At 41.0% G+C, this 230,686-nt stretch carries 205 protein-coding genes, 2 tRNA genes, 1 other RNA gene and 1 pseudogene (2 of these 209 only partly in view); 141 read left to right on the forward strand and 68 right to left on the reverse strand.

The features are described from left to right. From C8P65_RS01240 to C8P65_RS01445, 42 genes are all read left to right on the forward strand, one after another. A protein-coding gene (locus C8P65_RS01240) for a hypothetical protein (RefSeq protein WP_107780613.1) crosses the window boundary here: on the forward strand, positions 1–373 show its end. The gene continues 533 nt to the left of window position 1, outside the view; the window shows 373 of its 906 coding nt (coding positions 534–906); its start codon lies off the left edge, out of view; it ends in the stop codon at positions 371–373. 64 nt (positions 374–437) lie between these two features. After that, positions 438–1,010, forward strand: coding sequence for a WG repeat-containing protein (locus C8P65_RS01245; RefSeq protein WP_107780615.1), 573 nt, complete (start codon positions 438–440; stop codon positions 1,008–1,010). Between the two features lie 423 nt (positions 1,011–1,433). Then, positions 1,434–1,922, forward strand: coding sequence for a hypothetical protein (locus C8P65_RS01250; RefSeq protein ID WP_107780617.1), 489 nt, complete (start codon positions 1,434–1,436; stop codon positions 1,920–1,922). A gap of 144 nt (positions 1,923–2,066) precedes the next feature. Next, on the forward strand, positions 2,067–4,877 hold the full coding sequence (locus tag C8P65_RS01255) for a 4Fe-4S dicluster domain-containing protein (protein ID WP_107780619.1): 2,811 nt from the start codon (positions 2,067–2,069) through the stop codon (positions 4,875–4,877). Beyond that, positions 4,864–6,642 (forward strand): quinol:electron acceptor oxidoreductase subunit ActD, encoded by a 1,779-nt coding sequence (locus tag C8P65_RS01260; protein ID WP_107780621.1) that lies wholly within the window; start codon positions 4,864–4,866, stop codon positions 6,640–6,642. Before C8P65_RS01255 ends, C8P65_RS01260 begins: the two co-directional genes overlap by 14 nt. Continuing rightward, positions 6,639–7,172 (forward strand): c-type cytochrome, encoded by a 534-nt coding sequence (locus C8P65_RS01265; protein ID WP_107780623.1) that lies wholly within the window; start codon positions 6,639–6,641, stop codon positions 7,170–7,172. Before C8P65_RS01260 ends, C8P65_RS01265 begins: the two co-directional genes overlap by 4 nt. 1 nt (position 7,173) lies before the next feature. Further along, positions 7,174–7,767, forward strand: a complete 594-nt coding sequence (locus tag C8P65_RS01270) for a cytochrome c3 family protein (RefSeq protein WP_342747600.1) — start codon at positions 7,174–7,176, stop codon at positions 7,765–7,767. Positions 7,768–7,785: 18 nt separating this feature from the next. After that, entirely contained in the window at positions 7,786–8,475 is a 690-nt protein-coding gene (locus tag C8P65_RS01275) for a ComF family protein (protein ID WP_107780627.1), read from the forward strand. 48 nt (positions 8,476–8,523) lie between these two features. Then, a complete protein-coding gene (locus C8P65_RS01280) occupies positions 8,524–8,859 on the forward strand; it encodes a hypothetical protein (RefSeq protein ID WP_107780629.1) in 336 nt (111 codons plus the stop codon). Between the two features lie 108 nt (positions 8,860–8,967). Next, positions 8,968–9,534 carry a gliding motility lipoprotein GldD gene (gene gldD / locus C8P65_RS01285; RefSeq protein ID WP_107780631.1) on the forward strand — a complete coding sequence of 189 codons (567 nt, stop codon included), beginning with the start codon at positions 8,968–8,970 and terminating at the stop codon, positions 9,532–9,534. 71 nt (positions 9,535–9,605) lie between these two features. Then, positions 9,606–10,055, forward strand: a complete 450-nt coding sequence (locus C8P65_RS01290) for a GatB/YqeY domain-containing protein (protein ID WP_095913513.1) — start codon at positions 9,606–9,608, stop codon at positions 10,053–10,055. A 15-nt stretch (positions 10,056–10,070) separates the two neighbouring features. Further along, positions 10,071–10,143: transfer RNA gene (locus C8P65_RS01295), tRNA-Arg, on the forward strand. Between the two features lie 51 nt (positions 10,144–10,194). Next, positions 10,195–12,576: a hypothetical protein gene (locus C8P65_RS01300; protein WP_245887265.1), complete on the forward strand. Its 2,382-nt coding sequence runs from the start codon at positions 10,195–10,197 to the stop codon at positions 12,574–12,576. A gap of 22 nt (positions 12,577–12,598) precedes the next feature. After that, entirely contained in the window at positions 12,599–14,611 is a 2,013-nt protein-coding gene (locus C8P65_RS01305) for a DUF5018 domain-containing protein (RefSeq protein ID WP_107780635.1), read from the forward strand. A 13-nt stretch (positions 14,612–14,624) separates the two neighbouring features. Continuing rightward, the gene (locus tag C8P65_RS01310) at positions 14,625–15,557 is read left to right on the forward strand and encodes a YbbR-like domain-containing protein (protein WP_107780637.1); all 933 of its coding nucleotides are present in this window, start codon (positions 14,625–14,627) and stop codon (positions 15,555–15,557) included. Continuing rightward, positions 15,554–16,141, forward strand: coding sequence for a dephospho-CoA kinase (gene coaE / locus C8P65_RS01315; protein ID WP_107780639.1), 588 nt, complete (start codon positions 15,554–15,556; stop codon positions 16,139–16,141). The genes C8P65_RS01310 and coaE overlap by 4 nt, the downstream gene beginning before the upstream one ends. After that, positions 16,141–16,926 (forward strand): hypothetical protein, encoded by a 786-nt coding sequence (locus tag C8P65_RS01320; protein WP_107780642.1) that lies wholly within the window; start codon positions 16,141–16,143, stop codon positions 16,924–16,926. Before coaE ends, C8P65_RS01320 begins: the two co-directional genes overlap by 1 nt. 34 nt (positions 16,927–16,960) lie before the next feature. Then, complete coding sequence (locus C8P65_RS01325) at positions 16,961–18,943, forward strand: putative porin (protein ID WP_107780644.1); 1,983 nt, start codon at positions 16,961–16,963, stop codon at positions 18,941–18,943. A 39-nt stretch (positions 18,944–18,982) separates the two neighbouring features. Next, positions 18,983–21,034, forward strand: coding sequence for a peptide MFS transporter (locus C8P65_RS01330; protein ID WP_107780646.1), 2,052 nt, complete (start codon positions 18,983–18,985; stop codon positions 21,032–21,034). A 147-nt stretch (positions 21,035–21,181) separates the two neighbouring features. Next, positions 21,182–21,607: a bactofilin family protein gene (locus C8P65_RS01335; protein WP_009389578.1), complete on the forward strand. Its 426-nt coding sequence runs from the start codon at positions 21,182–21,184 to the stop codon at positions 21,605–21,607. Next, a complete protein-coding gene (locus tag C8P65_RS01340; protein ID WP_107780648.1) occupies positions 21,582–21,800 on the forward strand; it encodes an AtpZ/AtpI family protein in 219 nt (72 codons plus the stop codon). The genes C8P65_RS01335 and C8P65_RS01340 overlap by 26 nt, the downstream gene beginning before the upstream one ends. Next, positions 21,790–22,176: a hypothetical protein gene (locus C8P65_RS01345; protein ID WP_107780650.1), complete on the forward strand. Its 387-nt coding sequence runs from the start codon at positions 21,790–21,792 to the stop codon at positions 22,174–22,176. Before C8P65_RS01340 ends, C8P65_RS01345 begins: the two co-directional genes overlap by 11 nt. Positions 22,177–22,180: 4 nt before the next feature. Further along, positions 22,181–22,585 carry a DUF2752 domain-containing protein gene (locus C8P65_RS01350; RefSeq protein ID WP_245887267.1) on the forward strand — a complete coding sequence of 135 codons (405 nt, stop codon included), beginning with the start codon at positions 22,181–22,183 and terminating at the stop codon, positions 22,583–22,585. After that, positions 22,582–22,992, forward strand: coding sequence for a Holliday junction resolvase RuvX (gene ruvX / locus C8P65_RS01355; protein ID WP_009389574.1), 411 nt, complete (start codon positions 22,582–22,584; stop codon positions 22,990–22,992). Before C8P65_RS01350 ends, ruvX begins: the two co-directional genes overlap by 4 nt. A gap of 7 nt (positions 22,993–22,999) precedes the next feature. Then, the gene (locus C8P65_RS01360) at positions 23,000–25,042 is read left to right on the forward strand and encodes a S9 family peptidase (protein ID WP_211305869.1); all 2,043 of its coding nucleotides are present in this window, start codon (positions 23,000–23,002) and stop codon (positions 25,040–25,042) included. A gap of 347 nt (positions 25,043–25,389) precedes the next feature. Further along, complete coding sequence (locus tag C8P65_RS01365; protein ID WP_107780656.1) at positions 25,390–28,419, forward strand: SusC/RagA family TonB-linked outer membrane protein; 3,030 nt, start codon at positions 25,390–25,392, stop codon at positions 28,417–28,419. Between the two features lie 17 nt (positions 28,420–28,436). Continuing rightward, positions 28,437–30,092: a SusD/RagB family nutrient-binding outer membrane lipoprotein gene (locus C8P65_RS01370; protein WP_107780658.1), complete on the forward strand. Its 1,656-nt coding sequence runs from the start codon at positions 28,437–28,439 to the stop codon at positions 30,090–30,092. 9 nt (positions 30,093–30,101) lie between these two features. Continuing rightward, positions 30,102–31,484 carry a glycoside hydrolase family 18 protein gene (locus C8P65_RS01375; protein ID WP_107780660.1) on the forward strand — a complete coding sequence of 461 codons (1,383 nt, stop codon included), beginning with the start codon at positions 30,102–30,104 and terminating at the stop codon, positions 31,482–31,484. Positions 31,485–31,496: 12 nt separating this feature from the next. After that, positions 31,497–32,756 (forward strand): DUF1735 and LamG domain-containing protein, encoded by a 1,260-nt coding sequence (locus tag C8P65_RS01380; protein WP_107780662.1) that lies wholly within the window; start codon positions 31,497–31,499, stop codon positions 32,754–32,756. Positions 32,757–32,821: 65 nt separating this feature from the next. Beyond that, positions 32,822–34,246 carry a BT_3987 domain-containing protein gene (locus tag C8P65_RS01385; protein WP_107780664.1) on the forward strand — a complete coding sequence of 475 codons (1,425 nt, stop codon included), beginning with the start codon at positions 32,822–32,824 and terminating at the stop codon, positions 34,244–34,246. Positions 34,247–34,403: 157 nt separating this feature from the next. Continuing rightward, on the forward strand, positions 34,404–35,180 hold the full coding sequence (locus C8P65_RS01390; protein WP_095913483.1) for a TerC family protein: 777 nt from the start codon (positions 34,404–34,406) through the stop codon (positions 35,178–35,180). Between the two features lie 23 nt (positions 35,181–35,203). Beyond that, positions 35,204–36,331: a DNA polymerase III subunit gene (locus tag C8P65_RS01395; RefSeq protein WP_107780667.1), complete on the forward strand. Its 1,128-nt coding sequence runs from the start codon at positions 35,204–35,206 to the stop codon at positions 36,329–36,331. Between the two features lie 36 nt (positions 36,332–36,367). Beyond that, positions 36,368–37,705 carry an adenylosuccinate lyase gene (purB, locus tag C8P65_RS01400; RefSeq protein ID WP_107780669.1) on the forward strand — a complete coding sequence of 446 codons (1,338 nt, stop codon included), beginning with the start codon at positions 36,368–36,370 and terminating at the stop codon, positions 37,703–37,705. A 56-nt stretch (positions 37,706–37,761) separates the two neighbouring features. Then, positions 37,762–37,833: transfer RNA gene (locus C8P65_RS01405), tRNA-Arg, on the forward strand. Between the two features lie 22 nt (positions 37,834–37,855). After that, positions 37,856–39,133 (forward strand): HU domain-containing protein, encoded by a 1,278-nt coding sequence (locus C8P65_RS01410; protein ID WP_107780671.1) that lies wholly within the window; start codon positions 37,856–37,858, stop codon positions 39,131–39,133. 13 nt (positions 39,134–39,146) lie between these two features. Next, positions 39,147–39,674, forward strand: coding sequence for an acyl-CoA thioesterase (locus tag C8P65_RS01415; RefSeq protein WP_034539338.1), 528 nt, complete (start codon positions 39,147–39,149; stop codon positions 39,672–39,674). Between the two features lie 60 nt (positions 39,675–39,734). Next, a complete protein-coding gene (locus C8P65_RS01420; protein ID WP_107780673.1) occupies positions 39,735–40,415 on the forward strand; it encodes a metal-dependent transcriptional regulator in 681 nt (226 codons plus the stop codon). Positions 40,416–40,436: 21 nt separating this feature from the next. Beyond that, on the forward strand, positions 40,437–41,219 hold the full coding sequence (locus C8P65_RS01425; RefSeq protein ID WP_107780675.1) for a DUF3298 and DUF4163 domain-containing protein: 783 nt from the start codon (positions 40,437–40,439) through the stop codon (positions 41,217–41,219). 14 nt (positions 41,220–41,233) lie between these two features. Further along, the gene (locus tag C8P65_RS01430) at positions 41,234–41,938 is read left to right on the forward strand and encodes a phosphoadenylyl-sulfate reductase (protein ID WP_107781132.1); all 705 of its coding nucleotides are present in this window, start codon (positions 41,234–41,236) and stop codon (positions 41,936–41,938) included. A 48-nt stretch (positions 41,939–41,986) separates the two neighbouring features. Beyond that, a complete protein-coding gene (gene sppA, locus C8P65_RS01435) occupies positions 41,987–43,753 on the forward strand; it encodes a signal peptide peptidase SppA (protein WP_107780677.1) in 1,767 nt (588 codons plus the stop codon). Between the two features lie 94 nt (positions 43,754–43,847). Next, positions 43,848–44,045 (forward strand): hypothetical protein, encoded by a 198-nt coding sequence (locus C8P65_RS01440; protein ID WP_107780679.1) that lies wholly within the window; start codon positions 43,848–43,850, stop codon positions 44,043–44,045. Positions 44,046–44,107: 62 nt separating this feature from the next. Then, positions 44,108–44,917: a TrmH family RNA methyltransferase gene (locus C8P65_RS01445; protein ID WP_107780681.1), complete on the forward strand. Its 810-nt coding sequence runs from the start codon at positions 44,108–44,110 to the stop codon at positions 44,915–44,917. Between the two features lie 12 nt (positions 44,918–44,929). Here the strand turns inward: C8P65_RS01445 and C8P65_RS01450 are convergent, their stop codons facing one another. After that, positions 44,930–45,412 (reverse strand): methyltransferase family protein, encoded by a 483-nt coding sequence (locus C8P65_RS01450; protein ID WP_245887269.1) that lies wholly within the window; start codon positions 45,410–45,412, stop codon positions 44,930–44,932. Between the two features lie 58 nt (positions 45,413–45,470). Between C8P65_RS01450 and C8P65_RS01455 the strand changes: the two genes are divergently transcribed. The 6 genes from C8P65_RS01455 (at position 45,471) to C8P65_RS01480 (ending at position 49,979) form a co-directional block, all read left to right on the forward strand. Beyond that, positions 45,471–45,995: a hypothetical protein gene (locus C8P65_RS01455; RefSeq protein ID WP_107780683.1), complete on the forward strand. Its 525-nt coding sequence runs from the start codon at positions 45,471–45,473 to the stop codon at positions 45,993–45,995. A gap of 24 nt (positions 45,996–46,019) precedes the next feature. Beyond that, complete coding sequence (locus C8P65_RS01460; protein WP_107780685.1) at positions 46,020–46,805, forward strand: SDR family NAD(P)-dependent oxidoreductase; 786 nt, start codon at positions 46,020–46,022, stop codon at positions 46,803–46,805. 22 nt (positions 46,806–46,827) lie between these two features. Beyond that, positions 46,828–47,205 carry a hypothetical protein gene (locus C8P65_RS01465; RefSeq protein WP_088595122.1) on the forward strand — a complete coding sequence of 126 codons (378 nt, stop codon included), beginning with the start codon at positions 46,828–46,830 and terminating at the stop codon, positions 47,203–47,205. 67 nt (positions 47,206–47,272) lie between these two features. Further along, positions 47,273–48,271 carry an SMI1/KNR4 family protein gene (locus C8P65_RS01470; protein WP_245887270.1) on the forward strand — a complete coding sequence of 333 codons (999 nt, stop codon included), beginning with the start codon at positions 47,273–47,275 and terminating at the stop codon, positions 48,269–48,271. Then, entirely contained in the window at positions 48,264–49,280 is a 1,017-nt protein-coding gene (locus C8P65_RS01475; RefSeq protein ID WP_107780687.1) for an SMI1/KNR4 family protein, read from the forward strand. The genes C8P65_RS01470 and C8P65_RS01475 overlap by 8 nt, the downstream gene beginning before the upstream one ends. Positions 49,281–49,295: 15 nt before the next feature. After that, positions 49,296–49,979: a DUF6348 family protein gene (locus C8P65_RS01480; RefSeq protein ID WP_107780689.1), complete on the forward strand. Its 684-nt coding sequence runs from the start codon at positions 49,296–49,298 to the stop codon at positions 49,977–49,979. Between the two features lie 7 nt (positions 49,980–49,986). On the opposite strand, the gene sufD is transcribed toward C8P65_RS01480, so the two are convergent. The 8 genes from sufD to C8P65_RS01520 all read right to left on the reverse strand — a co-directional run bounded on the left by sufD (position 49,987) and on the right by C8P65_RS01520 (position 57,996). Then, positions 49,987–51,288, reverse strand: a complete 1,302-nt coding sequence (gene sufD / locus C8P65_RS01485) for a Fe-S cluster assembly protein SufD (protein WP_107780691.1) — start codon at positions 51,286–51,288, stop codon at positions 49,987–49,989. Between the two features lie 57 nt (positions 51,289–51,345). Beyond that, positions 51,346–52,206: a hypothetical protein gene (locus tag C8P65_RS01490; RefSeq protein WP_107780693.1), complete on the reverse strand. Its 861-nt coding sequence runs from the start codon at positions 52,204–52,206 to the stop codon at positions 51,346–51,348. Between the two features lie 13 nt (positions 52,207–52,219). After that, on the reverse strand, positions 52,220–52,957 hold the full coding sequence (sufC, locus tag C8P65_RS01495) for a Fe-S cluster assembly ATPase SufC (RefSeq protein WP_107780695.1): 738 nt from the start codon (positions 52,955–52,957) through the stop codon (positions 52,220–52,222). Positions 52,958–53,035: 78 nt separating this feature from the next. Continuing rightward, positions 53,036–53,620 (reverse strand): HEPN domain-containing protein, encoded by a 585-nt coding sequence (locus C8P65_RS01500; protein ID WP_107780697.1) that lies wholly within the window; start codon positions 53,618–53,620, stop codon positions 53,036–53,038. Then, a complete protein-coding gene (locus C8P65_RS01505; protein ID WP_245887272.1) occupies positions 53,595–54,806 on the reverse strand; it encodes a GmrSD restriction endonuclease domain-containing protein in 1,212 nt (403 codons plus the stop codon). Before C8P65_RS01505 ends, C8P65_RS01500 begins: the two co-directional genes overlap by 26 nt. Before the next feature lie 7 nt (positions 54,807–54,813). Next, positions 54,814–55,011 (reverse strand): hypothetical protein, encoded by a 198-nt coding sequence (locus C8P65_RS01510; protein WP_107780699.1) that lies wholly within the window; start codon positions 55,009–55,011, stop codon positions 54,814–54,816. A gap of 134 nt (positions 55,012–55,145) precedes the next feature. Then, positions 55,146–57,005 (reverse strand): M1 family metallopeptidase, encoded by a 1,860-nt coding sequence (locus tag C8P65_RS01515; RefSeq protein ID WP_107780701.1) that lies wholly within the window; start codon positions 57,003–57,005, stop codon positions 55,146–55,148. Positions 57,006–57,168: 163 nt separating this feature from the next. Continuing rightward, positions 57,169–57,996 carry a universal stress protein gene (locus tag C8P65_RS01520; RefSeq protein WP_107780703.1) on the reverse strand — a complete coding sequence of 276 codons (828 nt, stop codon included), beginning with the start codon at positions 57,994–57,996 and terminating at the stop codon, positions 57,169–57,171. Positions 57,997–58,409: 413 nt separating this feature from the next. Between C8P65_RS01520 and C8P65_RS01525 the strand changes: the two genes are divergently transcribed. From C8P65_RS01525 to C8P65_RS01560, 8 genes are all read left to right on the forward strand, one after another. Continuing rightward, positions 58,410–59,309 (forward strand): SH3 domain-containing protein, encoded by a 900-nt coding sequence (locus C8P65_RS01525; protein ID WP_107780704.1) that lies wholly within the window; start codon positions 58,410–58,412, stop codon positions 59,307–59,309. A gap of 473 nt (positions 59,310–59,782) precedes the next feature. Continuing rightward, positions 59,783–60,250 (forward strand): ribosome assembly cofactor RimP, encoded by a 468-nt coding sequence (gene rimP / locus C8P65_RS01535; protein ID WP_107780706.1) that lies wholly within the window; start codon positions 59,783–59,785, stop codon positions 60,248–60,250. A gap of 10 nt (positions 60,251–60,260) precedes the next feature. Then, positions 60,261–61,493 carry a transcription termination factor NusA gene (gene nusA / locus C8P65_RS01540; RefSeq protein ID WP_107780708.1) on the forward strand — a complete coding sequence of 411 codons (1,233 nt, stop codon included), beginning with the start codon at positions 60,261–60,263 and terminating at the stop codon, positions 61,491–61,493. Between the two features lie 99 nt (positions 61,494–61,592). Then, entirely contained in the window at positions 61,593–64,454 is a 2,862-nt protein-coding gene (gene infB, locus C8P65_RS01545) for a translation initiation factor IF-2 (protein WP_107780710.1), read from the forward strand. A 130-nt stretch (positions 64,455–64,584) separates the two neighbouring features. After that, positions 64,585–65,307, forward strand: coding sequence for a hypothetical protein (locus tag C8P65_RS01550; protein WP_107780713.1), 723 nt, complete (start codon positions 64,585–64,587; stop codon positions 65,305–65,307). A gap of 21 nt (positions 65,308–65,328) precedes the next feature. Next, complete coding sequence (locus tag C8P65_RS01555; protein ID WP_107780715.1) at positions 65,329–66,039, forward strand: LytR/AlgR family response regulator transcription factor; 711 nt, start codon at positions 65,329–65,331, stop codon at positions 66,037–66,039. Positions 66,040–66,076: 37 nt separating this feature from the next. Further along, the gene (locus C8P65_RS12030) at positions 66,077–66,253 is read left to right on the forward strand and encodes a CAL67264 family membrane protein (RefSeq protein ID WP_009389516.1); all 177 of its coding nucleotides are present in this window, start codon (positions 66,077–66,079) and stop codon (positions 66,251–66,253) included. A gap of 54 nt (positions 66,254–66,307) precedes the next feature. Further along, a complete protein-coding gene (locus C8P65_RS01560; RefSeq protein WP_107780717.1) occupies positions 66,308–67,882 on the forward strand; it encodes an NADP-dependent glyceraldehyde-3-phosphate dehydrogenase in 1,575 nt (524 codons plus the stop codon). A gap of 55 nt (positions 67,883–67,937) precedes the next feature. On the opposite strand, the gene C8P65_RS01565 is transcribed toward C8P65_RS01560, so the two are convergent. The 9 genes from C8P65_RS01565 to murD form a co-directional block, all read right to left on the reverse strand. Then, positions 67,938–70,643 carry a calcium-translocating P-type ATPase, PMCA-type gene (locus C8P65_RS01565; protein WP_107780719.1) on the reverse strand — a complete coding sequence of 902 codons (2,706 nt, stop codon included), beginning with the start codon at positions 70,641–70,643 and terminating at the stop codon, positions 67,938–67,940. Positions 70,644–70,733: 90 nt separating this feature from the next. Continuing rightward, positions 70,734–71,137, reverse strand: a transfer-messenger RNA (tmRNA) gene (gene ssrA / locus C8P65_RS01570). 93 nt (positions 71,138–71,230) lie between these two features. Next, on the reverse strand, positions 71,231–71,836 hold the full coding sequence (locus C8P65_RS01575) for a thymidine kinase (protein WP_107780721.1): 606 nt from the start codon (positions 71,834–71,836) through the stop codon (positions 71,231–71,233). 4 nt (positions 71,837–71,840) lie between these two features. Continuing rightward, on the reverse strand, positions 71,841–72,824 hold the full coding sequence (locus C8P65_RS01580; protein ID WP_107780723.1) for a DUF3078 domain-containing protein: 984 nt from the start codon (positions 72,822–72,824) through the stop codon (positions 71,841–71,843). A 64-nt stretch (positions 72,825–72,888) separates the two neighbouring features. Continuing rightward, positions 72,889–74,583: a 1-deoxy-D-xylulose-5-phosphate synthase gene (locus C8P65_RS01585; protein ID WP_107780725.1), complete on the reverse strand. Its 1,695-nt coding sequence runs from the start codon at positions 74,581–74,583 to the stop codon at positions 72,889–72,891. A gap of 1 nt (position 74,584) precedes the next feature. Next, entirely contained in the window at positions 74,585–75,121 is a 537-nt protein-coding gene (locus C8P65_RS01590) for a CopD family protein (protein WP_107780727.1), read from the reverse strand. A gap of 2 nt (positions 75,122–75,123) precedes the next feature. After that, positions 75,124–76,140, reverse strand: coding sequence for a ferrochelatase (hemH, locus tag C8P65_RS01595; RefSeq protein ID WP_107780729.1), 1,017 nt, complete (start codon positions 76,138–76,140; stop codon positions 75,124–75,126). Between the two features lie 93 nt (positions 76,141–76,233). Next, complete coding sequence (locus C8P65_RS01600; RefSeq protein ID WP_425430549.1) at positions 76,234–77,478, reverse strand: FtsW/RodA/SpoVE family cell cycle protein; 1,245 nt, start codon at positions 77,476–77,478, stop codon at positions 76,234–76,236. Positions 77,479–77,490: 12 nt separating this feature from the next. Beyond that, complete coding sequence (gene murD, locus C8P65_RS01605; protein ID WP_107780731.1) at positions 77,491–78,825, reverse strand: UDP-N-acetylmuramoyl-L-alanine--D-glutamate ligase; 1,335 nt, start codon at positions 78,823–78,825, stop codon at positions 77,491–77,493. 554 nt (positions 78,826–79,379) lie between these two features. Here murD and C8P65_RS01610 point away from each other — a divergent pair. Further along, positions 79,380–91,685, forward strand: a complete 12,306-nt coding sequence (locus C8P65_RS01610; protein WP_107780733.1) for a T9SS type B sorting domain-containing protein — start codon at positions 79,380–79,382, stop codon at positions 91,683–91,685. A 600-nt stretch (positions 91,686–92,285) separates the two neighbouring features. Beyond that, entirely contained in the window at positions 92,286–93,005 is a 720-nt protein-coding gene (gene ric / locus C8P65_RS01615; RefSeq protein WP_107780735.1) for an iron-sulfur cluster repair di-iron protein, read from the forward strand. A gap of 86 nt (positions 93,006–93,091) precedes the next feature. On the opposite strand, the gene C8P65_RS01620 is transcribed toward ric, so the two are convergent. Further along, on the reverse strand, positions 93,092–94,255 hold the full coding sequence (locus tag C8P65_RS01620; RefSeq protein WP_107780737.1) for a THUMP domain-containing class I SAM-dependent RNA methyltransferase: 1,164 nt from the start codon (positions 94,253–94,255) through the stop codon (positions 93,092–93,094). Positions 94,256–94,318: 63 nt separating this feature from the next. Between C8P65_RS01620 and C8P65_RS01625 the strand changes: the two genes are divergently transcribed. Beyond that, a complete protein-coding gene (locus C8P65_RS01625) occupies positions 94,319–95,545 on the forward strand; it encodes an exonuclease SbcCD subunit D C-terminal domain-containing protein (RefSeq protein ID WP_107780739.1) in 1,227 nt (408 codons plus the stop codon). Positions 95,546–95,677: 132 nt separating this feature from the next. On the opposite strand, the gene C8P65_RS01630 is transcribed toward C8P65_RS01625, so the two are convergent. From C8P65_RS01630 to C8P65_RS01645, 4 genes are all read right to left on the reverse strand, one after another. Continuing rightward, positions 95,678–95,890 carry a hypothetical protein gene (locus C8P65_RS01630; RefSeq protein WP_146162905.1) on the reverse strand — a complete coding sequence of 71 codons (213 nt, stop codon included), beginning with the start codon at positions 95,888–95,890 and terminating at the stop codon, positions 95,678–95,680. A gap of 156 nt (positions 95,891–96,046) precedes the next feature. Further along, positions 96,047–96,442: a hypothetical protein gene (locus C8P65_RS01635; RefSeq protein ID WP_211305870.1), complete on the reverse strand. Its 396-nt coding sequence runs from the start codon at positions 96,440–96,442 to the stop codon at positions 96,047–96,049. A 58-nt stretch (positions 96,443–96,500) separates the two neighbouring features. After that, positions 96,501–97,121: an RHS repeat-associated core domain-containing protein gene (locus C8P65_RS12330; protein WP_170069070.1), complete on the reverse strand. Its 621-nt coding sequence runs from the start codon at positions 97,119–97,121 to the stop codon at positions 96,501–96,503. 325 nt (positions 97,122–97,446) lie between these two features. Continuing rightward, complete coding sequence (locus C8P65_RS01645) at positions 97,447–98,169, reverse strand: hypothetical protein (protein WP_107780745.1); 723 nt, start codon at positions 98,167–98,169, stop codon at positions 97,447–97,449. 302 nt (positions 98,170–98,471) lie between these two features. Between C8P65_RS01645 and C8P65_RS01650 the strand changes: the two genes are divergently transcribed. The 5 genes from C8P65_RS01650 (at position 98,472) to C8P65_RS01670 (ending at position 103,260) form a co-directional block, all read left to right on the forward strand. Next, a complete protein-coding gene (locus tag C8P65_RS01650) occupies positions 98,472–98,945 on the forward strand; it encodes a CYTH domain-containing protein (protein WP_107780746.1) in 474 nt (157 codons plus the stop codon). A gap of 106 nt (positions 98,946–99,051) precedes the next feature. Then, positions 99,052–99,234, forward strand: a complete 183-nt coding sequence (locus C8P65_RS01655; protein WP_107781146.1) for a hypothetical protein — start codon at positions 99,052–99,054, stop codon at positions 99,232–99,234. Continuing rightward, positions 99,218–99,775 (forward strand): GNAT family N-acetyltransferase, encoded by a 558-nt coding sequence (locus C8P65_RS01660; RefSeq protein ID WP_107780748.1) that lies wholly within the window; start codon positions 99,218–99,220, stop codon positions 99,773–99,775. The genes C8P65_RS01655 and C8P65_RS01660 overlap by 17 nt, the downstream gene beginning before the upstream one ends. Before the next feature lie 38 nt (positions 99,776–99,813). Further along, complete coding sequence (locus C8P65_RS01665) at positions 99,814–102,438, forward strand: valine--tRNA ligase (RefSeq protein ID WP_107780750.1); 2,625 nt, start codon at positions 99,814–99,816, stop codon at positions 102,436–102,438. A gap of 6 nt (positions 102,439–102,444) precedes the next feature. Further along, on the forward strand, positions 102,445–103,260 hold the full coding sequence (locus C8P65_RS01670; RefSeq protein WP_107780752.1) for a 2,3,4,5-tetrahydropyridine-2,6-dicarboxylate N-succinyltransferase: 816 nt from the start codon (positions 102,445–102,447) through the stop codon (positions 103,258–103,260). A gap of 125 nt (positions 103,261–103,385) precedes the next feature. On the opposite strand, the gene holA is transcribed toward C8P65_RS01670, so the two are convergent. Next, entirely contained in the window at positions 103,386–104,396 is a 1,011-nt protein-coding gene (gene holA / locus C8P65_RS01675; protein WP_107780754.1) for a DNA polymerase III subunit delta, read from the reverse strand. 37 nt (positions 104,397–104,433) lie between these two features. On the opposite strand from holA, the gene C8P65_RS01680 reads away from it, so the two are divergent. From C8P65_RS01680 to metF, 11 genes are all read left to right on the forward strand, one after another. Continuing rightward, positions 104,434–104,889 carry a type I restriction enzyme HsdR N-terminal domain-containing protein gene (locus C8P65_RS01680; RefSeq protein WP_107780756.1) on the forward strand — a complete coding sequence of 152 codons (456 nt, stop codon included), beginning with the start codon at positions 104,434–104,436 and terminating at the stop codon, positions 104,887–104,889. Further along, complete coding sequence (locus C8P65_RS01685) at positions 104,886–105,839, forward strand: glycosyltransferase family 2 protein (protein ID WP_107780758.1); 954 nt, start codon at positions 104,886–104,888, stop codon at positions 105,837–105,839. Before C8P65_RS01680 ends, C8P65_RS01685 begins: the two co-directional genes overlap by 4 nt. 180 nt (positions 105,840–106,019) lie before the next feature. Beyond that, positions 106,020–106,943: a YiiG family protein gene (locus C8P65_RS01690; RefSeq protein WP_107780760.1), complete on the forward strand. Its 924-nt coding sequence runs from the start codon at positions 106,020–106,022 to the stop codon at positions 106,941–106,943. Positions 106,944–107,168: 225 nt separating this feature from the next. Then, positions 107,169–111,452, forward strand: a complete 4,284-nt coding sequence (gene rpoC / locus C8P65_RS01695; RefSeq protein ID WP_095913391.1) for a DNA-directed RNA polymerase subunit beta' — start codon at positions 107,169–107,171, stop codon at positions 111,450–111,452. Positions 111,453–111,455: 3 nt separating this feature from the next. Continuing rightward, a complete protein-coding gene (locus C8P65_RS01700; protein ID WP_095913389.1) occupies positions 111,456–111,776 on the forward strand; it encodes a DUF3467 domain-containing protein in 321 nt (106 codons plus the stop codon). Positions 111,777–112,003: 227 nt separating this feature from the next. Next, positions 112,004–112,765, forward strand: coding sequence for an alpha/beta fold hydrolase (locus C8P65_RS01705; protein ID WP_009389662.1), 762 nt, complete (start codon positions 112,004–112,006; stop codon positions 112,763–112,765). A 13-nt stretch (positions 112,766–112,778) separates the two neighbouring features. After that, positions 112,779–113,381 carry a ribosome biogenesis GTP-binding protein YihA/YsxC gene (gene yihA / locus C8P65_RS01710; RefSeq protein WP_009389660.1) on the forward strand — a complete coding sequence of 201 codons (603 nt, stop codon included), beginning with the start codon at positions 112,779–112,781 and terminating at the stop codon, positions 113,379–113,381. A 23-nt stretch (positions 113,382–113,404) separates the two neighbouring features. After that, positions 113,405–114,376, forward strand: a complete 972-nt coding sequence (locus tag C8P65_RS01715; RefSeq protein WP_107780762.1) for an alpha/beta fold hydrolase — start codon at positions 113,405–113,407, stop codon at positions 114,374–114,376. A gap of 38 nt (positions 114,377–114,414) precedes the next feature. Further along, positions 114,415–116,826, forward strand: a complete 2,412-nt coding sequence (thrA, locus tag C8P65_RS01720; protein ID WP_107780764.1) for a bifunctional aspartate kinase/homoserine dehydrogenase I — start codon at positions 114,415–114,417, stop codon at positions 116,824–116,826. Positions 116,827–116,840: 14 nt separating this feature from the next. After that, positions 116,841–117,446, forward strand: coding sequence for a GrpB family protein (locus tag C8P65_RS01725; protein ID WP_107780766.1), 606 nt, complete (start codon positions 116,841–116,843; stop codon positions 117,444–117,446). Next, the gene (gene metF / locus C8P65_RS01730; protein WP_107780768.1) at positions 117,415–118,368 is read left to right on the forward strand and encodes a methylenetetrahydrofolate reductase [NAD(P)H]; all 954 of its coding nucleotides are present in this window, start codon (positions 117,415–117,417) and stop codon (positions 118,366–118,368) included. The genes C8P65_RS01725 and metF overlap by 32 nt, the downstream gene beginning before the upstream one ends. Positions 118,369–118,539: 171 nt before the next feature. Here the strand turns inward: metF and C8P65_RS01735 are convergent, their stop codons facing one another. After that, on the reverse strand, positions 118,540–119,820 hold the full coding sequence (locus C8P65_RS01735; RefSeq protein WP_107780769.1) for an MFS transporter: 1,281 nt from the start codon (positions 119,818–119,820) through the stop codon (positions 118,540–118,542). Positions 119,821–119,936: 116 nt separating this feature from the next. On the opposite strand from C8P65_RS01735, the gene C8P65_RS01740 reads away from it, so the two are divergent. The 9 genes from C8P65_RS01740 to C8P65_RS01780 all read left to right on the forward strand — a co-directional run bounded on the left by C8P65_RS01740 (position 119,937) and on the right by C8P65_RS01780 (position 127,570). Next, positions 119,937–121,055, forward strand: coding sequence for a beta-ketoacyl synthase N-terminal-like domain-containing protein (locus tag C8P65_RS01740; RefSeq protein ID WP_107780771.1), 1,119 nt, complete (start codon positions 119,937–119,939; stop codon positions 121,053–121,055). 63 nt (positions 121,056–121,118) lie between these two features. Then, on the forward strand, positions 121,119–121,679 hold the full coding sequence (locus tag C8P65_RS01745) for a hypothetical protein (protein ID WP_107780773.1): 561 nt from the start codon (positions 121,119–121,121) through the stop codon (positions 121,677–121,679). Positions 121,680–122,016: 337 nt separating this feature from the next. Further along, positions 122,017–122,253, forward strand: coding sequence for an acyl carrier protein (locus C8P65_RS01750; RefSeq protein WP_095914858.1), 237 nt, complete (start codon positions 122,017–122,019; stop codon positions 122,251–122,253). A gap of 102 nt (positions 122,254–122,355) precedes the next feature. After that, positions 122,356–123,603, forward strand: a complete 1,248-nt coding sequence (gene fabF, locus C8P65_RS01755) for a beta-ketoacyl-ACP synthase II (protein ID WP_107780775.1) — start codon at positions 122,356–122,358, stop codon at positions 123,601–123,603. Positions 123,604–123,608: 5 nt separating this feature from the next. Next, positions 123,609–124,367, forward strand: a complete 759-nt coding sequence (gene rnc, locus C8P65_RS01760) for a ribonuclease III (RefSeq protein WP_034539681.1) — start codon at positions 123,609–123,611, stop codon at positions 124,365–124,367. After that, positions 124,364–124,855 carry a metallophosphoesterase family protein gene (locus C8P65_RS01765; RefSeq protein WP_107780778.1) on the forward strand — a complete coding sequence of 164 codons (492 nt, stop codon included), beginning with the start codon at positions 124,364–124,366 and terminating at the stop codon, positions 124,853–124,855. Before rnc ends, C8P65_RS01765 begins: the two co-directional genes overlap by 4 nt. 102 nt (positions 124,856–124,957) lie before the next feature. Then, entirely contained in the window at positions 124,958–125,461 is a 504-nt protein-coding gene (locus tag C8P65_RS01770) for a lipocalin-like domain-containing protein (RefSeq protein ID WP_107780780.1), read from the forward strand. Between the two features lie 172 nt (positions 125,462–125,633). After that, positions 125,634–126,719 carry a hypothetical protein gene (locus C8P65_RS01775; RefSeq protein WP_107780781.1) on the forward strand — a complete coding sequence of 362 codons (1,086 nt, stop codon included), beginning with the start codon at positions 125,634–125,636 and terminating at the stop codon, positions 126,717–126,719. Positions 126,720–126,736: 17 nt separating this feature from the next. After that, positions 126,737–127,570, forward strand: coding sequence for a hypothetical protein (locus C8P65_RS01780; protein WP_107780783.1), 834 nt, complete (start codon positions 126,737–126,739; stop codon positions 127,568–127,570). A gap of 70 nt (positions 127,571–127,640) precedes the next feature. Here C8P65_RS01780 and miaB read toward each other — a convergent pair whose 3' ends face one another. The 3 genes from miaB to C8P65_RS01795 form a co-directional block, all read right to left on the reverse strand. Continuing rightward, positions 127,641–129,089 carry a tRNA (N6-isopentenyl adenosine(37)-C2)-methylthiotransferase MiaB gene (gene miaB, locus C8P65_RS01785; RefSeq protein WP_107780784.1) on the reverse strand — a complete coding sequence of 483 codons (1,449 nt, stop codon included), beginning with the start codon at positions 129,087–129,089 and terminating at the stop codon, positions 127,641–127,643. 76 nt (positions 129,090–129,165) lie between these two features. Beyond that, entirely contained in the window at positions 129,166–129,822 is a 657-nt protein-coding gene (locus tag C8P65_RS01790; protein ID WP_107781148.1) for a DUF2461 domain-containing protein, read from the reverse strand. A gap of 5 nt (positions 129,823–129,827) precedes the next feature. After that, on the reverse strand, positions 129,828–130,022 hold the full coding sequence (locus C8P65_RS01795) for a hypothetical protein (RefSeq protein WP_146162906.1): 195 nt from the start codon (positions 130,020–130,022) through the stop codon (positions 129,828–129,830). Positions 130,023–130,213: 191 nt separating this feature from the next. Here C8P65_RS01795 and C8P65_RS01800 point away from each other — a divergent pair, with 191 nt between their 5' ends. Together C8P65_RS01800 and C8P65_RS01805 are read left to right on the forward strand one after the other, a co-directional pair. Beyond that, a complete protein-coding gene (locus C8P65_RS01800) occupies positions 130,214–131,083 on the forward strand; it encodes a hypothetical protein (RefSeq protein ID WP_107780788.1) in 870 nt (289 codons plus the stop codon). Positions 131,084–131,575: 492 nt separating this feature from the next. After that, the gene (locus C8P65_RS01805; RefSeq protein ID WP_245887274.1) at positions 131,576–132,106 is read left to right on the forward strand and encodes a DUF4112 domain-containing protein; all 531 of its coding nucleotides are present in this window, start codon (positions 131,576–131,578) and stop codon (positions 132,104–132,106) included. A 7-nt stretch (positions 132,107–132,113) separates the two neighbouring features. Here the strand turns inward: C8P65_RS01805 and dinB are convergent, their stop codons facing one another. Further along, positions 132,114–133,202, reverse strand: coding sequence for a DNA polymerase IV (gene dinB / locus C8P65_RS01810; protein ID WP_107780790.1), 1,089 nt, complete (start codon positions 133,200–133,202; stop codon positions 132,114–132,116). 15 nt (positions 133,203–133,217) lie between these two features. Next, a complete protein-coding gene (dprA, locus tag C8P65_RS01815) occupies positions 133,218–134,315 on the reverse strand; it encodes a DNA-processing protein DprA (RefSeq protein ID WP_107780792.1) in 1,098 nt (365 codons plus the stop codon). A gap of 219 nt (positions 134,316–134,534) precedes the next feature. Between dprA and C8P65_RS01820 the strand changes: the two genes are divergently transcribed. Beyond that, positions 134,535–135,992: an MFS transporter gene (locus C8P65_RS01820; protein WP_107780794.1), complete on the forward strand. Its 1,458-nt coding sequence runs from the start codon at positions 134,535–134,537 to the stop codon at positions 135,990–135,992. Between the two features lie 14 nt (positions 135,993–136,006). Further along, positions 136,007–136,528 carry an isochorismatase family protein gene (locus tag C8P65_RS01825; protein WP_107780796.1) on the forward strand — a complete coding sequence of 174 codons (522 nt, stop codon included), beginning with the start codon at positions 136,007–136,009 and terminating at the stop codon, positions 136,526–136,528. Between the two features lie 95 nt (positions 136,529–136,623). On the opposite strand, the gene C8P65_RS01830 is transcribed toward C8P65_RS01825, so the two are convergent. Together C8P65_RS01830 and C8P65_RS01835 are read right to left on the reverse strand one after the other, a co-directional pair. Further along, positions 136,624–138,390 (reverse strand): PspC domain-containing protein, encoded by a 1,767-nt coding sequence (locus tag C8P65_RS01830; RefSeq protein WP_107780797.1) that lies wholly within the window; start codon positions 138,388–138,390, stop codon positions 136,624–136,626. Between the two features lie 6 nt (positions 138,391–138,396). Beyond that, positions 138,397–138,729: a PadR family transcriptional regulator gene (locus tag C8P65_RS01835; RefSeq protein ID WP_009390543.1), complete on the reverse strand. Its 333-nt coding sequence runs from the start codon at positions 138,727–138,729 to the stop codon at positions 138,397–138,399. Between the two features lie 347 nt (positions 138,730–139,076). Here C8P65_RS01835 and C8P65_RS01840 point away from each other — a divergent pair, with 347 nt between their 5' ends. The 5 genes from C8P65_RS01840 to C8P65_RS01860 all read left to right on the forward strand — a co-directional run bounded on the left by C8P65_RS01840 (position 139,077) and on the right by C8P65_RS01860 (position 145,465). Then, complete coding sequence (locus tag C8P65_RS01840; protein ID WP_107780799.1) at positions 139,077–140,051, forward strand: DUF438 domain-containing protein; 975 nt, start codon at positions 139,077–139,079, stop codon at positions 140,049–140,051. Next, positions 140,051–140,755, forward strand: a complete 705-nt coding sequence (locus C8P65_RS01845; RefSeq protein ID WP_107780801.1) for a class I SAM-dependent methyltransferase — start codon at positions 140,051–140,053, stop codon at positions 140,753–140,755. Before C8P65_RS01840 ends, C8P65_RS01845 begins: the two co-directional genes overlap by 1 nt. Before the next feature lie 88 nt (positions 140,756–140,843). Further along, positions 140,844–142,472 (forward strand): S8 family peptidase, encoded by a 1,629-nt coding sequence (locus C8P65_RS01850; protein WP_107780803.1) that lies wholly within the window; start codon positions 140,844–140,846, stop codon positions 142,470–142,472. Between the two features lie 191 nt (positions 142,473–142,663). Beyond that, positions 142,664–143,119: a DUF2004 domain-containing protein gene (locus C8P65_RS01855; RefSeq protein ID WP_107780805.1), complete on the forward strand. Its 456-nt coding sequence runs from the start codon at positions 142,664–142,666 to the stop codon at positions 143,117–143,119. A 207-nt stretch (positions 143,120–143,326) separates the two neighbouring features. Beyond that, complete coding sequence (locus C8P65_RS01860) at positions 143,327–145,465, forward strand: TonB-dependent receptor (protein ID WP_107780807.1); 2,139 nt, start codon at positions 143,327–143,329, stop codon at positions 145,463–145,465. Positions 145,466–145,531: 66 nt separating this feature from the next. On the opposite strand, the gene C8P65_RS01865 is transcribed toward C8P65_RS01860, so the two are convergent. Then, complete coding sequence (locus C8P65_RS01865) at positions 145,532–146,140, reverse strand: superoxide dismutase (RefSeq protein WP_107780809.1); 609 nt, start codon at positions 146,138–146,140, stop codon at positions 145,532–145,534. 167 nt (positions 146,141–146,307) lie between these two features. On the opposite strand from C8P65_RS01865, the gene C8P65_RS01870 reads away from it, so the two are divergent. The 10 genes from C8P65_RS01870 to uvrC all read left to right on the forward strand — a co-directional run bounded on the left by C8P65_RS01870 (position 146,308) and on the right by uvrC (position 161,726). Continuing rightward, positions 146,308–147,834, forward strand: coding sequence for a sulfatase-like hydrolase/transferase (locus C8P65_RS01870; protein WP_107780811.1), 1,527 nt, complete (start codon positions 146,308–146,310; stop codon positions 147,832–147,834). Between the two features lie 12 nt (positions 147,835–147,846). Continuing rightward, a complete protein-coding gene (locus C8P65_RS01875; protein WP_107780813.1) occupies positions 147,847–149,280 on the forward strand; it encodes an arylsulfatase in 1,434 nt (477 codons plus the stop codon). Between the two features lie 31 nt (positions 149,281–149,311). Then, complete coding sequence (locus C8P65_RS01880; protein ID WP_107780815.1) at positions 149,312–150,370, forward strand: porin family protein; 1,059 nt, start codon at positions 149,312–149,314, stop codon at positions 150,368–150,370. 148 nt (positions 150,371–150,518) lie between these two features. Continuing rightward, a complete protein-coding gene (locus C8P65_RS01885) occupies positions 150,519–151,355 on the forward strand; it encodes a carboxypeptidase-like regulatory domain-containing protein (protein WP_107780817.1) in 837 nt (278 codons plus the stop codon). 113 nt (positions 151,356–151,468) lie between these two features. Beyond that, positions 151,469–151,984 carry an RNA polymerase sigma factor gene (locus tag C8P65_RS01890; RefSeq protein ID WP_107780819.1) on the forward strand — a complete coding sequence of 172 codons (516 nt, stop codon included), beginning with the start codon at positions 151,469–151,471 and terminating at the stop codon, positions 151,982–151,984. Next, on the forward strand, positions 151,977–152,717 hold the full coding sequence (locus C8P65_RS01895; protein ID WP_107780821.1) for a hypothetical protein: 741 nt from the start codon (positions 151,977–151,979) through the stop codon (positions 152,715–152,717). Before C8P65_RS01890 ends, C8P65_RS01895 begins: the two co-directional genes overlap by 8 nt. Before the next feature lie 30 nt (positions 152,718–152,747). Continuing rightward, entirely contained in the window at positions 152,748–153,863 is a 1,116-nt protein-coding gene (locus tag C8P65_RS01900; protein WP_107780823.1) for a hypothetical protein, read from the forward strand. Positions 153,864–154,088: 225 nt separating this feature from the next. After that, positions 154,089–158,330, forward strand: a complete 4,242-nt coding sequence (gene glgP / locus C8P65_RS01905; protein WP_107780825.1) for an alpha-glucan family phosphorylase — start codon at positions 154,089–154,091, stop codon at positions 158,328–158,330. A 152-nt stretch (positions 158,331–158,482) separates the two neighbouring features. Further along, positions 158,483–159,847, forward strand: a complete 1,365-nt coding sequence (locus tag C8P65_RS01910) for an OmpA family protein (protein WP_107780827.1) — start codon at positions 158,483–158,485, stop codon at positions 159,845–159,847. Between the two features lie 97 nt (positions 159,848–159,944). Then, positions 159,945–161,726, forward strand: coding sequence for an excinuclease ABC subunit UvrC (uvrC, locus tag C8P65_RS01915; protein ID WP_107780829.1), 1,782 nt, complete (start codon positions 159,945–159,947; stop codon positions 161,724–161,726). On the opposite strand, the gene C8P65_RS01920 is transcribed toward uvrC, so the two are convergent. Then, the gene (locus tag C8P65_RS01920) at positions 161,684–162,217 is read right to left on the reverse strand and encodes a dihydrofolate reductase (protein ID WP_107780831.1); all 534 of its coding nucleotides are present in this window, start codon (positions 162,215–162,217) and stop codon (positions 161,684–161,686) included. The two genes, uvrC and C8P65_RS01920, sit on opposite strands and share 43 nt — an antisense overlap. Continuing rightward, the gene (locus C8P65_RS01925) at positions 162,214–162,621 is read right to left on the reverse strand and encodes a 2TM domain-containing protein (protein ID WP_095913327.1); all 408 of its coding nucleotides are present in this window, start codon (positions 162,619–162,621) and stop codon (positions 162,214–162,216) included. Before C8P65_RS01925 ends, C8P65_RS01920 begins: the two co-directional genes overlap by 4 nt. 72 nt (positions 162,622–162,693) lie before the next feature. Here C8P65_RS01925 and C8P65_RS01930 point away from each other — a divergent pair, with 72 nt between their 5' ends. From C8P65_RS01930 to C8P65_RS01965, 8 genes are all read left to right on the forward strand, one after another. Next, the gene (locus C8P65_RS01930) at positions 162,694–163,635 is read left to right on the forward strand and encodes an SIMPL domain-containing protein (protein ID WP_107781152.1); all 942 of its coding nucleotides are present in this window, start codon (positions 162,694–162,696) and stop codon (positions 163,633–163,635) included. A gap of 22 nt (positions 163,636–163,657) precedes the next feature. Further along, positions 163,658–164,602, forward strand: coding sequence for a hypothetical protein (locus C8P65_RS01935; RefSeq protein WP_107780833.1), 945 nt, complete (start codon positions 163,658–163,660; stop codon positions 164,600–164,602). A gap of 7 nt (positions 164,603–164,609) precedes the next feature. Further along, positions 164,610–165,086 (forward strand): hypothetical protein, encoded by a 477-nt coding sequence (locus tag C8P65_RS01940; RefSeq protein WP_107780835.1) that lies wholly within the window; start codon positions 164,610–164,612, stop codon positions 165,084–165,086. A gap of 6 nt (positions 165,087–165,092) precedes the next feature. Next, positions 165,093–166,148, forward strand: coding sequence for a hypothetical protein (locus tag C8P65_RS01945; protein ID WP_107780837.1), 1,056 nt, complete (start codon positions 165,093–165,095; stop codon positions 166,146–166,148). Positions 166,149–166,432: 284 nt separating this feature from the next. Beyond that, positions 166,433–166,732 carry a hypothetical protein gene (locus C8P65_RS01950; protein ID WP_146162907.1) on the forward strand — a complete coding sequence of 100 codons (300 nt, stop codon included), beginning with the start codon at positions 166,433–166,435 and terminating at the stop codon, positions 166,730–166,732. A 25-nt stretch (positions 166,733–166,757) separates the two neighbouring features. Then, the gene (locus C8P65_RS01955; protein ID WP_245887279.1) at positions 166,758–167,633 is read left to right on the forward strand and encodes a hypothetical protein; all 876 of its coding nucleotides are present in this window, start codon (positions 166,758–166,760) and stop codon (positions 167,631–167,633) included. 105 nt (positions 167,634–167,738) lie between these two features. After that, a complete protein-coding gene (locus C8P65_RS01960) occupies positions 167,739–168,317 on the forward strand; it encodes a Crp/Fnr family transcriptional regulator (protein ID WP_107780843.1) in 579 nt (192 codons plus the stop codon). A 70-nt stretch (positions 168,318–168,387) separates the two neighbouring features. Next, on the forward strand, positions 168,388–168,771 hold the full coding sequence (locus C8P65_RS01965) for a hypothetical protein (RefSeq protein WP_107780845.1): 384 nt from the start codon (positions 168,388–168,390) through the stop codon (positions 168,769–168,771). A gap of 3 nt (positions 168,772–168,774) precedes the next feature. Here C8P65_RS01965 and C8P65_RS01970 read toward each other — a convergent pair whose 3' ends face one another. Further along, entirely contained in the window at positions 168,775–170,355 is a 1,581-nt protein-coding gene (locus C8P65_RS01970; RefSeq protein ID WP_107780847.1) for a Na+/H+ antiporter, read from the reverse strand. Between the two features lie 115 nt (positions 170,356–170,470). Between C8P65_RS01970 and C8P65_RS01975 the strand changes: the two genes are divergently transcribed. From C8P65_RS01975 to C8P65_RS01980, 3 genes are all read left to right on the forward strand, one after another. Continuing rightward, positions 170,471–170,650, forward strand: coding sequence for a hypothetical protein (locus C8P65_RS01975; protein ID WP_107780849.1), 180 nt, complete (start codon positions 170,471–170,473; stop codon positions 170,648–170,650). 99 nt (positions 170,651–170,749) lie between these two features. Then, positions 170,750–170,926, forward strand: a complete 177-nt coding sequence (locus tag C8P65_RS12035) for a hypothetical protein (RefSeq protein WP_164997600.1) — start codon at positions 170,750–170,752, stop codon at positions 170,924–170,926. Beyond that, entirely contained in the window at positions 170,916–172,007 is a 1,092-nt protein-coding gene (locus tag C8P65_RS01980; RefSeq protein WP_107780851.1) for an LPO_1073/Vpar_1526 family protein, read from the forward strand. The genes C8P65_RS12035 and C8P65_RS01980 overlap by 11 nt, the downstream gene beginning before the upstream one ends. 272 nt (positions 172,008–172,279) lie before the next feature. On the opposite strand, the gene C8P65_RS01985 is transcribed toward C8P65_RS01980, so the two are convergent. Next, positions 172,280–173,719, reverse strand: coding sequence for an ATP-dependent DNA helicase (locus tag C8P65_RS01985; RefSeq protein WP_107780853.1), 1,440 nt, complete (start codon positions 173,717–173,719; stop codon positions 172,280–172,282). A gap of 127 nt (positions 173,720–173,846) precedes the next feature. On the opposite strand from C8P65_RS01985, the gene C8P65_RS01990 reads away from it, so the two are divergent. The 6 genes from C8P65_RS01990 to C8P65_RS02015 all read left to right on the forward strand — a co-directional run bounded on the left by C8P65_RS01990 (position 173,847) and on the right by C8P65_RS02015 (position 179,559). Continuing rightward, the gene (locus tag C8P65_RS01990; protein WP_009390490.1) at positions 173,847–174,512 is read left to right on the forward strand and encodes a hypothetical protein; all 666 of its coding nucleotides are present in this window, start codon (positions 173,847–173,849) and stop codon (positions 174,510–174,512) included. Further along, on the forward strand, positions 174,487–175,329 hold the full coding sequence (locus C8P65_RS01995) for a DUF3822 family protein (protein ID WP_107780855.1): 843 nt from the start codon (positions 174,487–174,489) through the stop codon (positions 175,327–175,329). The genes C8P65_RS01990 and C8P65_RS01995 overlap by 26 nt, the downstream gene beginning before the upstream one ends. A gap of 9 nt (positions 175,330–175,338) precedes the next feature. Next, positions 175,339–176,046: a beta-carotene 15,15'-monooxygenase gene (locus tag C8P65_RS02000; protein WP_107780857.1), complete on the forward strand. Its 708-nt coding sequence runs from the start codon at positions 175,339–175,341 to the stop codon at positions 176,044–176,046. 13 nt (positions 176,047–176,059) lie between these two features. Then, a complete protein-coding gene (locus C8P65_RS02005; RefSeq protein ID WP_107780859.1) occupies positions 176,060–176,788 on the forward strand; it encodes a hypothetical protein in 729 nt (242 codons plus the stop codon). A 25-nt stretch (positions 176,789–176,813) separates the two neighbouring features. Then, positions 176,814–177,524 carry a DUF4197 domain-containing protein gene (locus tag C8P65_RS02010; RefSeq protein ID WP_107781154.1) on the forward strand — a complete coding sequence of 237 codons (711 nt, stop codon included), beginning with the start codon at positions 176,814–176,816 and terminating at the stop codon, positions 177,522–177,524. Positions 177,525–177,606: 82 nt separating this feature from the next. Then, entirely contained in the window at positions 177,607–179,559 is a 1,953-nt protein-coding gene (locus C8P65_RS02015; RefSeq protein WP_107780861.1) for a M3 family metallopeptidase, read from the forward strand. 76 nt (positions 179,560–179,635) lie between these two features. On the opposite strand, the gene C8P65_RS02020 is transcribed toward C8P65_RS02015, so the two are convergent. Then, complete coding sequence (locus tag C8P65_RS02020) at positions 179,636–181,789, reverse strand: TonB-dependent receptor (RefSeq protein ID WP_107780863.1); 2,154 nt, start codon at positions 181,787–181,789, stop codon at positions 179,636–179,638. Positions 181,790–182,386: 597 nt separating this feature from the next. On the opposite strand from C8P65_RS02020, the gene trpS reads away from it, so the two are divergent. Genes trpS through C8P65_RS02050 form a run of 6 tightly spaced genes read left to right on the forward strand, consistent with a single transcriptional unit; the run spans position 182,387 to position 189,761 of the window. Then, positions 182,387–183,355, forward strand: coding sequence for a tryptophan--tRNA ligase (trpS, locus tag C8P65_RS02025; protein WP_009390468.1), 969 nt, complete (start codon positions 182,387–182,389; stop codon positions 183,353–183,355). 2 nt (positions 183,356–183,357) lie between these two features. Then, positions 183,358–184,320 carry a Gfo/Idh/MocA family protein gene (locus tag C8P65_RS02030; RefSeq protein ID WP_107780865.1) on the forward strand — a complete coding sequence of 321 codons (963 nt, stop codon included), beginning with the start codon at positions 183,358–183,360 and terminating at the stop codon, positions 184,318–184,320. Further along, positions 184,317–185,726 carry an SPOR domain-containing protein gene (locus C8P65_RS02035; protein ID WP_107780867.1) on the forward strand — a complete coding sequence of 470 codons (1,410 nt, stop codon included), beginning with the start codon at positions 184,317–184,319 and terminating at the stop codon, positions 185,724–185,726. Before C8P65_RS02030 ends, C8P65_RS02035 begins: the two co-directional genes overlap by 4 nt. Before the next feature lie 11 nt (positions 185,727–185,737). Then, positions 185,738–186,370: a 7-carboxy-7-deazaguanine synthase QueE gene (locus C8P65_RS02040; RefSeq protein ID WP_107780869.1), complete on the forward strand. Its 633-nt coding sequence runs from the start codon at positions 185,738–185,740 to the stop codon at positions 186,368–186,370. A gap of 9 nt (positions 186,371–186,379) precedes the next feature. Then, positions 186,380–188,980: a DNA gyrase/topoisomerase IV subunit A gene (locus C8P65_RS02045; protein WP_107780871.1), complete on the forward strand. Its 2,601-nt coding sequence runs from the start codon at positions 186,380–186,382 to the stop codon at positions 188,978–188,980. 34 nt (positions 188,981–189,014) lie between these two features. Then, the gene (locus C8P65_RS02050) at positions 189,015–189,761 is read left to right on the forward strand and encodes an SGNH/GDSL hydrolase family protein (protein ID WP_107780873.1); all 747 of its coding nucleotides are present in this window, start codon (positions 189,015–189,017) and stop codon (positions 189,759–189,761) included. A 37-nt stretch (positions 189,762–189,798) separates the two neighbouring features. Here the strand turns inward: C8P65_RS02050 and trpB are convergent, their stop codons facing one another. Beyond that, complete coding sequence (trpB, locus tag C8P65_RS02055; RefSeq protein ID WP_107780875.1) at positions 189,799–190,995, reverse strand: tryptophan synthase subunit beta; 1,197 nt, start codon at positions 190,993–190,995, stop codon at positions 189,799–189,801. A gap of 372 nt (positions 190,996–191,367) precedes the next feature. Between trpB and C8P65_RS02060 the strand changes: the two genes are divergently transcribed. The 3 genes from C8P65_RS02060 to C8P65_RS02070 all read left to right on the forward strand — a co-directional run bounded on the left by C8P65_RS02060 (position 191,368) and on the right by C8P65_RS02070 (position 193,277). Further along, positions 191,368–191,862: an energy transducer TonB gene (locus C8P65_RS02060; RefSeq protein ID WP_107780877.1), complete on the forward strand. Its 495-nt coding sequence runs from the start codon at positions 191,368–191,370 to the stop codon at positions 191,860–191,862. Between the two features lie 78 nt (positions 191,863–191,940). Further along, a complete protein-coding gene (locus C8P65_RS02065) occupies positions 191,941–192,309 on the forward strand; it encodes a DUF1573 domain-containing protein (RefSeq protein WP_107780879.1) in 369 nt (122 codons plus the stop codon). Positions 192,310–192,461: 152 nt separating this feature from the next. Further along, positions 192,462–193,277, forward strand: coding sequence for a hypothetical protein (locus C8P65_RS02070; protein ID WP_107780881.1), 816 nt, complete (start codon positions 192,462–192,464; stop codon positions 193,275–193,277). Between the two features lie 79 nt (positions 193,278–193,356). Here the strand turns inward: C8P65_RS02070 and asnS are convergent, their stop codons facing one another. The 21 genes and pseudogenes from asnS to tpx form a co-directional block, all read right to left on the reverse strand. Continuing rightward, the gene (asnS, locus tag C8P65_RS02075) at positions 193,357–194,787 is read right to left on the reverse strand and encodes an asparagine--tRNA ligase (protein ID WP_107780883.1); all 1,431 of its coding nucleotides are present in this window, start codon (positions 194,785–194,787) and stop codon (positions 193,357–193,359) included. A 37-nt stretch (positions 194,788–194,824) separates the two neighbouring features. Then, positions 194,825–196,486 carry an MBOAT family O-acyltransferase gene (locus C8P65_RS02080; protein ID WP_107780885.1) on the reverse strand — a complete coding sequence of 554 codons (1,662 nt, stop codon included), beginning with the start codon at positions 196,484–196,486 and terminating at the stop codon, positions 194,825–194,827. Positions 196,487–196,488: 2 nt separating this feature from the next. Continuing rightward, positions 196,489–197,946 carry an SGNH/GDSL hydrolase family protein gene (locus C8P65_RS02085; protein ID WP_107780887.1) on the reverse strand — a complete coding sequence of 486 codons (1,458 nt, stop codon included), beginning with the start codon at positions 197,944–197,946 and terminating at the stop codon, positions 196,489–196,491. Positions 197,947–197,950: 4 nt separating this feature from the next. Next, entirely contained in the window at positions 197,951–199,840 is a 1,890-nt protein-coding gene (locus C8P65_RS02090; RefSeq protein ID WP_107780889.1) for an ABC-F family ATP-binding cassette domain-containing protein, read from the reverse strand. A gap of 97 nt (positions 199,841–199,937) precedes the next feature. Beyond that, a complete protein-coding gene (locus tag C8P65_RS02095; protein ID WP_107780891.1) occupies positions 199,938–201,164 on the reverse strand; it encodes a BaiN/RdsA family NAD(P)/FAD-dependent oxidoreductase in 1,227 nt (408 codons plus the stop codon). A gap of 89 nt (positions 201,165–201,253) precedes the next feature. Then, a complete protein-coding gene (locus C8P65_RS02100; protein ID WP_107781156.1) occupies positions 201,254–201,688 on the reverse strand; it encodes a PepSY-like domain-containing protein in 435 nt (144 codons plus the stop codon). Position 201,689: 1 nt separating this feature from the next. Further along, positions 201,690–202,136 carry a PepSY-like domain-containing protein gene (locus C8P65_RS02105; protein WP_107780893.1) on the reverse strand — a complete coding sequence of 149 codons (447 nt, stop codon included), beginning with the start codon at positions 202,134–202,136 and terminating at the stop codon, positions 201,690–201,692. 55 nt (positions 202,137–202,191) lie between these two features. Next, entirely contained in the window at positions 202,192–202,587 is a 396-nt protein-coding gene (locus tag C8P65_RS02110; RefSeq protein ID WP_107780895.1) for a PepSY-like domain-containing protein, read from the reverse strand. 26 nt (positions 202,588–202,613) lie between these two features. Next, positions 202,614–203,288, reverse strand: a complete 675-nt coding sequence (locus tag C8P65_RS02115; RefSeq protein WP_009390441.1) for an ABC transporter ATP-binding protein — start codon at positions 203,286–203,288, stop codon at positions 202,614–202,616. Continuing rightward, on the reverse strand, positions 203,288–203,854 hold the full coding sequence (locus C8P65_RS02120; RefSeq protein ID WP_245887281.1) for a Smr/MutS family protein: 567 nt from the start codon (positions 203,852–203,854) through the stop codon (positions 203,288–203,290). Before C8P65_RS02120 ends, C8P65_RS02115 begins: the two co-directional genes overlap by 1 nt. Continuing rightward, positions 203,841–203,999, reverse strand: a complete 159-nt coding sequence (locus C8P65_RS12045; protein ID WP_009390439.1) for a hypothetical protein — start codon at positions 203,997–203,999, stop codon at positions 203,841–203,843. The genes C8P65_RS02120 and C8P65_RS12045 overlap by 14 nt, the downstream gene beginning before the upstream one ends. A gap of 4 nt (positions 204,000–204,003) precedes the next feature. Continuing rightward, complete coding sequence (gene pncB / locus C8P65_RS02125) at positions 204,004–205,176, reverse strand: nicotinate phosphoribosyltransferase (protein ID WP_107780896.1); 1,173 nt, start codon at positions 205,174–205,176, stop codon at positions 204,004–204,006. 122 nt (positions 205,177–205,298) lie between these two features. Beyond that, positions 205,299–206,492, reverse strand: coding sequence for an aspartate aminotransferase family protein (locus tag C8P65_RS02130; protein ID WP_107780898.1), 1,194 nt, complete (start codon positions 206,490–206,492; stop codon positions 205,299–205,301). Further along, positions 206,489–206,665, reverse strand: a complete 177-nt coding sequence (locus tag C8P65_RS12050) for a hypothetical protein (RefSeq protein ID WP_009750791.1) — start codon at positions 206,663–206,665, stop codon at positions 206,489–206,491. The genes C8P65_RS02130 and C8P65_RS12050 overlap by 4 nt, the downstream gene beginning before the upstream one ends. Before the next feature lie 83 nt (positions 206,666–206,748). After that, on the reverse strand, positions 206,749–208,029 hold the full coding sequence (locus C8P65_RS02135) for a WG repeat-containing protein (RefSeq protein ID WP_107780900.1): 1,281 nt from the start codon (positions 208,027–208,029) through the stop codon (positions 206,749–206,751). 20 nt (positions 208,030–208,049) lie between these two features. Continuing rightward, entirely contained in the window at positions 208,050–208,289 is a 240-nt protein-coding gene (locus tag C8P65_RS02140) for a WG repeat-containing protein (protein WP_009391869.1), read from the reverse strand. An 88-nt stretch (positions 208,290–208,377) separates the two neighbouring features. Next, positions 208,378–208,680, reverse strand: a complete 303-nt coding sequence (locus C8P65_RS12420; protein ID WP_245887283.1) for a transposase — start codon at positions 208,678–208,680, stop codon at positions 208,378–208,380. After that, positions 208,620–208,874: pseudogene (locus C8P65_RS02150) on the reverse strand (aminotransferase class III-fold pyridoxal phosphate-dependent enzyme); the annotation flags it as partial. The gene C8P65_RS12420 and the pseudogene C8P65_RS02150, both read right to left, overlap by 61 nt. Then, positions 208,874–209,647 (reverse strand): GIN domain-containing protein, encoded by a 774-nt coding sequence (locus C8P65_RS02155; RefSeq protein ID WP_107780902.1) that lies wholly within the window; start codon positions 209,645–209,647, stop codon positions 208,874–208,876. The pseudogene C8P65_RS02150 and the gene C8P65_RS02155, both read right to left, overlap by 1 nt. Positions 209,648–209,668: 21 nt before the next feature. After that, positions 209,669–212,107, reverse strand: coding sequence for an FtsK/SpoIIIE family DNA translocase (locus tag C8P65_RS02160; protein ID WP_107780904.1), 2,439 nt, complete (start codon positions 212,105–212,107; stop codon positions 209,669–209,671). Between the two features lie 135 nt (positions 212,108–212,242). Next, positions 212,243–212,740: a thiol peroxidase gene (tpx, locus tag C8P65_RS02165; protein WP_107780906.1), complete on the reverse strand. Its 498-nt coding sequence runs from the start codon at positions 212,738–212,740 to the stop codon at positions 212,243–212,245. Between the two features lie 408 nt (positions 212,741–213,148). On the opposite strand from tpx, the gene C8P65_RS02170 reads away from it, so the two are divergent. From C8P65_RS02170 to C8P65_RS02225, 12 genes are all read left to right on the forward strand, one after another. Beyond that, a complete protein-coding gene (locus C8P65_RS02170) occupies positions 213,149–214,483 on the forward strand; it encodes a TolC family protein (protein ID WP_107780908.1) in 1,335 nt (444 codons plus the stop codon). 159 nt (positions 214,484–214,642) lie between these two features. Further along, positions 214,643–215,872, forward strand: a complete 1,230-nt coding sequence (locus C8P65_RS02175) for an efflux RND transporter periplasmic adaptor subunit (protein WP_107780910.1) — start codon at positions 214,643–214,645, stop codon at positions 215,870–215,872. Then, entirely contained in the window at positions 215,873–216,619 is a 747-nt protein-coding gene (locus tag C8P65_RS02180) for an ABC transporter ATP-binding protein (protein ID WP_107780912.1), read from the forward strand. A gap of 59 nt (positions 216,620–216,678) precedes the next feature. Continuing rightward, entirely contained in the window at positions 216,679–217,386 is a 708-nt protein-coding gene (locus C8P65_RS02185; RefSeq protein WP_107780914.1) for a YARHG domain-containing protein, read from the forward strand. Between the two features lie 40 nt (positions 217,387–217,426). Next, positions 217,427–218,290, forward strand: a complete 864-nt coding sequence (locus tag C8P65_RS02190) for a hypothetical protein (protein ID WP_107780916.1) — start codon at positions 217,427–217,429, stop codon at positions 218,288–218,290. A 394-nt stretch (positions 218,291–218,684) separates the two neighbouring features. Then, a complete protein-coding gene (locus C8P65_RS02195) occupies positions 218,685–218,972 on the forward strand; it encodes a hypothetical protein (protein WP_107780918.1) in 288 nt (95 codons plus the stop codon). 119 nt (positions 218,973–219,091) lie between these two features. Next, the gene (locus tag C8P65_RS02200; protein WP_146162908.1) at positions 219,092–219,517 is read left to right on the forward strand and encodes a hypothetical protein; all 426 of its coding nucleotides are present in this window, start codon (positions 219,092–219,094) and stop codon (positions 219,515–219,517) included. Between the two features lie 4 nt (positions 219,518–219,521). Beyond that, a complete protein-coding gene (locus C8P65_RS02205; RefSeq protein ID WP_107780921.1) occupies positions 219,522–219,848 on the forward strand; it encodes a hypothetical protein in 327 nt (108 codons plus the stop codon). A gap of 7 nt (positions 219,849–219,855) precedes the next feature. Then, complete coding sequence (locus C8P65_RS02210; RefSeq protein ID WP_107780923.1) at positions 219,856–220,575, forward strand: SH3 domain-containing protein; 720 nt, start codon at positions 219,856–219,858, stop codon at positions 220,573–220,575. A 50-nt stretch (positions 220,576–220,625) separates the two neighbouring features. Then, positions 220,626–221,846 carry an ABC transporter permease gene (locus C8P65_RS02215; RefSeq protein WP_107780925.1) on the forward strand — a complete coding sequence of 407 codons (1,221 nt, stop codon included), beginning with the start codon at positions 220,626–220,628 and terminating at the stop codon, positions 221,844–221,846. A gap of 37 nt (positions 221,847–221,883) precedes the next feature. Continuing rightward, positions 221,884–222,111, forward strand: coding sequence for a succinylglutamate-semialdehyde dehydrogenase (locus C8P65_RS02220; RefSeq protein WP_107780927.1), 228 nt, complete (start codon positions 221,884–221,886; stop codon positions 222,109–222,111). Then, complete coding sequence (locus C8P65_RS02225; protein ID WP_107780929.1) at positions 222,108–223,103, forward strand: sensor histidine kinase; 996 nt, start codon at positions 222,108–222,110, stop codon at positions 223,101–223,103. Before C8P65_RS02220 ends, C8P65_RS02225 begins: the two co-directional genes overlap by 4 nt. A gap of 13 nt (positions 223,104–223,116) precedes the next feature. Here C8P65_RS02225 and C8P65_RS02230 read toward each other — a convergent pair whose 3' ends face one another. The 8 genes from C8P65_RS02230 to C8P65_RS02265 all read right to left on the reverse strand — a co-directional run. Continuing rightward, positions 223,117–223,683: a LemA family protein gene (locus C8P65_RS02230; protein WP_107780931.1), complete on the reverse strand. Its 567-nt coding sequence runs from the start codon at positions 223,681–223,683 to the stop codon at positions 223,117–223,119. Positions 223,684–223,706: 23 nt separating this feature from the next. After that, positions 223,707–225,272 (reverse strand): DUF3137 domain-containing protein, encoded by a 1,566-nt coding sequence (locus C8P65_RS02235; RefSeq protein ID WP_107780933.1) that lies wholly within the window; start codon positions 225,270–225,272, stop codon positions 223,707–223,709. Further along, on the reverse strand, positions 225,272–225,877 hold the full coding sequence (locus tag C8P65_RS02240) for a Dabb family protein (RefSeq protein ID WP_009388812.1): 606 nt from the start codon (positions 225,875–225,877) through the stop codon (positions 225,272–225,274). Before C8P65_RS02240 ends, C8P65_RS02235 begins: the two co-directional genes overlap by 1 nt. A gap of 33 nt (positions 225,878–225,910) precedes the next feature. Then, positions 225,911–226,561 (reverse strand): hypothetical protein, encoded by a 651-nt coding sequence (locus C8P65_RS02245; protein ID WP_107780935.1) that lies wholly within the window; start codon positions 226,559–226,561, stop codon positions 225,911–225,913. 22 nt (positions 226,562–226,583) lie between these two features. Further along, a complete protein-coding gene (locus tag C8P65_RS02250; protein ID WP_107780937.1) occupies positions 226,584–227,051 on the reverse strand; it encodes a hypothetical protein in 468 nt (155 codons plus the stop codon). 242 nt (positions 227,052–227,293) lie between these two features. Beyond that, positions 227,294–228,679: a DUF4832 domain-containing protein gene (locus C8P65_RS02255; protein ID WP_107780939.1), complete on the reverse strand. Its 1,386-nt coding sequence runs from the start codon at positions 228,677–228,679 to the stop codon at positions 227,294–227,296. Next, positions 228,672–230,258 (reverse strand): glycoside hydrolase family 31 protein, encoded by a 1,587-nt coding sequence (locus C8P65_RS02260; protein WP_107781160.1) that lies wholly within the window; start codon positions 230,256–230,258, stop codon positions 228,672–228,674. The genes C8P65_RS02255 and C8P65_RS02260 overlap by 8 nt, the downstream gene beginning before the upstream one ends. A gap of 25 nt (positions 230,259–230,283) precedes the next feature. Beyond that, positions 230,284–230,686: the final stretch of a response regulator gene (locus tag C8P65_RS02265; protein WP_107780941.1), read on the reverse strand. Its footprint extends 3,728 nt past the window's final position; only the last 403 of its 4,131 coding nucleotides appear in the window; the start codon falls outside the window, past its right edge — the gene reads right to left on this strand; it ends in the stop codon at positions 230,284–230,286.

The following is a 230,686-nucleotide window of genomic DNA, read 5'->3' on the forward strand; positions in this document are numbered from 1 at the left end:
AAACAAGAACATAGACCCCAATCGCATTCCTGAAATACAAGCTTTTCTCTCCGAAACACCTATTCCAGAGTGGCGCCAGCGTATGGCTCAGGGTGATGATATGTTTTCAGAAGAAAGTATTACCGCTGTAGAAACAGCCCTTACGGAATATGTGCAAACACTTTGTGAGGCGGTGCAAAAGAAAAATGCGACTACCGTTTATAACTCTATGGGCAAATTGGTAAAAAAACTCAATAAAATTAATGACAAATACGGACTTATAGAAACAATGGAGCGTGAGGAACTTTGCGAGTGGCTCAATACACTCATACGCAAAACGGGATTGGAATTAGTAGATAATGTAGATATCACCGATGAATACCGCAAGTGGTAAAAGTATAGAAAAACAAGGTATTGCCTTACTCAATCGAGCTTAATTTTTTTAAAATAATTGTATTATGAAATGGAACTATTTATGGATATTTTTGTATTGTTTTGTTTGTGAGGTTCAAGGACAAAATAATTGGTATAGTAACTATAATTATATAGAATCATTTAATGAAGGGGTAGCTATCGTTAGGAAAAACAATAAGTGTGCAGTGGTAGATTTTAAAGGTAAAGAAATTATCCCTCTCGAATATGATGAAATCAAACGTATTGATAGAAAATTTTTTAAGGTGAGAAAGAATAGTCGATATGGTTTGTTTGACAAAGAAGGGAAACTGCTTATTGATGTAAATTATGAAGATGTGGGGAATTTTGTAGATGGACTCGCAACAGTTAAGCGCAATGGCAAATATGGTATGATTAATGAGAGTAAGAACAATGTAGTTCCTTTTCAGTATGATTATATTGATAAACTAAGTGAAGGACTTATTCTCTTCAAAAAGAATTATAAATATGGCTACCTGAATAAAAAAGGTAAGGAGATAATCCCTCCTATATATGATCGTGCTACACCTTTTAAATTACGCTGTGCGATTGTTACTATTAATAATTGTGAGTTTAAGATTGAGAAAAAAGGCTGGTAATTTTGTTAGAATAAAATAGTATGAAAAATAGTCTTTTAGTTTTTATGGAATTTTCTAATTGGCAAATTGGCTAATTAGTTAATTATTCTTACCTTTGCCACTTATGTTAAGATGCTTATTTTTGTAAAATTAGAAGTTATATGGGAGCCGTAAAGTAGAGGGGTTGATAGACACTATTAAAGAGCAATTATAAAACCTTAAAAAGAAGTTATTATGAACTTATATCCTTCTATATCTTCAGAATTGGAACTGGCAGGGAAACTCATAATTCCTTTGTTAGTTTTTCAGTTAATTGCTTTCGTGGCAAAAAAAGTAGAGAATAAATCTATTTCTTCTCTACTTGCCACTACTAAATTTTATAATTAATATAGCAGTAAGTTTGAGTTTTATACTATTTATTGGATATAAAAGAAAATCGAAATTATGAAAAATACCCTTTGGCTTTATAAAAATCCTTATCAAATAGAGATAAGAGAAAAGGAAGTACACCCACCACAAGTAGCGGTTTATCTCTATGAGGCAGAAGAGGAGATAAAAAACGTAGTCCTTACAGGAGGAGGGAGCGTGAGCAGTCTGTGGGAGAAAAGTGCGCTGTTAGACGGTGATAGGTTGCTCATAGCTTGTGGTAATGAGGTATTTTGTATTCTATTGCCTACATTAGAACTCATTTGGCATACACAAGTAGATATGGCTACTTGCTTTGAGATAGCCCCCTATCAAGATGATTATATTACACACGGCGAGGTGGAGATATCACGCCTTAACAAGCAGGGCAAAATTCTCTGGCAGTTCAGTGGGAAGGATATTTTCGTGTCGCCTATAGAGCGTACCCCCGCTTTTAAGATGACTCCACAAGGTATCGACTTAGTGGATTTCAATTATGAAGAATATCATATTGATTATGAGGGTTAGAAGAATAAAAAAGATGTATTTTTGCATCGGAATATAGTGACCCGCTATAAAATATACCCTTTTAGCTTCTGTGAAATTTTCTAATTGGCAAATTGGCTAATTAGTTAATTATTCTTACCTTTGCCAAAACTTTAATAATATACAATGACTTCAAGGCGTGACTTTCTTAAATATATAGGTTTTAGTACGGCAGCAGCGGCGTTGGCAGCTTGCGAAGGTCCCGTGCATAAGTCTATACCTTATCTTGTGCAGCCTGAGGAGATTGTGCCCAGCCAAGCTAATTATTACGCTACTTGTATAGCCGATGGTTTCGACTTTGCTAGCGTATTGGTCAAAACCCTCGAGGGGCGACCTATCCTTATAGAGCCTAACCCCGATGCCCGCTGCGGTAAGGCAGTAAATGCCCGCATATTGGCATCGCTGCTCAGTTTATATGACAGTAATAGGGAGATACCCCAAGAAAAGGCTGGTAAATGGGAACTATTAGACCGCGACACCCGTGCGGCTTTAGCTAAAGCCAAAGCAGAAGGCAAACAGATTGTGTTTCTTTCGCAGACTTTGGCAAGTCCGTCAGCCTATGCACTTATCGATGAACTTAAAGCTGAATATCCTACTTTTCAGCTTATAGAATACGATACCATATCGGAAGATGCGACTCTTTTTGCCTTTGAGCATCAGTACGGGCGGCGTGCGATGCCCGATTACGATTTCAGCAAGGCTAAGCTCATCGTTTCGTTTGCGGCTGATTTTTTGGGCGACTGGAACGGAGGGGGCTATGCCGACAGCTATGCCCAAGGGCGTATTCCTACAAAAACAGGGGGGATGTCGCGCCATATACAATTAGAGAGTAACCTCAGCCTAACAGGAGCTAATGCCGATGAGCGCATCGCTTTGCCGCCAGCCCTATTGCAGCGGGCTTTTGCACAGTTTTACAACTTCTGCAAGGGTTATCCTCTAAAAGATAAGACGTTGCCGCCTGCCCTTACCGAGCGTATCATCGCTCTTGCTAAAGAAGTGCGACAAGCAGGCAGTGAGGCTCTTATCGTTACCGGTATTGACCTGATGCACGTACCGCTCTTGGCTTTTGAACTCAATGAGCAGTTGCAGAGTGCCGCCTTTGTGTTGCGTACGCCTCGCCTTACTCGTCAAGGGTATAGTGCTATGCTATACAACCTTATAGCGGATATGCAAGAGGGCAAAGTAGGGGTACTCTTCATTAATAATCTGAATCCGCTGTACAGTTTGGCTAAAGCTGATGGTTTTGCCGAGGGACTGGCTAAAGTGCCTTTTTCGGTATCGTTTGCGCTTAGGGCAGACGAAACAGCCCTAAAAACTACCTATATAGCCCCCCAACCGCATTACTTAGAGGCGTGGGGCGATGTACAGTTTAAATACGGACATTACGGACTGATGCAGCCTTGTATCCGTCCGCTCTTCAATACGCATCAGTGGCAAGATTGCTTTTTGCAATGGCTGGGGCGCCCTCATACTTATTACGATTATATCAGAGCCTATTGGCAAGAGCATATTTTGGGCAATACTCCTTGGGAAGTAGCACTACAAAACGGTACTTTTGTAAGAGAAGACGAGGTATTCACTCCTGTTCCGCCAATGATATTGACTAAGATGAGTTGTCAAGAGCTCGCTTATGGTGCGCTTGCTTCGGCTAAGGCTACTACAGACTTTCAGCTAACGCTCTACCCTTCGACTGCTTTAGGCGATGGACAGCAAGCCAATAACCCTTGGCTGCAAGAATTGCCCGACCCTATCAGTCGCGCTACGTGGGATAACTACCTGACGATGCACCCTGCTGATGCTAAGCGCCTCGGTATTGAGAATTGGCATACTGCCAACGGAGCCCTATGCGGTCATACTGCCAAAGTAACTGCCGACGGGGTGAGTGTGGTAGCACCTGTATACCTAATGGAAGGGCAGGCGCAGGGCAGTGTAGGGCTGGCTTTAGGCTATGGACGCCAAGCAGGGCTGCCCCCCGAAATGCAGGTGGGCGTGAATGCTTTCGTGCTATACAGACTATACAAAAAAGGTAACCAAACGCAAGATGTTACTATCGAAAAGGTAGGAGGAGAGCACACCTTTGCCTGTATGCAGTTGCACAACAGCTTAGAGGGTCGCGACAATGTGCTGAAAGAGCTCACCTTGGCGCAATATCAGGCATTGCCGCCAGTGGTGCCTTTGCCCTCATCGCCTGCTAAAAAAGAAGGACATCGTTTTAAACTCTCTATCGACCTTAATGCCTGCATAGGTTGTGGGGCTTGTGTAATAGCCTGCCACGCCGAGAACAATGTGCCGGTAGTAGGCAAAGAAGAGGTAAGCCGTTCGCGCGATATGCATTGGCTGCGCATAGACCGTTATTACTCTGAAGAAGACAAAGTAGGTTTTCAGCCAGTGATGTGTCAGCATTGCGAAAAAGCCCCTTGCGAGACGGTTTGCCCCGTAGGAGCTACTGTACACGGAGCGCAAGGGCAGAACCAAATGGCGTATAACCGCTGTGTAGGTACGCGCTATTGTGCGAATAACTGTCCGTACAAAGTGCGCCGCTTCAACTGGTTCGACTACAGTCAGAATCCTGCTTTTAATTATAATATGAATAGCGAAGTAGGGCGAATGCTGCTCAACCCTGATGTAACGGTGCGCACACGTGGGGTGATGGAGAAGTGCTCGCTCTGCATTCAGCGCACCCAAGAGGTAATACTCCGTGCCAAACGCGAGGGACACCCTGTGGCAGCAGATGCGTTTAGCAGGGCAACGGCTTGTGCGGCGGCGTGTACTACAGGGGCTATCCGTTTTGGCGATGCTAATAACCCCGAAGACCCTATTGTGCCACTTACTGCCAGTGACCGTATGTATCACTTATTAGAGCAGCTCGGTACGCAACCCAATGTAATATATCAAACCAAAATAAGAAATACTGATAAAACTAATGACGAAGCATAACCCTTATCATACTATCAGCAGTGAGGTAGCACGCCCTATAGAGGGGCGCGCTAATGGGCAATGGTGGCTCGCTTTTGCTCTTGCCTCAGTCGCCGCCCTTTGGGGGTTTTGGTGTATGTGGCTAACCGTAAGAGATGGTATAGGCGTATGGGGGCTCAACAAGACGGTAGGCTGGGCGTGGGATATTACTAACTTTGTGTGGTGGATAGGCATCGGGCACGCGGGTACGTTCATCTCGGCTATACTGCTGCTCTTTCGTCAGCAATGGCGCGTAGCTATCAATCGCTCTGCTGAAGCGATGACCATTTTTGCTGTTATACAAGCAGGTATCTTCCCGATACTGCATATGGGCAGACCTTGGCTATTACATTTTACGCTGCCTATTCCTAACCAATACGGTTCGCTGTGGGATAATTTCAATTCGCCTCTGCTATGGGATGTGTTTGCGATAGCGACCTACTTTTCGGTGTCGTTAGTTTTCTGGTGGGTAGGCTTGCTCCCCGACTTTGCGATGCTACGCGACCGCGCTTTTAAACCTTTTCAGAAGAAAATATACAGCTTGCTCAGCTTTGGCTGGAGCGGACGCGCTAAAGACTGGCAGCGTTTTGAGCAAACCACCCTGCTTTTAGCGGGTATTGCTACGCCTTTGGTGCTATCGGTGCATACTATCGTTTCATTTGACTTTGCTACCTCGGTAGTACCCGGTTGGCACGCCACTATCTTTCCGCCTTACTTTGTAGCAGGGGCTATCTTTTCGGGCTTTGCGATGGTGAGTTTGCTGCTGATTATCTTGCGCAAGGTGTGCCATTTGCAGGCGTATATCACCCGCCAGCACATAGCCCTAATGAACACCGTGATGCTCATAGCCGGTAGCCTTGTGGCGGTGGCTTATCTGACGGAAATATACACCGCTTGGCGCTCGGACAATGCGACTGAACAGTTTGTATTTCTGAATCGCGCAACAGGGGCTTATGCGTGGGCGTTTGGGCTGATGCTCCTTTGCAATGTGCTACTACCGCAACTATTATGGGTGAAACGACTTAGGCATAGTATTGCCTTTACCGTTTTTGTGAGTATAGTGATATGCGTAGGGATGTGGTTTGAGCGTTTTGTGATTATCGTTACCTCTTTGCACCGCGACTACTTACCCTCATCTTGGACGATGTTTTCGCCTACCTATGTAGATGTAGGGGTGTTTGTAGGGACAATAGGTTTTTTCTTAGTACTCTTTTTGCTCTATGCCCGCACTTTCCCGATGATTGCCCAAGCAGAGATTAAGCAAAACGTAATATTAGACAGCAAACAGCTAGAGAGGACTCGCTCAGCTGAAGAGCTTGTGGCTGAGGTGAAGGCACTACGCCAGCGAGGAGTCGCTATAAAAGAAGTGTATACCCCCTTTGCGGTACACGGGCTTAGCGAGGCACTGGGGCATAAACCCTCGCGCTTGGGCAAAGCCACTTTTGTATACGGACTGCTGGGTTTCCTTTTTGGGGCTTGGCTGGTCTATTACACTATGATAGCCGATTGGCCGCAAAACTTTGGCGGTAAGCCTAACGCTACTTTATGGCAAGGGCTGCCCGCCTTTGTGCCTGTTATTTTTGAGCTGACGGTCTATTTTGCGGCTCACCTATTGGTATTGAGTTTTCTATTCCGCAGTCGTCTGTACCCGACTAAAAAGGCAGAGAACCCTAAGCCAGAGAGTACTGATGATACGTTTGTGATAGCGTATGAGTCAGCCCCACAAGAAGATAAAAACGAAAAATGAAGTGTATAACCAAATATATAGGGCTTGTATTTTTAGGGCTGTTGCTTTTGGCGTGTAGGGATAAGCAAAAGCCTAATCGTGAGTTTGCCCCTGATATGTACGAAAGTGCTGCCTATAAAACCTATGCTACGCCCCCACTGACTCCGCCAGAACACACTGTGAAGCGCGGTAGCCTCCCTTATCCGTATCCTAATACCCTCGAGGGCTATGAGCAGGCTAAGGCAAACTTACGCGCTGATACCTCGCTAACAGTAGATGCCGCGCGAGGGCGAGCGCTCTATAATGTGTATTGCGCGCTTTGCCACGGTGAGCAAGGCGATGGCAAAGGTGTATTAGTGCAGCGCGGTAAGGTGTTTGGCGTGCCTCAGTTTGCAGGTCGTGACTTTACCGAAGGGAGTATTTACCACGTGCTTTACTACGGGCGCAATGCTATGCCTGCCTTTGCTACACAGCTGACAGAAGAAGAACGATGGCAGATAGTGAAACAAGTGTTGCTTAAAGGTGAAATACAAAAGACGAAAGACGAGTAAATTGAAAAAGAGTTTGATAATAATAACAGTGGTATTGGCTTTTTTAGGGGGCTGTTATGCCTTGTTCGCCTATCTGATGCAAATAGGGGTGAATGAGGGGTATGAGCCTGTGCAGCCAATACACTTTTCGCATAAGATACACGCGGGCGACAATCAGATAGATTGCCAATACTGCCATTCGGGGGCTCGCTCATCGGCTATGGCTGCCGTCCCCTCGCTGAATGTGTGTATGGGTTGCCATAAAACGATAAGCGAGTATGAGGGCGAAGAAGACCTTGCACAAGGTTATACCAAAGCCTTCTACACTGCCGAAATAAAGAAACTATACGCTGCTGCAGGCTGGGACGAACAACAGTTTAAGTACATCGGCAAGCCGCAGGGAGTACAATGGGTGCGCATACATAAGCTACCCGATTTTACGTACTTCAATCACTCACAACACGTAAAAGTGGCAGGGTTGGACTGCCAACAATGTCACGGTGAGGTGCCTAAGATGGAAGTTATGCGACAACACGCCCCTCTTACTATGGGTTGGTGTATAGAGTGTCACCGCACGCAGAAAGTCAGCACCGAGTGTGCCAAATGCCATTATTAACCTAAACCCCTCTTTGCTTTGCTTTTTGATGATATACGTTCGGTATTGCAGCCTCGCTACTGTTTGCATTGTGGGGTGCCGCTATTGGCGCATCAGTCGTACCTATGTCTTAATTGTACAGCGCATTTAGAAGAGACCTCTTTTCATTTGTCGCCCGACAACCCCTTATGGCAAACGTTGAGGCATCGTTGCCCTATAGAGGGAGCTACCTCATTATTTTTCTTTGGGAAACGCAATGTGGCACAAGATTTGATACACCATTTGAAGTACAAAGGTAAGCAAGAAATAGGTGAATGGCTTGGCAAGTGGCTCGGCAGCTATATAGCAACTGCCGCCCCTTTTTCTTCAGCAGAAGTAGTGCTACCAGTGCCGCTACACCCACGCAAATTGCGTCGGCGGGGTTATAACCAAGTGGCGCGTTTTGGGCAGAATTTAGCCCGCACTATGCAGATAGCCTATACAGATGATTTGCTGATAAAAACCGATGCGGTTGGCACCCAAACGCGGAAGTTTGTATGGAAGCGGTTCAACGAAAACGACCATATTTTCGCCCTCCGCAATCCTGAACGATGGATAGGCAAGCACCTGCTGTTAGTAGATGATGTAATTACTACAGGCTCTACCCTTGAGCGCTGTTACACCGCCCTGAGCAGCATACCAGAGGTGAAAATAAGTGTAGCCTCAATAGCTTGTGCGGTAATCAAATAAGGAAAAGTAACTAATTGTAAATTAATAAATAACTTAAATAAATATCGTATGAAGAACACATTGAAACTAATGGCTGTAGCATTCGCTATGTTTGCTTTCAGCACCAACGCTACTGCTGCTACTGCTACAGCAGCTGATATGAACCAAAGCGTAGTACTTGACCAAGATGGTAATGCTAATGCTAAGGTAGAAAAAGCTGACCAAGATGGCGGCAAAAAAGAATGTAAAAAAGACGGTAAAAAGTCTTGCTGCAAAAAAGACGCTAAAGAAGATAAAAAATGTTGCGACAAGAATGCCGACAAAAAATCTTGCTGCAAAAAAGACGGTAAGAAATCTTGCTGCAAAAAAGGTGGAGAAAACCCAGCTGACAAAGACGCTAAATAATCTTTTTTGTAGTCTCTAAAAATATTATTCTGAAATTACACCGAGAAAACCTTAGCCCTTATACTGCTGAGGTTTTCTTTTCATATATTAGCTATACACCTTTTGCTGATGAAAATATCTTTATATACACTCTTGTTTGTTATAGGCTCGCTGCTTAGCAGTTGTGGGGGCGATACCCTGCCCAAACCTAAAGGAGGGTTGCGGTTGGACTACACGCCTGCCGTTTATGCACCTGTTACCCAACTGCCTAACTGTCCGTTTAGCTTTGAGGCTAACAGCCTGTCGGAAGTGAAATATCAGGCACACGATTGCGATATAAACATAGAGTACCCCGCGATGCACGCTACTATCTATCTGACCTATAAGCCCGTAGAAGGCAACTTGAAAAAACTGCTGAAAGACGCCCAAAAGTTTACCTACGAGCACACTATTAAAGCCGATAATATAGCTTCTACCGTTTTTGCTAATGATAGTACCCACGTGTACGGTATGTTTTACCAAGTGTATGGCAATGCCGCTTCGCAATCGCAGTTTTATGCAACTGACAGTCTGCGACACTTTATTTCGGGTTCTATCTACTTTAAGGCAGTGCCCAACTACGATTCTATACAGCCGGCTAGTGCTTATATAGAAAAGGATATTCGCAAAATAATGGAATCGCTACAGTGGAAATAAAAAAATGTGGGCAAAATATTGTGCAGTTAAAAATATTGGCGTAACTTTGCCCTTATAATATTAAATGAATTATGAGTTTACAAACTAAGGTAATGGACGCTCTGAAAGAAGCAATGAAAGCTAAAGATACCATTGCATTAGAATCATTAAGAGCTATTAAATCGGCTATACTGCTGGCTAAAACCGAAGCAGGAGCCGCTGCTGAACTAGCAGAAGAAGAGGAACTAAAACTCCTTCAGAAATTAGTAAAACAACGCAAAGATAGTGCTGCCTTATACGCACAGCAAGGAAGAAACGATTTGGCTGAACCCGAATTGGCACAAGTGGCAGTAATAGAAAAATTCTTACCTAAACAACTGTCGGAAGCAGAAGTAACAGAAGCCGTGAAAGCTATTATAGCTGAAGTAGGGGCGACCTCTGCCAAAGATATGGGCAAAGTAATGGGAGTAGCTACTAAGCAATTAGCGGGCAAAACCGATGGGAAAGTAATTTCGGCTATAGTAAAATCGCTATTAGCTTAAGCATAACAGAAAATTGGCTGCATAGTTCAACTGGATAGAATATCAGATTCCGGTTCTGACGATAGAGGTTCGAATCCCCTTGCGGTCACAACAAAAAAGCAGATGATACTTTATTAGAAAAAAGTATCAGCTGCTTTCTTTGCCTAATCATCAACATCTATACATCTTGAGGTACTTCCTGTTATACATATCGCTCTTCTTATCGCTAATAGCTTGTGATTCAGCTGAAAAGAAAGCTGTTATCACCCCTTTCACCTTTCCTGAAGATACGGCTGTTATCTATCGCATCAATGACAAAGACAATTTCTTAAGTGTTATCGCTAACAATTCGTTTTGGAAGCAGCATAACCCTCATTCTTTCCGTTTGCACGAGGTGAAGATACTCAATACCCTTCCTACTGATGAGAATCTGTGGGTGGCTTTTTCGGCTGATGATCATTTCTTTGCTGTAACGCCTCATATAACCAATGATAGCCTTAGTATCTGGAAAAAAGCGAATGATAAAGTGCAAAAGCAAGCCCAATTTGGCAAGGAATGGTTTTATACCCTACAGGGCGATTACCTCATTATAGGCGATACAGACAAAGTGGGTAGCTATGCCCAGCCCAAAGATAAACCCCTTACCACTCGTCAGCAGGATTTAGAAGCCTTGCAAAAACTCAGCAATAACGAGTGTGCCGCCAGTATTTTCCTTTCGCAGGAAGGGGCTAACACCTATTTTCGCTCTTTCTTTGGCACAGATGTACTGCCCAACAATAACAATTGGGTGACTTTTGACCTTTTTTTAGAAGAAAACAATGTGCGCTTTAGCGGTATTAGTCTTATCGACAAAGAAAACAATACTTCTGACTGTATGCTGCGCACGCAACCCTATCAGAACACTCTTATAGACCATTTGCCTGCACGAGTGCTTAAGCTCACCGCCTATTCGTTTGACGATGCCGACCTTATCAGTCTGCCTGACAGCTTGGCGCAGCAATCGCCTTTTCTTACGAGTGTTAATGGTATCGCTTTTGCCCAAACACTCGATGGTTATTTTGCAGTTGCTTCAACCTATAATGTAGATGATGCGCTACAGCAGTTGCCTGTACTATCTGAGGATTTTCAGTACAACTTCGCTATGTACGACCTAAATCCAGAGCTGCCGCTTTCTTTCTTTAAGGCTTTTGCCCCTGATTTTGCGCCTCGTTATGTAGGGGTATATCAGAGAAACCTTATATTTACCCCGACCCGCGAACTTCTTATCTCGGTAGTGAACGATATGCAGCGCGGCAATACCCTATCGTATAACAAAGCTTATCAACAATTAGCTCAGCACAGTGCCTCGAACGTTACTCTTAGCCGTATTGCTAACCTTTATGACCAATCTTCCTTTAGTTTGCAGTACCCTTATATAGCTGAGCATTACCGCTGGGCACTGTTTCAGCAAACCCCTCAGAACGATTACTACGTGCTGAACTTTGTATGCGAGCATCAGCCAGAAGGCAATCTTACTGACGAGATGCGAGAGCGCTTTCGCTTTGCCCTTGATGACCAGATGGTTATACCGCCTACTTTGCTACTAAACCACCGCACTAAGCAGTTGGAAGTAGCGGTACAAGATGCTAATAACGACCTTTACCTAATAGGCAATAACGGTTCGCTACTCTGGAAAAAGCACTTGGACGGCAAAATACAAAGTCCTATTTATCAAGTAGACCTTTTTAAGAATGGTTTTCTGCAAATGGCTTTTTCTACTGAAAAAACTGTATGGGTGTTAGACCGCAATGGCAAAGAGGTAGAGCCTTTCCCACGCAAGTACAAGGGACAGCTTACCCCTTTAGAGGTCTTTGACTATAATGCCGATCGGGAATATCGTTTTCTGTTTGCCGAAAATCAGACACTGCACCTGTTAGACCGCAAAGGACAAGTGGTAAAGGGCTTTTTTCAGCGTACTAATGGCAAGCCCCTCTACACCCCTAAGCACTTCAGGATTGCTGATCGGGATTATCTAATCTATGCCGCTGATAACGGTATTTTTAATATACTGCACCGCAATGGCGAAAACCGCATCACGGTGCGCGACCGCTATACTTTTTCTGACAATCCGCCTGCTGTGTGGAATGGACTTTTTATGTTTACCACCAATGAGGGCTATGCCGTATTTATAGATGAAAAGGGCGGTATCAGAAAAGAGAAAAAGAACCTTGAAGCTCCTTTCTACTGGGGTGGGAATAAGTACTTGCTCTATGCCCTTTCGGGTAATATACTTACTGTTGGGACTAAGAAAATAGAGCTGCTCAATGGTAAATACGAGCGTCCGCGTCTGTTTAGAATAGGAGGGACAAACTACGTAAGCGTAAATGACCTTTCTACCCAAAAAGCCTATTTGTACAACGATAAGGGCAACCTGATAAAGGATTTTCCTGTAGAATCGGTGTCGCCTATAGCTATTGATGTTGATTTGGACAGAACAGTGTGGATAGTCACTGAGAAAAGTCCTACTGAAATAGTCGTCTTTTCAGTTAGAAAATTAGAATAATACGGAAACTTAAAATAATATTATGAACAGATTACTTTTTTTATTAGCAGCAATATTTGTGTTTTGGGCTTGTACTAAAGATGAGCCGCAAGAAGAGACAGGAGGTAGTACCCAAACAACTACTACCCAAACAGGCACGGTTACAGCCACTACGCAGACCGCTACTACTCAAACCAGCACTACCCAGACGGCAACCACTCAAACCGACACTACCCAAACAGATAGTGAGGCTTCGCGTAAAGAAATACTCAGTTTTGCCGTAGTAGCTGCTGATAACACTGCCTATACGGCTACTGTATACAGCGAAACCATTGTGGCAATACTGCCTGACGATGCCCCTCTACAGCTTACCCCGCTCATAGATTTTGTGGGAGCCTCTATTAGTCCCGCATTGCAAACATCAATAAACTTTCAAAACCACGTTACCTATACGGTTACAGCAAAAGATGGCAGCAAGAGGCAGTACAAGGTAGTTGTTAGTCACTATAAAGATACGAAGGCAGAGATAGGCCCTATGGCTTTGAAGAGTGAAGACGGAGCTTTTCATACAAACTATGTTCCTGCTTATAGTTCGGATAGTGATATAATAACGGCTGTTATAACAGTGCCTACGGGTACGAATATAAAGAACTTAGAACCTTATTGTGCAGAATTTCCAGCAGGAGCGACTATCAATCCAGCGTTAGAAGTGCCTACCGACTTTACAAACCCTGTAACCTATACAGTTACGGCCAAAAATGGTTATCACAAAAGAGTGTATGTTCTATCAGTAGCGTTTAAAAAGCCTACCTCTATATCGATTAAAGAGTTTAAGGTAACTGATAATGCAGGAGTAGATGTAGTACACATCAAAACAGGATACCTACCTTCTGATAAGAGCCTTGTAAGAGCAGTGTTAATCAATAAAGAAACACAAGCTGAAATAAACCTTACTATCAAGCAGCTTGACCAAAAACAAAAGGTAATTATAGCAGAAGTGCCCTCTACTTACCAAAATGGTATTTACAACCTAAGACTTACCTTAGATGATATTACTGAACGAAGTGAATGGAACGTTGTGCTAATAAATGGTACCCCTCATTTTGGAGGTATTATGGATTACTTTACTTCTAGCCCAGGCAAGGTGCGCAATGTGTTAGTATGGCCTAAGGATATGCTTGAGGCACAAGTGTTTATAAAGAAAAACGAGATAGACCAATATACTTATTATTTGCGCAAAGCAGGAAAGGATTATCCTTTTATCAAGAAGTTTATAAGAAATGGTTCGTATTCTATAGACTTAGAAATGCCTAATGAGGTGCCTGCTCCTCCTGCTGAAGGTAATGATTTTTCTTTTGTGATGAAGAAAGGCAGTAAAGAATACGCTTTTCCGTTAGTGAATAGCAAAAAACAAGCTATACAAGTGCAAATAGCGGGTACCCCTGTGATACGTTCTATCTCTAAAACAGTACTTAACAAAGATGATGAGTTCACTATTTATGGCGAAAATATGGATTTTGATTTTATCTATAAACCATTCCCTACGAAGCTAATGTTAGAACCTTACAATTATACTTATGGTCGCCACTATATATATTTGACCCCTATACGTATTACTCGTACAAGTGCTACTTTTAAAATAACAGATGATGTGCGTGCAGGGCGATTTCATATAAGGTTGATAGTGACTAGTATCAATAAAGAATCAGAAGTGTATAGTCAGGATATTACTATCAATCGTCGTCCTTCTAACCACCCGCGTTTGACAGTAGAGAAAGCACTTTTATACAGTAAGACAGATGCTTATTATCCACAGCAAATACAACTTACTTTTAATGAAGAGTTAAAAAATGTATTGATAAAAGAGATAGTATTTTCTAAAGATATTGTAATAAAAAATACTATACGTTATCCTAAGGTGGTGATGTCGGGCAAGCTACCTATTGAGCAGTATGAAGCCCTTACCAGTGGTCGTGATGGGTATGCGCTAATAGAAGATAATGGGCGCGAATATAAGGTGTACTTTACCCTTTTGCCAGAAGCGAACAATATGTAACAACCTACAAAATATGAAACGGATTCGGATATTTCTAAAAGATAGCAGGACGCTCACTTTCGTAGTGTGCGTGCTGCTATCTGCTTTCTTATGGTCGCTGATAAGGCTCTCTAAAAACCTGTTGCGCGAAGTATCAGTGCCGGTGGTGGTTACTAACCTGCCTGCGCACCAAGTGTTGATGCCCTCAGCTCCTAATGCTATCAAGCTATTAGTAGAAGGCAATGGGTTTACCCTGCTGAAGACCTATTCGCAAAACGAAGCCCTAAGCGTAGACTATACAGACCTGAAACACATAGAAGGGGCTCAGTATTGTTTGTCTAAAAGCACCAGAGAGAAACTCACGAATACTTATCTGTCGAACTTTAAAATACGCTCGGTAGTCTCTGATACCCTTACACTGCTCTTAGAGAAGAAAGTCAGTAAGAAAATACCCGTGCTAATGCAGTTGAATGTAGAGTATGCCAAAGAATACCAGCTGACAGAACTGCGCATCACCCCTGATTCGGTAACAGCTTATGGCAGTCAAAAAGCGATAGATACCCTTACCCAAGTGACTTTTCAGTATACTAAAAAGAAGCATATCAAAGATAATTTTAGCAAAAACTATTCGCTTAAGAACACTAAATACATTACTTACGACCTTCATACTATCAAGATGGAAGCCTTTGTAGATAAGGTGAGTGAGCAACTGCTGAAAGTGCCTGTGCAGGTGATAAATGTGCCTAAAGACAGCCAAGTGAAGGTATTCCCCAATGAGATAACGGTACTTTGCACCGGCGACTTGAGCATACTGAAAGCACTTACCCCTAATGATATACAAGCTACGGCGGATTTTGCTAAAGCTGAAGGCAGTAGCATCAGTTTGCAGCTTAGCACTCAGAAAAAACGAATGAAGATAAGTTTCTTCGGTGAAGATAAAGTAGATTTTTTAATCAGAAAAGAATGAAAGTAGTAGGACTGACTGGAGGGATAGGGAGCGGCAAGAGCACTATAGCACGACTGTTTTCCGCTTTGGGCATAGCGGTATATGATTCGGATATCGAAGCCAAAAAACTCATTAATACTTCTGCTGAAATAAAGAAGCGCATCGTAGAGGTATTTGGGGCAGAGGCTTATGCTGAAGGGGTGTATAACCGCGCTTATATGGCCGACATCGTATTTCGCAATCCGGATAAGTTGGCGGTGCTTAATAGTATAGTGCACCCTGTGCTTGCCGACCACTTTAATCAGTGGGTTGCCCTACAGACCTCACCCTACGTTATAAAAGAAGCGGCAATACTCTTTGAGAGCGGTAGTTATAAAAACTGCGATTTCATCATCACAGTTACGGCACCTGAAACACTGCGCATCAGTAGGTGTATGAGCCGAGATGGGAGTACTGAAGCCCAAGTGCGCGCCCGTATGGCACAGCAATGGACAGACGCTCAGCGCATTGCCCTCTCAGACGCTGTGATTGAAAACATCAACTTAGAGGAAACAGAAAAGAGAGTGAGAGAATTGAACAACCTATTTATCAAAAACCAAAAATAATGGACTTCTGGAGTGTATTATATACCGTTGTGCTGTACAGTGCGCTTACGTTAGTAGGGGTACAGGTGTTTTACGCTATCAATAGGGTAGCACAGGCTACTTGGGCTACTGACTTATACCCTATTATGCAGCGCATTAGCACCCCTCTATGGGTGATAACTATAGCCTTATTAGCCTTATTGGCGTGGTGTAATGCCGAGCCTTACTATCTGTTGCGAGCAGGAGGCTATACCGCTGTGTGGTTAGTTTACCGCTATGGGGTGTTGCCAAGAGCAACTATAGCTGAGAAAACTTATCCCCACGTACTCTTCTTAGTTGTGTTTTTTCTTATAGAGTTACCCCTATCCGCCGATTGGCTTTTAAGCCTTACTCCGCACTGGCATAGTAGTCTTTACAGTTGGTATGTGCTTAGCAGTCTTCTTCTTTCGGCTATGGCCTTGGCTACCCTATTTAGTCGTTCGGCGCATTATGCCGATATGGGGAAATACGTATTTGCTTTTTCTTGTTTTTGGGCGTATCTTTGGTATTCGCAGTTTATGCTGATATGGTATGCCAATATACCTGAAGAAACGGCGTATTACGAAGTGCTGAAAGCTAATGGTTATACCCCTCTTCTTGTACTGATGATGCTTTTCAGCTTTGTATTGCCCTTCTTGCTACTGATGTCGGCAGCTGCCAAACGCCGCCGCCTTATACTCTTTGCGGCAGCAACTCTCGTGCTTATCGGGCAATTCCTAAATTTTTATTTACTGATAGTGCCTTTTGCTAATTTGCGAAATTGCTAATTGTTTTTTACCTTTGCGCTCTAATTGCAAGCAAATGACTTTTAAACCATTTTTATATTTCTTCTTTTTAGTTCTTTGTCCGATGTTGCTTTTGGCGCAAGAAGACAGAGAGTATGAGGGACGTAAGACTTCAGAAAAAGAAAGTTCTGTGACTTTTAAATCGTTACGCCCTAAAAAGAAAAAAGATAGTATCACCTTTACGGCAGATGCCTACAAGATAATCACTTATACACGCGATACTACCGCTATTGACACCTCTATATCGATAGCTAAATACTATCAACATAATGCTTGGGGCAAAGATATGTTTGGCAAGATGCCTTTTGGCAATATGGGTCAGCCCTATAATACGTTGGCTTATGACTTTCGTAAGCGCGCTTACTTGCCACAAATGGGAGCAGAGGCTAAAGCACAGCTATACCTCACCCCTGAAGAGGTGACTTATTATTACTTGCCTACCCCTATCACTCAGTTTACTTACAAATCAGGAATGGAGCAAGGGCAAACCCTTGATGTACTCTTTTCTGCTAACCTAAAGCCCACTACTAATATTTTCATCGCTTATAGAGGACTTCGCTCCTTGGGTAAATATCAGCGGGCACTGGTTAGTAATGGTAACTTTAGAGCAGGGGTTTCATACGTATCGCCTAATAAAAAGTATACTCTTTTTGCTCATTTTGCCAATCACGATATAGATAGTCAGGAGAATGGAGGTATGACGACCCCTCGGCAGTTTGAGAGTGGTGATAAGCAATTTAAAAACCGTGCTGTGATAGATATGAATCTGTTAGATGCTGAAAACCAGCGCGAGAGTAAGCGCTATTTTCTACAGCACGACTTCGCTTTCTTGCGACAACGCGATTCACTTTCCTCTTATAAACAAATACGCTTTCGTCACCTCTTTATGTACGAAACAGAGTACTACGCCTTTGGTGAGAGAGCTGCCAATGCTTATTTGGGCACGGCTTTAGTAAGTAGTAACCTTAGCGATAAGATGCGCTTGCAGAAGATGCACAATAGAGTAGGAGCAGAGTTAGAGTTGCCCTACTTGGGTAGGACATTCGTCTTTGGTAATGCTTATCACTACAATTACTATTTTCGCAATGCTTACTACGTAGGAGGAGTGCTACAGCGCCACCAGATAAAGGACACCGACCTAAGTATAGGGCTGCAGTGGCATAAGAAAGTTGGGGGCTTTAGCATTACAGCTGAAGGCGAACAAACCTTTGTAGGCAAGATGACAGGCACACAGCTGAAGGGTACGCTATCGTATGCATTAGATGCTCAGAACAAGCTAAGTGCAGGGACTATGCTGCATTCTGCTATGCCTAACTTCAACTATCTGCTTTACCAAAGTGATTATAAGAATTACAATTGGGATAATTACACTTCCTTTGGAAAGGAGAATAACCAAACGCTTTATGCCGACCTGCAAACACAATGGGGTAGTGTGCATTTAGACCTTACCAACCTAAATAATTATACTTATTTTAAACCACAATCTACAGGGCAAGTAGCCCCAGCGCAATACGGAGGAAATATTCAGTATTTGCAACTCAAGCTACACAAAGAATTTGTTTTTGGCAAGTTTGGACTCGACAACACGCTTCTCTATCAGCAGGTAGTGCAAGACGAGTCAGTGCTTAATGTGCCGGCATTCGTCACTCGGAATAGTTTTTATTTCAAGAGTCCGCTTTTTAACAAAGCAATGATACTGCAGACAGGTATAGGGCTTAACTATTTTAGTAAGTATTACGCTAATGAGTACAATCCGCTATTAGCAGAATTTCAGGTGCAAGATGCACAGAAGATAGGCAACTACCCTATGCTTGACTTCTTTTTGAATGCCAAGGTACGTACCATGCGTATTTTCTTTAGCTTAGAGCAGTTTCACGTACCGCTGAGCAACTTGTTACCCTCTGTTTTAGGCAATCCATACCGCTATTATGCTACCCCTCGACAGCCTTACCGCGATTTTATCATACGTTTGGGGGTGAAGTGGAACCTGTTCAATTAACGAAAGGCTATTTACCTCTATATTTTAAAATAACAACAAATGACAAGAAAGACCATTTTTGATACGCAAGTATTAGGGCACCCAGCAGGACTGTTTGTGCTCTTCTTTACCGAAATGTGGGAGCGCTTCTCTTTTTACGGGATGCGCGTGCTACTGATTAACTTTTTAACAATGACCCTCATAGGCTATAACCCAGGTTGGGAATGGAGTACTGAAAACGCAGGAGCTCTCTTTGGCACCTATGTGATGTTGCTCTACCTCACCCCTATATTAGGAGGTATAGTAGCAGATAAGTTTACCGGTTATCGCTGGGCAGTTATTATCGGGGCAGTTATCATCACGTTAGGGCACGTGTCAATGGCGTTTGAGACGGAGTGGTCGCTCTATTTAGGGTTAGCATTTCTGGTGATAGGTACTGGTTTTTTCAAACCTAATATGGTGTCGTTTGTTTCGGAAATGTATAAAGACCTACCTCAGAAGAAAGATGCCGCTTACACCATTTTCTATATGGGGGTAAATTCAGGGGCTTTCTTTGGTATGATGCTTTGTGGCTATTTGGCAGAGCGCATAGGCTGGAGCTGGGGCTTTGGTTTAGCAGGAATTTTTATGTTGCTCGGCACTATACAGTTTTGGTTTGCCAAACCACTCTTTGGCAGTATAGGCGATAAACCTACTACACCAGAGAAAAAAGAGGCGGTAGCAACCCCGCAAGATGAGGAAGAAAAACCTAATCCGTTTACGGTGCTCGATAAGGTGTTAATAGCCTTGGCAGCAGTGATAGGAGTAGGCTATGCGCTAAACGACCCGCTTTCTAAAATATGGAATACAGACCTTTTTGCGTGGGCATCATTGCCTACCCTAAAAGGGCAATACGTAGCGGTAATAGTAGGTTTGGTGGCTTTCTTCTTCTTGATAGCCAGTAGGATAATGCGCTATACCCGCATCGTACGCGATAGAATGCTAACGGTGGTTATCTTTGGCTTCTTTGTAGTTTTCTTTTGGCTTTCGTTTGAGCAAGGCGCTTCGTCTCTTATCATTTTTGCCCGTGATAATGTGGAACGTGAGCTACACGGCAATTGGGCAGTGCTATACAATATTTTTAATGCACTGCTGACAGTTATTCCGCTGCTACTCATTAGTTATGTGTTGTTTATACTTGTAAAGAAAACCTATAAAAAGATATTCCCCGCAGTAGTAGTGCTCCTGACCTGTTTTTCATTGGTATGGGGTATAGCAGCGTGGATGCTCAATCGCGATTTTAAGACTACCGCCTATAGCGTGACTTACGAAGCCTACGAAACGACAGATACACAAGGAAGAACCGTGTACTTGCCTATCACTGAAGAAAATAGGGCTGAAGATGTTGCGAAGAAGAGAGTAACACGCAGTACTATCATAGGGGTAGTAGATGAGCCGCTGCAAGTGGGTAGTACTATAAAATTATTGTCTAAGAACAACAAAAACACCTCATTCGGCTACGTAAATACAGCTAAAGAGCAATGGGCGCGCGAGCGAGGTGCCACCTTAGGCAAAGACAATGGGCTGATACCAGCTACCGTTACTGAAGTACGCGACAACTGGGTAGAGGCTACTGTATCGTGGTTTTCGATACTCAATTCATTCTTTATCATTGCTTTAGCGAGTTTGTTCTCGCGCTGGTGGGATAGCCGATACAATCCGCCCGCAGCAGTAAAATACGGTATAGGCTTGCTGATGTTGTCTGTAGGGTTTGGACTTTTGGCTATAGGCTCCAGCGGCGTTACTCACGGGGTGAAAGTAAGTATGCTGTGGCTGTTCTTTGCCTATATGTTCAATACTATGGGTGAGTTATGCTTATCGCCTGTTGGACTTTCGTACGTATCGAAACTCGTTCCTGGGCGGATGATCGCCTTTATGTTTGGCGTGTGGTACTTAGCAGTAGCTATAGGGCATAAGTTGGCAGCAGTAGTAGGGGGGCAGATAGAAAATATTACTCGACAATATAGTTTGAGTACTTTCTTTTTGATATTCACTATTGTGCCCGCTACGGCAGGGGTGCTGATAATACTGCTCACCCCTTTTATAAAGAAGCTGATGCACGGGGTGAAGTAATCTATTGATTAGCTAATTTGTCAATTTGCTGATTAAAAGATTAATTATCAGTTTATTATAAAGCTGTGAGAAATATAATTAATTAAAAAATTTGCATTTTCAAAAAAAATATTCTACCTTTGGGGCTGTGTTTTTAATATAAATGTAATGGCTATATTTAATAAAGAAAGAGACAATAAAACTATGGCAGCAGAAAATACATCAGGAAGTAGCAACCGTATCGTTGCAGAAACTAAGTTTAAAGGAGAAATCAACTCTAAGTCTGATTTCAGAATAGATGGTGAGGTAGAAGGTACTTTTCAGACTTCTGGCAAATTAGTAGTGGGCAGAACCGGTGTGATAAATGGTACTGTGATATGCGAAAATGCCGATATAGAAGGGAAAGTAACAGGCACTATCAAAATTAGTAGTGTGCTAAGCCTCAAATCGACTGCAGTGGTAGAAGGTGAGGTGTATGTAGACAAACTTTCAATAGAACCAGGAGCGGTATTTAACGTAACTTGTACAATGAAAGGCGGTAAAAACTTTACCAATGAAAAACAGCAGAATGCCAACGAAAAACCACTTAAATAAGTGGATATACTTCTCACAAGCAGGACTACAAATGGCTATTACTATAGCTGTTTGTAGTTTTTTTGGTGTTTGGCTAGATACCAAACTACCTAACGACTACTCGCTCTGTACAGTGGTGTGCAGCCTTATAGGGGTGATAGGGGCAATGTACAGCATTATCAGAAAAGCCCAACGAATGACCGATGAATCGTAGCCTTAAATACTTACTTTTATACCTTATAGCCCTATTGCCTATAGCAGCAGGTCTATACTATATTGCCAATTACTACATCAATGAACAAGGGATAGCCCTTTTTTATAGTGCTGCCCAAATAGCAGGGGTGCATAGCGGGTTGTCATTAGTGCTCTTTGCTATTATTTTGGCAGTGAATAGTTGGCATCCTACCTATACGGCATTTGCTTTTATGGGGGCATTGGTGGTACGACTGATTTTTGTGGTAATAGCAGCATTGCCATTGGCTACCGCTGCCAGTCTATATCCTTATCACGAAGCCCTATTTATTATTATCCCCTCATTTGTGATGATTGCTTTAGAGGCTGTCTTTACGATTAGAAAATTAGCAGATTAGCAAATTGACAAAGAATTTTTATATTTTTATAGCACTACTATGCGCTATGGCTTGGGGGTGGCTATTGGGGCAACAAGTTATGCAATCGCATAATGTAGGACTTACAGTTTGCACTCTAAAAGCAGTGACAGGCTATCCTTGTCCGTCTTGTGGCACTACTCGTTCGGCTAGTGCCCTAATAGCAGGTCATTGGAAAGAAGGACTGTATGCCAATCCGCTGGGGGGAGTAGTTTTAGTGTGGCTTATCATTACCACTTTGTGGTTGCTGTACGACGCCTTAGTGTGGCGCAACACCCTGCAACAAGCCTATAAGAGAGTAGGACGCATACTACAGAAGAGGTATGTTTGGATACCACTTGCGGTACTAATAGCACTTAATTGGGTGTGGAATATTCAGAAAGGATTATGAGAATTTTATCTATTGATTACGGTACAAAACGGACAGGCTTAGCGGTGACAGACCCTTTGAAGCTGATAGCATCGGGGCTTACTACAGTTGATACGCCTCAGTTGCTTCCGTTTTTAGAAAAATATACAGCTGAAGAAGCGGTAGAGGCTTTTGTGATAGGATTGCCTAAACGACTTAACAATGAAGACTCGGCTGTAGAAGCTGATATTCAGCAACTACTCACTAAGCTGAAAGAACGTTTCCCCACTATTAAAATACATCGGTATGATGAGCGTTTTACTTCGAAAATAGCTTTTCAAACGATGATAGATAGCGGGCTTAAGAAAAAACAACGACAAAATAAAGCACTTATTGATGAAATAAGTGCGACACTGATATTGCAAGATTTTTTAAATTTAGCGAATTAATAATCTGATGAAACCTCCAAAAGCGAAGAAAATACCCCATATATTTAATGAGTTTGGCAACAAGCGCGTGGATAATTACTATTGGCTGCGAGAGCGTGAAAACCCTGAGGTGATTGCCTATTTAGAGGCGGAAAACGCCTATTACAAAGCGGAGACGGCACATACCCAAGCGCTGCAAGATACGCTTTTTGCTGAGATGAAAGCCCGCATAAAAGAAGATGACAGTTCGGTGCCTTATTACTATAATGGGTATTGGTATCGCACTCGCTATGAGGTAGGCAAAGATTACCCTATCTATCTAAGACAGCGTGAGACCTTAGAAGCACCTGAAGAAGTGCTATTTGATTGCAATGCAATGGCCAAAGGTAAGGCTTACTTTCAATTGGATAGCTTTGCCGTAAGTGATGACAACCAGTGGGCGGTGTATGGAGTTGATACTGTGTCGCGCCGCCAATACACGCTACAAATTAAGAACCTTAGCACAGGCGAAGTACTGCCTTACCAGATAAAAAACACTAATGGGCAAGCGGTATGGGCAGCTGACAACCACACCATTTTCTACGCAAAAAATCACACAAAAACCCTCCGTACTTATAAGATATACCGACATACATTGGGCACAGACCCTAAAAATGATGTGTTGGTGTTTTGGGAAAAAGATGATACTTTTGACACCTATGTATATCGCGAAAAGTCTCGTAAATATATAGTAATAGGCAGTGAGAGTACCCTTACTTCAGAATACCAAATCCTTAATGCATACACCCCACACGAGAGTTTTAAAGTATTTCAGTCGCGCATAAGAGGGCTTGAGTACGACATAGCACATTACGAAGACTTTTTTTATATTCTCACCAATAAAGACGGGGCAACTAACTTTAAATTGATCCGCACTCCTGAAGCAGCTACCGAGCAAGAATATTGGCAGGAGGTAATTGCACATCGTCCTGAAGTACGACTTAATGATATAGAAATTTTTAAAGAATATTTGGTAATAGAGGAAGTGTATAACGGTTTGGAACGCATACAGATACGCAGTTGGGATGGCTCTGTATGTTATTACCTGCCTTTTGAGAGTGAAACTTATACCGCTTATACTACTCAGAATGTAGCTTTTGAGACCGAATGGCTGCGCTATAATTATCAATCACTGGCGACCCCAGCCTCGATAATAGAGTACAATATGCGTACAGGAGAGCAGCGCATACTGAAAGAACAAGAGATATTAGGCGGAACTTTCAGTAAAGAGAATTACGTAGAAGAACGGCTTTGGGCTACCGCCCCTGATGGCACAAAAGTGCCTATCTCGCTTGTATATCGCAAGGGAATTGAGAAAAATGGTGCAAATCCTTTGCTGCTTTATGGTTATGGGGCTTATGGGGTGACCATTAATCCTTATTTTTCTACTACGCGTTTGAGTTTGTTAGACAGAGGTTTTATTTATGCCATAGCACATATACGCGGAGGGGAGTATTTGGGTAGGAATTGGTATGAAGACGGCAAACTGCTCAAGAAGAAACATACTTTTGATGATTTTATAGCTTGTTCGCGTTACCTTATCGACCAGCAATACACTTCGCCATCGCATCTTTATGCCGAAGGAGGTTCAGCAGGAGGCTTGCTGATAGGAGCTGTGATTAATGAAGCACCAGAACTTTATAAGGCAGTGATAGCCTCAGTACCTTTTGTAGATGTGGTGACTACTATGCTCGATGAGAGCATCCCCCTAACAACAGGAGAGTATGATGAGTGGGGGAATCCTAATGAAAAAGAGTATTACGAATATATGCTTTCTTATTCGCCTTACGACCAAGTGCGTCGGCAAGCCTATCCAGCTATATATGTTTCGGCTGGGCTACACGACTCGCAAGTGCAGTACTGGGAGCCAGCTAAGTGGGTAGCCAAACTGCGCGAGCTAAAAACAGATACCCACCCACTTTATTTAGATACTAATATGGAGGCTGGTCACGGGGGAGCTTCGGGACGCTTTGAAGCCTTGAAAGAAACGGCCAAAGAATACGCGTTTTTAATTAGCCAATTAGCAGATTAGCAAATTTTTACATTTGCTAAAACTCGTGCATTCTAATTTCTGGCTTAGAAAATAGACTTTTGTTTTTTAAATAATTTAAAAATGCGTCTTGTTTTTCAATAAATAGAAAGCAGAAGTATTTTTCTAATTATAGCGTTCTTGCCGATTAATAGTGTGGATAGAACACTTAAAAATCCTTAAAAAATTTTCTTTTATTGTATATTTTCTTCTTATAATTTGATATTCAGCGGCTTGCTTATTTCGAAATGTTAAAAAATACACTATTCTTAAATTTTATTGTAAAAAGTTTTGTTGGTTGTTAAAATAATCTTAACTTTGCCCCAAAATTAATTTATTTCAATAAAGTAATGAAGGTAAAAATATCAATGTTGCTATTCGTTTTTGCGCTATTTAGTAGTGCACTATTTGCGCAAACGAAAGTATCTGTGACAGGTACAGTTACAGGTAACGATGGATTACCCCTTCCTGGGGTAAGTGTTGTCATTAAAGGTACAACACGTGGTGTTTCAACTGACTTTGACGGGAAGTACGAAATTCAAGCTGCCGGCAATGAGGTACTTGAATTTAGTTCGTTAGGCTACACTTCGCAGTCAAAAAAAGTTGATAAGTCAAGTGGTAAACTTACTTTAAACGTTGTTTTGAAGGAAGAAGCCCAACAGCTTGGTGAGGTAGTAGTAACTGCCCTTGGTATCAAGCGTGAGCAAAAGGCGTTGAGCTACAACGTACAACAGGTAAAATCAGAAGAACTTACCAAAGTGAAAGATGTGAACGTAGTGAATAGCCTTAATGGTAAAGTAGCAGGGGTAAATATCCAACGCAGCTCAGCTGGGGTTGGTGGTGCTACTAAAGTGGTAATGCGTGGTCTTAAGTCAATTGATGGTAACAACGGTGTGTTATACGTGATTGATGGGGTGCCATTGTATAACAAACAAAATGACTCAGCAGGTGCAATGAGCCGTCCTGGTGGAGGTGAAGGTATCGCAGACTTCAACCCAGAGGATATTGAAAGTATCAACGTACTAACAGGTCCTTCAGCTGCTGCTCTTTATGGTAGTGAGGCTGCTAACGGGGTTATCCTTATCAACACCAAAAAAGGTAAGGAAGGAAAAACAGAGGTTAGTATCTCAAGTAGTATAGAGGTGATGACCCCTATAATGCTACCTGAGTTTCAAAATACTTATGGAAGTATAGGAGATAAGAGTTGGGGGGCTAAATTAGCTACACCTTCTACATTTGAGCCTCGCAAGTTCTTCAATACTGGTACTAATATGATGAACTCTGTGACTTTCTCAACCGGTAATGTACAAAACCAAACTTTTGTATCGGCTGCTCAAACTGAAGCAGAAGGTCTTATTCCTAATAACGCTTACTATCGTTATAATGTAGGGGTACGCAATACTGCTAAATTTGCAAAAGAAAAGCTACACTTAGATGTAAGTGGTAACTTTATCCGTCAAGGGAACCGTAATATGATAGCAGGTGGTGGTTACTTTAACCCATTAGTAGGTTTATACTTGATGCCTCGTAGTTTAGACTACAGAGATGTAGAAGCTTACGAACGTTATAACCCAGCACGTGGCATCTATGAAAAATACCAACCTTATTCAGAACAAGCAGATAGTTACTTCTCTGAAAACCCTTATTGGGTAGCTAATCGTGAGTTATTCTTAAACAACAAAAAACGTTATATGATGTCAGCTTCATTAAAATACGAAATCTTAAGCTGGTTAAACATCTCAGGACGTGTACGTTTGGATAACGACTATGGTACAAAAGAAGAAAAATTATATGCAAGTACTACTAACTTCTTAGTAGGATGGAAACCAGAGTTTGGTCCTCACGACAAAGGTTATTACAGTGTTGGCAACTCAAAAGATGAGCAAACATATGCAGATATTATGCTCAATATGAACAAAAACTTTGGTGAAGATTTCTCACTTACTGCTAACTTAGGTTCAAGCTACAACGATCGTTACAGCACAAGTTTATCAGCAGGAGGTTATCTTTTCCGTTTGCCTAACCTGTTTTCAGCCGCAAACTTCGATCCACAAATAGGAGGTTCAGGACAAGGTTATTCACGAGCTAAGAATGTAGCTGTTTTCGGTAGTGCAGAGCTTGGCTACAAAGGAATGCTTTACCTTTCTGTTACAGGCCGTAATGACTGGTCATCACAGCTAGTAAACTCAGCAGAGCCTTCTTTCTTCTATCCATCAGTAGGACTTTCAGGAGTTATTTCGCAAATGGTAAAACTACCACAATTTATTAACTATTTGAAAGTACGTGGTTCATATACCGAAGTAGGTTCGCCTATTAGCAAAACAGGTATCACTCCTGGTACTATTACCCATAATCTGACTTCTTCAGGCCTAACCACCAACAAGGTATATCCTTATCCAGAATTTAAAGCAGAACGTACTGCCTCTTGGGAAGCAGGTCTGAATACAAAACTTTTTGATAATACTTTGTCTGTTGATTTGACTTTGTATAAATCAAATACTTTCAACCAATTCTTTGAACAAGAGTTATCTTCTTCATCTATTTACTCATCATTCTATTTGCAAGCAGGTAATGTAGAAAACCGTGGGGTAGAACTATCAGTAAACTATAATAAAGAGTTCTTTAACAAAGAATTGAATTGGAATTCTACTCTTACTTATTCTCGTAACGTGAATGAGATAAAAGAACTTGTACGCGGTTATCGCAATCCATTTACAGGACAATTATTTGATATTACAGAAGTGCGCAAAGGTAGCACCGTATTGCGCGAAGGTGGTAGTATGTCTGATATAACAGTAAGAGGTGTTTTATCTCGCAATAAAAATGGCGAACTTATAGAAGAAGCAGCTCAGTACCAATATGATCAAACACAAGAAATAAAATTAGGACGTTCAACCCCAGATTTCCAAATGGGATGGAGAAATACATTGTCTTTCAGAAATATAGACTTTAGTTTCTTGTTCAATGGTAGTTTTGGTGGTATTGTACTTTCTGGTACACAGCCTTACCTTGATGCTTATGGTGTATCAAAAGCTTCAGCTGAAGCACGCGATGCTGGAGGGGTAATGGTAAATGGCAAGTTATATGATGCTCAAAAGTATTATAACACCATTAAAAAACTTCCTGGTTACTACTCTTATGACGCTACTAATGTACGTTTACAAGAAGTATCACTTTCTTATTCATTAGATGGTAAACACTTTTGCGATAAAGTAAAAAGAGTAACTCTTGGAGTTATCGGTACTAACCTTTGGATGATATATAACAAAGCTCCTTTTGACCCACAACTTACTTTTGGTGTAGGTACTTATGCTGCAACTGAGTTCTTTATGACTCCTAGTGCCGCTACTTATGGAGCAAGTTTGAAAATTCAATTTTAATTAAAAAAACAACGACAATGAAAATATTGAATAAAAATATAGCCATTATAGCTTTATCGAGTGTGTTTTTTACCTCTTGTACTAAGGATTTCGAAGAGGTAAATACCAATCAGCTACAGCCTACAGATGAGCAGGCTAGTAGAGACGGTATGTCGTCAGGAGGATATTTTGCAGAGTTAGTAAGTCTTCCTATCCCAACAGGTACTGGTACTGGGCCTGCTAATGACTACCAAGTAATTCAGAATATGAGTACAGACAACTGGGTGGGGTACTTTTCACCAGGTCGTAACCACTGGGATGGTGGTAATAACCAAACCAGCTATTATCTGTCAGATTTTCGTTTGAATGGTACATTTTCAACTCTTGTTAAGATAATGAACCCTTATTTTCAGATGAAAACCCAAACCCATAATGTGAAAACTGTTAATGGTAGATTGGTGTACGAAAGTAAGGATATTAGTAACCAAGCGATTTACTCTGTAGCGCAAATAGTGAAAATAATGGGTATGCACCGTGCTACTGACCTTTTTGGCCCTATACCTTATAGTGATATGGAGCCTGGTAAGGTAAAAGCTAAATACGATAGCCAAGAACAAGTGTATCGTTCTTTCTTGCGCGAGTTAGATGAAGCAGTAACTACACTTAATCAGTATGGAGCTAGTAACAAAGTATTGGAAGAGTATGACCCTGTATACGGTGGTGATACTTCTAAATGGATACGTTTGGGTAACTCATTAATGCTACGTTTAGCAATGCGTGTACGTTATGCAGATCCTGCATTGGCCAAACAATATATCACTAAAGCAACTACTAGTACAGGAGGGCTTATAGAAAATGATGACCAAGCAGGTAAATTAGTAACTAGCAGCAAGTATATTTTCCACCACTCATTGGTAACTATGCTTGGATATAAAGAGCTAAAAATGGGTGCCACTATTTACTCTTATTTAGTAGGATATAACGACCCACGTACTGAAAAGTATTTTACTAAGAATACAGCAGGTACTAATCAGACTGATTTCTACGCTGTGCGCTCTGGTATCAACCCTATAACCGATGCTACTGTATATGAGAAATACTCAGAACCCACTGTAGTGAATAGTACGCCTACTTATTGGCTACGTGCTTCAGAAGTACAATTCTTGCTTGCAGAAGCAGCCTTAATAGGTTGGTATACTAATGACACTGCTGAAAACTTGTATAAAAAAGGTATAGAACTTTCATTTACAGAAAATGGTCTTACTAGTTCAGCTGCACAAGCTTATTACAATACAAGTGCTTCGCCTGCTAATTACATAGACCCTAAGAACTCTTCTTACAATGCGAATGCTGTTAGTACTATTGACAAAAAATGGATGTCAAGCGGTAGTGAAGAAGAAAAATTAGAGCAAATAATTACTCAGAAGTACTTAGCTAACTATCCTAACGGTTTTGAGTCTTGGAGTGAATGGAAACGCACTGGCTACCCAAGAATGTTTGGAGTACCTTTTGATTTGAGCAACAAAGGAAGCCAAAATATATCATCATCAGGAAAAGAATATGGTGTACGTCGCTATCCTTTCCCTCAAAAAGAATTTGAATTGAACAGAGAAAACGTTACAGCTGCACAAGCGTTATTAGGAGGAACTGATAATGCTGCAACCAATGTGTGGTGGGATAAAAAGACAAAATAATTTAATACTATGAAAAAGATAATATACACACTATTAGCACTTTCAGTTACTCTTACTTCTTGTAGTAAGTGGACAGAAACTGAGACGATGCGTGATGACTTTGAAAAAGCAGCTATAGAAGACCTTATAAACAAGCGTGATGCCGCTAAATGGGTAGCTGAAGCAGAACGCACTGTAGAAAATAAGAAAGCGCTTGAGGCTTATTGGCAACAACTACGTGAGTATAAACAAAAAGCGTGGCTTAATACTGGTAAAGCAGGAGGGCAAGTACCTATGGTATACTTCTGGTTTGATGGTCCTACTTGGCAACCAGTAAAAGGAATAGCACGTGGTTGGTTACAAGCTGTGCCAGACTCAGTAGTAGCTATCTCAATATGGGGAGGTACCAATATGCGTCCTGAAACCCTTACTGACAATCACAAAAAAGATATTGAAATTTTCCATAAAAAAGGAAGCGCTATCTTGATGTGCTGGCAAACACCAGGTGTAGGTTTAGGATTGCCTGCTACCAAAGAAGGAGTAAGTGGATATCAGAACTTCCACAATAAGTATCCTTATCCAGAATGTTATGAGCAATGGCCTGCTATTTATGCACGTGAGCTCGCTCGCTATATTATAGCTATGGATTTTGATGGTTATGATGTAGACTGGGAAACTTGTGGTGACCACGGCTCTGTGACTAGAGAAGGAACTCCTTTGATGATTTCTGATAATAATTATGAGAATATAGCTAACTTTGTAAAAGAGATGGCTAAATACTTTGGCCCAGTAGGAGCTGACCATCTAGTAAAAACACAAGCAGAACGCCAAGCTAACTTAAAAGCTCTTTTCGAGGCCTCTACTGCTGGTTATCACGCTAAAGAAAAAGAGTATATAGATGAGTTTAAACCTTATCTGCCAGCTAATTACCTTACTAAGCGTTATTATTTCTGTGCAGACGTACCTTGTGGAGTACCGCCTATATTTGGTAGAAACTCTCAAACCCCATTAGATATTGCTAATAATGCTTTTGCTATCTACTTTGATAAGCACTTTATGCAAGATTATAGTGTGAATGGAGTGAATATGAATGGCTCTCATCCACCAATGTTAGGAGGCCCTTATTACAACTCAACTTCTGCTAACTATCAAGCTGGTAACTTCCGCGTGATGATACAAAAAGGTAAAGATGTAAAAGCAGGGAAAGTATGGGGCTTAGGTGCTTACCACGGACAAAGTGACTATGCAGTAACTAATGAGAGTGATAATTTCTTTAAACAATATCTAAAAGATAATAATATAAAAAGAAAGTATTTGCACTATGCTTGGACACGCGAGGCTATCCGTTTGGCAAACCCACGTGAGGATTATTCAGGATATAAAGAAATGGAACCTACAATTATTCTCCCTTAAAAGATAAGAACGATGAAAAATATAGTTAAAATAACTGGATTAGCCCTACTTATGGGGGTAACCGCTTGTCAGAAAAAATTAGACGCTGACAATAATAGCAGCACTAGAGGTAATACTTCGGCTGTGTATATGAATAACAATAATGCAAGTATTAGTTTTCCTAAATCTACTGAGTCAGGTAGTACTAAGTTTGAGGTTCGTATCTCTAACCTAAGAAGTAAGGAAGAAACTATTACTGTAGCAGCTACTGATTTCTTTGCAGAATACAACGAAAAGAACTCAACTTCTTATAAGATGTTGCCTGCTTCAGAATACACTTTATTTGAAGAGGGGAATGTTTCTAACTCTTCTAATAATGGCATTTTGAAAGTTACAATCAAACCAGGACAAACCTCTGCCCAAATAGGAGTTAAAGTACGTCCGTTGGATGAAGATACTTATCCTATGGGGGTGAAATACGCTATTCCTTTGCGTATTGTTTCAGCTTCACTACCTATACTTTCTAACAAAGATGTAGTTGTTACTCTTAGCCGTCCGTTCAAAACCTCTGTAGCTAAGATAGCTCAAGGTTATGCTTTAGGGGTAAAAGTAGCTGATAATGTACCTGCAAGTGATGAGTTTACTGTACAAGGATTATTCTTATTTAAAGAGTTTCACGCATATAATGGTGTGAATGTAAATATGTCGCTTTTCCAAGGTGAGATGTTACCTTATACTCGTATTGATGCAGGAAAAATACAAGTGAAAAACGGTGGTGGAGACAGCCCTGATGACTGGGCACTCACTTCTGAAATAGCTAAGGATAAATGGTGCCAAATTACTTTTACTTATAAGGATTCATATTTAAAACTTTATGTAAATGGTAAGCTTATTAAAACTTATCAACGTCCTAGCTTAAAAGTATCTCCTGGTATGCGTATCAATATTGAGAATACTCAAACTTCATATTCTGCAGATCGTTATTTCCGCGAATTTAGAGTATGGAACCGAGTGCTTACAGATGCTGAAATAGTAGATGGTCTCTACTTACCTGCTGACCCTGACACTAAAGGACTAGTAGTGTATTTGCCTATCAATAAAAAAGATGCTTTTAAAGATATGAGCAAGTATAATAATACTACTATCTATAGAAAAGGAACTTCAAGTTATAATGGAGGGATACAAGATGGTGGCAATTATGTGAAAGATATTGAAGCTACTGAATTTGTAAATGGCATAGAATGGACAGAAAATGTGAAATTCCCTGCTGAAGGTTTAGAAACAGAACAATAATACTAACAATAAAGAGGCTATTCTTTTGAAGAAAAGCGTAGCCTCTTTAAAAAAAAATAAATACAATGAAAAGAATTATAACCAATAGTTTTATAGTTGCTCTTGGTATGGTAGCTTTGGTAGCTTGTAAAAAGGACGAAATTACCATTCAGAAGAACGATAATGTTAACTGGCAAATCGATAACGATATCGTTAATGATGATATTCGTACTCGTATTGGCTATGACCCTCGCTTTGAGTATGCTTTGCCTGCTGCAAGTGTAGTAGAGAATGCTATGATTAGTTTGGAAGGTTTTACGATTACTGAAAAAAGCACACGTAGTATAGAAGTTAAACTTTCTAGACCTTCTGCTAAAGATGTGAAAGTGTCTTTAGCATATGATGCTACTTTATATGATAAAGTAAAAGATAAACATATAGGATATGAGTTAGGAGAAGCTTCATTGGCTGAAATTACAACAGCAGAGAAGACTATAGCAGCAGGTACTACCACCACTACTTTTGAAATAAAAGTGGCTAATAAATCTGATTTTCGCCAAAAAGTGATTTTACCATTTATAATAAAAGCATCAGATAATGATAATGTGAAAACTATGAGCGGGAAAGACCTTTTTGTGGTAAAGATATTTCCTAAAGGTGTTACTTTTGAGGTTGCTAATAGTAATATTCTTAAAGAAGCTGTTGTAAAAGATGATGGTAAAACATATATGACTGACAAAGAAGTTGGTGTGGTAGTTACTCCTTCAGATGTTATTCCTGCAGCTATTTCATTAGGGTTAGTGAGAGATAATGGTCTTGTAACTGATACTACTAATCAAACCTTAGCACCCAATAATATAGTAGCAACTATCAATAAGGTTGATTTTAAAAATATAGCTAAAGGTACTATTTCATTCACTTTGCAAAACATAGAAACTTTAACCACTAAAGGAAAATATGTACTACCTTTGAAGTTAATGGCTTATGATGCTTCAGGAACTGCACATCAAGTACTTGATACACCGATTTTAGTAACTATTGATGTAAGCAGTGATGGCGTACCAAGTGATAATGAAATTAGAAGAATACGCAACTATACTGGCAGCTATATTAGCCCTTCTAAATATAATTTCTATACAAATTACCAATCAGGTCATATTTATAAAATGCATGATGGTGATGTGATGGGTAATCCTTGGTGGATAGATGCTTCTATACAAGATGACGACCAAAAACCTTATGTACAGGTAGTATTTACAGAAAAAACAGTTATCAATGGTATTAAGATATATCAGAGAACGCCATATAAGAGAATACAAGAAATGCAGGTTTTTGCCTCAGCTAGTTCTTCAGAACCTTATATTCTACAAGGAATTTATTCAGAAACATATAACCCAAGTATATTAATTCTTAAGTTTGATAAACCGATTAAAACAGACGAACTATATATAGGTTACTTTAAAAACTCTCAAAACCAATATATAGATATTCACGAAATGGTATTTTTCTAATATCAAAATAAATTGTTTGTTGAATAGAATTTTCTGATTAATAAAAACAGCCGCTTTTATAAGAGTTTTTCTTGTAAAAGCGGTTGTTTGTTAATTGACAAGTTTGCTAATTAGCTAATTGTTTTTATCTTTGCACTTTCAAAATGCTAATCAATTTATGGATTTTTTATTTTCGGCAGATGCGCTTGTGGCGCTTATTACCCTTACTTTCTTAGAAATAGTTTTAGGGATTGACAACGTGATATTTATCTCAATAGTTACAGGTAAATTACCTCAAGATCAGCGCAAAAAAGCTACACGTGTGGGGCTTTTCTTAGCAATGTTTTTGCGTATAGCCCTGCTATTGGGTATTTCAGTATTGATAAAGCTTAAAGATCCTCTTATCTCGGTAGATTGGGGGTGGTTTAGCGCTCATTTTAACGGACAAGCCCTTATCTTATTGGCAGGTGGCGTCTTCTTGCTCTACAAGTCTACTCGCGAAATTCACGCTAAGGTGAATCATATAGAACACGTAACCGAATCGGATAACCCACAACGCAAGCAGCACGCTTCGTTTGGAGGAGTTGTCGCTCAGATATTGCTGATAGACCTTATCTTTTCGCTTGATAGTATCTTAACTGCCGTAGGTATGACCAATGGTTTGGGAGGGGCTATCTATATAATGATAACTGCTGTGGTGCTTTCCGTAGGTATAATGATGCTTTTTGCTAATCCTGTGGGGGAATTTGTAAATAGAAATCCGTCTATTCAGATATTAGCGCTTTCGTTTTTGATACTTATTGGTTTTATGTTAATAACTGAAAGTATGCACCTATCAGAAGCCGTGTTGGCGGGGCAAGAGGTGGGAGCTGTGCCTAAAGGGTATTTGTACTTCGCAATTGCTTTCTCATTAGGTGTAGAGTTTTTGAATATGCGAATGAGAAGAAAAAGCTAATCACCTAATTAGTAAATTAGCAGATGGACTTTAAAGATATTTTAGGATACGATACTATCAAAGGCTATTTGAAAGCGAGCGTGGAAGCAGGGCGCATACCTCACGCTCAACTGTTTGTAGCCAGCGAAGGACAAGGGGCTTTGCCAATGGCAATCGCCTATGCGACCCTCGTACTTAGCCAAAACAACCCTAAAGCCATAGCCCAATGTGCTCAATTAGCGCACCCTGATTTGCACTTTGCTTTTCCAACCTCGACCAACGATAAGGTGAAAAAAGACCCCGTCAGTTCACTGTTTATGGACGAATGGCGCACTTTTATTAAAGAACAGCCTTATGGCAGTCTGTTTGATTGGTTGCTCTTTTTGGGTATAGAGAAAAAACAAGCTGTTATAGGGGTAAATGAGGCGAAGGAAATTACTAATAAATTAGCCCTCAAATCTTTTGAGGGAGGCTATAAAGTGATGATTATCTGGATGGCAGAGAAAATGAATGTCGATTCGGCTAATAAATTGCTGAAGTTGTTAGAAGAGCCCGCAGAGAAGACTTTATTCCTGTTGATAGTAGAGGATGAAAATGCGCTGCTTGACACTATTAAGTCGAGATGCCAGATACTGCGCTTCCCTCCATTGAGCGAGAATGCTATCAGAGAGGGACTTATAGCAAAGGGCGTCGCAGAGGCTGAGGCTACTAAAATAGCTATACGCTCGCAAGGTAACTATAACAAAGCCTTGCAGCTAATGCAAAACAAAGAGAATGAAGAAGCGGTATTTGAACGTTGGTTTATAGCGTGGGTGCGGAGTGCCTACAGAGCAAAAGGCAACAAAGCTGCCATACAAGGGCTACTACAATGGAGTGAAGAGGTGAATACCGTGGGGCGTGAGGTACAAAAGCAATTTTTGCTGTATTGTGTAGAGGTTTTTAGGCAAGCGTTTTTGCTAAACTACACTGCTACTGATTTAGTATATATTCAATTTAACGACCCGAGCTTTGATTTGCGAAAGTTCGCACCATTTGTACACGGTAATAATATAGAGCAGATATATCAGTTGATAGAAGAGGCTATTTATCACGTAGAGCGCAACGGTAATGGTAAGGTAATCTTTACTGATGTCGCCATTAAACTCACTCGATTGTTACATACCCGTCAGTAATAAGCTATATCATTAACCTTTAATCATTTAATTATTATGCTACAAGCAATATCACCCATTGATGGCAGATACGCCGATAAAACAAAAACTTTAGTGCCTTATTTTTCAGAAGAGGCTCTGATTCGTTATCGTGTGCGTGTGGAAGTAGAATACTTTATTGCACTTTGCGAGCTTCCTTTGCCACAGCTTACAGATTTTCCTAAAGAAAAATACGAGGCACTTAGGAAACTCTATCAAAATTTTACAACTGCAGAAGCACAGAAAGTGAAGGAGATAGAGCGTACTACTAATCACGATGTGAAAGCAGTAGAGTATTTCATAAAAGAAGCGTTTGACTATCTGCAATTAGAAAAATACAAGGAGTTTATCCATTTTGGGCTTACTTCGCAAGATATTAACAACACAGCTATACCACTCAGCATCAAAGAAGCGATGAGTGTTGTATATTACACTGAAATACAGTCTCTTATAGATAAGTTGCGACAATTAGTAGCCGAGTGGAAAGATATTCCGCTATTGGCGCGCACTCACGGTCAGCCGGCTTCACCCACTCGCTTAGGTAAAGAGTTTCAGGTGTTTGTTACTCGTATAGAAGCTCAACTACAAAGTTTGAGAGCTGTGCCTTACGCTGCTAAATTCGGAGGGGCTACAGGTAATTACAACGCTCATAAAGTTGCCTATCCTTCTATTGATTGGAAGGGCTTTGGTACGCACTTTGTAGAAAAAGTGTTAGGATTGCATCACTCATTTCCCACTACTCAAATTGAGCATTATGACCATTTAGCGGCTCTTTTTGATGCCCTTAAGCGCATTAATACGATACTTATCGACCTAAATCGCGATATATGGATATATATTTCGATGGATTACTTCAAACAGAAGATAAAAGCAGGAGAAGTAGGCTCATCGGCTATGCCTCATAAGGTAAATCCTATTGATTTTGAAAATTCAGAAGGGAATTTAGGTATAGCGAATGCCCTTTTTGAGCATTTGGCTGCTAAGTTGCCTATTTCGCGCCTACAACGCGATTTAACTGATAGCACTGTGCTACGCAATGTAGGAGTACCTTTTGGACATACCCTTATCGCTTTGCAATCTACCTTAAAAGGGCTGAACAAACTGTTGCTAAATGAGGCTGCTATACGCAATGACCTACAAGACCACTGGGCAGTAGTTGCTGAGGCTATACAGACCGTGTTGCGCCGTGAGGGCTATCCTAATCCGTATGAAGCCTTAAAAGGACTTACGCGCACTAATGAGGCTATCACTGCTGAAACTATCAGCCATTTTATTGATACTTTAGAAGTTAATGAGGCGGTAAAAGCAGAACTAAAACAGATAACTCCGGAGAACTACACAGGAGTGATTTTATAAATAAAATTTGTTACTTATCATTATTTTTGTACTTTTGCAAAAAATATGCTATTGTAGGTCTTGTAGTTCAACGGATAGAATAGAAGTTTCCTAAACTTTAGATCCAAGTTCGATTCTTGGCAAGACCACTTAGTTTAAGTTGTTTGACTTATGAAAGACCTAAACGTTTACATAGAAGAATTGCTCTACAAGCACCAATGTGTGATTATTCCTAAATTTGGCGCCTTTATTTCTAATAGAAAATCGGCTACGATGGGCGATGATAAAACATTCGACCCACCGAAGCGCGAGCTTACTTTTAACCCTAGCCTCAATTCTAATGACGGTTTGCTTATAAAATACGTGTCAGAACAATCGGGGATAGATTATAACCTTGTAGAGGATTACGTAAATTTAGCTGTAGAAGGGTGGAAACGCATTCTTCAGCAAGATCAGCCTTTGGTGTTAGACAAGATAGGCACACTACGCCAGATAGGCGAGGGGCGTATATCATTTACGCCTGTAGATGATGTAAATTATCTAACTGATTCGTTTGGTATGGCTCCTTTTATACCTCACGAAGTGCCTGCGTCAGATTTGCAGATACCTGAAAATCAGATAAAACCTACACTAAACACTTCGCATACTCTTCCGCCAGAAGAGGAGTTGCCTACTGCAATAGAGAGTCCGATTAGCCAAGTGACTCCGGTGGTGCCTACTCCGGCAGAAGCCCCTAAGAAAGGCAAAAAAGAAAAAGCCCCTAAAGCGGCAAAAGACCCGAAAGAGAAGAAACCTTTCAAACTACGCCCTTATATTAAGTATTCGGCAGTAGCAGCAGTGGGTCTTATCATTTTGGCTTATGGTGCTTATCGACTTTTCAATGAGAAGGTAGTGGCAGATGGTACTACTGATAACCAGTTTGTGGTAACTGATAGTCTTGTGCAAGAACGTTTGAACCAAAAACTGAGTGAAGCAGGGATTTTTATGCCACCTATCACTATGCCTACCGTGGCATTGCAAGCTGAAAAGGTGAAGAGCAAAGACAATAAACCTGAAAAAGATAAGACTGAGACCACTAATGGTAAGCCTGAAAAAGATAAAAAAGCTAATGGTGGAGAAGTAGCTAGTACCCCTACTCAAACGGGAGGTAGCAATGCTTCTGGAGGTAGTTCAGCAGGAGGCAAGATGAATAATGCTGTCTTGGCGGCTAAGAAATACCAAGTAATAGCAGGGGCTTTCAAAGAAGAGAAGAATGCACAAGTACGTGCTAGACAGCTACAAAAGTTAGGCTATAAAAATGCTTATGTGTTAGGTCTCAACGCTAAAGGATTGTATCAGGTGAGTTATGGTGGTTTTGACAGTATGGATGAGGCTAAACTGATGCAAAAAGAAATAAAAGAAGCTAAAGAAGAGAAAAAACTTGACGGTGGCTGGATACTAACCCAATAAAATGAATAACAAAATGACGCCTAAAAAGACCCCTTCAGACTCACGTACCATAATGACAGATTTGGTACTGCCCGGTGAAACCAATCACCTAAAAGCTATGTTTGGTGGTGAATTATTAGCTCGTATGGACAGAGCTGCTAGTATTGCCTCGCAAAGGCACTCTAATCGCGCAACTGTAACTGTATCAGTAAACCACGTAGCTTTCACCCATAGTATTAGGGTAGGAAGTGTAGTGACAGTAGAGGCAGCTATCTCGCGCGCTTTTTCTACCTCAATGGAGGTGTATATAGATGTGTGGATGGAGAATATGTTTGGTGAGCGCATTAAAGCTACTGAAGCTATCTACTCATTTGTAGCAGTAGATGAGAATGGTAGACCGGTGAAGATACCAGAGCTTGTTCCTGAAACGGCTTTAGAAAAAGAACGTTATAAAGAGGCCTTGCAGCGCCGACAGCTGAGCTTAGTATTAGCAGGGAAATTAAGTCCGCATGATGCTACTGAGCTAAAAGCTCTTTTTACTGAGCTCGAAAACGGAAAATAAAAACAAGATAGAGCGGAACCGCCTTCGTGGCGGTTTTTCTTATAAAACCTACTTATAAATATGACCTTATCTGAAGAAAATTACTTAAAAACTATTTTTCTCCTTTACGATGAACGCAAAACAGAGGTTACAACCACTGCTATAGCTGATTTGCTCTATACTAAGGCCTCATCGGTGACTGATATGCTAAAAAAGTTGTCAGATAAAGGGTTAATAAACTATAGGAAGTACCAAGGGGTAACGCTTACTCCAAAAGGAACACAAAAAGCTATACAAATAGTGAGGAAACATCGCCTTTGGGAGGTTTTCTTAGTAGAAAAACTCAACTTCTCTTGGGATGAGGTGCACGAAATAGCAGAAGAGCTGGAACATATACAATCTGACAAACTTATCTCTCGACTTGATGCCTTTCTCGGCTTTCCTGAAAGAGACCCTCACGGAGACCCTATTCCTAATGAGCAAGGGGTTTTTAGTACTACTATTAAAACCCTATTAAGCGAACTAAATGATGGTGATAAAGGGGTATGTATAGCGGTTAAAAACACTTCAAAAGAGTTTTTGGTGTACCTTAACAAGGTAGGTATTGCTTTAGAAAATGAAATAGAAATCATTAGTAAAGAACCTTTTGACAACTCGATGACTGTGCTGGTAAACGATCAGAAAGTGAACCTTTCGGCTATAGTGTGTAGGAATATATATGTAGCAGGCATAGGAGGAAGAAATAAAGAAATAAAATCATAAAATAAATATTGGAAAAGATTTATGAAAAAGAGTAGTGTAAAAAAACTCGGTATATTATGTGCTGTTTTATTCTTGCTGATAAGCGGGTATTTCTTGTACCGATATTTTAGCAAACTGCGTTTTGAAGAGGTAACTATTGAGCGCAGTACAGACGACTGCGAGGACGACTGTCTATCAGTCAGTTTGAACTATCTGCACTGCAAAGGTAATAGTGAGTTTGCCCGAAACTTCAACAAAGAGATTGAAACTCAAGTGGCTAACTTTTTGTTAAGCAATGACGACGATACGCTACAAGTTGATATCAGTATAGAAAAAGCTTTGGAGAATTTTATGAGTGACTATAACAATATACACGAACATTTTCCTGAAATTCCGGCGTATGAGCTTATCCTCAGCGATAGTATTATGTGGCAGAACTCTAAAATGTTAACCTTAGTATCTAATCGTTATTCTTTCACAGGAGGGGCTAATGCTGTACAAAGTAAGGTGTTCACTCATTTTGCTTTGGATAATGGAGAGGTTATCACCAATGAAAATCTTTTTACTGATGAGGCTAAAGTAACTGCTATAGCTGAGAAATATTTCAAGCAAACACAAGAAGCCTCAGTGATTGAAGTTCTTGATGACAAAGGATTTGGCTTTGACGGTAATGGTTTTCATCTTCCGAAGAGTATGGGTATATCGGCAGATTACTTGATACTATTTTATGAGCCTTTTGAGATAGCCTCATATATGGATGCGGCTTTTGAGGTAAAAGTACCTATGAAAGAGATTATGCCATATTTGACATTTAAAGAAGATTAGTAAATAAGATGAACATAAAAGACGAATTAACATCACTATACAACAGTTTATTAGAGAAAAATGAGGTAGAGGGATTGGCTTTCTTGGCTGAACGCTTTGCTGGTGAGATAGTATTCTCTACCAGTTTTGGACTGGAAGACCAAGTTATTACCCATTTAATTCTTGATAACCACATTCCGATTAGTATTTTCACCCTTGATACAGGGCGACTTTTCAATGAGACCTATTCGGTATGGGAAAGTACTGATGAACGCTATAATACACATATCACCCCATACTATCCTAATACCCAAGCTATTGAGAAGTATGTAAATGACAATGGTCCTCTATCTTTTTACAAATCCGTAGACTTACGCAAAGAGTGTTGCCACATACGCAAAGTAGAACCTCTTAGTAGGGCTCTTGCGGGCAAGAAAGTATGGGTAACAGGCTTACGTGCAGAGCAATCGAATGCACGCAAAGATTTGCCTATATTAGAGTGGGATGATACCTATCACTTGTATAAATACAATCCTTTGTTGCATTGGACTTTTGAAGAGACTCAGGCCTTTATCAAGCAGCACAATATACCTTATAATGTACTACACGACAAAGGTTTTGTGAGTATAGGTTGCGCCCCTTGTACTCGTGCAATAAAAGAAGGTGAAGACTTTAGAGCAGGGCGCTGGTGGTGGGAAAGCAACAGCAAGAAAGAATGCGGTTTGCACGAGCACAAATAACCGCTATCATAAGAAACAGAAAAACAACATTTTAAAATACTTTAGCTTATGAACTTTTTTAAAATATTATTAGCTACGATTTTAGGTTTCTTTATCTCTTTAGGAGTATTCTTTATCTTATTCCTTATTGCTATTTCAGTGATGATGAGTTCAGTAGGAGCTTCAAAAGGAGAGGAAATAACTGTAGAAGATAATACAGTGTTAGAATTAGACTTTCAGGAGCCACTAACAGATTTTTCGGAGCAGGTGTATTTTGAGGACTTTAACTATACGTCGGAATCGTTTAATGGACTTAATTCTATTCTACAAGCTATAGAAATAGCTAAAACAGACCCTCATATTAAAGGGATTAGCCTAAAGAGTACAGGCAACCTTAGCGGAATAGCATTTGCCCAAGAGTTACGCCGTGCTTTAGAGGATTTTAAGACCTCTGGTAAGTTCGTTTTGGCGTATAATGATGAAATATCACAGCTAGACTACTATTTACAAAGCGTAGCTGACAAAGTATATATCAGTCAGTTAGGGAATGTAAACTTGCGAGGGCTCTCTTCTGAAATCTTCTTCTATAAAGATTTACAAGAAAAAACGGGACTTCGGATGGAGGTAATACGACATGGCAAGTACAAGAGTGCTGTTGAACCTTTCCTAGAAAACAAAATGAGTGATAACAACCGACTACAAACTACAGAGTTACTCAATGCTATGTGGAATGTGTTAGTAACTGATATTGCTAAGAGCAGAAATTTATCTGTAGAGAAGCTTAATGAAATAGCTACGAATGTAGATGGGCGTACGGCAGAGCTTGCTCAACAAAACGGATTGATAGACGGGGTGCTTTTCAGAGATGAGTTTGAGAAAATACTTTGCGAAAAGGTAGAGAAGAAAGAGATAGATGATGTGAACTTCATTGGTATAGAAGACTATGCTGAAAGCGTGCTAAAAGGTAAGATGAGCAAGGAGAAAGATAAGATAGCCGTGATTTATGCTAATGGTGAGATAATGCAGGGAGAAGGCAACCAAGGTATTGTAGGACACGAAACTATCATAGCTGCGCTTCGCAAGGCTGTAAAGGATAAAGAGATAAAAGCTATCGTATTGCGCATCAACTCACCTGGGGGTGATGCTTTGGCTTCAGAGTTAATGCACCGCGAGATAGCCCTTGCCAGAAAACAAAAGAAAGTATATGTGTCAATGGGTAACTATGCAGCCTCAGGTGGTTACTATATAGCTTGCAATGCAGAGCGTATTTTTGCTGAGGCAGGAAGTATTACAGGCTCTATAGGTGTGTTTGGTGCTCTTCCTAATGCTAGTGTATTAGCCAAAAACTGGGGAGTGAATGCTGAAACGGTTAGCACTCACCCTAACGCAATGCAGTATAGTTATTTCCAGAAGCCTTCAGAACATTTTATGAAAGAGATGACTGAATCGGTAGAGCAGATATACAAAGTATTTTTAAGCAGAGTAGCTGAGGGACGCGGCAAGACAGTAGCCGAAATAGACTCTATAGCCCAAGGAAGGGTATGGAGTGGAAAAGAAGCTCTGGCCAAAGGCTTAGTAGATGAACTCGGTTCGCTAAATGATGCCATAGCTTATGCTGCTAAAGAGAACGGGTTGGAGAATTACCGCGTTGTGTCATATCCACATTACAAAATGGATATGAAAAAATTACTACTCCGCTACGGACTAAGATTGAAAAATGAAAATCTACAACAAGAGTTGGGTAGAGAGGCTTATCAAGTGTACCAACAAATTAAACACATTAGTAATCAACGAGGTATACAAGCGCGCTTAGAGTATGATTTGATTGTGAAATAGTTACGACTTTTAACAGAAGATTAACAGTGTAATACTTGCGTAATATATTTAGAATGACTACATTTGTACAGTGAAATTCTAAAAAGATAAAGTTATGAAACGCGCAATGTTTGAGTATACGAAGATGATTTTATCAAAAGTGAGCTTTAACCCTAACCTATTTTACAAAGAGCTACAAAAAGGAATTGACAGATTGCTCCCATATGAAGTAGAGGAGTTGAAAGTTTGGCTTGAAGCCTACACTAAAAATAAGCCAGAGCTACTAAAGAGCCGAGTGCTTATGGATAAATGATACAAACTGAGGCTATCCACTAATAGATAGCCTCATTTTTTATTTTCAAAACAATAGTAATAATGAAAGAAATTAGTAGCACCCAAAATCCCCTTATAAAGAAAATATTTACGTTAAGTGAAAAAGCTCGTATGCGCAAGAAAGAAGGTTTATGTGTAATAGAGGGCGCACGAGAGGTACGATTAGCTATACAAGGTGGTTATGATATAGAAACATTGCTATTTCAGCCTGAAATTTTTAATGAAGAAGCCTTACAACAGTTATTAGCTCTCTATATAAAACCTATAGAGGTAATACGTCTGAGCAAAGAGGTATATGAAAAGCTTAGTTACCGCAGTTCTACAGAAGGGCTTATTGCAGTAGCTAAGACGCACCCTCATACTTTAGAAGCCTTAGCTCTTAGAGAACGCTCTATATTATTAGTAGCTGAAGCTCCTGAGAAACCTGGCAATATAGGAGCTATGTTGCGCACTGCTGATGCAGCTAATATAGAAGGAGTTATTATAGCTAATCCAAAAACGGATTTATACAATCCTAATATCATACGCGCCAGTGTGGGGTGTGTATTTACGGTACCGATAGCTGTGGGTAGTACTACTGAGGTGATAGACTATCTAAAAAAGAAAGATTTTAATATCTATTGTGCGGCACTTTCTGCTTCTAAACCCTACTACGAAGTGCCTTTTGCCGAAAAGAACACTGCTATAGTGGTAGGTACCGAAGATGAGGGACTTACCCAAGAATGGCTTGAAAACAGCACACAGAATATCATTATTCCGATGGAAGGCGTAATAGACTCTATGAATGTGTCAGTAGCAGCTGCAGTGCTTATCTTCGAGGCAAAGAAAATGAGGCTAACTGCTAAAAAATAAAACCTTATTTTTTCACAGCCATCTGCGTACTTTTAGGCAATAGTTTTGGTATTCATCACCAAATTTTTGTCTTAGTACACGTTCTTCTGGAATAATTTGAAAACGAGTCATATAAGCTATAAATAATAAGACTCCTAACCAAGGTAGAAGATAAGATAACCATATTGCCCAAGATACAAGGCAACAAGCTAATCCTACATACATAGGATTACGGCTTAATTTGTATATTCCTCCTGAAACAAAATGCGTAGCTTCCGATGGCTCAAGAGGATTGATAGTAGTCCTTGCTTTATAGAAACTCCAAATGCCTGCAATCCCTGCTCCTATGCCTATCAAAGCTATTACTATGGCTGCTATCGGTAGGCGTGGCAATGCTACAAAAGGTAATACATAAGCAATACTCTTCATTATCAGTGCACAAATAAGCCATACTACGGCAGGTGGAATTTTAAGTTCTAAATTCTTCATTTGTAAATCTCCTATACTGATTTTCATTGCAAAAATAGTAATATTTCACAAATTATTAGTAGCTTTGCAGTATAATTTGAATTGAATGAATACACTAAGAAAAGAACTACGCCCCGATTTTGCAACAGCAGAAAAGCTGTACCCACTTGTACTAAAACGCTTGGAAGACTACGAAGCCTTTTGGGATGCCCAAAGTGAAGATACTCCCGAAGAAGTATTTGACAAAGAATACAAGGCAATGGAGCAATACCTCAGTAAACTCACGGGCAAAGACCTTTCCGATACTTGGCTATGGGAATGGTGGGAAGGCAATGGTATTGAGGTTTTTGCCTTTGATTTGGCAATGCCCGACCCTGTAAAGCATAACAACCTCACTCGTGAAGATATCGCTGCTTTTGTTCGTATCATCATAGACAATGAATTTGAGTGCGAAAACGATTTTCAGGAGAAGTTTATGCCTTATATGTTCTACGCACATCAGTACTTTTATAAGTTTTTAGCACTCAACTGTCCGCATTTTGACCCTACTGTGTTCAATACCACCAAGGATAAAAAAGGCAAGTATCACGAGCCTACTGTGGAGGAGGTAATGGAGAAAATATGGAAATAACCTAACACTTAAATAGCTAAACAAATGGAAACAAATCGTATTAAAGGAAAAATAGCTTTTATCTCGGGCGCCAGTAGCGGGATAGGTAAAGCAGTAGCCGAAAAATTGGCGCAAATGGGCGTAAACCTCATTCTTTGTGCGCGCCGTGCTGAGGTGTTGCCTGAATTGAAAAACCAACTTGAAAAAGAACACGCTATAGAGGTCATTACCTTAGCTTTCGACGTGAGAAACTACCAAGAGGTGGCGAAAAATATCCAATCCTTACCCGAAAAATGGCAACAAATAGATATCCTCATCAACAATGCAGGCTTAGCAATAGGATTGCAACACCTCCATACCTACGCGATAGAAGATATAGACCAGATGATCGACACCAATATCAAAGGGTTTACCTATATCGCCAACAGTGTGATTCCGCTAATGATTGCCACTGGCAAGGTGGGAACGATAGTGAATGTAGGGTCGGTAGCGGGAGAAATAGCCTACCCTAATGGCAGTATTTATTGCGCGACCAAGTTTGCCGTAAGAGCCCTCAGCGATGCAATGCGCATAGAGCTAATGGATAAAAATATAAAGGTAACCAACGTAAAACCAGGGTTGGTAGAGACCAATTTCAGCAAGGTGCGTTTCAAGGGCGACCAGCAGAAAGCAGATAATGTATACAAAGGCATCACGCCCCTATATGCCGAAGATATTGCCGATACTATCGCCTATATCGTCAATCTGCCCGACAAAATTCAAATCACCGATATTACCGTCACCCCCCTCCACCAAGCTGATGCTATTCACGTTCACAAATTAGCAGATTAGCTAATTTACTAATTTCCTCCTTATGTTAAAAGCCTTAGACTTTGATAATGAATTAATAAATCTTATTGAAAAGGAAATGGACTCAATGCGAAAGAAATTCAAAAATAAAATTGAAAAGATTCCTTTTTGGCAGTTAGAAAGTATTTTTCCTAAAAACAAAAAATATTCTTCGCAAGAGGAATATATTAATGATATATTAGCTAACTATGAAAAAGAAGACTTTATATATCAAATTCTTGACAAGGACATATCTATTCTAAAGAACAATGAAAAACGAGATTTGAATATTTTTTCTATTTGTCCTAGAGCTTTAGAAGGAAAAGGCTTTTCAGAAAATCAAATTGAAGAGTTTTATAATTTTGTTGATAAGGCAAGATTATTGATGAATTTTAAAGGTTAAAAAGTAACATATATAATTTAAAAACCTTAGAAAATAAGAAGAATAAAAGTATAAAGCTTAAGAAACAATGAACATCTTAAAAACCTTAGAACAACAATACCAATTTCAATATCCTGAACTATATCATCGGCTTTATGCTGAGCAAATGCTCGATATAGGCGAATATGCTTCACTTTGGAGTAAAGAAGTATATCCCCGCTTGAAAAATCACCCTCCACTCTTTTTGTACAGCGGTGATTTTGAGTTGATTCCACTTGCTAATATTGCCGAAACTATCGAAGAACTCAACGGCGAGGACAGTTGGTTCAACATCAATCCCGATTACCTTTTTATCCCTTTTGGAGAAACAGGGGGTGGTGATTATTATTGCTTTTTGTACGACCAAAACGCTCCTAAACCCACTCCTCCTATAGTCTTGCTACAACACGATTCTGACGAGGCTGAACTATTAGCAAACACCCTCGAAGACTTCTTTTTCTATGAGATGCTCAACTCGGTGAACGATATATACGAGGGGTCACTCGTACGCAGTGAAGGTGATTTCTACGAGAATATCACCCGCCTACTACAAAGTCACCTGCCTTATATAAGCAACGAGGCGCAACGGCAAGTAATACAAGATGTTTACAGCCGGAAACTCACCGATTTCACACGTGTGTTGCCACGTTCTACCCAAACCTATCAAGGATTATTATCCGATGAAGAATTGGAGCAACTTCTTCAGCAATATATTCCCATAACAAGCGAAAAGACCTTTGTATATACAACTGAAAATGAAGTAGAAAGTACCCTTCCGCGATATATAGACGGAACGCTCTATGTAAGGGTAAGTCCTATCCCTGCCAAAAACGACAAAGTGTATGATGCCCTCAAAGCCCTCAATTGGCGACAAAACAAAGCCGTTACCGATCGCTTAGAGTACAGCAAGAAAATGCAATTGTACTACAACGACCAGTATGGCGTTCCGTGGGAAGAGTATATTTTAGGCGCTTTCAAAGAGCGTATTGAGGCGCTTAAGAAATTCCCCAATGTAACCGTAACTTTTGAAGAAACAAACAATGACTAAACAAGAAAAAGATTTCAGCGACCTCTCTCAAAAACTCCTCACCACTACCGATGGCAGTGAGTATCACGAATTGGTAAGAAAAATAGTAAAGAAGTACGGCGAGAAAATGCGTCAAGAAACCTTACAAACCTTAGTACGAGCAGTAAAAGAAAGCAAAATGAGCCACGCTCGCGACTTTGTAATCGCACGTATCTCGAAACTTGTGACCGAAAACGACACGGAGCTCGCGCCTTTCTTCTACGAAATGATAACCAAAGGTTTACCCTATTGGGCTTTTAGCGGACTGCTGAAAGTAGAGGGCGACAAGTGCTATCCTTTTTTGGTAGACTACTTGCAAAAGGAGGATAGCAAAGAAAATAAAGGCTGTGCTATCATCGCCTTAGCCGAGCATAGCGGACAGCCTTTTAATAACGACCTCCCCTCCGACCCTGCTTATTGGCAAGCCTTGCCTATGGAAAAAGTACTTGAATGGCAGGCGCAAGGTTACCCAAGAAAACAAGCACACAGCGAGTTTCCTTTTTTGCTACAAAATCCACAAACCGACTTAGAAAAGGCAATGGCTAAAATAGAACAGGTTTTAGCAAAAGAGAGAGCGTTTTGGCACGTAAAATCATATCAATACAACCGCGCTATTTTGGAAGTCCCCGAAAAGCAAGTTATCAACAATATTAAAGCGCGTTGGCAGCTACCTATAGTTTACCTCACTTTCTTAGAGCGCTTTTCGCCTGCCGATGATGCTTTCCTCAAGGGCATCAATCTGTATGGCGCTAATACTTTAATAGCACATCAATGCGGTTATGCTTTCAGTAGCCCCGATGATGAACTCTTCCCCGATTGGAAAGCCTATTGGCTCGTAATCGCCGATAAAGATGCCGACCCTTATATACTCGACCTTTCCAAAAGTGACGGCAACGATGCGCCTATCTACAAAGCTCCCCACGGTGCAGGTCAGTGGAAATGGCGCAAAGTCGCGGGAAGTTTCTTAGAATTTTTAGAGAAATTAAGCTAATGAATTATATATATTATGGAAGAAATAATACTTTTAGAACTTTCTAAACAGATAAGAGATCAAGGGTACGACGCCACTCCAGATTTGCCTAATCTTATGATACGAATAGGCGACAAAATGCGTATAGAGCTTGATCCTATCACTATCACCCCCGATATTCATAAAAGTGTGTTGCCAATGCATATAGGCACTTATTTAGAGGATGGATTTTTCCCACAAGGAATTTTGGATAATATAGCAGGTTTTGGTGATACCGATGAAGAAAAGATAGATTCATTCATAGAAAATTACCTTTCTACTACATTCCAAACCATCATCAATAGTTTGGGTTGCCTTTTTGATAAAGGTTGTGATATTTATCGGGACAATTATCATTGGCATACCTCTATAGGTAACCTATATTTGTTAGGAAAATGGCAAACGCCTCCCAATGAAAGAGATTTCTACAACCTTTTGATAGACATTCTGCCTCAAAAATTCACTACCGAATACCGTATCCAGTCGCTAAAATGTTTTGTAGCACGTACAAAAAGCGGATATGTAACCGAATGTTTGTTAAACAATGAAGATTGGGACGAAGGAGCAGAACGCCTGCGTCAATACGCCCAAAGTTGGCAAGACGAAGCCTCATTCCTATCTATAAAACAAATACTGATATTCCGCCTTTGCGACGAAATACACAATGAACCTATATCATAATAACCTTTTAAAAATCAACTGTTACACCTAATTTTTCAGCAATAATACGATTGATATAGGCTGAAAGAGCAGGTATTTTTACACTTTCTAATACTGTGTTAGCAAAAGCATAGGTAAGTAGGGCAGAGGCTTCTTTTTTGCCTATTCCGCGCGTTTGCAGATAGAACAAAGAATCTGCACTAAGCGAACCTACCGTACAGCCGTGCGAGCACTTTACATCATCAGCAAAGATTTCTAACTGAGGCTTGGTGTATACTGTTGCCTTGTCAGAAAGGAGGATATTGTCGTTTTGCTGATAAGCATTCGTTTTCTGGGCAATTTGCTCTACCATTATCTTGCCGTTGAACACATTGGTAGCTTCATCACTTACAATACTCTTGTAATCCTGATGACTCTCACAATTAGGATAAGCGTGGTTTACTAATGTATAGTGGTCAGTATGCTGACTTCCTTGCAAAATGCTTAACCCTTTAAGGGTAGATTCTAAATGTTCCCCTTGGTGATAGAAGTTCAAGTTATTACGAGTAAGTTCACCACCAAACGAGAAAGTATGCACACTAGCGTGACTGTTTGCCTCTTGCGAAATATAGGTATTATCAATCAGAGAAGCTGTTAAGCGGTCGTTTTGCAATTTGTAATAGTCGAGGAAAGCCTCTTTGGCTACAAATATTTCAGTAACAGCATTGGTAAGAATAGCCGTAGCGGTATTTGATATGTTTTGATGTATCTCAATTACTTTTAGCTGAGCATTTTCGCCTACGGCAATAATATTGCGTGGCTGATAGCAAGTGGTTTCGCCTCTATCATTAAAATACAGCAATTGTATAGGCTTATCTACCACTTTCCCCTTAGGAACTTCTATATATATCCCCTCAGAGGCAAAAGCGGTGTTAAGAGCTGTAAATACATCACCTTTCTCGGTAGTTGTATTGAAATATTTGCTGATAAACGCCTCTCTGCCTTTGTGCAAAGCCTCTAATAGGGGCGTAATGGTAATGCCTGCTATCTCTTTGCTCGACATTTCAGCACAATAAAAACCATTTACAAATACCACAGAGTAACAATCTTTGATACTGTATTTGTGTAGCACTTCTGCTGAAAGGGTTGCTTTTTCATTTACGGGCTGCCACAAGCTGTAGTCTGTAGCTTGCAATTTGCTCAGCGAGGTGTATTTCCACGCTTCTATCTTCTTATGAGGGAAGCCTTTTTCGGCAAAGAAACTAAGGGCTTCCTTGCGAATGTCTTTTAGTATATCGTCTTTATGTGGGAATGCTTCGAAGGCAGTAACCCATTTTTCTTTTAAATTCATCTTCTTAATCTTTTAGTGCGAGCCACACAGGCTGTCAATTTGCTAATGAGCCATTGGCTAATATTCTAATTTACTAATGAGCCAATGGTATATGGCATTGCGTTCACTATCTACTTCCATATAGGAGGCTATCAGCTGACCGTTGTGGTAGTGGAGTTCGTCGATATCACTTACTAAAAACTCTTCTACCTCATCTTTATAAGGTTCAAAACCTTTGAAAATGATTTCGTCTTCCACTGTGAGGGTACTGACATCAAAAATGTAATGCCGATTGCAATACATATCAGTAATCAGTATTTTGTCACCTTTGAAAGGTTGTGCTACGGCTCCCCAATCCTCGGAGAAATGGTGCTTTTTGAGTGTTTTTAGCGATGGATAACTCATTACATAAAGCTCTGCCTCGTAGAAATTGGTGAATACAGCTTCTTTTTCATTGAGCATACAGCAGAAATCTACATCATTAGGCAATTGTTTGGCTACTTTTAGTTTTTCGTTTTCAAAAGATAGCAGATAGCTCATACAACCATCTTGTCCGCCATAGAAAGTGATAACCACCTTATTATTAGGCAATGCTTTCAGCTCTATATTAGCATCGTAGATTTCGTCGTCCATAGGCATAGACGCCAAAGCCTTCCCTTGCAGGTCATACACCCATATGGTGATGTGTTCAGCATCGTGGCGCTGGGCAAGCCAAATTTGCTGGCGTTCTATCGCTAATAAAGCTCCCACAATAGGTTTATTGATTTCCCAAAGCAGTTCTTTTTCAAAAGTGTAGAGAGAAAATCCTTCTGACTTATTGCATACGCCTATTTGCTGATGTTTATAGTTGATAGCAAAGATGTCTTTTCTTTTTAAGAACTGAAATGCCTCAGGCAACAAAGGGTTTGTTGAGCTTTTTATGTAATCAGTAATTACCATACTAATTTGCTAATTATTTCAGCCAATCATAGCCTTTTGCTTCCAATTCTAAGGCGAGGCTTTTATCGCCTGTTTTTACGATTTTACCGTCAGAAAGCACGTGTACATAATCAGGGACGATATAGTCTAAAAGGCGCTGGTAGTGGGTAATCACAAGCACAGCGTTGTTTTCATTTTTGAGTTTGTTTACCCCATTGGCCACAATGCGGAGGGCATCGATGTCGAGTCCTGAGTCGGTTTCGTCAAGAATAGCTACTTTAGGCTCGAGCATTGCCATTTGGAAGATTTCGTTGCGTTTCTTCTCACCGCCTGAAAACCCTTGATTGAGAGAGCGCGAAAGAAAATCAGGATTGATTTCTAAAAGGGCTGCTTTCTCGCGTATTTTTTTGAGGAGCTCGGCAGCAGGCATATCGGGCAGTCCTTGTGCTTTGCGACTCTCATTGATAGCTGTTTTGATAAAGTTAGTTACCGATATACCAGGGATTTCTACAGGATATTGAAAAGACATAAAGATACCTTTATGAGCGCGCTCTTCAGGGGCATCTTCTAACAGACTCTCACCATTGAGCAGTATATCACCCTCTGTTACCTCGAAGTTTTCGTTGCCTGAAATTACCGAAGAGAGCGTTGATTTGCCCGCCCCATTCGGTCCCATAATGGCGTGCACTTCACCAGCTTTTATTTCTAAGTCAATCCCCTTAAGGATTTCTTTGCCATCCACACCAGCGTGGAGATTTTTTATTATTAACATTTTAATTGAGTTTATAATTTATTGAATTTTTTAAAGTATTCATCTATTTTATCGTGAAACCAAAAGATAATTTCTTTGTTAATTATTAGCTGAAGAGTTAGTAACTTCATTTGTGTTTAATAATTCTTCAATTTTAGGTATGAATCCTTTTGCTGCTATATATAGGTTATATATTTCTTCTGGAGTTTTATTATCATAAGAATATGAAGCAAAATCACTATGAGCTAATATGTTCCTAATATGTCCTATCTCTAAAAAAGCATTTTTACTTGTGTCAAAATTAGTATTTTCATTTATAATAGAAGTTACTTTTGTTTTAAAGCCTTCACCAAATAGACTCAAAAAAGAATTGATGCTTTTTCCAGGTTTATTAGGATCATCCTTTTCGCCCCAACTAAATAATGTGTGGTATCTTAAGTTAATAGCTTGTTTTTCTAAGAAACTAACTAATTCTTTATTATTATTAGTGACATTTATTACATATCTTTTAAGCATTTCAGTCATCTCTTTTTCAAAAAAACTTGCACAAGATAATAACAACACTTTTCGGATAGTTTTGTTGTAATCACTTAAAGAAGAAATTTCCTGCCTACTCATCAATATATCTCGAATAGCAGAAATTTCATCCCATAATATATCAACTGAGGTCTTGTTCTCTTCCATTACCTAATAATATTCTTTTAGCAATTTCACTTCTTTTTTGTGTGTTATCTACACTTGTAGTTCTTTGAGAATATGCCTTTATAAACTCTTCATCTTTTTTTAAAGAGTCTATTTTTGCTTTCTCTGTATGTGAAATTTTAGAAGCATCCTTTTCTTTATAGGCGTTTTCACATAAAGTAGTAAAAACAGCTTCATAGACAGAAATATTAAATCTGTTGTTGCTTGTCCAAAAGATTTTACTATCTCCCAAAGAATTTATATGTGAAATAAAATGGTTAAAAATACTTTCTAACAATTCATTTTCTTCGTCACTATTTCCTTTTGCTTTAAAAGAAAAAACATTTAAGAATTTTGTCATACTTGGTTTATAGTTTTCTCTATCTATAAGCATTGCAAAACCACGTAAAAGTATTTCAACCTCCTTCATATTAATATCTAGAGTTTTTGTTGATAACAAATTCCTCCACTCATCTTTCATATTCAACTTATACAATGATTCATAGAAGTTAGAATGATACAGACTTGTTCTTATTTCTTGAGGCTTTAAATTAACGCCTCCTGTATTAAGTCTATTGAAAATTTCAAAAACTACATTCTTACCCTCTTCGCCAGAAGCTGATGATTTAATTATCATGAGTCGAATTGTTTTTAGATTAAAAGAGGTTTTATCTAAATCTTCTAATGTTGAATAATTTTTCTCATTAAATTTATTAGATTTATTAGGAATCTGTTCGGGTAAATCTAGTTTGAAATCTGTAAAATAGTCATTGTTCGATAGTATATTGTCAGGAATACTTCCTTTCTCATCAAATATTTTTCTCAACTCAATGCGTTTTTTCATTATAGGAAATCTTTTTTTAATAAAATAGTAAATAGTCATTAATCTTTGTTGTCCATCGATAACTAAAAAACTATTTTTCTCTTCCTCAAAAAGAAATATTTGAGGTATAGGAATTCCTATCAAAAGAGATTCAATTAATTTAGAAGCTCTTTTAATATCCCAAACATAGTTTCTTTGAAAGCCAGGGATTTTAATAACTCCTGACTCCATAAAATCAAAGATAGTTTTTACATTAAAATCATTAGGTGAGGCAGAAATATTATACTCTGCTATTGAAGATGAATTATTTTCTAATTCATCTTGCTCATAATCTCCATCGAAAATGGGTTCATTATATTCACTCATTATTCTTTTATTTTTGTAGTTCACCAAAGTTTATTTCCTCAAAAATAGTATTATACACCATATCTATCCCTTCACATAATCCCCATTCTAACCTGTCTTTTACTAACTGAAGCTCTTCATCAGTAAGTCTTCTGCCTAATTTCTCTTCAGCCCAATATTGAGTGTCTCCTATAGTTATGAGAAATAATGGTTTATCTTCTTCCATAACTTTAATTTTAGGGTGCAAAGGTCGGATATTATTTTGAATTATACAAATTTAGGTGTTAGTCGTTAGTCTTTAGTCGTTAGAAGGGGTACTAACTAACTACTAAAGACTGATAACTAACTACTAATAATTAATTACTTACTAAAACTATTGTTTTCTTTGTCTGTATCTACGCTTTTGTTTTCGGGGTCGAGGGCGATGCTCTTTATGTCTTCTAAAGGCATATCAAGTGTAAAGGTGTAAGTAGGATTGCCCCAGCCCCAAGCGGGTAATACGGTACGCGGATACGCTGGATAGGTGTTTGGCTTCTCGGCATAAGTCATTCGCAAAGGTACGTATACATAGCGTATGTTGTCTGCCTTGTCAGTTACCCAAAGGTCGATAGAAAGTGGCAGTCTGCCTACGCGTTTAAGGGTTACTTCTGTTTTATTGCCTTTGCCCTCTACCTTGCTGATAGCATAGTCGGCAGTATGGTCAGTCTCCATAAATTCGTTGAGGAACCACTGTAGCTGCATACCCGATACTTTTTCGGCTATACGTATAAAATCATTAGGCGTTGGGTTCTTGAAAGCGTACTCGTTGTAATAACGTTTCAGTGTTTTCTGTAGCGCCTCATTGCCCATTAGGTAATCTAACTGAGTAAGGAATAACAGCCCCTTGTAGTAAGCCGTTACTGAGTAAGCGTAGTTAGTTGCAAAACGGTCAGAGTGAGTGATAGTAGGCTCTTGAAAACCTGATTTTACTAACCCGAAATATCCCTTATAAGCACTTTCGAATGGGTTAGCCGTCTTTTTGGTTTTTAGGATTTGATGCTCGGCAAGGTATTCTATATACGAGGTAAAACCTTCGTCCATCCAAGGATAAGCAGCCTCATCGGTGGCGAGTAGGTGCTGAAACCACGCGTGCGCGAGTTCATGTGCTGCGGTGCCTACTAAGCGTTCGTACTTTTCGCCTCCTACCATAAGGGTACACATAGCGTATTCCATACCGCCATCACCCCCTTGAATAAATGAATACTGAGGCCAAGGGTATTTGCCTACCAGTTGGTTGTAATAGTCGAAAACCTTAAGCATTGGCTCTTGTATCTGTTTCCAAGTGTCTTTGTACTTTTTGTAGATAAAGTGAATGGTCTTGCCGTCAGCCAGTTGGTGCTTATCGTGTATGTACTGAGGGTCAGCTGCCCAAGTGAAATCGTGCACGCGCTCTGCGATAAAGTGCCACGTTTTGGTAGCCGACTTGGTAGTAGGTACTTTCACGCCCTTATCTTCATAGCCAAAACCTATTTCGTTAGGATTTTGCAGTACCCCTGAAGCGCCTACAAGGTAAGTCTTATCGAGGGTGATTTTCACATCGAAGTTACCCCATACGCCGTAAAACTCACGACCTAAGTACTCGGTGGTATGCCAACCTTTGTGGTCGTAAGCTACCATTTTAGGGTACCATTGCGCCATAGAGAGGGCTACTCCATCAGGACTGTTGCGCCCTGCACGGCGAATCATTACCGGCACTTGTCCTTCAAAATCTAAACCTAATACCGTACGGCTATGCGGTAGTATCGGGTTAGGCAGGGTAACTTTTAGTATAGTACTTTCGTGCGATATAGTAGCGGGGACACCGTCTTGGGTGAGCTTTTTCACGCGTAGGTAGCCAATTTCATCGGGGGTGAGTTTAGCAATTCTGCTTTCGTATATAGGGCGTTGGGGGGTACCTACGTTAGTCGCCATACGTCCGTCGGGGTCGGGTAGGGTTTGCAGGTTAGCGTCCATTTCGCTGTTGGGTTGGAAAGCGTTGAAGTAAAGGTGAAAAAACACCGTAGTAAGGGTGTCGGGTGAGTTGTTGATATAGGTAACTTTCTGTACGCCTTTGTACTGAAAGTTTTTGACGTTCATCGTTACGTTCATCTGGTAGTCAGCCTGTTGCTGCCAATGATTATCTTGCGCTTGAGCCGAAAGAGCGAGCGCTAAGCCGCAAATAGCGAGGATACTTTTCTTCATTGTTCTTTATATTGAATTCGTTTTGAGGGCAAAGATACTAAAGAATTAGCAAATTAGCAAATTAGAGGGGAGTAGTAAAAAAAACTTTGCCAAAAGTATATAGTGCGTTGAGCTATAACCTTTGGCAAAGATAATGTAAAAACCTATTAAAAAGTAAAGATGTTTACTTTTCTAACTTGATGGTAAGTACAGGGGTATCGGAGTGGTTAACGAGGTCGCTACTGATACTGCCGTTGAAGAAGTGAGCGATACCTTTGCGCCCGTTAGGGAACATACAGATAAGGTCTATCTTGTTTTCTTTCACGTAGTTGAGTATACCTGTTTCTACCCTAATATCATTATACACGTGGGTTTCGAAATGCTGATGAGCGTGTTCGGCTTCATTGAGGAACTCTTTCATACGATGATTGATTTCGTGAGTGGTGAGGAACTGGTATGGAGTATTGACATACACCAAATCAATCTTGGCGTTGAAGAGCTTAGCAAATTTTACAGCTTTCTCGAAAGGTTTTAAGAAGCGTTTAGAGAAGTCGCAACCGAACATAATGTGCTTAATCTTTAGTTTTTCGTGCGGATTTTTGATAACCAATACCGGAACAGTGGCAGAGCGGATTACCTTTTCGGCATTAGAGCCTATAAATAGTTCCTTAGCCCCAGAGGCACCATTAGAGCCCATAAACACAAGGTCGATATTGAATTTTTTCACTATCTCGCCTACTGCTTCAGGGAGTGGCGATGTTTCTACCAAGTCGATGATTTCTACTCCTATTTCTAACTCTTTATGCAGGTCGGCAAAACGCTGCTTGGTGAGGTTGAGGAAGTACATCGCTTCGGGCACAGATACTTGGCTTTCGGTCATCAAACGCAAAGGTAACTCGATGGCGTGTAGCAAGTATATTTTAGATTTGTGTTGCTTAGCTAAGCCTATGGCTACGTGTAAAGAGGCAATAGACTTTTCAGAAAAATCGGTGGTTACTAAGATGTTTTTCATAAGACTCTATTTTTTAGTTATTAATTTCGTGGTAAAGGTACGACTTATTTTTATAACTTCCAAATTTTTTCTAATTTATTTTTTTCTATTCTTTTGGTAATTGATAGATATTTGTACTTCGGCTGTTTTTTTGTTTATCCTATATCGTTCCTATATCGTTCCTGTATCGTTTGTATATAGGAGGTAAAGGGGAGGGGGCTATAGTATGTTTTTCTGCTTTTTGTGGGAAAGAGAAAATAAAAAGTTTGAGGTGTCAAAGTATTTTCATATATTTGCACTCTGAAAATTAATGTATTATGGAATTATTTAAGGGACAAAGCCTCTTAAAAATACTGGGATAATGTGAAAATAATTCTTGAAGAAAGAGAAGTAGAAGAATCTAATTGGAATAACAAAAATATAGGAGAAACAAAATGGACTGGAAAATTATAATACTTTTTTTAATAGTAACTTTTAATAGCTATAGTCAAAAGATAGAAGATTATACAATTTTTAAAGACGGCGAAGTTTATATTAACTTCCGTAGATACATACAAAAAATGATGCCTCAGATAGATGCTGAATTAGAAAAATACAGCTATAAAAAACCTACTGAGGAGCACTATAAGAAAGTAATACACTCTTTTATCAATAAAGATCTACTACCGCAAAATATAGTGGTGTTGAATGATGATCTCAATCCATACATTGCTATCCAAGATAAGAGAATCATATATACAGAAGGAGATGAAGTAGATGTAGATGGACTTATATTATTTCACCTTAATCAGTATCTCTTCTATAAAGACCTAAAGTCCTTAGAATGGCTAAAAGATAATCATGCAGATATGTTATCAAATTTTGTAGTTACTTTTGGTGTTTATAGAGATAAAACACTACTAAAATGGTATCTTGATGAAAATATTAATAATGAAACTGGCATACAGGTGTTATTTTATTATCGGAAGAATACGCGCGAATTTATAAGAAAAGAGATGGTGTTAGCGGTCGATAAAATGTTACGAGGGACTCCTAACGAACACGATTTTGCTATTAATGCAGCGAAATACTATGTTCAAAGATATTCTCACGACTTCGATAACCCCAAGGAAATAATTGATTTCTTATTTAATTCTTCAAGAGGTTATTATATAGAAGATCCTGATGGATACTCTAATATAAGGGCGGATAAGAGTACTTCTTCTAAAATTTTAGGTAAAGTAAAATCAGGCGAAAAAATAGATGTATTAGATGATACAAGCAATTGGTATCTGATAAAAACTAAAGAAGGATTAAAAGGATATGTACACAAAAGTAGAATAAAAATTAAATAATTGAGGTGTCAATTAGTATGTAGCTAAATAGACACCTCAAATAAAAAGTTTTGTGTGTTTCAAAAAAAAGTAGTACTTTTGCAGCGATATAAAAAAGAGAAAGGCAGCAAGAAGTTGGGAGCTCCTGCTGCCTGCCCGTTAATATCTGATTTTAAATAAGAATTTCTTTTTAGAAATCTGTATTAAGATAAAAACGGGTTTGAATCTAAATCGTATCTTTAAATTCATACTTTCCTCTTTATTTATCACAAAACACCTGCCCGTTTTGCATAGGCACCTTTGACTTTCAAAGGTGTTGCAAAAGTAAGGGATGCTAATGATTTTAGCAAAATTTTAACATTAGAAATTAGGGTTGCTTACTGTTGTGAGCAACCTTTTTTCTGTTTTTTCTTGTTATTTCAAAAAAACTTCGTATCTTTGCACCGAATTTTAACTGTTGGAGGGGACGTTTGAGTCCCCTCTTTTTATAGAAAATGAATTTTAAAGACCAAGTTAAAGCCTTAGTAGACAAAGCCTTAGAAGCTACTCCGACGCTGTTTCTCACTGATCTGAAAGTGTCGGCTGACAACGCTATCACCGTGGTAATTGACGGCGATAACGGGGTGGGAATTGACGATTGTATCGCCTTAAGTAGGGCTGTAGAAGCGCCTTTGGATGCTGAAGGGGCTGATTTTTCGTTAGAAGTAACTTCGTTTGGGGCTACTGAACCTTTTGTGCTACCTCGTCAGTACGCTAAAAATGTGGGTAGAACTGTGCAGATAACCATTACCGATGGCAAAGTGCAAGAAGGGGTGCTAAAAGGTGAAACAGACGGAGTGGTAATCCTTGAAACTGAAACACGCGAGCCTAAACCTGTAGGCAAAGGCAAAATAACAGTGAAAAAAGAACATTCTTTTGCCTTATCAGATATAAAAGAAGCTAAAGTAATCATTAAATTTTAATTGAACGTATATGAATAGTCTTGAATTAATCGAATCTTTCTCGGAGTTTAAAGATGACAAACTGATTAACCGCGAAACCCTTATGGCTATTTTGGAAGAGGTTTTTCGCAATACCCTAAAAAAGAAATACGGCTCTGACGATAATTTCGACATCATTATTAACCCCGATAAAGGCGACCTACAAATATTCAGAAACCGCATAGTGGTAGAAGATGGTGCTGTGACCAATGACAACCAAGAAATTGCGCTATCGGTAGCTAGAAAAATAGAACCTGACTTTGAAGTAGGTGAAGATGTTTCAGAAGAAATTAAAATTAATGACCTTGGTAGACGTGCTATCTTGGCACTACGCCAAAACTTGATTTCTAAAATTCACGAATACGACAGCACCACTATTTACCGTAGGTTTAAAGACCTTATCGGACAGATAGTAGTAGCTGAAATTCACCATATTAGACACAAAGCTATCATCTTATTAGACGATGAGGGCAATGAGATTATTCTTCCTAAGGAAAAGCAAATCCCTTCGGATTTCTTTAAGAAAGGGGAACACGTGCGCGGTATTATAGAATCGGTAGAACTTAAGAGTACGAAGCCTACTATTATTATGTCGCGTACCTCGCCTATTTTCTTGCAACGCCTTTTTGAGCAAGAAATTCCTGAGATTGCCGATGGTATCATCACGGTGAATAAGGTGGTGCGTATACCTGGTGAAAAGGCTAAAGTGACGGTTGATTCGTTTGACGAGCGCATCGATGCTGTAGGGGCTTGCGTAGGGGTACGCGGGGCTCGTATACACGGTATCGTACGCGAGTTGGGCAATGAGAATATAGATGTGATTCCGTTTACGAACAACGTTTCGCTGCTTATTACTCGTGCTTTGGCTCCTGCGCACGTAACTTCGGTTACCCTTAATGAAGAAGAGAAACGCGCTGATGTGTTCCTGCCTAATGAAGAGGTATCGAAAGCGATTGGTAAGTCGGGGTACAATATACGCTTGGCAAGTCAGCTAACTGGCTATGAGATAGATGTGTATCGCGAAGGAATTACCGATGAGGATATAGAACTCACTGAGTTTGACGATGAAATAGAGGGGTGGATAATAGAGCAATTGCACAATGCAGGGCTTGATACTGCTAAGAGTGTATTGGAGCTTACCCCTGAAGAGCTAATGACGCGTACTGACCTTGAAGAGGAAACTGTAAAGGAAATACAACGTGTATTGGCTGAAGAATTTGAATAATATTGCGAGATGGGCAGTGCCTATTTTGAAGTCTCACACAAGGGGGCGAAAACAATTGACGATTAGCAATTGATCATTGATAATTATTAAAAAAAATATATGAGCGAGGGAAAAACAATAAGAATAAGCAAGGTTTTGAAGGATGTGAACATCTCTTTGAGTACGGCAGCAGAAGAACTCAAGAAGCATAAGAATATTGAGATTGATGCCAGTCCTAACACTAAGATTTCAGAAGAGGCGTATCAATTCCTTTTAAACAAATTTAGTGCAGATAAGAGTAAGCGCGCCGTTTCTAAAGAAATAGTAGAAGACAAACGGAAAGAGCGTGAGGCAATACGTATAGAGCAAGAGAAGGAGAACCAAGAGAAACGCCGTCAGCAAGAACAAGAGGTTATTAAAGCCAAAGGTCACTTAGCGGGTCTGAAGCCTGTGGGCAAAATAGACTTAGACGGTGGTAAAAGTGCTGCTGAGAAACCAGCGGTGGCTGCACCGGCACCTACTCCTGCTGAAACAGTAACCCCTACGGCTACTGATGCCCCTACGGCTGCTGCTCCTGCTAAAAAAGAAGAAGCGCCAACCTCTGATTCGTCCGCTAAAAAAGACCACAAAGAGGGTAAAGAAAAGGACAAGAAAAAAGATAAGGAAAAAGACCGCAATCAGGCTGCTCAGAAAAATAAAACTGTGTATCAGAACCCGCTCATTCAGTCAGTTGCCCCTCCTAAGAAAAAGGAAAACGCTCTTAAGCACAAAGAAGAATACACCCCCGAAGCTCCTATAGGAATCATTGAAACTCAGTACCAAAAACTTACAGGTCCGAAGGTAGTGGGTGAGAAGATTGACCTCAGTCAGTTTGAGAAAAAGAAGAAAAAGAAGAAGAGAAGTAGAGGTAAGGATAAGGAGAAAGACGCTCAGACAACAGCGGTTGCTAATGCCGCTAACGACAGCGAAAAACGCAAACGCAAACGCATACGCAAAGATGAGCCTAATGCAGCTGCAGCGGGCAAAGGCGAGAGCGCTAAGAAAGAGAAAAAAGCTAAAATATTCGCTAAAATAGAGCCTACCGAAGAAGAGGTACAAAAGCAAGTACGCGAAACCCTCGAACGCCTACAAGGCAAGACTACCAAATCGAAAGGGGCTAAATACCGCAAAGAAAAACGAGAAACTCACCGCCAAAAGGTAGAACAAGAACTCGCAGAACAAGAACAACAAGAGAAAATCTTGAAGCTAACGGAGTTCGTGACCGTTAATGAGTTGGCTACGATGATGGATGTGCCTATCAATAGGGTTATAGGGGCTTGTATGACGCTTGGTATTATGGTGACGATGAACCAACGCCTTGATGCTGAGACGCTTAGCATAGTGGCTGACGAGTTTGGTTTTGAAGTAGAATTTGCTACTGCCAATATTGAAGAGGCTATACATATAGAAGAAGATAAGCCAGAGGATTTAGTACCTCGTGCACCTATCGTAACGGTAATGGGACACGTAGACCACGGTAAGACCTCGCTATTAGACTATATACGAAAAGAAAATGTGATAGCTGGCGAAAGTGGAGGTATCACTCAGCACATAGGTGCTTATGGGGTGAGACTTGAGAGCGGAGAGCGTATCACTTTCCTCGATACCCCAGGACACGAAGCCTTTACGGCGATGCGTGCGCGCGGTACTAAGGTTACCGACATCGCTATTATAGTGGTAGCTGCCGATGACGATGTGATGCCGCAAACTAAAGAGGCTATCAGCCACGCACAGGCAGCGGGTGTGCCTATCATCTTTGCTATCAACAAAATTGATAAACCTAACGCTAACCCTGACAAGATAAAAGAACGCTTGGCGGGTATGAACCTTTTAGTAGAAGAGTGGGGCGGTAAGATACAGTCGCAAGACATTTCGGCTAAGAAAGGTATTGGCGTACAAGAATTGTTAGAAAAAGTGCTTTTAGAAGCTGAGGTACTTGAGCTGAAAGCTAACCCTAATAAGGCGGCTATCGGTACCGTAGTGGAAGCGGCTCTTGATAAAGGACGCGGGTATGTATCGACCGTACTGGTAGAAAACGGTACGCTGCACGTAGGGGATTATGTGTTGGCGGGTACTAACTCGGGCAAAATACGCGCTATGCACGATGAGCGCGGCAAGAAAGTGAAAGAAGCAGGGCCTTCTACCCCTATCACTATTTTGGGCTTAGACGGCGCTCCGCAAGCGGGTGATAAATTCTATGTGTTTGAAGACGAAAAAGAAGCTAAACAGATAGTAGCTAAACGCGCTCAACTACAACGCGAACAGTCAGTACGCACTCAGCGACACATCACCTTAGATGAGATAGGTAGACGTATAGCTCTTGGCGACTTTAAACAGCTGAATATCATTTTGAAAGGGGACGTAGATGGTTCGGTAGAAGCTCTTACCGATTCATTCCAAAAACTCTCTACCGAAGAGATACAAATCTCGATTATACACAAGGGAGTGGGTGCTATTACCGAATCGGATGTGCTCTTGGCTTCGGCTTCGGATGCTATCATCATAGGCTTTAACGTACGTCCGATGACAAACGCTCGTGCTTTGGCAGAGAAAGAATCGATAGATATACGTACTTACTCAATTATCTATGATGCTATCAATGACCTTAAAGACGCTATGGAGGGTATGTTATCGCCTGTATTTAAGGAAGAAGTAACCGGTACAGTAGAAATACGCGAGCTCTTCAAGATATCGAAAGTGGGTACGATAGCCGGCTGTATGGTGACTGACGGTAAGATATATCGCAATTCTAAAATTCGACTTATACGCGATAATGTAGTGATTTACACCGGAGAGTTGTCTTCGCTTAAACGCTTCAAAGACGATGTGAAGGAAGTGAGCAAAGGTTACGACTGCGGATTGCAAATTAAGAACTACAACGATATTCACGAAGGTGATGTGATAGAAGCCTACCAAGAGGTGGCAGTGAAGAAAAAACTGTAGTATAAAAATACCTAAATAATAAAGGCTGTACAAGTATTCGCTGTACAGCCTTTGTGTTTTTAACAAAAAAAACTTGCACTCTTGTCTTTCTTTTTTTAATTTTGCATTAGAAATTATAAAAGATTGAACTGTGAAACGTTTTGTTTTAATACTGCTTTTTTGGGGCTTGCTTCCCTTTCGGGCTATAGGGCAAAACGTTCCTATTGCTGAAGTTACCCGAGCGCCTGAAAAATACTATACCATAGAGCAGGAGCCTAAAGTACAGTTAGAGAAAGGAAAAGAGAAATCAGACCTTGCAAATGATTATATCCGAGAACAGGAGAAAGAAAATAGTTTTATAACAAAAGTGATGCTACTTTTATTCTCAATAATAAGTTTTATCACTTACTTATTAGGGTATAGACCCCTTAAAAAGATAGTAGATGACCCTAACCTTTCTGTTTATCAAAAATATGTACAGCTAAAAGAAAGCAACTCAATGTGGGGCTGTGTAGGCTGTTTATTTTCTATTTTATTTCCTCCTTTCCCGTTAGGTATAATCTATTTTCTAATGGTGAGAAGGCTCAGAAAGCAACAACTCTCTGCTATGGTATGCGAGAAGTGCGGAGAGAAAAACTCTCAGCAGGTTAGCAGACAAAATGAAGAAAGTGTTATAAACTACTTTTTCATCTGTCGTAAGTGTGGGCATATACATCAGGAGAGCATAAAAAAGGCTGTGCGGTCAAGTTCGCAAACAAGTAGCAAATCGAGCAGAATGGACGACTCGTATGACAGTAGTAGTTCGTACAACAGAAGTAGTAGTTCATATAATAAATCATACAGGAGTGGAGGAGGAGCTTCTACTAAATTTTGATCTTAAAAACACGCATAACCGATGGCAATCAGTTGTATCATAGTAGATGATGAACCAATGGCACTGCAGCTATTAGAAAGCTATGTGCTAAAAACTCCTTTTTTAGAGTTGGTGGGTAAATATACTAACGCAATAGATGTATTGCAATACTTTTATGAAGGTGGCGACGCAGAACTGATATATATGGACATACAGATGCCCGAACTAACAGGGCTGGAGCTCTCTAAAAAACTGCCCCCACACACGCGTATTATCTTTACCACTGCCTTTGACCAATATGCTATAGAGGGGTATAAAGTGAATGCCATAGGCTATTTGTTGAAGCCTTTTAATTACTTAGAGTTTTTAGAAACGGCAGAAAAGGCAATGTTATTGGCTTCTGCACCTACGGAAAAGACGGCTGCGCAGGATTATATGTTTGTAAAAGCCGATTATAAGCAAATAAAAGTGCCTTATAGCGATATTCTTTATATAGAAGGTCTTAAAGATTATGTAAAGATATACCTTACTACCCAACCACAGCCCTTGGTGACCCTACTGAGTTTGAAGAAATTAGAAGAGCAGCTGCCCGCAGAGCGGTTTATGCGCGTGCATCGCTCATTTATAGTCGCCTTAGACAAGGTGCAAGTGGTAGAACGTAGCCAGATAGTATTTGGCAACCAACGCATAACGATAGCCGATGCTAACAAAGAGGCTTTTTTGCAACGAGTGAGAATTAATTCAGAAAATTGATTTTGTATAACCAACAGAATAAAAGAAAGAAATAACTATGAACAAAAATACAGTATTAGGCTGGGCTGCCCTGTTAATGGTAGTCGTTGGCTTTATTCTTATAGGACTTGCTGCTTTCAAATACAACGAAATAGCAGGTTGGGGCTTTGGCACGGTAGGTATTGGCTTTTTTGCCATTGCGTGGGTGTTTAACGCTCTGAAAGGAAGAGTATAACAATTAACTGATTTGCCAATTAGCCAATTGGTAAAATCAAATAAATTAATAAAAATGAATATTCCAGAACAATTTCAAGTAAAGCCTTATAGGCAAGAAACGTATTTAATAAATGGCGAATTGAGGAAGTGGGAAGGAGAGTATGCTAACATTTACTCCACTATTTCGTCGACTGAAGCCTATGCGCCTACGCTCTTGGGTAGTGTGCCTGCTTTAGGTGAACAAGAGGCATTAGAAGCGCTTCATTCAGCTACCGATGCCTATAACAAAGGCAAGGGACTTTGGCCTACGATGAAAGTAAAAGATCGTATTGCGGTTATGCTTAAATTCGTAAAGCAAATGGAAAAACAACGCGATGAGGTGGTAAAACTAATGATGTGGGAGATAGGCAAAAGCCTTGACGACTCGCGCAAGGAGTTTGACCGTACAGTAGAGTATATCTATGATACTATCAATGCTTATAAGGAGCTTGACAACCAGTCCTCTAAATTCGTGCAGCGCGATGGAGTGTATGCCCTTATTAGGCGAGGCCCTTTAGGGGTGGTACTTTGCTTAGGTCCTTATAACTATCCGCTTAATGAAACCTTTGCGCTTATCATTCCTGCCCTTATTATGGGGAATGCGGTTATCTTTAAGCCAGCTAAGCACGGAGTACTGCTATTTACACCGCTTTTGGAAGCTTTCCAAAACTCTTTTCCTCGTGGCGTGATAAACATTCTCTACGGTCGTGGACGCGCAGTAGCGCCCCCTATTATGCAGAGTGGCAAGGTAGATGTATTGGCGCTAATAGGCAACAGCAAAACCGCTATTGCCCTACAAGACCAACACCCTAACAAAAACCGTCTGCGCCTTGTATTCGGGTTAGAAGCTAAGAACCCTGGGGTTATACTACCTGATGCTAACTTAGATTTAGCAGTAGACGAATGCGTAAAAGGAGCTCTCTCTTTCAACGGACAGCGTTGTACAGCCTTGAAAATACTCTACGTACACGCTAAGATAAAAGATGAGTTTATTAAGCGCTTTGCTGAAAAGGTAGATGCTCTTAAGTTTGGCAATCCTTGGGATGAAAAGGTGGCGCTTACGCCTCTACCTGAGGTAGAAAAACCAGCCTTTATACAGGAGCTTATAGACGATGCTCTTACCAAAGGAGCTACTATACAAAACAAGAAAGGTGGTGAGCGCACTGATAACTTTATATTCCCTGCGGTACTCTATCCTGTATCGAAAGAGATGCGAGTGTACAACGAAGAGCAGTTTGGCCCGTTAGTGCCTGTTAAACCTTTTTCTAACATCAATGAGATTATTGATGAAATATCAGAGTCTAAGTACGGACAGCAGATAAGTTTGTTTGGAGAAGACCCTCAAGAACTCTCGCCTCTTATTGATATGTTAGTGAATATGCTCTGTAGGGTAAACCTTAATAGTCTATGCCAAAGAGGGCCTGATGTATTCCCTTTCACAGGACGTAAAGACTCAGCGGTAGGTACCCTAAGCGTACACGATGCCTTGCGCTCTTTCTCTATTCGTACCTTTGTGTCATTCCAAAACAATGAGTATAACGACCGTATAGTAGAGAATCTGCTGCGCACAGGGGCTTCTAACTTCATCAATACAGATTTCATACTATAAACAAAAAAAGAGCGTTTTTACACGCTCTTTTTTTTATTATATGATGTTATTTTGTCTATCTCTTTATTAACCTAAGTAATTCGCCTATCCATAGCACTAAGCTAGTGGCTGCGATAATTAAGCACCAATCAGTTAGAAGTAAGGGGGTAACACTAAACATAGCTCCACCAAAGGTAGTAATCACTACCTGACCAATGATAATAGCCGCTGCTATCATTATAAAACCTTGACACTTTCTTATTTCGGCAAAGGCACTACTACCGGTGCGATAGGCTTTGGCGTTGAACATATTCCAGAATTGAAGCATTACAAAGATAGAAAAGAAAAGAGAGAGCTCATAAGCTGATAATCCGTTTTCAAAACTTCCAAAGTGGAAGAAATTAACGAAATAATCAGTGATACTAAACTGAGTGAGGCTTGTAATGTCTTCATTCTTAAAGTACTGTATAAATCCGAAGAGCAGTAATACAAATAGTCCGCCTACTCCAAAAATGCCACGCGCCATTTCTTTAGTGATAATGTTAGCTTTACGCTCACGCGGAGGGTCGTTCATCACACGCTGGCTTGGAGGTAGAGAGGCGAGGGCTAAGGCAGCAAAGGTATCCATTATGAGGTTTACCCATAGCATCTGAGTAACCGTTAGAGGCGATTGTACCCCTAAAAACGCTCCGAAGAGCACAATGATACAAGCCGCCACATTTATAGTCATTTGGAAAAGGATAAACCGCTGAATATTTAGGTATAATGAGCGCCCCCACATAACAGCCTTACCTATACTGCTAAAAGAGTTATCTAAGATAGTGATATCACTGGCTTCTTTGGCTACAGAGGTGCCATCGCCCATAGAAAGTCCTACTTGAGCGGCTTTTAGGGCAGGGGCATCATTAGTGCCATCACCAGTTACGGCTACTACCTCGCCGCGCTGCTGTAGGAGGTTCACTAAACGGGCTTTATCAAGAGGTCGGGCGCGCGAAATAACACGTAGGTGAGGGATACGCTCTAATAGCTCAGCATCATTCATCGCAGCGAATTCTGCTCCTGTGATGTGGTTGATATTGCTACAACTTTCGTCCCACAGTCTTATTTGGCGCGCTATTTCTTTAGCTGTACCAGGGGTATCGCCGGTTACTATCTTCACCTGTATGCCTGCGTGCATACACTCTTCTATAGCAGCAGGTACATCAGCTCGTACAGGGTCGGCAATAGCTGTGATACCGATAAACTGCAGTCCGTTGATTACTAACTTTCCGTTTTCTGAAATAACGGTTTTAGGGTCGTCAATCACCTTGTAGACAAAGCCTATGGTGCGCATAGCTTGCTGTTGGTATTGCAATAGTTTGTCTTCGAAGTCAGTTTGTGAGATGGTTGAGCAGAACTCCCCACCCTCGTGGCAGAAAGTCATTACTATTTCGGGAGCACCTTTTACATACAATATATTTTTACCCAAAGCTGCTGAGCGTACCAATGTTGCCATATATTTGCGCTCGGTAGAAAAAGTGAGTTGCTGTATTACTTCGCACTCTTCGCGTATGGGTAGGTAATTTATGCCTTTGCTATAGAGCCAAAGCAATAAGGCACCTTCGGTAGGATTGCCCAATACGGTAGGCTTTTCTTGTGCTGAGAAATCTAAATAAGCAGTAGAGTTTACTGCCATTGATTCGGCAATGAGCTTTTCATCGGCAGAAGGGTTGAAATACGTTTCGTAGATGGTCATTTGGTTTTGGGTGAGGGTACCTGTTTTGTCAGTGCAAATAACAGTAGCAGCCCCCATTGTTTCGCAAGCATGCATCTTGCGCACAAGATTGTTAGTAGCCATCATTCGGCGCATACTGTAGGCTAAGCTTAGGGTTACACTCATTGGCAGTCCCTCAGGAACGGCTACTACTACCACAGTGATAGCAATCATTAGGGTATTAAGCAGATAACCACCAAAATCGACCCAATCAATAGCACTTAAGCTGTGCGATGGGTTATGAAAATAGAGGAACAAACGCCCTACTAATACTAAGGCAGCAATTGCGTAGCTAATACGGCTGATAAGGCTTGCTAGCTTGTGTAGCTGTTCGTCTAGAGGCGTTTTTACTGAACTGTCTATCTGCACGCCCTCGAACACTTTGCCGTATTCGGTGGCATCGCCTACTTTCTTTACTTCTATCACTCCGTGCCCATCGGCTACTGAGGTGCCCCTGCACACATAGTTAGAGGGGTAAGTGGCTTCTGGCTCAAAGTCAGCGGGGTTAGTAGTTTTATGTACGAGAGGCTCTCCCGTAAGAGTTGATTCGTTGATATGCAGTGAGATAGCCTCTAAAAGCTCTCCGTCGGCAGGCACTTCTTCACCTGTTTCTAAAAGAACAATATCGCCTACAACAATGTCTTTTTTGAGCACCTGTGTTACGCGTTCTTCGCGGATAACTTTATAGTATATATCATCATTTACTTGGTTGAGGATTTCAAACTGCTTATTGGCTTTTACTTCAAAGTAGAATGCTACTCCTGTAGCCAAGAAGATAGCGAAAAAGATGCCTACTGGCTCTAAGAAAGCATCAAAACCTTCGCCTAAGGCAAAAAAATCATAAGCCGAGACACCGAAAGAGCAGGCTAATGCTACTAAGAGAATGAGGATAATAGGGTCAGACAGTTTTTCTAAAAACTGTTTCCAGAGGGGTACACCTGCTACTGATGAGAAGGAATTAGCCCCGTGTTGGGCACGACTTTCGAGTACTTGAGCCTCGGTAAGTCCTTTGTAATGATGTTTTGCCATAAATAATATTAGCTTTAATAGTAAGAGGACTAAAACCTAAATTTTAGTCCTCTCTTTTTTGTATAACATTTAAAATACAATATAACAATGAAGTGGAGTCGGAGAGAATCGAACTCTCGTCCAAATAAGTCATCAAAAGGCTTTCTACATACTTAGTTTTTGTTTGATTTTCGTCGCAAAGCTGACCAAAAACCGCCCACTTTGCGCTTAGCTTCTTAATAGTTAAGAACCGTTGGCAGAAGCGAACCGCAGGTTCAATGTTGACTTTTATGGTGCCTCTATACGAACCGCCGTCAACAAGGGCTTTTCAGAGACATCTCGCTTCCTTACCTTGTAAGGACTTAGCCAGCAGTCTTACTAAACTTCAGACTAGGCAGCAAGAGCGTAGTTATTCTCGCCATTTAAAAGTTTGAAATAGATATTATCGAGCATTCATTTCACAGCTCGGTATGCTTACCATTCAATGTCACCTACTGTCAAAACCGGTCGACCCCAAATGATTATTGGTTGTGTTTCACATAAAAACACGCTGCAAAGGTACGAAATATTTTTTAACTACCAAATTTTAGATTGTTAGTTTTTGGTCGTTAGAGGTTAGTTGTCTTTTGAGCTTCGTCTTTGGCTCTTGCTTTTATAAAAGCGGCTCGACTTAGTGGTTCGTAGCTCTCGGCTTCGCCTAACATACGCTGACTATCGTTAGGTACTTTCCTAAAACTGTAATTAGCCAAATGCCCTGTGCGAGTGCAGACTGCGTGTACCTTAGTGACGTATTCGGCTGTCGCCATTAGGTAGGGCATAGGCCCAAAAGGTTTCCCTTTGTAGTCCATATCTAGTCCGGCGACTATTACTCGTACTCCTCTGTTAGCCAAATCATTGCATACATTTACTATCTCATCATCAAAAAACTGAGCTTCGTCTATGCCTACTACATCGCAGCCGTCAGCAAGGAGCAAAATACTCGCCGCAGCCTCTACAGGTGTAGAAGGAATTTCAGTAGCATTGTGCGATACGATGTTAGTATCATCATAACGCGTATCAAAAGAGGGTTTGAATATTTCTACTTTTTGCTTAGCAAACTGAGCGCGGCGCAATCGGCGTATGAGTTCTTCAGTTTTGCCTGAGAACATCGAGCCGCAGATAACCTCTATCCAGCCTACTTCTTCGTGATTATGTATGTTGTTTTCTAAGAACATTTTTTTAGAAAGTATAAAGTACACCTACCCCTAACAGCTGTTTGAACTGAGTGCGAGCACCATAGCGATGCGTCTGTCCTTGAGGGTCTTTGTACGAATAAAATTTTACGTCATCGTCATATTTGAGGTGAATGCCCAAGCGCGCTTGCACATAGTTGTTCACCTTTAGACTTAGCCCTGTTTCCCAATCTATATCAATATTACCAAATTTTTCTAAGTAATCGCCATAGATAGTGAAGTTAGTGTTTAGGGTGATGTTATCCATTACTTTCTTCTCCCAACGACCTGAGGCAGAGAAACCTAACTCAGATACGGTCTTCTTGCCTTTCTCTACCCCGAAAGCACCTTCGTCAGACAGGCGTTTGTCTAACACCATAGTGGTTTTGAGGGTCATCGGTGATAAGAAAAGGTTGAAATTGATATGAGTAGGGGCGTATTCGGCACCCAAACCGAGTGTAAAATAAGCAGGGGCAAAGGGTTTAGAGATAGCATCATCTACATTAGGGTATTTATACCCATTGCTGATTTGGGTAAGGAATTGTGCTCGTGCTGTGTAGTACCAAAACGAATGCGAACTACCGCGATAGCCAAATGAGGAGGTTAGCGATACCTTGTCGTCTGTTTTGCGCACTTCGCGTCCTTTTTGGGCGTTGATACCATAGTTGATTTCTAAATCGTTGTCCCAAAAGAAAGTTTTTTCGTTATAGCGGCGGCGGAATTTGCCGTTCATAAGTCCTGAAATAGAGTTTTCGCCCCCTGCACTCCAGTTAGAGAAGGTTACTTCGCTCATATTCAGTGTTACTTGGTTGAACTTGAACCACTTTTCTTGTTCGCGTTTCACACGGTTGAAAGTGAATTTTAACGCGTTAGGGTCTTGTAGCACTTGTATAGGAGTTGTTTTTACCGGAGCGGTACGCGTTTTGGCTTTGCGTACTTGCCCAAAAGCGGTAACAGTAGTAAGTAGGAGAACGATAATGATTTTTTTCATTGCTGCATCTGATTGCTGTTAGTTTTACCGCTGCAAAGGTATAAATAATTTGCCAATTAGCCAATTAGTCAATCAGCAAATGTGCCAATTTTCTTAAGGCAGCAACAGAGCCGTGAGGCATAAAAACATCGGGTAAAGTGATGATTTTTAGAGGAGTAGTGTAGTTATTAGCCGCAGCAAATTCGCTTACCGCACTGCCTAAGCCTCCGGTGCTGCCTTCTTCGATAGTAACGACTTTTTGGTAGTGGGTGAATACGTGGTGCAGCAAAGCCTCGTCTATCGGTTTTAAGAAACGCATATCGTAGTGAGCGTACTGCTCTGGGGCTTCGCTTTGGCGTATTTGTTCGGCTACAAGGTCGGCTATAGTGCCAATGCTGAGTACGGCTACTTTAGTACCTTCTTTTAGTTGGCACCCTTTGCCAATACGCAGTGCCTCAAAAGGTTGTGTCCAATCGGTTTGTGAGCAACGCCCACGTGGGTAGCGAATGGCGATAGGGTGGGGTAGGGACAGCTGAGCGGTGTAGAGCAGCTGACGCAATTCGGTAGCATTGCGCGGTGACGCAATAATAAGATTAGGAATAGGACGCAAAAAAGCCATATCAAACACTCCGTGATGGGTAGCTCCGTCTTCGCCTACCAGTCCAGCGCGGTCGATGCAAAATACTACTGGTAGGTTTTGTAAGGCCACATCGTGTATGAGTTGGTCGTAAGCGCGCTGTAGAAAAGTAGAATAGACGATGCAGTAAGGTACAAACCCACGTGCAGCCCAGCCTGCTGCAAAGGTAACAGCGTGCTGTTCGGCTATGCCTACATCAAATACTCTATCGGGGAAAGCCTGCTGTAGAGGAAGCAAGCCGCTACTGCTACTCATTGCAGGGGTAATGCTTATGATTTTAGAGTTTGAACGAGCTAATTCGGTAAGAGTTTGCCCTACTACCTCTTGATATTTGGCGGGTAGGGTAGGGGCTTCGGGAAGCGGTTCGCCTGTGGTCTTATCGAATAGGGCAGGTGAGTGGTAACGCACTTGTTCGGCTTCGGCTTTAGCAAACCCCTTGCCTTTGGTGGTTACTACGTGCAGCAGTCGTACACCGCGCTCTTTTTTTTCAGTCTTTAAGGCCTCAATAAGAGCAGGTAAATTGTGTCCGTCAATAGTGCCTTTGTACTTGATATGCAGGTCGCTGAAGAACGTTTCGCGCGCCCCTTGTCGTAGGGTGCTGAAGTAGTCTTTGAGAGCCCCTACAGTGGGGTCGATGGCCATAGCATTGTCGTTGAGGATAATGAGCATATTGGCATCGGTAGTGCCTGCGTGGTTGAGGGCTTCGAACGCCATACCGCTTGCTATGGCTGCATCGCCAATTACAGCTATGTGTTGGCGCTGGGTGTTACCCTCTAAAGCAGAGGCAAGAGCTATCGCCAATACAGCAGAGAGCGAAGTAGAAGAGTGCCCTGTGCCGAAAGCATCGTACTGGCTTTCTTCGCGCTTAGGGAAGCCGCTGATGCCGCCCTGTTGGCGTATGTGCGCAAAGGCTTCGCTTCTGCCTGTCAGCAGTTTATGGGCATAGCATTGGTGACCTACATCCCAGACAAGTATATCATCAGGAGTATCGAACACATAGTGCAGGGCGATAGTGAGTTCGACCACGCCCAAACTTGCCCCCAGATGACCGCCGTGCGCTGCGATAACCTCTATGATGCGGGTGCGCAACTGCTCGGCCAACGCTGGCAACTCTTCTACAGGTATGTGTTTTAAATTCTCCAAATTATTTTCTATTTACCAACTTCACTATCAGCATAATAAGCGCTCCCATAGCTACAAAAGCCAGTAGAGCAAAATACCAATAGGTAGTAAATAAGGCTTTGAGCACTACTGCAAAGACAACCACGAAGAGGATAAGAGTGGCTACCTCATTGAGCATACGCAATTGCAGCGAGGTTAGGGTAGCCTGTCCTGCTTGTAGTCGCTTCATTATGCGCCACGAGTAGTAGTGATACCACAGCAGTATGCCTATGAATAGCAATTTGACGTGCATCCAGCCAAACAAAAAGTACGCCCAATCCATTAGGTAGAACATATAAATGCCTGTAAACGACATAATTATAAGGGCAGGTACAGTGATGATGTTCCACAGGCGTTCCTCCATAAAGCTAAACTGTCGGTGCAATATAGAGCGTTCGGGTTCGTCTTTTTGTAAGGCTTCGGTATGGTAGATGAACAATCGCACCATATAGAAAATACCAGCGAAGTAACTCACCACAAAGATGATGTGTATCGCTTTTGTAATTGAAAATAAATCCATTATTAGTCGTTATTAATCCATTGAGCAAGAGCTTTTGCCCATAGCTCACTATCATTTAGACAAGGTATGAGTTTGAAGCTCTCGCCTCCGTTTTCGACAAAGGTTTTGCCGCCTACCATCTCTATCTCTTCTAAAGTCTCTACACAGTCAGCAACAAAGGCAGGGGTGATGACAGCTAAGCGTTTCACTCCGCTCTGCGCAAGGGCTTTGATACGGTCGGATGTGAAAGGGGTAAGCCATTTATCGGCACCTAAGCGCGACTGAAAAGAAATAGAATACTTATCCTCAGGCAATTGCAAGGCTTCTGCCAATAGGCGAGTAGTCTCGAAACAATGACTTCGGTAGCAATGCGCTCCCTCCTCGCTATAAGCATCGCAACAGCTTTTGCCATCGACTATGTGCTTATGGGCAGGAGTAGGTGAGGTTTTGTACAGATGTCGCTCAGGCACTCCGTGATAAGAAAAAAGCAGATGGTCGTAGTGGTAATCGGCTAAGATAGGGGCTGTTACGCCAGCAAGTGCCTCGATGTATTCTTTGCGGTGAAAGAAAGGGGCGAACTTATGCAGCGCCATTTGTGGGTAGTGCTCGCGTATGAGTTTTTCAGCTAAAACTTCTATAGTTTCGCTGGTCGCCATAGCGTATTGAGGGTATAGCGGTATGAGGAGTACTTCAGTAACCCCTTGCTGGTGTAAGGCAGCCAAGCCCTCGCTGATGCTGGGGTTGCCATAGCGCATTGCCATTACCACTGGTACTGACACTTGCGCTTGCACTTTGGCGGTTAGTCGCTTGCTGATGACAATCAGCGGTGAGCCTTCATCCCACCATATTTTTTTATAGGCTTCGCTAGTTTTTGGTGGACGTACGTTGAGGATAATACCACGAACGATAAGATAGCGCAACCAGTATGGATAGTCGATAACGCGCTCATCCATCAAAAACTCTTTTAAATATCGTTTGATGTCTTTGACCTCGAACGAATCGGGAGAGCCTAAATTTACAAGTAAAACTCCTTTTGGCATTTTAGTATATTAATAGCGGGCAAAGGTACGAATAATTTGTCAATTAGTCAATTTGCCAATTTACATAGTCAATTTACAAATCAGCAAATTGTCTCATTTAGTCTTTTGTTTCTCGTCTTTTGTGATTTTAATAATATTTTCGGCTAATTCTTCCTCGACATCGGCTTCAGGCTTGTCTTTTTCCATTTTGCCATCTTTGCGTTTGCGAGCACTGACTGAAAGAATACAGCCTAAAGCTAAGCAGGTCATCCAAATGGAAGTACCCCCACTACTGATGAGCGGTAAGTTCTGTCCGGTGACAGGCATTAACTCTACCGCTACCGCCATATTGATAATGGCTTGTAGCATTATCGGGATGCCTAATCCTAAAGCTAATAGCTGCCCAAAGAGGGTGGCTGCCTGCTGGGAAATCACTACTAACCGAAATAGCAAAATAAAATAGAGTGCCATAATGAAAAGGGCGCCCATTGACCCGTATTCTTCGGTGATGATAGCATAAATAAAGTCAGATGAACTCTGAGGGAGGAAGTTTTTCATAGTGCTCTTGCCAGGCCCTTGCCCCACAATGCCTCCTTTGGCAATTGCCATTTTGGAGAGTTCGACTTGGTATATCTCTTTTTTGTTTTCGTCTTGGGCAAAATAGGAATCTATTCGGCTTTCCCAAGTGGAAAAACGGCTAGGAGCAAGGTCGGGGAAGGCTTTTGCAAACAAGAATAGAAGTCCGCCTAACGCTATGCCAATACCCGCAATATAGAGCAGATACTTAAACGGATATCCCCCCAAGAAAGCCAATAGCACCACCGAAAAGACGATAATAAGGGCTGTGGAGAGGTTGGCAAAGACCACTAAGGCGGTGATAGCAACCACTGGCGTCCAGAGAGGGAGCAGGCTGTCTTTGAAGGAGATTTTCTTGTCGTGATTTTTAGCCAAATAGGAGGCTACATAGACCATAAGCACTATGAGTGCGAAGGCAGAAGGCTGAAAAGAGAAGCCTAACACGTTAATCCACCGACTGGCGTTCGCCTCTTTGATAGTAGTGCCGGTAAAAATAGCCATAATCAGTAGTCCCACAGATAGGAGAAGCCCTAACCTAGAGGCAGGGCGGAAAAAGCGATAGGGAATCTTATGTACAACAAAAGCAGTGGAGATACCCAAGCCTACAAAGAAAAAGTGCTTGAAGAAATAGCCTGCTGTGGTAGTGCCTGTGCGCACTACGTACTCGAGGTTGCTACTGGTGCTATACACCGCTAATGACGAGATGAAAGCAAAGATAACAATCAGCGCCCATAACGTCTTATCGCCTTTGATATTTTTGGCTATCCAATCAATCACAAACATTGGCTGCGGGTATTAGAGTTTAGCTACGGCAGCTTTGAACTGGTCGCCACGGTCTTCATAACTTTTGAAAAGGTCGAAGCTCGCACAAGCAGGTGATAACAATACGGTGTCGCCAGCGCTAGCAAAGCGTTGCGCCATCTTTACAGCCTCTTCCATAGAACGGGTTTCTACCATATTGTCGATGACATTGTAAAACGACTGTAATATAGGGGTATTATCTACGCCTAAGCATACTATGGCTTTTACTTTTTGATGTACGTAAGGTAGCAGAGAGTTGTAGTCATTGCCTTTGTCTTGTCCGCCCACTATCCACACGATAGGGGTTTTGATAGTGTCTAAGGCAAAATACACTGAATTGACGTTGGTAGCCTTAGAATCGTTTATATAGGTTACGCCCTCAACGACTTTCACCTCTTCTAAGCGGTGAGCTGCCCCTTGGAACCCTTTGAGGCTTTCGCGTAGTGATGCGTTGCGGATGTTTACTAAGCGCGCTGCTACTGCTGCCGCCATAGTGTTTTTGATATTGTGTTTTCCTTTTAGGCTTATTTCTTCTACGTCTATTACAGTGGTTTGATTCTCTAACATAATATGTATTTTGTTGTCTTTTAAGAAAGCTCCTTCGCTCAGTTCTTTTTCGATTGAAAAACCTATACACTTAGGTTTTAGGGGGTGGGTAGCGAGCCAGTCGTTTATCACAGGGTCATCGGCATCGTAAATAAAGTAATCGTTGGCAGTTTGGTTCATAGCAATGCGAAACTTGGAAGCTATGTAATTCTCAAACTTATAATCGTACCTGTCTAAATGGTCGGGGGTGATGTTGAGCAACACGGCTATATGGGGTGCGAAATGCTCAATGCCGTCTAACTGAAAGCTGCTGATTTCGAGCACATAATAAGGCGGATTGCTATGGGCTACCAGCTCGGCAAAGCTATAGCCTATATTGCCCCCCAAGCCTACTTCTAATCCTGCTTCCTTGAAAATGTGGTGGGTGAGTAGGGTGGTGGTGGTCTTGCCATTGCTGCCGGTTATGGCTACAATGGTGCTTTGGGTATATTGGCTGGCGAACTCTATTTCGGAAATAATAGGTATGTGTTTTTCGCGTGCTTTTTTGATAATGTCGGCCTTATCGGGGATACCGGGGCTTTTCATTATGCAGTCGGCAGCGAGTATGCGCGCTTCGTCGTGTGAGCCTTCTTCGTAGTCGATGTTTTGGCGGGATAGGATGTCGCGGTACTGAGGTTTTAGGGCGCCTCTATCGGATAAGAAGACGCTCCAGCCTTTTTGTTTGGCTAAAATAGCAGTACCAACGCCGCTTTCGCCACCGCCTAATATTACTAAACGTTTCATTTTAATGTGTGTTTAGAGAACTTTTTGTTTGGGTTGCAAAATTATAAAATAAATAGGAATGCACAAATTTTTTATTTGGATTTAACAGTGCGAGCCGCACGGGCAGAGAAGTGGGACAAGTGAGGGGCTTCTTGTATTGTTCCTATAGTGTTCCTATAGTGTTTCTGTATTGGAGGTAAGGCGGAGGGGTGAGTGGGTAACTGTTCTAATTTTGGATTTTGCAGATTGATAAATTAGTGAAATGTGTAAAAAATCTATAGTCTTAATAAAACTGTTATGAATTGTTAAAGTTTTGTATAGAAAAAGTTAAAATATAGGGTGCTTAATAGTGGATTTTGTAACCTAAAATGTGCTGTAAATAGGTTGTATAATATTGATAATAAAAAAGTTGTGCTGGTGTAGTGCACTATAGTAATAGGGAGGGGGAGGTGAAATGAGAGCATTTGATTTTAACATTTGGCAAAAAGGTGTTTGGCTATGTCGGTAATTATGTGTACTTTTGTGCATTAAAGTATACTGAATATAGTAGTTTCAGGAATATAGCATATAGCATTATGAAAAATTTTTTTCTAACAATTCTTTTAGTACTAACAACTACCTTTGGGCTTTCGGCACAGACGCTCAACCTTAATGCCTTTAACCATTCGGTTACACCAGGGCAATGTCGTGCTGATGGCAAAATAAAGGTAACTTTGCCGCCTACTATGGGTCCGGCAAACACTAAGCTACAAGTGAAATTGGATAAACCTAATGGGGCGAGCCTTACAGAGCCGCTTGAAATAGGTGTGAAAAACTCGTATGAGTTTGATACCTTAGGAGCAGGGGTTTATACAATTACAGTTATAGAGGTGGCTACTAATAAAAGTTCGGTGCCACGTGCTGTTACACTTACTTCTACTTATATAGCTCCGACTTTTACAGTTACCACTAAGGGGCCTAATTGCGCCGGTACGGGCAATGACGGTAGTATCACCTTTGTAGTAGCAGCAGGGGTAAGGGGACCTTTAGCAGTAAAAGTTACAGGACCTGATGGCGAGGTGTATAGCCAAACACACAACGCGCCTACAGCCCCTACTCAATTTACCCTGACGGTGCAAGGTACTGATGCTAAACCATTGAAAGCAGGGCAAACCTATCAGCTAAGTGTACAAGACTTGGCAGGAGGTACGCCCGACTGTGGCGATACCAGTAGAAGTACTTTCACTATTCCAGCCTCAGAGCTTTCGCTTAGCTGTTTAAATGTGAGAATAAACTACCAAAACAGTGGGGTGAGAATGAATGCTAATTGTAAATTTAGTTTTTCATTTCAAATAGAACGTACGGATGGAGGTTCGTTAGGGAAGTATGATACAGCAATTAGTACGACTCCTAATATAGCGATAGTAAAGCGCTATAATAGTGCGGGTGTACTACAGGGGACTTATGATGTAAGCAGTACGTATAAGAATGTTTGGGATGGCAATTTGGCACCTCGTTCGTTTTCATCACCTTATGTATTTGAGGAAGGTGATATAGCTGAAATGGAAATTAATATAGGAGGCACTCCTATTAAGCACAAGTTCAAATTAGATAAGAATGTACTTGATTTAACGCTAAATACGACTAATGCAACCCAAGCTCAGGGGTCGTTTATATTTAGAGGGAGAGATGGAGAAAGGGCGTTGGAGGCTCTTAACCGCTCAGATATAAGTCCGGACTTAGTGAATCCTTGTCCAGGGACGAATGATTTGTATTTGTATATAGAGAACAATTATCGCAGTATATATTTGCCCGATGTAGATAATCCTACTAATAAGGTGCTAATGGGCACTTATTATTGGTATAATGATTTTTACAAATCGGCTCATTTTTCAGCAACGCCATCGGCTGTAGGGCCTGTATACTACTATGATATATATAAATATGTAGGTTCAGGCTCACCGGGGTGGGATGCGGGCTATACTACAGCTACAGATATGGACGAAACGGACACAACTAAGTGGCTGCCTTTGACCTCAGGGACTGACTATAATTGGATAAACGCTAACTATGCTAAGCTTACGGGGTTAGGAGATGGCTACTATATGGTGAAGTTTGTAGCGAGGAAAGCCGACGGTACGCTTTCTTGCTATCAGCCAAAGCGTATAGTCTATATGAAGCCTAAGAGTAGTGAGATAGAAAAACAATTTGAAGGTATAGAAACTGGTAAAGGGGTATTTAAGGGAACGGTTTCTATCTATAAATGGCTTTCGAGTTCGCAGTTTTCATATCCACTAACGGTAAAGATAGATTACCTTGATGATGGAGGAACAGGAACGCGTACATATGATTATCTTACCTCGATGCCTTTTGAGACATCACAGAGGACAGTTACGTACACATTTCCGATAGAGAGACAGGTGTTAAACCCAGAGAGTCCTAATGCTAATGGTACAGGTTTATTTCAGTTTGGAGATTTGCCAGCGGGTAATTATCGTATTACTTTTACTGATTTTTGTGGTAACACGGCTTATAAAGATATTAACTTTGATAAGCCAATGGTGTATGACAAAGAGGAGGTGAAAGTAGTGAGAGGTTGTACAAATACTTCTAAGATAACCTATAATATAGCGACTACACCTAAAGGGACTATACAATATGTAACTTACCGATTGTTTAGGAAAAATCCAGCAACGGGGGAATATGATATTTTAGTACAAAGGAGTACAGAATCTTCGTATACATTTAATAATTTGCCGGCAGGGGACTACTTATTTCAATCGGATGGTTACCATTATGAGCGTATGACGCGTTGGTACTTGAAGAATAATGGGGATATGACAGCTACGGATCTCTCACATCAGAATTTAGTAGTAAATGGGTATAGTATGATAGACTCACCTGATTTGCGAGATCTTGTCTACCCTAACCGTGATGGTATTGTAAGTAAGCATACGAGTAGAACTTATCTGACTATCAGTCCTACAGGTGAATTGGATTTAGAAGTAATGGGTAGTTCTTGTGGGGCTACGCCTAACTCGGGCTTCGTAGCTATTAATGTTAAAAATCCGGAGTATATAGTGTATCCGCTTCAGTTTACTCTTAAAACTACAGGTGGTGCAGTAGCGAAAACTTCGCCTGTTTTCCAAGAAGGGTCTAATATTTCAAGCTATGTATTTAGGAATGTGCCTAATGGTCGTTATGTGGTAGAGATTTCGCACGCTTGCCGTGTGTATAACGAAGCTGCGAAGGTAGATACGGGTAATTATACCGCTCCTCCTATTACTTATACTATAAATAGTACCAGCCCTTGTAACGGTGATGAGGTGAAACTTACTTTTGGAGGTTCTACTCAGTTATTTGATATAGAGTGGTTTAGAATAGAAAAAGACAATAGCCGTACTTCGCTAGGCATCTCGCAAACCGTTACCGATACTGTAAAACGCAATACCACCTATATAGTAGAGTATAAACTAATAGACTCTTCTCTTTGTGTTACTAATAACTCAGGGGTGTCGTCTGTTACTGTAAACTTTGCAGCCGATAATGTGCCGCCAGTGATTACAGGTTGTCCTACAGGGACTATCACTGTCAATACACAAGCAGGTAAATGTTATGGTGTAGCTACTTGGGGTACCGTTACTGCTACTGATGACTGCCGTATAGATACGTGGAGCCAGACACACCAAAGCGGAGATCATTTTGCTGTAGGCTTACACACTGTTACCTACGTGTTTGTAGATACGGCTGGTAATGCGGCTACTTGTACCTTTAATGTAGAAGTGAAGTCGAAAGCTATTAATATGGAGATGAGTGATGACTTCGTAGATGGTACTAATGGTGTGATAAACCGTCAGTTAGCAAATAGCGAAAGCTTTAACTATCGCATTACTTATCAGAATAAAGGTCAAGAGAATGTCACCTCGGCTACTATGCAGATTACCCTACCGAGCCACCCAGCGCTTATTGTGGGTACACCTGACTTTTCAGGGGCTGCTTGGAATATCTCTACTAAACCTACTGTTTTAGGACAAACTAGTACAACCCTTACCCTTTCGATACCTATACAAACGCTTAATGCGGGAGGACAAAAGAATACTATTCTTATACCGATGACTCTCAACGGTGATTGCAATGAGATAGGTAAGCCTTGTATGAACTTGCTACACGCTTCTTATTCGTTTACTTATGAAGGAGGGCGCGCGGGTTGTATTATACCTGCACAAACTAGCACAGGCTCTAAAACTATTGAGATTTCTACTCAAGGTTGTAGCCGTGCTGAGCTACATTGTGTTGGGGCTACTACCTCTATAACAGCTGTGGCAGGCTTTGATGAGTATATATGGTACCAAGGCACGACCCGCTTAGCTAATCCGTTAAACCATAATTATATAGAGGCTACCGCCACAGGTACTTATCGCGTAGAGAAAATTCAACAGTGTAACGGTACTACCTATACTACTACAGAGATTATACAGTTAGTAGGTGAAGGAGAGATAGCAGACCCTATCAGGGCTAAGTTTAGCACTGGTGATGTGTGTGCTAGTGACCAAAGTATATGGATGAACCACATCATCTTGTGTAATGAGCCTTCGCGTACTATCTCGCTTAACTACCGCGATACTAAGGTAGAGTGGCAACAGCTGAAAGCAGGTAACACGCATATCACGCTGAACTGTCCTGATAAAGATGACAGCAAGTGGCAGACCGTAAGTACTAATAGTTCTTTCACTGTTAGCACTAGTGCTAGTTACCGTTTGCGTATTAGCAATGCTAACAATGATTGCTATAAAGATTTCTACTTTGATGTGTTTAACAACGCTCTTTCAGGGGAAATAGATTATTATAGAAATATATCGAGCTATGAAACTGGTCAGATACGTGTGAAGATGGCTACCTCGGGTATTGCCTATAAATATGTGTTGAAAGACTCGAATGGTAATATAGTACCTCAGAACGGTCAGCAATTTATTACCTCGAACTCGCCAGTAAGAACCTTTACTATCAATGACCCTGATACCTATACTATAGAGGTGACTTCGCCAGCTTTGCCATCAAGTTGTAAGTTCACCATCAGTCAGAAGATTACGAAAGAAGTAACGCTTAAGCCTAAAGCTACGGCTAAAGCGTGGAAGGGTTGTAACCTACGTGTGATAAACTTCCAAGCTGAAGGAGGTCAAGGGCCTTATAGCTTTGCTATCTGGAGTATAGACGGTGTGGTACAGAATAATTATCAAAACTATTCTGATATACAACCATCGCACTATATTACTACTTCAGTGCCAAGTGGTAACACAGGTTTAGATGTTAATACCCCTATCACACAACCAGGTAGATATATATTTGTGGCTAAAGACGCACAAGATGCCTATGCACTTACTCCAGAGATAGATATATATCCGGAAAGTTTCTTAGGTTATTCTATCAAAACACGTAATATAGTGTGCGGTTCAGCAGCGAACTCTGGACAAATATCTATTACTTATAATACTCAGCAGAATGTTCGTTCTAAATTGTACAAATACGATGATTTAGGCAATGAGACATATATAGATGAGAATACTACAGGTTATTTCTATAACCTAACAGCAGGTAGATATAATCTGAAGATAGAAATACAGCTTTCGAGCAGTGTAACTTGTCAGTATAACAATCCGAATATTGAAATTAAGAATGAAGTAACTACCCTACGCGCTTATGCAGGGGTTGCTGAAGATATATCGTGCGATACCAACTCGCCTACTAAACAGTACAAGGTAATTGTTAATAACGTGTCGGGTGGTACTGGTACAGGCTATGAGTATAGTGTTAATAATGTGAACTACAGCACTAATAATGTGCTAATGGTAGGCTCGACTGCCTCAGTGGTATATGTACGCGACAGCAATAAATGTACCCTTGAAATACCTATAAAGATAACACCTATAGTACCCGCTACCGTTACTAGCACTGCTGTAACTTATGACTGTGAAGGTAAAGGTACCTTCACTATTACGACTAATCCTACAGGTGGGGTATACCAATACCAGCTCACCAAATCGGATGGTACTATCAGCGAAACGCGTACCTCTAATGTATTTACCTTATCACCAGGGGTTTATAGCGTATATGCTATTTATACACCTGCTAATGTGACAGGTACTACTCCTAATATCTTGTTTAAGGAAGACTTTGGCACAGGATTAGATACTTGTAATACTGATAATATCTTTATCGTATGTAACTCTAATGGTACTTTGTTAGAAAGCAATCAGTATATGATTACTCGTCAAGTGCCTGGTAAGCCTAATTGGGTAAGTCCGACGCCAACAGATGCCTCTGCGGTAACTGATGGTAGATACTTGGCTATCAATGGAGGCTCTACTAATCGTACCAGTGATGAGGGGGTAGTGTACAGACGTGTTATCAAGGATGTGGTAGTAGGACAAGAGCTTAACGTAACAATGAATCTCTTTAACCTATTGCCAAGTAACTATATAGGTGAAAACAATCCTAACTTAGTGGTACGCCTCTATAACCCTGGTAACCGTACTATATACGAGGAAAAAGCTTTAGGCGAGCTACAGCGTACGGGCGCTTGGGTGAATAAGAAAATAACCTTTGCGGCTTCGCAAATCAATTATAACTCAGTAGAGTTTGAGCTTCGCAATATTGCCAACGCTAACTACTTAGCTGTAGATGATATTACTCTATCGCAACCTACTAAGTTATGCTCAATACGCACCGAAGGGGTTTCTGTTAATGTTGAAGGAAACCGCCAATTTAGCGTGAGAGGTACTGCCTCTGATGAGAAATGTGGTACCGGTGATGGTTCTATGTATTTAGTGGTGAACAATGCTGGTGGCAACACTATAGAATACCAGCTACAAGGCTCTACTACTTGGACAGCTGTTACCCTATCGGCTACTACAGCTACTCAAGGAGTTGCTACTATTACTAACCTATCGGCAGTCAATAATGGTGCGATGTATTTCAGAAAAACTAATGACCCTGACTGTCAAACAGATATTACTTATACTATTAAGAAACCAGTACCGTTAACTGTTACAGCTACTATTGAGGCGCCAGTAACTTGTCTTAATACTTTTGCTTCTGTACATTTAACTGGAGACGGAGGGGCTAAGCCTTACCGCACTTTCCGTGCTATACCGTTACTTGGTGGTACTACCGCTACTCAGCCAGCAGTCAATAATGAGGCTGACTTCAACCTAAGTGTGGGCAACTATCGTATAGAGGTAGAAGACGCTAACGGCTGTGTGGGCTCTGCTACCTTAGAGGTTGCTAATGCTAAGCCACTTAAGATAGAAGTAATTGATTTAGACCCTTGTTTCTCAGGAGGCTCTAACGGAAGTATACAAGTAAACGTACTCAGCGGTAATGGTGAGTATCAGTTTAGTAAAGATGGTGGTGCTAATTACGAAAGCAGTTCTACTGCTAGCGGTACTACTATGATATATAACAATCTAACCGCAGGCACCTATAATATATGGGTACGGGATGGCGGCTCGTGCGTTACTAGTACAACTTATACTATTGATAACCCGCTCAGAATGCAAACCGTTAAAACTATAGCTTTAGGCTGTGCTGCCAATAGCGAGGCGGTGTTTAGCATTACCTATACAGGTGGTAAAGCCGGTACACGAGAGTTCTTGTGGAGCAATTCGCCTACCACTAACTTTAGTGTGGCTATCCCTACGGGTATGAGCTTAGTTAAATCGGGCAACGAATACGTATTCAAAACTCGTGTAGAAGGCGATTACTACTTCAAAGTACGTTATCAAATGGATAACGGCGACTATTGCGAGGTAGTATCACCTAAACAAGAAGTGAAAAGAGAAATACCTCGCTTCGTTGTTACGCCTACTGTCGAGCCAGTAAACTGTGCAGGTGTTAATTCTGGTAAGATACGTATCAATAGCAGCGATATAGCAGGTGGTACACCACCATATACACTCTTGTTTAAAAACGGACTTACTACTAACCAACTTTCTGTAATTTCTGATATTACAGGCTTAGCACCAGGTACTTATACTATTACTATAAAAGATAGTGCTAGTTGTGAGTCTGTGCCAGTAGGATTAACAGTTACTCAAGTGCCACCAATGGTAGCTACGGTTACCCATACTAGCTTGAAATGTACAGGTTCTAATACTGTACAGAAATCTAAGATTACCGCTTTGGTAAGCTCAGGAGGTACCGCTCCGTTTACCGTTACCGTGTTTAAGAACGGAGTTAGTGTAGAAGTACGTACAGGCGTGTTTACCGATACCAATGTAGAATTTGATAATATGGACATTGGTAAATACCGAGTGGTGATAGAAGATAGCAAGTCTTGTAAGTATACCCAAGAGTTTGATATCAACTCTGAAGCCAATGGTCTGGATGTACGCTCTACAGGTGTAGTAGGCTGTACAGGTAATAATGGCGAGGTAGCCGTATCGGTATACGATAAGTTAGGCTCAGGTATAGGGGCAGAACAATATATAGCGGTATACCAAGAAAATATGTCGATGCCTATCAATCCGTACTTGCCAAGTCACACTTATACGAATACAGTAAATGGCAGCATTGTTACTACTACTTGGTATAGAATGGGTGATGTAACTACTACTACCTTGTCTGATGGTGTTAGTATAGTACAAGCCGCTACTTATACCTTTACAGCAGGGCCTAATGGTATGGTGCCAGGTACTAAATATACCTTCGTAGTATACGATAAGTCTACTGGCTGCTCGTTTACCGAAGAAGCTAATATTAGTGTACCTACTCAGTCTCCGCTAAAAACTTCAGTGAATGGCACCAAACCTACTACTTGCTACGATGCTAATGATGGTAAGGTATTCATTAACTTGAAAGATTGGCCGGGTACAAGTGTTAATTATGCGGTGTACAAATACCCACCTACACACCCATTGCTTACAGAACCTACTGATGTAACAGGAAGTAATCATCCTGTATTTGGCAACCAACCACTTACAGGTACAGCCTCAATAGGCGAAGATATTACGATAGGCAATATACCTCCTGGTCGTTACTTTGTATTGTTTACCGATGGTTCAGGTTGTACACAAGGTACTGAAGAGTTTACTATAGGTAGGTCTACCTCTCAGCTTACGGCTTCAGTTACAGTAGCTAAAAAAGCTACCTGCCAACAACCTCAACCTATAGGTAAAGGTAAGATAGTAGTGGATGCACAAGGCGGTCAGGCTCCTTATGAGTATTATTATGAGCCTATTACCACTCCATTGGCAGCAGTACTTACAAGTACAACCTTAGATAATGCCTTTATTATCAATCAACAGGGCACTTCACTCGATGTAGTTTCTGGCTACTATCGTGTGTATATCCGCGATAATTCTGGATGTTTAGTACATACTGTGGTAACAGTAGATATAGAACCTAGCCCAAGTATCGCATCAGTTGATGTACAAGATGCTTGTAGCGAAAATGTTGATTACCCTATCAATATAGTATTTGCTACTAAGGGTGTAGGGCAACACCAATACAAGGTAGATGGTATCAATAGTTGGCAAAACCTAACAATGCCTACAGCAGCTGCTGATATGCAAGTGAACTTGCCAATACGTTTAGCACCTAATGTAGCTTCGTATACTCTTTCTATCCGCGATGCTAATGGTTGCGAAACTAGTACTACCTTTAAGGTGAACGAGATGATAAAATTCGAGGCTGAACATACCTCATTAGTACCTTGTGGGGCAGGGGTAGCAACCATTACAGTTAAGAATATTACCGGAGGTTCAGGTAAATACCGTGTTAGTCTATACCGAATTACCTCTTCAGATCGTGCAGTGCCACTTATCACAGCCGATAATATAGGTAGTGCTACTACCTATGTGATAGACGGAGCGACTTATAATCTTACAGCAGGTAGCTACCGTATCAATGTGTACGACGATGCTCTCTTCGGTACAGCAGCCGAGTGTGCTAAGATATTACCATTCACAATAGTGAAACCTGAAACACCTAAAATAGAGGTGATAGCTATCTCTACTCCAGCTTGTTATGGTGATGCGGCTACTATCAGAGTCAAAGTAACACCAGCAGCCGAAGGCCCTTATGTGTTTAGTTTTACTGATACTAATGGCTCGCCAGTAACTACCGCTTCTATAACGGCTAATCATAATTACGCTACTATCTCTGGCGTACCTTCAGGACCTATTACCTTAGGAGGCAAGGGCTATATCATCTATGCCGAGTCAGTACATAGCTGTACCGTAAGTACAGTGGCTACTGCTACATCTCCTGATGTAGTAAGCGTAACTGCAGGAGCTCTCACTAAGAAAGATTACGAGTGCGAGCGTGATGAGTACGGCTACTTAACAGGCGAATCAGCTTATCCAAAACTGACATTCAATCTCGGTGCTGTAACAGGAGGTACTACTCCTTACACAAGAGTTGAATTCCGAGAGGTTGCTACTAACCGTTTGGTAAATCAGCAGACAGTAGAAGACAATGTTACCGACTATACATATACATTGCCTAACTACCTCACTGCCGATACCGATTATTACGTACAAGTATATGATAGCAATGGTTGCTCGGCTACTAGTACGCGGGCTACTATCTCATCTACTCTAATAATGAGTGCCCTAACAGTTAGTCAAACTCAAGTGCTTACTTGTGCTAATGGTACAGAGCTTATCGATATAACCTTAAGCACAACTACCGTTTATAATAATGAGCTAATAACTTATACTATTACTAAGATAGGCGAACCAGCTGCTTTCTTTACCAGAACAGCTACGGCATTGACTCTTAGTGGAGTAGCTTCTATTACCGAGGCTGGTTATTATGTGGTAACAGCTAAGAACGAGTCTACAGGTTGCGAAATAAGCACCAACTATACAGTGCTCGACCCTCGCACCTTACTGTTAGAAGCTAAAGATATTGAGCGCGTACAATGTAAAGGTGGCAATGGAAAAGTAACCTTTGAACTTACTGATAGCCGACTTTCTGACGGCGACCAAGTAGCTAATGGTTTCAGCTATGTCATTTACGATATGACTACCAACAGCGCTGTCTCTACAGGTACTACTAACGGTTCACTTACCCCTGGAAAAGTAGCTAATATATCATTGCGAGCTGGCAAATACCGTGTAGAAGCTACCTCACTTATTACAGGCTGTTCGGCTAACACTACTTTCGAATTGATAGAGGCTGAAAACCCAATTACAGTCTTCTCTCAAGAAACAGCAAGTGTTACTTGTTCAAATGACCGTGCCGAAATAATGGTAACCGTATCCGGAGGTTGGGCACCTTATACAGTCAATATCAGTGGTGGTTCTATCACCGGTCAAGATACTATCAATTTAGAAGGCGATAGCGTATTGTTTAAGAACTTAGCTTCTACAGGCACTCCAGGAGGGGTAGTTACCTATACTATCACTATCACCGATGCGTGGGGCTGTTCTACAGCTTCTGGTACTACCGAGGTAGCTGTATTGTTCCCTGACCCAATAACAGGTACAATCACCGTTACTCAGCATGCTACTTGCTTCGGAAGTTCAGACGGTATTATTGAGGCTATTACAAGCACTATACAGGGTGGTTCTGGCAGCTATTACTACTCTCTAATAGATACTAATTATAACACTCGTGGCCCTCAACGCAATAACGCTAAGTTTAGTAATCTATCACCAGGAATATACACTTTCGAAATAATGGATACTTGGGGTTGTGTGCTCCGCGAAGAGCAAATTGAAGTGATAGAGCCTAAACCTATCACCGTATCAGTAACTTCGGCAGACCTTCAAGTATGCTATGGCGAAAGTACAGGCGGTATACATTTCTATGTAGAGGGTGGTCGTCCTCCTTACGAGGTTAAGATTATTGATAAGTTTACTAATATCATATATCACAACGAGTCTGGGGTTTATACCACTACCGAAGTAATAGCACCTAATCTATCTCCATTAGGAGCTAGCGGTCTCCCTGCAGGCGATTATCGCATAGAGATAACCGATGCCGGACAAGGAGCTGGTGTAGGTTGTACAATGTCGCCTACTTACGATTTCAAAGTAGTTTCTGCTCCTGATATGGAAGCCGAAGTAAAACAAGGCTACAATTGCGATAATAACGAGTTTACTACGTGGATAGAAGTCAGATTTAAAGATGAAGTCAACTTTAATGATATGACTTACTTGATTTACAACGGAGTTACTACTCCTACAGTACCACAGACATTCTCTCGTAATAACGGTTATAACATCGGTTATATCGACCAAACGCGTTTTGATAGAAGTATAGCTACCCAAACTATCCAGTTCTTCTATACTTCAGTACACTCGCTTACTGGTACGTATAAAACTTGTACCCATACCCTTTCAAGCCCGATAAGTATCGAAGAGATTTACCAAATCTCTAATATCGTCAAAACACCTACTACAGTAGTCAATACGCTACAAGTAGAGGCAGTAGGAGGTAAGAAACCGTATAAGTACGAGTTCAATGGTCAATTCTATGACGAAAACAACTTATACGAACTCAAACTTACTGACCCTGACTATACCGACCCTGTTAGCGGTAAGGTCTATAAGATAGTCAATGTAGTAGCTTACGACTCATCAGGCCTCAACGGATGTACCGTCTCTAAGACATTCTACGAAGAGTATTTTGATGTGTTCATCCCTAACTACTTCACTCCTAATGGCGATGGTACTTACGATACTTGGTCACCGCGCAACATAGAGAAGTATCCGTTTATCAAAACGAGCATCTATGACCGCTACGGACGCCGTCTCAAAGTACTACGCTATGGCGAAGAATGGGACGGTAAGTACGAAGGCAACCCAATGCCAGTCGGCGACTATTGGTACATAGTCGAACTCAGCGATGAAGACGACAACAGAACTTTCAAAGGAAACTTCACACTTTATCGTTAGAAAAATGATTTGATACTATAAAAAGGGCTACCCTCGCGGTAGTCCTTTTTTGTTTTACGCTGCAAAATTCTTCCTTTTTTGTGGGCTGTGCAAATACTTGTCTCATCGTGTTACAACCTTGTCAAATGAAGAGTATTAATAAAGAAAAAGAGGCACCTAATCCCTTAGGTAACCTCTTTTTGAATTTAATAATAAAAAAGAAAACTTAAAAATAAAAATTATGAAAAAAACTTTTTGTTTATGCTTTGGTTTTCACTTGGTTTCTTGGTTTATGAAAAAGTCGCTATCATTTTTTAACGATGCAAAGATACGCCAAAAATATTAACTACCAAATTTTTTATTAAAAAAATCTAAAAAATTATTATCATTATCTAAAAATACCTCTATTTGATGATGATAATAATGTATCTTTACCCCATTTATTATGATTTTTATATTTTAAAAAGCTCTTTTTAAGACAGAAAACCTAAATAAACTGTTAAAATATTACTAAAACAGAAAAGTGTGTTAAAATTTGTTTTTCCCTTAAAAAAGACATCAAACACTTTTATATTTCTATATATTATAGTATCTTTGCACCCAAAATAAAAAGTATTTATTATGAGTTTAACTGATAAAACTATCGGACAAATAGTAGCTGACGACTTCCGTACAGCTGCCATATTCAAAAAACACGGTATCGACTTTTGCTGCAAAGGCGGTCGTACCATCGAAGAGGCGTGCGATAAAAAGGGCGTAGCTCCTAGTGCGCTTATCAATGAATTAGAGTCACTTCCTAAGGGAAATAGCAACGAGGTAGATGTACGCGATTGGCCGCTCGACCTGTTGGCTAATTATATCGTGCGCATTCACCACCAATACGTGCGCGATAAAACCCCTATGCTTTTGCAATTCCTCGATAAGCTATGCCGCGTACACGGCGAGCGTCACCCAGAGCTTTTTGAAATCAACCGTATTTTCAACGAAAGTGCTCGCGATTTAGCTTCTCACTTCCAAAAAGAAGAAAACGTACTTTTCCCTTTCATCGAGAGTTTAGTAAAAGCACAACAATCAGGCGAACCTTTGGGCGAAATCCACTTCGGTACAGTCGAAAACCCTATCGCTATGATGATGCACGAACACAGTGTTGAAGGCGACCGTTTCGAGGAAATCGTTAAGCTAACCAATGGCTACACTCCACCAGCCGATGCTTGCAACACCTACAAGGTAACCTATGCTATGCTACAAGAGTTCGAACACGACCTCAATCGCCACATTCACTTAGAGAATAATATCCTATTCCCTAAAGCAATTGCCTTAGAAAAACAATTACGTGGTTAATTTAATAATTAACTAACAAAAAAAGCTGTTCAGCACCTCGCTGAACAGCTTTTTTTAATTCATAATTCATAATTTATAATTCAAAATTAATCCTGAGAATATTTCGCTTTCTTACTACCCTCATACATCTTATACTGCACCAATCGACTCTCTAATTTCCCGTTAAAAAGCTTTATCTTGCGGGTAGGGCGCAATCCCACGTATTTCAGTCCCTCTAAGTTCGCAGTTATAAACCACGCTTCACTTTGCGGGTAGTGGTGCTTCAGCGTGCTGCCTATCGAGCCGTATAGCTGCTCCGTATCGCTTACTAATCGCTCGTTATAAGGCGGATTAAACACTATGTGCAGGGGTTTGTCCTTATCTTCTTTTTCAGTGCCAAAAAAGTCCCGTTGATATATTTTTATGTAGTCAGACAGATTCGCGTTCCTAAGGTTGTCTTTTGCTTTAGCTACTGCCGATGGCGCTTTGTCATAGCCTGTTATTTGGTAGTTAAATTCTCGTATTTTCTTAATACAACTGCTGAAGATTACGTTAAATAGATTTTCGTCATAATCTGACCAGCGTTCAAAAGCGAACTCTTTTCGGTGTATATTAGCCGGTATATTGCAGGCAATCATCGCAGCTTCTATCAGAAAGGTACCGCTGCCGCACATAGGGTCTAAAAAGTCACTTTGTCCTTCCCAGCCGCTTAGCAGCAAGATGCCCGCCGCCAATACTTCGTTGATGGGCGCAAGGTTGGTAGCCGTGCGGTAGCCACGTTGGTGCAATGACTCTCCCGAACTATCAAGCGATACAATCACCTCATTGCGCTGCACGTGTATGTGTATAGCCACATCAGGGTGCTGTACATCCACATTGGGGCGCTTACCCGTAGCATCGCGAAAAGCATCTACGATAGCGTCTTTAGCTCTAAGGGCTACGAACTGCGAGTGACTGAAAAGCTCTGTCTGTAGCGTTGCCGTCACGGCAAAAGTCTGCGTTACCCCTAAGTACTGCTGCCAGTTAAATTGGTAGAGTTTCTGGTAGTATTCCTTTTCGCTGCGTATGTAAAAAGAAGCGATAGGTTTCAAAATTTTAAGGGCGGTACGCAAGCATAGGTTAGCCTTATACATAAAACCCTTGTCACCTTCAAATTGTACACTGCGCACCCCTTTGGTTACGTGCATCGCTCCTAGATTGCGCAATTCAGTAGCCAAAATATCTTCGAAGCCAAAGAAAGTTTTAGCTACCATCTTGTAATTTTTTTCCATAGATTTAAAATTATTGGCAAATATAAGCTATTTTTGCAATGTGAGAAAAAAAATAAGTAAAAAATGAACTTTCTACATACCGCCGATTGGCATTTAGGACAAACGTTTTACCAGTACGACCGATATCAAGAGCACCAACATTTCTTAGAGTGGCTCTTGCAAACTATTGAAAAACAATCTACTGATGTGCTGCTTATCAGTGGCGATGTCTTCGATACAGCCAACCCTTCTGTGGCGGCTACTAAACAGTTTTACCACTTCCTACATCAGGCTACCGAGCGCTTCCCTGCGCTTCAGATTGTGGCTATTGCCGGCAATCACGATTCTCCTGTACGGCTTGAGATGCCTGCGCCTCTATTAGAAAATACCCATATCCATCTGGTGGGCTACGTTAGGCGTACCGCCGATAAGCAAATAGATTATAACCGACTTATCCTGCCGCTTTTTAGCGGTGAAGAGGTCGCTGCTTATCTTCTGGCGGTGCCTTTCCTCCGTCTGGGCGATTACCCTAAAAATGAAGAAAACCCTGCCGATTACGCGCAAGGGGTAGCGGCTTTTTATACTGAAATTACCCGCCAAGCAGTCGCCATAGCACAAGGCAAACCGCTTATCGCTATGGGACATTTGCACGCTTCAGGAGCTGAAATCAATGATGACGACACTGCCGAGCGACCTATCATCGGCGGCATAGAAAGCATCAGTACGGCCAACTTCCCTGACGCATTGCAATACGTAGCTTTGGGGCATATCCACAAGGCGCAAGCACTGGGCGGTACTACCCATATCAGGTATGCCGGCAGTCCTATACCGCTTTCGTTTGCCGAAAAACATTATGAGCATCAAGTGATTGCTTTTTCTTTGGAAGAAGGAAAAGTGCAGCATATCGAGTCTTTACCTATACCGCTGCACACGCCTCTGCTTAGCATTCCTGATACCTACCGACCTACAGAAGAGGTACTCAATGCCCTTATGGAGCTACCCGATGCCGCTCCAACCGATAACATTCCTTATCTCGAAGTGAAAGTATTGTTAAACGAACCTGCACCCGAACTCAAGAGCAGTATTTTCAGAGCGATAGCTCATAAGCAAGTGCGTTTAGCACGCATTGATGTCCGTTATCTTCACGCGGCAGCTGTTGCTGCTGACGCACTTCAGAGCGAACTCACCCTCCGCGATTTACAGCCCGTAGAGGTATTAGAGCGGGTTTACCAAAACAAATACCACGAAGACCTACCCACCACTTACCGCACCCTCTTTGAAGAAGCCCTACATTCAATTGATAATTCATAATTACAGCCTAATGTGGGGCTAATTTTGATACGCCAATTCTCTCCCCGTCCTACAAGTCCCATAATCGCCCGTGTGGCTCACACCCCATTGCTCCCATAATTGCCCGTGCTTTCACAATTCAAAATTCAGAATTCAAAATTCATAATTCTCTCCCCGTCCCACCTGTCCCACTTGTCTCACCTGTCCCACTTGTCTCACCTGTCCCACTCGTCCCACCTGTCCCACTTGTCTCATCTGTCCCAGCCCTCTTAGCCTTCCCATTCCTCCCACCAGTCGAATCCTTCCCACACGTCCCACCTGTCGTCCCACTTGTCTCACCCGTCCCACCCGTCCCACCCGTCCCACAATTCATAATTCAAAATTCATAATTCAAAATTCACAATTTCCCTCGCACTATTTAGAACGCATTATAGACTTGAAAAACACTTATCTCTATGGTATATAAAGAAAAATAGCAGGGCAATTCTTTTGTATTATATTGATTAATAAGCTATTGAAATTTTAACAACACATCTGATACATTACCGAATTATTTTTATGGCTAGGCAATAATAAAGGCTCTTTTAACATCTCTTCATATAGATTTTGCCATAATGCCACTTTACCCAATTCCTCTTGGTATTCAGAAATTAACTTATTATAGTATTTATCTAACATTTTTATGTTAGACTTTCTGTCAATTTTACCTGATTTATTATCTGCATAATAGAGCCAGTCATACATTAAATCATTAAAAATTATCTCTCCAAAAGGTGTTAAATCATCCTCATAGATAGTTGTATTAATAATTAATTTACCTTTTTTATTAAATGGGTGTATTTTTAATAATTTTTTATCACAGGCAAATTGCAATAAATTTGAAAAAATTACTATCAGATCATCTTTTTGATCTTTCATTGGGAATGATTTTAGCATTCTCGATATACTAATTATAAATTTATGTTTCATCTCTAAGTTATCGTATTCTAATAATTTGTGTCGGAACATTTGATATATCAACAAGATTACCATTTTTATCTTTTACAAAAGTACCTCCATTTGCTCTAATAGCATTCTCTTTCGTTATTTGAGGTACTTTGTTTGATGTTTTACTTGTAACTTCATAAGACTTTATGGCATTACCTTTATCATCTAATATAATGAAATCAATACGTCTTCCTGTTCCTCTATGTGTTACTTTATTTCCATTAGCATCTAGTAATGTTCTTTCTGTTAATACTCTATCCTTTCCATGAATTTCTTCTAAGATTCTTCTTAATGTATCCTCTCTACGCAATCCTTCTTGTTTGTTTTTAATACAATCCAACCCAAACACATCCACCCACCAATTGCTATCCTTCACATACCCATACAAAGTAGGGTTTCCTCCAGCAAGACCTATTGGGTCTTGTGAAATATAAGCCCCTGTCGGCGAATAATACCTAAACCTATTATAAGCAAGTTTAGTTTCAAAATCATAGTACTGCCCTTGGTAAAGGAATGGTATAAATGGGCGTACGTCATCTCCTAAAGAGGAGGCTTTAATTTTTCTTTTTACCCGTCCATATATATCTAACTGTCGATTCCAAACCTCCATTCCATCGCTATCAATAGCGAGTATAGGCGTACCGAGATGGTCGCTAATGATAGAGTAGGCTTTACCGTTTACTAACTTCGCTGTAGGCACAAAACCCTCAAAGACCAACTAGTAAGCTCGGTGTTTTCGGAGTTGTCTTTCTTAAAGGTCTCGTGCAGGAGCACATTCCCGTCCCATACAAAACGGAAGGTGGAAGCCACGGCGTTTTTCTAAACGCCTACCGATTGAATTCCTTCCCAAGTAATGCCCTTTTCTTTTAAGTTCTTCTCAAAGTTCGCTAACTTATTGTAGAACTCAACTACATCTAGCGACTAGCGACTAGCGACTAGCGACTAATACCCCCTTTTTTCTCTTCAAACCCTGCTTTTTTCAGTTCGGGCGACAGAAAATCGTAATGGTTTACCCCGTATAGCAGTATAATCTTCTTATGAGGGGTCGCCAGCAGCGTCGCCAAAAGGTAGTCATCGCGATAGGTGCGCAAGAATAGCCGACTATACTCCTTGTATTGCTTGCAGTTGTATTTTGCATTGGGCGGCGTAGCGTAGTCGCAGCTGTCCAGCACTATAGGCGAGTGGTCAGCCTCTATTTGCGCCACTAACTGACGCATATTCAGGTCTACTCTAAAATCCTTACTGAGGTCAATGCCGGTATTCTCTTCACTCTGACGGGTATAACTGTCAAACCCTTTTTTAAAAGGCGAAGTCTCATTGTTTTTATCCGTATAGATGCCTTTGAAGTGAAATCCCGTTATTTTCCGCACTTTCAGTAGCAAAGTATCCTGCAAAAGCGAATCTGAAGTGCCATAAGTCAGCTTTTCGTAGTATATTTTATAGCCTTCATTGCGTTTTTGGGTCACGAACTGCTTAATTTGTTCATAAAATTCAGGCTGTCCTAAGTGAATCATCGGTATATAGACGATTTCCTTGTCATTTTTGGTGAATACTACTGCCTTTTTAAACGGATTTTTCTCCTTAAAGCTAATAAAAGAGGAACTACACCCTCCTAACAGCAACACTCCACAGAGGAGCATCAAAAAGTTTTTTGTCATAGTTTTTTTGTTATAATTTCTTTATTTGAAAATAATGAAGCAGCAAAAGTATAAAAAATAATTAAGAATTCTTACCTTTGCCCCACAGAAAAAATTTCTAAATACACTTACCCTATACAAACGATATAGGAACGATACAGGAACGATATAGGAAGAGCGAACGATTAGCGAACAATTAGCGAAGTACAAACGTCTAATTATGATGCTCGTGTATGGGCTCCCCCTTTGAAGGGGGCAGGGGGGATGTTTATTTTAAATAGGAGATGTTTATTTGAAGGGAATGTCTAATTAATATTAAAAAAATGCCACAAGAGATAGAACGAAAATTCAAAGTAAAAAACGATACTTACAAAGCCCTTGCTACGCATAAGATGCGCCTCACGCAGGGGTATTTAAGCTCCGTGCCAGAGCGCACGGTGCGCATACGCCTCAAGGGGGACGAGGCTTTTATCACCGTAAAGGGCAAAACCAATGCGGCAGGTACTACTCGTTTCGAGTGGGAAAAGCCTATAAGCGTAGCCGAAGCGCAGCAGCTGCTCGCTCTTTGCGAATCAGGCATTATCGATAAAACCCGCTATCTGGTGCCCAATCGCGACACTACCATCGAGGTAGATGAGTTTCACGGCGACAATGAGGGCTTGTTAATCGCCGAGATAGAGCTCCCTGCAGAAGATACCCCTTTTCACCACCCCGACTGGTTAGGCGAGGAAGTCACTGCCGACCCAAGGTACTACAATGCAATGCTCACCCACCACCCTTACAAAAAATGGCACTAAAGGCTGCCAATCCAAAATAATTTCGTACTTTTGCAAAAATAATCAGCAAATTGCCACATCGGCAAATCAGCTAATCGGCAAATTGACAAATCGACAAATTGATATTATGGCAAGAGATATTTTACCAACTCCCATATTAGAGGGAAAAGATGTAATTGAGTTCTACAATAAGTTAGCAAACTTTAAAGAGAATTTAAAGAAAAAAGGCATTACTTGGGAAGTAATTCAAGAAGATGCAAAACGTTTAAAATCAATTTTTAAAGAAAACCCAGATGTTGAAAAAGAATAGCTTAGAGGGTTTATCTTTCTTTCAACTCAAAGAGAATTACCCTATCAAACCTTTTGACTGTGAAGATGATGATTTGAATGATTTCCTGTTCAATAAAGCATTATTGTATCAAAAAGAACTACTCGCTACCACTTTTATCGTTGAAGACAAAGAGCGCACTTTAGGTTACTATAGTGTACTGAATGATAGTTTGCAACTCAAAGAAGAGGACTTTCCGTCAAAGAGCAAATACAAGAAGTTTCTAAGCCATCTAATTCCTCACCCTAAGCGACATCTAAAAAGCGTACCTGCTGTAAAGATAGGGCGCTTAGCCATTGATAAAACGTATAAAGGCAAGGGATTAGGAATGATTTTTATTCGCAATGTTATACGTGATTGCGTTGAATTAAACAGAAAGATAGCTTGCAGACTTATCACAGTAGACGCCTATAAAGGAGCTTTAACTTTTTACCAAAAGTTAGGTTTTGAATTCCTAACAGAAAAAGATAACAATGAAGACATTCGCCAGATGTTCTTTGATTTAACAAACCTTGATAATTAAAATATTGCCAAATTGACAAATCGACACATTAGCAAAATATGACAAAATACAATCCCACTGAATTAGAAGAAAAATGGTATGCCTATTGGCTTGCCCATAATTATTTTCACTCTACGCCCGATGAGCGTACGCCTTACACCATTGTTATTCCACCCCCTAACGTTACAGGGGTGCTCCATATGGGGCATATGCTCAACAATACTATTCAAGACGTGCTTATCCGTCGTGCTCGCCTCAAAGGCTTCAATGCTTGCTGGGTGCCGGGTACCGACCACGCTTCTATTGCAACGGAGGCCAAAGTGGTAGCTAAACTCAAAGAACAAGGCATTAAAAAATCCGACCTTACTCGCGAGGAGTTCCTCGTACACGCATGGGAATGGACACACCAATACGGGGGGGTAATCCTAGAACAGCTTAAGAAATTGGGCTGCTCTTGCGACTGGCAGCGCACCAAATTCACTATGGACGACGAGCTTTCAGCTTCCGTTATCAAAGTCTTTGTCGATTTGTATAATAAGAGACAGATATACCGCGGTCACCGTATGGTAAACTGGGATCCAGAGGCTAAAACTACCCTTTCTGACGAGGAGGTAATTTATGAAGAGCGTCAAGGATTTTTATATCATTTGAAATATCAAATCGAGGGTACGAATGAGTACCTCGTAATTGCTACAACACGCCCCGAAACCATTTTTGGCGATACGGCTATCTGCATCAACCCTAATGATGAGCGTTGGCAGCACCTCAAGGGCAAAAAGGCGATTGTGCCTATCTGCAACCGCGTAATTCCGATTATCGAAGATGAGTACGTTGATGTAGAGTTTGGTACAGGGTGCCTCAAGGTAACCCCTGCACACGACCCTAACGACAAGGTCTTGGGCGATAAGCACCAGTTAGAAGTGATTGATATTTTCAATGACGATGCAACCCTTAACAGCTACGGTTTGCACTATGCAGGCAAAGACCGCTTTGTGGTGCGCAAAGAGATAGTAGCCGAATTAGAAGCAAAAGACTTACTCGCTAAGAAAGAAACCTATACTAACAAAGTGGGCACCTCAGAGCGTACCAAAGCGGTGATTGAGCCTCGCCTTTCCGACCAGTGGTTCCTCAAAATGGATACCCTTATACAGCCAGCTATCAAGGCGGTGTTAGAAGACGAAAGTATCAAACTATATCCTAAAAAGTTCGAGAATACCTATCGCCATTGGGTAGAAAACGTACGCGATTGGAATATCTCACGCCAATTGTGGTGGGGACAACAAATTCCTGCTTACTACTACGGCGAGGGTAAAAACCAATTTGTAGTAGCCGAAACTAAGGCAGAAGCCCTTGTGTTGGCTAAAGAAAAGAGCGGCAATGCACATCTTACCGAAGCCGATTTGCGCCAAGATGAAGATGCTCTTGATACTTGGTTCTCGTCTTGGTTATGGCCAATGAGCGTGTTCAATGGTATTTTAGAACCTAACAATCCTGAAATAGAGTATTATTACCCTACCAACGATTTGGTAACAGGCCCTGATATCCTTTTCTTTTGGGTAACCCGAATGATAGTAGCAGGCTTCGAGTACAAGGGGGCGCGTCCGTTTAGCAATGTGTACCTCACCGGATTAGTGCGCGATAAGCAGCGCCGCAAGATGTCAAAATCTTTAGGTAACTCTCCCGATGCACTCAAACTCATTGCCGATTATGGTGCCGATGGCGTGCGTGTGGGGCTCTTGCTCTCATCGGCAGCTGGTAATGACTTGTTGTTCGACGAAGCCCTTTGCCAACAAGGGAAAGGCTTTGGCAACAAGCTGTGGAATGCCTTCCAATTAGTAAAAGGTTGGCAAGTCGATACAGTCAACCAACCAGCAGCCGCTCGCCTTGCTTTGCAGTGGTTTGAAGCCAAGTTCAATGCGGTGCTTACTGAGGTAGAAGACCATTTTGAAAAATATCGTATTTCCGATGCACTAATGGCTATCTACAAACTTGCTTGGGACGATTTCTGTGCGTGGCTTTTAGAGATGGTAAAACCCGAATACGGCAAACCGATGGATAAAGTCACTTACGAGGGCGTAGTAGCAGCTTTTGAAAACTTGCTAAAACTCCTTCACCCCTTTATGCCATTCCTTACCGAGGAAATATGGCAAAGTTTAGCCCCTCGTACCCCTGAGCAGGCTCTTATCGTGGCTATTTATCCCGCTGTACAGCCCTACGACGAAAAACTGTTAGCCGAATTTGATTTTGCAGCCGAAGTGATAGCGGGCATCCGTACGGTGCGCAAAGAGAAGAATATACCGTTCAAAACACCGCTTAGCCTTTCGGTATTAAACAAAGAGCAAGTAAGCAGTCGTTTCGATGCGGTCATTACCAAAATGGGCGGACTTGAGGCTATTGCCGAAGTAAGTGCTGCTATAGAGGGGGCAATGTCTTTCCGTGTAAAAGCTAATGAGTACTTTATCCCAATGGGGGGAGCGGTGAATGTAGAAGAAGAACTTAAAAAACTACAAGAAGAACTAACCTATACACAAGGCTTTTTAGCATCGGTACGCAAGAAACTTTCTAATGAAAAGTTTGTAAATTCAGCACCAGCTCAAGTAGTAGATACCGAGCGCAAAAAAGAAGCCGATGCACTCGCTAAAATAGCAACTATTGAAAAAGCAATAGATACTTTATCAAAATAATAACAAATGGAACACTTAAAACAATTAATAGATGAAGCGTGGGAAAATCGCTCACTGCTTCGCGAGGAAATCGTACAGCAGACTATCCGCGAGGTCATTCACCTCTTAGATTTAGGTCAGCTACGGGTAGCCGAGCCTACTGCCGATGGCTGGAAAGTCAACGAATGGGTAAAGAAAGCCGTAGTCTTGTACTTCCCTATTCAGAATATGAAACCTGTAGAAGTGGGTATTTTTGAGTATTACGATAAAATTCCGCTCAAGCATAATTACGATGAGAAAGGCGTGCGCGTAGTGCCACCAGCAGTAGCGCGTCGCGGTGCTTTTATTGCCAAAGGCGCTATACTAATGCCAAGTTATGTCAATATCGGCGCGTATGTCGATGAAGGTACTATGGTCGATACGTGGGCTACAGTGGGCAGTTGCGCTCAGATAGGCAAGCACGTACACTTAAGCGGAGGCGTAGGAGTAGGAGGGGTGTTAGAACCCTTGCAAGCAGCTCCTGTAATTGTTGAAGACGGAGCTTTTATCGGCTCGCGTTGTATCTTGGTAGAAGGAGTGCGTGTAGGCAAAGAAGCCGTGCTTGGGGCTAATGTAGTGCTTACCTCTTCTACTAAAATCATCGATGTAACAGGTAGCGAACCTAAGGAACTCAAAGGGTATGTACCCGAACGTTCAGTCGTTATCCCTGGTAGTTACACCAAGCACTTCCCAGCAGGCGATTACCAAGTGCCTTGTGCCCTTATCATCGGGCAGCGTAAAGCCTCAACCGACAAGAAAACATCACTAAACGATGCCCTTAGAGAATACGGAGTCTCTGTCTAATAATTAAATAATAATAAAAAAGCTGCCAATTAAGGCAGCTTTTTTTAGTTATAGCTTAGAATTTATAACTAAGCATTAAAAGTTGTAATTACCTATTCCCCCTTTGGAGGGGGATAGGGGGAGGTTTAGTTCATTATCATCATCAGTTCTTTTAGTAGGTCAGCGGGGGTAGTACTCGCAGCCCCTACGCCTTTGCTCTTCACATCTATCTCTCGCAAGCCCGCCATTATAGCACTCACTTTCTTCATTGGGTAATGTTGGGCAGCACTATGCAGGTCTTTTACATCAAAAAAAGTAGCTTTAGTAGCCGCCATTACATTCTTTTCGCTCACATCGGTTAGGCTATGGTAAATTAATAGCTTCTGAAAGAATCCATATAGTACAGTCAGGGTCACCACCAACGGATTATCTTTAGGGTTTTCAGCAAAATGTTTAATAATACGCGCTATTTTCACCTTATCATTGGTGGCAAAAGCACTTTTCAGTTCGAAGTTGTTAAACTCTTTGCTAATGCCTATATTCTTCTCTATAATATCCGGAGTTACTTCGGTGTTTGCAGGTACGATAAGAGCTAATTTATTTACTTCATTTTCAATGCGGCTGAGGTCATTTCCTAAGAAATCAACTAACATCTGAGTAGCTTTAGGCTGTATGCTTAAGTGCTTCTTTTTAAAAACATCTGGCAAAAAGCTGCTTATTACTTGGTTTTCATATAGCTTTTTGCTTTCCATTACCACACAATCTTGGTTTTTTCCCAAACTCTTTAGTAGTTTCTTGCGTGCGTCTAACTTCTCGTATTTATAGCAAAATACTAATACGGTAGAGGCGGTAGGATTTTCAACATAAGGCACTAATTGCTCGATACTAGCCCTAAGGTTTTGCGCTTCTTTAATGATAATCAATTGGCGTTCAGCCATCATCGGGAAGCGGCGTGCATAGTCTATAATAGTAGGCACCGTCACGTCTTGCCCGTATAGTACTAACTGGTCAAAACCCTTCTGGTCTTCTTCCAAAAGGTGCTTTTCTAAGTAGTTAGCCACTACGTCTATGAAATAAGGTTCCTCGCCCATCAAGAAATAAATGGGGGCAATAATTCCTTTCTTTATATTAGCAATAATATTTTTTACTTCTTTCATAGTGCAAAAATACAAAAAATATTTCTACTTTTGCACTATGAAAGAGCTAAATTTTAAAGCCTACGAGTTTAGAACCAAAAAAGCGGATGGTAAATGGTGGATTTATGATATTATCAGACGCAAATACGTAGTGCTACAACCAGAGGAGTGGGTGCGACAACACGTGTTGCACTTTTTAATAGAAGAAAAAGGCTACCCCAAATCATTGATAAATGTAGAAAAAGCCTTGACAGTGAACGAATTGACTAAACGTTATGACGTGGTCATTTACACGCGGCGAGGCGATATTTTCTTAGTGGTAGAATGCAAAGCCCCCAACGTGTCGATTACTCAAGATACTTTCGACCAAATAGCCCGATACAACTTGGCGCTTAAGGCTACTTACCTAATGGTAACCAACGGAGTATCACATTATTATTGCCAAATGGACTATAAGCTGGGGCAGTATCTTTTCTTAAGAGATTTACCCCATTATGGCGATTTTCAACTATGACTATAGCTATCGTTATTCTTAATTGGAACGGGCAGCAGTTGCTCGAGCGTTTCCTCCCTACTGTCCTCACGCACGCGGCGGGTGCCCAAGTGTATGTGGCGGACAACGCTTCTACTGACGGCTCAGTAGAGTTCCTGCGCACGCATTACCCACAGGTCTCGATACTACAAAACCCTACTAATGAGGGCTATGCGGCAGGCTATAACCGCGCGTTACAGCAGGTGCAAGCCGATGTCTATTGCTTGCTAAACTCCGATGTAGCTGTCACTGAGGGGTGGTTGTCTCCGGTGCTTAAATGCTTTGAAGACCCGCAGATAGCAATGGTACAGCCCAAAATATTAGACTATAAACGCCCTACTCATTTCGAGTATGCAGGGGCAGCAGGCGGCTATATCGATAAATACGGATTTCCGTACTGTCGGGGGCGACGCTTACAGCAGGTAGAGGAAGACAGAGGGCAGTACGATGAGCCTTCGCCTTGCCCGATATTCTGGGCATCAGGAGCCTGTTTGTTCGTCCGTTCGACTGTTTTTCACGCTTTAGGGGGCTTCGATGCCGACTTTTTTGCCCATCAAGAGGAAATCGACCTCTGTTGGCGTGCCCATCATAGGGGACATAAAGTAGTTTGCTGCCCTCAAAGCGTGGTTTATCATGTTGGGGGGGCGACCCTTTCGGCTACTAATCCACAGAAAACGTACCTAAACTTCCGAAACAGTCTGCTAATGTTGCTCAAAAACCTCCCAGCACGCTGCCTATACCGCAGACTTTTTGTGCGTATGCTCATTGATGGAGCTGCAGGGGCTTACTACCTGTTCACCGGCAAACCTCGCCTCACGTGGGCAGTATTGCGAGCCCATTTTTACTTCTACCGGCATTTTAGCAAATTCCAACGCAAAAGACCCCCTTATACTATTGAAGATTATTACCAGAGAAAAAGCATCTTTTGCTAACAAACCTACTTTTTTCACCGAACGATGACCGAATGATGACCGAACGATGACCGAACGCTACCCCCTTCTAGCGACTAACGACTAACCACTAGCGACTAATGTTAAACTATTGTTAAACTTCGAAAGGTTATTATTTTATTTTATATCTTTGTGGCATTAATAAATAATAAAAAAAGACAAATGAAAAAGATTATTTTCGCTTTGGCTGTAGTAGGGGCATTCCTTACAGGCTGTAATTCAAATGGTTCGAAAGCAAACGGTGCTGACGAAGTAGGTGGTAAAGACCAAGCTAATGAAATTATTGGCTTTTATAACGATGCGTTAGAAGCGTCAAGAAACTATAACAAAAGTGTTATAGAGCGAGGGGTAGATTACCTTGAGGATGCTGATGAGTATGTGCAAAAAACATTAAAAAACAATTGGGCTAGCAGACCAATTCTTGTTGATACATATCACGATTTTGGTGATAAATCAAAAGCAACACCTTCTGATGCTTTTGGCGATAAAAAAGAGGTGATTGCTAAAGATTTTAGTGAACTTAAAAAACACGCTGAGGAAGTAAAAAAGCTCTTAAGCGAAGTAAAATCACACTTAGAAAGTGAAGACTTTAAAGATGATAAAGGAGCTAAATTCGCTGAACTTAAACAAAAAGCAGAAGTTGAAATAGAGGCATTTCAAAAACTACGTACCAAACTTTTTGGCGAAATGGATAGTATCGTAGAAAAAGCAGAGGGTATCATCCTCGAAGACCACCCTCTAAAAGAAAACATCTTATCATCTAAGAAGTTATTGGCAGTAGCAGGCGAATTTATTGATGAAGTAGTAGCACAATCAGAGGCTGAAAAGGTAAATGTTGATAAATTAGACGCGGCTTATAAAGCAATTGAAACCCAATTGGCTAACAACCAAAAGATAGAGGTAAAAGATGCTTCAGCTAAATCTAACTACGAAAGACTTAATAAAGAAGGTGAAGATTACCTTGGTGCTTTGCGCAAATTTATCCGCGACACTAAAGAAAAGAAAAAATTTGATCAGAATGGCTTCAACCAAGTAGATAGCGCTTATCAATCTTTAGTAAGTGCTTATAATAGCTTTGTAAACTAAGTGTAAAAACTAAATAATGATATACAACTGCTGTTTTCTTCAAGAAAGCAGCAGTTTTTATATTCTGAAAATCAGTGCATTAAAAACTTTTTGAAAAAAACAATATAAAAAAATAGTTGTTAATTAAAAAAATAGTTGTACTTTTGCACGATATTTTGTAATTAGGCGTTATCAGGCGGGGGTCTGGTAGGGTCTGAATAACCTTATTTATTTCACCATAACAATATGGCAAAAGATAAAAATACAACTGTTCCAAAATTTGATAAGATTTCTATTGGCTTAGCCTCTCCCGAATCTATCTTGGCTGTTTCGCGCGGCGAGGTTACTAAGCCCGAAACTATCAACTATCGTACTCACAAGCCAGAACGAGATGGGCTTTTTTGTGAGCGTATTTTCGGTCCTGTTAAGGACTATGAATGTGCCTGCGGTAAGTATAAGCGTATCCGCTATAAGGGTATCGTGTGCGACCGTTGTGGGGTAGAAGTAACTGAAAAGAAAGTACGCCGTGAAAGAGTAGGGCATATCAACTTAGTGGTGCCTATCGCCCATATTTGGTATTTCCGCTCATTGCCTAACAAAATAGGTTATCTGCTCGGGCTGCCTTCTAAAAAGTTGGATATGATTATCTACTACGAACGCTATGTGGTGATACAGCCCGGTGTTGCTAAGGGGCCTGAAGGTGAAGATATTCAGTACCTCGACTTCCTTTCTGAAGAAGAATACCTCGCTATACTCGAGTCTCTTCCTGCTGATAACCAATATCTTGAAGATACTGATCCTAATAAGTTCGTAGCCAAAATGGGGGCTGAATGCCTCTTAGAGCTCCTCGAGCGTCTCGACCTCGATGCGCTTTCGTACGACTTACGCCATAAAGCTAATAACGAAAGCTCTAAACAACGCAAAACGGAAGCGCTAAAACGCCTACAAGTGGTAGAGGCTTTCCGCGAATCACAAAAGAACCGCGAGAATAAACCTGAGTGGATGATTATGAAGGTGATACCTGTTATCCCGCCTGAATTACGTCCGTTAGTACCTCTCGATGGAGGTCGTTTTGCTACTTCAGACCTTAACGATTTATACCGCCGTGTAATCATACGCAATAACCGTTTAAAACGTTTGATGGAAATCAAAGCTCCTGATGTTATCTTGCGTAATGAAAAACGTATGCTACAAGAGGCAGTCGATTCACTTTTCGATAACACTCGTAAGTCATCAGCGGTAAAAACAGAATCTAACAGACCTTTAAAATCTCTTTCTGACTCGCTCAAAGGAAAACAAGGTCGTTTCCGTCAGAACCTACTCGGTAAACGTGTCGATTATTCAGCGCGTTCAGTTATCGTCGTAGGCCCTGAACTAAAAATGTACGAATGCGGTTTGCCCAAAAATATGGCAGCCGAACTATATAAACCTTTCGTGATACGCAAGCTTATTGAGCGTGGTATCGTGAAGACGGTGAAATCTGCTAAGAAAATCATTGATAAAAAAGAACCAGTAGTATGGGATATTTTGGAAAATGTGATAAAAGGTCACCCTGTACTACTGAACCGTGCCCCCACGCTACACCGTTTGGGTATTCAGGCATTCCAGCCTAAACTCATCGAGGGGAAAGCTATCCAGCTGCACCCATTGGTGTGTACAGCGTTCAACGCCGACTTCGACGGTGACCAGATGGCGGTACACTTGCCATTAGGCCCTGAAGCAATACTCGAGGCACAACTCTTGATGTTGGCATCGCACAATATCTTGAACCCTGCTAACGGATCACCTATTACCGTACCTTCACAAGATATGGTCTTGGGGCTTTACTACATCACCAAAGGACGTAAATCAACACCTGAATATCCTATCAAAGGAGAAGGTCTAGCGTTTTACTCTCCCGAAGAGGTAAATATAGCCTACAACGAAGGGAAGCTAAGCCTCAACGCCTTTATAAAAGTGCGTGTTCGCGACCTCGATGAGGAGGGTAATGTATACTATCATTTAGTAGAAACCACCACAGGGCGTGTGCTCTTCAATGAGTTAGTGCCTTTAGAAGTAGGGTATGTAAACGAGGTGCTTACTAAGAAGTCATTACGCGATATTATCGGGCGAATACTTAAGGCTACCAGCATACCTGTAACAGGCGACTTCCTCGATAAAATAAAGAATATGGGATACCGTTTCGCTTTCAAAGGCGGACTATCATTCAGCTTAGGCGACATCATTATTCCGCAAGAAAAAGCAGATATGATTGCTGAAGCTAATGGTTTGGTAGACGGTATTATGATGAACTATAATATGGGTCTCATCACCAATAACGAGCGTTATAACCAAGTGATTGATGTGTGGACTTCTACCAATGCTCAGCTTACTGAGTTGGCTATGAAGCGTATCAGCACCGACCAACAAGGGTTTAACTCTGTGTATATGATGCTCGACTCAGGAGCTCGTGGTTCTAAAGAGCAGATACGTCAGCTTACCGGTATGCGTGGTTTGATGGCTAAGCCTAAGAAATCAACAGCCGGAGGGGGCGAAATCATCGAGAACCCGATTCTTTCTAACTTTAAAGAGGGGCTTTCAATCCTCGAGTACTTTATCTCTACCCACGGGGCTCGTAAAGGTCTTGCCGATACCGCCCTTAAGACTGCCGATGCCGGTTATTTGACCCGTCGTTTGGTAGACGTATCACAAGATGTTATCATCAATACCGAAGATTGCGGTACTCTACGTGGGGTTGAAGTACGTGCCCTTAAGAAAAACGAAGAGGTGGTAGAAAGTTTGGGCGAACGTATACTCGGTCGTGTATCGCTACACGATGTGTACAACCCACTTACCGAAGAGTTATTGGTAGCTGCGGGTGAAGAAATTACTGAAAAAATAGTAGATAAGATAGATGCAGCACCTATTGAAATGGTAGAGGTGCGCTCAGCTCTTACTTGCGAGGCAAAACACGGTATCTGTGCGAAGTGCTACGGACGCAACCTTTCTACTGGTCGTATGGTACAAAGAGGAGAGGCCGTAGGGGTAGTAGCTGCTCAATCTATTGGTGAGCCTGGTACACAGCTTACACTACGTACTTTCCACGCCGGTGGGGTGGCAGGTAACGTATCTGAAGAAAATAAAACAGAAGCCCGTTTTGACGGTATATTAGAGATAGAAGACCTACGCGTGGTAACCAGCAAAGATGGCGACCAAAGTGTAGATGTAGTAATACGCTCATCAGAGCTAAAAGTACTCGACCCTACTACTCGTATGGTGCTACAAACGCACGATATTCCTTATGGGGCGCACATCTTTGTAAAAGATAAAGAAGAAGTGAAGAAAGGTACTTTGCTCTTCCAATGGGATCCGTACAACGCGGTAATCATTTCAGAGTTCTCTGGTAAGATAGCTTATGAAGATATCGAACAAGGGGTTACTTACCAAGTAGAAATAGACGAGCAAACAGGCTTCCAAGAAAAGGTAATCGTAGAATCTCGTAATAAGAAGTTGATACCTACCTTATTAATTGTTGATAAGAATGGCGAAACACTTCGTTCTTACAACTTGCCAGTAGGTGCCCACATAATGGTGGATAACAACAGTAAGATAGAAGAGGGTAAAGTATTGGTGAAAATACCGCGTAGTTCAGCTAAGGCGGGCGATATCACCGGTGGTCTACCACGTGTAACTGAGTTGTTCGAAGCACGTAACCCTTCTAACCCTGCTATTGTATCAGAAATTGACGGGGTAGTATCATTCGGAAAAATAAAACGTGGTAATAAAGAGGTAATTGTAACCTCTCGTTTAGGCGAAGAGCGCAAATATTTGGTAAAACTATCAAGCCAGATATTGGTGCAAGAAAACGACTATGTGCGTGCTGGTAAACCGCTATCAGACGGTTCTGTAACGCCTGACGATATACTACGCATCAAAGGACCATCGGCTGTACAACAATACTTAGTAAACGAAGTACAAGAGGTATACCGACTACAAGGGGTGAAGATTAACGATAAGCACTTTGAGGTAATCGTTCGTCAGATGATGCGCAAGGTAGAAATACAAGATCCAGGAGATACACTTTACCTCGAAGGTCAGTTAGTACATAAAGACGACTTTATAGAAGAAAACGACAGACTCTTTGGTAAGAAAGTAGTAGAAGATGCAGGCGACTCTGAAAACCTAAAAGCAGGACAGATAGTAAGTCTCCGCGAACTACGCGATGAAAATTCATTGCTAAAACGCTCTGATAAGAACTTAGTAGTAGCTCGCGACATCATACCGGCTACAGCTATGCCTGTACTACAAGGTATTACTCGTGCGTCATTACAAACTAAGTCGTTTATTTCAGCAGCATCGTTCCAAGAAACTACTAAAGTACTCAATGAGGCTGCGGTAAGCGGTAAGGTAGATTCGTTAGACGGACTAAAAGAGAACGTAATTGTAGGACATCGTATACCTGCAGGTACTGGTCTTAAACGTTATGAGAAGATAATCGTAGGTTCTAAAGCTGACTTAGAACCAGTAGTGGAAAAGAAAAAATCGAGATAGACTATGAGCGAATTAGAAGAGATAAAAGAAGGCAACGGACAACTAAGCATAGAGTTGGACGAGCAGATAGCGCAAGGGGTGTATGCTAACTTGGCTATCATCAATCACTCGGCTACTGAGTTTGTAGTAGATTTTGTAAGCGTAATGCCAGGAATGCCTAAGGGTAAGGTGCGCAGTAGGGTGATACTCACTCCAGAGCACGCTAAGCGTCTGTTAGGGGCTTTGGCAGAAAATATACGCCACTACGAAGATGCTCACGGTATGATAGCAGAAAAAAGCGATACACACACTATTCCGCTTTTTGGTATCACCGGAGAGGCCTAATACCAAAGGCTAAATACAAAACAAAGAACGCAAAATTGATGATAAACTTTGCCAAAGTTTCGCGACTTTGGCAAAGTTTTTTTATGTATTTATTTTTTAGAAGACTTGATAATCACTTGTTTTTCACTTGAACAATAAACAGATAAAAAATATTTTTCTCTTTTGTTGTGTACAATTAGAAATAAAATATTATCTTTGTGCTTCAAAAATCTTTTTGATAAATACCAATGACAACAGAAGTAAAAAAAGAAGGTAAATTTTCATATATCGAACAAGGAGAAGGAACCCCTATCATCGTATTACACGGGCTGATGGGGGGGCTGAGTAATTTTGAAGACGTAATTTCTTTTTTTTCGGATAGATATAAGGTGGTAGTGCCCGAGCTACCTCTTTTCACAATGCCTTTGCTCACTACTTCGGTAAAAACATTAGCTAAATACATTCAAAAGTTCATAAAACACAAGAAATTTGAAAAAGTTATCTTGTTAGGGAACTCTTTAGGCGGACACGTAGGCTTACTTTATACTAAGCTGTACCCTAAAAATGTGTTAGGTTTAGTGCTTACAGGTAGTTCGGGGCTGTATGAAAGTGCTATGAGCGATGGGTATCCCCGCCGTGGTGACTATGATTTTATCAGAAAAAAATGCGAAGAGGTGTTCTATGACCCTGCTGTGGCTACTAAAGAGATAGTAGATGAGGTATTTGCTAATATTTCAGATCGCTCTAAACTCATCAAAACATTAGCATTAGCTAAGAGTGCAATTCGCCATAATATGGCAAAAGATTTGCCTAAGATGACCACTCCTACTTGCCTTATCTGGGGCAAAAATGATATAGTAACCCCTCCTAAAGTAGCAGAAGAATTTAAGGAGCTATTACCTAATGCCGAGCTTCATTGGATAGACAAATGTGGGCACGCCCCTATGATGGAGCGACCTCAAGAGTTTAACCAAATATTAGACCAGTGGCTTAAAACAATTAATAATTGATAATTAGCAAGAGATGATAAAAAAAGCTGAATTTGTAATGAGCAACTCACAGGTGGCCAAGTGTCCTAAGGACAGGCTGCCTGAGTATGCTTTTATAGGGCGCTCTAATGTTGGGAAATCGTCTCTTATCAATATGCTTACCAATTGTAAGAATTTAGCTAAGACTTCAGGTCGCCCTGGTAAAACACAGCTTATCAATCATTTCAAAATAGATGACCGCTGGTTTCTAGTTGATTTGCCAGGCTATGGTTATGCACGGGTATCAAAAACCACTAAACAAGTATTTCAGCGCTTTATTACGGATTATTTTGAGCAACGCGAGCAGTTGGTGAGTGCTTTTGTGTTAGTAGACATACGCCACGAGCCTCAAAAAATAGATGTAGAGTTTATGCAGTGGCTGGGAGAACGGGCTATACCATTTGCTATTATCTTTACCAAAGCTGATAAGCTAAAACCCCAAGCTATAGAGCGCAATGTAGCAGCTTATAAAGAAGCATTACTTGAGTGGTGGGAGGAATTTCCTCCTTATTTTGTAACTTCAGCACAGAATAAAACAGGAAAAGAGGAGCTAACACAATATATAGAGCAAACAAATCAAACAATTATTAACGGTTAATGGTAGATATTAAAAAGTAAGCTATGTTAGATATTTTGCATTATGACTTGCTTGATTTCGTTACTTCGTATGGAGTGCGTATTCCTTCACTTAGGGTTACTTATCAACTGTTTGGCAAGCCTTTAGGTACAGCTCCGGTAGTGGTAGTAAACCACGCTTTTACGGGCAATTCGCAAGTAGCAGGCGAAAACGGTTGGTGGGCAGAGGCTATAGGTACTGCCAAAGTGATTAATACTGATATATATACCGTAGTAGCATTTAATATTCCAGGTAATGGCTTCCACGCACGCGAGGAAGATATGATAACTAACTACCAGCATTGGGCGGCGGTAGATGTCGCGCGCTTATTCAATATAGCTCTCAAAGAACACTTGGGGCTAAACTCTGTATTTGCTTTAGTAGGTTGTTCGTTAGGGGGCGGTATTGCTTGGGAGATGGCAGCTCTTGCGCCTGATTACTTTCAGCAATTAGTAATAGTAGCCGCTGACTGGAAGGCAACCGATTGGATTATAGGCAACTGCCTACTACAAGAGCAAATACTTAAAAACTCTACACACCCCTTGCATGATGCGCGCCTGCACGCTATGCTGTGTTATCGTACCCCTCAATCACTGAAAATGAAGTTCGAACGCACTACCCATCTGCCTACCCAGTTATACAATGTAGAGAGCTGGTTGCTGCATCACGGTGAAAAGCTGAACAAACGTTTTTCGCTTTCGGCTTATAAGCTGATGAATCAATTGGTAAAAACAATAGATATTTCAAAAGATCGTGGTAGTTTCGCTGAAGCGGTAGCGCCTATTACGGCACATATTACTATCGTAAGTACTGATTCTGACCTATATTTTGTGCCTCAAGAAAACCGCGATACTGTAGCCGAGCTGCGCGAAATGGGCAAACCTGTAGATTACTACGAAATACACTCTATACACGGACACGATGCTTTCCTAATAGAACACAAACAATTAGAACAGTTTTTGAAGAAAATCTTTTAATCTAACGGTAAATCTCAAACTAAGTAAAAGATAAAAATATGAAAATATTAAAATTTGGTGGTAAATCACTTGCCAATGACGGTATTGAAAAGGTGATTGATATTATCATTACTTCACATAAAGAACCTCTATCGGTAGTAGTATCAGCGCGAGGTAACACTACTGATGAATTAGAGGCATTGCTCGAAAAAGCAAGTAGAGGCGAGGATTATACTGCCGACTTTCAACAACTGAAAGATGAACAGCAGTATGACCCTCGAGTGTCGTTTGAACCCGAATTTCAGCTACTCGAAAAACTTCTTGAAGGAGTATCTCTATTAAAAGATTATAGTCCCAAGACTAAAGATTTGGTATTGGCACAAGGCGAACTAATGTCAGCTAAACTCGTAGCAGCACTACTTAAACGCAAGGGCTTAGAAAGCACCTTTGTTGATAGTCGTGAAATCTTCAAAACGGATGCTGTAGTAGGCAATGCACAAATTATCAATTCAGTATCCGAAAAACTCACCCGTGACCGCTTTGCTACTATTCCTCCCAATCACGTAGCAGTAGTTACAGGCTTTATTGCCTCTACCGAAAAAGGCGATACCACCACCTTGGGGCGCAATGGTAGCAACTATTCAGCAGCTCTCTTGGCTAACTATCTTAATGCTTCTGAACTGCAAAACTACACTCACGTCGATGGTATCTTCACTGCCAATCCTGAATTAGTACCCGAAGCCAAAATCATACGTCATCTTTCTTATGAAGAAGCCAATGAGTTGGCTAACTTTGGGGCTTCTATACTTCACGCCAAAACCATTATTCCGCTTATTGAGAAGGGTATCCCATTGCGCATTAAGAACACTTTTAATAGTGATGATACAGGCACACTCATTCACCAAGAGAGCGAGCAAGAGGGTATCAAATCAATTTCTGTTATTAAAGACAATGCCCTTATCGTGATGGAAGGTCGCGGACTCCTGGGCAAGGTGGGGGTTGATGCGCGTATTTTTAGGGCTTTAGCACAGAAAGGCATTAGTGTGAGCATTATCTCTCAAGGTTCATCAGAGCGCGGAGTAGGTTTAGTAGTAGCTTCTAAAGATGCTAAACTTGCTAAAGCCGCTATAGACGAAGAGTTTTCGCACGACTTCTATACCAATGATGTAAGCAGTGTGAGCATCGTAGATGATGTAGCAGTCATCTCAATTGTAGGGCAACCTCTCTCTACTTTCCATCACCCTTATAATGCACTGATACGCAACCAGATAGTGCCTTTACTTATCAATAATGCCGTAACGGGTAAAAACGTTAGTTTGGTGCTTAAGACTGAAAAACTTCACAAGGCACTAAATGTTATCCACGGCGAAATCTTTGGGGTGTCGCGCCGTATCAACTTAGTGATTTTCGGCAAAGGTACAGTAGGCGGTACGCTTATCAACCAAGTGATAGCTGCCCACGATAATATCTTGCAGCGCAAGAATATTAGCTTGCGTATTGTAGCCATTGCTAATTCTCAGAAAATACTCACTGCCGCCAAAGGGATTGGCAAAGGCTGGGAAGAGGCTTTTGAGCGCGAAGCTGTACCTTATAACTTTGATACTTTACAGGCTTTTGTAGATAAAAATCACTTAGAAAACCTTATTGCAGTAGATGTAACCGCCAGCAAGACTTTTGTAGATAACTACATTCCTCTGATTAAGAGTGGTTACGACCTTGTTTCAGCTAATAAAATAGCCAATACTATCTCCTTTAGCTTCTACCAAGAGCTGCGCAAAACCCTTAAGCAGTACCAAAAAACGTATCTTTATGAAACCAATGTAGGAGCAGGATTGCCGTTGATAGATACCATTCGCCTACTACACCATTCAGGCGAGAACATTACCCGTATCAAGGGGATATTCTCAGGTACACTCAGCTACTTGTTCAATACTTTTTCAGCAGAAGATAAGCCGTTTAGCGAAGTGCTCCAACACGCTATTAACAGTGGTTATACCGAGCCTGACCCTCGTGAAGACCTTTGCGGTAATGATGTAGGGCGCAAGCTACTTATATTAGCCCGCGAACTCGACTTAGGCAATGAATTCACTGATGTAAAGATTCAAAACCTTATCCCAGAGCATTTGAGAGAAGGCTCTGTCGAAGACTTTTTGCAACGCTTAGACGAGTTTAATGCCCCTTATCAACAAATAAAAGAAGCCCAAGAGCCTGACCACGTACTGCGCTATGTAGGCGACCTTCACGGCGATTTAGCTTCTACTAATACAGTGCAGTTAGACGTGTCGTTAGTGTCTGTTCCTCGCAATAGTGCTCTTGGTCAGGTAAAAGGAGCTGATTCAATCTTTGAGATTTATACAGAATCTTATGGCGATAACCCTATCGTGATACAAGGGGCAGGAGCAGGAGCCTCAGTAACAGCACGAGGCGTATTTGGTGATATTCTAAGATTAGCAGAAAAGAGTAGAGTATAATTCACTAATAGCTAATGGTAGAAAAAGAAGAAAATCCTTTGTTAAAAATGTCGTTGCAGGACTTGTGGCAACTGTTTCCTATCAATCTTACACAACACAATCCTTTATGGAAAGAATGGTATGAGGAAGAGCGTAGTTTTCTTTTAAAACAATTACCTTTTGATGAAGTGGTACGCCTAAGCCATATAGGTAGTACAGCTGTTGAACAAATACAAGCAAAACCTATTGTAGATATGCTTTTAGAAGTGAAAAAAGAGGCTTCATTTCAGAAGCTAAAAGAACTCATACTACAATCGGGATATCTGTGTATGAATGAAGCAAACAATAGGATTTCTTTTAATAAAGGCTATACTATTAATGGGTTTGCAGAACGTGTATATCACCTGCACTTGCGTTATGAAGGTGATAATGACGAACTTTATTTTCGCGATGAATTATTAGCACACCCATCAGTAGCGAGAGCTTATGAAACGCTCAAATTATCTCTTTGGAAGCCTTTCGAGCACGATCGAGATGCCTATACCGCTCACAAAACAGACTTTGTGAAACAATATACACTGATAGCAAAAGAAGAATTTAAAGGAAAATATGAAAATAACAGACCATATAAAGAATGCTAAAGGGAAGACGCTCTTCTCTTTTGAAGTAGTACCCCCTAAAAAAGGGAATAACATCGAGGAACTATACCGAAATATAGACCCTCTAATGGAGTTTAATCCTCCGTTTATTGATGTTACTACCTCGCGCGAGGAGTATTATTACATCGAACACCCTAACGGACTATTAGAAAAAAAAGTAACTCGTATGCGTCCAGGTACGGTAGGCATCTGTGCAGCTATTCAGCATAAATACAAGGTAGATACCGTGCCCCACGTGCTTTGTGGTGGTTTTTCAAAAGAAGAGACAGAATATCTGTTGGTAGACTGTCTCTACTTAGGTATCGATAACGTGATGGCATTGCGCGGCGATGCAATGAAAGAGCAACGCTATTTTCAGCCTACTGAGGGCGGTCATACCTATGCTACCGAGTTAGTTACCCAAATCAGCAATCTGAATAAGGGTATCTACCTCAATGGCATCGCAGCCGACCATAAGGCTAACTTCTGTATAGGGGTAGCGGGCTATCCGGAGAAGCATATCGAGGCACCCTCACTTACCTCAGACTTGGCACGCCTTAAAGAAAAGGTAGAGGCGGGGGCTGATTATGTAGTAACGCAGATGTTTTTCGATAATCAGAAATACTTTGAGTTTGTAGACAAAGCGCGCGAAGCTGGTATAAATGTGCCTATCATACCTGGTATCAAGCCGATTGCGGTTAAAAAGCATCTCAACTTGCTTTCGCAAGCCTTCAAGATAGATTTTCCACAGGAACTTGTTGAGGCAGTCGAAGCCTGCAAGCATAATGCCGATGTCAAACAGATAGGAATAGAGTGGGCTATACAGCAGAGCAAAGAGCTTAAAGCGGCAGGCGTACCGGTGCTCCATTACTATTCAATGGGTAAATCAGACAATATCGTAAAGGTGATTTCAGAGGTGTTTTAATTTCCCAATATGTCAAAGAACGGAATAAGCTTCGAAACTTTTACGGGGCAAAATTCCGACCTTTTACTGAAGTACGCAAATAGTTGTCGCACCGTGTTACAACATTGTTAAAAAATATAGGGGGCGAATCGCGATTCGCCCCCTATTTGTTCGTATTGTTTGTGCTATTTTTTATTTGTATGTCTGCTTTACATTATCTTTGTAAGTGAAAGGCACGCTCCAAGTGATAGCAAGAGCAGGAAGGGTGCAGAGCATCACTATAGCGAAGAAAAGTTCGTATCCCAAAACCTTGCTGAGGTAGCCGCTGAGCATTCCAGGTATCATCACCCCTAAGTTCATCAGGCTATTAGCAAAAGCGTAGTGCGCCATTTGGTATTTCCCTGGGGCTATCTGTTGCATCATAAAGAGCGTAAGTCCCACAAAACCAAAACCATAGCCAAAGTATTCGCCTACGATACCACAACCGATAACTATCAAACTGGTAGGCTGAAAATAAGCGAAAAGAAGATATACTACAAACGGAATGTTGAAAGCACAAGCTAAGGTGAAAAGTGCTTTACGGAGTCCCACAACCGAGACAAAATAACCCGCTACTATAGATCCTATGATGAAAGCTGCCGTACCCGCTGTGCCGTATACCAATCCGTATTGCTCGTTAGAAAGCCCTAAGCCTCCTACCTCTATGCTGTCTTTTAAGAACAGAGGCGCAATTTTCATCGCTAATCCTTCAGCAAAGCGGTACAAGAAAATGAAAAATAAATAGTAAAATATATATTTCTTTTGAAAGAAAGCTACGAAAATGCCCCATAGTTCTTTGCTTTTTTCACTAAAATCGCCGTCAGAAGTATTTTTCTCGTCTTTCGGAAGAGCGTACATATGATACAAACCTACCAAACCTAAAATAACAGCACAGATGCTGATAATTAGCTGCCAAGAGGCTACGATGCTCATACCTTTTTCGTTTACCAGCCAGCCAGCCAAGAAGATAAGCCCGCCGTTAGCCAATACTTTTGCAAGGTTATAAAAAGCCCCTTGCCAACCCGAATACACGCTTTGGGTAGAAGCGTCTAATTGCTGCATATACATACCATCGCCAGCGATGTCGTGGGTAGAGCCGCTAAAAGCGATAACCCCCATTAGCGCCAAGCAAGTTACGAAGAAGTTAGGCAGAGGTAGTGAAAAAACGATAAGCCCAAACACAGCAGCCGAAAGCAATTCAGTGATAACGATGTACTGTTTTTTAGTACCGTAGATTTCCATAAGTACACTGATGATAGGTTTGAGCGACCAAGGGAGGATAAGCAGCGAAGTCCAGAAAGCAATCTGGTCGTTAGCAACCCCTAAGTCCTTGAAAATGATAGGAGAAACTAATGAAAGCATCACAAAAGGGAGCCCCATAGCAAAGTAAGTGGTAGGAACCCACGAGATAGGATTTTTCTTTTCTTTGTTCATAATGGTGGTGTTTTTTATTTAGAAAATAAATATTTATTAGTGAAAATTTCGCCAAAAATACAAAAAATATTTTTATTATTGCTTAACAACCCTCGAAATTTAAAAATTATTTATCAATGAAAATAGCCATTACAGGAGCAGCTACTCTTGCTGCCGACCAAATAACAAACTGCGATGACGTGCCAATGGGGCGACTTTCAGAAGAAAAACGTTCCCTTATAGCAACTTTGCGTCAGAGCAATCCCGCATACGAATTTTTAGACCCCACCGTGCTATATGCCCTTTTTACCGCTAAGGAAGCGGTATGCCAAGCAGGCTGGAGCGGACAGCGTTTTGGGGTGAATATAGGTTCTTCGCGCGGAGCTACCGAACTGTTCGAGTCGCATTATGCACATTTCCTAAGCGAGGGCTATTGCAAAACCTTAGCATCGCCCACCACTACCTTGGGCAATGTAAGCACGTGGGTAGCGCAATACTTTGCTACACAAGGCTTTGCCCTTTCGCACTCTATCACTTGCTCTACTGCTTTGCACGGCATCGCCAATGCGGTAGCGTGGCTACAGAGCGGTATGGAAGAGCGTTTTTTGGTAGGAGGTACTGAGGCTCCCCTTACGCCTTTTACCATTGCGCAGGTCAAAGCCCTTAAAATCTACAGCTCTCTGCCGTTGCCTTACCCTTGTAGGTCTATGGATATGACCAAAAAACAGAATACGATGGTCTTGGGCGAGGGAGCAGGCTGCTTTTGTTTAGAGAAAGGTGAGCGCCCTAACGCTTTGGCGTATATTATAGGAATTGGCTTTGCTACCGAGCAACTCACCCATAGCGTTTCGCTGTCCCCTGACGGACAATGTCTGCAAGAGTCGATGCGCAGCGCCTTAGAGAGTGCAGGTAATCCTAAGATAGATGTGGTTATCACCCACTGCACGGGCACTATTAAGGGCGATAGGGCAGAGCTCAATGCCATAGAGGCAGTCTTTGGGTCGCAAAAACCACTGCTGACTAATAATAAATGGCGACACGGACATACTTACGGCGCAAGTGGAGCGCTCAATCTCGGTATGGCAATCGAGATGCTACAGCGCAATACCTTTCAGCCTATACCTTATCTTGATGAGGTAAATGAAGTGCCCGAAAAACTCCAAACAGTAATGATAAATGCGGTAGGTTTCGGAGGTAATGGTATTTCGGTAATCCTTCAGTCATCTTTCGCTAATCCTTCGCTAATCCTTCGGTGATCCTATAGTGTAAGTGTATTCAAAGTAAAGGGAGATATCGAAGAAAAAAACTGGTGAAAGGGAATGTTTTCTTTGAAAAAAAATATTACCTTTGCTTCTATAATTAAAACTGACCCAATGAAAACTATAAAAGAACGTTTAGAGCGCTATCATTTGATTAGCTTTGTGAAAGATGAAACTATAGAAAAAGGTGTTTTTGAAATCTTTACTTCAGGGAAACAGAATAAAAAAGAGTTTAAGAAAAATGTTGTAGCACTTAGATTTTTAACTAATAAAGGCTATCAGTATAGAATGCTTCCTGTTATAAATGATGGTGAGACTAATCCGGATACTTTTAATCTGTATTTTCAATATTTTACAGATATAAAAGTAACAGAGAGTAATAACGGGAAAAATATAATTCAGAGTGCTTTAAAAGAAGCAAGCCGACAGTTTGTTAGTGAAGTGATTATTCAATTTACTAAACAATTAAGGTCTAATAGAGAAGCTTATGACATTTTGCGAGCTACTTTTGCACAAGGGAGAGCAAGGCATATTGAGCGAGTTATTTTTATAATGCCTAATATGAAAGTTTTAGCAGTAGAGACAAAACGTTTTAAAATAACAAAGAGGCAAATTGAATAATCATCAACTTGCCTCTCGGGGGGGTGAAACCGATAGCAACACGAAGTTGCGTGTAACACCATTTACGTTGCAAAGGTACAGTTATTTTTTTAATTATCAAAAAAAAGTTTGTTTTGTAGGGTTTTATCTGTTAAAGTAAATTCACAATTTTCGATTGATTTCACCCCTTAAAAGACAAAAAGAAGCTATACTATAGCAGTTAATAACCCCCTGATAATAAACGACTTTGGTATTTTAACATCAAAAAAAAGCACAATATTTGTTCGAAAACGATTGCTATTCAAAAAAAATGCTTACTTTTGCACTCAGTAATTATAGTTATAAAAAAAGAAAAATTATGTCAGACATTGCATCAAGAGTTAAAGCCATTATCGTTGATAAGTTAGGCGTAGACGAAAATGAAGTGAACGCAGAAGCGAGCTTCACTAACGACTTAGGAGCAGATTCATTAGACACTGTAGAGTTGATTATGGAGTTTGAAAAAGAATTTGATATTCAAATCCCAGATGACCAAGCTGAAAATATCCAAACAGTAGGTCAAGCAATCAAATACATTGAAGATGCTAAACAATAATGGGCTAATGGGCACTAAGCTATTAACCACCTATATAGGTAGGTTAGTGGCTTAGTGCCTAATGCTTTTTTTAGAACCTAAATACTAAAAAGATAACACTATATGGAGAGAAGACGCGTAGTAGTAACAGGCATAGGTGCCTTGACCCCCATTGGTAATACCTCACAAGATTTTTGGAACGGACTCGTAGAAGGAAAAAGTGGCGCTGCCCCTATTACCCATTTCGATGCCTCTAAGTTTAAAACCCAGTTCGCCTGCGAGCTAAAAGGGTTCAATATTGAGGACTTTATGGATAGAAAAGAAGCTCGCAAGCTTGATAAGTTTGCGCAGTATGCTTCTGTGGTATCCGATGAAGCTATCAAAGATGCTCATTTAGACGTTGATAAGGTTGATAAAGACCGCGTGGGTGTGATATGGGGTTCAGGAATCGGAGGGTTAGAAACTTTCCAAAATGAGGTAACCAACTTTAATCAGGGTGATGGTACGCCTCGCTTCAATCCTTTCTTTATACCTAAAATGATAGCCGACATAGCATCGGGTATGATTTCTATTAAATATGGCTTCAGAGGTCCTAACTTCACTACCGTGTCGGCTTGTGCTTCGGCTGCCAATGCTATGATTGATGCGCTTAACTATATTCGTTTTGGCTATGCCGATGTAATAGTATCGGGCGGCTCTGAAGCAGCTGTTACTATCGCTGGTATAGGGGGCTTCAATGCTTTGCACGCTCTTTCTACTTTCAACGAAAACCCAGCTAAGGCATCGCGTCCGTTTGATGCTAACCGCGATGGTTTTGTATTGGGCGAAGGAGCAGGGGCTATTGTGCTTGAAGAGTACAACCACGCTGTAGCACGTGGGGCTACTATCTATTGCGAATTGGCTGGTGGCGGACTTTCAGCAGACGCTCACCATATGACGGCACCTCACCCTGAAGGGCTTGGCGCTAAATTGGTGATGAATAACTGTCTTAAAGACGCTGGCGTAGCGATAAATGAAGTCGATGCTATCAATATGCACGGTACTTCTACCCCGCTGGGTGATATAGCCGAGTCGAAAGCAGTAATTGATGTGTTCGGAGAGCACGCTTATAATATCAATATCAACTCAACCAAGTCGATGACAGGACACTTACTTGGTGCAGCAGGAGCTGTTGAAGCAGTGGCTTCGATATTGGCTATTAAGCACGGTATCGTACCACCTACTATCAACTTTGAAACTCCTGATGAGAAGATAGACCAACGCCTAAACTTCACTTTCAACCAAGCACAAAAACGCGATGTAAAAGTAGCAATGAGTAATACTTTCGGTTTCGGAGGTCATAACGCTTGCTTACTATTCAAAAAGTTATAATACAAGTGTTCAGCTTAAAGAAAATATTGTCATTTTCCCGTTTTACTTCTAAGAAGAAAGACGGGATTTTTTACAATAAAATGAAAGATCTTTTGGGCTATGCGCCTAAAAATCTGTCATTTTATAGCGAGGCTTTTACGCATCCATCCTACCAATACCAAAAGGCTACCCGCAAGAGCTATGAGCGACTTGAGTTTCTTGGCGATGCTATTTTGGGGGCAGTAATAGCCGATTATATTTTTACTAATGCGCCTGAGCAAGACGAGGGCTACCTGACCAAAATGCGCTCTAAAATAGTAGAAAGGCGCAACCTAAACCAGCTGGGCGAAGAGCTACAGCTGCTCAGTTTTCTGCGTACGAAACTCACCCCCAAGCAGTTGGGCAATAACATCACAGGCAATCTTTTCGAGGCGCTTATAGGGGCTATCTATTTGGATAAAGGCTATAAAACTTGCTTCAAATTTATAGAACGCAAGCTCATTTTGCCTTATATCAATATCAAAAACCTCGAAGAAAAGGTTATTAGCCATAAAAGTTTGCTAATAGAATGGTGCCAGAAGCACAAACGCGACTTTTCATTTGAGGCAGAAGAAGATGTAGAAGACCGTTCAGAGACGAAATACTTCGTAGCCAAAGTATATGTAGAGGGCTTTTCGGTTACACGCGCACGGGCTACCTCTAAGAAGAGAGCCGAAGAGAGTGCTGCTAAGCGCACTTGCTATAAGATACAGGGCAAACAGCACTACAAATTAGATGTGAAATGAAAATCTTACTCCTCTCCGACACGCATTCGTACATAGACGAGCGTATACTTCACTATGCCTCAGAGGCTGATGAGGTCTGGCATTGCGGTGACTTTGGCAATGTGGCCGTCATACAAGCCCTCGAGGCAATAAAGCCTTTGCGAGGGGTTTATGGCAATATAGATGGCACTGAGGTACGCGGCTACTTCCCAGAGGTAAATCGTTTTGAGTGCGAGGGAGTAGAGGTACTAATGATACACATAGGGGGCTACCCTAATCGATACACTCCTTTAGCCAAACGCGAAATACAAAAACACCCACCCCGACTCTTCATTTCGGGGCATTCGCATATACTAAAAGTACAATACGACCCACAATACCAGCTACTGCACCTCAATCCGGGGGCGGCAGGCATCTACGGCTGGCAGAAAGTCCGCACTATGCTCCGTTTTGAGCTTGAAGCGGGTGAAATAAAGAATTTAGAGATTATAGAATTAGCAGAGAGGTAGAGGTAATTATCGGTATAAAATAATTCGTGTATTTTTCTTGGAATATTTTGCTAATAAAAAGAAGTTTTTTTATCTTTGTAGCAAATTTTAAACTTTATTCCTATGAAAAAAATATTACTAATCGCACTTTCTGTGATAGCTTTCGCAGCGTGCACTAAAAAAGACAATGATAACGATGCTAAGTACACACGAGCACAGTTAGAAGGACAATGGAACTATGTGGAATCAAGAATGTCTGATGGGAAACTCTTCTCTCAAATAGTTCCTTCAGAGGCTTTTAATTGCATAAAGAAAATGAATTATATATTTAAAGGAGATCGTTGGATACTAAATGAATACAATTATAAGAAAGACGAAAAAACTTGTAAATATAACTCAGCTTCTTTTTTGTACGTGATTAAAGGAAGTACTATTTGTTTTGTGATTAATGACAAAGCATTAAGAGCTCTTGATGTTATTAATTTAAACGAAAGCGAATTAGTCTTTAAATATAATGATGAGTTTAAAAAAATAATGCGATTACAAATGCAAGAGCAAAACTTTCTTGAGTTATCTGGTTATACGATTGATGATATTTTGAATGTAACAATCACTTACCGAAGATAATATTATAATATACTAAAAAAGGCGGCTCAACGCTTGCGTTGAGCCGCCTTTTTTATGTTCTACTCAGTCAAATAAAGTAGAGGTAGCTACTAATCTACGAAAGATAATGAGGTGAATGTAGGTATTTAGAAAATAATTTGTATATTTGCCTCAAATTATTACTTTTTTAACAATGAAAATAAAATATTTTACAACTCTTATTGCCTTTTTAGGGCTGCTGATGCATTGTTATTCGCAAAATAGCAGCAATTTTTCTAATGTATATGATAGCAATCTTCTCTTTAAGATGAGAACGCAGGTACCTGATAACGCTTATGCTAGCTTTGCTCGCCATTTTTATGTGGTAACCAAAGCCGAACAAGCCCATAGATGGTACCCCTCGCTATCAAAAGAAGAGGTAACCCGCGTGATGAAAGTAATCGTACCCAATACGTATGACTCCTACTACACATCGTCTCTTCGCACTGCCTCAACAAAAGATAATTTTGTACAATCGTTAAGTGCAGCTATAGGTACAGATAACTATGATTATCTGTTAGAAAGTTGTTATGCAGGAAAGAAAGCTGTGAGTTCGCGCTATTATGAAGTGGTGAATACGATGAGTAGTGGCGGCTATGCTGAGGAATATCCGTTTGAACTCAAAGGAGGTAAACTGTTGCCTTTAGAGGGGTTAGAAAACGTAGCTTCTACTATTGAACCGTATATCGAAGCACGTATAGGCAAAAAGATGTCTCGCTCAATGGCTTCTAAATATGGGGCTACTTTTATAAACGGACAAGAGTATGTACTCTTTAGCTATAGCTGTGATAATATAGATGATATTTCAGGCTATCAGTATCAGGTGTTAGCGGCTTATCAGCCTGAAACAACAGCTATTTACTATACAACAGGCGACTTTGGGGGCGAGAAGACTATGGCTCCTGAAAATGTATCGTGGCAATACCTTGCCGATTTTCAGACCCCAGTAAATAATAACAGCAATAGCAGTTATAATACTAATAGCAATAACAAACGAAAAGCTAACCAAGGGCTACTTAAGCTCGTGAATAATTCTGATAATCCTTATACTGTAAGCTGTGTAAAGGGCGATATCGTAATGCAAGGGCATTCTGAAACTACTCTCTACCTAGATTACCACAACCTATACAAACTTACTATTAAGCAAAATTCAGGTTTTTTGTTATACCCTACTGTGCTGTATTACGATGTACAGTTTGACGAAGACCTTACTGAAAGAACTATAAAATTCCCATTTTAAATAAAAAGAACTATCATATGAAACATTACATTACCCTATTAAGCCTTTTGATAGTATCTTTAGGCTTTGCACAGAAAGACCCTGTAGCTATTATTAAGAGCGTAAATGCTCTGAAAAAACAAACAATTGCCCAAATGCAAGCTAATACTAATAAAACTAAGAATGACATTTTGTGCGAGAAGTTTGCTAAAGAGGCTAGGGAAAAATTATTAGAGATAGAAGATATAGAATCTTCTTCTTTTAAGCCTTATTTAAAAAAAGATGGAGGCTTTACTACAGATTTTCAAAAACTATTGAATAATAGTGGTTTACAAGACGCTTGGGATGAGGGTTTTGGTGGTTTTTATTTTAAAAAAGGTTATTTGGCTAAGATTTTTAAAAATTATTTGTCAGAGGAATATCTTCTATATATAAGAATTAATGATATACGTCCGTTTATGTATAATGATGCAGCCCTGATGATTAGTTGGGATGAGTTAGGTACATTACTACTTAATGAGAGCAACTTTATTAAGAAATATCCTAATAGCAAAAAGTTAAAAGAAGTGAAACTGTGTTATGCAGATGATGTAATAACCTTTATATTTGGGATAGATAATACTCCTTCTTTTGAGATACCAGTAGCAAGAAAAACAATGAAAGCATTTGTGAGTAAAAATCCAGAGGCTTTAGCCACTCCTTTAGTGAAAATATATTTAGAAAATACTAAGGTAAACAAAAATGGTATGACAGTTTACAAAGATGAAAATAAGAATTTGTATGACCTAATAAATGCTGAATTAGAGAAACAATTAGGAGGTAAAATTTCAGAACTTTCCTCAGAGTTTTACTCACAATATAACGGGGACTAAAAACTTAAAAAAAGGCGGCTCAACGCTTGCGTTGAGCCGCCTTTTTTGTATTAATAAATTAGCTAATTGACTAATTGAAATACTCGCTGTAGCCTACAGCTTTTCCGATGAGGGTAGTAGAAGTGCAATCAGTGATTTTTACCATTACGAAATCGCCGATTTTGTAGTCTTCCTTGGGGAATACCACTACTGTATTCTGACTGTTGCGCCCCATCCATTCTTGGTCTGACTTCTTAGAATTACCCTCTATGAGTACCTCTACAGTGTTGCCTACCTGCGCTTGGGTGCGATAGAGGCTGTGCTGTTGCTGTAAGTCGATGATTTCGGTTAAACGGCGTTTCTTCACTTCCTCAGGTACATCATCTGCTATTTTGCGAGCCGCTAAAGTGCCAGGTCGCTCAGAGTAGGCAAACATAAACCCAAAATCGTATTTTACATACTCCATTAGCGAAAGAGTATCGCGGTGGTCTTCTTCTGTTTCAGTAGGGAAACCTGTAATCATATCTTGAGAGATAGCACAATCGGGGATACGCTGGCGTATGCCGTCTATTAGTGCAAAATACTCTTCGCGGGTATGCATACGGTTCATCGCCTTGAGTATGCGGTTGCTGCCGCTCTGTACGGGCAGGTGTATGTATTTGCAGATGTTGTGATGCTTCGCCATAGTATCAATAACCTCAAAAGTCATATCCTGAGGGTTAGAGGTAGAGAAGCGAATGCGCATCTTGGGATAAGCGGTGGCTACCATATCGAGTAGCTTGGCGAAGTTGATAGCTGTAGCCTGCTGCATTTCGGTAGCTTTGCTGAAATCTTTCTTCAATCCGCCGCCATACCACAAGTAGCTATCTACGTTTTGCCCCAGTAGGGTAACTTCTTTAAAACCACGCGCTTGTAGGTCGCCTATTTCATTGAGGATAGAGTAAGGGTCACGACTGCGTTCACGCCCACGAGTGAAAGGCACGATGCAGAAAGTACACATATTATCGCAACCGCGTGTGATAGATACAAAGGCAGTAACCCCGTTGCTGTTGAGGCGTATAGGAGCGATGTCGGCATATGTTTCGTCTTTAGAGAGAATAACATTTACCGCCTCGCGACCGCCTTCTACTTCCTCCAATAGGTTGGGAAGGTCTTTATAAGCATCGGGTCCTACGACCATATCTACTATTTTTTCTTCTTCGAGGAAAGCGTGCTTTACCCTTTCGGCCATACAGCCTAATACCCCCACTTTCATAGCCGGTTTTTTGCGTTTATACACGTTGAACTGTTCCAAGCGTTTGCGGATAGTCTGCTCGGCTTTATCACGAACTGAGCAGGTGTTGATAAGCACTAAGTCGGCATCATCTACGCTATCGGTGGTGTTATAGCCCACTTTCGAAAGGATAGAAGCCACTATTTCGCTGTCGGAAAAGTTCATCTGACAGCCATAGCTTTCGATATATAATTTCTTGGTATTGGTGCTGTCGGCGGTAAGTACAAGGCTTTGCCCCTGCTTGCTTTCGTCTATTTCTTTTGCCATAAAAGGTTTAGTTACTAATTTTGAGGGTGCAAAGATACAAAACTATTGATAATTAGCAATTAACAAATGCTAGTTATTAGAAAAGAGGTTCACCGTTGAGGTCGGTGGTGAGGGCACCGGTCATAAAATCGAAGAAAGGGCGCATAGCCTTTAGGCTGCTGATGGCTTTGGCTGTGAAGTCGGGGGAGAGGACTTCGGCAGGGGTGAAATCGTGTTTGAGGAGAAACTGCTTTTTGCGTAGGGAGTCGAGCATTGGGTCGTCTTTCTCGAAGCCTTTAGGAGCCGTTTTTACCTCATCGCCCCACAGTTTGCCGCCAAATTGGGCTACTACCTCTGGGTGTTGCATTATTTGGGCAAAAGTGTCGCCGTCTAATGAAATTTCTTGGCGGATACGCAGCAAATCTTCTTTGTTAGGATTGAAGAAGCCTCCGCCTACAAAACTCTCTTCAGGACTGATGTGGATGTAATAACCGCCGCGGTAATGAGGTTGTTTGCGTTGGAAATAGCAACCGAAGTGGGTTTTATAGGGAGTTTTGTCTTTAGAGAAACGCAAATCGCGGTAGATGCGGTATATTTTCATAGGCGAAAGTGCGTCGTTTAGGGCTATTTCGTTATAAATAGTCTCGCATACGGTATTAACAGCTGCTTTAGCTGCCTCGTAGTCGTTTTTGTGAGCGTCAAACCATTCTTTGTGGTTGTTTTTAGCGAGCTCTGTAAGGAAGTTGAAAACAATATTATTCATATAAGGTTTTTTTGTTTTTGCAAAAATAATAATATTTTGGAAAGGAGAGATGTTTTTAGTAAGATAATTTGGTATTTATTTTTTTTTGTTGTTATTGCATTATTCGTAATGTTTTGGTGTTTTTGTTGCTGATTTGATAATGCTATTTCTTGAGTCTTTCTGTATTGTTCCTGTATTCTTTCTGTATCCATTCTGTATTGAAGATATAATTGCATTATTTTCAATGTTAATCGGAGATTTAATAATTTTAGCAAAGATATTATAAAAAAAAAATGATTGAGAGTATTTTAGTTATAGATTTTTTTTATAAAGCTATAGTTTTATTTGCAAAAGAGAGCGTTTCTATTTATTTTTGTCCTCTGAATAACGTAACTTGTTAATTATGAAATATTATATTCTATTTTTCTTTGGTAGTTTTTTGTGGGCTACCTATGCACAAGAATTGCCCTTGTTAGACCGTCTTTCAGCAATCAAGAACGGCGATAGAGAATTTTATGCTATCGATGGTTATATCATTACCAATGAGGATTTGAAACTTCCTTTTGATGAAAAAGGCTTTAAGAAAGCCTACCGAAAATTGAAAATTAATGCGCAAGACGCGCAGCCTAACCCTCGCATACACACTGATAACTATTTGGTTAATAGAGATAAAGAGGAGTATGTAGAGTCTCTTTATTTTGTGAAAAGTCCAGCGAATACTATTTCCCTTGTTTGGTTTTCAAAACTGAGAGACAGAGAAGTTGAGGTAGAAGAATCCTTAGTAAACCTCATTGTTGAAAATAAAATCCCTCAGGAATTATTTGCCCCTACCGATGCCAGAAGTATTGATTTTGCAGGACGAAAAATCCCGATGTTAGACGACTGTTATTTCACGGGTATCAACATAGTGCAATGTCCGTACAACGGCGAAATGAATTGGGGAGTATATCGCACTTTGGAAGACGCTCAACAAGCTGTAGCCGACCAGTTTGCAGCCAACAAACAACGCAAAATGTTGAAACCTATAGAAGAGGAAGAAGTTGAGGTACTTTTTGAAGAGGTACCCACCAAAGCTAAGAGAGTAGTGTTTGACATCAAGGGAGTTGCGTCAGCTTTAGCAGGGATGTCGGGCGCTAAAACACTTACGGTGTACTATGTAGCCCAAGTGGTGCGCAATCGCCCTATTGCTTGTGTGATGAGCTTTTGGAATAATGATAATATCAAAAATACAGGTTTACCTCTGCTTTTAAGTCGTGTAATGCAATTGAAATAAAGGTTAATTTGCTAATTTAAGTTTCGCAAGTTGTTCTAAGCAGCTTCAGATAAGGGATTCAAATTAATCCATTTCATAAGTTGCTTATTTTCAGATATTATTTTTGTTATTAGTTCTTCAAAAGGTATCTCAAGAATCTCTGCTAAATCAAGAACTAATTCTTTGATAATAAGTAATATACGTTCATCTAAGGTAGGCGTATCTTTTCAATATTCCTCCAATAGTCTGATATTCAAGCTCTTTTTTGGCTAACGAGAGTAAGCTGTATTCTAACATCACAATTGATGTAGAGGCTGTCTGAGCACCAAAGTCTACAGATTGACACTTACCTAAACCTAAGTATTGTTTGGCTTCTTTAAAAAAGATTTCTGTTGTCCAACGTATAGCATATATCTCAAAGGCTCTGTATCATACTGTGACAAGTATTTGGTTATGTGGAAAAAGTGTTGGAACTTTGCGGCGTAGAAGTAACAGAAACGTAACAGAAAAATAATGGAAAAAGGAACAGATACTATGGATACATCTTTGAAAGAGGAACAAAAGTTGTTGAAGAAAGCTGAGCGCAAGTTGCGTATGGAGCAGAGTAGAAGCTATAGGGCAATGAAGACGGCTACTAAGGTGATGGACGACTATTATTTAGACCCTATACTGGGTTTGGTGCCGGTGGTGGGCGACATTGTGCCTCAGCTGTTTAATGCTTCGTTTTTCTATATTTCGATTTTTAAGATTAGATCGTATGCCCTTACAATGACGCTCTTGCGCAATGTGTTTATAGATATTTTTGTAGGGCTGATTCCTTATGCGGGGATTGTGCTTGATATATTCTATAAGTCTTACCGAGAAAATACTATTTTGATAGAGGGCTTTGTGAATGATGACCCGAATATCGTTAAAAAAGTGAAGCGAAGGGCTGTCTCTACTACTATATGGCTCGTGGTTTTAGGAGTGGCTATTTATTATCTGATTGTGTTCTTATGGTCGGTGGTAACCCATCTTTATCAGTGGATAATGAGTTATATATAACCAACCTCTAATCGGGGAACTGCAGTTTGAGTTGTATATATTGTGGGGTAGGAGGGACGGTCTTGTCCGGATCGTTATTGAGGTGCGACACTGAAATACCCAATAAGCGCACGGAGTCGGATAGGCGGTCTTGGTATAGCAATTCGCTGATATACAGCATTATTTCTTCTTTTGTGCTGATATAGTCCTTTAGGGTTTTGCTGCGCGTTTGTATGCTAAAATCGCTGTACTTTATCTTTAGAGTGAGGGTCTTGCCGGCTACCTTTTGCTGTGCTAAACGCATCGCTACTTCGCTGGCTATGCTATCTAACTCTTTGAGCATATAGATTTCGCTGGTGAGGTTTTCAGCAAAAGTCTGTTCTGCCCCTACCGATTTGCGTATTCTGAAAGGCTGTACCTCGCCATTGTGAATACCGCGCGCCAATTCGTAGTAGTGCTTGCCGCTATTGCCGAAATTTCTTTCGAGAAATGCTAATGACTTCTGGCGTAGGTCTTTGCCTGTGAAAACGCCCAAAGCATACATCTTTTCGGCTGTTACCTTGCCGATGCCGTAAAACTTCTTGACATTGAGCGTGTCTAAAAAATCTTGTACCTCGTCTTGAGTGACGGTTTTCTGTCCGTTGGGCTTATTGACATCGCTGGCTATTTTGGCAATAAACTTATTGATAGAAATGCCTGCGGAAGCAGTGAGTCCTGTTTCAGTAAAAATAGCTTGCCTTATCTCTTGTGCGATAAGAGTAGCCGAAGGATTGCCCACTTTGTTATGGGTAACGTCTAAATACGCCTCGTCTAACGAAAGGGGCTCTACTAAGTCGGTATAGCGGTGGAAGATACTGCGAATGTGCCTTGATATTTCTTTATATCGCTCGAAGCGAGGGGGTACAAATATGAGGTGCGGACAGCGTTTGCGCGCTAGTACGCCGCTCATAGCACTATGCACCCCATACTGACGCGCCTCGTAGCTGGCAGTCGCTACCACTCCGCGCGCTTCGCTTCCGCCTACCGCAATGGCTTTGCCACGCAAATGGGGGAAGTCGAGTTGCTCTACTGAAGCGTAGAAGGCGTCCATATCGATATGTATGATTTTTCGCGTCAAAAAAAAGAAAAGAAATTAGATTATTTCGAACATTTTGCCAGGTAGGGAGTGTACGTAGCCTTTGAGTTCCATTTGAAAGAGGAGGTTAGAGAGCTGGTACACGGGTATTTGGCAGGCAAGCGATAGGCTGTCTAAAGTCATCTTGCCGCCTTTCTTCAGTTGCTCTATTACCGGCTCTTCCTCGGGGGTGTAGGTAGGGAATAGTTCCTGCTGTACTTCCTTTGGTGGGGTGTTGTGCCAGCCCAAAGTATCGATGAGGTCTTGCGCTGATAGCAGTATGTTGGCTTTGCCGCTGCGTATCAGTTCGTTGCAACCTATACTATAGGGGTCGGTAACCCTACCAGGGACGGCGAAGACCTCGCGCCCGTAAGAGGAAGCTATATCGGTAGTGACTAAGCTGCCGCCTTTCTTTCCCGACTCAATCACTATAGTAGCCTGCGAGAGCCCTGCAATGATGCGGTTGCGGCTTAGAAAGTTCTTGCGGTCGAAAGCACTCAAATAGCCAAAGTCAGTGATGAAGCCACCGTTTTCGGTCATTGCCTCAGCGTACTTGCTGTGGGCAGGCGGATAGATGAAATTAAGTCCGTGAGCTAAACAAGCTACCGTTTGCAGGTGGTGCTTTATAGCTGCCTTATGTGCCGTGATGTCGATACCATAAGCAAAGCCACTGACCACTACCACTCCTAAGGGAGCTAACTCTTCGATGAGCTTTTCGCAGAAAGCATTGCCATAAGGGGTGCTATTGCGAGTGCCTACGATACTGATGATGCGTTTGTTAGACAGCTGTATGTTTCCTTTTTGATAAAAGAAAATAGGGCTGTCGGGGCATTGCTTCAATAGAGTAGGGTACTGCGGGTCGGTATAGGCAATCACCTGTATGTGATGCTGCTCGGCAAAGGAGAGTTCAGCCTCAGCTTCGTGCAGATAAGTGGCACTATGCAGGAGGTTATCAGCTATCTTAGAGCCTATACCGATGAGTTTTTCGAGTTTTTCTCTGCTTTGAGCAAAGATGCGTTGAGCACTGCCGAAGTGTGTGAGTAGCTTTCGGGCAGTGATGTCGCCTACTAAAGGGATTTTCTTCAGCGCAATAAGATAGAGCAAATCGTCGTTCATAATGCAGTTTCAAAAAATGGTAATGCGATGCAAAAATACGAAAATAATTAGAAAATTAGCAAATTAGCAGATTAGCCTATTAGGAAATTAGCCAATGAGATGTTACAAATATAACATTTGTTTATTCCTTTGATACAATTGGGGTTATGGTTTTTGTTTCTTTGAAAAAAGGTACTATTTTTGCCCCTGTTTTTTGAAATTACTAAACATTTTATCATAATGACAGCAAATAAAAAATCGTTATTGCAAACCCTACGAACTTTTTCGCCTAACTTCTGGGTGGCGAGTTTCCTACAGCTGATGGAGCGTTGGGGCTTTTATGGTATTTTTACCCTTTTGCCTTTGTATTTGGTAGCTTCGACTGACGAAGGAGGTCTTGGACTTTCGCACTCTGAAAAAGGAAGTATCATAGGCAACGTGACGGCTATACAATACTTTCTGCCGCTGGTATTTGGGGTGATTGCTGACCGTATAGGCTATAAACTTTCACTGACTATCTCGTGTCTTATTATGGCAGTGGGTTACTACCTTATGGGGGAGGTTAATACCTACTGGTCGATGTATATGGTTTTCCTTTTTGCCGCTATAGGAGGGGGCTTTTTTAAACCCGTTATCAACGGAACTGTAGCTCGGAATACAGATGATACTACCAGCACCTTGGGCTTTGGTATCTTCTATATGATGGTGAATATAGGAGGCTTTATAGGTCCGGCTATGTCGTCATCATTACGCACTATGTTAGGCTGGCGCATTATCTTTGTGCAGGCAGCCGTGGTGATGCTTATCAACCTATTGGTGGTGCTGTTCTTCTACAAAGAGCCCAAAATGGCACAACGCGATAGCAAGCCTCTTCTGACCGAAATAAAAGAATCGGTATTGCACATTATAGAAGCATTGCGCGATAGCCGCTTGACTATATTGCTTATACTAATGGTCGGCTTCTGGACGATGTTTAATCAGCTATTCTACACCTTGCCTAACTTTATACAAGATTGGGTGGACTCTTCGGCTATGAGTCAGTGGATAAATCAGCACTTGCCATTTTTGGGCACTATGCTGACTGAAAACGGACAGGTAAAAGCTGAGTGGTTCGTGAATATCGACTCGCTGATGATTATCTTCTTTCAGGTAGTGGTGTCTTACTTCGTGACTAAGATGACACACGTGAGCGCTATGATACGCGGTACTATTATCGGTACTATAGGGGTTACGCTTACCTTTATGTTTAACAATGTGTGGTTTACTATTATCGGTACGATGATTTTCTCAGTAGGTGAGATGGCTGCAAGCCCTACGCTTTCGGCTTTTATCGCACAGATTACTCCTAAAGGGAAAGAAGCCCTTTACCAAGGTACTTATTTCCTTCCGGTAGCTATGGGTAACTATCTTGCAGGGCTTATTTCTGGTGACTTATATGAAAAATGGTCGGATAAATACGCTTTCCTACAAGCAGAAATGGCTAATAGACAAATAGCAATGCCTGAGGGGTTGACCAGAAATGAATATTTTGCGCTTGCAGAACAAAAATTAGGGCTTTCGCAGTCGCAAATTACTGAAATGCTATGGCAAACCTATACCCCAGAGAAGATGTGGTACCTTATTTTCGGTATCGGAGTCTTTGCTGCGGTATCTCTATACTTATACAATAAAATAATGGTTAAGAAATTAGCCAATTAGTAAATTAGTAGCTTATGATATTAGTAATTCTCGATATTCAAGGTAAATTATCGCAGATAGTGCAGCAATCGGAAGAGGTGCTACGCAATAGTCGCATTGCGATTGAAGGCTGCAAAACACTTGATATTCCGCTTATTTGGGTGGAACAAATGCCTGATAAATTAGGGGCTACTCATCCGCAGATAGCTGAGGTACTCGCAGGTGAAACCCCTATTACTAAGTCTTCTTTTTCGGCATATGGCGAAGAAGCTTTCCTTAGTAGATTAGGGCAATATGATAGCAAGCACGTGGTGCTTATCGGTATAGAGACGCATATTTGTATCTACCAAACCGCTATCGACCTATTGGCGGCAGGCTATAAAGTGACTGTTATCGCTGATGCGGTATCCTCTCGTACAGAGAGCAATAAGCAAATAGGCCTTGGTATGCTACGCGATGCTGGCGCACAACTGCTCAGCACTGAAGCGTTGCTCTTCTCGGTATTGCGTACTGCTGCTCACCCTAAATTTAAAGAAATAGCCAAATTGGTGAAGTAGGCGATTTGCCGATTTGTCGATTTGACAATTAGCCGATTAGTAAATGATATATTTTTCATTTGCTAATCGGCTAATTTTTTTATTGATAAAATTGGTTAGTTTACTAATTGTAGAGAGTCTTTGGTCATTAGGTAAAGACCGTCTTCTTTGAGACGATAGGTAGCTCTGTTGTAAGGACTATCGTAGCTTTTGGCATTCTTTATATACTTGCCTACAGGTAAATACAGCTGGTAGTTTACGGTCTGACCACGATAGGTGTTGCCCTTAATAATTTCGTAATAGTCGGGTATGGTGATGTGGTTGTCTTTAATCTCTAAGGGGATACGGATATTCTTAGCGTTTTGGGCGGCTTGACTACCTGTTCTGCCCCTAGCGTTTTGTCGGCACAGCAAGTAAGGTTCGCTTTCGTTAGTGGGCAAAATATTGCGTAGGAAGCACTCGTGTTGCACTAACAGGGTGTCGGCATCGACTGCTAGGTCGAAACTACTGCCGTACTTACTTTTGATGCTGATGTGTAGCGTGTCGGAAGTAGTAGGAACACTTATTTTGCGCTCGAAATTGTTCTCCATAAAAAACTCTTTAACTGTACTGCCTACACTGATGTTTAAGCCTATAAGTGCTGCGATGAAGGCTATAAAAGTGAGGATAGCCCATACACGCGTGCCTCGAAAACGCTTGTAGCTGAGTCTGACTACCACGAGGATAAACAATGAAAGCGGTACTAATAGCAGCAAGAACACGCTGCTATAGAGCGCAAAACGCTCGATAGGGCTACTTATCATAAAAGGTAGGTAATCGTTGAGGAGCAAGAGCGAGAGCCCGCTGGCAGAGGTAAGCCCAAATATGCCCATAATTACTGCTATAAGGGTAAAAAGAAAAGGCAGGGCTAATATAACAAGGATAACGGTAAGCAGTAGCGAACCGCGTTTTGGGTTGCTGTTAGGTACAGCCGAAGTCGATGCTGCGGTAGGGTTGCTGTTGGGTTCGGCTGAAGGTGCTACCGTTTCAGGCTTGAGTAGGAGCGTTAACACTAAGTAAGCTGCTATGAGAGCAATACTTATCCCTACATAAACAGGGATGCAAACGAGGATAAGCAATAGGTAGATAAGGCGCAACCAAGTACTGCTGACTGAGGTGTATTGGGCAAGTCCGCCGATAACCCCCCATAATATTTTGTCGCTATAACTCTTGTGCCATTCGGTAGAGGTGGTGCTGCTACTCTTGTAGCTGGCAAGCGAATCGAGGGTAACGGCAGCCCCCTGCATCTCTAACTTCTGTGCGGTAGTAAGGGCAGCAGGTACAATTATCCAAAATAAAATATATAAGGCTAGCATAGCCCAACTGATGGAATTGAAAGGGAATAACCACCTGTTGCCAGTCATAGGGGAGAACCACCCCCAGTCGCCAAGCATAAAGAAAATGGTAAAAAGCACTGTAAAAGCGATGCGCAACATAGTAGGACTAATGTTGAAATAATGAGCTAAGCCAGAGAGTACGCCTCCTATTTTGCGGTTGTCGATGTCGCGGTATAGCGGTTTGTTAGTTGAAAAGGCTTTTGCAGTGGCTTCAGGAGCCGCATTAGTAGCCTTGTCGGCTTCTTCGTCTTCTACATATTGTTCGGGTTTTCCGAGTACTTCTATTAGGTATAGCACATCTTGGTGCATAATAACTTCGCGGTTGGCAGTGCGGTCTTTGAGGAGTTCGGCCATACGTTGTTCTACATCAAAGATGATTTCGTCGCGGTCAGAGTTGTGCTGTAAGTGTTGGCGCACCTCAGCGAGGTATTGACTGAGTGCGGTGTAGGCATTTTCTTCGATAAGGAAAGAAAAGCCGCCTAAGCTGATGTTTTTGGTTTTGTCCATAGTTTCTTAAATTATTTTGTCGATCATAGTTTGTAATTCGCGCCAAGCTTTTAGAGTTTCGCTTAAGAAAAGTTTGCCGCTGTCGGTTAGTACGTAGTATTTTCGGGGCGGCCCTGCAGAGGATTCTTTCCACTGGTAATCGAGCAATCCGCTGTTTTTCAGTCGGGTTAGCAGCGGGTAGAGGGTGCCTTCGACAACAATCATATCGGCGTTTTTCATCGTTTCGATAAGGTCGGAAACGTAGGCTTCTTTGCTTTTATCAATGACGGAAAGAATACACATTTCTAAGATGCCTTTTCGCATTTGGGTCTTAATCTTTTCGGTGTTGATTTCTTCCATAGTAAAAGTGATTAATAAATTCGGTGCAAATATAGGTAAAAAATAGTATTATGCAATACATAGTACTGTTAAAATTTTAGTTCTATGTAAAGGATATTTTGTAAGTGTTTGATAATTAGCGGAGTAGAGAGATGAAAAATTTAAAATAAAATACAGATGTTACGCCCTAAAATATGAGGAAGAGCGAAAGATGACCGAAGGATGACCGAAGGATGGGCGAAGGAAAGTCGGCGAGCTGGCGCAGCCGAGTATGTGACGAAGGATGGGCGGAACCTACTCGATAATTAGCAAATTTGTTAATTAACTAATTATTTAGTACCTTTGCGTCTTAAAAAATAATGAAATTTATGGAACAAACATTAGCAGCGGGGCACCCTGTGCATACCTATATGCTTGAGGCTGAGCTTATTTACAGCCTGATGGACGAACTACTTAGCATCGACCCTCATACCGATTATCAGAAATTCTACAACGTGTTTAACCACTTGAGTACCGTAGAAAAACACTTTGCTCGCAAAGAAAATCAGCTTTTTCCTTTCTTGGAAATGCGCGGGTGGACAAACCCCTCGCAAAATATGTGGTCTTTTCACGATACGATACGCGATATCTTCCGATTAGTGCGTAAAAACTTGGAAGATAAAGATTTAGACGCCGCCCAAACTAATGTGCGCTATATAGAAGATAACCTCGGCAGATTGCTGAATGTGGAGGCGAACATTCTCTTCCCTAACGCACTGAACCTGCTGACCGAAGAGGATTGGATAAAGATGCGCGAGGGCGAAGAGGAAATCGGCTGGATGCTGAAAGAAACTCCTGCTCCTTATCCTAACAAAGAACAAGAGGGCGAGGCACCTGCCTACGTACACCCCTCGATGGATACTACTCGCCGTACCGATGTTACTTTTGACGAGAATGCGGCTCACTATGACGAGGGCTATATGACCGTAGAGCAGGTGAACCTATTGCTAAAAACACTGCCTATCGATATTACTTTTGTAGATGAGCACGACCGAGTGATTTTCTACAATCGCGGTGAGGAACGGGTATTCCCTCGCAGTGCGGGTATCATAGGCAGAGAGGTGAAATTCTGTCACCCGCCCAAGAGCGTGGGTACGGTGCTTAAGATAGTAGAAAACTTCCGTGCAGGCACCCAGAATGAAGCAAATTTCTGGTTTAACTACCGCGGTAGGCTGATATACGTTCGTTATTTTGCGGTACGCGATAAGGATAAGAACTACAAGGGGGTGATAGAGATGTCGCAGGATATTACGGACATCAAGACAATAGAGGGAGAAAGAAGACTATTAGAATGGGATAAGTAATGAAAGATTTATTTGGTCAGGCGATATTAGATTATCAGCAAGGGGCGTATACCGAAGATATTAAAACAGAGACAACGCTTTCGGAAGAAGATGTGTTGCCGCTGCCGTATCTTTTTAGGTCGTTTGCAGAGATGCCCCCGCTTGAACAACAGGCACTACAATTGGCATGCGGTAGGGTATTGGAGGTAGGTTGCGGTGCGGGTTCGCACGGGCTCTATCTACAAAACGAGCGCGGATTGGAAGTGTGTAGTATAGACCTATCGGCTAAGGCTATAGAGGCTTGTAGATTGCGGGGCTTGCGCAATGCCCAAGTGCAGAATGTGCTTGACCTGAAAGGACAGTACGACACTATACTGCTGCTGATGAACGGAGCGGGTATGTGCGGTAGGCTGAAGAAAATGGGCGCTTTTTACGCTCACCTAAAAACGCTCTTAGCCCCTAATGGGCAGATACTTACTGATTCGTCGGACATTATTTATATGTTTGACCAAAACCCAGATGGGAGCTATGATGTGCCCCTTTTGTTTGACTATTACGGCGAAGTGGATTACGTAGTGAAATACAAAGGAGAGCAAGAACCTCCGTTTGAGTGGCTATACGTAGATTATAACACGCTGCAAAATGTGGCGCACGCTGTGGGGCTGCAATGTGAGTTGGTAGCGGAAGGGGAGCATTTTGACTATTTGGCGAAATTGACTAATTAGCAAATTAGTAGATTAGCAGATTTGCGAATTTGGCATAGGATTTGTATTTTTGCCGCCTGAAATAAGAAACACTTTTAATTAAACAGTGATGAACAAGAAATCATTTTTATTGGTTGCCTTAGCAACCTCATTATTGGTAAGCTGTGGTTCTACTAAAGGGCTTGAGAAAGCACCTACCACTTTTACCCCTGTCGATACTAAATATACTGATGACCAGCTGAAAGGCTGGCCTCACCAAGGATTTAAGGCAGGATACCCAGGTATAAACCTTGACGAAGCTTATGCTTTGCTAAAAGGGCTTAAACCTACCCAAGTGACTGTTGGGATTGTAGATTCGGGTGTTGATATCAATCACGAAGATTTGAAAGATATCATTTGGACTAACACCAAGGAAATACCTAACAACGGTATAGATGACGACAAAAACGGTTATGTAGATGACGTGCACGGGTGGAACTTTTTGGGTAATATATCGCAAGCTAATACTGAAATGACCCGTATATACCGCAGTAAAGATACTAAAAACCCTGAGTATGCCGCTGCTAAAAAAGCCTATGAAAAGGAGATGATAGAGGCTAAAAAAATGAAAAATGCCTATGAACAGCTTATGGAAATGGTGGAAATAGCTGACGAACCTATCAGAAAAATAGTAGGTAAAGAGGTATATAGCTTAGAGGATATTGAAAAAGCTACTGAAGGCAAGACTTACGATGACCGCACTACCCAAATAATAGCCTTTATGAAGGATATTTTAAAAGGCGGTATTACTTCAGAAGAGCTTAAGAAAGAACTACCTGAAGCATTAGAACATTTTGACACTCAGCTAAAATATCATCTTAACGAGAGTTTTGACCCTAGAAAGGAAATACTTAAAGATGATGAGAACGATTTTAGTACTAAATATTACGGTAATAACAACGTAATAGGTCCTAATGTGAAAGATGCGCTACACGGTACCCACGTAGCGGGTATAGTGGCTGCTGTACGCAACAATGGTATAGGTATGGACGGGGTAGCTAATAGCGTGCTTATTATGCCTGTACGCGCAGTACCTGAAGGCGATGAGTACGACAAAGATATCGCTCTTGCTATACGCTATGCGGTAGATAATGGTGCTAAAGTAATTAACACTAGCTTTGGTAAAGCTTTTTCGCCTCACAAAGAATGGGTGTATGACGCTATAAAATACGCGGCTTCTAAAGATGTGCTTATAGTAAATGCTGCTGGTAATGATTCGCAAGATATTGACGTGAAAGATACTTATCCTAATGACGAAGTGAACAAGAAAGAGTTTGCTAACAACTTCTTAACGGTAGGGGCTCTTAACTACGAGTACAACAAGGATTTGGTAGCGTCATTCTCTAACTACGGCAAACGCAATGTAGACGTATTTGCACCAGGGGTGAAGATTTATTCGACTGTACCTGAAAGCAAGTATGAGTTTTTGCAAGGTACCTCAATGGCATCGCCAGAGGTAGCAGGAGTAGCAGCTTTGTTGCGTTCGTACTTCCCTACACTTACCGCTGCACAAGTGAAGAAAATATTGATGCAATCAGGTGTGAAAGTAGATATGAACGTATGGGTAGGTGAGGAAAACGAGAAAGGCAAACGCAAAGAGATGAAATTCTCGAACCTATCGACTACAGGTACTATTGTAAACGCTAAGAATGCGGTGATTCTTGCAGCTAAAGCAGCGAAGGTTAAATTAGCCAATTAGTAGATTTGGCGATTAGTAGAATAATATAAAACCGAACGAGGAGACTTGTTCGGTTTTTTTTTATTAACATCCCCCCTTCACATACTCCGCTGCGCCAGCTCGCGGACTTCCTTCAAAAGGGGAAAAGTGTAATAAAACTTTTGCTTATTACAAATTAATTTTGTATTTTTGGAGCCAAAAAAAGAACTCTTATGGCTAAATACGAATTACCTTATTTTGGAAAGATTACCCTTTCAGAAGATGATGATTACCACGAAATAGAAGATGTGGTTATCAATGATTGTCAGGTGTCAATTAATATTGATTGTATGGGGGAAACCCCTACTAAGGCTGAAGTTGCTGATATTCAAAAGGTATTAGCTTCCTTGCCTGAAATAGATAAGCAAGTGCATAAAACTATTGTAGAAGAATATCATTCGAATACTTCTTCTCACGTGAAAGATTATGTTGATTTAGTAGAGGATATAGTAGAAGAACAAGGAGAAGCATTACTTTCTTTGATTAAACTTACCAATGTATGTATATTGACAGATGCTACAGTTTTTGCTGTTTTAGATTATACAATAGGAGAAGATCTTACAGATGAAATACTTGCAGTAGGACTAGATAGAGAGGGAAAAATTACTAGTTTTTCAATTGAATCATAGTCCCCGTAATGATATTAAAAAAAGTCCGAAAAGCAATTTAAAGCTTTTGTAAATTGCGAATATGAGTTATATCTTCTAAGATATTGAATAGAAAGATAAAACCGAATGAGGAGACTTGTTCGGTTTTTTTGTTTTTCAAGTAAGTTATTTTGTATAATTCAAAATAATATTATACTTTTGTGCGCTGAAAACTTAAGTGTAATTTTTATGAAAAGATTTATTTTACCTGTTATGGTATTATATGCTGCGATTAGTTTGGCACAGAATGAGTATCCTACTTTGGAAAAGGATACTATATCACTCGATGAAATAGTGATTACGGCTAACCGCATCAAAGAAAAGAAAACAGATGCAGTGGCTAATGTAACTGTTATCGACAAGAAAAAACTACAGCAGTTTATCAAAATAGCTCCTGATATGTCGCACCTGATAGGGATGGTAGAGCCTGCTATGTCGCTTTCGAGTAATACGACTAATAACCGCTATCAGAACCTACGTGGTCGGGCATTGCTTGTGCTTATTGATGGGATACCTCAGTCTACCCCACTGCGTGCTACTGACCGCGATATTCGTTCGATAGACCCTGCAGCCGTAGAACGTATTGAGATAATAAAAGGTGCTACTTCTATCTATGGCAATGGTGCTATAGGAGGTATAATGAATATTGTAACTAAAAAAACGCCTGAAAATACTACTTTTGGCGGACAAACTTCAGTAGGAGCTTCAGCAAGAGATTCTTTTAAAGAAAATAGAGGATTTGGTTATCGCTTCAATCAGCAGTTTTATGGCAATTACAAAGGATTTTCGTACTTAGTAGACGGCGCACTAAACCAAACAGGGTCGGCTATTGATGGTACAGGTGAATATATTTCGCCTCGCTATGGTTTAGGAGATGTGCGTACTTATAACGGACTGCTAAAACTTGGTTATCAGTTTGATAAAGACAATAAAGTAGAAGCGATGTATAACTTCTATCAGAGTTTGCAACATACCCCTTTGGTAGCTTCAGGAGGTAAATATTTACAACGCCCACGTATAGGGGTGTATGGGGCCAAAGACCCAGCGGCAGAAGATGAGGGAATGCGTTACAACCACAATGCTTATGTGAAATTCAACTCTAACAATATTTTCAAACACACTGATTTAGAGCTGAGCGCTTTTACCCAACACCAATATACTGTTTTTGATTTTCGCAAGCACAACCCTAGTGCGCCTGCACGTTGGGAAGAAACTAGCGGGCAAGCAACTGTAAAAGGGGCGAAATACGGTATTCGCACTCAGCTGATTTCTAAGGTTCTTTTTAGTAATGATATTTTTACCCAATTACTCTACGGAGCCGATATGCTAATTGATAAAACGAGTCAGCCGCTAGTAGATGGGCGTTATTGGTTGCCAGAGCTTACCTCGTATAACTCAGCTCCTTTCTTGCAAACCAAAACTACTTTTTATCGTTATTACGTGCTTAAAGCAGGGTTACGCTATGATTATATAGATGTATCAGTACCTAACTACGAGGTGCTTAGAGGGCGTAGAACAGACCCTCGTGTATATGTAAAAGGGGGTGATCTTACTTATAACAACCTTTCGCCTAACATAGGGCTTGCTTATAATCAGTACAAGTATTTTCAACCATTTATTTCTTACTCGCAAGGGTTTTCTATTTTTGATTTAGGTCGCACACTGCGTGCAGCCAAAGCTAATGTACTGTCTAAAATCAATACTGAGCCTGTTAAAACAGATAATTATGAAGTAGGAGCTTATGCAGAGCTGACTAAATACGTACACCTAAGTGGGTCTTATTTTTATACTTACTCGAAGCTCGGTAGTGACCTGAAAGAGGAAGGAGGTTTTTGGGTAGTAGATAGGAGTCCGCAAAAAGTATATGGTTTTGAAGTAAATGCAGATATTTACCCCACAAAGTGGCTTACTCTTGGAGGAAGTTTTATTTCTTTTGAAGGGAAGAAAAAAACTACTGAAGACGGAGATTGGGACGGCTATATGAGCGGTATCTCTATTCCTGCCCCTAAAGCAAGTGCTTATGTGCGAGTAACCCCTACAGAGAGCAGTTACCTGCAAGTGAATTACCTACATACGGGCAATAGAGACCGTTTTGCCCCTAATAATAGGGGAGTATATACAGAAGGAGAAGGTATTGTTTTTCCTATAGATTTATTCTCGCTTAGTGCAGGTTATACTTTTAATAAGCACTTTTCTTTAGGCTTAGGAGTTGAAAACCTTGCTGATAAAGTGTATTACACCCCTGCTTCGATGTTAGTAGCACGCGACGCTGAATATGCAAGAGGAAATGGTAGGTACTTTAATCTGAATCTTACCTATCGCTATTAAAAAAAAGTCCGAAAAGCAATTTAAAACTTTTCGGACTTTTTTCTTATTAACCCTTTTTAAAAATCATTATTTGCCAGCAGCGTATAGAGCTGCTACTTTTTCCCAGTTGATAACGTTGAAAAACGCTTCGATATAGTCAGGACGGCGGTTTTGATAGTGTAGGTAATAGGCGTGTTCCCATACGTCTAAGCCTAATATTGGCTGTCCGCTGCAGCCTGTACCAGGCATTAGAGGGTTGTCTTGATTAGGAGTAGAGCATACCTCTACTTTTCCGCCTTTGTGCACGCATAGCCAAGCCCAGCCAGAACCGAAACGAGTAGCAGCAGCCTTGCTGAAAGCCTCTTTGAAGCCTTCGAAACTACCAAAAGCCTCGTCGATAGCCTTAGCTAACTCGCCAGTAGGTTTGCCACCGCCATTAGGACTCATTACTTCCCAGAAAAGGTTGTGGTTGTAGAATCCGCCAGCGTTGTTGCGTAGGGCTGCGTTATTCATATCAAGGTTTTGTAGTATTTCTTCGATAGATTTTCCTTCAACCCCAGCAGGCGCAAGGGCTGCGTTGAGGTTAGTAGTGTAAGCGTTATGGTGCTTAGTATGGTGTATTTCCATAGTACGAGCATCGATATAAGGCTCAAGCGCCTCATAAGCATACGGTAATTTAGGTAATGTGAATGCCATAGTTTTATTAGATTTTATTTTAATATGGTGCAAAGATACTCCATATCTTCTTATGTAGTAGCATTTTATCATTGTTTTTATCTATAAAAGAATAATTATCACTTATGAATGCTTGCAACTAAGAAAATATTTTTTACTTTTGCCGAGAAAACCAAACATTCATTTTTATGAAAAAATACGTATTGACACTCTTATGTCCGTTATGGCTTGTCGCTCAAACTCAGAAACCAGTGGCAACGCCAGAGAAACCCAATGTAATTATAGTTATCGCTGATGATTTGGGCTATGGCGACCTGAGTTGCTATGGTGAGAAGACCATTCATACCCCTGCGGTAGATGCGCTCGCTAAGCAAGGGTTACGCTTTACGAATGCTCATACCACAGCGGCTACTTGTACGCCCTCGCGCTATTCGTTGCTGACAGGGCTTTATAACTGGCGACGCAACGATACGGGTATAGCTGATGGCGATGCTGCTATGGTGATACGCCCTGAGCAGACTACTATAGCTGACCTTTTTAAAACAGCGGGCTACACCACAGGGGCTATCGGCAAATGGCACTTAGGTTTAGGTGCTGAAAAAGGAGGGCAAGACTGGAATGGTTTTATCAGCCCAGGGGCATCGGATATAGGTTTTGACTACTCTTACCTAATGGCGGCTACGGCTGACCGCGTGCCTTGTGTGTGGATAGAAAATCAGCGGGTAGCGAATTACGACCCTTCAGCACCCATAAGCGTGAGCTATCGCGCACCTTTTGAGGGACAACCTACAGGAAAGAACAACCCTGAACTACTCACTAAACTGAAACCTTCGCCCAATCACGGACACAATCAGGCTATTGTAAATGGTATTTCGCGCATAGGCTATATGAAAGGAGGCGGTAAAGCCCTCTGGACTGATGAGTTTATAGCCGATACTATCGTAGCTAAAACAGTGCAATACATAAACAAACACAAGAACGAGCCTTTCTTTTTGTACGTAGGTACTAACGATGTGCACGTGCCGCGCTACCCTAATCGGCGTTTTGCTGGCAAAAGTGGTATGGGCTATAGAGGTGATGTGATTTTGCAATTCGATTGGACAATAGGCGAGATAGTGAAAGCCCTTAAAGATAATAAGATTTTTGACAATACGCTCCTTATCGTTTGCAGCGATAATGGCCCAGTGATAGATGACGGCTATCAAGACCAAGCAGAAGCGCTTTTGGGCAAGCATCGCCCTTGGGGAAAGTTTCACAATCACGGGGGTAAGTACAGCAATTACGAAGCGGGTACGCGTGTGCCTTTTATCGTTAGTTATCCTAAAAAAGTGAAGCGTGGGGTTAGCGATGCGGCATTCTCGCAAATAGACCTCTTTGCTTCGTTGGCCGCTTTTATAGGCAAGCCTGTGCCGGCAGGAGCCGCGACGGACAGTGCTAACTACCTCAATGCCTTATTAGGTAAAGACAAGAAAGGTCGCCCTTACATAATAGCTTCCGGAGGCTCTCTTTCTATCACCGTAGCGCGTTGGAAATACGTAGCGCCTAATAACTACAATGCTTATCAACCACTGACCCGCACTGATTTGGGCAACTACCCCGAAGAGCGTCTGTACGACCTACAAGAAGACCCTATGGAGCTTGCCAATGTGGCTAAAGACTACCCAGATGTAGTAGCAACCCTTAAAACCTTGCTAGACAAAGAGAAAAACAAATAATATCAACCTTATATGAAAAGAATTATTACCGCACTTGCGCTGCTGCTTGCTGTTCCGCTAATGGCACAGACCAAGCACCCTAACGTGATATTTGTGCTTGCTGATGATTTGGGTTATGGAGACATAGAGCCATATGGGCAACAGATTATTAAAACCCCTCATCTTAGTCAACTGGCTAATGAGGGAATGAAGTTTACTCAGTTTTACACCGGTACGGCTGTGTGTGCCCCTTCGCGCGCTTCGTTTATGACGGGGCAAACAACCGGTGAAACCCACATCAGAGGTAACAGAGAGGTAAGAGAGCCTATAGATGGACAAGCACCTATCTTGGCTGGTGCGCCCTCTGTTGCTCAACTTTTTAAACAAGCGGGTTATCGCACGGGTTGTTTTGGTAAGTGGGGCTTAGGTACGCCCGACTCTGAAGGCAATCCGCTAAAGCAAGGATTTGATACTTTCTTTGGCTACAATTCGCAGTTCCGCGCTCATCGCCGTTATCCTGCTTATCTGTGGCACGACAACGAGAAGGTGATGATACCCGAAAATGGCAATTACGAGCGCCAAGAGGTTTATGCTGAAGACCTTATACAACAGCATATACTGCAATACATAGGCGCCCAAACTACTGATACTCCTTTCTTTATGTGGCTGACCTACACGCTGCCGCACGCTGAGCTGGTAGTGCCTAATGATAGTATTTATCAGCAATACCAACACCTGCCTAAACGCCCATACAAAGGACACGACTACAGCGGTATAACAGACAAGCCTTTTGGTTGGGCAGGCTATATGTCGCAACCCGATACCTATGGTACTTATGCGGCAATGGTAAGCCGTTTGGATTGGTATGTAGGGCAAATACGCAAAACGTTAAAAGCTAAAGGATTGGAAGACGATACTATTATCATCTTTGCCAGCGATAATGGGGCGCATCGCGAAGGAGGTGCTGACCCTAAGTTCTTTAACTCATCGGCAGGCTTGCGCGGCATTAAGCGCGACCTATACGAGGGTGGTATTCGCACTCCGTATATAGTGTATTGGAAAGGCAAGGTGAAAGCCGGTAGCGTGTCTGACCACGTAGGGGCTTTTTGGGATATGATGCCTACCTTTGCTGAAATTACAGGGCAAAAACTCGCTGCTACCCCTCACCAAGTGTCATTTTTGCCTACGCTTTTGGGTAAAAAGCAGAAAGCCCATAAATATCTTTATTGGGAGTTTCACGAAGAGGGCGGTAAGCAAGCGGTGCGCTATAAGCACTGGAAGGGTGTGCGCCTAAATGTGAATAAAGATAAGGAAGCACCTATTGAGCTATACGACCTGCGCACTGACCCTGCTGAGCAGCACAACCTTGCAGAGCAATACCCTAAGGTAGTGAAGAAGATGAAGAAAATAATGAGTGAGGCGCATACTCGCTCTGATCTTTTCCCTTTTCAGTGGGAGAGAAAATAATGTATTTTTTAGTAATTAACAATTAAATAATATGAAAAAAGTAATCCTCTTAATTGCCCTATTGTGGGGCGGTGCGCTGTGCGCTCAGAATCCTTTTGAAAAGGAAATTTTGCAATCGAAGTACGCTATTGACTCGATAGTGATGAGTGAAAGAGCTCTCTTTAGAACTAAGAGCAATGTAATAGACAGTCTGCTCAAAGAGAAGAAGATAGACAGAGTGACCCATAGCAAGCTCTACGGTGAGCTCTCTGCCACTCGTGATAGGAATATCAAGCTTAAAACTTATGCTGAAGGGCAACGTTTAGCCGAGCTTATCCGTCAGAAAGCCCCAACTATCAATATTGATAGCATTGCGGCTATCCCTACGGATACTTTTGCCACTAAACACCTCTCTCAAGAGATGCTACAGAAGATGAGTACCCTTGATACGATAGCTAATAAGCCTAAAACGGAGAAAGCCTCTGAAGATGATAAAGACAGTGCTAAAATTAATGTTTATGGCGCTATGGGCTTTTATATTCCTTCGGATAACAAACCCTATTCTTTTTTAGGCTCGCGTACGATAGAGTTCGGTATCTATAACACAATGTACTTGCAAAAAAATAATGAACACCTACGGCTACGCTTTGGGCTTTCGTGGGTGCACCATAAGTTGCGAATGAAAGATAATCAGTACTACGTGCTTAATGAGGGGAAGCCTACCCTTACGCCTTTCCCCAGTGAGACCTCGAAGCTGTTGTTGCGCACTCAATACCTTATGTTGCCGTTAGACCTATACTGGGATAGCGAACCTAAGACTGCTAATAAGAAAGGGTTTCATTTCTCGAAAGAGCGATTTTTTAGAGGTAGTATAGGGCTATACGCAGGTTACTTGCTTGATAGCAATCAGAAAATGCTGTATAAAGCTAATGATATTCGCTATCGCAGCGTAATGCGCACCGACCTGAATATCAACCCTTGGATTTATGGTCTTTCAGCTTCTGTAGGTTATAATAAAATCTACTCGTTTTACTTCCGCTACCAGCTTTCGCCTCTCTTTAAAAGCGGAAATGACGGCGCTTTCACTGTAGGAATTCAAATATTAAAATAGTCGTTAGTGTTTAGTCGTTAGTCGTTAGAAAGTGACTGACTAAACACTAACAATTAATGGCTAATAGCTAGAGACTAACGACTAACGACTAATTACTAGGGACTAACGACTAATTACTAACGACTAGCGACTAACAACTAATAACAAAATGAAACATATATTTTTAATTTTCTTTATAACTGTTGTGCTGCCGATAGGGGCGCAGCAGCGTGTGGTATCGGAGCATCACACTCCTATAGAATATGTCAATATCGGGGTTGTAGGTACTAACAAAGGCATTATTAGCGATGAAAACGGTAACTTCTCTTTAGATAAGCTACACGCTGCCCCTACTGATAGCATCTACTTTTCGCATATCAGCTACAAACACAAGGTGGTAGCCTATAAGGATATCAAGCAGCAAGTAGTGCTGAAAGAAGCCAACATACAGCTACCTACTACTACCCTAAAGGTTAAAAAACCGCGTATTCGCAACATAAAAGACAAAGGTACGTCGATGCCTATAGACCTTTATGGCGGTATGAATACCTACTTCTCGCCTTATGGCAGTAAAGGACTTAATAGCGAGTTAGGCGATTTTATCACCCTAAAGAAAGACGCCCAGCTGACCGAGTTTAACCTTGAAGTGAGTGAATCGTCTTTCTACTTAGTAACGGTGCGGGTAGTGGTCTATCAGTATAAAAAAGAAAAAGACAAACACATTTTCACCCCTTTGCTCGAAAAACCTATTTATATAGAAATATATCCTTCGGAAAAGAAACAGACCTTTACTGAAAAGCTATCGGTATTTGCCCCCAAAGGCGATATATGGGTAGGTTATCAGTTTGTAGAAGTACGCGGCAAAGACGATGCCCGTATCTACTTTAATGCTACTACCGACAAGTGCTACATACGCTTTGCTGATAATCAAGTCAGAGAAGTCAATCTCGGTGCAGGTATGCCTTTTACCGTTAAAGGTTATGACTACGAAGTGATTAGCAAATGAGTCGATTAGCCAATTAGTAAATTAGCAAATGACTCATTTGCTAATTTTTTTTGCCTTAATTACAACCTTTTTATTTTTTCTTCGTTTATAAGAGTGAATTAGCAAATCAATTTATGCATCTTCTAATACAAAAAGCAAAACAACAAGATCGCTTGGCACAGAAGCAGTTGTACGACCAGTACGCTGCTTCGCTGCTCAGCGTATGCAGACTGTATATCAGCGATGCCCATTTTGCTGAAGATGTGTTGCTAAGAGCTTTTTTTAAGATACTCACCCATATTGATAGCTATCAAGAGCAAGAGCATTTTTACGCTTGGATGCGCCGCATCACTGTAAATGAGTGTATTGACTTTTTGCGCAGCAAAACCCAAAAAGTAGCCCTTGCCGATTGGAACGACACCTATGACAGTATAGACGACACCGATTTAGACTCGTACGCTTTTGAAGAAAGCCAAATACAACAATTTATAGACCAGTTGCCTGCCGCTAGTAGAGCTGTTTTTAACCTTTACGTGTTTGAAGACTACTCGCATAAGCAAATAGCCGCTGAATTAGGGATCAGTGAAGGTACTTCAAAATCGCAATTGGCTTATGCTAAGAAAAGACTAAAACAAATGGTAAATGAATAATAAAAAAATAGAGATTATGTGGAAAAATAAAATAAAAAACCTGTTTCAAACCCGCGAAATTCCGCCTGAGCGCGACCTTTGGGCTGCCTTAGAGGCGCAATTAGACCAAAGAGAGGCAAAAGCGGTTCGTCCTAAGGCTTATTTTCGCATTTGGCATTATGCTGTAGCTGCCAGTGTACTATTGGCTGTAGCTGTAGGAGTGTTTTATGAGCGCATAGGCCTGCCAACGGCTCAAGAAGTCCGTACAACAACTGTAGCCACTGAAGATAAGACGCCCAATGCAACCCTTGATACCACCCCTAATGTAGTAGCACCTGCCCCAGTGGTAGTACCACAACCTACAGCGCCTACAGTAGCCGATAAGGTAGCCAATACTACTATTGCCCCTCAGAAAAAAAGCGACCAAGCGTTAGACGAAGAGGTAGATGCCCTCTTAGCTGATGTTTCTACCGAAGCCCTTTTGGCAGAAGTGATACAACAGCTTGAGAAAGAACAGCTTGCTGCAAAATCTCGTGAAGAGCAACGCGCCTTACAAGGGCTTAAAAGTCTATCGCCCCAAGAGCTCTTACTGATGGCTACTACCGAAGAAATGCTTGATAATTATGTAGATAATAATTATCCCACTGACAAGCTCCTTTCAGAAGCCGAGCGCGACCTGATGAAAGAGAGAGTGCAAAAATTCTTAAACAAAATAGTCGCTCAGTGGAATAACGTTAAATACGCCCTAAAATAAAAAATTCACTTTAAATAAATTGTCAAAACTATGAAACCCTTACAACTCTTATGTATGTTCCTCATTGTAGCTTTTGAGGGCATCACCGCACAAGACCTTAAGGACGAAATCGCCCAAACCAAACGCAGTATCGACTCTATTGTTACTGCTGAAAAAGCCCAGCTAAAAGAGCGTTTGCGCACCATTGAAGAGCAGTTAGACCGCAAAGAGATAACCTTAGCCGAAAGCCGTCAGCTGAAGATGCGTGCCGCACGCGAGAGTGCCAAAACTATTAGCGTAAAAACCCGTGAGCAATCGCACAAGCTATCAGCTTTAGTGCACCAACGCATAGCCGAAAACCGCACCCTAAGCGATACCCTTACCTATAAAGCTGAGGTACAGAAAACAATTGATTCTATCGTGATAGAAACCCGTCCGTCGCGAATTGGAGGTACAGAAATACGCATTGGTAATGACCATATTTGCATCGGTAGGCGTCATTGTAAAGTAGAAGATTATTTAGACCGCGACTACAAACGCACGCAAGGTGGTCTGTACTTTGCCCTTGCCTTTCACAACCTTAATAGTAGCGAGCATTTTAGCAATAATCACTTTAGGCTATGGGGCTCAAAATCAGTAGAGATAGGTTATACTCGCAACACCCGTTTGCTTAAGAACAACAATCTGTTGCACCTTAACTACGGACTGTCGTGGATGATGGACAAACTCAAAATGAAAGAAGATGAGCACTTCGTGAAAAACGGTAATATCACCGAGATAGTGCCTTACCCTAAGGAGACCATCAAATCGAAGTTTAAAACGATGTACCTTATTTTGCCCATCAATCTCGAGTTTGACCTAACAGACTCATTTACCTATAATGATAAGACCTATTATCCTACCCATCAAGCCTTCCGCGTAGGAGTAGGTACTTATGTAGGGGCACTGCTCACCACTAAACAGAAAGTAAAATACACCGAAAACGGCAGTACCCATAAAGATATGAACCGCAAGTACTACAACGTAAACGAATGGACGTATGGCGTATCAGCCCATATAGGTTATGGCAACTTTGCTTTCTACGCCCGCTATAGTCTGGTACCCCTATTCACTAACAACCCTATAAACGAATATCCTTTCTCTGTAGGGATAAGGTTCGGACATTGATACTCTAAATAAAAAAAAGGTGAGAGACGAATTTTATATTTCGTCTCTCGCTTTTTTATAGGGAGAAACGTTACTATATCTTAGTATAAACGACCGCTAATTTTAAAAAAATAAAAAATATTCTTTATCGTTTGTTAATTATTAATTATTTTGTACCTTTGTCGCAAAATTACAACAATTATTATCCTACCACTGAGAAACTAACGTAATAAACGGTAATATAATATGAGCATCACAAAGAAACTAAATCCTGACTATGTATTTGAAACCAGTTGGGAAGTGTGTAATAAAGTGGGGGGCATTCATACAGTCATTGCCACCAAAGCAGCCAGCATTGTAAAGCAATTCAGGAGTAAATATATACTTATAGGTCCTGATATTTGGCAGCATAATGAAAACAAGGAGTTTGTAGAAAATCCTGAACTCTTCAAATCATGGCGTGCTAAAGCCGCTTCTGAAGGCTTGAGAGTACGTGTAGGGAATTGGAAAATAGAAGGGAACCCTATCGTTATACTCGTAGATTTCTCTCACTATGTTAGCAGCAAAAATGATGTGCTGCGTTTTTATTGGGATACCTATCACTTAGATTCTTTCAATAGCCCTTGGGACTATGTAGAGTCGGTGCTTTTCGGTTATGCCGTAGGGAAGGTAATTGAGAGCTTTACTAAGTTTAACACCGCTTCGCGCGAAAACGTGATTTGCCATTTCCACGAGTGGATGACAGGTAGCGGTCTGCTATATATAGAAGACAAAATGCCTAAAATAGGGTCGGTATTTACTACCCACGCTACTGTAGTAGGGCGCGCTATTGCTGGCAACGGACTGCCGCTCTACAATACAATGAAGGACTACAATCCTGAAGAAATGGCATACAAATTCGGGGTGCAACACAAACATTTCCTCGAAAAAGAAACCGCCAAAGTAGCTGACTGTTTTACTACCGTTAGTGAAATCACTGCACAAGAAGCGCTACACTTCTTAGCGCGCCAAACCGACATCATCACTCCTAACGGTTTTGAAGATAAGATTATACCTGCTGAAAAAACTTTTGCTAAAAAACGCACTGATGCGAGAAAAACACTGATAAATGTAGCACAAGCACTTACCAATCAGCCTATTAGCGAAGATACTAAAATAGTAGCTATCAGCGGAAGATATGAGTTTCGCAACAAAGGTATCGATGCCTTTATCGATGCACTTGGGGCACTAAACCGAAATGCTAAAAACAAGAAAGAATTAGTAGCTTATATACTAATCCCTACTGCCCACGATGCGCCTAATCAGGGCTTGCTAAACAATCTAAAAAATCCAAAACAATCGGCTGATAATGAGCAGAAACACCTCACCCACATCTTGCCTGATGTGTACCACGATCTAATAATGAAGCGCATTTATGAGCAAGAACTTTTCAACCGCAAAGAAGACAAAGTGAAGGTTATTTTCTGTCCAAGCTATCTGAACGGTAATGACGGAGTGTTTAACCTTAGCTATTACGACCTGCTCATAGGGCTTGACGGCACTGCATTCCCATCGTACTACGAGCCTTGGGGCTATACACCACTTGAAAGTTTAGCGTTTAAAGTGCCTACCATTACCACTACTTTGGCAGGATTTGGCAAGTGGGTGAATGATTTTTACCCTGAAAAACAAAAAGCTATAGAAGTAGTAACGCGCACTGATAGCAACTATGGCGATGTAGTAGCTTCTATAGTGAAAAACTTTGTTACCCTATTAGATAGCAAAGAAGAAGACCTACAAGCCCGCCGCGATACCGCTGCAAAAGTATCGGAGATAGCTTTGTGGAAGAATTTAGTGAAGTATTATATTAAATGTTACGAATTGACCTTGGAACATATAGAAGATAGAGTAGAAAAACTGCCACCTGTAGAAACAGAAGGAGTGGCCTATTTAGAAAAATCAAAAGTAGTAACGCCCCCTAATTGGCGCAGTGTAATTATACACCGTGCTATACCCGAAGCCCTTCAACCATTAGAAGAGTTATCTAAAAACCTATGGTGGTGCTGGAATGATGAGGCTTACGAAGTGTTTAAATACGTAGACAAAGAAAAATGGATAGAGGTACGCAAAAACCCTATTGCACTGTTAGACAGTATCTCGCTAAAACGCTATAAAGAGTTAGAGCAAGACAATGTGTTTATGCGCAATCTATCAAAAGTATATGCTGATTTCCAAGCCTATATGGCTAAAAAAGCTGAAATGATTTCGCCATCAGTTTCTTACTTCAGTATGGAATACGGCTTGCACTCATCGCTTAAAATTTATTCAGGCGGTTTGGGTATTTTGGCTGGTGACTATCTGAAAGAAGCGAGTGATAAGGCTACTAAAATAACAGGGGTGGGACTTTTATACCGCTATGGTTATTTCACCCAAAAACTATCATCAGCAGGTAACCAAGAAGCTGATTATGAGGCACAAGACTTTTCGAAAATACCGGTAACCCCCGTAACTGACGAAACGGGTAAATGGGTAATTGTATCAATAGACCTACCAGGTCGAACCCTTTACGCTCGTGTATGGCGTGTAGATGTAGGGCGCATAGAGCTTTACCTACTTGATACCGACTTCGAAAATAACCGCGAAGACGACCGCTCAATCACTCACCACTTATATGGTGGCGACTGGGAAAACCGCCTGAAACAAGAGATGCTACTCGGTTTAGGAGGTATTAAGATGTTGCGCAAACTCGGTATAGACAGCGATATTTACCACTGCAACGAAGGGCACGCAGCCTTTATAGGTCTTGAGCGACTAAGCGAGTATATTCAGAATGACAATCTTGCTTTCTCAGAAGCGTTAGAGGTAGTACGTGCCTCATCGCTCTTTACCACTCACACCCCAGTGCCTGCAGGTCACGATGCTTTTGAAGAGGGTCTATTGCACGCTTATTTAGCAAAATACGCTGATAAGCTACACGTTAACTGGGAGCAAATTTTAGCACTTGGTAAGATAAGGTTAGAAGATCCATATGAGAAGTTCTCGATGAGTAACTTGGCGGCTAACCTATCGCAAGAGGTGAATGGTGTGAGCTGGCTACACGGCGAGGTGAGCAAGGATATACTTAAAGACCTATGGCCTGGCTATATGCCTGAAGAGCTACACATTAGCTACGTAACCAACGGGGTACACCAACCTACTTGGACGGCAGGGCTGTGGAAAGAAGTAGAAAACGAAGTATTTGGCAAGGACTATAAAACTCACCACTATGACCCTAAAAGCTTTGAAGGTATCTATAAGGTGTCTGACCAACGTGTGTGGGAAATAAAAACAGCTTTGCGTTCAAAACTATTGCGCCGCGTAGAACAAAAATTGCGTTTAGAAAAGAATACACCTTATTTCTCGCCACGCCAATTGGTAGAAATCAAAGAAAACCTACGCGAAGATATTTTAACTATAGGTTTTGCAAGACGTTTTGCTACCTACAAGCGCGCCCACTTGCTCTTTACTAATATAGAGCGTTTAGACCGCATCGTGAACAATCCTGATCGCCCTGTACAGTTTATCTTTGCAGGTAAAGCACACCCTGCCGACAAAGCGGGTCAAGATTTGATAAAGAATATCGTGGAAATCTCTAAGCTACCTCAGTTCTTAGGAAAAATCATCTTCATACCTAACTACGATATGGAGTTGGCACGCCATATGGTACAAGGGGTAGACGTATGGATGAACACCCCTACACGACCTTTAGAAGCCTCTGGAACCAGTGGTGAAAAGGCAGCGATGAACGGTACTATGCACTTCAGCGTGTTAGACGGTTGGTGGGTAGAAGGCTATCGCGAAGATGCCGGCTGGGCACTGCCAATGGAGCGCGCTTACGAAAATCAACAGTATCAAGACGAGATGGATGCTGAGATGATTTATAACATCATCGAAGACGAAATTGCGCCTATATTCTACGATAAGAACAAAGATGGCATATCATCTCGCTGGTGTGCCCTTATCAAGAATACGATAGCCAAAGTAGCGGTAAACTTTACCACTACACGTATGCTTACCGACTATGAAAACCAATATTATTTCCCAATGACTGAGCGCGTTACTAAGCTAAAAGACAATCGTTTCAATCTAGCGATACAGCTTTCTGATTGGAAACGCCGCGTAACTCAAGAATGGGATAATATAAAAGTAGTAGACTTTAAAGTGCCTAACCGCAATGAGCAAATTATCTCGATAGGTAAGACTTATAAAGGAGAAATAACCTTAGACGTTTCAGAACTCGACCCTAAAGATGTAGGGGTAGAGGTAGTAGTAGCAGAGCAGAAAGATGAAAAGATAAAAGTATTATCAACCTCAGAGTTCAATTTGGTGTCTCACGAAGGCAGCAGGGCTACTTATCAGATAGAAGTAGCGTCAGAATACCCAGGAGCATTGCATCTTGCGATACGCATTTTCCCTAAAAATGAGCACTTGCCACATCGTCAAGATTTTGCTTTAGTAAAATGGTTATAACAGTAAATTATTGATTGTTAGTGTTTTATGAGTATTCTTTTCTTGCGGAATGTTAAATTTCACAAAAAAAATGCTTGTAAAATACTAACATATTAAAATAATACTTATATTTGCAGCAAATTTTTAAATAGTAATCAAATTCATTTTTAAGTATGAAGAAAATCAAAGTAACTTTATTTGCTTTAGCTGCTGCTTTCTCAGTAGGGGCTCAAGCACAAGATGAAAACAATCCTTGGCAAATAGGATTTGGAGTAAACTCCGTTGATATCCGTACCCCTAAAGATTTCGGGGATGTATTAAAAGACTGGGCAGGACCAAGCGATTTGAATATTCTTCCTGCAGTATCACGTCTTTCAGTAGGTAGATACATCGGAAAGGGCTTTTCTGCAGAACTTTCAGGGTCTCTAAACAAAATTGAGAAAGGTTATGCTTATAACAAAGACCTTGATAACAAAGTAGATCAGTCATTCTGGGCTGTAAACTTAGCAGCTCAATACCACTTGAACACTTTGTGGAGTGGTGCAAGATGGTTTGACCCATACGCTCAAGTAGGGGGAGGTTATGCAGCTATCGACAACGAAGGTAAATTCCGTACTTTAGTAGGTGCTGGTGCTAACTTCTGGTTTACTGATAATATCGGTCTTAACCTACAAACTGCTTATCACCCAACAATGAAGTCTGAGTCAACAGAAAATTATTTCCAACACGCTTTGGGAATCACTATCAAATTCGGTAAACAAGACCGCGATAACGATGGTGTAGCTGATAAAGACGATAAATGTCCAGATGTAGCTGGTAAACCAGAACTTAACGGATGTCCAGATGCTGATGGTGACGGAATTACTGATGCTGAAGACTCTTGTCCAGATGTATTCGGTCTTAAAGAATTCAACGGTTGCCCTGATACAGATGGTGACGGTATCGCTGATAAAGACGATGAGTGCCCTGAAGTAGCTGGTAAAGCAGCTCTTAAAGGTTGCCCAGATGCTGATAACGATGGTATCGCTGATAAAGATGATAAATGCCCACAACAAGCAGGTCCTAAAGAAAATAATGGTTGCCCTTGGCCAGATACAGATCGTGACGGTGTACTTGACAAAGATGACGAATGTCCAGAAGAAGCTGGCCCAGCTTCTAACAAAGGTTGTCCTGAAGTGACTCAAGAAGTACAAACTCAATTGAATAGCTTTGCAAAAACTATCCTATTTGATGTTGGTAAATCTACTATCCGTCCTGAGTCTGCTACTGTATTGAATAATATCGTTAATGTATTGAATAAATACAAAAACTCTAAATTCTCAGTAGAAGGTTATACCGATACCTCTGGTAACAAGGATAAAAATCAAAGACTTTCTGAAGATAGAGCTTACTCAGTTAAGGCTTACTTAGTAGACAAAGGTATTAATCCTGCTCGTCTTTCTGCTAAAGGTTTCGGCCCTGAAAAACCTATCGCTTCTAACAAAACTAAGAAAGGTAGAGAACTTAATCGCCGCGTTGAAATCAACTTGGTAAAATAATTTGTATCAATCTTTTTACTCCAATAAAATAAAAGACGCTGCTAATGGCAGCGTCTTTTTTTAATTAGTAATCATTCATTAAATTGTAAGCTGTTAATTGTCTATCGAATTACAACTCCAGACCCTACCAACCTCACCCGGTATTTATCAATTCTATGATGATACCGATACACTTATCTATGTAGGTAAGGCTGTTAATCTAAAAAAAAGAGTATCGTCATACTTTCAGAAGACACACGACAATGCCAAGACTCGAGTATTGGTAAAGAAAATAGTGCGTATAGAACACATAGTAGTAGCTACAGAAAGCGATGCGTTGCTATTAGAGAATAACCTTATTAAGAAATATCAGCCGCGCTATAATGTGTTGCTTAAAGACGATAAGAGCTACCCGTGGATATGTGTGAAGAAAGAACGATTTCCGAGAGTGTTTTCCACTCGCCAAATTGTTAAAGACGGTTCTCTCTATTTTGGTCCTTATACGAGTATGAAAACCGTTCACACTCTTTTAGATTTGATAAAAGAGCTCTTTCCGTTGCGCAACTGCACTTACGACTTATCTCCTCAAAATATTGCCAATCACAAGTTTAAGGTATGCTTAGAATACCATTTAAAAAACTGCAAAGGGCCTTGCGAAGGACTACAAACAGAAGAGAACTACAATAACAATATTCAGCAGATAGTAGAGATACTTAAAGGGAATTTTAAAGAAGCTCTTACCCGATTTAAAGAAGAGATGAATGTGTTAGCTGCTGAGATGCGCTTTGAAGAAGCTCACCTTATCAAACAAAAGATTACTTCTCTCGAAAACTATCAGGCAAAATCAACTATAGTGAGCAGTAAGATTAGCAATGTAGATGTGTTTTCTATTGTTTCAGATGAAGAATATGGCTATGTGAACTTTTTGCAGGTAGCATATGGGGCTATCGTGAGGGCTCATACCCTCGAAATTAAGAAAAAGTTAGAGGAAACGGATAGAGAGTTATTAGAATACGCTATTATAGACATCAGAGAGCGCTTTTATTCTACTTCTAAAGAGATTATTACGCCTTTTGAAGTAACCCTTTCAGAAGGACTGCAGCTTACTATCCCCAAAGCAGGTGAGAAAAAACAGCTGTTAGAGCTATCGGTGCGCAATGCTAAACACTTCAGACAAGAACGCTTCAAACAAGAGAAAATAGTAGACCCTGAGCGCCATATTAATCGCATTCTTACCCAAATGCAGCGCGACCTGCACCTATCAGTGCCACCGGTGCATATAGAGTGTTTTGACAACTCTAATATACAAGGTACCAATCCGGTTTCGGCTTGTGTAGTATTCAAAAATGCTAAGCCGAGTAAGAAAGATTACCGTCATTTCAATGTAAAAACAGTAGAAGGACCTAATGACTTTGCTTCTATGGAAGAGGCTGTCTATCGTCGTTATAGGCGTTTGCTTGACGAAGGACAGTCCCTGCCGCAGCTCATCATCATCGATGGGGGGAAAGGGCAATTGTCATCAGCTCTCAAAGCCCTTGAGCAGTTAGAATTAAGGGGTAAAATAGCGATTATCGGTATTGCTAAACGATTAGAAGAAATCTACTTTCCAGAAGATAGTGTGCCGCTGTACTTAGACAAACGGTCAGAAACACTGCGCGTAATTCAGCAGCTACGCGATGAGGCGCACCGCTTTGGTATTACTTTTCACCGCCAAAAGCGCAGCAAATCGGCTATAGTGTCAGAATTAGATAGTATAGAGGGAATAGGTGAAAAGACGCAAGAACTACTGCTACAGCACTTTAAGTCAGTGAAGCGCATACAAGAAGCCTCATTAGAAGATCTTACCAAAGTAATAGGTCACAGAGCCAGAAAAGTATACGAACACTTCTCTAATGGCTGATTATCAACTTTAATGTATCGTTCAAAAGTAAAGGGGTATAGGTGCTTTTCGTCAGCAACTACGTGTTCCTTACTTACTAAAGTAAAGCGGGTAAGAGGAATAGGAGGAAAGAAGACATCAGCTTCAGCAAAAGTATGATGTACGCGGGTCAGCTCGATAGCATCAGCCAAAGGAAGGGCTTGTGCGTAGATTTCGCCCCCTCCAATGATATAAGGAGAAGGGTCTATCAACAAAGCCTCGCGGATAGCCTCCTGTAGAGAGCCTACTACTATTACCCCCTCGGGGGTGTAATCTCTTTGGCGGGTGATAACTATGTGGGTGCGCTGGGGCAGCAGCTTCGGGAAAGTTTCGAAAGTCTTGCGCCCCATAATAATACAATGCCCCGTAGTAAGGTTTTTGAAATGCTTGAAGTCTTTAGGCAAGTGCCATAGTAGGTTGCTGCCCTTGCCGATAGCGTTGTCATCAGCGGCAGCAGCTATTAGGGTAATCATACGGTGCGGGTGTTAGAAGTGTCGGCAGCGTCTAATTCTTTTTTAGCTTGCTCTTTCTGCAATTCAAATTCTCTTTCTACAGCTGCTTCCATTTTTATAAGTTTCTTCTGTTGGGCAGCAATAAGCTGTTCACGTTGCTTGTCTTGCCATTTTTTTCCTAGAAAACGATTGAAGACAAACACATTCATAGCGTGCCACAACCATAAAAAAAGCCAGATAAGAGAGAGCCACAAGTACCAGTTGTACTCCACTCCGTAATCTAAGATTTTATTAGCAACAAAAAAGAAAACGCATCCTAATACAAACACGAAAAAGTGAATGTATAAGAGGCGTTTTTGTTTTAGGTAAGTTTCTGCATTTTTAAACAATTCGTATTGTTCGGGTGTCAATTGAGTGTTAGACATTTGTGTTAATTTTAAAATTTGCCGCAAAAATAAAAAAATATATTATCTTTGCAAAATATAAAATTTATAGTTATGCTTAAATCTCTTTTTTTTACCGCTGCCGTAGTGTGCTCTTCTTTTGCTTTTTCTCAAGCCTCAGGTAATGTAAATTATAAAGACAGAAGTCGTGGTAACTGGAATAACGATGGTACTACTATCGATTTTCCTCTTAATTACGAAATGGTAGTAACAGCCAAAGGCTTGGCGAATGTAAAAGCCGATGCCTTTGTAGCTATCTTTAGCGTAGTGCAAGTAGGCAAAACGGCTGAAGAAGCTACGCAACTGATGAACCAGCGTCTTTCGTCTGCCCTGTCGGCTCTTAAGGCTAAAAACTTTGAAACTTTTGTAGATATGATTTCGTTTGTGCCTATGTACGAATACGAAACCGAGAAAAAAGTGTTTAGCAAGCGTACTTATAACGAACTGCCCGTAGGCTTCGAACTCAAACAAAATCTTCATATCAAAATAAAAGAAGCCTCTCAGCTGAATGAACTCATCATCCTGCTCTCTAACAGCGAGATTTACGATTTGGTGCGAATGGATTACTACGCCAGCAATCTCGAGGCGGTAAAAAAAGAGCTGATGACCAAAGTAAAAGCAGCTTTTGCCGAAAAACAAAAGCTCTATGAAACCACCCTTGGCGAGAGCTTTGCCACTGCTGAAAAGAAAATAACCGATGGCTTTGCACAGACATCACCCTCTCAGCAATACAAGAGCTACGAAGCCTATAACAGCGCTTCATTGCAAGGCAAACGCGCAGGCAATATACTGCAAGCTAACAAATCAACAACACAGTACTACCAGCCTATCGCTGATAAAGATTTTGATGTAGTGCTTAACCCTATCATCGTCGAGCCTGCTATACAAGTCACTTATGAGATGAAAATGAGTGTCAATCGTCCTGAAAAAAACAAGAACAAAGAGGTGATGTTCTTAACACCTGCAGGCGAACTTAAAAAATTAAATCTTCCTTAAAGTAAAAACGTATTAAATAGTTATGAAAAACAGTTTAAAACTCCTTTGTTTGTTCCTCCTATTGCTTTGCGTAGGTTGTGCTTCTCCTAAGAAAATTAAAGCCCCTGAGGATTATTGTGTTCCTCCCGCATATACAATAACTTCGGATAAAGAAGCGCCTATAGAAATAGATGCTGAAGAATTTGCATTGAATAAGACGCTTTTTAAAGGAAAGTTATCTGACAGAAACATTCTTATCGCATACGCTTCTCATATCGATAAACCTTTGTTGGCACTAATAGCCTTAGACGATGACCCCTCTAGTGAAGCCCAACAAAAACGCAACACGCTGCAATTAGAAATCCATAGCAAGATTACAGCTATTTTCTCGCAGATGAATGCCGTAACCGCAGAATTAGATTGCGAAGAAGAACGGATAGACCAAATAGCGACTACCATTAGCAACCTCAATGATAAAAATATCAGCAGACTTACCGTGGCTTCCATTCTTATTGGGGCTGCCGTTTCGGTAGCAGGAGCTTATATAGCAGACGATGGCTGGGATAAAGGTATTGCCGCAGGAGGAGGAGTTTTGGGGGCGGGACTGAGTTTCCTCACCCTTAATCCAAAAGGGAAAAAGGTAATGCTAAAACACCCACGCAACTTGTTGCGCTGCTTTATGACCGAAAAGAATAATGGCGAGTTTCCTCCTTTTGTATGGTATATGATTAACGAACACCGCTTTACCAATTCAGGAGAAGGTTCTATTTTGCAGCATATGCAGCAAAGATGGGTAAAGAATCTTTTTGATAATGACAAAGAAAAGGCATTAGAAGCAGTGCTTTTCAGCGATGGAGGTATCTATTATGCAGGCGATTTGCATACCCGTGCCGAGATGTTCGACCAAATGCAGTCGGTAATACATTCACTCCATCAAAATATAGACTTTTTCATACAAGAAGTCAATATGCTGATGCTAAAAAAATAACAGCTTGATGAGAAAACTCTTTTTACTTCTATTGATAGGGGCTACACTTCCTGCTGTAGCCCAAACTTCTAAAGGACTTCTATACGTAATAGATGCCAGTTACCTCAAACAGGGGTCTACCTATGGGCAATTAGGCTTGCATTTCAATTGTTACGACAGCAATAGTATAGCACTATCAGCAGGTATTGCTGGTAACTTCCGCTCAGAGAACAAACAACTTATCGCTATCCCCGAAGCGCAATTCTCGGCGTGGATAAGAGCCGATAATGAGCGTGGAGGCTTAATTGATATTCCTGTCTTGCTCTTGCGCCCTCAACTCAATTTTTCACCTTATTACTTCGCCCCTGAAGCAGGTATACAAATCCTCATACTCTATGTAAAAGCAGGCTACGCTTTCCCTTGGGGCAAAACAAATGATAACTACCCTTTTGAAACGGGAAAATTCCGCTTTTCAGTAGGGATAAGTATACCATTAAAAATATAAAATAATATGAAAGAACAAGTAAGAAATCTTTACAATAAAGCACAAGAAAACTATCCTACACTTAAAGCACAAGTTGAAGCGCAGGTAGTGCGTTGGTTTTGGGCAGGCGGAGGCGTAGGACTCTTTTCTTTAGAGCCTTTTTATTTTGAACAAAACCATTTCTCGAAGTCTAGAATTCTTAAAGATGCTCCAGAAGATACTGACAATAAGTATCAATATGGGGTAAATGAAAAAGATGAGATTATCGTGGAACGCAGTTATAATGAGTTTGAAGGTCTATATGATGAGGAGTTCTATTTTCGTGAAGAAAAACAAATTATTAGTTATCACTTTGATTCTGCTCCTGAGAAAGAATGTATAAATACTAGGATATTCATTTATAAGGACGGACTCTTGCAATCAATCCATTCCGCATACAATAATAATACTTTGAGCGAAAGAACTATGTATTATGAGGGGAACAAACTCATCCGTCAGGAGGAAAAAGGATTAGATTATTATTTAAACCCCATTGATAATACCCTTTTCTATACCTATGACATATTGGGGAAACTCAATAGTATTACCAGCGGAACAGGCTATGTACGTTATCAGAAGAAGGATAAGAAAATAAGCTATAAAAAACTCTCGGAGAAAGTAGCTGAGCGATTTTATGCGCTATTGGTACCTACAGTTAAGGAATATTCTGTAAAAGAGCCTTTGTATTGCCTAAATATAGCATTTGATTATCAATGTGTAATGCCTCCCACCATTGGTTTTGGTACTGAAAGTCAAAGGCAAAAATGGAAAGAAACACTCGGAAAAAGAGCTAATGACCTACTCTGGAACACTGCTGACTATGAGCATACTGTAGAAATTGAAGCAGAGCAGGAAGATACCGCTCTGTTTGAACTCTTTAACCAAGAAACCGAAATGCAAGAAAAGGAAAGTGCCGCTACTAAGCTATTAGTAGCTTGTGCCAAACGTCTCAAAGAAGAATGGGCATCACTAGGCATTCCCTCTACTGATGACTTTGTAGTGGCAGTAAGCGATATAGAAGAATCTTTCTTAAAGAAAATATAACCTTACTTTTTATCTTTTTATTTTAAATGCTTTCTCTTGATAGACTAAAATATATTGAAGGTATACAAAAGTATACGAGGTTTTCAGTTGTCACCACGATTGCTATTGCGATAGTCGTGTTAGTTATTATTGTTGTAAGTCATACAGTTATAAAAGAAAAGGAGCTGTCGGACATTCTCTATTCTCCTTTTTTAATGATAACAGTTGTCGCATTATTGTTATATTGCTTTATCCTTTATCGAATAAAGCAAAGAACCCAAAGGCTACAAGAACTTATAGAACAGATGAGTGAAGAGGAATTTCAGTTCTTATTACAAGCGCAATCATCCTTGTCATTCTACGGCAAATACGCTCCTACCTTTGTAATTTGTCGTGACAGGCTCTATTTATTTACCCTCTTTGAAATCAAAGAAATTGACCCTAAAAAAGTAGAAAAAGTAGGTTATCACTATACAAGGGGAGGCAGCTTTTTGGTAGAGATTCAATCACCTGAAACTGCTAAATTGGAGGTGTATACTAGCAGCTTTCCTTATTTGAAAAGCCTTATCAGAAAGTACAATCCTAATGCTGACATAAAAGATTAAAATTGTGAATAAAAAGGTCAAAAAAATGGTTTTAATTATTCTTCTCTCTCTACTAGCCGGAATCGCTCTGGCAGCCCTTTATATCTTCCTTGTTTCGAAGTTTACATCCAGTTATGATAGAGAAATATCTCTGATATTTTTCCCTATTCCTTTTATACTAGGAGCGTGTATATTCTATTGTTTTGCCTATGATCAAAAAATAAGTGGAGCTTTTGCTGTAATCTGTACCTTTATTTTCTTTAAATTTATGATGGGTACTTTGGGAATTACTCTCTCTAAAATATACGAAAGAGCAACCCTGCCCAAGGTCTATAAAGATTATCATTATGCATCAGACTACAAGATATTTAACCTAGAAGGAAAAAAACACCTTGTGAGACTGCCTGATGATATTCATCATTTTGTAAAAGGGCTCTACCTTAACCCTCAAAACGAGCTGGTCATCTATGATAAATCAATACCAATGGACCGCGACCAGCTCTCTGTTATTAACTATATCGAGAAATACAATCCCCTAGGGGAGCGTATGCCAGAGAGTGACACACTAGAAGTGCAACAAGAGATGCCTAGTATTTTTGACGGAAATTCAGAGTGTTTCCTTAAAAAAGAAATTCTTGAACGCAAGAATATTAAACCTATGTATGTAGAAAGCTATAAAACTAAAGGAGATAAATATGAAACTATTTTGTATTTTGAGGTAAAAACTCAGCCTTATACCTTCAGATTTAAAACCAAATTTCCTTACACCAAAAATCAAAAAGAACTTTCAAAAACGCCTACAACCTATTACGAGAACGACTCTGAAATAATAGAATCTTTTGGCACGATTACCTTATGTACTAATAAACATCTCGGTTATCAACTATTACAAATAAAGGATGATATCTATATGGTAAAATAATAATTTAACAGATAGAACCACATATAATTGGGTAGTACAAAAGATATTTGTATACCCAATTTTTTATATCTTTGCACCATATAAGCAAATTATTAACTGATTTTTATGACCCTACAACAATACTTTGCTAAATACATTTCCGGAGAAACCGAGCAAATAGAAGCCCTTTGTGCCCTCTATACTAAGCACTTCTTACCGAAGAAAGAATTCCTTTTGCAAAAAGGAGAAATTTGTAAGATAGAAGCTTTTATTACTAAAGGACTGTTGCGCACTTACGATATAGACCGCAATGGCAATGAGCAAGTACTCTTCTTTGGAACTGAAGATTGGTGGGTAACCGATTTTGATAGCTTTATGCATCAAACCCCCTCAAGGCTTTACATACAAGCCTTAGAAGATAGTGAACTGCTTATTATCACTCCCGAAGATAAACAATATGCTTTTGAGCATATCCCTATTACCGAACGTCTTTTCCGCCTAATGGGGTTGCGTACCCATATCGCCTTACAACGTCGTATGATTGATATGCTGAGTAAAACTGCCGAAGAACGTTACCACGACTTCCTTACCCAATATCCACACATTGCCCATCGGCTTACTAATATACAAATGGCTGCTTATCTTGGGGTTACTCACGAGTTTGTAAGCAAGATTAGAAAAAGAATTAGCAAATTTGCTAATTAATTGAACTACTTCAATGTTTTTACTCCCTACCTGCCGTACCTTTGCACCGTGAAATAAACGTTGTAAAAGTATGGCAGTTTTTATATTAATACTCAGCATTATTCTCTTAGGAGTGCTTTTTCGCAAACGCGAAGAACATTGGCTCTCTTTTGGCAAAGACCACATCTTGCGAAAATTTGAGCAAGGTGGACGTACCTTTATCTACGAAGAAGCTTCTTTTGGAGCTTCACAAGAAACGGTGTATTATACCTATCAATTGGTATATGAACTCACTAAACGCAAAGGCTTACTAGAGAGCAAATACGATTTATACGATTTTTCTTACAACATCTTCTGTTATGAAGAAACAACCCTAAGGATATTTCGCTATGATACTTATATATACCTTATCCGCTCAGTAGGGGCTATGAGTATTGAAGAGTTTGAAAGTATAAGCCCGATAATAAGCCGTTAGTAATTAGTCCTCCCAAACTTCCCATTTTTCTTCTTCTAAATTCAACTGTCGGTGGAAATTGCGTATTTGCTCCTCATCAATACGTGGGTTCTTATTCAGTTGGTGCAATATCTCTCGCTGATGATGCAAAATAGCAACGTATTTCTTTCGCACTTCGGGGGTAGTATTGCACTTCGGCAAATCGAGTTGGTATTGCCATATATCTTTCTGATTCTGTAATAGAAAACTATCAGTTATTCCTTCTTTGTAATGCTTTTGCATATAATCTAAAGCCGATTGCGCTAATGATTTACGAATAAGACTTTCGGCTTCAGCTTCCGGAATATGGTCTTCATAATCAGGGAATTTAGCCCAACGGATAAGGGCTGGCAAACTAAGTCCTTGTACCAGTAGGGTTGCCAATATCACTATAAAAGTAATGTAGAGAATCAGGCTGCGATGCGGAAAAGGCTCGCCGTTCTCTAAAGTTAGAGGGATAGAAAGGGCTACCGCTAGTGAAAGCACCCCGCGCATTCCTGCCCACCCCAGTACCAAAGGTACCCGAAAGCCAGGGTTTCGCCTGTCGGCTACTGTGATAAAGTGTTTCATTACTTGAGTAATGAGTATAGCCCCATATGACGATAGCAGTCGTACCCCTACTACTACCCCTGTGATGAGGAGCCCATAGCTGGTAGCAGTAGTAAGACTCATTCCTTCGGCTTCTATCCCTTCGAGTACTTCAGGCAAAGCAAGTCCTATCAGCATAAAGGCAAGACCGTTGAGTATAAAACCTAAAATATCCCATACCGCTACCCCTTTGTTGCGTGTGGAGGCAGCAAAAATGCTAGTAAGGTGGAGCGACATATACATACCCCCAGCCACTACTGCCAACACTCCCGAAGCACCCATTTCGTTTGCTACAATATACATTATATAAGGTGCTATAACCGAGAGAATAACATCCATATTAGCATCGGTAGGGAGAAATTTGTGTATTTTACGCATCACCCACGCTACTGCCAAGCCTATAAGCGTTCCGCCAATAACTACCCAAACGAAATTCAAAGCCATATCCGTCCACACCAGCTGACCGGTAGTAACCACCAAAGCGGCAAACCTAAACACAATCAGGGATGAAGCATCGTTTAGCAAACTCTCGCTTTCTATTATTGTGCTGATGCGTTTGGGTACCTTTACAAACTTCATAATCGTTGAAGCACTCACCGCATCGGTAGAGCCTATCACTCCCCCTAAAAGAAATCCTAAAGCCAATGAAAATCCAGGGAATACCATATTGGCTACCCAAGCCACGGCAGCAGCTGTGATAAAAACTACTATAAAGGCAAGGCTAAAGATAATGCGTCGCCACTTCCACATCTCTTTTAGCGATAGTGAAAAAACATCGGTATATAAAAGCGGAGGCAAGAAGATGATGAGTACCAAATCGGGGTTGAGTGTAATAGCTGGCATATTAGGGATAAGACTTATCGCCAATCCTCCTAAAACTAAAAGAATAGGATATGCCACTTTAAGTCGGTTAGCCAGCATAATCAGCAGCATAATAGCCACCATTAGGAGTAATAAGTAAGGGAAATACTGCACCATAGTTCATTAATTATGAGGGTACAAAAATAGTAAAAAATACTTTTTAATCATAATTGATAAGTATTTTTATATCTTTGCACCAACAAATAGTAAATTAATTTTTAAAATAGATTTTATGAAAAAGATAAATAAGTTAGCCTTAGGTCTTGTCCTTGCCCTTATAGGGTGCAGTACTCAAAAACAAGCCTCTTCTTCTACCTTATCTGAGGTAAGTCGTTGGACGGGTGAATATGGAGGAGTTGATAAGATTTATGACGACCAACTTTTTTTCTTTATGAAAAGAAACAACCCCTAATTTTAAACAGTTGTATGTTCAAATTTATGTTTTTGCACTTTGATAAATATCATTTAAATAATTTTAATCATTTTTACAATTTCTAAAATTTATAAACTTATGGAATGGATTTTTGACGGAATAGGAACTGCAATTATAACACTGATTCTTGGTTTATTAGTAGGAGGAACAGTGGGATATAAAATAGGCATTAATAAGAATATTGTTAGACAGAAACAGAAAGCTGGCAATAATTCTTCACAGATACAAGTAGGGAGGGACTATAATGGGAAGTAAACAAGTTCAAGAAGCTGGTGACAATTCTCAGCAATTGCAAGCAAATAATATGATTGTCAATCTAGGTATTGATGAGAAAAGAGCAAGGGAAATCTGTCAGGAAATGATATTACAGTTGAAAAATAAGTATACAGAGGAAGCTCTTAAAGTTGCAGAATCAAGAGTCTCAGAATTCGAAGACAAACTTCTGCCTAAAATGAAAGCAATAGATGGTGCTTTGGAAGCTTTTGCAGATCCAAGTTTTCAATTACTGCTCGTAGAAGCCCAAAAAACAGCAGCTTCTACAGAAAGGCCTGCTGATTATGACCTTTTATCAGAACTATTAGTTCATCGTTTTCAGAATGGGACTGATAGAAATACACGAGCTGGAATTACACGAGCTGTTAAAATAGTTGATGAAATATCAGATGAAGCATTACTTGGTTTAACTGTTTTTCATGCTGTAACTTGTATTGAGCCTGTGACTGGAGTTATCGAAGAGGGATTGGATATTCTAAATGATTTATTCGGTAAATTAATCTATGCTACACTTCCTAATGGGAATAAATGGCTTGATCATTTAGATATTTTAAGCACTATAAGAGTTATTAATCTTGTAAGGTTACCAAAGATGGAAGACCATTATTCTGAACAATTCGCTGGTTATATGGATGTTGGGATAAAAAAGTACTCTCAAGAATTCTATAGAGCTATTGAATTACTTAATAGCAACAATTTGCCTAATATATTAATTGAACACGAATTAAATACTGACTATGTCAGATTATGTGTTCTTAATAAAAATGACATTGATCCTACAAAATTAACACATCTTAGCTCTAATAATACTGTAATTTCTTTGACTGATATTCAAAAAAATGCAATTAGGTCTATATATGATTTATATAAGCAAGATGCGGCGATAAGACAGGAAAATGTAAATAAATTTATGAAAGAATGGAACAAACGGACAAATTTAAAAATCCTTAGAGAATGGTGGAATAATATTGAATACCTGATGCAATTGACCTCTGTTGGAAAAGTATTAGCACATGCAAATGCTCAAAGATGTGATAAAAGGTTACCTCCTCTAAATCACTGAATGAATTAAAGTATATTCTCACAAGAAGCTTATTCTTCTTAAAGTAAAGTGAAAGTCCTCATCCACCCAAAGCTACACGCTCATCTGGTTAATTTCAAGACTTCAGAAGCGTGGTCAGATTTGGTTTCGGATGATGCTTAGCAACTAGCAATTTGCTCATAAATCACTAAGAATATACATTCTCTTCCACCGAACGATGAGCGAACGATGAGCGAAGGATAAGCGAAGGAAAGTCGGCGAGCTGGCGCAGCCGAGTATGTGACGAACGATAATTACACATCGCTCTCAGCAGACCAGAAGTCATCATCACTAAAACCTACTAAATAAGCCTTGCGTTTAGCGCGGGTCAGCGCAGTGTAAAGCCAGCGGTAATAGCTCTCATCAATTACATAATCAGGGGGAAGGTAGGGCTTTTCGATAAAGACAACGTCCCATTGCCCCCCCTGACTTTTATGGCAGGTTAGGGCATAGGCAAACTTCACCTGTAAAGCGTTGTAATAAGGGTTTTGCTTCAGTTGCTGGTACTGCTGATGGGTAGAGGGAGCCTCGGCGTATTCGCTTAGCACCTCTTCATACAGCGATTGGCTTTGGGCAGGGCTAAGGGCAGCCGAGTCAGAAGTGAGGGTGTCGAGGAGGACAACCGTATCAAAAGGCGGTTGGTCGGGGTAGTCGATAAGCTGGGCGGTAATCTCGGCAAAGCGAAAGCCGTAGTTTTCGTAAAAACCGAGTATCTCTACTACCTCTATAGTGTCGCCATTGGCAATAAAGCTGATTTTAGGGTTGTCTTTGCACCAAAAATAATTGTTTTTAACAACCATTAGCAGGTCGCCAACCTCTATTTCGTCTTCAGCCTCAAGGATAATACGTCGCACTTGTTGATTCCAATCCACAGCTCGCTTATTAGCGCGCACTATAATAGTGGTTTCGTCAGAACCATAATTATCATAAGCCTCGACGAGAGCTTCTTGTATTTCCTCACCATTGTAGAGGCGTATAAGGTCAGCCGATTTGCCTATTCTGAATTGAAAATAAGGCTGAGAGGTGTTGCCAAAAATAGTTTTGCGTAGGGCAGTAGCATTGCGCAAGATACCCGAGCGGCGGCGTTGCCGCACCACATCGGTTAGCTGTGTGCTGACCACTTCCTTTTGGTATTGGTATTCTAAGTGGGCTATATTGAGGGCAGGACTACCGTGGGTGTGTACAGGGGGCAGCTGGGCGGCATCGCCTATAAGCAGCAGCTTGCAGTCGGTGCCTGAATAGACGAAGCGCATCAGGTCGTCTAATAGCGAGCGACTGCCGAATGCTCCGTCATTATCGGCAATCATAGAAGCCTCATCGACGATAAAGAGCGTGCGCTGTGCCTTATTAGGGCGGAGGGTAAAAGCCAGTTCGCTCCCTTCGGCGCGGTGGTAATAGATGTACTTGTGAATGGTAAAAGCCGGTTGACGGGTGAAGAAGGTCATCACTTTGGCAGCTCTACCAGTGGGAGCGAGCAGCACAGAATGGTGCGAAATGAGTGGCAAAGCGGCGATGAGGGCGTTAGTAATAGAAGTTTTTCCGGTACCGGCAAAACCTTTCAGCAGGAAGAGTTTTTCGGCGGCCTTAGGGTCGAATAAGTATGAGCTAAAAAGCTGTAAGGCAGTGTGTTGCGAGGGTGTTGGCGTGTGCGAAAACGCTTGCAAAAGGGCTTGAAAAAAGGTGTTTTCGGTCATAGGAAAATAGAGTTTCGAGAGCAAAGTTATAAAAAAAAGTTAAAATAATTTTTTAGTTTGAAAAAAAGATTGTAGTTTTGCGCAATACCAGTCAAAAAGATGTATTATTAATTATAGTATTAAAACGATGAAAAAAATTGTAACTATTGCATTTTGGGCATTAGGTTTAGTATTTTGCTACCTAATTTATAGGTCAGTTACAGGACCTATTGAGTTTAACAAAGTAAAAACCGAGCGTTATACTGAGGTGATTAAAAAGCTGAAAGATATTCGTGCGGCACAAGACGCTTACCTACGCATCAACGGTAAGTACGCCGACAATTTCGACCAGCTAACTAACTTTATTGAAAACGCTCAGTTTACTATTACTTCGCAACGCGATACCAGTTGGACAGCTTTTGATAAGACGTTCAATATCGAGGTAATGCGCCAAGGGGTTCGCATCGATACTTTGGGCTATGTGAAAGTGAAAGACTCTTTGTTTAAAGATTCTGATCGCTACAAAACTTTGCGCTACGTACCTAAGTTTACTAAAGACGAAGCACCTCTTTTATTCACTATGAAAACAGGTGAAATAAAAGACAAAAACAACGTTGTGTCTTCTGTTTTTGAAGTGTACGTATCTAAAAGAGATGTCCTAAAAGGGCTTGACAAGGACTTAGTAGACAAAGAAGTAGTGAAAAACTCAGTAGATGATGTGAAAGGCGAAAATATAAAAGTCGGCTCTCTCGAAGAAATCACTGTTAATGGTAACTGGCCAACTTCTTATGACGCAAAAATTGCAAAACAATAATGAATTAAACAGCTACTTTAAGGAATTGTCCATTCAAATAAACTTGGATGGACTTTCTTTTTGTGTCTTTAATCCGGTGCTGAATTATGTAGAGGCTATTTACAATTTCCCAATGAACTTCAGCTACAAAACACCTCAAGAAATAGAGCGACAGATACACGAGGTAATAGAGGGCGAGACTGATTTGCGGCAGGACTTCGATAATATAAGGGTACTGCATAACTCGCCTAACTTTGCCCTGATTCCGCAGCCGCTCTGTGGCAGAAAAGAGGAGATGATAGAGTATCTGAAGTACAGCATAGATGTAACCGATGTGCCAGCGCGTGCGGTAGAGATAGACAAAATCCCTTCGATAGAAACGGTTAATGCTTATCTGCCTAATGCAATGGTTAATAACGCTTTGCTGTCGTATTATGGGCGCTTCGACTATCAGCATTTTGCAACCTCGCTACTGAAGATGTTTCTAAAGCACTACGCCTCGCACGATTATGAGATGATGTATATTTATGCCGAAGTGGGGTCGTTTTACTTTGTAACTTTCAAGGGTAGGCGGTTGCATTACTTCAATCGATTTAGTTATGAAACGATTGAAGATTTCTTATACTACATACTTTTCTCAATAGAACAATTGGAGATTGATACTGAGCAGGTGGCACTATATATTACGGGTGAGTTAGACCCTACCTCGCTGTTTTACAGCAAAGTGCGTAGGTATGTGAAGTATATTTACCTGCTGAAGTATCACAAAGAACACTATGTATATGGAATGGACGAAGAGCTTATCAGGCGTAACTTTGTGCTGACCCAATCATTTTAAAACTTACTAATGAAACTATCAAACGTATTAAGTCTTTCATTTCAGTTGTTTAAGACTACTTTTTTAACACATCTGTTAGGCTGTTTGCTCCTTTTTGGGGCACTTTTGGGGCTGTATTGGTTTTTAGCTCCTGTTATTTTCGGAATGCCTTTAGAGGAAGTCGCACAACTGTCAAAACAGCCTGAAAAGATAGCTGCTCTTGTAAACAATGGCGGTTTTGCTATCAAATTATCGCTTTTTCTGCTGTTGGTAGATGGTATTGTAACGCCTTTTACTACCGGTATGTACAAGAATTACAGGTCAGTGCAGCGCAATGAGGCAGCTACCATAGGGCAGCTGTTTAGCTTCTATCGCTCTACCTACACCGGCAGGATACTTAGTTATGTGTTGCTGCTTACGGCGCTGAAGAGTGTTGCTTTTGTAGGGATAGGCGCTTTAGGGCTTCCGGCATTTGCTTTGGCTACCGTTACGGTAATGTCGATTGTGTTTGTGCTTACTTTGCCTATCATCATTTTTGAAGACCAACCGCTGCTCAGGGCTATGGGTAATAGCTATAAGCGCACGGTACCTGTCATTTTTACAGTGATGCTCGCCTTAATCTTAGGAGGGCTTGTCAGTCTTTTAGGGGCTTTTGTGTTTGGCATAGGTATTGTAGTTACCTTCCCAATGCTATACGCAGTGATTTACAGCCTTTATACTAATAGTGTAACCCATTAAAAAACATTAAAATATGTCATTCTCAAACGTTTTCGATTTTGCAGGACAACTCTATAAGAAAGCCCTGCTTGTACACACTATAGGCATGTTGCTGCTTACGGTAGTAATTATGTTACTGATGTTTATAGGTATACCTTTGCTGATGTCTTTTCATTATGATGAGATGCTTATTAATGCAAAAGATAATCCTTTCTATGTAGCAGAATTGATGTCTTCGCCCCTTATGCTTGCTAAAATCTCTCTTATGTCATTAGTAGTAGGGGTGTTAGTGGCGCCTTTATCAGCTGGTTTTTACCAGAACTTAGATGCGATTGCAAAAGGAGGTCAGTCAGATTTTGCTAATTTATTTATGCACTATAATTCTCCTTACACAGGGCGTATAATGCTTTGCACCCTGATATTAGGGGTAGTTAATGGAGGGATATCAATACTGATGAACGTAGTAGGTATACCGCTCTTAGACAGTCTTCTTTCTTTTTTTATAAATATAGTGTTTTGCTTAGGCCTCCCGATTATCATCTTTGAAAATCAGTCAGTTACTGATGCACTAAAAGGTAGTTATGAGCGTGTCATAGCCTCTTTTGGTACGGTTTTGGGAGTGCTATTAGTAGGGTTTCTCATTGCTGTGTTGGGGGTATTAGCGTGCTGTGTGGGGTTATTCTTTACCGTACCTTTCTTATATGCAGCAACTTATGCTATATACGATGCTTGCAAAGCAAAACCAAAAGTATCAGAATATTAAAACAGGAATTAATAAAATAATATATATGAAGAAAACTCTTTTATTAGGTATATTGGCTGTAGGTAGCCTTACCTTAAACAGCTGTAATGAGTTACAGCAGGTGCTTAGCCAAACGGCGCAAAGTGGTAGCCTTAATGTAGCTGGCGGACTTAAGCAAGCGTTAGAATTAGGCGTGAGTGCAGGTGTAGATGCCTTGAGCAAAGATGGTGGCTATTTCAAAGACCAAGCAGTGCGTATCTTATTGCCCGAAGAACTACAAAAAGTAGATAAAACCTTGCGCTCTATAGGGCTCGGCTCATTAGCCGACCAAGGGCTAAAAGTGCTAAACGAAGCAGCAGAGAATGCAGTAAGTCAAGCAAAACCTATCTTTCTTTCAGCTATACAAAATATGACCTTTTCCGATGCTATGAACATTCTAAAAGGTGATAATACGGCTGCTACTACTTATCTGAAGAACTCTACTTCTTCGGCTTTGGTAAGTGCTTTTTCACCAAAAATACAAGAGTCGCTTAGCAAAGTAGGTGCTGATAAGGTGTGGGAGAACATTATCAGCAAGTACAACCAAATACCTTTAGTAAAACCGATAGAGGCAAATCTCACTCAGTATGTTACTACCCAAGCCATCAATGGGCTTTTCACTAAAATAGGCGATAAAGAGAAGGAAATACGCACCAATGTAGCGGCTCGTACTACTCCTCTGCTACAATCGGTATTTGCTATGCAAGACAGTAAGTAGTTTTTTATTAATTTTTTAATTATGAATTTAGATGAAGGCTACCTAAGAGATTGGGTAGCCTTAAGATATTAATCACTTTATTATGTTTCATACTCCTTACGAGGCTGCTCCTTTTTCGCAATTTACAGCCTTTGATTATCTGCCAGCTATTCAGACCGCTATTAATGATAGTTTAGCAGAAATACAAAAAATCAGCAAAAACTACAAACCTGCCACTTTTGAAAATACTATACTTCCTTTAGCTTATAATGACTTGCGCTTAGAGCGGCTTACCTCTATGTTCTTTAATTTGAACAGTGCCGCTACTACTCCTGAACTACAAGCACAAGCACAACTTATCTCGCCTCTGCTTAGTGAATACACTAATGATGTGAGGCTTAACGCTGTACTCTTTAAACGGATAAAAGCTATATACAGAAAACGGGAGAAACTATCTCTAACAGCCGAGCAATGTACCTTGGTAGAGAAAATGTATCATAACTTTATGCGCAATGGGGTGCACCTACGCCAACGCAAAATTCGCCTGCGCGAAATAGACAGAGATTTAGCAGCGCTTAAGCTAAAATTTTCAGAGAACTTATTGGCTGAAAACCAGCTTTTTTTCATACATATCACTAACCCTATAGAGGTAACGGGGCTACCCGATTATGCTCTTCAAATGGCAACTGCTGAAGCAGCAAAACGCAAGTTAGAGGGCTGGGTTTTTACCCTTGACTTTCCGCTCTATACTGCTGTGATGAAGTATGCTGATAACCGAGAATTGCGCCGGAAACTCTTCATAGCTTATCACAAAAGAGGCGCTAATGACAATGAGTATAATAATGAGGAAATAGTATGGCAAATCAGTTTGCTACGCCGTGAGCGGGCGCGCTTATTAGGGTATGAGAATTACGCTACCTTTGTGCTTGAAGACCGTATGGCAGAAAGCCCTCAGCAGGTAAACGACTTTCTACAATCGCTGTTAGAGCAAGCCTTGCCTTTAGCCAAACAAGAACTAAAAACACTGCGTATATTCTCTAAAATAGATGATTTTCAGCAATGGGACTTTCCTTATTATGCCGAAAAGCTCAAACAAGAGGAATATCAGATAGATGACCAGCAGTTAAAACCCTATTTGGCTCTCGATAAAGCGGTACAAGGGATGTTCGCAGTCGCTAATAAGCTATACGGACTGCACTTTGCGCTTACTGATGAGGTCGAGAAGTATCACCAAGAGGTACAAACTTATAAGGTAACTGATGCCGAGGGCAATTATGTAGCATTGCTCTACACTGATTTTTTCCCTCGTGCAGGCAAACGCAATGGTGCTTGGATGACCACTTTCAAAGACCAATATATCGACCTACAAGGCAACGATTCGCGCCCTCATATATCAATAGTCTGCAACTTTACCCGTCCAACGGCTACAGAGCCCTCTCTGCTCACATTTAATGAGCTTACGACTCTCTTCCACGAGTTCGGACACGCGCTTCACGGAATGCTCTCGCACGTAACCTATCCCAGCCTAAGTGGTACTAATGTAGCTCGCGACTTTGTCGAACTACCCAGCCAGTTGATGGAAAATTGGTGTTATGAAGAGGAAACTCTGCGACTATTTGCAACGCATTACCAAACGGGCGAACCTCTACCTATGGAGTGGGTACACCGCATAAAAAAAGCGCAAAAGTTTATGGAGGGACTCCTAACGGTGCGTCAGTTGGTTTTTGGTATTCTCGATATGGCTTGGCACAGTGTCAAGTATGCCGATGAAATACGAAGCACCAAGGGCTTTGAGCACTCTCTATCACTACCACAGATGTTCCCACCTATTGAAGAGATTTGTATATCTACAGGCTTTTCACATATCTTCAGCGGAGGCTATGCCGCAGGTTATTACAGCTACAAATGGGCAGAAGTATTAGAAAAAGAAGCTTTTGGTATATTCGAAGCAGCTGGTATTTTTAACCCCGAAGTAGCCACTCGTTTCCGGAAAGAAATATTAGAGAAAGGCAGCAGCGAGAAAGAAATGACCTTGTTTAAAAGGTTTAAACAATAAAAGTATATAGTAAGGCATAAAAAAGCTACCAATTATTGGTAGCTTTTTTTATGCCTAAATTTTGGGTACTTCGCTCTTAGAACGAAAGGGTTATACCTGCTAAATAGTGAGCTTCTGCAGCAGGTATATAAGATTCTCCATACTTATTACTACCATAAGGTATGTATTTAGCATTTAAGATATTGTTTCCTATTACTGAAAATAAAACAGATTTAAAGGTATGTTTAGGTTTCCATTCGTATTGCAAACTTAGGTTGTTTACAAAATAAGCATCTAATTTAGCTTCTTCACGCTGTGTGTTATCAATATATTGGCTACCTACGTATTTAGAAATAAGACTTGCTTGAAAATTCTTAATAGGCAAGAAGCTAATAGTATTACCTATTACAGCACTTGGTGAGTATGAAATTTGAGTATCGCCCCAATAGGTAATAACTTTTTTCTTCTCTGTTTTGTAGTCTTTAGTAATGTTCTTACTGAAAGCTACATTAGGTTGCCATACCCATTTGGTAGAAAGGTGTACAGTCGCATCAGCCTCAATACCTGAACGGTAGCTACTTCCTACATTTTCACGGATAGGGTAACCTGTTTCATTTAGTTTACCAGTAGGTATAAGCTGGTCTTGGTATCCCATATAATAACCATTAATGTTCAAAACTACCTTATCACTCTGATAACGCCATCCTAATTCAAAATCATTTAGTTTTTCAGCTACAGGTTTTTTAGCTAAAGCATTCTTTTTTAGTTCCTTAGCATAATCTTTATAGTCAGAACGATTAGGTTCTTTAGTAGCACGTGCATACGATAGATAAAAGCTATTGTTTGGATTGAGGTTAAAGCTAACTCCCATTTTAGGGTTGAAATTGTAAAGAGCTTCGTTTACTTTATATTTTTCAGCCTCATAATTTACATAGCGCAATTGCATATCAGCAAATAAACTCCATTTTGAGTTTAGAGTATAGGTCAGTTTAGCAAAGCCTGATGCTTCTTCTTTGGTGTTAAGCCCCTCATAACTATAATTGTTTTTGTATGAAGTATAAGCTTTTTCAGCCCATAATAAATCTTTAATATGAGCCCCTTGATAGCGGTTTAAAGCTCCTCCTACTAACAAATCTATATTATCCTTTTTATAATTAGCTGAAAAGGTCGTTCCCCAAAAATCATTATTAAGTCCTTGTTGGTGAATATAGTAAGCTTGTTTTTCTTCCCCGTCAGGATTATTACCCAATGAAGGAAGCCCTATCCAAGAATAAGCACCTTTTTCATAGTTTTCCCAATAGCCCTTTCCTTTGGTATAGTGAAAAGCGATTTGCGTACGCCAAAACTCATTCCACTGTTGCGACCAATGTAGTTGAGCAAGGTCTTGCTGATAGTTGTCGCTTTCATTGTCGTAGAAACGCTTGTTGCCCGCAGTATCAGTGTATTCTCCTGCAGGATTATAGCGTCTATCGTTAGCCAAGGTTGCTTTGTCAAGTCCTAAATAGGTTAGATAGGCGTGCTGTTTTCCCCCTAACAAAATAGCTTTGATAAGCGTACCCCCATAAGCGTATGCCCCTTGTAAAAAGTAAGATTTGAGATTAGACCATCCTCTATCTCTGTAGCCGTCACTTTTAATAACCGAAAAGCGACCACTAAGCTCAAAACGGTCATTAATCTTACCGGTTGAAAATTTAAGCGAGTGCTTATGAGTGTTGTAACTGCCGTAGAAATTAGCTATTTCGGCACTTGCTGTAGGCTGAATAGCCTCGGTTAGCACATTCAAACTCGCTCCAAAGGCGCCAGCTCCGTTAGACGAGGTACCTACCCCGCGCTGTAACTGTATGTTTTCAGCAGACGAAGCCAAGTCCGACAGATTGTAAAAGAACACCCCGCCCGACTCCGAATCGTTTAGCGGCACTCCGTTGATAGTTACGTTAGTACGGTATATATCCGAACCACGCACATATATATAAGAAGAACCAAATCCTACCCCGTCATCAGAATAGCTCACCACATTAGGCAGATGGTTAAGCAGCAAAGGCAGTTGTTGCCCAAAGTTTTTAGCTTTAATCTCTTTTTTTGAGAGATTAGAAAAAGTGATAGGGAGTTTTTGGTTAGCCCTAACTGCCGACACTAATACTTCGTCCAACAGTATAGGCTCACGGATAGAGTCCATAACCGAGTCAACTGGTTGTTGCGCCACTGCTGCTGACGACAAGCATAGCGCGGTGTACATAAGTACATTTTTCATTGTGGAATAAAATGGTTTTTTCACAAATAAAAGAGGCAATTATTTGGTGTGGTTATTAAATAAAAAACGACTTGTTCCTGCTACCCAAAAGCAAAAACAAGCCTTACGCTTAGTTTCATTCCTTGAACGGCATTACCTGCTCAAGTTCTATGGGTATAATCTCAGCCTATTACAGCACCCCTTATGAGACGGCGGCAAAAGTACAAAAAATATGTTAAAGTCCAAAGAAAAACTTATTAATTATTTCCGCACCCCCATTCCTCTCAGCCCTCCCAGCCCTCTCAATCCTCCCAGCCCTCTCAATCCTCCCAGCCTTCCCAGAAAATTTTTCTGTAGCCACCTACCCTATACAAACCATATAAGAACAATACAGGAACACCGAACAATAACCGAACAATAACCGAAGTGTAAACGACTAATAATCCTTCTCCCACCAGAAAAATATGCTACCCTCGCCCAGTTCTTACTCAAATAATCTCGTGTGTTTTGCCTACATAATTCATAATTCAAAATAATTTTGTATATTTGCCGCCAATTAAACCTATTAGTCAATCTGCAAACTGACAAATTGGCTAATCGACAAATCGACAAATTAAAATGGCTCGTATACTTACAGGTATTCAAAGTACAGGTACCCCCCATTTGGGCAATATACTCGGGGCTATACGTCCGGCAGTGCAAATGGCTGCCGACCCCGCTAACGAATCTTTTCTCTTTATAGCCGATATGCACTCGCTCACTCAAATAAAGAATGGCGAGGAGTTGCGCGCCAATACTTATAGCGTAGCAGCTACGTGGTTAGCTTTCGGTCTCGATACCAATAAGGTGACTTTCTACCGCCAGAGCGATGTGCCTCAAACGGCAGAACTTTCGTGGTATTTAAGTTGCTTTTTCCCCTATCAGCGCCTCACGCTTGCCCATTCATTCAAAGACAAAATGGACTATCTGCAAGACGTGAATGCCGGTCTTTTCACCTACCCTATGCTGATGGCAGCCGACATATTGCTCTACGATGCTGAGGTCGTACCTGTGGGCAAAGACCAATTACAGCACCTCGAAATCACCCGCGATGTGGCTTCGCGTTTCAATCACCAGATGGGCGAAACATTCGTGCTACCGCAGGCTAAGATTGAAGAGCGCATAATGATTATCCCTGGTACTGATGGCGAGAAGATGAGCAAATCGCGTCATAATTTTATCAATATCTTTTTACCCGAAAAACAACTCAGAAAGCAGGTGATGTCTATACAAACCGATAGTACGCCTTTAGAAGACCCTAAAGACCCTACCACCTGCAATGTGATGAAACTATACCGCCTATTGGCTACTGACGACCAAGTGCAGCAGATAGAAGCTCTCTATCGTGCAGGAGGCTACGGCTATGGTCAGGCCAAACAGGCTCTTTACGAACTGATATTAGAACAATTTGCTACCCCTCGCGAGCGTTATGCTTACTTTATGGCACATTTAGACGAATTGGACGCTATCCTAAAGGAAGGTGCTGCCAAAGCCCATAAAGTAGCCGACGAAACCCTCCGTAGGGTACGCGCTAAAATAGGATACTAAAAATGGAAAAACTAAAAGCAGGGGTGCTCGGCGCAGGGCATCTAGGGAAAATACATTTGCGATTGCTAAACCAATCCGATAAGTACGAGTTAGTAGGTTTTTACGACCCCGATGAGGCTAACGCTCAAAAGGTAAGCCAAGAGTTTGGCTATCATCGTTTTGATAGTGTCGAAGCCCTCATCGCTGCTTGCGATATGGTCGATGTGGTAACCCCCACGCTCAACCACTTCGCTTGTGCCGAAAAAATCATCAAAGCCGGTAAGCACCTTTTTATCGAAAAGCCTATCGCTACTACAGTCGAGGAGGCTGAACAAATCATCGCCTTAGCCGAAGCCCATCAAGTAAAAGGACAAGTGGGACACGTAGAGCGCTTCAACCCTGCCTTTACTGCCGTACGCGACCAGATACAAGAGCCTATGTTTATAGAGGCGCACCGCTTAGCTGAGTTCAACCCTCGCGGTACTGATGTGCCTGTAGTGCTCGACCTGATGATACACGATATAGATGTCATACTGAGCGTGGTAAAATCAAAGGTGAAACACATATCAGCCAGCAGTGCTATGGTGATAAGCCATTCGCCCGATATTACCAATGCCCGTATAGAGTTTGAAAACGGTTGCGTAGCCAATCTTACTGCTAGCCGTATCTCAATGAAGAATATGCGAAAAAGCCGATTTTTTCAGCGAAACGCTTATATATCAGTAGATTTCTTAGAAAAGAAAGTGGAAGTGGTGAAGATGAAAGAAGCCCCTGAAGTAGCAGGCGACTTCGATATGATATTGCAAAATGCGGAGGGAGAAAGAAAGCAAATCTACTTTGAATATCCTGAAATTCACAATAACAACGCTATTTTAGATGAACTCGAATCTTTTGCTGATGCTATCCGTAATAACACCACACCTACGGTTACCCTACAGCAAGGTACTGAAGCGCTTAGAATAGCCAAACAAATTCTGAATCAATGAAATATCTCATCACCGTAGCAGTCCTTTTAGGGCTTTTAGCACCAACTCAAGCGCAGACTACCGATTTCAAAATCAGGTACGAAACTTTCATCAAGGGGGATATCAAGATAATAGGCAATAACGTGATAAACCGCAAAGAAAAAGGCGCAAGCCCTAACGACCCTTATAACGACCGTTCGCCTAAAGCCAAACTCAATGACGAGTTTGATATGCAGTATATTGATATTGATAACGACCCCAATACTTTTGCGTCAAGTACGGCTCATTTCAGCTATGACGGTACGGGGGGCAAGGTAGCCTACGCCGGACTTTATTGGGCAGCTACCTACCCGTATAATAGCGGGGTGTTGCGCGGTACTAAGAATATACCGGTAGACAAAAACCGCGAAGAGGCAAGTAGCGTATTGTTTAAAACCCCTGATATCAATGCCTATGTGCCTATATCGGGCGAACTTATCTACGATGGTATCAATGATGAAAAGCTAAAAAATGCAGCTCCTTATGTCTATTACGCTAATGTTACCTCGTTGCTCGCCCCTGCTACCAAAGTAGTTGGCGACTATACTGTGGCAAACGTGCGCGCTGCTCTTGGGCAGATAGAAGGAGGGTCAGCTGCGGGCTGGGCATTGGTGATAGTATACGAAAATCCTGATAGCAATGTCAAGAAAATCATTACTTACGATGGTTTTTCTGCTATTACTAACGAAGAGTCTAAGACCTTTAGCTTCAAAGGATTTAAAACTCCTGAAGAAGATGACTTTAAAACCCGTATTATGGGGGTAACCCTTGAGGGCGACCTTAATATGATGGGCGACAATGTGTCGATTACAGTGCCCGAAAGTGGCAAAACTACCTCGTTAGAGAGCAAAGTACGTCCGCCTCAGAACTTCTTCAACAGTAGTATCAATGTCAATGACGATTTGGTAACGCAGCGTAAGCCTGCCAGCCTCAATACGCTTGGCTTCGACCTTTTCCGTATGGATATTAAGAATGACAATCGTTATCTTATTCCTAATAACGCCACCTCGCTTGACCTCAACTATACTCGCAGCCGCGATAGGTACTTCTTGTTCCTTACTGCCTTAGAGATTGAAAATAACCCTAAAGAAATCACCCAGCTATATCGCAGCACAAGGGTTACCAAGCTAACGGCTAAAGATACCGAAAAAGGATATTACGTAATAGTAGGGGTGTTCCTCAATATCAATAACGTAAATAAGCGAGTAGAAGAGATGAAAAACTTTGGCTACGATGCTAGGGTGTATTACAACCGTGACCAAGTGCTTAACTTTATCTACGTAGATCGTTTTGATAAATACGAAGATGCGATGAAGAAAGTAGAAGAAATTCGCCAGAATACCGAGATACCCGACCCGTGGATATTAGACGTAGCAAATTACGAATAGAAGCAGATTAAATGTTAGACGAATATAAGTTAACAGCCTTGCATAGGGGGGAGGCGCTCCCCCTTATGGAGGCTTTTTACTCCTTACAAGGTGAGGGGTATTATAAGGGTTCAGCCGCTTACTTTATTAGGTTAGGCGGCTGCGATGTTGGTTGCCATTGGTGCGATGTAAAAGAGAGCTGGGCAGCCGAGGCACACCCTATAGTGCCGGTCGAGGATATAGCAGCCGAGGCGCTAAAACATTCTCGCCTTATCATCATCACAGGGGGCGAACCTTTGATGTGGAACCTCGATAAACTCACCGCTCTGCTCAGAGAAGGAGGGGCGCGTACTCATATAGAGACTTCGGGGGCTCATCCTCTCTCAGGCACGTGGGATTGGATATGTCTATCACCTAAAAAAATAAAGCGACCAGTAGGCGGGGTACTACAGCAGGCAAGTGAACTAAAAATGGTCATCTATAACAACAATGATTTTCTTTTTGCTGAAGAGATGGCAGCCCAAGTATCACCTGATTGTCTGCTATACCTACAGCCAGAGTGGAGCAAATCAGCAATAGTAATCCCAAAAATAGTAGATTATGTAATGACGCACCCACAGTGGCGTGCCTCGCTGCAAATGCATAAATACCTCGATATTAGATAAAAGAGCAAAATGGAAGAAAATGAGCTTCAAACCAGTGCTGCGCATCCTAATGACAGCATCATCAAAATAACCGGTATGTACCAAGACTGGTTCTTAGATTACGCTTCTTACGTAATCTTAGAGCGAGCGGTGCCTGCTATCGAAGATGGTTTCAAACCCGTACAGCGTCGTATTATGCACTCCCTCAAAGAGTTGGACGACGGTCGCTACAATAAGGTGGCCAACGTAGTGGGTAATACTATGCAATACCACCCCCACGGCGATGCGAGTATAAGCGATGCGATAGTGCAAATCGGTCAGAAAGACCTGCTTATCGATACCCAAGGTAACTGGGGCAACACCCTAACAGGGGCTGATGCTGCAGCGCCCCGTTATATAGAAGCACGACTTTCTAAATTTGCTCTCGATGTGGTGTTTAGCCCTAAAGTAACCGAATGGCAATCAAGCTATGACGGACGCAAGAGAGAACCTATCAGCCTGCCGGTGAAGTTTCCTCTATTACTCGCACAAGGTACTGAGGGGATAGCCGTTGGGCTTTCTACCAAGATACTGCCCCATAACTTTATTGAGCTTATCGATGCTTCTATCGCTTATTTGCAAGGCAAACCTTTTGAGCTCTACCCCGACTTCCCTACTGCGGGTATTATGGACGTAAGCGGTTATAATGATGGGGCAAGAGGCGGACGTCTAAGAGTGCGTGCCAAAATTTCGCAGTTAGACAAAAGCACCCTTGTTATCACCGAAATACCTTTTACCACTACCACCAAAACCCTCATCGACTCGATACTGAAAGCCAACGATAAGGGTAATATCAAAATAAAAAAAGTAGATGATAATACAGCAGCCGATGTAGAGATATTAGTGCATTTGCCCAATGGCTCTTCGCCTGATAAAACCATCGATGCCCTCTACGCTTTCACCGCTTGCGAGACGGCTATTTCGCCCATCACCTGTGTGATTGAGGACAATAAGCCGCATTTCTTAACGGTATCTGAGGTGTTACGCCGTAGTACCGACCGCACTGTCAGTATACTCAAACAAGAGTTAGAAATCACCTTAGAGGAGTTGCATTTGCAATGGCATAAAGCCTCTTTAGAAAAGATATTCATCAGAGAAGAGATGTATATCAACTTCAAAGATAAAAAGTACAAAAACAAAGAGCTTTTGTACCAATACCTCTATGACCGTTTTGAGCCTTTCAAAAAGGATTTGCTACGCGAAATTACTGATGACGATTTAGAACGCCTTACCCAAATACCGATGATTCGTATCACTAACTTCGATACCTATCGCGCTGAAGAGCAAATGCTAAAAATAGAAGCCGATATCGAGGAGGTGAAGAACCATTTAGCGCACTTAGTTGATTATGCTATTGCACATTTCGAGCGACTTAAGAAGACCTATAGCAAAGGGCGCGAACGCAAGACTGAGATACGTGTATTCGACACTATCGAGGCGACTAAAGTAGTGGTGCGCAACACTAAATTGTATGTCAATCGTGCAGAAGGATTTGTGGGTACAGGCTTGCGCAAAGACGAGTACGTAGGCGATTGCAGTGAGATAGACGATGTGATAGTCTTTACCGAAAGCGGGGCGATGTACGTTACCAAAGTAGCTGAAAAACAGTATATAGAGAAGAATATCATACACGTAGCAGTGTTTAAGAAAGACGACAAGCGCACCATCTACAATATGATATACAAAGACGGACAAACCGGCTTCTCGTATATCAAACGCTTTAATGTAACGGGTATTACCCGCGATAAAAAATACGAATTGATACCCCAGCACAAAGAGAGTAGAGTGCTCTATTTTACGGCTAATCCTAATGGCGAAGCCGAAGTAGTAACCGTTAATTTACGTCAGTTAGGTACTTTGCGAAAACTGCGTTGGGATATAGATTTTGCGGACACCCTCATCAAAGGGCGTGGAGTGAAAGGTAATCTTGTTAGCAAATACGCTATTAAGCGCATTGAGCTAAAAGAGAAAGGCGTATCAACCCTAAAACCTCGCAAGATATGGTTTGACGATATTGTAAGGCGTCTCAATACCGAAGAGAGAGGCAAGTTACTTGGTGCTTTCAAAGGTGATGATCGTATGTTGCTTATCACCAAAGAGGGATTGGTAAAAACCATTATACCCGAATTGAGTTTGCATTTTGATAATAACATCTTGGTAATGGAGAAGTGGGTGCCCGAGAAACCTATTTCGGTGATTTACTACGATGGTGAGAAGGAACGTGTATTTGTAAAACGCTTTGTGGTAGAGAACGAAAATCGCGAAGAGTTAGTCATTACTGAGCATCCTAAATCGCAATTGCTCTTTGTCTCTGCCGACTGGCGACCTATGGCTGAGGTAGTATTCACTAAAGAAAAAGGCAAGGAGAAAGAGAACCTTACGGTCAATTTAGAAGAGTTTATCAGCGTAAAAGGTATTAAGGCATTGGGCAATCAACTCACTACCGACAAGGTGAAAACCATCAATACTCTTGAATCTCTCCCTTATGAAGAACTTCAAGAAGAGGAAACAGTAGAAGATTTAGGTGATGAAGAAATTGTTTCTACTCTTGAAAACGATAACAACGGCACCCAAACAGAATTAGAGTTTTAAGAAAATAGAAATGAAAAAATACATTACATTAATAATGAATTTATTAGCTTGTTGTTTTACGGCGAGAGGGCAGCAGTATAAAAATACTCAAGGAACAGAAACCCCTACTATTACGATCAAGACAGTTATCCCATTCGAGCAAACCGATGAGGCGGAGTGGGTGAAGCGTTACCAGCGCGATATTGATTACTACCAGAAGCAAAACAAACGTATGAAAGACCTCAGTTGCGATGTGCTTTTTCTGGGCAGTTCAACTATTAATATGTGGGACACAATCGAGCAGGATTTTGCTCCTTTAAAGATTATACGCCGCTCGTACGGAGGGGCGACTTTGCGCGATATGCTCTATAATTACCCTGTGATAGCGCAGGGCTATCAACCTAAGCAAATTGTGCTATATGTAGAAAACGATTTGGGTACGCATAAAGAGGGGGTAAATGCAGTAAAGTGCTTCGATTTGTTCAGAATATTCATAGCTCGCCTAAAAGAGGAATACCCTACAGCTATTTTGTGGGTAGTGTCGTTAAAACCTTCGCCAGCTAAGGCACACGAACTCAAAGACCAGCAACTTGTCAATGCCCTCCTACAGCAAAATGCACCTCTACAAGGCTACACTTACCTTGATATTACCCACGTAATGTATGACGAGGCAGGCACTTTGCGCACCAATATTTATAAAGAAGACAACCTACATATGAATGCCGAAGGCTACAAACTCTGGACGTCAGTACTAAGACCTTATCTTTTAAAAGAAAAGGTAAAGGAGTCTTTGCCTCGTTAAAGCAAAAACTCCTTTACTAAAGATTTAAGATATAGGCTTAGTCGTACTTTTCTCCTTTAAGTATTGAAAAAACAGTATGCATATCTTTATCGCCTCTACCCGATACATTTACTACTATCGTTTCTCTTTGTTTGAGTGTCGGACATAGTTTTTCTAAGTAGGCTAAGGCGTGCGCACTTTCTATAGCTGGTATAATACCCTCTTTGCGAGTGGTGAATAACAGAGCCATCATCGCTTCCTCATCAGTGATAGCTGCGTAGGTAACTCGCCCGCTTTCAAACAGATGAGCGTGTTCAGGCCCTACACCTGGGTAGTCAAGCCCCGCCGAAATAGAGTGCACCGGACTTATCTCTCCATTCTCATCTTGCAGTACATAGGTTTTCATTCCGTGTATGATACCTTCTTTCCCCAAAGTAAGAGTAGCGGCGTGCTTATCAGTGTCAATGCCTTCACCGCCTGCTTCAGTACCATACAGACGTGTGCTAGGGTCAGACAAAAAGGCAGTGAAAATACCTATAGCATTACTACCCCCTCCTACACAGGCTATTATATGGTCAGCGTGTTTGCCTAAAGCGGCGAGCTGCGCTCGAGTTTCGTTGCCTATCACTTGCTGAAAATCGCGTACTATGGTAGGGTAGGGGTGAGGCCCCACTGCCGAACCTATTACGTAGAATACCGTCTCTATATTAGCTACCCACGACTGTATCGCAGCAGAAGTCGCTTCTTTTAGCGTCTGTAGTCCATCAGTGATAGCTACTACTTTCGCCCCCAAGAGCTCCATTCTAAATACATTTAGCCTTTGGCGCTCCATATCCATTGCCCCCATATAAATCTCACATTCCAATCCCAAAAGAGCCGCTGCGGTAGCAGTAGCCACCCCGTGCTGCCCTGCACCTGTTTCAGCCATTATTTTCTTCTTGCCCATTCGTTTAGCAAGCAGTGCCTGCCCTAGCGCATTGTTAATCTTATGTGCACCGGTGTGGTTTAGGTCTTCACGCTTTAGATAGATGTCCTGCCCGTAATGTGCGCTGAGGTTCTTAGCATAATACAAAGGCGAAGGTCTTCCTACATAGTTTTTGAGCAAATCTTCTAACTCTTCTGCAAAAGAGGGGTCGTTTTTAGCCTTTTCATACTCTTTTTCCAATTCATTAAGGGCATATATAGCCTCTTCTGGTACATATTGCCCACCAAATTTACCAAAATAGGCATTACTGTTCTCTGATTCTCTATTCATTTTCCTAATCTACTAATTATTAATGAGTTTTTTGTGTCTCATTCTGTTATTTACTAACTCTTTTTTTCTTCGTATTTGCATAAACACTAATGAATTGATAGCTTTTTATAGTGCGAGTTACAATAAATACACCAGAACGGAATTACTTTAGAGCCGCAAACATACGAAAAAAATAGCGAATTTGCAAACAGAAAAATTTTCTGTAGCCATTTACCCTATACAAACAATATACAAACGATATAGGAAGAGCGAAGGATAAGCGAAGATTTAGCGAAGTATAAACGTCTAATAATAGGTCAAAAACCAGAAAAATATACTACTTTCAAACTTTGGCATACTTATTGTGCTTTTTTTTCAAAAAACAGATAGATAATGAAACTCTTACCAAAAGTCCTTTTAGTACTATGTTTAGCAGTAGTAGCCAATAGCTATGCACAACAAGAAATTGTCGCTCCTTCAGACGATGAAAGACCTGTTGATATTCCCTATGTTATTATAGAAGAAAAACCTATGTTCGAAGCCTGCAAAGAACTTCCTGACGACAGACAATTTCAATGTTTTAAAGAGCAGCTAGACAAGCACGTGAATACACATTTTAGATATCCTCCTGAAGCCCTTGCTGAGGGTATACAAGGAAAAGTGACTATAGCTTTTCGCATCAATACTGATGGTACTGTCAGTATAATAGGGAAGCGAGGTGCTCACAAAATATTAGAAGAAGAAGCTGCCTTTCTTATCAGAAGCCTACCCTGCTTTATCCCTGGTAAAATGAGAGGAGTCCCAACAGCTGTAACCTATGCTTATTTCTTTAATTTCAAGCTGCCAGACGATTATAATAATCCACAAATCAGCAAATCGGCAAATTGACAAATCATACTTTGGCACGGTTATTGTAATTATAGCTAACGTAAAAAACAACTAATTTATAATTTAATTTTTTATACTATGAAAAAGTTTTTAACATTTCTATTTTTAGCATTTTTTGGTGTAATGGCTTATGCCCAAGACGCAGAAATTTCATTCAAAGCAGAAGAAATCGACTATGGTAACATCAAACAAGGTGCTGATGGCGTGCGTGTGTTCGAATTTACTAACACTGGTAAAGCACCGCTCGTAATCACTAACGTAGCTTCTTCTTGCGGTTGTACTGTTCCTTCTTGGACAAACCAACCTGTAGCACCAGGGGCTAAAGGAAAAATTGAAGTAAAATACGATACCAATCGTGTAGGCCCAATCAGCAAAACGATTACCGTAACTTCTAACGCTAAAACCAATCCCGTAAAAGGATTGCGCATTAGAGGTAATGTTCAATAATCCATAACTATTTATATTTTAATTACTCCTAAAAGTCGCCTACTTTCCCTATACCCTGTAGGCGACTTTTTTTGTTAAAGTTGTTATAAAAAAGAACGGGGTATCATTATTTTGCATATCTTTGCCCCGAAAAAACTAAATAAAAATAAACAATGAAATTACACGCAATCACATTCGCGGCAGCTCTTTTTGCTGCTCATTTAGCTACCGCTCAGGTAGAACAACCTATGGTAGGTACAATTACTGAAACTGTTTCTTCTACAGTTATATTAGGCTCTGATGTGGCTACTCAAGCACAGCAAGAGGCTGCCCTAAAAGCTGAAAAAGAACAGCTCAAAGCACAACAACAAGCGCAAAAAGAACAAGAAAAAGCCCTAAAAGCTGAAGAAAAAGCGCTAAAGGAAAAAGCTAAAGCTGAAGAAAAAGCCAAGAAAGAAGCTGAAAAAGCTGCTAAAGAAAAGGCTAAAGCAGAAAAAGAAGCTAAGAAAGCTGAAGAAAAAGCTGCTAAAGAAAAAGCTAAAGCTGAAAAGAAAGCTAAAAGAGAAGCAGAAAAAGCCAAAAAAGCTGAAGAAAAAGCTGCTAAAGAAAAAGCTAAAGCTGAAAAGAAAGCTAAAAGAGAAGCAGAAAAAGCAGAAAAAGCCAAAGCTAAGGCTGAAAAGAAAGCTAAAAAAGAACAAGAAAAAGCTGAAAAAGCCAAAGCTAAAGCTGAAAAAGAAGCTCAAAAGAAAAAACAACAATTGAGCAAAGCTAATAGCGAAGTAGCTAAAGTAGAAGCTAAAATAGTTAAAGCTAAAACCGATTTAGCTAAAGAGCAAAACAAATTCGATATGAAGAAAGCTAAAGGGGCTCTTTCTCCTCAAGACGAAGCTAAATTCAAAGGCAAATTGCTCAAAAAACAGCAAAAAATCAACAACTTAGGTCTAGACCTTATCAAAGCTAAAGAACGCGTAAACAAATACTCTATGTAAGCCATTACGCTTCAACCATAAAAAATAGAGGACTATCATTGTGATAGTCCTCTATTTTTATTTACCTTTTAAATGTCTATTAAAACTCAGCACTCTGCGGAGTACGTGGGTAAGGTATTACATCGCGTATATTAGTCATACCGGTAGCAAAGAGTACCAAACGCTCAAAGCCTAATCCAAAACCACTGTGTACAGCAGTACCAAACTTGCGGAGGTCTAAGTACCACCAAAGAGTTTCTTCGTCCATATTCAGATCTGCAATTTTCTTTTTAAGTACCTCATAGCGCTCTTCACGTTGCGAACCTCCTACTATTTCGCCAATACCAGGGAAGAGGATATCCATAGCGCGTACCGTCTTACCATCGTCATTTAAGCGCATATAAAACGCTTTGATGTTTGCCGGATAGTCATAGAGTATCACAGGGCATTCAAAATGTTTTTCTACCAAATAACGCTCGTGTTCGCTTTGCAAGTCAATACCCCATTCGTCTACAAGGTATTGGAATTTCTTCTTCTTATTGTGGTTGCAATTCTTTAGTATATCAATAGCCTCAGTATAGCTTACGCGTTTAAAGTCGTTGTTTATCACAAACTCTAACTTCTCAATAAGCGACATAGAGCTGCGTTCTTGCTGTGGTTTGCCTTTTTCTTCTTCTAAGAAACGTTTGTTGAGGAACTCAAGGTCATCACGACGCACTTCTAAGGTGTATTTTAGCACATACTTAATAAAGTCTTCAGCCAAATTCATATTGTCGATAAGGTCGAAGAATGCCATTTCAGGCTCTATCATCCAGAACTCGGCTAAGTGGCGTGAGGTATTAGAGTTTTCAGCGCGGAAAGTAGGTCCAAAAGTATAAATCTTACCAAGAGCCATTGCAAAAGTCTCACCTTCTAACTGTCCTGATACGGTAAGGTTAGTTTCGCGTCCGAAGAAGTCTTTTTTGTAATCTATCTTTCCATCTTCAGTTAGCGGTGGATTTTTAGCGTCTAAAGTCGTTACGCGGAACATCTCGCCAGCTCCTTCAGCATCGCTACCGGTGATGATGGGCGTATTTACGTAGAAAAAGCCGTTATCTTGAAAGTATTTGTGAATAGCATATGCCAGAGTAGAGCGTACGCGCATCACAGCGCTAAAAGTATTAGAGCGCACGCGTAGGTGGGCATTTTCGCGCAAAAACTCAAGAGAGTGTTTTTTAGGCTGTATAGGGTATTCTTCAGGATTACTGTCGCCTAATATACTAATAGTAGTAGCTTGTACCTCTACTGCTTGTCCTTTCCCTTGACTTTCTACCACTTGTCCTTTCACTTCTATAGCGGCTCCGGTAGTGATGCGCTTTAGTAGTTCAGGGTCTGTATTTTCAAAATCGACCACTACTTGCACATTCTCAATAGTCGAGCCGTCATTTAGGGCGATAAAACGGTTGCTGCGGAAGGTGCGTACCCACCCTTTAAGGGTGATTTCGCCCTGTATGCTTTTTCCTTCTTGCAATAATTGTTTGATATACAACATAATTCTGATTTTTTATAATGTCTAATTAATTGTGTTTTTAAAACTGGAAATATATAAACGGTTGAATGTCGGTAGAATACGCCTGATAACAGATAAGCACTACTACTAAGGTTATAGCTACTTTCACTGTGTAATGACTTTGGGCAAATACGTACTCTATATAATCTTTCCAACGTTGTGGCAACCAATGGGTGATATACCCAATAACGATGATAGCCAGAGGTATATTATTGTGCCTTATGATGCTCATTACCGAATCCCAGTCCATATTATGGGCTACTTGTGCAAACCACTGATTCACTCCCTCCATATCATTACTGCGGAAGAAAATACGGGTAAAAGTGATAAACGAAAAGGTAAAAAGTATCTTCCAAGCTCTTGCCACCCAAGAGGTACTATTCTCATACGGACTTACTTTGCGCCAATATTTATAGGCAATTACCCCCAAGCCATTGAGTCCACCCCAAATAGCGAACTTCCACGCAGCTCCGTGCCATAGCCCCCCGATGAGCATTGTCAGCATTATATTGATGTTGGTAGTGAGATACCGCTCAAAAGGTTTGTAGAAAAACGCCACTACTGACCCTATGATTAATAGCGAACCAGTTATGAGGGTAAAGGTGAGATTGCCAATAGCGACCACTAATATCACTACGAAGATGAGCGAGAATACAAAGGTACCCAAGGTACTATTCCGATTGCCCCCTAGAGGTATGTATAGATAATCTTTTAGCCACGTAGAGAGTGAGATGTGCCAGCGCTTCCAGAAATCGCCGCAGTTGAGCGCTTTGTAAGGAGAGTTAAAATTCACAGGCAGCTTAAAGCCTAAGAGCAAAGCCACCCCTATAGCAATATCAGTATAACCAGAGAAGTCGCCGTAAATCTGTAGCGAATAGCCTATCAGAGCCAATAGGTTCATAAAACCTGTGTGCATAGCAGGGGCATCAAATACTTTATCGAGGAAGTGCATTGCTATAAAGTCAGCAAAAATCATCTTCTTGATAAGCCCTTTCAGAATGAGGAAAATAGCCTTGTTAAACTCTTCTTTGCTAACAACTGTTTTCTTTAGAATCTGTGGCACAAACTCTTCGGCTCTCACTATAGGCCCTGCTACTAACTGAGGAAAGAAGCTTACATAAAAACCAAAATCCAACATTGATTTCAGTGGAGCTATCTTCTTTCGGTAAATATCTACTGTATAACTGATGGTCTGAAACGTATAAAACGAGATACCTACTGGCAGTATAATATCGTCAACGCTGAAGTACCCCTTATAATTGAAGCCATTAGCCCAATAAGCTAAATAGTTGAATGTTTGGTGGTGAGTCTGAAAGAGAACGTTATAGGTATCAGTGAAGAAATAAGCGTATTTAAAATACGAAAGTACTAATAAGTTCAGACAGACACTTATTGTTACCGCTATTTTGCGGCGTAGTTCCTCTTGATGTTGGTCGATGTAATGCCCTAAATAGAAGTCGGTGACAGTGCTAAATACTAATAATAAGACGAATAAACCACTGGCTTTGTAATAGAAATAGAAGCTGGCTATCAGTAAAAAGAGATTTCGCAAGTGTCTTCGTTTGTATATAAGCGCAAAAACCGCATACACCAAAGCGAAGAATATCCAAAAGTCTATTCGCACAAAGGTGAGCGGGTGTTGTGGGTCAAAGGTAAAGAAATTATTAAAAAAATCTGTCATAATTATTCCACTGAGGCAAGGTCGTTATGTAGGCACTGATAAAACACTTCTGATATAAGTTTGGTACCTTTTGGACTAAAATGTACGTAATCTGAGGCGGCCATTCCTTGTTTTACCCAAGAAATCATTGAGTTTTCACCACCCATAGCTTCGTACATACTAAAGTAAGCTACATCATTCTTCATACATTCTTCTTTCATCAGGTCGTTGAGCTTAGGTAGGAAAGGATAAGTGAGTCGTTGCCCATTGCGCGAGGTGGTCATATCACCAGGGCCTAACAGCATAAACATAGCGTTAGGGTTAGCGCGTTTTACCCATTTCATATTGAATATTAGCCCCTCTACGTATTCTCTTAACTGCTGGTCTGTCTTCATATAGGGGATAGTATTCCCTCCGTATTGGAATATGAAAAGGTCGGGCTGACGGTCTACTGACATTTGTCGGTAGTTCTCATAATTCATACGCGTAAAGATGCGTCCTGCCTCGCCTCGCATCGCCACATTATCCATGCGTACACCTGTGTCGGCATCGAGGGTAACCCCATAAAAATCAGGACTTACACGTGCTTCTAATTCTATTTTGAGCTCTTTAGGTGTAGTAGCAAAATTTAGCTTGTAGTTGTGGTATTTGCCATCTGAAATAAGGCTATCTGTTTTGATAATATTGCCGTTTTCATATACTTTTATCTTCACCTTCCCCATTGCATTACCGTAGTGCAAGCCAAATTTAGTATAGTGTTGCAATCGTGCATACGATTTAGCTGAAGGTTTTATAGTAAAAGTAGCTTTACTCACCGGTAGTCCGGTAGTATCTTTGGCATAATTAGTAAAACGCGAGTAGGTAGCAAATAGTCCATACATATCGTGCCCTACCTTGCGACGCTGTTTGCGGTCGAAAAAGGCGTAACGCACCCAATTGCCCGAGGTGGTTATATCTATACTATTTTGGTTATACACCACTTTTATAGGGAAGAAACCAGGGCCTCCACCATTGAAAGCAAGTTGTAGTCTGTTGCGCACATAGCCAGTGATGCGGTCGCCTTCTATTTGCGAGTCGCCGTAGTGTACTATTTGGCAAACTCCTTGTCTGAGCTTGTTTTTCAAACGTTTAATATAGTCTATACGGTTGCCGGGGTAATATATTTTGCCCTCTACATTGCTCTCTAACTTATGTAGACTGTCATTGGCAATAGTGTCATTCGTTGCCAGTTTGTCAGTCTTTTCATCTACAATAGTATTGGTCTCTTTGATGAGCTCATTTAGCTTGTTGTTTTCTTTCTCTTTTGATTTAAACAGCATCCCCAATATATCGGGGGTAGGATACCGTAGCATAGTGTTGCCAAAGGATATACCCTCTCGCACCGTACCGCTATCGGTGATGTGATAACTGCTAAAGAGCGTCATTGTAAAAAGGGCTACAAGTACGCCTATGATAAAAAATAAAATTTTCTTAGGGTGCATATCGTTAGCTCATTAGGTTTTCCCATTCAGTCATCAGTTCCTCCAGCATTTTCTTTTTCTGTTCGTATTCTTTATAATAATCATTGCTTTGTACTCCCTGCCCCATCTGCACATCCATCTGTTTTAGTTCCTCTTCGAGGGCAGCAATTTGGTTTTCTATCTTATTGAGCTTGTTTTGGGCTGCTTTCTGCTGTTTTTGTTGCTCAAAACTTAGCTTTTCAGCACTTGCAGCTGCTTTAGTAGGGGCAGAGACCGTTTCTTTTTGCTGCTCCATCTCTCTAAAGTTAGCTACGGCACGTTGTTCTAAGTAGAAATCTATATCGCCGAGATATTCTTTTATGTTCTTATTCTTAAATTCGTATACTTTATCAGTTAGCCCTTGCAAGAAATCACGGTCGTGCGACACGATAATGAGCGTACCTTCAAACTGCTGTAGGGCTTTCTTTAGCACATTCTTCGATTTGATGTCTAAGTGGTTAGTAGGCTCGTCCATTACTAACACGTTGAAGTCTGAGAGCAACATTTTAGCCAAAGCTAATCGGTTGCGCTCGCCTCCTGATAGTACTTTCACTTTCTTGTCTACCTCATCGCCTCTGAAGAGAAAAGAACCAAGTATATCGCGTATTTTCATACGGTTAGTGTCATCGGCGGCGTGGTACATAGTATCGAGTACTGTCAGCTCACCGTCTAAATAGTCGGCTTGGTTCTGAGCGAAATACCCTAACTGTACATTGTGCCCTAACTTAATAATGCCTTGGTAGTTGGTTTCGCCTATAATCATTTTGGCAAGGGTCGTTTTTCCTTGTCCGTTTTGTCCTACAAAAGCTATCTTGCTGCCTCGTTCTACTAACAGACTCACGTGGCTTAGCACCTCTTTTTCGCCGTAGCTCTTCGATACATCGTCTATCTCCAATACCACTTTACCGGGGGTAACCGATACGGGGAAGCGCACATTCATCACAGCATTGTCTTCTTCGTCTACCTCTATGCGATCTATTTTGTCGAGTTTTTTGATAAGAGATTGTGCCATAGAGGCTTTAGAAGCCTTAGCACGGAACTTTTCTATCAACTTCTCTGTTTGTTGTATCTTTTTCTCCTGATTTTTCTGCGAAGCGAGCTGTTGTTCGCGTATTTCTTGCCTAAGTTCTAAAAACTTGCTGTAAGGTTTGGGGTAATCGTATATTTTGCCTACCGAAATCTCTATGGTACGGTTGGTTACATTGTCTAAAAACATCTTATCGTGCGAAACGATTACCACAGCGCCACTATAAGTAGTTAGGAATTGCTCTAACCATATAATCGATTCGATATCTAAGTGGTTAGTGGGCTCGTCCAGCAGCAAGATGTCATTGTTTTGCAATAGCAATTTAGCCAACTCTATACGCATACGCCAGCCACCCGAAAAGCTATCCGTTAGCTTGTCGAAATCACTGCGCTGAAAGCCTAACCCCAAGAGTACTTTTTCGGTCTCGCCTTGGTAAAGGTAGCCCCCGATAAGGTCGAAGCGGTGGGTATAATCGCTTAGCATATCTAGTAGATTGTGATAACTTTCGCTCTCGTAGTCGGTGCGCGTTTCTATTTGGTGGTGTATATCGTCTAACTTTTGCTCTAATGTTTTGATTTCGCCAAAAGCCTGATAGGCTTCCTCTAGAATAGTACGCCCTTTTACGAAGTCGATATCTTGCTTTAGGAAGCCGATGCGCACATCTTTGTCAGCTGCTATAGTGCCAGAGTCTGGTTTTAGCTCACGCGAAAGCAGTTTGAGCATAGTTGATTTACCTGCTCCATTTTTGCCGATAAGCCCTACACGGTCGCCCGCATTGAGCATAAAAGCTACCTCTTCAAAAAGGTATTCGCCTTGAAAAGAAACAGATAAGTTATGAACGTTAAGCATAGAAACTAATTACAATATTACAAAAACGCGGCAAAGATACAAAACAATTGACAATTGACAATTCAAAAAACAAAATTCATAACTCAAAAATCAAAAATTACAAGGCTTCACTGATAAGATAGCCTCCTGTCCAAGCGTTTTGGAAATTAAAACCACCCGTAACAGCATCAATGTCTAGCACTTCACCTGCTAAGTAAAGATGCTTAAATAGCTTGCTCTGATAGGTTTTGAAGTCTATTTCTGAGAGTTTCACTCCGCCTGCTGTTACGAATTCTTCTTTGAAGGTGTTTTTGCCAGTAATACTAAAGCGACTTTGGGTCAGTGCTTTAGCTAACTGTTGTAGTTGAGATTTATTGAGTGATGCCCATTGCTGAGCAGAGGCAACTCCGGCACTTTCTAATAAGGCTTCCCATAGGCGTTTGGGTAGCTGAAATAGGGTAATGCTTTGCACTGCTTTGCGTCCGTGCCTCTGTTTGCAATCTTGTAGTAGCAGGAGTACCTCGTCATAACTAAGGGCTTGCTCATCAGCTGTTGCAAAATTGACTTCCATAAGGCACTGATAGTTTAATGAGGCTAACACTCTTGCCCCCCAAGCTGAAGCGCGCAATACAGCAGGGCCGCTAAAGCCTTTGTGGGTGAAGAGTAGCGGTGCTCTTTCGCTTATCTGAAGAAATTCGCCTTTTTGAGAGAAAAGCTGTACTGTAGCGGTTACGGCTATACCCGAAAGAGTTGTAGCCCATTCGGTAGCCGTCTGAAAGGTAAAGAGCGAAGGCACAGGGGGTACTATAGTATGCCCTAAATCGGCTAAGAGCTGCCATATTTTGGGGTTACTACCTGTAGCGATAACAAGCCGTTTTGCCATAAAAGTACGGTTAGCAGTGCGCACTTGCCACCCTTGCTCACTTGGGGTGATGGCTTGTACATTCTGTTGGGTGAATAGCTCTATACTTTCCTGGGCTATGGCTTTCAGAAAGCAATTTATGATACTTTCTGAACTATCTGAAGCCGGAAATACGCGTCCATCATCTTCTGTTTTTAGGGGGACACCGTGCGCCTCAAACCACTCCATCACATCGCCGCACATAAACCGGTGAAACGGACTGAGGAGTTCTTTATAACCACGCGGATAGTTACGCACTAATTCAGCAGGAGTAAAAGTAGCATTGGTGAGGTTGCAACGGCCGCCCCCCGAAATGCGTACTTTTTGTAGTACCTCTTTGCTTTTCTCGAGAATCGCTATGCTGAAATCGGGATGCTTTTCAGCAGCATTGATAGCAGTAAAAAAGCCCGCAGCCCCACCGCCTATAATCAAAAGGTCGTACATAAAATAATTGACAATTGATAATTAACAAAAAGAAACTTTGCCAAAGTCTTTCCTAAAAAACACTTTGGCAAAGCTTATTCAAAAGAATTTTACTTTACTTCTATAAAGTTAAAATTATCGTCAAATTTTAGTTTTTGTCCATCAGTAACTTTTACTTTGTAAGTTTTTTTGGAGATACTGTGTGATATTTCTTTGACAGATTCAAAGGGGAAAGTGGCAGTTACGTGAGCTAATATTTTCTCAGGAACTACGTGATCAGGCACCTTTCCTGTATGTGCTTTTATCTCTTTCCAATCACCTTCGCCGTTAAACTCTATTTCAAGCCCATCTTTGAAGATAACAGAGAATTCTTCATCTTTATAATCGACATCTTTCCATACTGAATTGATGTCGGCTACTAAAAAGTGTTGCCGTACAAAGTTGATTGCATCAGCAGGTAGTTCGTTAAAATCTACTTTTCTGTCTTGTGCTGTAGCTACTTGTAGCGAAAAAGCAGCTAAGATAGCAAATACTATTTTTTTCATATTAGTCATCTATTTTTAAAAATTTACCATTCAAATTAAAATCTAAGTCCAATCCGTTAGAGAGGCTTACCTCATATTTTCTTCTTTCTTTCTGAATTTCTTTGATGAGGACATTAGGATAATTTTTGTGTACGTATTTGCTTATTTTAGCAGGTACTATTTTAGCAGGTACAGCTCCGTTGCGCGCTTTTACTTCTTTCCAGTCGCCATTAGCACGAAATTCTACTTCAGTGCCATCGGCAAAGAGTACGGTGTAATCTTCTACTCTACCATTTTCATTGTCTTGCCATACTGAAACGATGTTATTGGGAGAAAAGTTCTGATTGATAAATGTTTGTGCACTAGCAGGCAGTGACTGAACAGGTATCAATCCGTCTTCTTGAGCATTAGCTACCCCAAAAGCAAATAGGGCAAAAGCTACAGTTGATAATTTTTTTAATGTATTCATTTTATTATTATTTATTTGATACAATTTTTTTTGAAAGCAAAAGTAATGCCATTTTTTAATAATTACCTATAGGGTCGCCTGCTTTATTGAAAAACAAAGCACTTTTAGAACCTACAATTTCTACTTTATAGCCTATGTTAGTCTTGCTAATCGCTTCAATGATGAAAGAGCGTTCAGCAGCATAATCGGCTATTTTCTTAGGGAAGAAATCAGTTGGGATACTATTGCCGTCTTCGGCTTCTACTTTTTGCCAATCGCCGTTTTCAGCAAATTCTATTTCGGTGCGATCTTTCAGTTTAACTGAATAGCCATTCGTATCACTCTCGCGCTCTACTTCTTGCACCGTTGTATGCGCAAAATAAGTGCTGATAAAATTGTTGGCTGACTGAGGTAGCGAAGTACAAGCTGTTAGCCCGCAAACCATAAGGGTCATTAATAAGATTTTCTTCATAAATGTATACGTTAATTTTAAAGTTACTAATCTGCTAATTTGCTAATTATCTTTCCGTCTACCATTACTAACTTTCTATCAGCCATAGCTGCTAATTCCTCATTATGGGTTACGATTACGAAAGTCTGGTTAAACTCTTTTCTGAGCTGAAAAAACAGTTGATGTAGATGCTCTGCACTCTCAGAGTCGAGGTTGCCACTGGGTTCGTCAGCAAATACTACATCGGGCTGGTTTATCAAGGCTCGAGCTACCGATACTCGCTGCTGTTCGCCCCCCGAAAGGGCATTAGGCTTATGATGGGCTCTTGCCCCCAAATGCAGAAAGTCTAATAACTCCATAGCGCGCTTTTCAGCTTCTTTTTTGCCAACCCCTTTGATAAAGGCAGGAATACAAATGTTCTCTAAAGCTGTAAATTCGGGCAAGAGTTGGTGAAACTGAAAGATAAAACCTATATGCTCATTGCGGAATTTAGCAAGGTTTTTAGACGAAAGAGCTAATATGTCTGTACCGTTGATACGCAGTGAGGCTTCAGTATTAGCATCTGGACTGTCTAAGGTGCCTAAAATGTGCAGCAAGGTAGTCTTTCCTGCCCCTGAGGCTCCTACTATCGATACTATTTCAGCTTTTGCTACCTCTACCGATACGCCTTTGAGCACTTCCAACGTTTTATAGGTTTTGTGTATGTTAGTGGCTTCAATCATTATTTTGCTTTTTGGTAGATATACACTTCGGTGGCGCCCACCCCATATTTGGCATATTCGGCATCATAGAAAGTAACATTAGAATAGCGACCCAACAGAAACTCTAATTCGGTGCGCAACACTCCTTCGCCTACCCCGTGAATGAACACTACCCGCTGAATGCGCTGAGCGATAGCGAACTCTAATTGGCGACGTGCTGTTTCGAGTTGAAGGGTAAGCATATCATAATTGGTCATATTCCTTGTAGAATCAACTAATTGTTCGATGTGCAAATCTACCTCCATTGGGGGTATGGACTTTTCGCGCTTGGTAAGGGGTGCTTTCTGACGTCTTTTAGGGAGCACATCTTTTCTGAGGCTTTCCTCATCTATCGTAGCAAAAGCACTTTTTATAGGCACTTCCTCACTGATAACCACTACTTCGTCGGCGCGAAAGCTAAGCTCAAAACCTTCGGTGCTGAGCATTGTTACCTCTTGTGGCGTAACGCGCACTACGTGTCCTTTTATGGTGTCGTCTAATACTTCTATGTAATCTCCTATATTCACTAATTTGCTAATTGTCTTCATTTTTAGAGGATAAACCTCTTGATACGAGATAGACCCCAGCCATTAGCAAGGAAACCCCTACTACTAATAGCACTTGGTCGTACTCCGGAAAAAGATACCGCGATAAGGCTACCGCAATACCTGCTATCATCAATGCGTATTTCATAAGATTATTCAATTCCTAATATTCCTTTTGCAAGGGCTATCATCTTAGGGTCGCCTGTATGCTTGTTAGGCTCGTCCGATAGTTTTACGGTAGGTACCCATTCGTCATCGCTGGTTAGTACTTCAGTTAGCTTCATCACTATATTCATAGGGCGCAAGCCTACATCGTTAGTCAGGTCGGTGCCTATACCAAATGAGATGCCTATCTTGCCTTTGCACGCCTCAGTAATAGCCTGTACTTTCTTAGGATTTAGTCCGTCAGAGAAAATAATGTATTTTGATAGCGGGTCGATGCCCATTTTCTTATAGTGTGCTATGGTTTTTTCGGCAAATACTATCGGGTCGCCGCTGTCGTGGCGTACCCCGTCAAAAAGTTTGCTGAATTTCTTGTCGAACTGCTTAAAGAACACATCGGTAGTGTAGGTGTCTGATAGCGCTACCCCAAGGTCGCCTCTGTACACATCTACCCAGTGCTCTAATGAAAGGGCGTTTGCCATTTTGTAGCTGTACTCGGCAGCGTGAAACATAAACCACTCGTGGGCGTGTGTGCCTATCGGTTTTACCTTGTATTTCATAGCGAAATGCACATTGCTTGAGCCCATAAAGGTACTACCATAGCCTTCTAAGAGGGTACGCATCACGATGTCGTGTACGTGGTAAGAATGTCGCCTACGGGTACCAAATTCGGCAAAAACTACTCCTAACTCTTTGTATAACAATTCTTTTTCTCTGGTATTAGCAATTACCTGAGCGTCTGTCCACGCAGTAGCATTCATTAGCTGGTAGTACAATTCGCTGATGATAGACAGTAAAGGCACTTCCCAAAGAATAGTGCGATACCAATGTCCTTCAACAGTTACCTTTAGGTTGCTACCCTCTTGGGTGATATGCACCTCTGAGGGGTCGTAGCGATAGCCCTCTAAAAAATCTAAGTATAGCGGACTTAAATAGGGGCAATTCTTCACCAAGAAAGCTTTTTCGTCTTTAGTGACTTTAAGTTCTGCCATAGCATCAACAGCGGCGCGTAGGGCTTTGTCAAACCCTTCGGGAAACTCGTGTTTACCCCTGTTGATAAAGGTATAGCGCGCTTTAGTTTTTGGGAATAGCTGCACCACTCCGCACTGCATTGTGAATTTGTAAAAATCGTTATCTAATAAAGATGTTAGTACTTTGCTCATATTGATAGATTTGTCGATTTGTCGATTTGCTAATTTGTCGATTTCTCGGCAAAGATAATAAATAATCTTAAATTAGCAACCTTTCCTCTTGTTTTTCGTCTCTTGTCTGTCGTCTTTTGTTTTTAGAACTTCGTTTTTGCAACCTCAAGAGCTTCTAAGATGATGTCGCAACCCTCTTTTATTTCGGCTTCGCTGAGGGTGAGCGGAGGCGAAAGACGTACAGCACGACCTTCGAACAGCAGCCAATACACTATTAGCCCTCTGTCTTGACAATAGTTAATCACAAAATCAGCTATTTCTGAACTCTTAACGATAACCGCTAACATCAGTCCTTTGCCGTTTACACTCTCTATAAGCGGGTGCTGTAGGTACTGACGGAAAAGCTTTTCTTTCTCTAAGGTTTGAGCCATTAGGTCGGTGGTGAGCAGCTGGTTGAGAGTAGCCAAAGAGGCTGCTGCAATCACGGGGTTACCGCCAAAGGTGGTGATGTGCCCCATTTTAGGGTTGTTTGCCAATAGCTGCATACGCTCGTATGACGATACGAAAGCCCCCACCGGCATACCGCTTGCCATACCCTTGCCTATAGCGATAATATCGGGGGTGATGCCGTAGTTCTGAAACCCAAAGAGCTTACCGGTGCGCCCGAAACCAGGTTGTATTTCGTCTATAATCAGCAGGGCGCCTACCTCTTCGCAACGGCGTTTTACTTTGATAAGATAATCGTTTTGAGGTTCTATAAAGCCCGCGCCCCCTTGTATGCTTTCTAAAACTACCCCAGCCGTGCGCTCGGTTATTTTCAGTATATCAGCCTCGTTGTTAAACTCTATAAAATCTACATCGGGTAGGAGCGGACGAAACGGACGCTTGCGCTCCTCATAGCCCATTAGGCTCATCGAGCCCTGCGTGTTGCCGTGATATGCATTTTTGGCAGCAATCAGTTGGGTGCGCCCTGTTACGCGCTTCGCCAACTTTACTGACCCCTCAATGGCTTCCGTACCCGAATTTACCAAATAGGTAGTGTTGAGTTCGGGGGGTAGTTGTGCCGCAAGGAGCTTGCAGAAATCTACCGCAGGCTTTTGTATGTACTCGCCATACACCATTACGTGCATATAAGTAGCGCATTGCTCTTGTATTGCTTTCACTATTGCAGGGTGGCAATGCCCTAAGGTACAAGCCGATACTCCTGCTACAAAATCTAAATATTTCTTACCGTCGGTAGTGTAGATATAGCTACCTTCGGCGCGCTCTACCTCCAACAATCGCGGATAGGGTGAAGTAGGAGCTTGATATTTTAGAAAATCTTGTTGTTGATTCATTCTTTTTCTTCTTTTATAATTTTAACCATTGGGCTGGGGTCTATACGGCTAATAGCATTCCCTTTGTATCGCAATTCAAAAAAGCCATTAGATTTGCCTTGTATAGTGCCGTTAATATACAATTTAGCTTTTAGTATTGATGAGTTGTCAAAAGTAGCATCTTGTATTTTCAAATCGTATGCTTCTATATCAGCTATGCAGTTAGTAATAGAGTGTAAAGTAATATGTTTTTCATATTTGTAATATTTTTTAAAAGTTATTTGGCTATGGGGTGGTCGGCAGGGGCATTATTACAGTCTTTCACACATTCTCCTTTTTGGTTTATATAGAACCATTTGTTATTTAGCTTTACTTGTGCTAATCCTTCTGAAAAATCCGCAACATAATCATACTTTATAGGAATCACTTCTTTGCCTGTTTTATCTATAAAGCCATATTTATCATTCAATTTTACTTTAGCTAATCCTTCTGAAGGACTTTCAGCATCATCATACTTTATAGGAATCACTTCTTTACCTGTTTTATCTATAAAACCCCATTTGTTATTTAGACTTACGGCTGCTAATCCTTCTGAAAATCCTTCTGCATAATCATACTTTATAGGAATCACTTCTTTACCTGTTTTATCTATAAAACCATATTTTCCATTCAAACTCACGCTTGCTAATCCTTCTGAAAAACTACTCGCATCATCATACTTTATAGGAGTCACTTCTTTACCTGTTTTATCTATAAAACCCAATTTGTTATTTAGCAGAACTCTTGCTAATCCTTCTGAAAAAAGCCAAATATCAACATACTTTATAGGAATCACTTCTTTACCTGTTTTATCTATAAAACCATATTTGTTATTTAGGCTAACCTTTGCTAATCCTTCTGAAAAATCCCAAACATCATAATTATACTTTATAGGAATCACTTCTTTACCTGTTTTATCTATAAAACCATATCTATAATTCAAACTCACGCTTGCTAATCCTTCTGAAAAACTGCTCGCATCATCATACTTTATAGGAATCACTTCTTTACCTGTTTTATCTATAAAACCATATCTATTATTCAATTTTACTAAAGCTAATCCTTCTGAAAAACCCCTAGCATTATCATACTTTATAGGAGTCACTTCTTTACCTGTTTTATCTATAAAACCATATTTTTTATCTAATATTACTAAAGCTAATCCTTCTGAAAAACCCCAAGCATAATCATACTTTATAGGAATCACTTCTTTACCTGTTTTATCTATAAAACCCCATTTGTTATTTAGCCTAACGTTTGCTAATCCTTCTGAAAAACCCCTAGCATTATCATACTTTATAGGAATCACTTCTTTACCTGTTTTATCTATAAAACCATATTTTTTATCCAATTTTACCATTGCTAATCCTTCATAATATTCATCTTTCCAGTCATACTTCTTTGCTTGTTGCACAGGCTGGGCAGACGGCTCTTTTTTTACCTTTTCTTCAGGTAGCAGACCTTGCGCATAGGTTAGGGTAGCAGTTAGTAATAGAGTGTAAAGTAATATATTTTTCATCTTTGTTATATTTTTAAAAATTATTTGGTTATGGGGTGTCCTGCTGGGGCTTCATCACAAAACTCTGCACACTCACCTTTCTTGTTTATTTCAAACCATCTATCAAGTTCAGTGGGGCGAACTAAAGCTACTCCTCCTGAGAAACTTTTTGCATCAAAATATCTTGTAGGAATAACCTCTCTCCCTATTTTATCAATAAACGTGTTTAAACTTTTTTTAGGAACTTGGAGATAAACCCTAATAAAAGCATTCCAATCCAAGTTACATCAAGATACTCCCCATTGCTATCATTTGCCCTTTATTATCACACAAAAAAATGCTATTTGTGGTTACGGATTTTTTTCTTGCTTAATAGCCTGTAGATTCTCCTTTTTGCCGACAACGTGTATGACTACCATCCAATTGAACGCAAGACATATCTAATTTTCTTTTCTTCTTGCTTAATAGATTTAACCATACTCGCTGAAAACTACCGTCTTTACTCCATTTGTTGAAGTAGTAATAGACATTTTGCCAAGAGATTTCTCCTTTTTCAAAATAGACCTCAATTGGAAGTTCTTTCCATTGCACCCCTGTTTTTAACCTCTTGAGTCTACTGCAGGCTTTTGTATGTACTCGCCATAGACCATTACGTGCATATAAGTAGCGCATTGCTCTTGTATGGCTTTCACTACTGCAGGGTGGCAATGCCCTAAGGTACAAGCCGATACTCCTGCTACAAAATCTAAATATTTCTTACCATCGGTAGTGTAGATATAGCTACCTTCCGCGCGCTCTACCTCCAACAATCGCGGATAAGGCGAAGTAGGAGCTTGATATTTTAGAAAATCTTGTTGTTGATTCATTATTTTTCTTCTTTAATGACCTTAATCATTGAGTTTGTTTCTATTTGGTTAGTAGCATTACCTTTGTAATAAAGTTCAAAAATACCGCTTGGTTTTCCTTGTATAGTACCATCAATTCTCAATTTTGCTTTTACAATACCCGAAGTATTAAAAATAGCATTTTGTATTTTTAGGTCGTAAGTTTCTAATTGGATGATTCTGTTAGAAACAAAATTGAGATTTTCTACTTTTCCACTAATAGGCAGCTTAGCGAGTGAGCCTGCATTGAAAGTGAGATTTCGGCAATTGAGCTGTAAGTTTCCTTCCCTACAACTACCTATTTCTAAATCCAAATCATTGATATTCAGTTTTAAATCAATCTCCGAAAGAAAGTCGAGAAGCATTTTGTAGGAAGGCATATTTATAGGTTCTTCTGAACGAATTTTGCCACTTTGCATTTTCAATTCGCTTGTTCCTTTAATTGGGATTTTGAGTTTTATGCCTCCTGTTTGCACAAAATTCACGCCTTTAGGTGTTTCCAAAGATATTTTCAAAGTTCCATCTTCCACAGTAGCTTTGATGATAGGGTGAATTGCATTATCAGCATCGATGTAGATATGGTCGTTTTTTTCATTTACCAATGTAACCTCCCACCTACTATCGATATCTATTTTAGTGTACTTGGGCAGTTCTGTTCTTAGTACACTTCTTTCGCCAGAAGCTTGGAATACGTTTTGGGCTGTTGATAAGGCTGTTGCAAATAGCAAGCCTATTGATAAAATAATGTTTTTCATTGTAATTATTGTTTATTGTTATTATTCACCTCCTAATAATCTATCTAAAGCTACAATGTCTTGCACAAGCACTTGGCGGGCTTTACTGCCCTCAAAAGGGCCTACAATACCTGCGTACTCTAATTGGTCGATGAGGCGACCTGCACGATTGTAACCTAACTTGAGCTTGCGCTGCAAGAGCGATGCCGAGCCTTGTTGGGCGTTTACCACTATTTCGGCAGCTTCTCGGAACATCGAGTCGCGCTCTGAGGGGTCGAAGTCAGATAGGTCAGTAGGCTCGCTATCAGGGCCTACGTATTCAGGTAGCAAATAAGCATTGGCGTAAGCGCGCTGCGCCCCTATATACTCGGTGATGCGCTTCACCTCTGGAGTGTCTATAAAAGCACATTGTATGCGCACCGGTTCATTACCTTGGGAGTAGAGCATATCACCACGCCCTATCAGCTGCTCGGCACCCGAACCGTCTAAGATAGTTTTAGAGTCGATTTTTTGCGCTACTTTAAAGGCAATACGCGCAGGGAAGTTAGCCTTGATAACCCCTGTGATAACGTTTACCGAAGGGCGCTGTGTAGCGATAATCAGGTGGATACCAATAGCACGCGCCAGCTGCGCAATACGAGCTATAGGCAATTCAACCTCTTTGCCTGCCGTCATTATCAGGTCAGCAAACTCATCTACCACCAATACGATGTAAGGCAAGAAGCGGTGCCCCTCGTTAGGATTTAGTTGTCGCGCCTTGAACTTAGCGTTATACTCTTTGATGTTGCGCACTTGAGCGTTTTTCAGCAGCTCGTAGCGGTTATCCATCTCTATACACAATGAGTTCAACGTATTGACCACTTTCTTAGTGTCGGTGATGATAGCCTCTTCGCTATCAGGCAATTTAGCGAGGTAGTGGCGCTCAATAGTCTCGAATATAGAAAGTTCTACCTTTTTAGGGTCAACCAATACAAATTTCACCTCAGCAGGGTGTTTTTTGTAAAGCAGAGAGGTAAGCACCACGTTTATCCCTACTGATTTACCTTGCCCTGTAGCCCCCGCCATCAGCAGGTGAGGCATTTTAGCAAGGTCGGTGATGAAAGGTTCATTGCTGATAGTTTTACCAAAGGCTATAGGTAGCTCCATTTCGGCATTCTGGAATTTCTGAGCCGTAATCATCGTGCGCATATACACGGTAGTCGGTTTTTTATTAGGTACCTCAATACCTATGGTACCCTTACCAGGGATTGGTGCGATGATACGAATACCAAGGGCTGCTAATGAGAGCGCTATATCGTCTTCCAAACGCTTAATTTGGGCTATGCGCGTACCTGCTACCGGTACTATTTCGTATAGGGTAACTGTAGGGCCTACAGTAGCTTTGATTTTAGAGATTTCAATTTTATAATCGGCTAAAGTTTTGATAATTTTATCGTTATTCTCTTTTAGCTCCTCTTCGTTGATGATGATACTTTTGTCTTTGGGCTCGTCTAAAAGTTCTATGGTAGGGAAACGGTAGTCGCTTAGGTCTAAACGAGGGTCGTATTCGCCATAGTTTTGCACCAACTGCTGCGCCAACTCTTCAGGGTCTACCATAGCTGGCGGTACCGTAGGGGTGATAGTAAAGGCAGGTTCTTCCTCTCTGGTATTGGTAATTTCGAGCGGACTTTCAGGGTGTAATGGCGGTATCTCTCTTTGGTGAGTGAAAGGGTCTACAGGCGTGTTTTCCGCTTGCGGGATAATAATTTCTAAAGGCTCATTGTCAGCCTCTTCAGGTGCTTCGTTTTCCTCCTCTTCTTCGGTCTGTACTTCAGAAGTTACTTCGCTAACAGCAGGCTTTTCTTCCTCTTCGGGGATAGCTTGTTTAACTTTATTGGCGATACCCTTGCCGAAGTCAATTACTTTTTCGGGGGTGAGTTGCCATTTGAATACGGCATACAGCAGCGCTCCTAAGATTAGCAGTAGCACGGTGCCTATCTTGCCCAAATAGTCTTGCAACCATTGGTTGAGTTCGTAGCCTGCCGCCCCTGCAAGTACGGTAGCTTTGCCAGAGAAAAAGCCAAAAGCGGTAGATACATACACCATTTGCAGCGTGCCCCAATACCAGCGGTTTAGCAGTGGCATTTTGATATTGAGCAGTACTTTAAGCCCTGTGATGAGTATTAGCCAAAAAGCTATAATACAAGCTATTCCAAACCCTTTGTATATGAGTATATGACCGAGGTAAGCCCCTATCTTGCTCATCCAATTTTCGGCTACCTCATCGCGTGCGCTAAGGTCAGACCAAATACTTTGGTCGGTTTGCCACGAAAAGAAAAAAGAAAAGTAGGTGAAAAGCAGAAAAAATGCCAGAAATATTAAGAAAAGCCCCACAGCAATACGGCGCTGTCTGACCTTTGCGGCATTATTTTTCTTAGGTTTTTTGTCGTCTTTTTTATCTTCTTTTTTATCGTCGGTTTGTTGCTGCTTCTTTTTAGCCATTTTTTTGTTATCAGTTAGGGGGCAAAGGTACAAATAATTTGTCAAATTGCCAATTCTGAAAAAAAAAGAGGTAACAAGTTTTACCCCACTTGTTACCTCTTTTGTCTTTATGAAAAATTTACTACAAACTAAGCCTTATTTGATGGCTTCTAACGCTTTGGCGTAGTTAGGTTCGTCGGTAGTTTCGGCTACTTGTTCGGTATAGACTACCTTGCCATTTTCGTCAACCACTACCACACTGCGCGATAGCAATCCTTTAAGAGGAGAATCGGTGAAAGCAATAGGATAATGTTGCTCAAAACCCCCTCTGAAATCAGAAAGCATTACGAGGTTATCGATACCCTCAGCAGCGCAAAAACGTGTAAGAGCAAAAGGCAAATCCTTAGAGATGCAAAGGATAGCCACATTGTTTAGCTTTGAAGCCTCAACGTGAAACTTGCGCACTGAGGCTGCACATACGCCTGTATCAACACTAGGGAAGATGTTTAGAATTACTTTCTTGCCTTTGAAGTCAGAAAGTTTTACCTCAGCCAAGTCGTTTTTAACAGCTGAAAAGTCAGGGGCTACGGTGCCCACTTTAGGAAGATCGCCTGCTGTGTGAGCAGGTTCGTTATGAAATGTAATGTTTGCCATACAAAAAACTCTTTTTTTATGTTGCTTATAAGCCCGCAAAAATAGTGCCAATTTGCCTTGTCAATTTGTCGATTTGTCAATTTGTCGATTTGGTGATTTGTCGATTTGGTGATTTGTCGATTTGTTGATGGGGATGAGTATATTTTTCTGGTCTTGGCTATATTATTAGATGTTTGTACTTCGGTAAATATTAGGTCTTCCTATATCGTTTCTGTATTGTTCTTATATCGTTTGTATAGGGTAGATGGTTACAGAAAAAATTGCTAAATTAGCAAATTAGCGAATTAGCGAATTGGTAAATTGAGGGTTTTCGTCTATAAAATTGGGCTTTTGGTCGATATTCTTTGTTTTACGCCTCTTAGTTGTCTTACCTTTGCATCAGCAAAATGATAAACAAAGAGAAAGCTTATGAAAAAGAACTTTTATATATTATCAATGTGTATGCTGCCTTTAGGGGTATGGGCGCAATCTAAACAGTGGTCGCTGACAGATTGTATTAACTATGCTGTGCAGCATAACATCAGCGTAAAGAAAACCGAACTCAACCAGCAGACCGCTGAAATTAACCTCAGTCAGGCGAAAGATAACCGCCTGCCTACCGTCAGTGGCTCGGCATCGGCAAACCTCAATAACGGTTCGGCAATTAACCAGATTTCTAATGAACGGGTGTCGCGCCGTACTTTTTCTAACAACTTTGGGGTCTCGGCTTCTATGCCGCTCTATCAGGGCAATAAACTCAATTTGCAAATAGACCGCAGCCAGCTGCTATTAGAGCAGAACGAACTATACGTGCAAGAGGCGAAGAACAACATCACCCTGAGTGTGCTGGAAGCCTATCTGCAAGCCCTCTACAGCTATGAAGGGATAGCGGTAGCCAAGAATGCAGCGCGCTCGTCGGCTGAAGAACTTAAGCAAGCGCAAACTAAGTTCGCCAACGGCTCGATAGCTAAGCTCAGTTTGGCAGAGATAGAAACGCGCAACGCTAATAATGAGTACGCTATCATTCAGGCTGAAAACCAATATGCGAGTCGCGTGCTTACCCTCAAACAGCTTTTAGAACTCCCCCCCAATAGCGATTTTGCCATTGCCCTCGACCTGCAAGAAGATGACTATGTGGCGATTATCCCTAACAAAGACGAGGTGTTTGCACAAGCTAAACAGACGCTTCCTAACCTGAAAATCTATCAATCGCAACAAAAGATAGCCGAAAAGGACATCAAGATAGCCAAAGCAGGAGCGTTGCCCTCTATAGGTTTGCAGGCGGGAGTGAATACAGGGTATTCTAACCTCAATAGCCTAAGTTATGCTACTCAGTTAGATAGCAATTTTGGTCAGACGATAGGAGCATCGCTTAATATCCCTATCTTTTCGCAAAACAAGAACAAAAACAATGTGAAGTTAGCGAAACTCACTCAGCAACAGTCCGTTTTGGAAGAGCAACAAGCTGAAAAAGACCTTTATGCTAAGATAGAAACCGCTTGGCAGAATGCCACCACGCACCACGCACAACAGGCGGCCTCGCGTACGGCTCGCGATAATGCCAAATTGGCTTACGATTTGGCAGTGAAAAAACACGAGTTTGGTGGGCTTACCAATACGGAGCTTTTAGTAAGTGAGAATGCTTACCTAACCGCCGAACAAACGTATTTGCAAAACAAATATATGTCGGCACTCTATGTGCAGCTGCTGAAGTTTTATATGGGGGTCCTCCCCCTAACCCCCTCCCAAGGAGGGGGGATGTAGCGACGGTCATCTTTCTGAAAAACATCCCCCCTATGCACATACTCCGCTGCGCCAGCTCGCGGACTTCCTTCAAAGGGGGAGATGCGACGCAAAAGCGACAACATTCTGCTAACGACTAACGACTAACAACTAATGACTAATAACTAACGACTAAATACGATGAAAAAGAAAATCAAAAAAATCATTATTATTGCGCTACTGGCTGTAGTGGCTTTTGTGGGCTATCAGTTTTTTATGAAAGAAAAACCAACGCCTATTATATTGCAAACCGATGAGGTTACTCAAGGTGATGTCACTACCGAAGTAACCGCTACGGGGAGTGTACAACCAGTAGACGAGGTGGAAGTAGGTACCCAAGTATCGGGCTTGGTGAGCAAAATATATGTAGATTATAACAGCCAAGTGAAGAAAGGTCAGCTACTAGCGGAACTCGACAAGACCAATCTACAAGAAAACGTTATCAACGCTACGGCTAACTACAATTCTGCCCTTAACGAACTGAATTATTATCAGCAGAACTACGACCGCCAGAAGAAAATGTACAGTGCCCAAGTGATTAGTCAGCAGGATTATGAGCAAGCATTGTATCAGCTTAACAATGCGAAAACCAGTGTAGCTCAACGTCTTACGACCCTTAATCAGGCGAAAACTAACTTGGGTTATGCCAATATCTATTCGCCTATCGATGGGATTATCCTTAGCAAAGAGGTAGAAGAGGGGCAAACGGTAGCCGCCTCGATGAGTGCGCCTACGCTCTTCAAAATAGCTAAAGACATCAAACGTATGCAGGTAGAGGTGAATGTAGACGAAGCCGATATAGGGCAAGTGAAAGTAGGACAACGCGTGAGTTTTACCGTAGATGCTTATCCTCAGGAGGAGTTCGTAGGGCGTGTGACCCAAGTGCGCTTATCGCCTACCACTTCATCAAACGTGGTGACTTATACGGTGATAGTGGAGGCAGAAAACCCCGACGAGAAACTCAAACCAGGGCTTACTGCTACCATCGCTATCTATACCAATGAGCTGAAAGGTGTGACCATAGTGCCTGCTAAGGCTATCAATTTTAAGCCTGATACTGATGTGTTACTGCAATATTACGCCCAAAAGGGTATTACTGCTGAAGCACCTAAAGTACAACACGGTAGAAGAAAGAATAAATACGTGTGGGTAGTGAACGCTGACGGCACTCTCGCTCAGAAAGCCGTAACCATAGGTAGCAATGACGGTATCAACGTGCAAGTAGTAAGTGGACTCAACGTTGGCGAAAAAGTAGCCACCAGCTTGCAGGGCAACACACCGCGAGTAGCAGGAGGCGAGAGTAAGAGCAGCGATAGCAGCAGTCCGTTTATGCCAAAACGCCCTAGTAGAAACAATTCAAAAGCTAAATAAATGAAAAAAGCCATTATAGATATACGCGATATGAAGCGCAACTTCCAGATGGGCAACGAGACGGTACACGCCCTGAAAGGCATCAACCTGACCATCAGAGAAGGTGAGTTCGTAACCATTATGGGGCCTAGTGGGTCGGGCAAATCGACTTTGCTGAACATATTAGGTTGCTTAGACCGTCCCTCTTCTGGCGATTACATTTTGGACGGTATCTCGGTGAAAGATATGAGCAAAAACGAATTGGCGCATATACGCAATACCAAGATAGGTTTTATCTTTCAGTCGTACAATCTATTAGCCCGTACCTCAGCTATTGAGAATGTAGAGCTTCCGCTGATGTACAACCCCAAAGTGTCAGCCAAAGAACGCCGCGAGCGCGCTATAGAAGCCCTCATCAGTGTAGGGTTAGAAAGCCGACTCAACCATTTGCCCAGTGAGCTATCGGGGGGACAGCAGCAACGGGTAGCTATTGCGCGTTCGCTCGTGAATCAGCCTGTTATTCTCCTCGCCGATGAGGCAACTGGAAACCTCGATACCAAAACTTCCTACGAAGTAATGGAGCTCTTTCAACGGCTAAACGAACAAGGTAGCACTATAGGATTTGTAACCCACGAAGACGATATTGCCCAATTTAGCAAACGCACGGTAGTGCTGAAAGATGGGCACATCATTAGCGATAAGGAAGTAACCGATAGGCTAAATGCTAAAGAACAGCTGGCGCAATTGAGAAATACGAGTGAGGAATAACGGTGGGGCTCTGGTAAAGTTGAAAAGAAATTAGTATCTTTGCCGAAAAAATACTTTATATGAAACAGTTATACTTCTTATCAATAGCGTTGTTCTCACTAAACGCTACGGCACAGCTAAAAGATTGCACCACTTGTGCCACCCAAGTGATTAAGGAACAACAAATCAGCAAATTGAGCATAGATGAATTGCGCTTCCTCACCAATGACCTCTACGCTCGCAAAGGTTATAAGTTTAAAGACTATGAAATAAGCAATTACTTTAATGAAAAACCGTGGTATAAGCCTGTGAGTGACAATAGTAAAGTGAAACTCAACGCAGTGGAAGAACAGAATGTGAAGCTATTTCAAGAACACACGGCAATACTAAAAGCTGATAGAGAAAAACTTATAGAAGCATTGCGAAGTTTAAAAGCAGAAACCCTAAAAGGTAATAATCCTATTCCCAAAGGTAACTCTAATGAGTATCTTAGTAAAACCATTGCTAAATTAGATATAGATGATATTCATTGGATTAAAAATCAAGGATATTATAGCGTAGAGGTAGATAACTTTAAGGGGAGTAACAAATATTATATATCTATAGACGGTAGTGAAGTAGAGATTGGGTGGTTTGAAGATGGTCATTCTAAAAAAGTACAAGATGATGATAAGATTAAGGGAGTCTATGATACGGAGGTATTTGAGGTTATGGAAAGCGTTACTTATTGGAGATTCAAATGGAAAAATCAAAAATTGGTGTTTATAGAGTCTGGAGTAGCAGGATAAAGAGAAAAAGTGCGAACACTGTTCGCACAATTCAACATATATGAATATAGAAGAAATCAAAAAGAAAATACAAATCATCTTAGAGGTTCCTCAGCTAAAACGATTTGGCGGTATATATATGAATCCCGTATTGGAAGAAGCAAAAGTAGCCAAAATAGAGAAAGAAAATCGTATCACTCTCCCTGCGGATTATCGTACTTTCATTACCCAAATCGCCAATGGCTGTGTGGGTCCCGATTACGGACTGCGTTCTCTTAAAGAAGCAACGGAAGATTTGATGTGGAAAGACCGGACTATAGACCTCTCTACGCCTTTCCCTTACACCGAGCATTGGAATGAAGAGGAATGGCTTAATAGTATTGATTGGGACGGTGGTGAGCGCCCTACGCCAGAGGAGGTGGAATCCTATATGGATACAAAGCGCATCAGTGGTTGCTTGCAAATATGCCATATAGGGCACGGAGCCTCGTATCTTTTGGTGGTGAATGGTAAAGAAAAAGGCTATATATGGCTCGATAGTCGTCAGGATTATGGCGGACTGTCGCCTGAGCTTAACGAGAAGGGAGAAAAACTCACCTTTGAAATGTGGTATACCGACTGGCTGAATGAGGTAGTAGCCCCTGAAAAAGTGTGGTTTGAGAAATCACTTCAGTTTATCAAAAAGGCTTTCCCAAAGATAGAGGAAACAGATTTTAGGCTAATGACTTATGTGCTTTATGAGCATTACTCTGATAGAAACTTAGCAACCCTCATCGCTCACCTTTATGGACTGAACCCAATAGACATCTATTTTGAAATAGGAAAGTTTATCCAAAGAGAAAAGTACGATGAGAAAACTATTCAGCAGTATGAAGCCCAATTGCGAGAAAGCGGTTTTTATGATTGGGCTACAGAGGAAGAGTAAAAAATAAAAAAAGAGTATCTTTGCCTAAAATAGATAACAATGAGTCATAGTTCTAAAACAATATCAACATTCACAAGTGTGGAGGCAATGGAAAAGTTTATCAACGATGTGAATTTGGAAGAAGGCTTTACAGACTGGAACTTAACATAAGAAGAGTTTCAACAGCTTTGGAACTCGCACCTATTTCACGAACTTAATTACGAATTAGATAAACTTATTGATGACTATGAATGGGAGGATATTATAGGTGTAGAAGCTCTGCAAAAAGCCTATGAAATTACAGGAGCTAATACCATAAGCAAACTACCTGTCGGACAGAAATTATTAGCAATGCTTCATAAAGCTATAGAATACAAAACAGGGATATTCTTTTTCTTTTGACAATACTGATGTTATGAATAAAACATTTCAAGTAGAAAAGTTTTCAGTTATTAATGAAAATACATTTTCAGTAGCAGGAAGAGTGATTGCAGGGGATATTATTCATAAAGGAGAGGTTTTCAATCTTTGCAAAAAAGACAATAACACTTTGATAGAGATAAATTTCACCCTAAAACAAATAGAAATGTATGGTCGTTCTATTGATTTTATAGATTTAGGGTGTACAGGAGTGCTATTTTTAGAAGGAGAATGTCCTACTACTCAAATAAAAGAACTAATTATAGCTAAACAAACAATATAACCAAATATTAAAAATCATTCAGGAGTATGAAGCCCAATTGCGCGAAAGTGGTTTTTATGATTGGGCAGCAGAGGAAGAGTAGAAAATATAACTCAATAAATTTTAAAAATGGTAGTTTTATGGAATTCACAGGAGAGTTTTACCCCTTTTATTCGGACAAACCAATAGAGATAGTCGTACAAAAAATGTTGGATTTTGCTAAGAGTATAGGGTATCAATGGGAATATTTCAATCAAGAAGAATATGACCACAGAGGTTATTTCTTTTGGAAGAATAAAAAGATGCTTACCATACATGACGAGAAAGGTTATAACACTCTTATGAATGGAGAAGGTTGTTTTTGTTTGGAACTAAAGGAAACTAATCTAAACTGTGGGGCAAAATACTTTGAGTTTGAGCAGGAGCCTTATGATAGTTTTTATAATGATTTTTATTGTATTTTTTCAAAGGTATATTATTACTACTTAGTGCTTCCAGAAACCATTGATGAAAATGATTTTTCTCAGAAAGTTTTTAATACTTTACGGGAGATTTTAAAAAGTTAGTGATATGAATTTAATAGACCTTATTACCGATAACCACAATACTCCTTTTTGGGAAATCTCCTATCATTGGCATAGAACGTATCAGGCTAAGGGCATACAATATCAGCATTTTGTAGGGGAGATTACCAATACGTATAACATTCCCAAAGAACTTATTTCTTTGTTGGATAAGCAATCTCAATTAGTTAATGAAGGTGTTTTCTCGGTTGATGAAATTATCGAGGATAAGATGAAGGCTTTTGAACTCAAATTGCAAAATAAAAACATCAGTATTGTGAACCTTTATATAGAAGGCAATGGAGTAGATTTTTGTATTGTAGAGAATAATTAAAAATTTTATGAAACACTTACTTATTTTATTCCTGCTCCTTACGACCAACGCCTTTGCGCAAGGTCCTTTTGGAGACTATGCCGTAGTAAAAGACAAAGACGGCTATGTGAACATTCGCGCTAAAGAAAGCGTAAAAAGCAAAATTGTAGGCACTTTGCCTAATAATACACTTGTATACACTTTATTTGATACTACAGAAGATGAAACTGGTGAAGAGATATTTTTTAATTGGATTGCTGTAGATAAAGGGTATGTACATAAAAGTCGCCTGAAGATGATAGGCGAATTTCCTTCTATTGGCAAAGGTAAAGAGAAAGAGACAGAGAATAGTATCACCATTGCTGAAAAGGGCATTAGTGTTACTCTTACTAGACAGCCATTTGATAAAACTAAACACAAGATTACCAAGAAAAAGCATAAATATTACGAGGAGTTAATCATTGATGGTAAGAGTGCTCAAGGTACAGACACCTCCTTTATACCTGAAGACCATTACAAGAGTATCATTGTAACTATCAACGGCAAAAACGTATCTATCCCTAAAAGTGCTTATGATGATTTGTACGAAGTAGCTATGTATACTGATAATAATGCGGTATATTATGACAAAGAGGAAGATACAATTTACATTATTGCCCATAATGGTAGTGGTGCCAATGCTTACGAAGTGTGCTGGCAAATAGTAAAAGGTGAGTATAAAACCCGTATTATAGGACAACCTTTCTAGTCTTACAGAATTTGCCAATCTGCTAATTTTCTAATTTGCTAATTAACATTATGAATATACAAAACCTTTTTAAAATAGCGTGGCGTGCCCTTTTGCTCAATAAAACAAGGGCTATGCTTACGATGCTGGGCATCATCATTGGGGTGGGCTCAGTGATAACCATGCTTGCCATTGGCGAGGGCTCTAAAAAGAGCATCAAGGAGAATATCTCTAAAATGGGTACTAATATGCTCAATATCCGTCCGGGTGCGGGTATGATGGGCGGGGTGCGTATGAGTATGAGCGATATGCAATCGCTGAAAATGACGGATTACGAAGCCCTTAAAAAAGAAGGTACCCTATTGAAATATGTATCGCCCGTAGTAAGTGGCAACGGACAAAGTATAGCAGGAGGCAACAACTGGCCTACCTCTATCTATGGCGTGAATACCGAATACCTGCCCATACGCGAATGGAGTGTGGCTGAAGGGAGTATGTTTGGTGAAGATGAGATTACTAATTTCTCTAAGGTAGCCGTTATAGGGCAAACAGTGGCTAAGAACCTCTTCACTAATGGTGAAAACCCTATCGGGCAAACCATACGCTTTAAGAATATCCCTTTTAAAGTGATTGGTATCCTTACCAAAAAAGGCGAGAGCAACTTTGGTCAGGATCAAGACGATGTCATTATCGCCCCTTATACTACGGTACAAAAACGCATTTTGGCGCAAACTTTCTTGCAGAGTATTGTGGCTTCGGTGCTCAATGAAAGTCAGTCGGAGAATGCAGTAAACCAAGTAAAGAAAATTTTAGAGCGCACACATAACCTTTCGGCAACACAAGAGAATGATTTCAATGTGTTTTCGCAACAAGAACTCATCAGTACATTTAGTTCTACCAGTGAGATGCTTACTATTTTATTAGTAGCTATTGCGAGCATTTCGCTTATCGTAGGTGGTATAGGTATTATGAACATTATGTACGTATCGGTAAAAGAGCGCACTAAGGAAATAGGCTTGCGTATGGCTATTGGGGCTAAGGGCAAGGATATTTTGGCGCAGTTCCTTATCGAGTCGGTGCTTATTAGCATTACTGGAGGGGTGTTAGGGGTAATTATTGGCTTATTAGCTACCGTAGGCGTATCGCTGTTTATAGGCTGGCCAGTGAGTATCACCTTGTATTCTATTGTAATATCCTTCTTAGTATGTACCATTACAGGGGTATTCTTTGGTTGGTATCCTGCTCGCAAAGCAGCCGAGTTAGAACCTATTAGTGCCCTTAGATATGAGTAGTGCGAGCCGCACAGGCAATTAGAAATAATAAAAACAGATGAATATAACTTTACCTCCTTATGCTACAGCAGAAGACCTGCAAAAATGTATGGTTATTGTTAGAGAAATATTAGATAACCAAGCTATTACTATTAATGAGGAACACTGTCAAGCCATAGCTTTAGAAGTTATGGGTATCTCTTATGCCAAAGGAGGAGACTATTCTTCTGAAATCATCAAGAGTTTTACAGAAAGTTATTTAAAAACATCAAAGTATAAAGAATGAAACTTTTAACACACATAGCTTCTTGGGCAGTCGTTTTTATAATGCCTGCCCTTATCTTTATCTCCGAAGGCAATCAACGTTTTGAGGAGGCGCTTTACCGTTCGTTAGCATCCTTACCTTTTTTGATGTTTTTGTTCTACAGCTATTACTATTGGCTTATTGATAAGTTATGGTTTAAAAAACGATATATACTCTTTATATTGGTAGCAGTGGCACTCATTTTATGTATTTCGTACAGCAAGTATGAGATTTTTTCGTACTTCGAGCTTCACAAAAGGAAACACAAAATGCCTCCTTTTCACGCTTTTGTCTATTTTGATTTCCTTTCAAACCTCTTGCCGGTAGTTTTTGCAATGGCAATACGCTATGCACAACGCAACTTTTCTTTAGAAATTGCACAAAAAGAAGTCCAAGCGCAGAAACTACAAGCTGACCTTACCCAACTGAGATACCAACTGCAACCGCATTTCTTTTTCAATGCGCTTAACAATATCTATTCGCTTATAGCCTTTGACCCTCAAAAAGCACAAGAAAGTGTGCATAGCCTTAGCAAGCTGATGCGTCATTTTATGCAAAACAGCGACCAAAAGCAGATTAGCTTGGCAGAAGAAGTAGATTTTTTGCAACAGTATATTAGCCTAATGCAGCTACGCCTGACTGATAAAACTACAGTGCAGGTAGATTTCCCCAAACAAGTGCCGCAGCTTACCATAGCCCCTTTGCTATTCATCAGTTTGGTAGAGAACGCTTTTAAGCACGGGGTATCGGCTACGACTACTACAACTTTATCGTTTAGCCTAAGAGTAGAAGGGAATACCATAATATTCAGAAGTGAGAATACGAAAATCCCTACACAAGAGAGCTTGTATAGCTCAGGGATAGGCATTGATAATCTGAAGAAACGGCTAACGCTTCTTTACCCTGAAAGGCACCAGTATACTATTGAAGAAAAAGAAGGAAAGTATATAGCACAATTAACAATTGATAATTGAGGGTTGTCAATTATCAATTGTTAAAAAGTGCCTTTGCATCTACAGCTTTGCGCTGCTCAGTAGTGGCGTATTGCCATTGGTATTTTTTGAAACCAAACACATTGGCTATAAGGTTTTTGGGGAATACCACTATAGCATCGTTATAATCAGTGATAGAAGCACTTAGGAAACGCCTCCCCGCCGATAGCTGCTCCTCACACTCGGTGAGCTGACGTTGCAGGTAGTTGAACTGCTGGTTGCTCTCCAATTCGGGGTAAGCCTCTGCTTGTAGCATAAACGCTTTGAGGGCAACACCTGTTGAGTCGGTGCCAGCATAAGGGTTATCGCTTTCAGTAATATCGCTGAGGTTGATAGGCTTGCGCAATTCGGCTATCTTGGTGAGGGTTTCCTTCTCAAAAGCCATATATTGCTTAGCTGTTTCTATTAGGTTGGGTATTAGCTCGGCACGCTGTATGAAAAGCGCATCTAATGACGAGATAGCATTCTCTATCTGATTGCGGCGCTTGCTTATGCCGTTGAATACTCCTGCTATATAAAGGAGCAGCAGTACTACCACTGCCCCTATAATCATATACATCATAACTAATTATGAATTTTGAATTATCAATTATCAACTAATTTAAGTGTGTCTATCATCTGTAGTTGCTCTACGAGTTCGCGGTATACGCTCTCTACCATAGGTAGGTCTATCTTCTGAAAGAGCATAGCCGCTGGCGAACTGCCCACTGTCATTAGTGAGTTGCCCTCATTGGTAGCAATCACGATATTGTTTTTGTTGATACCAAAGTACACTTGCCCTTTGTGTCGCTCGTTTAGCTTTTTGAGTCGCTGCATAAAGGCAGGGGTAAGCACATAGCGCGCCGTTATTTGGTCATCGCAATACACTTCAAACTGCTTTTCAAACTCAGGGTCTTCTAAGCGTATGCGTTCCCCACCATAATTCAGATAAGTGCTGATAGCATTATCGTTGAAATCGCTAAAGAAACCTTTCACGGGGCGTACTACGATAGGGTGCTCGAATGTCTTAGGCGAGCGCGCTACAAAGAAATTCCCGTAAAACACTACATCATCACCTTCTTTCTCGTTACGCATATTAGGACGGAAAGTGACCATTAGGTTGCACGATTGGAAAGGAATACCATTATAATGCCCTACTATTTGGTCGCCACCTTTTAGGGTGTAACGCTCAAACTTAAATAACAACGAGTCTATAAACTCAGCAATGCCTATATGTCCGTTTTCAAAGTATTGAAACTGAGGACTGATATACTGTACTACTTTGCTAAAAACTTTCTTCTTTACTTGCGTGAAATCGGTGGTGCCTGTTAGCCTGCTTTGCATATAGCGTTTGGTGAACATCGTCCATAAAAAACTACCTCCTATCATAATCGCTAAGATGATAAAGATATAGTTTGAACTGCCCACTGACAGGGTGCCTGATAGTACCAAATAGGCAATAGTACCCATTAGGGCAACCGCAAAGGCTATTTGCATATAGAGGGTGTTCTTACTCACACTACGCCCTTTTTCCATAGCTGCAAGCTCTGTGCCAAACTCTTTTTCGGCAAAAGAGCGAAACTCTTCTACAGGTTTTAGGCTTATCTTTTCTTCAGGGGTTATTTTAGTAGCCTTTGTGTCATCAGTCTTGTTATACAGCTCTTTCATCACCTCGTTATAGGTTTCTATATTTTGGGGTTGCTCTAACACGCGCTTTAGGTCTGCTGCGCGATACTTCTGTATAGGCAATTCATATTGCTGATTATCAATCGATACGTAAATACGAGTGATAGGGTCTAACTGATATTTTATTTTTCCTAAAGGTATCACAGTGAGATAAGTCTCTAACTCGTGATGAAAGCGCACTTCTTTTCCCGCTTGTACGAGGTTGAAAAAGGCTTCTACTTTTTGCTTCCTGCCAAAGATAGCACGAGCACGCATTAGGGGGTAGTAAACAGAGGCAATCACCGCTATAGGCAAAATGTACTTAATTTGCGGTGGAATACCTTCGGCACTGTTCATCATTTTGCCCAAAATAGGTAGGGCAAATATAGCGAGGAGCGCAACCCCTATTATAGCCAATACGGCTACAATAATAAGGTTGCGCGTTGTAATTTTCTTTTCGCGTTCGCACTCTTGTAGTACGAGCTGTTTAGCGTCTGTTAGTGTCATTATTTTTCCTCTGATTCAAAAGTCCATTCACCGTCTTTTTGCTCTGCTAACACCCTGTAATAGGTAGTAGTAACAGTTCTTTTCCGACCTATCCTTTGATAAGATTTTCCTTTTCCTATTTCAGTAAATTCCATTCTGAAACCTACTTTATAGCCTCCTGCAGTGCCATCGCTTTCCAAAAAGATACAAGAGACATTGAAGTTTTCGTAGTCAGGAAATTCATCTTTGAATTTTTCGATACCTTCTTTTACCTTTTCTACTACTTTATCCGTGTTGATGTCTTTTAGTTTGAAGAATTCTCCTTCTTTTTTCACGTTGTCAAGTGCAGTAGCATCTTTCCATTCTTTGGGGAAGTTGAACTCTTGTTTTACCATTTTGTCGTTGTCAGGGTATATAAATCTACCGAAGTGTAAGGTGTTGTCTTCCAATGCTTTCTCTGATTGGAAATAAACTAATAGGAACTCTTTGTCCTTTACGGGAGAGTCGTTAAAAAGGGCAATAGTTTCTTTAAAACCTTCTTTGTCGTACAATACAGGGGCTTTTTTGCCACAAGCGGTAAGTACTAAGGCGATAAGTGCGCCTGCGAGGAATGTGAGCTTTCTCATTGTTTGAATCTTTTTTAATTATTACTTCTTTTGTTATTTAATAGGGTTGCCTTGAGCATCGAAATGGTAAGTTTTGCCAATTACTTTAGTAGGTTCATTGCCAATGGTATTGATTTTTATTTCGAAGGCTAAGGTTTTAGGATTCTTCTGAATTTCCCAGCTACGCACGTAGGTTTCAGCACCGTTTTCTTTCTCCTTTACTCCCTTTATAAGGTCAGGGACTTTGTCGATAAGAGGTTTAACATCGGCGTAAGAAAAGAGGATTTCTTTGTAATCATCATACTTAGCGCGTTTGCCTTCGCTGGTTTTTATCACCATCTGCCCACTCGTTAGGTAGTGCAAGTTGTCTTTGCTGTAAGAGGCATTGTAGCCTGTTATAAGGTTCTTGCTTTTGTCTGTTAATCCTTCAGCTATTACAGTGCAATAAGCGGGCTTGCTGAACTCGCTTTTCACTTTGTAAAGGTCGAGGGTATCGTTAGAAATATTGTGTTTTTCTAATATTTTTTGGTAAACAGCGTCATAGTCGCCTGCTTCGCTGCCCACTACACCTTTATTGTAATCGTAATCGGGCTTTTCTTTGCCCATTGCGCTATCAGCGATACTGTGTACAGCACTTTGCCAGTCACAGCTGGTTAAGCTGATAGCAGCGATAGCCATAGCAGCTAAAATAGTAACTTTTTTCATACTGAATTATTTAGGTTTAAAATTAATTATTTTTCTTCCACAAAGCCGAAATACCTACATTTTGGTCTTTTTGCTGAACAGGGTATTTGCTGTTGATAGCATCAAGTATATCAGTGTCAAACTCTTGGTTGCTGCCGTATATGGTTCTGATAATCCACTGCCCAATCCAGCCACCTTGCGAGTAGAGCATTTTTAGCCAGCCTTTCATAGTACTGCGGTCGAAGCCGAGATAAGTATCTTCGCGGCTCATATCGTCAGTCATTGGGGCATAACTGGTGGTGATAAGGGTGCGATGGTAAGCGTTTTTAGCGATGAAGATACGGTCATTAGCACTGCCAGTGCCTAAAAACTGAGCCGCTGTATTGCCTTTTTTAAGGAATTTTACTTCATACTTACTGCCGAGTTTTTCTTTTAGTAACTCGAATAAATCTTCCAAAGGCACTTTGCCTTCGAGAAAAGTGATGGTAATGTTCTTGTCTAAGAGTCCCATTTGTCTATATTTTTTAATATTACGCTGCAAAGGTAAACAATTTACCCCCCCCCATTGTTAAATTTTTGTTAAAGTTTTATTAAAGTTTGTTTTTATGTTGTTTTTTTTCTTTCAATCCTTGTGTAGTGGTACATATATCATAGCTTTTTCCTTATTATCTCATATACTCAGAGCGAAGGATCACCGAAGGAAAGTCGGCGAGCTGGCGCAGCCGAGTATCTGGCGAAGGAAAGACGATGTTTCTACTCTATATTTAGTACTGCTAAAGTATTGTATCCCGTTTGGGCGTCCCAAAGGTCTTTGTTTGCTAAGCGAATACTATACTCAGGGCGGTCGTATAGGGTAGGGTAGGGGTCTGGCAAATGTAGATATAGCGTGTATTTGCCTTTGCGTAGAGAGCTTGGTAAAGATACTTCAGCCGCAATAGTAGTCGTTTTGCCAGCTGCCCATAGACGTGGGTCGGTATTGAGATTGAAACGATACTTTTCTTTAGGATTTTTCTCTGATACTAATACCAATACTGCCTTTCTCGGATTGAAAGGAGCTGCAAATCCCTCATTTTTTATCTTAAGCGATACTTTTAGCACTCTTTCAGTACTATTATACCCGCTAAAACTGCCTTCGGTTAGCACAAAACGATAGCCGAGACGCTTTTTTATCTCGTCTATACACTTCTGTTGCTTCCATTGCTTTATCACTCCCTGATGATAATCAATATTTAGGTAGCTAAAGTGGTAGGTAGCCAATTGCTGTAGGGCATTAGTACAAGCAGTAAAGGCTGAGGGCTGACAGGTTTCGCCTCCCATTACGGTGTATTGGGTTTCGTGGGCTACGTATTGGCGGTGCTCTCTTAGGTGATGATAGGTGCCCATATCGTCATCATCAGCTAGAAAGCAGTCATTGTGAAAGCCTATACGCGCCAAATCACTTCCTTTATAAGCAGTCTGAGCGGTCAGAGTGTCGGCTATGCTTATACTTTGCGTGTAGAGTTTAGCTTTGGGGTTGCGCACTGCTATCATACGGTCAGTAGGGAGAATGTTGAGCAGCTTCTTAAGCACTTGTTTTCTGGGGTTATAAGCGGTAGGAGTGTCGGCTGGCTGATAACCGTAGTGGTCGGTATAGTACCATTCACCCCATACGCCCACAAAACCTGCTTCGCATACGGCTATAATATCGGCATTCTCTTGTATGATAGGGCGTAGCTGCTCCAAATGCTTTTCGGTGTAATGCCAATCGGCATCCCAAGGTTTTTGAGCTTCGCTATCAGTGTAGGCAAAGCGCAGTACTACCTTTGCGCCCCCTTCGCGCACCGCTTTCATATTCCGACGTATAAGGTGCAGAAATTCCTCTGAGAGTAAGCGTTGCCGAAAGGGCTGCATATAGTATACAGTCAGTATAAGGCTAATGCCCTGTTGCCGGTAGTTTTTTACCTTTTCAGTAGTTAGTTCATCGCCATCGCTCTTTTGGTCTTGGTGTGTTAAGAAGCCTCTTTCGGGGTTAATAATTGCCTCATTGGTGGGTTCGTAATGCACAATATTAAGAGGCGAGGCGTCTGTATGCTTCACCTCTTGTGGTGTTTGGCAGCTTAATGATAAGCTGATAAGTAAGAAGGAAAGATATTTATTCATTTATAATAAAATAAGGAAGTCTGTCTAAAGGGACTTGTAGGGTATAGGTCTTGCCGCCTTTGTATTTTTTACCTTGGTCATCGCGCCAACTGCCTTTGGGTAGCTTAACGGTGCGGGTGTCGCTCTCGGTTATTACGGGAGCCACTAAATACTTATCGCCCAGCATATATTGGTCTTTGCAGTCGGCAAACCCCTGATTTGGGAAAGCGTATTCCATACTGCGCACTATAGGTTCGCCTGTTTTAGCCGATTGTTTTGCCTGCTCGATGAGGTAGCTACCCAGCTGCTCGTGCCATTTGGCGTACTTTATGCAGATGTCTAAATTTTCTTTGGAAAGAATACGCCAAGGCGCTACTGAGAATTGCATCATAGGCATCATAGCGTGTATTTGGCACGACCGCACGATAAGTTTTTGATTGAATTTAGTAGGGTCTACATTCAGAAAACTACCGTATTCGCCACCTCCTATCATATCAGGACAGGCATAGGCATAGCCGTTCAGACCGGCAGCTATCATATCAGGAATAAGGCGTGCGACGCCATTCCAAGAGTAGCTTTTATCGCCCAAACGTTGTACTAAGGGCTGTCCGCCGAGTTTCCAACAAGCGCGAAACTCGTTGTAAGGAAAGGCTAAGCCTAATTTTCCCCATAAATAGGTTTGCTCGGTGTCGTAAGATTTTTGGTCGAAAACCTCTATAGCTTCAGCCAAATAGCGTTCGGGGTCGCCTGCATCAAACTTAAAACCATCAATGCCGTATTCTTTTTGTAGCTGTTGTAGTTCACCTACGAAGTGCTTGAAAGCATCGGGGTTGCTAAGGTCATAACAAGCACTCAGCCCATTCCACCAATCGAGAATAGCAGGGGTATGCGAACCTTTTTTCTTTATTAAATAGCCTTTGTCGCGCAAAAAACGATACTCTTGACTGTCAGGCGATACAAACGGACATACCCACACCATCACTTTAAAACCCATTTGGTGTAGTTTAGCTATCATTTCTTTAGGTGAAGGAAATTTATCAGGGCGAAATTGCCATACACCGTAGTCTTTTTGCCAATTGTCGTCTATCATTATCACGCCGGTAGGCATACCGTTATCAATAATAGCTTGGGCGTAAGCCAATACATCTTTTTGATTTTGGTTATAGATGAGTTCTATCCACGTGTTGTACTGAGGTTTAGTAAAGAATACTTCAGGAGGAATAGTACCCGAAGGTGGGAAATACTGTTTGCTAACAGCTTGATAGGCACTCTTTAGGTCGTTGCCCTTGCTGCTCTGGCAACTCACGGTGCCGCGCGATGGCGTGATGACTATCTTTCCCTCTTGAAATTGGTAGGCAAAGGGGGTATCAGCAGCTATATACCTACCTTTGTTAGACAGCAGGTAGGGCACTGACTGGTTATTGAAGTTTTCAGTACGCAGGTTGTACACACGTGCTGAAGGTTGGTAAGGCATCTCTTTGCCTACACCTGTAAAACCACCCCACCATTGTTCATTAGGTAATAGGGTGATTTCAGTGGGCTGCTGTGCGTTTGCCCATAGCGAACTGCACAAAGTAATAAAAGCAAATATTCTTTTCATTTGTATGTTTTTAGTCATTAGTTTCTTATCTCTTACCTGAAATATATTCTGAGGGGGATACCCCAAATTGTTCTTTAAAAGCTCTTGTAAAATACGACGGACTATCAATTCCTACTTCGTAACACACTTCACTGATAAGTTTATCGGTGGTTTTGAGTAGTTCGGCAGCTTTGTCTAAGCGTATTTTGCGAATGTAGTTCGCTAAGGTAAGCTCGGTAGCTTGTTTGGCAAAGCTGTATAACTTAGTGCGGTTCATACCAAGTTCAAGGCAGAGGTTATCTACCGAGAAATGAGGGTTTTGCATATTGGTCACTACCAAGTGAGTGAGCTTATCTAATAGTTCTTGTTGTTTTTTATCAATCACTTTCTGACGGATATTCTCAATAGGAGCGTGCTGTTTGCTCTTGTTGAGCAAGTTGCGCACATTG

This window comes from Capnocytophaga leadbetteri (assembly GCF_003054025.1).
GTDB classification, from domain to species: domain Bacteria; phylum Bacteroidota; class Bacteroidia; order Flavobacteriales; family Flavobacteriaceae; genus Capnocytophaga; species Capnocytophaga leadbetteri.

Excerpts from the sequence above, each read along its gene's own strand:
- C8P65_RS01245 (WP_107780615.1), top strand. The coding sequence starts at position 438 with ATGAAATGGAACTATTTATGGATATTTTTGTATTGTTTTGTTTGTGAG.
- C8P65_RS01250 (WP_107780617.1), top strand. The coding sequence starts at position 1,434 with ATGAAAAATACCCTTTGGCTTTATAAAAATCCTTATCAAATAGAGATA.
- C8P65_RS01255 (WP_107780619.1), top strand. The coding sequence starts at position 2,067 with ATGACTTCAAGGCGTGACTTTCTTAAATATATAGGTTTTAGTACGGCA.
- C8P65_RS01260 (WP_107780621.1), top strand. The coding sequence starts at position 4,864 with ATGACGAAGCATAACCCTTATCATACTATCAGCAGTGAGGTAGCACGC.
- C8P65_RS01265 (WP_107780623.1), top strand. The coding sequence starts at position 6,639 with ATGAAGTGTATAACCAAATATATAGGGCTTGTATTTTTAGGGCTGTTG.
- C8P65_RS01280 (WP_107780629.1), top strand. The coding sequence starts at position 8,524 with ATGAAGAACACATTGAAACTAATGGCTGTAGCATTCGCTATGTTTGCT.
- gldD (WP_107780631.1), top strand. The coding sequence starts at position 8,968 with ATGAAAATATCTTTATATACACTCTTGTTTGTTATAGGCTCGCTGCTT.
- C8P65_RS01290 (WP_095913513.1), top strand. The coding sequence starts at position 9,606 with ATGAGTTTACAAACTAAGGTAATGGACGCTCTGAAAGAAGCAATGAAA.
- C8P65_RS01305 (WP_107780635.1), top strand. The coding sequence starts at position 12,599 with ATGAACAGATTACTTTTTTTATTAGCAGCAATATTTGTGTTTTGGGCT.
- C8P65_RS01310 (WP_107780637.1), top strand. The coding sequence starts at position 14,625 with ATGAAACGGATTCGGATATTTCTAAAAGATAGCAGGACGCTCACTTTC.
- coaE (WP_107780639.1), top strand. The coding sequence starts at position 15,554 with ATGAAAGTAGTAGGACTGACTGGAGGGATAGGGAGCGGCAAGAGCACT.
- C8P65_RS01320 (WP_107780642.1), top strand. The coding sequence starts at position 16,141 with ATGGACTTCTGGAGTGTATTATATACCGTTGTGCTGTACAGTGCGCTT.
- C8P65_RS01325 (WP_107780644.1), top strand. The coding sequence starts at position 16,961 with ATGACTTTTAAACCATTTTTATATTTCTTCTTTTTAGTTCTTTGTCCG.
- C8P65_RS01330 (WP_107780646.1), top strand. The coding sequence starts at position 18,983 with ATGACAAGAAAGACCATTTTTGATACGCAAGTATTAGGGCACCCAGCA.
- C8P65_RS01335 (WP_009389578.1), top strand. The coding sequence starts at position 21,182 with ATGGCTATATTTAATAAAGAAAGAGACAATAAAACTATGGCAGCAGAA.
- C8P65_RS01340 (WP_107780648.1), top strand. The coding sequence starts at position 21,582 with ATGCCAACGAAAAACCACTTAAATAAGTGGATATACTTCTCACAAGCA.
- C8P65_RS01345 (WP_107780650.1), top strand. The coding sequence starts at position 21,790 with ATGAATCGTAGCCTTAAATACTTACTTTTATACCTTATAGCCCTATTG.
- ruvX (WP_009389574.1), top strand. The coding sequence starts at position 22,582 with ATGAGAATTTTATCTATTGATTACGGTACAAAACGGACAGGCTTAGCG.
- C8P65_RS01360 (WP_211305869.1), top strand. The coding sequence starts at position 23,000 with ATGAAACCTCCAAAAGCGAAGAAAATACCCCATATATTTAATGAGTTT.
- C8P65_RS01365 (WP_107780656.1), top strand. The coding sequence starts at position 25,390 with ATGAAGGTAAAAATATCAATGTTGCTATTCGTTTTTGCGCTATTTAGT.
- C8P65_RS01370 (WP_107780658.1), top strand. The coding sequence starts at position 28,437 with ATGAAAATATTGAATAAAAATATAGCCATTATAGCTTTATCGAGTGTG.
- C8P65_RS01375 (WP_107780660.1), top strand. The coding sequence starts at position 30,102 with ATGAAAAAGATAATATACACACTATTAGCACTTTCAGTTACTCTTACT.
- C8P65_RS01380 (WP_107780662.1), top strand. The coding sequence starts at position 31,497 with ATGAAAAATATAGTTAAAATAACTGGATTAGCCCTACTTATGGGGGTA.
- C8P65_RS01385 (WP_107780664.1), top strand. The coding sequence starts at position 32,822 with ATGAAAAGAATTATAACCAATAGTTTTATAGTTGCTCTTGGTATGGTA.
- C8P65_RS01390 (WP_095913483.1), top strand. The coding sequence starts at position 34,404 with ATGGATTTTTTATTTTCGGCAGATGCGCTTGTGGCGCTTATTACCCTT.
- C8P65_RS01395 (WP_107780667.1), top strand. The coding sequence starts at position 35,204 with ATGGACTTTAAAGATATTTTAGGATACGATACTATCAAAGGCTATTTG.
- purB (WP_107780669.1), top strand. The coding sequence starts at position 36,368 with ATGCTACAAGCAATATCACCCATTGATGGCAGATACGCCGATAAAACA.
- C8P65_RS01410 (WP_107780671.1), top strand. The coding sequence starts at position 37,856 with ATGAAAGACCTAAACGTTTACATAGAAGAATTGCTCTACAAGCACCAA.
- C8P65_RS01415 (WP_034539338.1), top strand. The coding sequence starts at position 39,147 with ATGACGCCTAAAAAGACCCCTTCAGACTCACGTACCATAATGACAGAT.
- C8P65_RS01420 (WP_107780673.1), top strand. The coding sequence starts at position 39,735 with ATGACCTTATCTGAAGAAAATTACTTAAAAACTATTTTTCTCCTTTAC.
- C8P65_RS01425 (WP_107780675.1), top strand. The coding sequence starts at position 40,437 with ATGAAAAAGAGTAGTGTAAAAAAACTCGGTATATTATGTGCTGTTTTA.
- sppA (WP_107780677.1), top strand. The coding sequence starts at position 41,987 with ATGAACTTTTTTAAAATATTATTAGCTACGATTTTAGGTTTCTTTATC.
- C8P65_RS01440 (WP_107780679.1), top strand. The coding sequence starts at position 43,848 with ATGAAACGCGCAATGTTTGAGTATACGAAGATGATTTTATCAAAAGTG.
- C8P65_RS01445 (WP_107780681.1), top strand. The coding sequence starts at position 44,108 with ATGAAAGAAATTAGTAGCACCCAAAATCCCCTTATAAAGAAAATATTT.
- C8P65_RS01450 (WP_245887269.1), bottom strand. The coding sequence starts at position 45,412 with ATGAAAATCAGTATAGGAGATTTACAAATGAAGAATTTAGAACTTAAA.
- C8P65_RS01455 (WP_107780683.1), top strand. The coding sequence starts at position 45,471 with ATGAATACACTAAGAAAAGAACTACGCCCCGATTTTGCAACAGCAGAA.
- C8P65_RS01460 (WP_107780685.1), top strand. The coding sequence starts at position 46,020 with ATGGAAACAAATCGTATTAAAGGAAAAATAGCTTTTATCTCGGGCGCC.
- C8P65_RS01465 (WP_088595122.1), top strand. The coding sequence starts at position 46,828 with ATGTTAAAAGCCTTAGACTTTGATAATGAATTAATAAATCTTATTGAA.
- C8P65_RS01470 (WP_245887270.1), top strand. The coding sequence starts at position 47,273 with ATGAACATCTTAAAAACCTTAGAACAACAATACCAATTTCAATATCCT.
- C8P65_RS01475 (WP_107780687.1), top strand. The coding sequence starts at position 48,264 with ATGACTAAACAAGAAAAAGATTTCAGCGACCTCTCTCAAAAACTCCTC.
- C8P65_RS01480 (WP_107780689.1), top strand. The coding sequence starts at position 49,296 with ATGGAAGAAATAATACTTTTAGAACTTTCTAAACAGATAAGAGATCAA.
- sufD (WP_107780691.1), bottom strand. The coding sequence starts at position 51,288 with ATGAATTTAAAAGAAAAATGGGTTACTGCCTTCGAAGCATTCCCACAT.
- C8P65_RS01490 (WP_107780693.1), bottom strand. The coding sequence starts at position 52,206 with ATGGTAATTACTGATTACATAAAAAGCTCAACAAACCCTTTGTTGCCT.
- sufC (WP_107780695.1), bottom strand. The coding sequence starts at position 52,957 with ATGTTAATAATAAAAAATCTCCACGCTGGTGTGGATGGCAAAGAAATC.
- C8P65_RS01500 (WP_107780697.1), bottom strand. The coding sequence starts at position 53,620 with ATGGAAGAGAACAAGACCTCAGTTGATATATTATGGGATGAAATTTCT.
- C8P65_RS01505 (WP_245887272.1), bottom strand. The coding sequence starts at position 54,806 with ATGAGTGAATATAATGAACCCATTTTCGATGGAGATTATGAGCAAGAT.
- C8P65_RS01510 (WP_107780699.1), bottom strand. The coding sequence starts at position 55,011 with ATGGAAGAAGATAAACCATTATTTCTCATAACTATAGGAGACACTCAA.
- C8P65_RS01515 (WP_107780701.1), bottom strand. The coding sequence starts at position 57,005 with ATGAAGAAAAGTATCCTCGCTATTTGCGGCTTAGCGCTCGCTCTTTCG.
- C8P65_RS01520 (WP_107780703.1), bottom strand. The coding sequence starts at position 57,996 with ATGAAAAACATCTTAGTAACCACCGATTTTTCTGAAAAGTCTATTGCC.
- C8P65_RS01525 (WP_107780704.1), top strand. The coding sequence starts at position 58,410 with ATGGACTGGAAAATTATAATACTTTTTTTAATAGTAACTTTTAATAGC.
- rimP (WP_107780706.1), top strand. The coding sequence starts at position 59,783 with ATGAATTTTAAAGACCAAGTTAAAGCCTTAGTAGACAAAGCCTTAGAA.
- nusA (WP_107780708.1), top strand. The coding sequence starts at position 60,261 with ATGAATAGTCTTGAATTAATCGAATCTTTCTCGGAGTTTAAAGATGAC.
- infB (WP_107780710.1), top strand. The coding sequence starts at position 61,593 with ATGAGCGAGGGAAAAACAATAAGAATAAGCAAGGTTTTGAAGGATGTG.
- C8P65_RS01555 (WP_107780715.1), top strand. The coding sequence starts at position 65,329 with ATGGCAATCAGTTGTATCATAGTAGATGATGAACCAATGGCACTGCAG.
- C8P65_RS12030 (WP_009389516.1), top strand. The coding sequence starts at position 66,077 with ATGAACAAAAATACAGTATTAGGCTGGGCTGCCCTGTTAATGGTAGTC.
- C8P65_RS01560 (WP_107780717.1), top strand. The coding sequence starts at position 66,308 with ATGAATATTCCAGAACAATTTCAAGTAAAGCCTTATAGGCAAGAAACG.
- C8P65_RS01565 (WP_107780719.1), bottom strand. The coding sequence starts at position 70,643 with ATGGCAAAACATCATTACAAAGGACTTACCGAGGCTCAAGTACTCGAA.
- C8P65_RS01575 (WP_107780721.1), bottom strand. The coding sequence starts at position 71,836 with ATGTTCTTAGAAAACAACATACATAATCACGAAGAAGTAGGCTGGATA.
- C8P65_RS01580 (WP_107780723.1), bottom strand. The coding sequence starts at position 72,824 with ATGAAAAAAATCATTATCGTTCTCCTACTTACTACTGTTACCGCTTTT.
- C8P65_RS01590 (WP_107780727.1), bottom strand. The coding sequence starts at position 75,121 with ATGGATTTATTTTCAATTACAAAAGCGATACACATCATCTTTGTGGTG.
- hemH (WP_107780729.1), bottom strand. The coding sequence starts at position 76,140 with ATGCCAAAAGGAGTTTTACTTGTAAATTTAGGCTCTCCCGATTCGTTC.
- C8P65_RS01600 (WP_425430549.1), bottom strand. The coding sequence starts at position 77,478 with ATGTTTGTGATTGATTGGATAGCCAAAAATATCAAAGGCGATAAGACG.
- murD (WP_107780731.1), bottom strand. The coding sequence starts at position 78,825 with ATGAAACGTTTAGTAATATTAGGCGGTGGCGAAAGCGGCGTTGGTACT.
- C8P65_RS01610 (WP_107780733.1), top strand. The coding sequence starts at position 79,380 with ATGAAAAATTTTTTTCTAACAATTCTTTTAGTACTAACAACTACCTTT.
- ric (WP_107780735.1), top strand. The coding sequence starts at position 92,286 with ATGAGTTTAACTGATAAAACTATCGGACAAATAGTAGCTGACGACTTC.
- C8P65_RS01620 (WP_107780737.1), bottom strand. The coding sequence starts at position 94,255 with ATGGAAAAAAATTACAAGATGGTAGCTAAAACTTTCTTTGGCTTCGAA.
- C8P65_RS01625 (WP_107780739.1), top strand. The coding sequence starts at position 94,319 with ATGAACTTTCTACATACCGCCGATTGGCATTTAGGACAAACGTTTTAC.
- C8P65_RS01635 (WP_211305870.1), bottom strand. The coding sequence starts at position 96,442 with ATGAAAGATCAAAAAGATGATCTGATAGTAATTTTTTCAAATTTATTG.
- C8P65_RS12330 (WP_170069070.1), bottom strand. The coding sequence starts at position 97,121 with ATGGAGGTTTGGAATCGACAGTTAGATATATATGGACGGGTAAAAAGA.
- C8P65_RS01645 (WP_107780745.1), bottom strand. The coding sequence starts at position 98,169 with ATGACAAAAAACTTTTTGATGCTCCTCTGTGGAGTGTTGCTGTTAGGA.
- C8P65_RS01650 (WP_107780746.1), top strand. The coding sequence starts at position 98,472 with ATGCCACAAGAGATAGAACGAAAATTCAAAGTAAAAAACGATACTTAC.
- C8P65_RS01655 (WP_107781146.1), top strand. The coding sequence starts at position 99,052 with ATGGCAAGAGATATTTTACCAACTCCCATATTAGAGGGAAAAGATGTA.
- C8P65_RS01660 (WP_107780748.1), top strand. The coding sequence starts at position 99,218 with ATGTTGAAAAAGAATAGCTTAGAGGGTTTATCTTTCTTTCAACTCAAA.
- C8P65_RS01665 (WP_107780750.1), top strand. The coding sequence starts at position 99,814 with ATGACAAAATACAATCCCACTGAATTAGAAGAAAAATGGTATGCCTAT.
- C8P65_RS01670 (WP_107780752.1), top strand. The coding sequence starts at position 102,445 with ATGGAACACTTAAAACAATTAATAGATGAAGCGTGGGAAAATCGCTCA.
- holA (WP_107780754.1), bottom strand. The coding sequence starts at position 104,396 with ATGAAAGAAGTAAAAAATATTATTGCTAATATAAAGAAAGGAATTATT.
- C8P65_RS01680 (WP_107780756.1), top strand. The coding sequence starts at position 104,434 with ATGAAAGAGCTAAATTTTAAAGCCTACGAGTTTAGAACCAAAAAAGCG.
- C8P65_RS01685 (WP_107780758.1), top strand. The coding sequence starts at position 104,886 with ATGACTATAGCTATCGTTATTCTTAATTGGAACGGGCAGCAGTTGCTC.
- C8P65_RS01690 (WP_107780760.1), top strand. The coding sequence starts at position 106,020 with ATGAAAAAGATTATTTTCGCTTTGGCTGTAGTAGGGGCATTCCTTACA.
- rpoC (WP_095913391.1), top strand. The coding sequence starts at position 107,169 with ATGGCAAAAGATAAAAATACAACTGTTCCAAAATTTGATAAGATTTCT.
- C8P65_RS01700 (WP_095913389.1), top strand. The coding sequence starts at position 111,456 with ATGAGCGAATTAGAAGAGATAAAAGAAGGCAACGGACAACTAAGCATA.
- C8P65_RS01705 (WP_009389662.1), top strand. The coding sequence starts at position 112,004 with ATGACAACAGAAGTAAAAAAAGAAGGTAAATTTTCATATATCGAACAA.
- yihA (WP_009389660.1), top strand. The coding sequence starts at position 112,779 with ATGATAAAAAAAGCTGAATTTGTAATGAGCAACTCACAGGTGGCCAAG.
- C8P65_RS01715 (WP_107780762.1), top strand. The coding sequence starts at position 113,405 with ATGTTAGATATTTTGCATTATGACTTGCTTGATTTCGTTACTTCGTAT.
- thrA (WP_107780764.1), top strand. The coding sequence starts at position 114,415 with ATGAAAATATTAAAATTTGGTGGTAAATCACTTGCCAATGACGGTATT.
- C8P65_RS01725 (WP_107780766.1), top strand. The coding sequence starts at position 116,841 with ATGGTAGAAAAAGAAGAAAATCCTTTGTTAAAAATGTCGTTGCAGGAC.
- metF (WP_107780768.1), top strand. The coding sequence starts at position 117,415 with ATGAAAATAACAGACCATATAAAGAATGCTAAAGGGAAGACGCTCTTC.
- C8P65_RS01735 (WP_107780769.1), bottom strand. The coding sequence starts at position 119,820 with ATGAACAAAGAAAAGAAAAATCCTATCTCGTGGGTTCCTACCACTTAC.
- C8P65_RS01740 (WP_107780771.1), top strand. The coding sequence starts at position 119,937 with ATGAAAATAGCCATTACAGGAGCAGCTACTCTTGCTGCCGACCAAATA.
- C8P65_RS01745 (WP_107780773.1), top strand. The coding sequence starts at position 121,119 with ATGTTTTCTTTGAAAAAAAATATTACCTTTGCTTCTATAATTAAAACT.
- C8P65_RS01750 (WP_095914858.1), top strand. The coding sequence starts at position 122,017 with ATGTCAGACATTGCATCAAGAGTTAAAGCCATTATCGTTGATAAGTTA.
- fabF (WP_107780775.1), top strand. The coding sequence starts at position 122,356 with ATGGAGAGAAGACGCGTAGTAGTAACAGGCATAGGTGCCTTGACCCCC.
- C8P65_RS01765 (WP_107780778.1), top strand. The coding sequence starts at position 124,364 with ATGAAAATCTTACTCCTCTCCGACACGCATTCGTACATAGACGAGCGT.
- C8P65_RS01770 (WP_107780780.1), top strand. The coding sequence starts at position 124,958 with ATGAAAAAAATATTACTAATCGCACTTTCTGTGATAGCTTTCGCAGCG.
- C8P65_RS01775 (WP_107780781.1), top strand. The coding sequence starts at position 125,634 with ATGAAAATAAAATATTTTACAACTCTTATTGCCTTTTTAGGGCTGCTG.
- C8P65_RS01780 (WP_107780783.1), top strand. The coding sequence starts at position 126,737 with ATGAAACATTACATTACCCTATTAAGCCTTTTGATAGTATCTTTAGGC.
- miaB (WP_107780784.1), bottom strand. The coding sequence starts at position 129,089 with ATGGCAAAAGAAATAGACGAAAGCAAGCAGGGGCAAAGCCTTGTACTT.
- C8P65_RS01795 (WP_146162906.1), bottom strand. The coding sequence starts at position 130,022 with ATGGATACAGAAAGAATACAGGAACAATACAGAAAGACTCAAGAAATA.
- C8P65_RS01800 (WP_107780788.1), top strand. The coding sequence starts at position 130,214 with ATGAAATATTATATTCTATTTTTCTTTGGTAGTTTTTTGTGGGCTACC.
- C8P65_RS01805 (WP_245887274.1), top strand. The coding sequence starts at position 131,576 with ATGGAAAAAGGAACAGATACTATGGATACATCTTTGAAAGAGGAACAA.
- dprA (WP_107780792.1), bottom strand. The coding sequence starts at position 134,315 with ATGAACGACGATTTGCTCTATCTTATTGCGCTGAAGAAAATCCCTTTA.
- C8P65_RS01820 (WP_107780794.1), top strand. The coding sequence starts at position 134,535 with ATGACAGCAAATAAAAAATCGTTATTGCAAACCCTACGAACTTTTTCG.
- C8P65_RS01825 (WP_107780796.1), top strand. The coding sequence starts at position 136,007 with ATGATATTAGTAATTCTCGATATTCAAGGTAAATTATCGCAGATAGTG.
- C8P65_RS01830 (WP_107780797.1), bottom strand. The coding sequence starts at position 138,390 with ATGGACAAAACCAAAAACATCAGCTTAGGCGGCTTTTCTTTCCTTATC.
- C8P65_RS01835 (WP_009390543.1), bottom strand. The coding sequence starts at position 138,729 with ATGGAAGAAATCAACACCGAAAAGATTAAGACCCAAATGCGAAAAGGC.
- C8P65_RS01840 (WP_107780799.1), top strand. The coding sequence starts at position 139,077 with ATGGAACAAACATTAGCAGCGGGGCACCCTGTGCATACCTATATGCTT.
- C8P65_RS01845 (WP_107780801.1), top strand. The coding sequence starts at position 140,051 with ATGAAAGATTTATTTGGTCAGGCGATATTAGATTATCAGCAAGGGGCG.
- C8P65_RS01850 (WP_107780803.1), top strand. The coding sequence starts at position 140,844 with ATGAACAAGAAATCATTTTTATTGGTTGCCTTAGCAACCTCATTATTG.
- C8P65_RS01855 (WP_107780805.1), top strand. The coding sequence starts at position 142,664 with ATGGCTAAATACGAATTACCTTATTTTGGAAAGATTACCCTTTCAGAA.
- C8P65_RS01860 (WP_107780807.1), top strand. The coding sequence starts at position 143,327 with ATGAAAAGATTTATTTTACCTGTTATGGTATTATATGCTGCGATTAGT.
- C8P65_RS01865 (WP_107780809.1), bottom strand. The coding sequence starts at position 146,140 with ATGGCATTCACATTACCTAAATTACCGTATGCTTATGAGGCGCTTGAG.
- C8P65_RS01870 (WP_107780811.1), top strand. The coding sequence starts at position 146,308 with ATGAAAAAATACGTATTGACACTCTTATGTCCGTTATGGCTTGTCGCT.
- C8P65_RS01875 (WP_107780813.1), top strand. The coding sequence starts at position 147,847 with ATGAAAAGAATTATTACCGCACTTGCGCTGCTGCTTGCTGTTCCGCTA.
- C8P65_RS01880 (WP_107780815.1), top strand. The coding sequence starts at position 149,312 with ATGAAAAAAGTAATCCTCTTAATTGCCCTATTGTGGGGCGGTGCGCTG.
- C8P65_RS01885 (WP_107780817.1), top strand. The coding sequence starts at position 150,519 with ATGAAACATATATTTTTAATTTTCTTTATAACTGTTGTGCTGCCGATA.
- C8P65_RS01890 (WP_107780819.1), top strand. The coding sequence starts at position 151,469 with ATGCATCTTCTAATACAAAAAGCAAAACAACAAGATCGCTTGGCACAG.
- C8P65_RS01895 (WP_107780821.1), top strand. The coding sequence starts at position 151,977 with ATGAATAATAAAAAAATAGAGATTATGTGGAAAAATAAAATAAAAAAC.
- C8P65_RS01900 (WP_107780823.1), top strand. The coding sequence starts at position 152,748 with ATGAAACCCTTACAACTCTTATGTATGTTCCTCATTGTAGCTTTTGAG.
- glgP (WP_107780825.1), top strand. The coding sequence starts at position 154,089 with ATGAGCATCACAAAGAAACTAAATCCTGACTATGTATTTGAAACCAGT.
- C8P65_RS01910 (WP_107780827.1), top strand. The coding sequence starts at position 158,483 with ATGAAGAAAATCAAAGTAACTTTATTTGCTTTAGCTGCTGCTTTCTCA.
- C8P65_RS01920 (WP_107780831.1), bottom strand. The coding sequence starts at position 162,217 with ATGATTACCCTAATAGCTGCTGCCGCTGATGACAACGCTATCGGCAAG.
- C8P65_RS01925 (WP_095913327.1), bottom strand. The coding sequence starts at position 162,621 with ATGTCTAACACTCAATTGACACCCGAACAATACGAATTGTTTAAAAAT.
- C8P65_RS01930 (WP_107781152.1), top strand. The coding sequence starts at position 162,694 with ATGCTTAAATCTCTTTTTTTTACCGCTGCCGTAGTGTGCTCTTCTTTT.
- C8P65_RS01935 (WP_107780833.1), top strand. The coding sequence starts at position 163,658 with ATGAAAAACAGTTTAAAACTCCTTTGTTTGTTCCTCCTATTGCTTTGC.
- C8P65_RS01940 (WP_107780835.1), top strand. The coding sequence starts at position 164,610 with ATGAGAAAACTCTTTTTACTTCTATTGATAGGGGCTACACTTCCTGCT.
- C8P65_RS01945 (WP_107780837.1), top strand. The coding sequence starts at position 165,093 with ATGAAAGAACAAGTAAGAAATCTTTACAATAAAGCACAAGAAAACTAT.
- C8P65_RS01950 (WP_146162907.1), top strand. The coding sequence starts at position 166,433 with ATGAGTGAAGAGGAATTTCAGTTCTTATTACAAGCGCAATCATCCTTG.
- C8P65_RS01955 (WP_245887279.1), top strand. The coding sequence starts at position 166,758 with ATGGTTTTAATTATTCTTCTCTCTCTACTAGCCGGAATCGCTCTGGCA.
- C8P65_RS01960 (WP_107780843.1), top strand. The coding sequence starts at position 167,739 with ATGACCCTACAACAATACTTTGCTAAATACATTTCCGGAGAAACCGAG.
- C8P65_RS01965 (WP_107780845.1), top strand. The coding sequence starts at position 168,388 with ATGGCAGTTTTTATATTAATACTCAGCATTATTCTCTTAGGAGTGCTT.
- C8P65_RS01970 (WP_107780847.1), bottom strand. The coding sequence starts at position 170,355 with ATGGTGCAGTATTTCCCTTACTTATTACTCCTAATGGTGGCTATTATG.
- C8P65_RS01975 (WP_107780849.1), top strand. The coding sequence starts at position 170,471 with ATGAAAAAGATAAATAAGTTAGCCTTAGGTCTTGTCCTTGCCCTTATA.
- C8P65_RS12035 (WP_164997600.1), top strand. The coding sequence starts at position 170,750 with ATGGAATGGATTTTTGACGGAATAGGAACTGCAATTATAACACTGATT.
- C8P65_RS01980 (WP_107780851.1), top strand. The coding sequence starts at position 170,916 with ATGGGAAGTAAACAAGTTCAAGAAGCTGGTGACAATTCTCAGCAATTG.
- C8P65_RS01985 (WP_107780853.1), bottom strand. The coding sequence starts at position 173,719 with ATGACCGAAAACACCTTTTTTCAAGCCCTTTTGCAAGCGTTTTCGCAC.
- C8P65_RS01990 (WP_009390490.1), top strand. The coding sequence starts at position 173,847 with ATGAAAAAAATTGTAACTATTGCATTTTGGGCATTAGGTTTAGTATTT.
- C8P65_RS01995 (WP_107780855.1), top strand. The coding sequence starts at position 174,487 with ATGACGCAAAAATTGCAAAACAATAATGAATTAAACAGCTACTTTAAG.
- C8P65_RS02000 (WP_107780857.1), top strand. The coding sequence starts at position 175,339 with ATGAAACTATCAAACGTATTAAGTCTTTCATTTCAGTTGTTTAAGACT.
- C8P65_RS02005 (WP_107780859.1), top strand. The coding sequence starts at position 176,060 with ATGTCATTCTCAAACGTTTTCGATTTTGCAGGACAACTCTATAAGAAA.
- C8P65_RS02010 (WP_107781154.1), top strand. The coding sequence starts at position 176,814 with ATGAAGAAAACTCTTTTATTAGGTATATTGGCTGTAGGTAGCCTTACC.
- C8P65_RS02015 (WP_107780861.1), top strand. The coding sequence starts at position 177,607 with ATGTTTCATACTCCTTACGAGGCTGCTCCTTTTTCGCAATTTACAGCC.
- C8P65_RS02020 (WP_107780863.1), bottom strand. The coding sequence starts at position 181,789 with ATGAAAAATGTACTTATGTACACCGCGCTATGCTTGTCGTCAGCAGCA.
- trpS (WP_009390468.1), top strand. The coding sequence starts at position 182,387 with ATGGCTCGTATACTTACAGGTATTCAAAGTACAGGTACCCCCCATTTG.
- C8P65_RS02030 (WP_107780865.1), top strand. The coding sequence starts at position 183,358 with ATGGAAAAACTAAAAGCAGGGGTGCTCGGCGCAGGGCATCTAGGGAAA.
- C8P65_RS02035 (WP_107780867.1), top strand. The coding sequence starts at position 184,317 with ATGAAATATCTCATCACCGTAGCAGTCCTTTTAGGGCTTTTAGCACCA.
- C8P65_RS02040 (WP_107780869.1), top strand. The coding sequence starts at position 185,738 with ATGTTAGACGAATATAAGTTAACAGCCTTGCATAGGGGGGAGGCGCTC.
- C8P65_RS02045 (WP_107780871.1), top strand. The coding sequence starts at position 186,380 with ATGGAAGAAAATGAGCTTCAAACCAGTGCTGCGCATCCTAATGACAGC.
- C8P65_RS02050 (WP_107780873.1), top strand. The coding sequence starts at position 189,015 with ATGAATTTATTAGCTTGTTGTTTTACGGCGAGAGGGCAGCAGTATAAA.
- trpB (WP_107780875.1), bottom strand. The coding sequence starts at position 190,995 with ATGAATAGAGAATCAGAGAACAGTAATGCCTATTTTGGTAAATTTGGT.
- C8P65_RS02060 (WP_107780877.1), top strand. The coding sequence starts at position 191,368 with ATGAAACTCTTACCAAAAGTCCTTTTAGTACTATGTTTAGCAGTAGTA.
- C8P65_RS02065 (WP_107780879.1), top strand. The coding sequence starts at position 191,941 with ATGAAAAAGTTTTTAACATTTCTATTTTTAGCATTTTTTGGTGTAATG.
- C8P65_RS02070 (WP_107780881.1), top strand. The coding sequence starts at position 192,462 with ATGAAATTACACGCAATCACATTCGCGGCAGCTCTTTTTGCTGCTCAT.
- asnS (WP_107780883.1), bottom strand. The coding sequence starts at position 194,787 with ATGTTGTATATCAAACAATTATTGCAAGAAGGAAAAAGCATACAGGGC.
- C8P65_RS02080 (WP_107780885.1), bottom strand. The coding sequence starts at position 196,486 with ATGACAGATTTTTTTAATAATTTCTTTACCTTTGACCCACAACACCCG.
- C8P65_RS02085 (WP_107780887.1), bottom strand. The coding sequence starts at position 197,946 with ATGCACCCTAAGAAAATTTTATTTTTTATCATAGGCGTACTTGTAGCC.
- C8P65_RS02090 (WP_107780889.1), bottom strand. The coding sequence starts at position 199,840 with ATGCTTAACGTTCATAACTTATCTGTTTCTTTTCAAGGCGAATACCTT.
- C8P65_RS02095 (WP_107780891.1), bottom strand. The coding sequence starts at position 201,164 with ATGTACGACCTTTTGATTATAGGCGGTGGGGCTGCGGGCTTTTTTACT.
- C8P65_RS02100 (WP_107781156.1), bottom strand. The coding sequence starts at position 201,688 with ATGAAAAAAATAGTATTTGCTATCTTAGCTGCTTTTTCGCTACAAGTA.
- C8P65_RS02105 (WP_107780893.1), bottom strand. The coding sequence starts at position 202,136 with ATGAATACATTAAAAAAATTATCAACTGTAGCTTTTGCCCTATTTGCT.
- C8P65_RS02110 (WP_107780895.1), bottom strand. The coding sequence starts at position 202,587 with ATGAAGAAAATCTTATTAATGACCCTTATGGTTTGCGGGCTAACAGCT.
- C8P65_RS02115 (WP_009390441.1), bottom strand. The coding sequence starts at position 203,288 with ATGATTGAAGCCACTAACATACACAAAACCTATAAAACGTTGGAAGTG.
- C8P65_RS02120 (WP_245887281.1), bottom strand. The coding sequence starts at position 203,854 with ATGAAGACAATTAGCAAATTAGTGAATATAGGAGATTACATAGAAGTA.
- C8P65_RS12045 (WP_009390439.1), bottom strand. The coding sequence starts at position 203,999 with ATGAAATACGCATTGATGATAGCAGGTATTGCGGTAGCCTTATCGCGG.
- pncB (WP_107780896.1), bottom strand. The coding sequence starts at position 205,176 with ATGAGCAAAGTACTAACATCTTTATTAGATAACGATTTTTACAAATTC.
- C8P65_RS02130 (WP_107780898.1), bottom strand. The coding sequence starts at position 206,492 with ATGAATCAACAACAAGATTTTCTAAAATATCAAGCTCCTACTTCACCC.
- C8P65_RS02135 (WP_107780900.1), bottom strand. The coding sequence starts at position 208,029 with ATGAAAAATATATTACTTTACACTCTATTACTAACTGCTACCCTAACC.
- C8P65_RS12420 (WP_245887283.1), bottom strand. The coding sequence starts at position 208,680 with ATGCGCTACTTATATGCACGTAATGGTCTATGGCGAGTACATACAAAA.
- C8P65_RS02155 (WP_107780902.1), bottom strand. The coding sequence starts at position 209,647 with ATGAAAAACATTATTTTATCAATAGGCTTGCTATTTGCAACAGCCTTA.
- C8P65_RS02160 (WP_107780904.1), bottom strand. The coding sequence starts at position 212,107 with ATGGCTAAAAAGAAGCAGCAACAAACCGACGATAAAAAAGAAGATAAA.
- tpx (WP_107780906.1), bottom strand. The coding sequence starts at position 212,740 with ATGGCAAACATTACATTTCATAACGAACCTGCTCACACAGCAGGCGAT.
- C8P65_RS02170 (WP_107780908.1), top strand. The coding sequence starts at position 213,149 with ATGAAAAAGAACTTTTATATATTATCAATGTGTATGCTGCCTTTAGGG.
- C8P65_RS02175 (WP_107780910.1), top strand. The coding sequence starts at position 214,643 with ATGAAAAAGAAAATCAAAAAAATCATTATTATTGCGCTACTGGCTGTA.
- C8P65_RS02180 (WP_107780912.1), top strand. The coding sequence starts at position 215,873 with ATGAAAAAAGCCATTATAGATATACGCGATATGAAGCGCAACTTCCAG.
- C8P65_RS02185 (WP_107780914.1), top strand. The coding sequence starts at position 216,679 with ATGAAACAGTTATACTTCTTATCAATAGCGTTGTTCTCACTAAACGCT.
- C8P65_RS02190 (WP_107780916.1), top strand. The coding sequence starts at position 217,427 with ATGAATATAGAAGAAATCAAAAAGAAAATACAAATCATCTTAGAGGTT.
- C8P65_RS02195 (WP_107780918.1), top strand. The coding sequence starts at position 218,685 with ATGAATAAAACATTTCAAGTAGAAAAGTTTTCAGTTATTAATGAAAAT.
- C8P65_RS02200 (WP_146162908.1), top strand. The coding sequence starts at position 219,092 with ATGGAATTCACAGGAGAGTTTTACCCCTTTTATTCGGACAAACCAATA.
- C8P65_RS02205 (WP_107780921.1), top strand. The coding sequence starts at position 219,522 with ATGAATTTAATAGACCTTATTACCGATAACCACAATACTCCTTTTTGG.
- C8P65_RS02210 (WP_107780923.1), top strand. The coding sequence starts at position 219,856 with ATGAAACACTTACTTATTTTATTCCTGCTCCTTACGACCAACGCCTTT.
- C8P65_RS02215 (WP_107780925.1), top strand. The coding sequence starts at position 220,626 with ATGAATATACAAAACCTTTTTAAAATAGCGTGGCGTGCCCTTTTGCTC.
- C8P65_RS02220 (WP_107780927.1), top strand. The coding sequence starts at position 221,884 with ATGAATATAACTTTACCTCCTTATGCTACAGCAGAAGACCTGCAAAAA.
- C8P65_RS02225 (WP_107780929.1), top strand. The coding sequence starts at position 222,108 with ATGAAACTTTTAACACACATAGCTTCTTGGGCAGTCGTTTTTATAATG.
- C8P65_RS02230 (WP_107780931.1), bottom strand. The coding sequence starts at position 223,683 with ATGATGTATATGATTATAGGGGCAGTGGTAGTACTGCTGCTCCTTTAT.
- C8P65_RS02235 (WP_107780933.1), bottom strand. The coding sequence starts at position 225,272 with ATGACACTAACAGACGCTAAACAGCTCGTACTACAAGAGTGCGAACGC.
- C8P65_RS02240 (WP_009388812.1), bottom strand. The coding sequence starts at position 225,877 with ATGAGAAAGCTCACATTCCTCGCAGGCGCACTTATCGCCTTAGTACTT.
- C8P65_RS02245 (WP_107780935.1), bottom strand. The coding sequence starts at position 226,561 with ATGAAAAAAGTTACTATTTTAGCTGCTATGGCTATCGCTGCTATCAGC.
- C8P65_RS02250 (WP_107780937.1), bottom strand. The coding sequence starts at position 227,051 with ATGGGACTCTTAGACAAGAACATTACCATCACTTTTCTCGAAGGCAAA.
- C8P65_RS02255 (WP_107780939.1), bottom strand. The coding sequence starts at position 228,679 with ATGAATAAATATCTTTCCTTCTTACTTATCAGCTTATCATTAAGCTGC.
- C8P65_RS02260 (WP_107781160.1), bottom strand. The coding sequence starts at position 230,258 with ATGAAAAGAATATTTGCTTTTATTACTTTGTGCAGTTCGCTATGGGCA.